Here is a 230,686-nt window from a genome sequence, read left to right on the forward strand (position 1 = left end):
ACGAACGGAATCAGCGCCGTCGCGGGAATCGGCAGCGCCTCGCTGCACCACCAGATGGCGCACAGAGCGGTCGTCGCCGCGACCAGCGACTGCTTCTCGTCCAAGCCGATATTCCGGCACAGCAGCCACGCGACAATCGCCGCGATCGCTCCGCCGAGGGTCGCTATCCAACGCCAGCCGTCGTTCATTCGGGGCAGTATAGTCGCGAGCGGCGCGAGCGAGGCCGGGCGACCGACTAGGCGGCGCGTCGCGACTCGCGGTCAGCCTGCGCTGCGGCGAACTCCGCTTCGCAATCAGGCTGGGGCAACGCTTCGCAGAGCTCCCACAGCCGGGCCTGCTTCAGGAAGGAGTAATACCCCGCGAGCGCGGCGAGCTGCATCCCGACCATGCCGTCCAGAAAGCCGAGCTGAAACACGTAGCACCGTAGCGCCCGGAGCGGTCCGTTCGTGAGCAGCTTCAGCGCGCTGGGTCGCTTCCCCGCGTCGCGCCACTGCTCTGCCTGGATTCGGGCGTAGCGATCGAGCTTCTTCACGTACTGGTCGTAGGACCAGAGCGTGTAGTGCAGCATCTTCTGCTTCAGGCGCCCGACGCGACCCGTAGAGACGACGATCTCGCCATGATCGCTCGGTCCGACGTAGCGTCCCCGATCGCGATGAAACAGCCGGATGCAGGCGTCGTTCCGCCAGCCGGAGAAGCGGACACGGCGGCCCATGAAGTAGTTCTCGCGACCGATCCAGTAACCGTCGGCGTCCGGGCCCTGTGCTTTGATTCGGCGAATCTCCTCGGCCAGCGCGGGCGTCACCCGTTCGTCGGCGTCGAGGAGCAGGACCCACTCGTGCGTCGCCTGCGGGATGGCCCAGTTCTTGAAGTCGCCGGAAAAGACGTACTCCCGCTCCACGACCCGGCAGCCGAGCGATCTGGCGATCTCGATCGTACCGTCGGTCGATCCGGAATCGGCGACCAGCATCTCGTCCGTCAGATCGCGGAAGCTCTCGATGCACGCGCGCAGATTCTTCCGCTCGTTCTTGCAGGGAATCAGGCCGGTGATGCGGATCGCGGACATGGTCGAAAGCCGGTATTGAAGGCGCCGCTCAGGCGACGTGGCGGTCGGCGTCTTCGAGCAGACGCTTCGCCTGCCGAAGAATGCTGGCCGGCGTGAGTTGGACGAGGCAGTCGTGATGCGCGAGGGGGCACCTGGACTTCCAGCAGGGCCGGCAGCCGAGTTCCAGTTCGGCGTACGTTTCCAGGCCGCTGTCGTTGCTGGTCCACGACGGATCGGTCGACCCGAAGATCGAGATCGTCGGCCGGTTCAGCGCGACCGCGACGTGGCGCGGTCCTGAATCGGTACTGATGACCAGATCGGCCCGTGCGATCAGCGCCTTGGTCAGCCCGATCGGAAGGTCCTTCGCGAATCCCATGCTGGCGACGCGGGCGTCGTCGATTCGCTCGACGAGCGCGTTCGTCGCCTCCCGTTCGCCCGGGCCGCAATGAAAGAGGACGCGGCAGTCGTGCTCGCGAACGAGCTTCCGCGCGAGTCTCGCGGCGTGATCTTCGGGCCAGACGCGGCTCGGCGAAGTCGCAGCCGCGTTGTTGATCAGGACCAGCGGATAACGCGAACTGAATCCGACCCGAGAGAGCAGGGCTTCCGGGAGCTCTCGCTCGGCTTCGGTGACCGTGAGCGACATCGAACGATCGTGCGTCTCCGCTCCGAGCGCGCTGGCCAGGCCGAGGTAGTAATCGATCGCCGGGATGGGCAACCATTTTCCCGCGGCACGCGGCGCCGAAAGGCGATCGGTCAACAGCCAGCTTCGGCCATCTCTTGCATAGCCGATTCGCCGCTTCGCGCCGCTGAAGCAGGCCTGCGCCGCGACGGAGAACGAATTCGGAAAGAGAACGGCGACGTCGAGGCGCCGGGCGAGCCGTCGACGCAGCGTCCAGAAGTTCGCAGCGGGATCGTTCGCCTTCGCCCGCTTCTTGAACGGGAGAAACTCGTCGAAGAAGTCGCTGCCTGCGAACAGGTCGGCCAGAACCGGTTTTCCGACCGCGACGATCCGTTCGCCGGCGAAGCGTCGGCGGATCGCGCGCAGAGCCGGCGTCGCCATCACGGCGTCGCCGATCCAGTTCGGCAGAAAGAGCCCGATTTCCATGCGGCCGTTTTAGCCGAACGGCCTCTTTCGCCGGAAGGTCGGTTCCTCTCCGTCTTGGAGGATGGGCGTTCCAGGAGCCTCCTAGTGGCCGCAGGAGGTGCAGCGGGGGGTGTAGGCTCGACCGACGGAGTGGGAATGCGAGCCGTAAGAGACCGGCATGCCGCCGCCGCATCCGCAGCTCCCCGCGGATTCGCCGCAGACGCTGCATCCGCCGTGCTTCATCACGCCGCAGCCGGGACCGCAGTTGTTGTTGCAGCCCCTGGTAGCGCAACTGCCGTTGCGGTAGCCCCACGGAACGAAGCGGCTATACCGCATCCATTCGGGGCAGCATTGCTCGCCGACGTAGTTGCCGCACTGATCGCAGGGGTCGCAGGCGTCAGGCGGATCGCTGATCCATTCGCCCCAGTAGACTTCGCCGCATCCGGCGCCGCAGCCGCCGAACAGGCCGCAAAGATGATCGCCGGGACCGGTCGGAACGCAGTAGGTGCGTTCGAACGGACCTCCCGAGCGGAGCGGTCCGCAAGGACCGGCGGCGCCGCAGGGATCGCACCCGCCGGCGGATCGCCACCCTCCGGGCATAGCGCATTCGCCGCATTGGGACATGGCGCAGCCGCCGCAGTCCGACATGGCGCGATAGCCCGAACACCCCGAGAGGGCGACGGCCACCGCGGTCAGCGCCAGCGCCGATAGCGTCGAACGAAACATGGCGAGGTCCTTCTTGCCGAGTCGTCGATCGCGACTGTCGCAGCGAACAAGCTCCGCGACGTCACGTAACGGAGCCTCCTCTGCCGGTCGCACGCGAGAAGTCTCGCGTACGGTCGGTCCAGAGGGAACGAGCCCCGGTGGGGACTATCGTCCGCCTCCGGCCTTTCCTTCCGAAATTCCGCGCAATCCGATAGAGCTTGCCGAGCCTGCGGCAGTTCCGCCGTCCATCGCTAAGGCGGGTCAGCATTTAGCCCGTGTGGGCCATGGCTGGGTTGCCCAGCCGTGCGACCCTTGTGGGCGAGGCTCCGGTCGCCGAGTCTCGTCATGACGCATGCGCGTTCGAAGCGTCCTGGCATGGACGAGCGTGTCCACGCTTAGGCACGGCTGGACAAGCCAGCGATGGCACACGAACGATATCCACTTCGACGGATGGCGTTGTTTCGGAGGAACCGGGCGCTTACCATCGGGACGCGATCCTGACCGTCAGCTTGGAACTTCCGTCGTATGGCTCCGATTCCTCTCGCGTTTCTGCACCATATCGCGCGGGCGACGGCGGACGTCGAACGGTGTCGCGACTTCTACGTACAGATGCTCGGGTTTCGCGAGTTGCCGCGGCCGCCGTTCTCTTTCCGCGGAGCCTGGCTGTTCGGGTACGGGTTCCAGATTCACGTGATCGAGAATCCGGATCTCGCGCCCGGCGCTTCGGAAGAGATTCATTCCCGGGGCGAACACCTGGCGTTCGCGACGACCGATCCAGCGGCCGTACGCGAGCGACTTCAGGAGGCGGGGGTCCGCTTCCTCGAACGGACGAACGCGGGCGGCGCCCAGCAGATTTTCTTTCAGGATCCGGACGGCTACCACATCGAAGTCGCCGCGTACGGCGACCCCGCGGTCGGCTACGAAGGCCGTCCGATGACTCCGTGACCTGACGCGTTTCCCCGTGACTGCCAGAGAAGGATTTCGGCGATGACGTTTCGTTCGTTCGCTCCGTTGATCGCGACGCTGCTCGTCGCCGCATTCTGCACCGGCTGCGCTCCGTCGGTCGAGTCGCAACTCGTCGGCAAATGGAAGCCGGAAGCGGAGATGCCGATGATGACCGACGTCCAACTGAACATGACGGCCGATCGTCGGTTCGAGGTGACGCTCGCCTCGCTGATCGGCACGAAGAAAATCGTCGGCGACTGGGAGTACCTGCGCCCGGAGGGGGAGGCGCACCTGCTGAGCGTTCGGGTCGACGGCGCCTCGTCGTTCGACGAGCGGACGTTCACCATGCCGACGAGCGATTCGCTCGTCATCAACCTCGATCCGCTGGGCGGAGTGCGGCTTGTAAGGGTCGTCGAGGGTCGCTGACGACCGGTACGACCGGTTCGATCGTCAGAGTCGACGTCGGCGCCGGGCGCGTCCCTTACGACCGTCGGCGACTCCGCCCGTTCACTAGTTCGAAGAGCGGTCGACGGCGGCGCGGCAAGTCCCGGCAAGGTAGAATGCCGAGTCACGATTCGTTCCCGCGGAAGTCTGTCTATGTTCGCCCGCTCGAACCAGCGTCGCTCGTTCCCCGCCCTTTCGCTTGCCCTGGCGGTCGTCGCCGCGGCTCTCGTCATGACAACCGGTTGCTCGCCCTCCACGGACGATCGGCTGGTCGGCACGTGGGTCGGTCAGAACGTCGACCCCCAGACGAACAAGCCCGGCAAGACCACGATCACCTACACCTTCCGCAAGGACGGCAACCTCGACGTGCAGATGTCGGCGGCCGATACGCCGTATCCTTCGCAATGGTCGGTCCTCTCCTGGGAGGGCGACCTGGTCACGATCCAGATGCTGAACTACCAGCAGGAATGGGTCGTGCGCAAGGTGAAGATGAACGGTACGGACGAGTTCGAAATGCGGGACGACGCCGACGAACTGGTCGGCACGTTCAAGCGGAACCCCTGATCGATCGCGTTCCGGTCAGTCTCGCCAATACGGCGGAAGCAGGTCCAGCGGCTCGGCGTGCCAGCGCCGAAGACTGCTGACGAACCGCGACCCGCGGAGAAAGAACCGCAGCGGTCGCTCGCTTGCCCGCGTGATCCCGACGCGGGGAGAGACGGCGATCCGGTTCTCTTCCTGCATCGGTTCGTCCGGCGCAGCGATCCAGAGGGGTCCGCTTTCGTCGAACGGCACGTGGTTAAACGTCCGGTCGACGGCCATCGCCCGACAGAGACGGGCGGGTCCGCGGAGCCAGTCGAACCGCGAAAGGCCCGGCGATCGGGCGGCGAAGAACGCTTCGCCCCGCATTGGTTCGGCAGCCCGGATCAGCACCCCGGTGCCGCTCCCCTCGCGTTCGGTGACCGCGTTCAGGCACCACTTCGCGTGGATCGGATAGACGTATGCGCGGCCAGGCGGACCGAACATGGCCGCGTTCTTGTTATTGGGCCCTCGGTACGCATGGCTGGCAGGGTCTTCGGGGCCGAGATAGGCCTCGGTCTCGACGATCCGGGCGGCCAGCAGTTCTTCCGCGACGCGGCGAAACAGAATCGCGCCGATAAGCTGCGGCGCGACCAGGTCAGGACGACGATCGAAGAACGAAGCCGCCAGCGCTTCTCCCGGGGCAGGGCGCTCTCCGTCGGGCAGACTCGGTCGCTTCGTCGTTTTGGCCATGCTGTACGGGAGCTAAACGAAAAACCCCGACGAGCGACGCTCGCCGGGGTCTTGTTTGGGAAGCAGGCTTCGGATCGCCGCTCGCGTCAGTCGGTGCTCTAGTTGGCGGCGACGAGTTGAGCCGCCTTCTTAGCTTCGATGATGTCCTTCTGGATGTTCGACGGAGTCTTCCCGTAATGGGCGAACTCCATCTCGAACGACCCCTGACCCTGGGTCATGTTGCGGAGCTCTCCCGAGTAGGAGAAGAGTTCCGCCAGGGGCACCTCGAACGTCGCCCGGGCGATGCCGTCCGAACCGGTCTCCGACGAGACGACGAGGCCTCGCTTCGAGATGATGTGGCCGGTGACGGCGCCCTGGAAGTGCTCGGGGCACTCCACGGTCACCTTCATGATCGGCTCCAGGATCGAAGGAGAGGACTGCGGGAAGTACTCCCGGAAGCACTCCTGCGACGTGAGCTGGAACGCCATGTCGGACGAGTCGACGTCGTGATACGAACCGTCTTCGATCACCACGCGAAGCTTGACGACCGGGAATTCCGCGAGGGGTCCCTTGTCGATGATGGCCCGGAAGCCCTTCTCGATCGAGGGGATGTATTCCTTCGGAATGCGTCCCTGAACGACCTTGCTCTCGAAGATGAAGTTTTCCTCGACGCCGTCCTCGATCGGTTCCATATAGCCCTTGATGTGGCCGTACTGACCCGATCCGCCCGTCTGCTTTTTGCGCTTGTGATCGAAGTTGACCCGCTTGGTCGCGCTCTCGCGGTAGCTCACCTTCGGATCGCCGACTTCCAGATCCACCTTGTATTCGCGGCGGATGCGTTCGACGTAGATTTCCAGGTGGAGCTGACCCATGCCCGCGATGATGACCTCGTTCGTTTCCGAGTCGGTGAAGACCTGGAACGTGGGGTCTTCCTTGCGGAAGCGCTGGAGCGCCTTGGCGAGTTTGTCCGCGTTGGCCCGGTCGGCAGGAATGACCGCCTGCTTGATGACCGGGTCGGGCACGAACATGTTCTCCAGCGAGCAGTAATTCTGCTCCGAGGAGAACGTGTCGCCGGAGGCGCAGTCGATGCCCATGACGGCGATGATGTCGCCGGCGTCGGCCGAGTCGATTTCTTCGCGCTTGTCGGAGTGCATCCGGACGAGGCGGCTGAAACGTTCCCGCTTGCCCGTACGCTGGTTGTAGTACAGCTCGCCCTTCTTGATGCGGCCCTGATAGACGCGAGTGTAGGTGAGCTGACCGAACGGATCGTCCATGATCTTGAAGGCCATGCCGACGAACGGCTTGGTCGGATCAGGAACGAGCGGGAACGACTCTTCCGGGTTGTCGAACTTCTTCGCCTTGATCTCGCGATCGAGGGGCGACGGAAGGTAAGCGACGACCGCGTCTAGGAGAAGTTGCACGCCCTTGTTCTTGAACGCGGAGCCCATGAAGACGGGCGTCGCGTTCGATTCGATGCAGGCGCTGCGCGTGACCTTCACGATCAGCTCCTGGCTGATTTCCTCTTCGGCCAGCAGCAGTTCCATCAGCTCGTCGGAGTACATCGCGAGCGCTTCCAGCATTTCCTGGCGCGCGGTCTTGGCGTCGTCGAGCAATTCGGCGGGGACTTCCGCTTCGCGGATTTCATCGCCTTCCTTGCCTTCGAAGTAATACGCCTTCATCTTGACCAGGTCGATGACGCCGACGTGGTTGATCTCCTGGCCGATCGGGATCTGCATCACGACGATGTCGGCCTTGAGCTTCACCTTCAGGTCGTTGCAGACCTTCTTGTAGTTGGCGCCCGTGCGGTCGAGCTTGTTGATGAACGCCAGGCGCGGCACGTGGTAGCGCTTCATCTGACGGTCGACCGTCAGCGACTGCGATTGCACGCCGCCGACGCCGCACAGCACGAGCACGGCGCCGTCGAGCACGCGGAGCGAACGTTCGACTTCGATCGTGAAGTCGACGTGGCCCGGCGTGTCGATCAGATTGATGTGGTGGCCGAGCCACTGCAGGGACGTGGCGGCTGACGCGATCGTGATGCCGCGCTCGCGCTCCAGGTCCATGTTGTCCATGAACGCGCCGTCGCCGTCGCCCTTCACGTCGTTGATTCGGTGAATGCGACCGGCGTAGAAAAGAATCCGCTCGCTCAGGGTCGTCTTACCGGAGTCGATGTGGGCGGAGATGCCGATGTTGCGGACTTGCTCGAGATTCATGCCTGAACACGTACCGTAGCTAGAGAATGAGCGTCTGAACGGAGTCAGTCCGCCCGGACGAACAGGCCCGGCGCGAAGCGTCTCCCCGGACCGTGATCCGGGGCGCAAACTCTGCGCCCGAGCGAACCGCACGCGCGATCCGGTAAATCGACGTCAGCGGAATTCTCCGCATGATAAATTTTTTTCGCAACCGGGAAAGGCCAAATCCTTCCCCCGTCGCAGACACTAAGCTCCGCCGCCTGATGAAGATTCGCCGTAGATGACGCCGCGAAGCGACAGGTCGGCGAGTCGGCGATCGCGAAGCTAGAGGCGCGGAATCCGTCCTTCAGCCGGAAGGACACGACCCGCCGTCGATCGTTCCGAGACGCGTGCAGCGATTTGGATGCGCGGCGGAAGCGACGGGTTCAACTCTTTCCACGCATTCCGCTTAGGTTTTCCCGCGGCGGCGCGACGGCCCTGCGAGGAGCCTATAATCGGGCTTCGCCGGCGAGGGACGCCGGAGCCGCTTCTTATCTGCCCGCCGCCTTTCCTCCGCTTCCGCCCATGTCGACTGCTGCCGACCGTTTCGACACGCTGCGCAACGAACTTGACCGGGCAGGAATCGACGCTCTGCTCGATCGACTGATCGAGGAATTACGCAAGGATCAGGACTTCCCTGCCCTGTACCAGTCGTTGCAGATGCGACTTCGGCGGTCCCTGGGGCTGCCGATGCTCACGCCGACGCCTGCCGACCGACTTGACGAGGAGACGCAGCGGAAGCTGGAACTGGGCCTCGTCGAAGCATGCAAGGAGGTCGGCATCGGCCTCATCCGATCGGGATCGATCCGGGAGGGATTCCTCTATCTTCGCCCGGTCGGCGATCGGTCCCTGGTCCGGGGCGAACTCGACCGGGTGACGCCGGACGACGAGAATTCGGAGGACCTGATCGAGATCCTGTTGGGCGAAGGGATCGACGTCGGACGCGGGATGCGTCTGCTCATCGATCGCATGGGAACCTGCCAGGGGATCACCGCGATGGAGAGCGAACTGGCCCAGCGCAGCCGGGAAGATCAGGCCGCCGCGGCGACGGCGCTGGTGGAGAACCTGCACGCGGAACTGATGGCGACGCTGACGGGGGAAATCGCCGCGAAAGAGGGCGAGCGACCGACCGACAAGTCGCTGCGAGGCCTGGTCGCCGACCGCGAGTGGCTCTTCGACGACAACAACTACCACACGGATACGACCCACCTGTCGGCGGTCGTCCGTTTCGCGCGGGTGGTCAGCGACCGGCAGGTTCTGGCCAAGGCGATCGACCTGACGCATTACGGCGCGGCGCTCGCTCCGATGCTGCAGTACGCGGGCGACGAACCCTTCGCGGACCAGTATCCGTCGCATCGCCTGTTCTTCGAGGCTCTCGTCGGGAAGCGCCAGGACGAGGCGGCGAAGTTCTTCGCCGATAAGGCGGAGGCGCTGCGGGATTCGAACTTCGGAGCCTACGCAGCCGAGACGCTGGTCGATCTGCTCGACCGGATGGATCGGTCGCAAGAGGCGCTCGCCGCCTACGAACGCTTCGTCGATCCGCGACGGCCGTCGCTGGGCATCGCTCCCGATCTAATCGAGCTGTCGCGGAAGGCGAGCAACTTCGACATGGCGCTCGCTCAGGCGACGCAGCGAGGGGGAGCGTTCGAGCTGGCCCGCGTCCTGCTCGCCGCGAAGGGCGAACGCTAGCAGCCCGTCGATCTTCTCGACCGGCTGCTACTTGCGGCAGGGATGCCGCGACGAAAACGCGGTTTTCCTGCGTTTTCGCGAGCCGCGAGGAACGTGTTCTGAGCTTGGCGAGGTCGATGTTCGCCACGAAGGCGAATATCTACTGGCTGCTGAGCGGACGGGTTCGACGCGCGCACGAAAAAAGGGCGACTCGTTTCCGAGCCGCCCTTCTTCTTTATCGATCAGCCGTGAAGTCGTTCGCTAGAAAACTAGCGGGCGATGATCAGGCCGGTCTGAGCGTAGTTGCCGCGACCCGGGACGAAAGCCTGGGGGTCGACGACGGGGGCCGGCGGCATCGGGGGCATATCGCCAGCAGCCGGGGTCGGAGCCTGAGCAGGAGCCGGGGTGACCGGAGCCGCGTAGCCCGTGCCGCAAGCCGGGGTTTCGCAACCGCAGACCGGGGCTTCGCAGCCGCAAGCGGGATCTTCGCAGCCGCAGGTCGGCTCATGGCAGCACGAGACGGGCTCGTGGCAGCACGAGGGTTCTTCGCAGCAGCCCTTGCTTCCGCAACCGTGTCCGCCGAACAGTCCGCCGAGCAGGCCCTTGTGTCCGCAGCCGCAGCAATCGCCAGCCGGGATCAGGTACTTGTGCTTCGGGCAGATCTTGTTGCAGCAGAAGATCCGGCTCAGCAGGCCGCGGTGACCGCAGCTGCTTCCGCAGCCGCAAGCGTTGCCGCAGCTCGGGGCACAGGACGTCGCACAGGAATTCTGGTGGCAGCCATGACCGCGATGGTTATGGAGCAGTCCGCCCAGGACGCTGTGCTTGCCGTGACCGCTGTGGCAAGCTTGTCCGCCGCACGACGTGTCAGCGCCGCAAGCGGGCTCGACGCCGCAGGCCGGTTCGTGGCAGCACGAAACGGGTTCTTCGCAGCACGAGGGAGCTTCGCAGCAGGCCGGAGCCTCGCAGCAGCCGCTCTTCGCATGCACGCCGCAGAGGCGGTCGAGCAGCGAACGACGATGTCCATGTCCGCTATGGCAGGCGTTTCCGCCGCAGGCGACGTCAGCGCCGCACGCGGGTTCGACGCCGCAGGCGGGCTCTTCGCAGCACGAGGGGGCTTCGCAGCAGCTAGCATGGCCGCCGAGCATCCGGTCGAGCAAGTCGCCGCCGAAAGCATTCGCGCCCATGCTGACGCTCATGACGAGCGAAGCGATGGTCAATTGCCACTTCATCGATCCACATCTCCTAAATTTAGGAACTGACGTTCCGCGAGCGTCCTTGCCAGCCGGCATGCGACGGCGATCGTTCGTCCGTTTTTGTCTCTCGTGCATGCCTGACCGAGAGCTGCTCCGATGCCTCGCCTTTCTGGTTCGCAATTCGCTGCCGCGTGGGCAGAGGTCGCGATCGGAAGGGCAGGGCGCCAGGGCGCGGGCGATTTCGCTTCGCGCTGGTGGAGCGTTCGCTTCCCGCAGTTCGAGTGGTGCGTCCTTCGGGCCCGGCGGAGCCATTCCTTGACTCCCTTCGCCGCCCGGGGTCCCGACGACCGATCCGTTCGTGGCCCGAACGTCTCAGTCGCTTGTGACACCCTGAGTATCGGATGGCCGCTTCGCACGCCTTGAGAGGCCTGGACCAGTTTTCTCTAGTCGTTCCAGAGTGACGAATTAGCCGAGTTTGACGGCTGCGTAAGCAGTCCGTTGGCGGCCCCTTCCGCGCTGCCCGCAAGGTCGCCGCAGCTTCCGCCGACGGGTCGTTCGGGAGCTGAACAAGTAGGCCATCCCTCCAACTCGCCGGGCGATGAACCGCCCGAAAGTCGCCATCTTTTTTCTTGCCCGAGCGGCGTTCTCCCCTCCTGAGAGGCTTCGTCATGAACGATTTGGATGCGATCGTCCACCTTCCGGCGGTCGCCGCCGTTCCTTGCCCGTGCGGTTGGGCGAAGCGGGCGTTCGCGGACGCCCCGGACGCTCCGGCGTCGCTCCATCTGACGCGGATCGACGCCGTCGCAGCGCTGCACTACCACCGCGTGCATACGGAGACGTACTACGTCCTCGAATGCGAAGCGGGAGCCGCGATCGAACTCGACGGCGTCGTCCGTCCGGTCCGCGTCGGCGACGCGATCCAGATCCGGCCGGGCGTCCGCCACCGCGCGATCGGGCCGATGACGATCCTCAACTTCGTCGTCCCGGCGTTCGACCCGGAGGACGAAACGATCGTGGACGAATGAGGACGCGACCGACGCTCGTGGCCCGCTCGATTCGGCGATGGAATCTCTTTGAAAACGAGCCTTTCCTGCAGGTAGATTGGCGGCGCTCGCAATCTCTGCGACTTCTCGTCCTGGCTTCTCCTCACTCAGCCGTCTGATGATCACCTCCGCCGACTACTCGGACTGGCTCGACCAGTCGGGCCTCTACCTGGGCAACTACTCGCATGCCGAGCGGTATCAGACGTTCGAGAAGCACGTCTCGCCGGAAGGTCTCAACGTTCGGATCGCGTTCGACTTCCTGCACCAGAACCGCGACGGCGTCGACGTTCAGGCGTGGCGGAACTACCACGTCTACGAGAGCGACGGCGGACTGCGGTACCGCATCGAACGAACGGCCGACGCGTTGGCGGCTATCGGCGCTGCCGGCGCTTCGGAGGCCGTCCGGACGTCGCAGAACAATACGCTGCTGGGGCAAATGACGTCCGGCTTTCTCGCCGGCGGGAATCCCTTCGCGATGCAGGGGAACGTCGATCTCGGCGCCATGATGCAGGAACTTCAGCGTTCGGCCGCCGCGGCGCTGGGAGGGGGCGGCGAGTTCGTCCTGGACGAAGAGACCCAGGAACTCGTTCCGCGTTCGACTCGTCGGCCGCGCGTCGAATCTCGCGACGAAATCGCGGGCCTGCTGCGGACGTACTTGGAGAGTCATGCAGCGACCCTGCAGGCGGACATCGACCGCCACGGCGATGTTCGAAAGGAGCTGGGGTTCGATCCGGCTCGTCGTCAGGCCGAACTGGAGGAGACGCAACGTCGTGAGAGCGACCGCGAAATGCAACGGGATACGGTCGCCAAGATGCGCGCCCAGATGGAGCAGTTTGAGAAGGGACTCGCGAAGCATGGGGAGAACGCGCCTCGCAAGCTTCGTTCGACCCGCAGAAAACTGCTCGAAGGGCGCCGGCAGTTCGTGACCCGACCGCCCGACCAGTTGCTGCCGGAGATGCGGGCCTGGCTGGAAGAGTTCGAGAGCTTCGCCGAACGCTACGCGAGCATCTTCCGACCCGCTCCCGTCGACGATCCGGCCCTGCTCGAACGGCTCGCCTCGCTCGGCGGCTACGAATACGACGTGCAGGAATTCGGCGCCTCGCTTTCCTGGTCGGCGCCGCGAGGATTCGATCTCGATTGGCCTCGCGTCAGTCTGTCGATCCTCTATCCGGAGGCGAACGCGGAGACTCTCGCGGAAACTCTCGACGTGATCGACGAATTGCGTCGGGACTTTCCCTGGGTCGCCGCGAGACTCAGGGCGGAGGTTCTCTCCGGCTTTCGCGATTACGTCCTCTGCATGGGAGGGCTCGAGGGCGTCGCCGCGTGGATCGACGTCGCGCGGGACGAGAACGGCGACGTCCCGGAGGCCGAGATCCTTCGCCTGGCAGGCGAGGCGACGCTGAACGTCGAGTCGCACCGGCAGTACGGCCAGGGCGTCACCGCCATCGCTTGGTTCCCCGCAGAATGGGACGAGGAACACGGTCTGGAGATTCCGCTCGTCGGCGGCGACGGATTCGACGACGAGAACGAGAATGAGTGAACACGCGAGGAAGCGACGCTAGCCGAACGTCGGCTGCATCCTGGCGGACGTTCCCTCGACGTTCGTGAGGCCCCACTGCGCGACGGCAGTCAGAACGGGGCCCAGCGTCTTCCCCTTTTCGGTCAGACGGTAGGCTTCTCGCCCCGGCTGGTCAGGGTCGGCGTACTTCTCGACCAGCCCGTGCCGGACCAGGCGATCCAGGCGATCGGCCAGAATGTTGGTCGCGATCCCCTCGGGCGATTTGTGAAGCTCGTTGAACCGTCGCTTTCCGCAGGCCAGGTCGCGCACGACGAGCAGCGTCCATTTGTCGCCGATCAGATCGAGCGTACACGCGACCGGACAGACGGATCGTTTCTCGGCTTTCATTCGACGTTCTCCCCCTCCCGATCCTCTCGCTTGACTTTAGGAGCGAAGCTTGCAAAATGCAAGTTACCGCTTGCGAAATGCAAGCGATCGTCGCCGGGTCGGAGGTGCGGGATGGCGGGATTGGACGAGCATCCGACCGTTCAGGCGTTTCGATCGCGAGCGCCGGAACCGCCGCCGCAGGAACCCCTCGACGCGGTATGGCTCAGGCAGCTCTGTCTCGACGCCGGGGCCGATGACGTCGGCTTCGTCGAAATCGAGCGGCCGGAGCTGACGGACGAGCGAAAGTACGTCTCGGCGCTCTTTCCCGAGACGCGCACGCTGGTCAGCATCGTCTGCCGGATGAATCGCGAGCCCGTACGAAGGGTGCAGCGGTCGGTCGCCAATGCGGAGTTCCACAACGTCGGCGACGAGGTCAATCAGATCGCGCGGCGGATCGTGACGACGCTGGAGCGTCTCGGCCTGCGTGCCGTCAATCCGCCGATGGCGTTTCCGATGGAGGTCGATCGCTGGCCCGAGCGCACCTGGGTCGTGTCGCACAAGCCGGTCGCCGTCGCCGCTGGCATGGGGATGATGGGCATCCACCGAAACGTCATTCATCCGAAGTTCGGGAACTTCATCCTGCTGGGAACGATCCTGCTCGAGTCCGCGATCACGGAATGCTCTCGTCCGCTCGCGTACAACCCTTGCCTGGGATGCCGACTCTGCGTCGCGGCCTGCCCGGTCGGAGCGATCAAATCGGACGGCGAGTTCGATCTGACGTCGTGCTATACGCACAACTACCGCGAGTTCATGGGCGGGTTCGGCGACTGGGCGGAGCATATCGCCGACGCCCGGGACGGTCACGACCTGCGGAAACGCGTTACGCCTGCCGAGCATGTCTCGATGTGGCAGAGCGTCGCCTTCGGCCCGAACTACAAGTCGGGATACTGCATCGCCGTCTGTCCCGCGGGCGAAGATGTGATCGGCCCCTTCCTCGCCGATCGGGGCGCCTTCGTCCGCGACGTCGTCAAGCCGCTGCAGCGTAACGAGGAGACGGTCTACGTCGTTCCGCGGTCGGATGCCGAGGAATACGCGGCGAAGCGCTTTCCGCATAAGCGCCTCCGCCAGGTCCGCGGGAGCCTGCTGCCTTCAACGATTCCGGCGTTTCTGTTCGGCATCGGGATCACCTTCCAGCGCGAGCAGTCCGCAGGGCTGAACGCGGTCTATCACTTCTCGTTCACCGGATCGGACGAAACGCAGGCGACCGTGACGATTCGCGAAAAGTCGATCGAAGTTCAGCCGGGACTGGTCGGCGAATCGGACTGCGCGGTGACCGCCGACGCGGAAACCTGGCTCGGGTTTCTACGCAAGGAAAAGAGCATCGTGTGGGCTCTTTTGCGGCGAAAGGTGCGGGTCCGCGGGCGCCTGAGCCTGCTTTCGGCATTCGGCCGATGTTTCCCGACGTGACCTCTTCGATCCCTCGAACGACCCGTTACGTAGAAGGGAGTTGACGGAGATGCGCCGCCTCGATTCCAGGCGTCCGCGACAAACTCGGCTTGATTCTTCAGCCTCGATTTAGAGAATCGGAAAAGCCTGAACGGAAGCGAACGAGACGCCTGATCGCAGGAGCGTGACAGCGTTTCGGATTTCGCGCCGATCGGCGACGAACTGCGTGGAGAGGGTCACGGAAGGCCGAACTCCCGCATGCCTTGCGTCTTCGACCGAAGGCTTGGATTCCATGGACGGAATCGTGCCGGGGAATTTCCCCCGCTCTGCGCAGCAGCTCTTTCCGGAAGCCTACGCCGTCTCGGAGACGGATTGCTGGTTCCGGTCGGTCTCGGATCATCCGCTGCGGTGCCAGCCGGGCGATCTCTTCTTCGCCTCGGAGACCCGCAGCCGCGACGGTCACGACTACGTCGACCGGGCGCTGGCACGCGGCGCCTGCGGCGTCATCGCCGAACGTCTCGTTCCTGCCGACGCGCCGGTCTTCATCGTCGAGAACGTTCGCGAAGCCTACGCCATGGCCTGCCAGGAACTGGCCGGGCGACCGGCGCAGCGCCTCGCGACGACGGCGGTGCTCGCTCCGTACGATCCTTCGAGCCTGTTCGACGCCTTTCACGCGACGCATCGCACGTCGGGCCTTCGCAGCGGACTGCTGTCGAAGGACCTCTTCTCCGTGCCCGGCTTCAAGGCCCGCACGGAAGGGAAACCCCTGCGAGCCATTCACTACGCCGATTGCCTCGGTCAGTTTCTGGAAGCGGGCTGCCGGCATGCGTTCGTCGAGACCGGCGCCGCGTCGCTGGCCGAAGGCGAGACGAGCGGCATGGAGTTCGACAGCGCTCTGATCCTGCCCGATCCGCTCGCGGGTCGACGCCCGACGCGACGCTATCGCCGCGCGATCGAGCGTCTGCTGGAACAACTGCGACCCGGGGCGCTGGTCGTCTGCCACGCTCGCGACGCTTACGCGGTCGAGCGGCTGGAACGCTTCGACGGTTCGTATCTCGCCGTCGGCAGCTCCGACGACGACGGTCCGGAAATCTCGCTTCGCTCCGGCGACGACGGCGAGCGATCCGCGACGCTGCGAATCGGCAGGAGCACGGCCATCTTCCGCCCGACCGGCGTTTCCGGCGACGAACTCGACGCGTACCTGTTCGCCGCGACGGCCGGTCATCTGCGCGGCCTTTCGCTGGCGGAGTTGACCCGCGGACTCGAACGCGTGCGACGGGCGCCGGGACGCCTGGAGCTTGTCCAGGCGGGACAGCCGTTCTCCGTCTTCGTCGACGAATCGCAGAGCGGTCGGGCGCTGCAATCGACGCTGCGTCAGCTCCGCTCGCGCACGCGCGGTCGTCTGATCGGCGTCCTGGCCGCCAGCGAAAGCGAACGGTCGGAGAACCGCGCTCTCGCGGGACGCATCCTGGAGCGCTACTGCCATCGGACGATCTTCTCCCGCCGCGGCGACAGCGCCGACCTGTCCCTCGATCCCCTGCACGACTTCCTCGACGGCATGCTGCGGCCCGAGCGGGCGAAGCTGATCCCGCGTCGCGAAGTCGCCCTGGCCCAGGCCTTCGACGAAGCGAAGGCGGGCGACGTGGTCGTGCTCCTCGGCGGCAGCGTCGGCGACGGCGACGTTTCCGAAGAGGTCGAATCGGCGAAGCATCTGCTCGGCGAACTCGACGCCCCCGCGATCCTGCCGTTCCGTCCGCGGTCGATCTATCGTGCCGACCGACTGTTCGACGGCGCGAACTGAGCCGTTGAGCACGTGACGGTGTGCCATGGCTGGCTTGTCCAGCCGTGTCTAGACCGCGTCTCGCGATGCTGTAGCGGCCTGTGCGCCGATTCCGTAACGATTCAGATCGCCGGGAACGCTACATGTGAGCGCGACGCGCACTAGGATAGGCGGTCGATCGCTGTCGACTTGCCTCTCCTGAATCGCTCGCTCCGCCATGTCGCCCCAGCCTTCTGACGCATCCGCGCCTCACGCACCGATGCCCGTCGCGGTCGTGACCGGCGCCTCGCGCGGCATCGGCGCCGCGATCCTGCGGGAACTCGCGGGCGCGGGATACGCCGTCGTTTGCAACTACGCCCGTTCGCGCGAAGCTGCCGACGCGATCGTTACGGAACTGACTGGCCAGGGGCATAGGGCCGTCGCCGTGCAGGGGGACGTGAGTCTCGCCGCGGATCGCGAGCGAATTCTCGATGCGGCGACCGAAACTTTCGGCCGGATCGACGTGCTGGTCAACAACGCCGGCATCACGTCGCCGGGCCGGAAGGATCTGCTGGAAGTGACCGAGGCGGGCTTCGACGAAGTTCTGGGGGTCAACCTCAAGGGGCCCTTCTTCCTGGCACAGTCGGCCGCCCGACGAATGCTGGGGCAGCAGCCTCTGCCCGATCGGCCTGCCGGGACGCTGCTTTTCGTCTCTTCGATTTCGGCCTACGCCGTGTCGACCGACCGGGCGGATTACTGCATCGCCAAGTCGGCGATCGGCATGATGACCCGGCTCTTCGCCTCGCGAATGGCGGACGCGGGCGTCTTCGCGTACGAAATCAGCCCCGGCGTGATCGAAAGCGATATGACGGCGCCGGTGAAGGCGAAGTACGACTCGCTCATCGCCGGCGGACTCACGCCCATCCGGCGCTGGGGCAAGCCGAAGGACGTGGCGAACCTCGTGCGCCTGCTTGCGGCAGGAGAGTTCGCCTTTTCGACCGGCGACTGCTTTCACGTCGACGGCGGCTTCCACGTTCGGCGACTCTAGCGCGTTCGCGGCAGGAAGTCCGTGTAAGGTAGCGGTCGCGCGGACTGTAGCGATTGCGTCAAGTTTCAGGACCGGTCGAGTCGATTACCTGTCTGGGAATCAGCGCGCCCGTCTGCGGAGGAATCGCGGATCGGAAGCGAGCGCTGCATCCCGCAGGAGCTTCGTCTTGTCGGCTCGTTCAGGCATCTGGATGCTAGCGGCGCTGGCGCCTGTCGTCGCGGGTTGCGGCGTGGCGAAGCATCTTCTGCCAGGCGGCACGCGGATCGACGGGGCTTCGCACACGAACAGCGAAAGCTGCCTTCTTCCGCCCGACGCAGAACTCTCCTGCATCGAATTCGTCCACGAAGGATCCGCCGCGTCTCCGCCGATTTTTCCGGACGAGACTTTGGAAGAGCTGCCGGTAGATAGGGCGACGGAGGCCGATCTGCTTCCGCTGACGGCGCCAGGCGAGGAAGGCCCGATCGAGCCGGCCCGGTCCGTTCTGACGTCGTCGCCGACGACGGCATCCGTCGGTTACGACCTGCCGGCGCCGGTGATCGTCGAGACCGAGGAGGAGGCGCGGCAGTCGCTCGCGCTTGAAGCCGCTTCGCTCGCCGTTGCCCCGCGAAGGATTTCCACCGACGTCGCGGTCGGGCCGCTGAAGGATCCGATCGAACGCGACCCCTCTTCGCTTCTGTCCCCGGCGCCCTTACCGCCGCAGCCGCCTGAACTGCCGCTCGTTCCGCCCGCGCCGCGAACGCTGGCGGAGGGGCAACCGGTTCGAGCTGACTACGTCAACGCTCCGCTCGCCAAGGTCGCTCGCCATCTGCACCTGCCGCATCGTCGGCTCGGGGAGGGCGTCATGGCGCGACCCGGTTCGATCGCCGGACTGCATGGTCGGTTCGCCGGTCATCGCGAACCGCCTGAGGCCGTGCCGTTCGTGGTATACGAACGCGTGGCGCCGCGGTTTCTGCCGGTGCCGACGCGTCCCGCGTTCGAATCGGCGACGGCGGTTTACGCTGTCGACTCTTCGCCGCCCGCCGCGCCAGGGATCTCGATCCGGCCGCCGCTTAGCGTGCCCCCTCGGCCCCGCGGCGAACTGCCCGGTCCGATGGTCGAAGACCTTTCGCCGAGGCAGGGTGCGGCAGCGCCGCCGATGCCGGAGGAGACGCTTCCGCGATCGTTACCGTCGATGGAGGCGTTACCCCTTCCGCAGCCGGAAATGATCCTGCCGCCGGCCCCCCGCATTGACGACTTCTGATTCCTCGGGCGACCGTTTTCGCAGATTCCCTTCAAGTCGACCCGCTCGTTCGCGAGCGATTCCTTCGGGCCTGAGAAAGTTTTCCGATTCCTCGACGCAGACCGAACGTTCATGTTCCGGCTGGTCGATCTACGGGAGGATCGACGCCGCGGCGACGAGCGACCCTTCGGTGGATTGCCTCGTCAAAAACTTCGCAGCGTCGAAATTGTTCGAAGCCGACCCGGGCGAGACTGGCCTTCAGAGCGTGACGACGAATCCTCTTCGACCGAGTCGCGAACTGAGCGACTCCTCGACGATCCGAGTCGTCCGGTCGCTTACTCAGCCCCTAACGCCCGCCTACCGACGGAAGCGATGAATCGACTTCGGAAAGCTTCGTCGTTCCTGAAAGCGTCGCTCGCGCTCGGCATCCTGGCCGGCGGCGACCTGCTCGGCGGCGGACTCATTGGCGGCGAACTCTTCTGCGGCGCGGCGACGGCTTCGGAACTCCGTCGCACTGCGATCGTGGACGCGGTCGCGGGCGCTCGCGGCGCCGTGGTCAACATCCACGGTCGCAAAACCGTCCGTGACGAAGGCCCCGAGATCGGCGGCGCCTGGAAGCAGGTCAACGGCATGGGGACGGGCGTCACGCTCGACCCTCGCGGTTACGTCCTGACCAACTTCCACGTCGTCGACGGCGTGAAGACGATCCAGGTCTCCACTTCCGAAGAAAAGTCGTACGTCGCGCGGCTCGTTGCGCATGACGCCGCGACCGACCTCGCGCTCATCAAGATCGATCCCGAGGAAGCGCTGGAGACGATCCGCCTGGGCAGGTCGAGCGACCTGATGCAGGGCGAGCCCGTCATCGCGGTCGGCAACGCCTTCGGATATTCCCACACGGTCAGCATCGGCGTCATCAGCGCCCTGCATCGCACCGTGCCGGTCAACGAGACGCAGCAGTATCGCGATCTGATCCAGACCGACGCCAGCATCAACCCCGGCAACTCCGGCGGGCCGCTGCTCAACATCGACGGCGAAATGATCGGCCTGAACGTCGCCGTTCGCGTCGGCGCCCAGGGTATCGGCTTCGCGATTCCGATCGATCAGGCGCTCGACGTCGCCGGACGACTGATGCAGCAGGCGGGGAGCGAACGCTACCACGGTCTGCAGGTGAAGACGGTCTACAAGGCGGGCAAGCCGGTCTGCGTCATCGACTCGGTCGAGCCGTCCAGTCCTGCCGAAACGGCGGGCTTCATTCCTGGCGACGTACTCGAACAGGCCGGCGACCTGGAACTGTCGCGGGCTCTCGACTGGCAACGCGTGTTCCTGGCGGCGACGCCGCTCGATCAGGTCACCTGCTCGATCAGGCGGGAAGACGAAACCAAGAGTCTGTCGCTGAAGTTCGAGGCGTCGCGTCCCGTGCAGGTCGCCTTCAACGAAGCGTCGCTCGAACAGGCGATCTGGGAGACGCTCGGCCTGAAGTTGCAGCCGCTGGACGGGAACTCGGTTCAGACGTTGAACCAGCGCTTCCGCGGCGGGTTCCAGATCGCCGACGTCCGACCGGGCAGTTCCGCCGCAGGCCAGTACCTGCAGCGGGGCGACGTCCTCGTCGGGATGCACATCTGGGAGACGGCCAACCGGGACAACCTGGCCTTCATCCTGAGCCAGCCCGAGATGCAGTCGGCGGAGACGATCCGCGTGCTGGTCCTCCGCGGCGACAAGACGTATTACGCCTACATTCAGCCGGCCAGCGCCGCCGGCGTCGCCGCCTACCGCGAGCAAAGCAGCCGGCGGTAGTTCTCTCGATCGGAACGCTCTTTCCCTGGTGAGCGGAGGGTGTCAGCCCTCCGTGGGAACGACCTGCGATCCGCGGCCGAACGACACAGAGGGCTCGCGCCGCTCCGCTCGCCTGACGAGCCGGTCGCTTAACGCCAGCGCCTGGCGTACTCGCTCTTCATGAAGGCGAGACCTTCCGACGCGAGCGTCAACTCGTCGGAGTACATCTTGCGCCAGATCTTGGTCGCCGCGGCGATCTCGGGGAGCGCCAGACCGAAGGCCTCGATCATGAGCCAGCCGTCGTAGCCGACCGCCTTCAGCGTGTCGAACGTCTCGGTCCAGTTGACGTGGCCGGTGCCCGGGATGCTCCGATCGTTCTCGGAGATATGGACGTGGCAGAGCATGTCGCCGCAGTCGCGGATGCCCTGGGCGAACGTCTTCTCTTCGATGTTGCAGTGGAAAGTGTCGAACATGCAGCGGCAGTTCTCGCTTCCCACTTCGCGAGCGAAGCGTGCGGCGTCGCGGTGCGTGTTGAGCAGATAACACTCGAACCGGTTCAACGCCTCGACGCCGAGGATCACGCCCGCGGATTCTGCATGGTCGGCGACCTGCCGCATCGAATCGACTCCCCAGTTCCATTCGTCGGTCGTCGGTCCGCTGCCCGAGAAGTGCCCGATCGCCGAATGGTACGGGCCGATCAGGTGCGTCGCGCCGAGCGCGTCGCAGCAGTCGATCGCCTTCTTGTTGAGCGCGACGCCCCGGTCGCGGACGCTCTTCTCAGGCGAGATCGGGTTGTCGTCGAGGTTGCGCACGGTCACCGCGGTCACGCCCATACCCATCGCAGCCAGACGCTCGCCCCAGGGGGCGAAGTCGACGTCGTAGTCGAAGAGCGGCACCTCGACGCCGTCGTAGCCCATCTCCTTGAGCGACTCGATCACGGGAACGAGTTCTTCGTTCAGGCCGCCCGACCAGAGCAGCAGGTTCATGCCGAATCGCATCGCGGAGTCTTTCTGAAGAGGTCGCTTCGGAAGGGAGAGCTGAGCTGACCAGGCGGGTCAGCCTCTAGCCGTCGAGGCCGCAACGTTCGCCGTAGGCTTCGCGGTCGTGAAGATGCACGAGCAGCTCGCCCTGATGCAGGCGAACCTGTTCCCGGGCGAAAGCCAGCGTCGGCAGGGCCTCCTCCGGCAGCGGCGTCGAACGTACCCGCAAAAGTACATGGTTGAGCCGGCGAAACAATCCCGGGTCGTCCAGATAGTCGTACAGAAAACGCTCTTCGAGAAACCGCCCGATCCAGATACCGAGAACCTCGGTCGGCTTCGGCGCCATGCGATTGACGAAGGCCTCGACCTCGCCGGCGTCGATCGCCGCGATCGTTTCGTAATAGCGATCCAGCAGGCCGGGGCTCTGCTCGGCGACGATCGCGTCGAGCAGCATCTCGACCAGCACGTGCACCGCGAACGAGGGCCGGAAGCTGCGATCGTCGGGGAGGACCTGCTTCAGCTCGGCGCCGATGTCGAACTGAATCTGTGCGAACCGGTGCGTCGCGTGGAACCAGTCGTCGTCGTGGTGATGCTGGACGATGCCGCGGGCGAACTGGGCCAGCCGCTCGTCAGGATCCCGCACGAACTCGCACGCCCGACGCGACCTGACGCGGGCCGGACGATCGACCGCGCCGAGCCAGTCCGGCGTCGCGGTTCCTGCCGCGAACCAGGGCCGGTCGAGCCAAAGATGGGCGTGACAGAGATAGTTCAACGTCGCGCCCGCCTGGCCGATCGCCTCTTGTGTGCCATGGCTGGCTTGTCCAGCCGATATTTCGGCCGGAACGTTTCTTCGACGCCGGACGCCGAAGAGGCGTTGAACCCGCGCTCGCAATCGACCCCACCCCGCACGGCTGGACAAGCCAGCCGTGGCACACGGCAACATGCTGAGCGCAGGGTCAGCGCTCGCGCCATCGTGGGCGGCGAACGCCTTCCTTCTCAGTCGGCGACCTTCTCCCACGCGCCGTTCTTGCCGGACTTGAGCACGGCGTCGCAGATCTTCTGCGTCTCGAGGGCCGTGCGGAAGTCGGGATCGCACTTCTCGCCCGTCTCCAGGCTCTTCAGGAAGTCGGCGACCTGGTGGATGAACGTGTGTTCGTACCCGATCTGCAAACCGGGCACCCACCAGTTCTTCATGTAGGGCATGTCGCCGTCGCTGACGTGAACGCTCCGCCAGCCGCGGACGATCGAATCGTCGGAATGGTCGAAGTAGTTCAGCCGATGCAGGTCGTGCAGGTCCCACGAGATCGAAGCGTTCTCGCCGTTGATCTCGAACGTGTAGAGCGCCTTGTGGCCGCGGGCGTAACGCGTCGATTCGAACACGGCGAGCGAGCCGTTGTCGAACCGGGCGAGGAACGCGCAGGCGTCGTCGATGCCGACCTTCTGCATCTTGCCCGTCTCGGCGTGCTTGCGTTCCTTGACGAACGTTTCGGTCATGGCGGAGACCGTATCGACGCCGCCGTTGAGCCAGATGGCCGTGTCGATGCAGTGCGCGAGCAGGTCGCCCGTCACGCCCGAGCCCGCCGCTTCCACGTCGAGGCGCCAGGTCGCGGCGCCTCCCTGCGGAACGTCGGCGTTGATGGTCCAGTCCTGCAGGAAGACCGACCGGTAGTGGAAGATCCGCCCCAGGCGCCCTTCGTCGATGAGCTGCTTGGCCAGCGTCACGGCCGGAGCGCGGCGGTAGTTGTACCAGACGGTATTTTTGACCCCCGCCTTCTCGACGGCCTGGCACATCTTCTCGCCTTCGGCGGCGTCCATCGCGAGCGGCTTCTCGCAGAGGATCATCTTGCCCGCTTCGGCCGCGGCGATGGCGATCTCCGCATGCAGGTTGTTCGGCGTGCAGATGTCGACGGCGTCGATGTCGTCTCGCTTGAGGACCTCCCGCCAGTCGGTTTCGATCGACTGGTAACCCCAGTTGTCGGCGAAGGACTTGGCCTTGTCCTTGTTGCGAGCGCAGAGCGCCTTGAGGACCGGTTCGTACTCCAAGTCGAAGAAATGATTGGCCTGGGCGTAGGCGTTCGAATGGGCCTTGCCCATGAAGCCGTAGCCGATCATCGCCACGTTCAGCGGCTTCTTTTTCATCGCGACGGGGTTCCTGAATCGGAGAGGATTCGCGTTCGTTGTTCGTGTTCTCTGAGCGGGGGACGTGAGTCCCCCGAGGTTTCCGACGCTCGAACCGCTGCGCCTCGGGAGACTCACGTCCCCCGCTCAGACGGGAGCGACAGATCTCAATCCCAGCCGTGCGCGTTCTTCACGGCGACCATCGAGGCGAGGATCTTGTTCCAGGTCTCGGGCTTCTGCATCACGTCGTTGGGGAACATACAGCCGTCCCAGCAGATGTGCTGGAAGCGTCGCGTCGGCTCGCCGGACGGTCCCTTGAGCCAGTAGCCGGCGTCGTGAGCGATGTCGAGCTTCGCCCCCGGAGCGTCGGGCAGGCAGTGGCGACCCGTCTTGTCGTGCGAGCCGGAGCCGAACACCGTGCCGTCGTTCTGGGCGACGTGGAAGTCGATCGTCCAGGGACGCAGTGCGTCGGTCAGCTTCTTGAGCGCCTCGTTCTTCGCGGCCTTGTCCGACCAGTCGAAGTCGGGGGGCAGAATCGCGTCATCGGGCGCGTTGTAGCCCATCAGGTAGAGCAGGGTGTGCGCCATGTCGGCCTGGAAACCGACGACCTCGGGCCGGCCGACCATCTCCAGCAGTTCGACCATCCGCTTCCAGGAGTGCATGCCTCCCCAGCAGATCTCGCCTTCCGCGGCGAGCTTCTCTCCGTCCGCCGCGGCGATGTCGGCTGCGGCGCGGAACGTCTCGGCGATCTTCTTCTGGCTTTCGTGAGGATCAGCGGACCAGTCATGAACGCCCGCAGCGGAGTCGATGCGAACGACGCCGTACGGTCGCACGCCCATCTCGCGGAGCTTGCGTGCGATCGCGCAGCCCTTCCGAACCTGCGTCAGGAAGTTCGCACGCTCTTCCTGCGAGCCCATCGCCGATCCGCCGCCGGTCGGAGGCCAGACGGGCGCCACGACCGAACCGATGACGAGGCCGCGCGAAGTGACCTTGTCGGCCAGCCGCTTCAGATCGTCGTCGGTCGAATCGATGCTGACATGCGGGTCGAACAGGAACAGGTCGACGCCGTCGAACTTCTGCCCGTCCACCTCCGCCGCGGCGGTCAGGTCGAGCATCGTGTCGAGCGCGATGAACGGCTCGCCCCCTTCGCTTCCCTTGCCGACGACGCCCGGCCAGGCAGCGTTGTGAAGCTTCGGGTAAGTATGAGTCGCGGTTGCGGCGCTCATGGCGTTATCCAGCAGGAGAGAGATTCGATGAGTCAGGCGAATCAGCGTCCTCCGTAGGTCAGGCATCGCCTGACGACGGCAGATCGCCGGTCGGGTGGTCCGCTCGCGCGGTCTGCGCGAACGGATAGCTCTTTACGCGGAGGACGCTCGTTCGAAGTAGCCGTCAGGCAATGCCTGACCTAACGGAGCGACGCTCGGCCCTACTTCTTCTTATGATCGCCGACGCTGGGCACCTTGCCGAAGGCGTCCGGGCCGAAGTAACGCAGGCCGACGAGCGGCTCGCTGCCGTCGTTCGTGATCTTCACGCCGCGGGTCGCCGCTTCGTGGCTGATGAAAACCTCGTCCTCGGTCGTCGCGCCGAAGCGGATCATGGCCGGCGTCTGCAGGGGCAGGTTGCCGATGCGACCCTTGCCCTGGACGGTGATCCAGCCCGAGGCGGCAGCGTCCTTGATCGTGCACGAGGCGCCCGGTTCCAGGGTCAGCTCCTTCGCGCTGAAGAGCTGATCGCCGTCGACCTTGCCGTAGACGATCCACTTGTCGACCCAGCCGTCGCCCGAGTCGGCGGCGATCGGTTCGAGATAGTTGTTGTCCATGAAGTTCGGATCGACGTTCTTCTCCCAGTCGAGCTGGCCGATGATGAAGTCGAGATCCTGATGCTTGTCGGCGGGCATGTCCTTGACCAGCAGCGACCAGGGGACGCTGCGGCCTTCGACGAGCGACTGGAACATGCCGAAGACGTCGCTGCCCCACTGCGGTTCGTAGGTGCAGAGCGAACCGGGAGCGTGCAGCACGCCGGGCGGGATGAGCCAGCCCGTGCCGCGCTTCAGGCGATAGGCCTTCGACAGGTAGAGAATGCCGTTGTCGCCCTTGTTCCAGGCTTCCAGGCACTTCTTCAGGTCGTCCTTCGTCGTGCCGGGCTCGAGGCCCATGAACGTGTAGGGGAAGTTGTTGTCGCAGTTGTTGTACTGGGGCGGAAAGTAGTAGCTCTCCGGCTTCCCTTCCTGGCCGACCAGCTTGGCGTCGGCCATCGACTGATGCATGTGATGGGGGATCGGCCCCATGTTGTCGAAGAACTTCGAATAGACCGGCCAGCGGTCGTACTTCGAAAACATCTTATCGCCGATGAGGCGCTTGCCCATCTCGGCGACAGCGTCCTTCAGCAGGAAGGTTTTCCCTTCGTGCAGGCAGAAGCTGAGCCCTTCGTGCCAGACGCGGCCCTCGTTCGCGGCCTCGGTGGTGCTGGCGAACCAGCGTTCGTCGATGCCGCCCCGTTCCTTGCCGTAGGCGTACCAGTCGTCCGGATGGAGCTTGATCCGCTTGCCCGGATGGAGAAAGCTGCGCGGCACCCACGTCGGCGTCAGGCGGAGCAGGCCTTCGCCGGCGTCGAGCGCGCTTTCAAGAATCGGCTGAACGTTGTCTTTGACGATCGTGGCGGTGGACATGGAGAAGTCGGTTAAGCGATCGTGAATGGTCCGGTAACCGGACGCAACAAGGCGTCAGTGGGAAAGAACGCTCCCGCGACGTGCAATGACGCCCCGTTTTAATCCGTGCTCACCGGGCGCACAAGCAAGCACGCGGGAAAGGACTCGACCACTTCCGTTCGACTCGGGCGAATGCCTTCCCGGCGTAGTCGATCGAACCGCACGCCTGATTGGAAACGTCGTCGCGGCGCCGTAAGGTGGCCGGAAATCGCCGCCGCCGGATGCGCCGGTCGCGGCGCTCCTCTCTGCCGGACGACGAAGATGCAGGACCGCTGGACGCTGCTCGACACCGAGAACCGTGTCTATCAGGAAGCCGTGTCGCGTCACGGCGACTCTTTCTCCCCGGCGCTGGCGGGGCGCGAGGGAGCGTCGGAACTCGGCTTTCGCTGGACCCGTCTGGCGGGCGGGCTTTCCGACGGCGTCGATCTGCTGGAAGTCGATAACGGTCCCTGGACCGTTTTCATCCTGCCCACGCGCGGGATGAGCGTCTGGCGGATCGAAGGCGAAATGAGCCTCGGATGGCGCTCGCCCGTTCGCGGACCGGTGAACCCTGCGTTCGTGCCGCTCATGGATCCGGGCGGACTGGGGTGGCTCGAAGGTTTCGACGAGCTCTTCGTCCGTTGCGGACTGGACAGCAACGGTCCGCCGCTGTTCGACGCGCAGGGCCGGCTTTCCGCGCCGCTGCATGGCCGTATCGGCAATCGGCCCGCGCACTTCGTCGGCGTGCGATTTGACGCCGCGACGGACGAAATCGTCATCGACGGACTCGTCAGCGAGACGCGGTGTCTTATCCGCGATCTTGCGCTGCATGTGGAGTATCGGCTGCCGATCGGCGAGCGGACGTTGAGGGTTCGCGACCGCGTCGCCAACCGCTCGGGCAAGCCGGCGGAGATGCAGATGCTTTACCACGTCAACGTCGGCTCGCCGATTCTGGCCGACGGAGCGAGGCTGCACGTTCCGGCCGTCCAGTCGGCGCCGCGGGATTCGCGTGCCGCCGAAGACGCTCGCGGCTGGGCGACTTACGCCGGTCCGGAGCCGGGCTATGCGGAGCAGGTCTATTTCTTCGAACTCGCCTCCGACGCCGAAAGCATGACCGAGGCGCTGCTCGCGTCGCCGGGCGGCGAGCGCGGTTTCGGCCTGGCCTGGAATCGCGAGGAACTTCCCTGCTTCGCCCAGTGGAAGAACACGGCCTCGCTGGACGAGGGCTACGTGACCGGCCTGGAGCCCGGGACGAATTACCCCAATCCGAAGCCGTACGAGCGCGAGCGGGGCAGGGTCCGAACGCTTGCGCCGGGTGAGTCGGTCGCGTTCGAGCTGGAACTGCGGGAGTACGTGAACCGCGAAGAAATCGACGAAGCGGCCGCGCGGATCGTCGACCTGACGCCGGGCGACCCGCTCGTGCATACCGAGCCGCAGCGGGACTGGTCGATCTGATTCGCGGGCCGCGCTCGTTTCCTTGACGGCGGCGCAGGGCGATAATCGTTCCGTCGCTCGCTGGAGCGGCGATTCGATCGAACTGCGACTGGCGAGGCGTCCGTGATCCAGATGACGGAAACGAAACTCTCGGCGGCCGAAGTCGCTTTCCCCCATCTCGACGATGGCCAGCTTGAGTGCGTCGCGGATTTGGCGACGCTGCGTCGCTTCCAGGACGGCGAAGCGCTGTTCGAGACGGGCGACAGGAACTATTCCTTCTTCGTCGTGAAGTCGGGCGAAGTCGCCATCCGCGAATGTTCCTCCGGCGAAGTGCGCGAGGTCGCCACGCATCGCGAGCGGGAGTTCACCGGCGACGTCGATCTGCTCACGGGGCGTCCGGCGATCGTCTCCGCGTTCGCGAAGGGAGAATGCGAGGCGTACGAACTCTCGGCCCGGGCTCTGCGGCGCCTGCTGGGCGAGGCGCCGTCGCTCAGCGACATGCTGCTCGAAGCGTTTCAGAAACGACGCGAGCTGCTGCGGCGTTCAGGCTTCGTCGGCGTGCGGCTGATCGGCGAATCGAACTCTAAGGAAATCGAGGACCTGCGGGAGTTCTTCCGCAAGAACTTCGTGCCGCACACCTTCTACGACGTGGAGGAAGCGGACGGAGAGGAACTGCTGCGATCGCTCGGGCATGAACGGGCCGACGCGCCGGTCATCGCCTGCAACAAGCACATCGTCAGCAAGCCGTCGCTGGGCAAGATCGCCGAATGCCTCGGCATCTCCCGCACGATCCGCAACGAACTCTACGACGTCGCCATCGTCGGCGCGGGTCCGTCCGGACTGGCCGCGGCGGTGTATGCCGGGAGCGAAGGCTTGCGCACCTTGGTTCTCGACCGCGTCGGACCCGGGGGGCAGGCCGGGCAAAGCTCGAAGATCGAGAACTACCTCGGATTTCCCTCGGGTCTGTCCGGCGAAGAACTGGCCAACCGGGGCTATCTTCAGGCGCTGAAGTTCGGGGTGGAGTTCACGTCGCCCGTCGGCGTGCGGTCGATCGATTCTGCGGGCGACGAGCTACGGCTCTCGCTCTGCACGGAAGGAATCGTCCGGGCCAAGTCGGTCATCGTTTCGACGGGCGTGTCGTATCGTCGCCTGCCGATCGAAAACTGCAGCCGGTTCGAAGGGGCCGGGATTCACTATTCCGCCACTTCCGTTCAGGCCCGCGGATGCAGTCGATCGACCGCCATCGTCGTAGGAGGCGGTAACTCCGCAGGTCAGGCGGCGATGTTCCTGTCGGAGTTCGCCGATCGCGTGCTCGTCGTCATTCGGGGAGACGACTTGCGCAAGAGCATGTCGGAATACCTCGCCAAACGGATCGACCTGACGGCCAACGTCGAGGTCCTGTCGCACTGCGAGGTGGAAGGCCTGGAAGGCGATGATCGCCTGCGCGAGACGACGATCCGGAATCGCGAGACCGGCGAAATCCGCCGCGAGGGGTGCGCGTCCGTCTTCGTCTTCATCGGGGCGAAGCCGCACACAGAGTGGCTGCCGCCGACGGTTCTTCGGGACGACCGCGGCTACGTCGTGACCGGCCCTGGCCTGCGTCGGGCGCCGGAGTGGACCCTCGATCGGGATCCGTGCGAACTCGAGACATCGCTGCCCGGCGTGTTCGCGTCAGGCGACTGCCGCTCCGGAACGACGAAGCGCTGCGCCTTCGCGGTGGGCGACGGCGCGCTCGCCGTCACCTGCGTCCACCAGCGTCTCGCGGCGCTCGCCGCAGGCGGCTGAAGCCCGACCGATCAGCGCACCTGTAGCCGCTGCGGCCGGTAGATCCGCAGCGGCGATCGGACGCTCCTCCTGACGGCCGGTCAGTAGAGGTACGCGTAGTAGCTGTACAGGTACGCGTAGTAGTTGTAGTACGACGCGTAGTACGAGTACGTCCCTCCATAGGCGCTGTAGAGCCAGTCGGAGTAGAGATACGCGTAGTAGTGGTACGTCGACGCGTCGTAGAAATAGTAGTCGTCGTAGTTCTGGTACGCGTACGAGGCGTAGACGTTGCCGTAATAACCCCAGTAGTACGACTCGTAATAGTAGTCGTCCGCGTAATAGTACTCGTAGTTGTAGGCGTAGTAGCTGTACAGGTAGCCGTAGTAGGAGTAGAGGTCCGCCTCGTACTCGTAGACGGCCTCTGCACGAGAGGAGAACGAGAAGAGGCTGGCGACCGCGATCGCGGCAGCCAGGAACCCGGAACGACAGAGGGCGCGAGCGGAAGTCATGATCGTCACTCCATTAGAAGCCGCGAGCGAAACCCGTTACCTCGCTGATTAGGCCACCTGAGGGGAGGGGAGTCAACAGTTTTCTTTGATTTTTCATTTTGCGGGTTCGAGGCGGGCTCGCGGACCCGGTTTCCGAACGAAAACGGCGGCTCGCGGAAGAGTTCGCGAGCCGCCGTCGAAGGTCGTTCTGGCCATGGCGCGTCGGTCAGGTCACGAACGCGTAGTAGCTGTAGTAATACGCGTAGTAGTTGTAAAGCAGGGCGTAGTACGTGTACGTTCCGCCGTAGACCGAGTAGAGGTAGTCGAAATAGTAGTACGCGTAGTAGTGGTTGACGTACGCGTCGTAGAAGTAGGTGTCGGCGAAGTTCGAGTAAGCGATCCCGGAGTAGTACTCGCCGTAGTACGCATAGAGAAACCCGTCGTAGTACGTCGAGTAGTCCGGGAAGCCTTCGTACGCGTAAGCGTAATAGGAGTAGTCGTACGCGTAGCTCGAGTAGAGCGCGGCTTCGTACTCGTACGCGGCTTCGGCCTGCGGCGCCGAGGCGAAGAAGGCGGCGGCGGAGAAGAGGGCGAGGGCGATGCCTCCGCGGCGAACCGCGTCGAGAGCTCGCATCATGGCGGGTGACTCCTGGGAAACCGAATCGATTCTGCCGGCGGCACAGCGCCGGCCGCTACGGTTTCTTAGGAGCCTTGAGCGGCGTGACAACCAGCCGCGGGGGCCGTACTTCGGACGGTTGACGTCAGGGCCGGGGGTCGGGGTCGGCGATCCGCCGCAGATACTCCGCCAGGCGGGACTGCACGTCCAGCAGTTCCTGCCACTGACGCGCATCGAGCTGGATCTTTTCCGATCCAGGCAATCCGTTGGCCGATTTCGCCAATCGACGCATGCGAATGTGAAAATACTCAAGCACTTCCGCCACCTGAGCGGACTGGGCCGGCGAAAGCCGCTCCGGGAGGGGCGGCGGATGGAGCGCCTGGAGCGCCGCCTGCACTTCGGCACGAACCGCTGCGGGCGAAGAGTCGCCTCCCTTGGCCGCTTTGAGGTAGGACCCGAGCTGGGACGGAACGTCATCGGGCGAGATCCGCGCCAGCCGTTCCGCGATCTCTTCCCGCGACCCGTACAGCAACGAGGTCTTGCCGATCGAGACGACGTCTCCGAACCGGAGGATGCGGATCTGCGTCTCTTCCCCGTTAACCTTCGTGCCGTTCGTGCTCTCCAGATCGGTCAGGATCAACTTGTCCTGATCGCACTGGATTTTGGCGTGAAAGCGACTGACCCGCTCGTCGTTGAGCTGGATCGTGTTCCCTTCCTCGCGACCGATCGTGATCGGCGTGCGGAGTCCGGCGTGAACCTTGCCGCGATCGGCGCCGTCGAGGACTCGCAACGTGACGCTCGTCATCGAGAGCCGCTCATCGATCATCGGAATCGTGGAGAAGAGGAGGAGCGTGCGACCTGCCGGGATTTTGACTTCCGCCCGGGGTACTACGGTTTCGCGTAGGTTAGGTTCCGCGAAGGCGATCTGCGGTCTCGGCTCTTCCTTGGTTATAGGTCCGAGCTGGGGGCGCTTCAAGAGTTCCGATTCTCTCCCCGACCCCTCTCCCGCAGGAGCGGTCGTCCCAGCGGGCCCGCGACCGACTCCTTTTTCGACCGCCGCGAGATTGACCGCCGGTCTTGCGACGGCGACGCCCTGCCGGAATAATGCCGAGGTGATTGCGGTTCGGCGACCTGTCCAACTGCATCGAGACGCACCCGTAGCTCAATCGGATAGAGCATCGGTCTTCGGAACCGAGGGTTAGAGGTTCGAATCCTCTCGGGTGTACTTCCCTAACTTCGTTCCCAGCAAGCAATTGCCTCGCGAGCCGTACTCGCGAGAACGTTCCGCTTCCCGCAAGTCTGTACTACCAAGTACTACTTTTACGGGCGTGGATCGGTCTCGCGATGTCTCGCCGAACGAAGAAGCCGCCCGGCTATCGTCACTTCAAGTCGTGGAATCACGCGGTTGTCCGCATCGCCGGACGGGAGCTCTACCTTGGCCCGTACGGCTCCGCTGAGAGCCACGCGGCCTATCTCCGCCTGCTCGCGGAACACTCGCTATGCGATCCGACTGCAGTCGCTTCGCGGAAGCCTTCCTTGCAGATCGACTTCAGCGAATCGACCGGACGATCGATCTCTCGTGTTCTCGTAGAGTTCCTCGCGACGGGGCTCGCCCGGCGGATCGCGTTCGGCGACTCGATAGGGCGATACGAGGCCGTCGGCGCCGAGATCTAGGGCCAGGTCGCAGCGCTTCGGCGGTACTTCCTCTGCTCCGACTGCGACACCGCGTTCCGCCTACCCGACGAGGAGGTCGCCGCTGAAGTGCAGACTTCGTTCGGATTCGTCGACGAAGCAGTTTCCAAGGGCCGCTACCGGGACTGCTGCGACGGCTCGAAGATTTGGACGCCGCCGATTCGATCGTCCGGGGAGAGTTCAGCGCCCAGAGCCTGCGAGTCCCGCGAGGGGCTGAGGCGATGGCGTTCGTGGATGAACGCAAGTTCTTCCGCGAACTCGATAAGTTTCGATGAAGTCACGAAACGGCTCTTGAGCGGAAGCGTCCGCCACTTACAATCGACTTGCATAAGGCAAATCGATGTTCTTCCCGGCAGCCATCCGATCGGTCCTCACGCTCGCCGCCCTCGCGGCGATCGGGATCCCGACGTTTCTGCCGGCGCTGCATCTCCTGCCGGGGATGTCCCACGGCGACTGCGGTTGCGGCGGCCATCTCACCGTCGGCGATCCCGTCTACGACCGCGCGTCGTCGATCGCCTCGCAAAGCGACGTGTGCGGCGGCTGCGAACACGGGACCTGCGTCACGTCCGTCGACGAATGCGTCGCGGGACCTGTCGCCCGGGAAGGCCGGTGCGAACTGCGGACGGCCGCCGATTCGGACTGCCTGCTTTGCGCTCTGTTCGCGAGTTTCGTGCTGTCGCAGCCGGAACAGGGCTGCGTTCTCCCGACGATCGACGTCGTCGCCGTGCAGGAACTTCCTGCGTCGGCGCCGGTCGAATTCGCTCTTCGCTCGGCCGCCTGCCGCGGACCGCCCGCCGTCGTCTGATTCCGCTATGCGGATGACGAACTGCGCCGCCTGACCGTCGGATCGCTTCCGAGTCCCGGTCGCTTGCCCCTCGCCCGCGTCTCGACTTCGTTACCTCGACGGCTCTTTTTTGAGCGTCGATGAACGACGAGCGAGCGCCGTGCGATGCCCGCGACGCTGCGTAGTTCGCGTCCGATTCGTCCGGAACTTCGACGATCGACGGGAACGTTCCATGAGCCTGCACTCAATTGCCCGCACGCTGCGCCGGGCGCTCACGGAGGACCATACTCCGTGGGCGAATCGCTACGTCTACTGGATCAAGACGCCGCTCGGCGTGCTGATCCTCGCTACGGTTCTCGCGTGCCTTTGCGGCATCGCGGTAGCTCCGCAAGGCTTCGCGCTGGCGGCGGTGGGCGTCGCGACGATCGCGCTGGGCATCCTGTGGCCCTGGCTGGGGATGCGGGGCATCGACGCGACTCTTCAATTCGGAACGGATCTCGTCCGCGAGGAGGAGCCGGTCGAGGTCCGCTTCGAGATCGTGAACCGCTGGCCCTTTCCCGTGTGGGGGCTGTTCCTCGCGGGCGAGGAACTGAGCGGTCTCTCTTCGGAGCAGGAGGGTCCCACGCTGGCAGTCTCTGCCGTGTCGGGCTGGTCGAAGATGATCGTGAAGACGTCGTGGACGCCGACGGCCCGAGGCGTCTATCCGGCCAAGTCGCTGGCCATTCGCACCGCCTTCCCGTTCGGACTGTGGACCTGCGGCAAGCCGGTGGCGGTCGACGCCCAGCTGCATGTGGCTCCGGCGACGATGACTCTGGCGCCCTGTCCCCTGCCGGGCGGAGCGTCTTGGACGCAAGCCGATCCGAGCTCGTCGAAAGCGGGCGACGAGGGCGAACGGGAATCGGTGCGGCCTTATCGCCGCGGCGACTCGCTCAAGCAGATTCACTGGTCCCTGACGGCCAAGCACGATCGGTTCGTCGTCTGCGAACGGCAGAGCCCCGCGGCTGCACGCGCGACCGTCGCCATCGATCCGCTGGCGCTGAGTTCGGATGGCATCGACCGGGATTCGACTCGCGAATGGAGTCTCCGCATCGCGTGCAGCGCGGCGGAGACGTTGCTCCGACAGAACGCGACGGTCGACTTCCGTCTGGGCGACGAAGCGAGCTTCACCCTACGCCCTGGAAGAAGCTTGACGGGGTTCTACAAGACGCTGGCGGCGTGGAAGCCGTGCTGTCGCGGAAGCCGCGCGGCTTCCGCGAGTTCGCAGCGTTCCCGCGAGGCGACCTCGAAAGATTCGATGTCGCTTCAGATCGGTCTTCGATCGGAAGGGCGGTCGCAAAGTCGCTCGCAGCGAGCGCGGGGATTCGACGTCGTGCTGTCGGAGGACGAGGCGACCGACCTAGATCTGGCGTCGACGGTCGTCGCGGCGCGATGCCTGAGCGTGGTCGGACTCCCGGCGCTTCAGGAACGATTTCCGCAGGCGTGGAGCCGGCTGATGCAGGAGAGCTGGCGTCATGCGTGAAATGAAATCCTCCGTCGACAGCCGCGCGATGATTCTGCTCACTCGCGCGCTCTGCTTCGTCGCGACCGCCGCGATGCTGGTCTCCTTCTGGGACGGACTGGCGATGCCGCGGCTGTACCTCGCGGAGACGCTGATGACAGCGATCATCGCGTGGGGTCTCGGCCGCTACCTGCAGAGAAATGCGGCTCCGCGGCAACTATTCTCCGGAACCGAGACGGCTGCCGTGTTCGCGATGGCCGCGCTGCCGATCGCGGGCGAAGGCATCGCTCGCCTCCTCGGCTGGGGACTTCCGGCGGAAGTCCTGCTCGTCACGGCGCTGCGAAACGCCATGCTGACGCTCGCCTTTCTGCCGCACGTGCGAGTGGCGGCGCCCGCTGCGGCCGTCAGCAGCCTGGCCCTGACCGCGATGGCGTTCCTGGTCCTCTGGAAGTGGCCGGTCGCGATCATCACCGGGGTCTATTGCTTTCTGGGCGTCTGGTGGCTCGTCGCTTACTCCTGGGATCGATTGCAGACCTACCGGGGCGAAGAACAGCCGCTCTCCGTACCGTGGCGAGCGACGTCGATGGCCGTCGCTGTCGTGGCCCTCGTCGCGGTCGGCGGGGCGCTGATCGCGACCCGTTCCAGCGCCGCCGGCACGCTGGGCGAACTCTTCCCCAGCTCGGGAGGAACGACGTGGTCCGACTCGCAGGCGTGGGGCGGCGTGCATGACGGCGACCAGGCCGTCGGCGCGACCGACGAAGCGATGAGCTTCGCCCCGGTCGAGACGGACTTGTTCCTGGAGTCGGAGGAACCGTCGCTCTACGACATGTTCAACGACACCTATCAGGAGCCGGCGAAGAAAAAGAAGGACAAGAAGCAACATCGCGCGATCTCGCTCGGCCCGATGCTGGAAGAGCGGGAGCACGTCCATCGCTCGAAGGCCGAAACGCCTTCCCGCGAGTTCGATTCGATTCGCGAACGGGCGCAGACCCCGAAGACGATCCCGCCCGAGAAGAAGTCGCGGGCCGTGCTGCATTTCGTCGGACGTACGCCGGCTCACCTGCGGTTGGAGTCGTTCAACCATTGGGACGGGCGTTCGCTGACGCATCAGGCGGACGAGAACTCGGAGTCGCATCCGCCCCTGCGACTCGAACAGGTCGGCGGAAAACCCTGGCTCGCGTGGACCCCCGGTTCCGTTCCGGAAACCGAATCGGACTGGAGCGAACGGAGCGGCGTCCGCGTCGTGCGGCTGGCGACGAATCGCGTTCCGACGCCGGAAGGGATCGAGAGCCTGCATCTCAAGCTGCTCGATTCGCCTGACCTGTTCGTCTGGACCGACTGCGGTCAGCTGCGACTGGACCAGAAGGCCGAGGTTCCGCAATTCACCATCTTCGAGTGCGATGCGCGCCTTCGCGACGTCTCGAGATATTCCCGTTCCGGAACGACTCCGCCGCCCGAGCCAGCGCGGCTCGACGATCAGTCGGCGTCTCCGGCGATCGCGGAACAGGCCGCCGCCTGGAGCGATGGCTCCGAACCTGGCTGGGAAGAAGTCGAGCGAATCGTCGACGGAGTGCGAACGACCTGCTCGCACGCGCCGGGCGTCGTCGTGCCGGAACACGCGGAGGATGCGGCCGAACACTTTCTGTTCGCGTCGAAGCAGGGGCCCGACTACCTGTTCGCCATTTCGACGGCGCTGCTGCTGCGGGCGCGCGGGTACGACGTCCGCGTCGCGAGCGGCATGTACGCTCGCCGGGAGAACTACGACCGCGAATCGGAATGCACGCTCGTGCTGCCGGAAGACGTTCACTTCTGGACGGAGATCCGGACAGCGGAGGGCGACTGGGTCGTCCTGGAGCCGACGCCGGGCTACGAACGACTGGCGCCGCCGACGAGCTTCGTCCGCGCCCTGTACGAAGCCGCGCTCGTCGTCTTCGACGTTCTTCGAGCTCGCCCGATCACGGCGCTCGTCGTGCTGATCGGACTTACGCTCGTCTTGATCTTGCGTCGGGAGACGCTGGCGCTCGCCCATTTCGCTTTCTGGCTCGCGAAGAGCTTCGCGGCTCCTCGTAAGCGCCTGATCGCGACGCGGAAACTGCTCGACCGGATCGGTGGGCTATCGGGTTTCCGCCGAGCGCCGTCCGAAACGCTTCGACAGTGGCTCACAGCGCTCTCGCAGGATTGGCCGATCGAGGCGCGCTGGGACGCAGAGGATTGGCTCGCCCTCTATCACGCCGGCGCCTACTCGACGCGTTCGCAGGCTTCGCTGGACCGCGAGACGGTCGAGCGACTGAACCGACGCCTCATCTTCGCTTCGCTCCGTCGGACGGTTCGCGACCGTCGCGACCGCTGGGCTCAGCGGCTGCGCTTCGCTCTCGCCCACATGCCGCGAATTCGACCCGTCGCGGTTCCCCGCGCGGCGAACGGCTGATTCCTTCTATTCAATCGACCTATGACCCTGCTCACGACGTCGGAAACTCACCGAGCGAAGCGTTCCGCGTGCCCGCATCAGTCGACGATCGATGCGATCCGCGAACGCCTGAACCAGACCATTCTGGGAAAGGAGCGGGCGATCGAACTGGCGCTGGCCTGCCTGCTCGCGCGCGGTCACCTGCTGCTGGAGGACATGCCGGGCTTGGGCAAGACGACGCTGGCCAAGGCTCTCGCCGCGGCGGTCGGCGGACGCTTCGCACGCGTGCAGTGCACGCCCGATCTGCTGCCGAGCGACGTCACCGGTTTTCGCATGTTCGACCAGAAGACGCGGGAGTTCGAGTTCGTCGAAGGACCGGTCTTTTGCGACGTGCTGCTGGCGGACGAGATCAACCGCGCGACGCCGCGGAGTCAGAGTTCCCTGTTCGAGGCGATGGCGGAACGTCAGGTCACGATCGATCGCGAATGCCATCGCCTTTCGCCGACCTTCTTCGTCATCGCGACGCAGAACCCGATCGAGAGCTACGGGGCCTATCCGCTTCCCGAGGCGCAGCTCGACCGCTTTGCGATGAAGCTTTCGCTCGGCTACCCCGATCGGGCGACGGAGGTCGACATGCTGGGTGAGGCGATCGGATCGAATCGGGAAGAGCGCGTCTCGCAAACGCCGATCGTCCACCCCGGTCAGCTCCAGGAATTGCAGCGACACGTCGCCTCGGTCGAGTTCCATCCGAAGCTTCGCGAGTACCTGGTCGATCTGGGGGCGGCGACCCGTAAGCATCCGTCGGTCCGGCTGGGGCTCAGCCCCCGCGGACTTCTGACCTGGATGCGGCTTGCCCAGGCGCGAGCCCATCTCTCGGGGCGCGACTTCGTCATCCCCGATGACGTTCTCGACGTCGCCGAGCCGACGCTGGCCGTGCGCCTATCCGGCGAGTTCGACGATCCCGCCGCGACGATCGCGGAGATTCTTTCGCAAGTGAAGGTGCCGACCGATGCTTGACGCCGCCCAACGATCGTTCGACGCCGCGGTCGGAGCTATCTGCATCCTCCTGCTCGCGCTTTCGCTGTTCGCCGGCTGCTCGCCTGACGTCGTAGGCGTCAGCGGCGACGAGCATGACCACGAAGCGGAGCATCACGTACCGCACCACTTCCCGAAAGACGCGGTCGCAGCGATCGCACGTTTGCAAGCTCTCTGCGGTCCGAACGCAACCCACGATCACGGACATGATCATCATCACGACGTGACTCCACGCCAGGAAGTGTACGACCTCGCCCGCTGGCTGCCTGAACTGGCCGCCGAGACCGAACTCGACGAAGCCGCATGGAACCGGGTCCGCGACGCGAGCCGCACGCTGGAGCGAGCTGCCGATTCCGCGTCCGGAGATGCGGCGCCGACCGGAGCCGAGGTCGCGGCAGCCGTGCGGGTACTCGCACGCATGCCGCAGGCGATCCGGGACGCCGACGTCGCGTATCGCCTGAAACGAGGCCTGGATCCTCCTGCGGAACTCGCGAGCGACGAGGCGGCGGGCATGGATCCCTCGACCGAAGGACCCGAGTCATGATCGAGACGATTCTTCTAGGCGGCGCGCTGCGAGTCTTCGAAGCGTTTCTCTCCGCGACGCCGACGCTGTTGTGCGGCTTCCTGACGGTCGCCGTGTTCCGGGTCTTTCTCGGCCCGAAGGGCGTGCAGTCGCTTTACAACGGCTCCAACGGATGGGGGCTGATCAAGTCCTGGGGCATGGGAATGCTGCTCCCCGTCTGCTCGCTCGGGACGCTGCCCATTCTCCGGGAACTTCGCCGAAGCCAGGTGACGACCGGCAGCATTCTCGCGTTCGCGTTGACCGAGCCCCTCTTCAACCCGCTGTCGCTGATCTACGGTCTGACGCTGGCCGAGCCGTGGGCCGTCATCCTCTTCGCCGCCGCGACGTTCGTCGTCGTGACGGTCATCGGCTTCTTCTGGGACTGGGCATTTCCGCTCGTCCCGCAAGAGCTTCCCGACGAGCCGCAACCTCCCGCCGGCGCGAAGCGCCTGACGCTGACGTTGGTGACCGCGCTCGACCAGGCGTGCGACTGGCGGAACTGGATCTGGATCGGGCTCGGGCTTTCCGGCTCGCTCTTCGTCAGTTCGATCTTTCCGCACGGAAGTCTTCAGGGCGAGGCGATGCCCGATAACCCGGTCGCCCCCGCGCGGATGGCGTTCCTGGCGTTCTGGGTCTTCTCGACTCCGCTGGCCGTCATGGGCCAGCTCGCGTCGATGCTGCAGCATGGCAATTCGATCGGCGCCGCGTTCGTTCTGTTCGTCTTCGGTACCGGCATCCAGCCGGGAACGATCGGCTGGCTGATATCGGATATGGGCGTCCGCAAGACGCTCCTCTGGGCGGCGATGTTGATCTCTGTCACGCTCGGACTCGCGTACGCGATCGACAAGCCGCTGACGCCGCGAGACGTCGAGCCTGCGAATCACACCCACGCGTTCGACGGTTACTCGAATCCCTTTTCGTCCGGCGGCTATATGGCCTACGGCGCCTTCGCCGGCAAGCTGCAGGACGCCTGGACGCCTGACGTTCGCGTCTGCTTCTACCTGCTTCTCGCCCTCGTCGCCTCCGGCGCGATCGGGCGCATGACGGGCCTGTCGAATCGCCTGCGGAACTGGGCGCTGACGCCCAACGAGCCTGCCGCTTCGCGTTCGAAGCTCGATGTGTCGCTTCCGAACTGGGCGGTCGGTCTGGCCAGCATCGGCGGCCTCGTCGCATTCAGCGTGGTCGGCTGCTACATCTACTATCCCGACTCGGAAACGATGTTCGCGAACATGGTCAGGACGAAGACCGAGGTCGTCGCGACGGCACGCACCGAGGACTGGGAACTGACCGAGAAGTTCATCCCGATCATGGAGAGCGAAGTGCGCGACCTTCTGATCGGGGTCTACCTTCGCGAGTTCACGCTCAGCGACTACCGCCGCATGAAAGCGAGGGTGTTGCTCCACAAACTCGAACTGCTGGAGCACGCCGTCGAAGACGGACATCGCGACGAGGTCGATGCATACACCCGCGACGTCGAGACCGCCTACCGCCGGCTACGAGACGCGTTTACGGCGCCGACGGATTCGCTCGCTCATCATTCTCGTTAGATGATGAAGGCGGCGCTCATACCCACGAGGGACGGTCGAACTCGCCTTCGGGTGGGGAGCATTGCGCGCCATTGAACCGGACCGCTGCAAGACGGCGATCAGTCGGCCTCGTCCGAATTCGCTTCGGCCCAGGCGCGATATTCGTCGAGCGTGTAGAAGGTCGCGTGGCGGTAGAGTCGCCCGCCCTCTTCGACCAACTCGGACGAGTTGAAGTTCCAGTCGTCGCCGTGACGCTTCATGAGCGTGGTCAACTGCCGGTCGAGTTCTCGCTGGAGGTCCGCGTGCTCGGGATCGGCGACGAGGTTTTGCATCTCTGCGGGATCATGCGTCCGGTCGAACAGCGCCCAGGGTTCGCGCTCGAACCGGGCGTAGGTGTGCCGCGCCGTGACGATGCCGCGCCATGGCTGGGCGACCTGATCCGGGTTGTACGGGACGAAGATCTGCAGCAGGACGGCGTCCGGGCCGTCGGTCGTCTCGCCCAGCGCGACTCGCGAGAGATCGGCGCCTTGCATGTTCTCCGGCACGGGCAAACCGGCCAGCGCGAGGAGCGTCGGCGGCATGTCCACGTGACTGAAGAGCGTCTCGACGACGCGGCCTTTCGGAATGCGAGCCGGCCAGCGGACGATTCCCGGGACGCGGGCGGATTCGTCGTGCGGCTTCCGCTTGCGGCGCATCCCGTGCGATCCGAGCATGTCGCCGTGATCCGAGGTGAACAGCACGATCGTGTTTTCGTCGAGACCCGTTTCGCGAAGCGTCTCCATCAGGCGACCGATCTGGTCGTCGATGGCCGTGATCGCCGCGTAGTAGGCTGCGATCTCTTCCAGCCCGCCGAGCGGCACGAAACGCTCGAACGCTGCGCCCGCTCCTTTCTTGCCTGGCGGCGCGGGTCGCGTTTCGCTTCCCGGACGCCAGTTCTTCGGCGGCGTGATCCGTTCCGGGATGTACTGTCGCAGGTACTCGTCCGGCGCCCCATAGGGATCATGCGGCGGCCCCATCTGCACCGTGAGGAAGAAGGGGCGGTCCTTCGGCTGCGACTCGAGGAACTCGACGGCGAAGTCGCAAGACGCCTCCGGCTCGAACTTTCGAGCGGTGATGATTTCGGGCGTGTCACGAAAGTAGGTCGGCGCGAAATGCTTGTGATGGCATTGATAGGCCGCCCAGAACTCGAATCCCTGCCGCCGCGGCCCGGGCGGCACGAATCCGGGGTCGCGCGGCCCGCCGTCCAGATGCCACTTGCCGATGAAGCCCGTGCGATATCCGGCCTGCGCGAAGATCTCCGCGATCGTCACCTGATCCTCGTGCAGTCGCAGATCGTTGGCGACCATCCCGTTGACGTGCGGGTACGTCCCGGTCATTAAGATCGCCCGCGCCGGACAGCAGACCGGCACGTTGGCGTACGTCCGGTGGAACTGGATGCCCTCGGCGGCCAGACGGTCGATGTTCGGCGTCTTAACCTCGGCGTTCCCGTCGCAACCCATCGCGCTGGCCCGCATCTGGTCGGGCAGGATCAGCAGAACGTTGGGACGCTCCGAAGCCAGCGCCGGGCCGGCGAGCGATTCGAGGCAAGCGATCGAGAGCGCCAGAACGACGACCCATCTCTTCATCGGTTCGCCCTTTCGAGATCTTCCATGGGTCGCTTCACTTCGTGGCGGAAACAGCGGGCGCTTCGTTCAGCCGCGCGAGCAGGTCCGCGACGACTTTCGGATGCGCCGAAGCGTGGTTGCGCGTTTCGTCGGGATCGGTCTCGTAATCGAACAACTCGATCTGCGGCTCTTCCGCGCCCTTCACAGGATGCACGATGAGCCGCCAGCGATCGGTTCGGACTGTCCGCTGGCCGCCGGTCCAGAAGCTGAGCGCTGGCTTGGCGGACGGCGCGTCGGGGTCATTCAATTTGGGACGCAGGCTTTGTCCGTCGAGCGACGCCGGAGCCTGCAGTCCGCACAGATCGGTCAGCGTGGGAAACAGGTCCACCGTCTCGACCGTGGCCTGGCTCACGCGGCCCGGCTGCTGCAGTCCGGGGTAGCGGATCATGAGCGGCGAGCGAACCGCCTGCTCGAAGAGGCAGTGCTTGCCCCAGATGGCGTGCTCGCCGAGCAGGAAACCGTGGTCGCTCCACACGACGACGACGGTGTTGTCTTCGAGGCCGAGTCGGTGCAGTTCCTCCAGCACGCGGCCGACCTGCGCGTCCATATAGCTGACGCTCGCGGCGTAGGCACGACGCATCAGCCTCGCGTAGTCGGCGTCCTCGTTCGGATCGCGTCCGGCGTGACCGTAGTTGCCGCGAAACTCGCCGCTCCCGTGCCAGCCTGAGGGCCACGAGGGTTTCTCCGCCGCCTCCGGTTTCACTTCCGGCACGCCCGCGGCATGCAGATCGTGCCAGCGCTGCGGCGCGGCGAAGGGGAGATGCGGCTTGAAGAAACCGACGCCGAAAAGCCACGGTTCCTTTTGCGCAGCGAGTTCGCCCAGCGTCTTCACAGCGTCTGCCGCGACCCACGCGTCAGGATAAGCCTCGTCCGGGCCGTCGTGCGCCTCCCACGGCGGCGACTTGCCGGGCTGGCGCGCGACGCCGTCGGCATAGCCGTGCATGATCGCCTGCGCGTTCTTCCAAGGCCCGTCCGGGATCCACGCGAGGTCCCACGCGCCGGGCAGTTCCTCCGGCCCCCCGGCCCAGCCCTTGCCGGTGCGCCCGCCGGGATAGTGCGTCATTTTTCCCACCGCCAGCGTGCGATAGCCCGCCGCGCGGAACACCGCCGGCAGACTCTGCTCGCCCCACTCCGCGTGCGTTCGCAGAATGCCGTCGTTTCCCACATGCGCCGGCGTCGTCGGATAGCGCCCGCGCATCAGCGCGCACCGCGACGCCCCGCAGGTCGGCGCCTGCACGTAGTGCTGCGTGAAGACGCGCGCCGACGCCGCGAACGCGTCGAGTTGCGGCGTCTTCGCATGCGAGACGCCGAGGGCTCCGACGTCGCAGCGCAGATCGTCGATGGCGATGAAGAGAACGTTTGGCTTCGCCTGGGCGACAGACTGGCCGCAGGTCAGCGCCAGAAGCCACGCCAGCGTGAGGACAGGCGTCAGCGTGGTTCGCGAGGGAGAAGCCATTTCACGTTTCCCTTTTCGCGCGTGCGTTTCGGTCGAACGCCGCGATCGACCTGCGTCATGACGCAGGGTAAGGCCTCGACTCCAAGAGGATCTCCGCCCGCTCGGTGAGCGGCGTGGCAGCGAGATCGCTGTCCGTAGGTTCGGCGAGACTATCGTAAACCATGCCGTAGGGGGTTTGACGGTCCAGGCTCGTGTCGAGCTCCGTACGCTTGTTCCTGTTTTTGAAGTGCTCTCCGATGATCGCGGCGGTCTGCCCTCCCTCCTGAAGTCGGGCTCGTTACAGGCCTCCTGTGGATTGCGTCCAGCCTCGTTGCGACTCGGCAATCTCGCACAGGGTTCCCTTGCCGGCGCCGGAACCTCCAGTACGAATGAAGGCTCGTGCATGAAAGCTCGCGTTTCGGGAAATCCGGATCCCGAGCAGGATCCCCGTCGAACTCCCCTCGTGCCGATGAGGCTGAACGCCCGAGACACTGGATCGAGTCGCGCGGGCGGCGCCCGGGCGCTATGCTGCGGCTTCGTCTGACGGATTTCTCTCTTCTCCGAAGTCTCTCGTCATGCCGTACATCCTTGCGCTCGACCAGGGAACGACCAGTTCGCGGGCGATTCTGTTCAATCGGGACGGGCGACCGGTCGCGACCGCTCAACGGGAATTCCGGCAGATCTTTCCGCAGCCGGGCTGGGTCGAGCACGATCCGACGGAGATCTGGTCGACGCAGGCAGGCGTCGCCGCGGAGGCGCTCGCCCGGGCGAGCATTCATCCGCGTGACGTCGCCGCGATCGGCATCACCAACCAGCGCGAAACGGTCGTCGTCTGGGATCGGAAGACGGGACAGCCCGTCTGCAACGCGATCGTCTGGCAGGATCGCCGAACCGCGGGCTTCTGCGATCGCCTGCGGAAGGAGGGACTCGCGGAACTGTTCCGTAAAAAGACGGGGCTGGTGCTCGACGCTTATTTCTCCGGGACCAAGGTTCGCTGGATCCTCGACAACGTCGAGGGAGCGAGAGCGCGGGCCGAAGCGGGAGATCTGGCGTTCGGCACCGTCGATTCGTGGCTGGTCTGGAAGATGACCGGCGGTCGCCTGCACCTGACCGACGTCACGAACGCCTCGCGGACGCTGCTGTTCGACATCCACAAGTGCGAGTGGGATGACGAGCTTCTGGCCGCCCTCGACGTGCCGCGGTCGATGCTGCCCGAGGTGCGATCCTCCAGCGAGGTCTACGGCGAGACGTCGTCGGAACTCCTCTCGCATCCTGCCCCCATCGCCGGCATCGCGGGCGACCAGCAGGCGGCGCTCTTCGGTCAGGCCTGCGTCGAAGCCGGGATGGGCAAGAACACCTACGGCACCGGCGCCTTCCTGCTGATGAACACAGGGGAGAAGGCCGTCGCGTCGCAGAACAACCTGGTTTCCACTGTCGCGTGGCGGATCGGAAAGGGACGCCCGTCCTATGCGCTCGAAGGGAGCATCTTCATCGCCGGCGCCGTCGTGCAGTGGCTCCGCGACGGGCTCGGCATCATCCGGACCTCGGCAGAGGTCGAGGGACTGGCCCGGCGGGTGGAAAGCACGGACGGCGTCTACTTCGTGCCGGCGTTCGTCGGCCTGGGGGCGCCTCACTGGGATCCGTACGCCCGGGCGACGATGGTGGGCGCGACGCGCGGCACGACCGGCGCTCATCTCGCCAGGGCGGCGCTCGAAAGCATCGCCTTCCAGACGGTCGACGTCGTGCGGGCTCAGGAAGCGGACGCCGGCATCGCGCTGAAGGAACTTCGCGTCGACGGCGGCGCCGCGGCGAACGATCTGCTGATGCAGATTCAGGCCGACCTGCTCGGCGTGCCGGTCGTCCGTCCGCAGGTGACGGAGACGACGGCGCAGGGCGCCGCTTACCTCGCCGGTCTCGCCGTCGGCTTCTGGAGCGGCCTTGACGAGATCAACGCCCAGTGGGCCGTCGATCGACGGTTCGAGCCGCAGATTCCGCGCGTGGAGGCGGACGAACGCCTGCGGCAGTGGAGACGCGCGGTCGAACGTTCCAGGGGCTGGGTCGAGCCGGAGTCCGTATGAGCGACGCATCGACTTCAGGAAGGGCGCCGTCCATGAATCGCGACGCGATGCTCGCCGCAGCGCGGGCGGGCGGAGATCCGTGGGATCTGGTCATCATCGGCGGAGGGGCGACCGGGCTCGGCAGCGCCGTCGATGCCGCAGCGCGCGGCTATCGCACGCTGCTGCTGGAACGGAGCGACTTCGCGCAGGGGACGTCGTCGCGCAGCACCAAGCTGGTTCACGGCGGCGTGCGCTACCTGAAGCAGGGGAACGTCTCGCTCGTGACGGAGGCCCTGCTAGAGCGAGGCAGGCTGCTCGCGAACGCTCCGCACCTGGTCCACGACACGCCGTTCGTGATCCCGAGCTATCGCTGGACGGACCGGCCCTTCTACGGCATCGGCCTGAAGCTGTACGACCTTCTCGCGGGGCGCTCCGGGTTCGGGCGATCGCGGTTTCTGTCGAAGGAACAGGCGCTGGAACTGGCGCCGACGCTGAACCCGGACGGGCTCAACGGCGGCGTCGTCTATCACGACGGGCAGTTCGACGATACGCGCCTGGCGATCAACCTCGCCCAGACAGCGGCGGAGCGGGGAGCGATCCTGCTCAACTACGCTCGCGTCGTAGGGCTCATCAAGTCGGACGGCAAGGTGTGCGGCGTTCGCGCCGTCGACGAAGAGACGGGCGAAGCCTTCGACGTTCAGGCACGCGCCGTCGTCAACGCGACCGGCGTCTTCACCGACGCCGTGAGGCGCATGGACGAACCTGACGCGCGGGCGATGGTCTCGCCCAGCCAGGGCGTCCATATCGTGCTCGACCGGTCGTTCCTGCCGGGCGACGCGGCGATCATGGTGCCCAAGACCGACGACGGGCGAGTGCTGTTCGCCGTGCCGTGGCATGGCGTCGTGCTCGTCGGGACGACCGACACGCCCGTGCAGGAGATCTCGCCCGAGCCGCGGGCGCTGCAGGAAGAACTTCGCTTCCTGATCGACCACGCCGGCAGGTACCTGTCGAAGCGACCCTTCCCGAAGGACGTGCTCAGCGTCTTCGTCGGGCTTCGTCCGCTCGTGTCGAACGCAGCCGCGAGCGGGAATACCGCGAAGCTGGCTCGCGATCACACGCTGGCGGTGTCCGACGCCGGGCTCGTCACGATCACCGGAGGAAAGTGGACGACCTACCGGCGGATGGCTGAGGATACGGTCAACCGCGCAGCGACCGTCGCGGGTCTGGACGCTCGTCCCTGCGTCACGCAGGACCTGCGGATTCATGGACACGCCGCCGATGCAGCGAAGAAGGGCGATCTATCCGTCTACGGAGCCGACGCGGCAGCGATCGAGGCTCTGATGCGAGAGCGACCCGAGTACGCCGAGCGTCTGCATGAGCGCCTTCCGGTCAGCGTCGCCCAGGTCGTCTGGGCCGTGCGATACGAGTTGGCGCGAACGGTCGAGGACGTTCTGTCGCGGAGAACTCGCTGCCTGATTCTGAACGCCGCCGCCAGCATCGAGGCCGCTCCGCGCGTGGCGGAAATCATGGCCAGCGAACTCCATCGCGACGAGGCTTGGAAGCGTGCGCAGGTCGATGTCTATTCCGCCCTCGCTCGCGGGTATCTGATGCCCTCGCTGGAAGACGCCGGCGCCCGCTTCGGGTAGAAAACCGGCAAGTGAGCTATCGACAGGAGGGCGTAGGTTCCTACCTGCCGACGATTTGGAATCGCCTGCGCGACCGCGTGAGCCACGGCATTCTCGTCAAGCAGTACGGCAACGATCCGAAGGGCGACGGCCCGCGAAGGTACAGCCCGGCGGCGATAATGGCCATCATCAAGAAAGAGGCGTTCGGCAGCCCGGATCAGAAGCGGATCTGCACTTCGCACGTCGAACGTGGCAATCTGAACGTGCGGATGCACTGCCGTCGCATGACGCGGCTCACGAACGCCTTCAGCAAGAAGTTCGAGAACCATTACGCTATGCTCGCGATCTACTTCGCGTGGCACAACTTCGTCCGTCCGCATATGTCGCTAAAGACGACTCCGGCAGTCGCTCACGGCATCGCGACCGAACCGTGGACGATCGAGAAGCTGCTGAACGAAGCGGCAAGTTACGCGAGCGCGGCGTAGAATGCGACTCGCCCGGTCAGGGGGGCGATGGCGGCCCCTTGGCTTGAAATGGCGGCTGCCTTTCACCGACGATAGAGAGGGCCTTCGATGGAAGAAGAGGACGAGCTTAGGCGCACCGCCGAATCATTCATCCGTGACCTTTGCGCCGAAAAAGATGGCTGGGAATATAGCGGAATGGAATCGCTCGTCGAAGATCCTTGGAGGGCGGACTGTTTTTTGATGTTCAATCGGGAGGATTACGTAGTTTGCTACGTCGGTTTCCGCGATGGCCGGCCGCTTTACGTCTTGCAGCGAATTGAATAGCCAGAGTCAGCAACACACTAACCGGACACTACCCGGGGTTTCAGCCTTTGCTGTTCGACCGGCGAGTTGGCTCTCTAATGGCTGTCTTCACGTCCCTGCAACGCACTTCTAAGTTCAGTGAAGAAGCTCCATATTGTCTCAGCATGACTGGAAAGGCGTTGATGGACTGGATGCCGAGCGCCTTCGGATTAGTGGTGAACCCTGGCTTCTCCGTGGGATTCGAGCTTCCTGCGAGCGGCGTGATTGAAATCAGGAGAGACTTTGGAACTCGGCGCTAACTCTTCACGCAGATTTAGACGCTCGGCTTCGTCGTGAATGTCGTACTGAAGAAGTCTGCGCTCGCCCCGGGTCTCCCGGCCCCGCCGCTTCGTATGACCGGAGGTCTCCTGATCTGGTAGTGCCTCTCAGGACGGCCCGTCGAAAGAGTCGCACCGAACGATTAGACAAGTAACCCATTCTCCTCGTACCGCTTCTCAGGATTCCGGCATGTCTCCGTTCGTCGCCGAAATTGTCGGCACCGCGCTGCTGTTGACGCTCGGCGGCGGCGTCGTCGCGAACGTCGTGCTCAAGCAGACGAAGGGCGAGGGCACGGGCCTGATCGTGATCGCCTGGGGCTGGGCGATCGCGGTGTTCGTCGGCGTGTTCGTCACCGCTCGATTCGGTCAGGGGCATCTCAATCCCGCCGTCACCCTCGGTCTGGCGACGGCGGGCAAGTTTCCGTGGGAGCAGGTTCCCGTGTACTTCGCCGCGCAGATGATCGGAGCGATGATCGGCGCGTCGATCATCCGGCTCTTCTATCACTCGCACTTCGCCGTCACGGAAAATCAGGACGCCAAGCTCGCCGTCTTCTGCACGAGCCCAGCGATCAGGAACGTTCCGCTGAATCTGTTTTCCGAAGCCGTCGCGACGTTCGTGCTCGTGTTCGGGGCGCTCTATCTCGCCGCGCCCGACGTGGCAGGATCGAAGGGCGCCGCCGGCGGGCTGGGCGCGATCGACGCGTTCCCCGTCGCGCTGCTGGTGCTGGGCATCGGTCTGTCGCTGGGAGGGACGACCGGCTACGCGATCAACCCCGCTCGCGATCTCGGGCCGCGTCTGATTCATGCGCTGCTGCCCATGCCGGGCGGGAAGCGGGACAGCGACTGGACCTACGCCTGGATCCCCGTGCTCGGCCCGCTGCTGGGCGCCGTCGTCGCGGCAGGCGCTTACCTCGCGCTCGGCGCCGGCGAACTGCCGCTGCCTGCGGTGAAGTAGTCGTCGCATAGCGATCATGCGTGCCGAGCATCTTGGTCGCGCTTGAGGCGCGCCACGTCGCGTTGACGCGAAGCCTCGCTCGGGTAGGATTGAACCTCGGCTTGCCAATCCCTGCGGCTCCCGTCTCGTCGCCGTTCATCTCATCCGACCGACGCATCCTCGCGACTTATGGCTATCGAAGACTTCCTGCGCGAACTCGACGCCCGGCTCGATCCGATCCTCGCAGAGAAGCTTGCCGAGCGAGAGGCCCGCCGTCGCGAAGAGGAAGCGAACGGAGCCGACCGGGCCCGCATCGCCGCGGTCAGCAATTTCGGCAAACAGCGAATCCTGCCGCTGTTCGAGGCCGCTGCGAAGAAGCTGGAGTGGCACGACGCGAAGTCGGAAGAGATCAGCCCCGGCTCGTTCAAGGCTTCGTCGGAAGATCAGAGCGGCACGCTCTCCATCGAGATCGTTCCCCGGCCCGGCGAGTCGGGCTTCGCTGTCAAAGCGATCGCCATGGGGCAGGGCGTCAATCCGTACGATCTGACGAACGAGGTGCTGAACGCGACGACGACCTTCCGCGACGACGAACTCGACACGGAGTCGAACCGTCAGTGGATCGAAGGCGCCGTCCTGAAGATGGCGGAGAACATCGTCCGGGCGCGTAGCTGACGGGCTTCAGGCCACGGGCGCCAATCGCTGGGAATTGTGTGCCATGGCTGGCTTGTCCTGCCGTGCCGAAGCAGGGGCACGTTCGTCCAATATCGGGCGTTATCCTGTGTGCCGAACTCACCAGTCTGAGCGTCAATGCATGGTCGCACGGCTGGACGAGCCAGCCATGGCACACGGGATGATTCGCGCATTCCGGGTGTCTGCTCACCCGCCCCATCCGGGCGAGCGCTACGTCGCCCGTTTGCCCGGCGGGGGCGTGCAAGGCACAATGGCTGCGTCGCGCCGTCGCTCCAGCGTTTCGACGGGCAGGCTCTCCCGGCCCGCTCGACTCGTCTCTTGCCTTCTCTCCCCTCCGCCATGATTCGCTCTTACGCCCGCTTCGCGATGCGCAGCTTCGCGCTCGCGCTTCCGCTCTGTTCGCTCGGCGTTATTTCCGCGTTCGCGGCGGAAAGTGACGAACCGATTCCGCGGGGCCAGTCGGCGCCTCCCGGTCCGGCGCTGACGCCGGAGCAGGCGATCGCGAAGATGACCGTGCCGGAGGGCTTCAGCGTCGAACTGGTCGCCTCCGAGCCGCAGATCATGAACCCCGTCGCGATGGCGTTCGACGCCCGCGGACGGATCTGGGTCACCGAGAGCTTCGAGTACCCGCGCAAGGAAGCCGGCGAGGGCCGCGACCGGATCAAGATCCTGGAAGATACCGACGGCGACGGGCGCGTCGACAGCGTCAAGATCTTCGCGGAAGGCCTCAACATTCCCTCCGGCATCGCGATCGGTTACGGCGGCGTCTGGGTCGCCAACTCGCCCGACATCCTGTTCCTCAGGGATACGAACGGCGACGACGTAGCCGACGAGCGCGAGGTCGTCGTCACCGGGTTCGGACGCGACGATACGCACGAGCTGCCTAATTCGCTCACCTGGGGGCCGGATGGCTATCTGTACGGACTGAACGGCGTCTTCAATGCGTCGCACGTCGAGAGCGACGGCAAGACGTACGACTTCACCTGCGCGCTCTTCCGCATCGATCCCCGCACGCGGAAGTTCGAACTCTTCGCCGAGGGCACCAGCAACCCCTGGGGCGTGGCGTGGGATCATCGCGGCAGCGCTTTTTTGAGCGCGTGCGTGATCGATCACCTCTGGCATCTGACGGAGACGGGCTACTACCATCGCCAGGGCGGACCCTATCCGCCGAACACGTGGAAGATCGAGTCAATCGTCGACTTCAAGCATCAGCAGGCAGCGTATTGCGGGATTCATTACTTCGACAGCGACGCCTATCCAGAAGAGTATCGCGACCGCCTCTACATGGGGAACATCCACGGCGGCTGCATCAACGTCGACACGATCGCGAAGCATGGCTCGACCTATCGTGCCGGCGACGCGCCCGACTTTCTTTCGGCCCATGACGCCTGGTTCATGCCGGTCGTGCAGAAGACGGGTCCCGACGGCTGCCTGTGGGTTCTGGACTGGTACGACCGTTACCACTGCTATCAGGACGCCCAGCGCGACCCGCAGGGGATCGACCGCGGTAACGGGCGCCTCTACCGCGTTCGTTATCGCGACACGCCTCGCACGGCGGCGTTCAATCTGGAAAGCGAATCGGACGACGAACTGATCGCGCGGCTGCAGAGTCCGAACGTCTTCTACCGCGACCTCGCGCAGCGGATCCTCGCCGAGCGGGGAAGCGCGGACCAGAAGATCGGCAACCGCCGGACGGACATGAAGCTGGAGGCGCTGGCGCTCGACGCGTCGCAGCCGCTGAAGTTCCGCATGCACGCGCTCTGGTCCCGGGTTTCGGGCGCCCCGGTCTCGGAGGCGTTCCTGAACTCCCTGCTCGATGACGCCGACGAAACCGTTCGCGCCTGGGGCGTGCGTACCGCCGGCGATCATGCGAGGCGGTACGGCGTCTCGACGCCCGCGCTCGCGAAGCGGGTCGCTGCGGCGGCTACCGACCCGGCAGCGGACGTTCGTCTGCAATCAATCATCGCAGCGCCCAAGATCGACGGCGTCGACCCGGTACAGGTCGCGCTCGCCGCGGCGCAGGCTTCGCCGGATGACGTCCTGATCCCGCACATCGCCTGGAACGCGCTCAAGCCCCGCCTGCAGTCGGATCCTGGTTCGTTCGCAGCCGCTTTCCGAAAGATCGAGCAGCCGACCAAGGCGCTCAACGAAGAACTGCTTCCGCGGGCGATGGAGATCGCCGTGACGTCGGCAGGCGGTTCGGTCCAGGCGCTGGCCGATCTCTTCGCGATCGGGTGGGAGAGCCCTGCCGCGCGACCCGCGGCGGAGCGTTGCCTGTCGCTGATCGCGCAGAAGCTTCAGTCAGGCGAGATTCGCGGCGAGACCGCGAAGCAGGTGCGTGCGGCATTCGAGGAGCCGGTGAAGAAGATTCTGGCGTCGAAGGACGTTTCGGAGAATCTGATCGCGGAAGCGACGCTGCTGGCCGCGACCTGGGGCGATGCGACCGCCGTCGAGCGGACCGTGCAGTGGGCGACCGATGACGCGGCGCCGCGCGATCGGCAGCGTGCGGCGATGTTCGCTCTTTCGACGGTCGACGATGCAGCGCAGACCGAACGTCTGAAGAATTGGGCCATCGATCCGAAGCGTCAGGCATGGTTCCGCCAGGAATCGGCCAACCTGCTGGCCGAACGAGACGATCCCTCGATCGCGGATTTTCTAGTCGAGCATCTTTCGAAACAATCGCCCGAGGTACAGGTTCGCTGGGTCGATCTGTTGACGCGACGTCCCGAATGGATCGCCACGCTGGTCGACGCGATCGAAGCAGAGGAGGCGCCGAAAGAGCTCGTCAGCCAAACGCAGCTCCTGCAGATCCGGGCGATCGCGTCGCCGGAACTGGCGAAGCGGGTCGAGGGGCTCTGGGGCACGATCCGCGACAGTCGCGATCCGGCCCGTGAACTGGTCATTGCGAAGATGCGGCGGGAACTGCGGGCCCAGACGGGCGACCCCCACAAGGGTCAGGCGATCTTCACGAAGGTCTGCGGACAGTGCCATAAGATCCACGGTCAGGGCGAAGAAGTCGGCCCTGACGTCACCCGCAATGGTCGCGCCTCGTTCGACCAGTTGCTCTCCAACGTCTTCGACCCGTCGCTGGTCATCGGCCCCGGGTATCAGTCGGTGACTGTGCTGACCTCCGACGGTCGAGCGCTCACGGGCCTCGTCGTCGAAGAGAGCCCGCAGCGGATCGTCCTCAAGCAGCAGGGGGGCAAGCAGGCGATCATCCCGGCGGAGGATATCGAGACGGTGAAGAAGAGCGAGCTGTCGCTCATGCCGCAGAACCTGGACGAGCAGATTACGCCCGAGGAGATGCAGGATCTGTTCGCGTTCCTATCGCTCGATCGTCCGCCTGGCGATCCGCAGGCGACCTGGATCCCGGACGCGGAGCCGAAGGACCTCGCGAAGCTGCTGCTGCCCGCGCGGGCGACGAACGCGCTCGCGACGGCGAAGCTCGATTCCAACGTCGACGAATTCGGACCGGGCACGCGCGGCAAGGCTCGCGATCTGGTCTATCTCCCCGGCGAAGGCCGTTTCGCCGAGGAATCGCAGTGGCACGAATGGGGAACTCCTTCGCAGAGCGACCTGGGCGTCCGCAGCGATGCCGATCCGATCTATCTGGAGGCGAGCTGGGACCAGCCGGTCGCGATCGACACGATCGTGCTGTCGGGTTGTTATCCCAATCAGCCTCAGCCGAACACAGCCTGGAAGGTCGAGGTTCTGACGGCGGACGGGCCGAAGGTTCTCGACCAGGGGGTCGGCGGCTGGGTCGACTCCGGGCGGTTCCTGTGGGGCGGCCCGACGAACACGCCGATCCAAGTTCGCGGCCTGCGCGTCAGCCTCTTTAGCGGTCCCGACGGCGAACCGGTGAAGAGCCTCCATTTCCGCGGCGATCCGGGCGTTTCCTGGTTCGCGGGCGAGATTCCCGAAACGGAGACGCTCTTTCCCAAGAGCGCTGCGCCGTCCGAGGCGGAGACCTCCGCAGAGAAATAAGGATAAGAAGCAGCGAACCGGAGGATCGCTTGTCCCCTCCCTGTTCGACAGAGGATCGCCCTCTCGTCGGGACGATCCGATCGTGCGACGTACGCGGAAAATGAGGGCCGCAGAGACGGTCAGGCCTGCGCTCCAACCCCGTTGACCGGGCGGGGAACGACGTTACATTTACTACTCCTCACTGCTCATGCGGGCGTGGCGGAATTGGCAGACGCGCATGGTTGAGGGCCATGTGACTTCGGTCGTGGAGGTTCAAATCCTCTCGCCCGCACTGAAACGAAAAACGGCAGGGAAACCTGCCGTTTTTTCGTGCGCTGCAAGGCCAGATGGATCGAGACGGAACGGCTGTCGCCAGTTCGGACCTCGGACGCAGTCGCTCGACCTGCACTCGACGACATTCGCCTGCCCCGCGCTGTCGTCTCTTTCGAGCGGTCGTTCTTTCTCCGCGCATTCGTTGGGGAGTAAGATGGGGACATGATCGCGAAACTGAGTAAGGAAGTGACGGACGCTCTGCACGCCGCCGGCGCCAGCGAACTTAAAGTCGTGGATCCGGAGACGCAGCGAACTTACTTTGTCGTCGACGCCGACACGCATCGACAGGCGATGGAAGCGCTACGTCGGCAGCAAGACCGAGAAGCCATCGCTCAGGGAATTGCAGAAATGGAGGCCGGGCAAGGCAAGCCGCTCGATCAGGCGTTCGCCGAAATGCGAGCGAGACTTGGGTTTCCGCAGGCGAAACGGTGACGTTTCGGGTGATCGTTCTCGGTCAAGCGGAAGCGGACATTGAGGCGAATGCTCGCTGGTGGGCGACGCACTATTCTGTCGAACAGGCAGCAACCTGGTTTGACGCCGTGCACGAGCAATTGAGGTCGCTCGAACGCTTTCCGGAAAGCCACGTCTTGTCGCCAGAGAACGGCGACTTTCCTTACGAGATTCGGGACGCACTTCTCGGACTCGGTTCGCGACGAAGCTATCGCGCCGTCTTCACGATCAGAAACGAAACGGTCTATGTGCTGGCCGTCCGTCGCGGCGCTCAGGATGCATTACAGCCGAGCGACGTCGAGTCGCCGCCATCTGAGTAATCGTTGCGCCCGGCCAGGCCACTTCTCGTTCTCGGTGTACGAATCGTTTTTCTCGTGCGCCGATCGCTGGCCCGAATGAGCTTCGATCAGATCGCCGCCGTCGTCGACGAATGACGGCGGGAGAAGACGAGGTTCTTGTACCGCTCGTACAGACCGCGGGAGATCCAGGCCAGGTAGCAGTTCAGGCCGACCGACAGGAACAGGATGACCGCGGTCAGGAAGAGCGGCCCCCAGGGTCGCCCGTTCTGGTCGAACGATCCGCCCCAGTTCCAGGCGTGCGCCGATCCCGGACCGCCCGCATGCGTCACCTCGAGCGTCGACGGGCCGTCGAGCAGGTCGGACGAGAAGTCGGGCCGAATCGGCACCGCCGCGTAGGGGAGCGTCCGGCGATCCTTGGCGACCTCCGTGCGGGCGACGATCGGCACGCCGAACGGATTGTCGTCGTCCGGACGCGAACCTCCGATCTGCGGCACGCCGAAGGGCTGGTCGCCCGGAAGCGTCGAAGGCCCGCCGAGCGATCCGCCGAGAGAGCCTCCGCCTAGCGAACCGCCGCCGAGAGAACCGTTCCCTCCGAGCGAGCCGCCGCCGCCTGCGAGCGAACCGGGACCGCCGCCCAGTCCGCCTCCGCCGCCGAGCGATCCGCCGAGATCGCTTCCCAGGCCGCCGGATCCGAGACCGCCGGAGGGCGGGCCGCCGAGACTTCCGCCCACGCTGGCTCCCGGGCCGGATCCGAGCGACGATCCGCCGCCGAGCGAACCGCCGTCCAGACTTCCTCCCAGCGGAGGAGCCGATCCGAGCCCCGAGCCCGCGAGCGGCGGCGAATCGAGCGACGAACCGCCGCCCAGTCCGCTGCCGTCGAGCGAGTTTCCGCCAGGAAGGGGACCTCCCGCAAGCGGACTTCCGCCCAGGCCGTTGTTCGGGAACGCTCCGCCGAGGGGAGGCGCTGAAGTGCCGAGCGGGGGAACGTTCGCTGCCGGGGCCGTATTGAAGGCCGGAGCGGAGGCGAAGTCGCGGGGCGCTGCGCCGAAGTCATTCGCATTCGCGGCAGGCGGCGCGAACGAAGGTCCGGCAGGCATGCCCAGTCCGCTCGCTCCTGCGGCGTTTGCCGGAGGTGCGGCCATCGGTTGAGCCGAAGCGGGCGCGCCGGTGAAGGCCCTGCCCGTGCTGCCCACCGGCGAATTCGGCGCCGCCGGATTCTGGGATCGCGTTATCTCGGTTCCGGTCCAGGCGCCGACGGTGCGGTTCGCTTCGTCCGCGAGCCGGTTATTGAACTGGTCGATGGCGGCGCCGACGCTGGAGTTCCATCCCTGCTGGAGACGCTCCTCCGTCTGCGGCACGATCTGCCGAGGATCGACGCCCGTTCGATCGGAGAGCGTCTGCGAAGCCTGATTCCAGGCGTTTTCGAGGGGAGCCGCGAGGTTACCGGGGAGTTCGGCGATCCCCTCCTGAAAGCCCGGAGGGAGCGTCAGCGGCGGGGCGCCGGCGCCCGCTGTTCCCGCCGGCGACGAGGCGCCGGAGAGATAGTCCCGGCCGAGCTGACTCCACGAGTAAAGGCTGTCCTTGGTGACCGCCTGATCGCTCCAGACGGGCGTCTGCAACGCAGGCGGCAGGTAACCGTTGACGACGCCGTACGGGTCGTTGGGCGGGACGGCCTGATTGAGGTACTGCGTCCCCGACGCGCCGGCGGGCTCGACGTACTGGCTCCACTGGGCCTGCACCGCCGCGTGCGGCGATCCGACGCGCGGAACGGGACCCCGTCCGACGTAGATCTTGAACCGACGGACGCCGCGCAGATCGTCGGGAATGACGCTCTCGATGGCGAAGCCGGGCTGGCTCAGTTCGTCGACCAGTTCGGGCTCGACCTGAATCAGGTAGGTCAGCGAACCGTCGGCGGCGGGTTGCCAGCCGTAGTCGACTCCGGTCGCCAGAGACAGGAGCACGCAGAACGCCCCCATCGGGAACTCCTTTTCCTCGCCGGTCGGCGACAACTCGCTTCGTCGCGGCGTCGCCGAAAGGCTCGGCGGTTCGCGGCGAAAGCGTCGGGGTCGGTCGTACGGCCGCGCGATCCTGCGGGCCGTGGGTCAGGTGGACCGCTGGCGATTATAAGACTTGAGGGGTTCTCCAGAGAATCCGAATATTTTCGCCGTTGCGGCGGAGCGAGGAAATTCGCTAGCGACGAGGGTTAGCGGGTGGCGCTGGTTGTCTCAACCAGCGTCCGCGCAGCGGATCGGAGGCCTCAGAAGCCCGTCGGACGCATCGCAGCCGGGTTCCGTCAAAGCGCTCTCTCGAAGCAGATCGGCGATCTTACGCCGGATTCGCTCGGAGTCCTCCGACGGGCTGCGCCCGCGCCGGTTGAATCAACCGGCGCCACCCTGGAAGGGTCGCCGACCGCAAAGTCCACTCCGCAGCGCACCGGCGCGTCGGATCGGGCTCAGGACGCCGAACCGACTCCTCTTGTCGACTTCGTCGACCCCGATAGCAGAGCTATCGGGGCCACCCGGGCCTGCCGCCGAGCGTCGAATCGACGTTCGCGGCCTCGTTGCTTACCGTCCCGAGCGGGGATCGCGGCTGCTGCGATAGGAACCGCCGTAGCCGCTGCGGCCCGAATAGCGCGGGTCGTAGCCGCGCGACGACGTGGGCGCGGGCGGCTGGGGGCTCAGCGGGGTCTCCACGGTCGTGACCGTCACGTTGGGCGAGATCGACTGCAGAACCTGCAGCACGGCCTGCGACTCCGCCGGGAAACTCTGCGGCAGGCGGACGATGTCGACGCTTTCGCGGGTGTCGCGGGCGATCAGATCCCGGCTCTCCACGAAGGCGGAAATCTCGCGGAACAGGGGCTCGTCGCAGGAGACGATCAGCTCGCGGGCGATCGGGTCGACGGCGACCGTGAGCGCCGGGCCCGAGGGCTGCGAACGGGCGCCGCGAGGTTGCGGGCGAGCCTCCTGCTGTCGGCGGCGATCCTCCTCCTCGCGGTTCTGGTTTCCTCCCCGATCGCGGCCGTCGCCGTTCTGCTGTCGTCGGGCTTCTTCTTCGCGCTGGGCCGCGGCCGGATCGGTCATGCGGTCCTTGTACAGGGTCTGCACCAGCACGGCGATCTGATTCACGTCCGCGTACCGCACGGGAATCGATCGGGGCGTGCGAGCGACCAGCGACGGCGGAACGTCGACCGTATCGAGGATTTCCAGAAGCTGCTCGACCCGCTGGATTTGAGCGACCGTGCCGCTGACGAACAGGGCGTTCGTGCGGGGCTCGGCCACGACGTCGAACGACGCCGGCGTCGACCCGGCGGCGGCAGCGTCGTACGGCGAAGGGCCGTAGAGCGAACTGATCAGCGCGTCGGGCATCAGCGAGTACAGGATCGACGCCGTCTGGGAAGCGTCCGCCGCTCGCAGGTAGAAGACCGTCCAGTTCGTGCGCGTCGGCATCGTCCGGGCGAGTTCCCGGACGATCTCCTCGACCTCGTCCAGCGCCCTCAGGTCGGACGAGTAAAGCTGGATCTTGCCGTCGCGCACGACCGCCTGCACGCGCGGCGGGCCGTCGGAACCCGGCTGAGCGGCGTCATCATCGACCGCATCGTCCGTTCGCGGCGCTTCGTCCTCAGGCGCGTCGCCTTCCGAAGGTTCATCCGTTTGAACGTCCTGAGCGGGCTCCTCGACGGACTTCGTCGTCGTCGCTACCGGCGCTTCCATGGCGATCGTGCGAATGTACGGGAAGGAGACGTTTCGATGCACCGCCGACGGGGTCGCGTCCTCCGCGGAGCGTGAGCTGACGTATGCCGCGTCAGGAATCGCCGAGGCGATGACCGGCGCCGCCGCGGGATGGCCCAGATCGATGCGTCGCACGGCGGAGACTTCGTCGTCGTTCGAGGCGTCGTCGTCGTCCCGCGGCAGGCGAACCTTCGGCTCGCCGTCGTTTACGGCGTTCGGTACCACGACGCGCAGACCGGCGTCGCGACCCGGCGTCTCGGCGAGGATCCGTTCCGCCGTACGGACGATGCTCTCCGCGTCGTCGGCATGGACTTCGATCGTGCGGAACCGGGAGCCGATCGGCGCCGAGGCCTGGTCGGTCTGACCTTCGCCGTAGGCTGCGAGAGCGGAACGGACCTGCTCGACTTGCTGCGAGGTCCCGCGAACGACGAGCGTGCGTGATGCCGGTTCCGGCTGAATGATCGGACGTTCGTCGCGGTCCTCGTTGTCGAACATGCCGCCCAGCAGCTCGCTCATCGCGAACGGGTCGTACTTCCTGAGCGGGATGACCGCGACGGTGCGGCCCCCCTGTCCGCCGCCGTCGAGCGTGCGGATCAGTTCGGCGACTTCGAGGTGCTCCTCCGCGGTCGCGAAGATATGGAGCGTATCCTGCCGGCGATCTTCGTTCACGAGCACGCCCGGCATGAGGACGTCGAGGGTCTTCGCCACTTCCTCGACGCTCGCCTCGTCAGTCAGATAGACGCGCAAGAACTTTTCCGTCGCGGCGAGTCCGCCGCCGTCGCCTCGCGGCAGGTCGATCGACGTGATCACGTTCTCGATCAGCGCGAGACCTTCCTCCGTCGACGTGACGAGCAGGTTGTTCGTCGAAGCGAGGGAAGAAATCTGCGTGTTGACCGTCACCTGGGCGAGCAGGCGATCGTTCGAGGGGCGTTGCTCCCGATTTTCGTCGTCGCGGCCGCGACGATCGCCGGAGTAGTTTCGGTAGCGCATTTCGCGCTCCATTTCGGTCCGGGCGCCGCTGACGTTGACCGCGCCGGAGCCGAGGCCGAACAGTTCGCGCACATGCTTCTCCGCATCCGCAGCCGCGATGTGACGCAGCGGGAACGATTTGAATTCGAGCTTGTCCGGCTTCGCGGGCGGAGCGACGCCGTCGATCACGGCGACCGCGTCGCGAAGACTTCGTCCGAAGCCCTGCACGATGACGGCCTGCAGATTGCGGAGCGGCTTCGCCGAACCGTGCTGACCGAGCAGTTGCGCGATCTCCAGGGCTGCCGCTTCGGGTTCAACGCTGGGGGTCCGGACGACGACGCGAACGAGTTCCTGTTCGCCCCGCGTCGCCAGATCGTCGATCGAGACCGTCGGAATCAGGTCGGCGATCTGCGGACTGTCGGTCCGGACGCAGACGAGAAAATTGTGCCGCCGGATCACTACATAGCCCCGGGGCAGCAGGTAACCGTTGAGCACGTCGACCGCTTCCGCCGGCGTGCGCGGCGCGTCGTCGAAGTAAGTGAACGAGCCGGGGGGCGTATCGGACAGATCGAGCGAGAGCTTCTCCCAGCGTGCGAACTGTTCGAGCACGACCGGCCAGGGAGTCTCCTGAAAGCCGAAGCGGACCTTCTCCGGCTGCGCGGCGTCGGTCGGCGCCACGAACTCGAATCCTCCCTCGCCGCCCGCCCAGCGGATGATCTGCGGCGGAGGCTCGACCGGCGGCGTCACGGCCCCGGCTTCAGTGCCCGGAACGAATGCCCCTGGAACGAAGGTCTGAGCGCCGGGATCCGCAGGGATCGACCCATCGGCGGGCGGGGGCGTCGCGGGACTCGGCGTACCGTCAGGCGAAGGGCCTGCGGGCGAAGAACCTTCGGGACTCTGTCCCGGCGTCGCGATGCCGTTCTCGGACGGCGCGTTCGGCTGCGGGATCGACGGCGCCTGTTCGGGAGTTGTGGTAGCCCCTTCCGCCTGCGGCTGCGCCGCATCGGGCAGCGGAGCCTGGATCGGCACGACGATCGGCGCAGGAGCGGCGACTTCGTTCGCCTCCGCCGCGGCGATGACCAGTCGCGGCGCTCCGAATGCCGAGGCGGTCAGCACGAGCGCTGCCGGGGCGAATAAGCAGGCGCTTGCGAGCCGGTTCGAGCGGCGGCGTGATTCATTCATGGCGAACCGGTGGGGCGGGAGGAGGGCCGATCCCGCGAGGTCGCGATTCGGCTCCGGGAAGGAGTCGCGACGGATCGGGATCGAACCTGGTCAGCCGGCGATTCGCCTCGTCGCGATCGTTCCGGCAGCGGTCGGGCAGGCGGCGTAACAGGGAGGAATCATGCCCCGAGGGGCAAGAGGATCCGCAGCGGGCGAGAATTAGGCGGGAACCTGCCGCGGATAACCTTCTTTTTAAACCCGGAAGCCGCCGACGGCAACGAATCTTTTCCCGCGACGGCGGCAGGTTGCGTAACGCCGAAACGAATTACGGCATTTCGCTGCGGAGCGTTGGCTGCTTCGTCAGGCGTCGACGGGGCGGAGGTCCGTACGAGCGGCGGAAGGCGGGGGAGCGTCGTCGTTCCTCCGCGCTCGGACGTCCTCGGTTCGCGGCATCCATCGACGTCAGTTCCCGCTGCAGAATCCGCAACATCGTCGACAGGTAAACGACGACCAGCGGACCGACCAGGATGCCGACGGGCCCCAGCGCCTTCACGCCCCCCAGAATGCTCAGCAGCGCGAGCAGCGGGTTGATGTTCGACTGACCATGCAGAATGAAAGGTTTGATGACGTTATCCACGGTCGACACGATCGTCAGGCCGTACACCGCCAGTAGCGCCGCCGCGATCGGTTCGTTCTCGACGAAGAAGAGATAGGCACAGACCGAGAAGAAGACCGACCCCGCGCCGAAGAAGGGAACCATCGACATCACGAACGTCACGACGGTCAGGATGAAGAGGTTGGGCACTCCCGCGAGCCAGTACCCCAGCGCCGCGGTCGTCGCCTGCGCGGCCGCTGCCAGAATCGTCGCCATGAAGACGGCGCGGCTGACGCGGCTGAACTCTTCGAAAAGTTCCCGGACGTACGACTCGTCCAGCGGAATCAGGCGGATCGCTCCCTGCACCATGTAGGGACCGTCCGCGAAGAAGAAGAACGTCGCGACGATCAGGATCACCAGGCCGACGATGAACTCGATCAGCTTCACGCCGGCCGAGCCGGTGAACGACACGAGCGAGCTTTGGACTTCGGCGAGCGCCCGTTCGAAGAACTCCCGAAGCTGAGCCTCCGACGGGTTCGCCACGGTCTTCAGCAGGGCCATCGTCGATCCGCCGTAGATCGCCGTGCGGAGCTCCCCGAAGCGGTCCGTCGCTGCGGCGACCGTATCGCGGTAGGCCCGCGACCCCGGCTGATCGATCGGAACCTGTTCGAGCGATTCGGCGAACTCGGTCAGGGCGAGTTCCGATTCGGCCAGGGACTCTTCATCGAGCGCAGTTCGCAGCGCTTCGGCGTCTTCGCGCAGATCCTCGATCCGCCGGGCGACGATTTCCGGAGTCGCCGAACCTTCCGTGGAGAGTTCGTCGAGCGACTCCTCCATCGAACGCAGCCGCTCCGCATCGGGGGCCGACAGGCCCAGGCGCTGCCGCAGGTCGATCAGGTTGCGATTGAGCGATTCGGAGTTGACGGTTCGTGCGAAGCGGACCCCCTCGATGCTCGCCATGGTGACGATCACGCCGACCGGCAGCAGCGTCAGAAGCAGCGCCGCCGTGGTCGAAAGGACCGCGGCCAGACGCTGGCGTCCGTTGAATCGCGCGGCGAGCCAGTCCTGCATCGGTCGGAAAATCACCGTGATCACCGCCGCCACGAAGAGCGGGATCAGGAAGCTCGACATGAACCAGTAGAAGAGGATGCCGACGCCTACGATCGAGGCGAGCAGCGCGATCAGCGAAATGATGCGGGCCATGGAACAACGGGCAGAAAGAACGAAGCGAACGTGCTTCGGGCGGCGTCGAAGCGATGCGAGCGGCGAACAGGCGGCGCCGCGGGCCGTCATTCTATCGATAGCGGATGCCGGGTTCGGAAGTCTCCCCCGAATCGGGCGCTGCGGCGGGCATGTTGCGCTTTACAGTCGGCGACGGTTCCTGAGTGGCCTCGGGGGCGCTGCGATTGACGTGCAAGTCGCTCCTGAACTACCGTCCGCGACCCGTGCTCGATCAATTGCATGAAGCGTCGTCTGACTCTCTTCGCGCAGCGCCTGCTCGTCGCGTTCCTTCTCGGGAGCGCCGCGACCGCCAGCGCACAGCAACTGTCGAGCTTTCGATCGCTGAGCGTCCTGTCCGAACCGCAACCGTCGGGCGAATCGGCAGACTCGTCCGACCCGATTCGGCGAAGAGGCTCCGCGGAGGAAACGGACGAGACGGAATCCGACGCAGAGGACGACCCGGCTCTCCCTGCTGTTCGTTCCGCCGCGATCGATCTGGAGACGTCTTCCGCGAATTCAGGCACGACGGCGAAGCGACCGCGCGGTAAAGGAGCGATGCCGGGCGGCGAATCGCCGATGGGAGTTTCCGCATTCTGGAGTCCCGCGCAGAACGTTCGCGGCGGCGGCGACTTCGCCCTGAGCGGTCAGGAGGCGAAGCTCGGCTTTCCGATCTCGATGGTCGAAGGCCACGGCGCCTGGATCGCCATCGCGAACATCACGCGACTGGAGATCTCGACCTCGGAGATTTTGCCGCAATCGGGGCTCGCCGTTCCGAACGAGCTCTGGTCGATTCAGGCCGGGGCGCTGCATGTCCGCGAGTTAGGCGACGGCTGGTCCGTCGGCGGGATGCTGATGGTCGGCTCGGCAAGCGACGCGCCCTTCGAGGACGGACGCGACCTGACGCTGACGGCGGTCGGATTCCTGAACGTGCCCAGCTACGACCAGAACGAATGGCGCTTCAGCATGTTCTATTCGCCGACCAGCCAGTTGCCCTATCCGCTACCGGGCGTGGCCTACGTCTGGCGACCCGATGAGCGCTGGGACGTCTCGATCGGCATGCCGATGTCGGTGACGTATCGCCCGACAGACCGTCTGATCCTGCAGGCGGCGTGGCGACCGCTGACCAATATCGACGCCACAGCGACGCAGGAACTGGGAGACGGCTGGAGGCTTTCGGGCGGGTACCGCACCCACACCGATACGTTTTTCCTCTCGCAGCGCGCGAACGACGACGACCGGCTGTTCCTGTTCGACCAGCGACTCTTCGTCGGCGTCGGTCGGGATCTCTTCCCGGGCGCTCGGCTGGAAGTCTCCGGCGCCTATCTGTTCGACCGCCGATTGTTCCAGGCGGAGGACTTCACCGGCTCGCGAGCCGACGGCTTCGGCATCGAGCCCGGCTTTCTCGGCACGGTGCAGCTCACGTTCGTCCGCTGAACGAGCGCGCAGGCGAAATGGTCGGACGAAGCCGCGTCGCTCTGTCGCCGAGCGCCCTCGCACTCGCAAAAAGTGTTGCGAGGAGCGGGGGGGATCGCCTACGATAACGGTTGCCTGACGCCGTTTCGTCCGGGCCTCCTCCCGCAAGTTTCAGGGTCGCAATTCCCGCGCGATCCGAGACGAGCGACCGTTCGACTCCTTCTCTCCAGGAACGCGCATGCGCGGAAACGTTCTTCGCGTCAGCCTTTCTGTGCTTCTTTCGCTCGCGCTCGGCTGGCACGTCGCGCCGCGAATCTTCGCCGCGGAAGAGGCTCCCGCTGCGGCGGCCAGTCCGTTCGCAGCCGCGGTTGCCGAAGATAAGCCCGCCCTTCATCTCGACTTCGCAGCGCCCGATCGCCTCGGCGCCGTGTTGCCCGAAGGGGTCGCGGTCGTGCCCGGCGCGAAGAAGAACGTCGCCGCGGCGCCAGGTCCGACGGCGCCCCGTTTCCCGCGGATGAGTTCGCAGAACGGAGCGGCGACGTTCGCGGCAGGGAGTTTCCTGAAGCTCGAAAATTCGATCGACCGTCTGCGGATCGGGCAGGGGGGGCAGATCACCATCGAAGCCTGGGTCCGACCGACCCTGCTGGGCGACGACTCGAATCGCTACATCATCGGCAAGGGACGCACCAGCGCCGACGCCTCCGATCAGAACTGGGCCCTCCGCCTGCGAGGGGAAGGGGGTCGCGCGAAGGCGAGCTTCCTGTTCCGTTCCGCCGACGGCGAGACGCCCGGGAACTGGCATCGGTGGACCTCGGATGACGGATTCCCCGTCGACGGTTCCTGGCATCACGTCGCGGTTTCTTACGTCTTCGGTCAGCCTGACAGCGTCCGCGGCTACATCGACGGTCGTCCCCTTCCCGGAACATGGGATATGGGCGGACCGACGACGAATGCGCCGGTCGTCGATGCAGGAGAAATCTGGGTCGGGTCCGCCCTAAGCGGGTCGGCGGGGAACACGTTCGTCGGCGATCTGGACGAAATCGCCGTTTATGAAACCGCGCTCTCCGCCGAGCGGATCGCCTCCCGCTTCGAGGAGGACGTCCCCGATCCCGCCGAGGAACAGCTCGCCCGGATGGCGAGCCTGCAACCGGGCGTCGTTCGGATGGCGATCCTGGAGGCCTATCCTGCCGGCGATCCGTGGTCGGCGAAGGGGAACGCGAACAGCGACATTCTGACGCTCGACCGGCTCTGCATCACGGAAGAACCGCGGAAGTACGGCCCGGAGGGAGCCGTTCTCGCGCGGCCCAATCCGCACGTGGTGCGATTCGCCGTGAAGCGACGCCTGCCGGCGGGCGATTACGAGTTCGTCCTGCGCGCTCGCGGCATGTCGCGGATGATTCTCGACGGCGTCGTCTACGAAGGGACGCCGCCCGTGAAGGGTGGCAACTCCGACGGCTACGACAAGGTTTATCCGCTCAAGGATCCGCTCGTTCCCGGCATGCACCTGCTCCCGTTCGGAACGCAGGAAGCGGTCGTAAAGGCGCGGCTCGAAGAGGGCGAGCATTCGCTCGAATTCGAAACGCTCGTCGGCGGCAAGAGCCAGCGCGTCGAACTCGGCGAAACGCTGATCGCCTACCGCGGCGATGACGGGCCGTATCGCGTGCTGGCTGCCGATCCGGCGGACGACGTCGAGTTGACCGAATCGTGGTGGCTCGCTTCCTCCGGCGAGCGTCACGAGTTGAACAAGCGGCTGAACGCGTCGCTCCGCAGGCAGGTCGCCGCGGGATCCGACTCCTACTGGCGCGACCGGCACGACTGGGCGGCCGGCGTCATCGAAGAGCTTCCTGCGTTCGACGTTCCGGCAGTCGACGGCGTCGCTCACCCGATCGACCGGTTCCTCGCCCAGAAGATGCACGAGCGGGGGCAGGAGCCTGCCGCGATTGCCGACGACGCGGTCTTCGTCCGGCGGGCGACGATCGACGTGCTGGGTCGCAATCCGACTTCTGACGAGATCCGCCGGTTCGAGGCGCTGCCGGCTGACGATCGCCGTCCGCTCTACATCGACGAACTCCTGTCGCACGACGAGTGGGCGGACAACTGGGTCCCTTACTGGCAGGACGTGCTGGCGGAGAACCCGGGCCTGCTCAAGCCCGAACTGAACAACACGGGGCCCTTCCGCTACTGGCTCTACGAAGCGGCGCTCGACAACCTGCCGATGGATCGCTTCGCGACGGAACTGCTCGCCATGCAGGGCGATCGCCTGACCGGCGGACCGGGCGGCTTCGCGATGGCCAGCCAGAACGACATTCCGATGGCGTCGAAGGCCCACATCGCTGCCCAGGCGTTCCTGGCCGTCGACATGCAGTGCGCCCGCTGCCACGACGCGCCGTATCACCCCTGGAAGCAGGAGCAGCTTCTCTCGCTCGCGGCCATGCTGGAACGCAAGCCGATCACTCTCCCCGCGACGAGCACCGTCCCGCCGCTGCCGGGCGGACGCGTTCCCGCGATCGAGATGACGCTCGCTCCGGGCGACAAGGTCGATCCGACGTGGCAGTTCGACGAGATTCCCGTTTCGACGCCGGCTCAGCACGTGCGAAAGAGCGACGATACGCGGGAACTCGCCGCGTTCATCATCACCTCGCCCGAGAACGAACGCTTCGCGCAGACGATCGTCAACCGTGCCTGGAAGCGTCTGATGGGGCAGGGCATCGTCGAACCGGTCGACGACTGGACGCAGGAGGAGCCGTCGCATCCGGAACTGCTCGCCTGGCTCGGTCGCGAATTCGTCCGCGACGGCTACGACCTGAAGGCGCTCTACCGCCGCATCCTGACGTCGGACGCCTACCAGCGCGTCGCGACGACGCCGACGACGTTTCCTGAACCTGCCGAGGAACGCTCCTTCGCCGCCCAGACCCGGCGGCGGCTGAGCGCGGAGAACCTGCTCGACTCGCTCTTCACGATGGCGGGCAAGGAGTTCCACTCCGAGCCGATCACGATGGAGCAGGAGGGGCGCCGCCCGATCGACACGTTCCTCCACTTCGGTCGTCCGCGCAAGGCCTGGGAGTTCGTCAGCCCCTCCGGGGAGCGCGACCGCCCGGCGCTGATCCTTCCCGGCACGCAAACGCTGGTGGACGTCCTCGGCGCCTACGGATGGCGCGATTCGCGTCCGAGTCCGATCTCCGTTCGCGACGAAGAGCCGAATGTGGTGCAGCCCCTCGCGCTCGCCAACGGGCTCGTGCCGCAGCGACTCTTCACCCTGTCGGACGATCATTCCCTGACGGCGATCGCCCTCTCCGACGTCTCGCCCGAAGGTCTGGCCGAAGAGATGGCTCTGCGCGTCTGGGGACGTCATCCCGATGCGATGGAACGCGAGGCCCTGCTCGAAATGGTCAGCCCCGGATTCGAGTCGCGGCGACGACTGGACCAGCCGGTCACCCCCTCGCCGATCGCCTCGCTCAGGTCGCCCGTCTCGTGGTCGAATCATCTCATCCCTGACGCGACGACGACGATGCTCGAGATCGAGAAGGTCGTCATGGCGGGGGATCCGCCGACGAAGCGTCTCGATCCCGAGTGGCGCATGCGGGTCGAGGACCTGCTCTGGGCGATGACGAACTCGCCGGAGTACGTCTTCGTTCCCTGACCGCACGAAGCGCCGCTCGACGAACTGACTCACTTCTCCTGCTGACGGTCCCCCTTCGATGAACGATTTCCCCCTCTTCGGCGGCGACGTCTCCCGGCGTCGATTCCTGCAGGCCTCCACGCTCGCCGGCGCGGGACTGGCCGCCGGATCGCTCGGGCTGGCGCGCGGCGCGCGGGGAGAAGCGTCCGGCGCGAAGCTGGGCCAGGCGGATAGCTGCATCTTCATCTGGCTGGGGGGAGGCCAGTCGCAGATCGATACGTGGGACCCGAAGCGTCTGAGCAAGGGGAAGACCGATCCGGGGTCGTACTATCCCGCGATCGATACCTCCGTCCCCGGCATCCAGGTCTGCGAGCACCTGCCGGGGTGCGCGAAGCGGATGGAGCATTTCACGCTGCTACGCGCCGTGCATCACGAGGTCATCGACGAACATGCCGCGGCGACGCATCGCGTGCATACGGGTCGCCCCACGACGGCGACGACGACCTACCCCTCGATCGGCTCGATCGTCGCCAGTCAGAAGGGCGGACGCGTCGAAGGGGTACCCCCCTACCTGTTGATCGGGTATCCCAGCCCCAGCCGCGGACCGGGATTCCTCGGCGCCAAAAACTCCTACGTCTACCTTGTCGATACCGAGCAGGGGCCCGCCGGGCTGAAGCGCGATCCGGCGGTGAGCGACCTGCGCCAAGCCCGCCGGGAAGAGTTGCTCGCGAGGTTCCGTCAGGACTTCGTCAACGAACATCCCAGCGATCGCCGCATCGCCGAATATGCGGACGCGACCGTCGAAGGGCTGAAGCTCGCGGGGCCGAAGTTTCTGTCGGTCTTCGATCTAGCGTCGGAACCGGCGAGCCTGCGCGAATCGTACGGCGGCGAGTTCGGCCAGCGTTGCCTGCTGGCCCGGCGTCTGACGGAGGAGGGCGCCGCGTTCGTCGAGGTCTCGTTCAATCTCAACTTCATCAACGGAACGGGCTGGGACTCGCACAACAGCGGTCAGGCCAACCTGCACCTACTCATTCAGGATCTCGACAAGGCCCTTTCGGCGCTGATCGACGATCTGAAGAATCGCGATCGCCTCGACAAGACGCTGATCGTGGTGGCGACCGAATTCGGGCGTCCGCCGGAGTTCGACGGCGGCGGCGGTCGCGGTCACCAGGGAAGCGCCTTCTCCATCGTCCTCGCAGGCGGCGGACTCGCTGGCGGCAAGGCGATCGGCGTGACCGACGACCTGAGCAAGAATCCTGTCGACCGCCCGATGTCGGTGCCCGACATGCACGCGACGATCCTCGCAACGCTCGGCATCGACCCGCACCTCGAACTCTACGACGGCGACCGCCCCGTCCCCGTCACCGACTTCGGAACCGCCGCGCCGGAAGCCTTCGCGTAAGGACGTGGATCCGGCCTACGCGCGGGTTCGCTCTTCGCCTCGTCGAACGAACCCTCGTCGAGCGAACCCTCGTCGAGCGAACCCTCGTCGAGCGAACCATCGTCGAACGACCAGTTCGCCCGTGTGCCATGGCTGGCTTGTCCAGCCGTGCTGAGGGCAGCGGAAGCGACGTCGAATTCGTCTGTCTTTCGGATGCGTGCAGTTCTGCTCACCTAGGCGAGCGAAGGCAGGGACACGCTCGGCTGGACAAGCCAGCCATGGCACACCGAGTAGACCGTAGGTCAGGCAGCCCCTCGTCGGGCGGTTGACGACGGGCGAAGCGACGTTTAGCGTTCGACGGTCGCGGCGACGCGACTCCCGATCGATCCGCTTCTCCCCCCTGCGAAGCCTGCCATGAAGTACGCGATCTGCAACGAAACCTTCGGCGACTGGCCGCACGACAAGGCCTTCGCCTACGCTCGCGAAGCGGGCTATGATGGCGTCGAGATCGCTCCCTTCACGCTCGGCGCCGACGCCTGTTCGATCAGCGAACCGACGAAGGCGGAGATCCGCCGGATAGCGGCCGCCGAAGGAGTCGAGGTCATCGGCCTGCACTGGCTGCTCGCCAAGACCGAGGGCTACTACCTGACTTCGCCCGACGAAGCGCTGCAGCGCAAAACGGGCGAGTACCTCGCGGAACTCGCCCGGCTCTGCCGCGAGTTGGGCGGACATCTGATGGTGCTCGGTTCGCCGCAGCAGCGGAACCTGCTTCCCGGCGTCACGCATGCCCAGGCGCTGGAGTACGCCGCGCGGACGATCGGCTACGCCGTGCCGGAGTTCGAACGTTGCGACGTGACGCTCGCCGTCGAGCCGCTCGGTCCCGCGGAGGGAGACTTCCTGCTCACGGCGGATGCAGGCGAGGAGCTGCTGGACCTCATCGGTTCGCCGAGGTGCGGTCTGCATCTCGACGTGAAGGCCATGTCCAGCGAGAGAGAGCCGATCGATAAGGTCATAAGGCGTCACGCCGAACGGCTGGTCCACTTCCACGCCAACGACCCCAATCGTCGGGGACCGGGCATGGGAGAAGTCGACTTCGTGCCGATCTTCGCGGCGCTGCAGGCGATCGGCTACGACGACTGGATCTCGGTCGAGCCTTTCGACTACTCGCCCGGCGTCGACGCGCTCGTCCGCGGCAGCCGCGAGTATCTCGCGAAGTGCGAAGCGGCCGCGCGGGCGCTCTGAACGAGAAAAGGCCGTCGCGGCAGGAGCGACGGCCTTTCGATAGCTTCGCCTTCGTCGCGCGATTCGCGCGACGAGTCGCGGAAGCGCCGCTTATGCCAGTTCCGTGCGAGTCCGCTCGGCGACCGTCTCGGGCGAATCGTCCGTCATCGGATCGAGCGCCGAGAGCAGTTGCTGCGCGTGCTTGAACCGTTCCGGCTGCAGCCGATAGAAGTTGTGCTTCCCGTCGCGACGGGAATCGAGCAGACGGGCCTTACGCATCAGCGCCAAGTGGTGGCTGACCGCGGGCTGCGACTGCTTCAGCGCTTCGCAGAGCGTCCGGACGTTGATCTCTTCCTTCTGAATCAGAAAGTAGAGGATCTTCACCCGCGTCGGATCGGCGAAGAGCTTGAACAGCGACGAAATTTCTCGAGTCGCTTCGGGCGAAAGCGTTTCCAAATTCGCGTCCACAGGGGACCTCGTTTCGGCGACCGCGTGCGACGAAGCGTAATCGCGAGCGTCGGCGCCGTCGTGATGGGGCATCGAATCGATCAACATGGCAAATCGACTTCCATAAAGGGCGGACTGCACGAATCCTCTCCCGAAGGAACAGGCTTCGCGTCGCCGCGCCCGAATCGCTTCGACAGGGAAGCGAGGGCGCCGCGAATATGACCGATCGCTCGTGTGCGATGGAACCGCGAGAGACAACTTCGCCGCAACATCCGATCTGCGGGTTCCGTTGCTTCAGCGGCTAACGTTCGTCACGAAGAACATCGAGCGATCAGCCGAATCGATGGACTATTTTATGCATCGATATCGATCGGGCCAGCCTTCCAGCCCCGTATTCCGGAGACTAAGGCGGTTTTAAACTTCCTTACGTGGGTAAATCCCCTACCAGAGAAACATCCAGACGCTCTGATAAGTGTCGATTTTCGGCGTTTTTCCTTACATTGATACTGCGCTAACAGCCTGAAGGAGTCGAGAAAAATTTACGGAATTCTTGTCCGGTCGGGCTGTCCGCTCGCGTCAGGATGCCTTTTCGTCAGTCGTTGTCCAGCATCCGCCGCTTCCTTACGATTACGCCGGAGCCAGCGCGCGGGCCGCGCACGCTGCCCGTAGTCGACCGGGGACGAGGCACATGATTCTGCTGCGACGAATCTTTCCGTGGCTCGCGCTGAGCCTCGGAGTCTGCGCTGTCGCCTGGGCGTTCGCCTTCGGTTCGATGGAGCCGGCGGACTTCACTTTCAACAACGCGACGGAGATCGAAACCGTCGATCCGCCGAAGGCGACCGGACAGCCCGAAGGTCGCGTCATCGACGCCCTCTTCCAGGGGCTGATGCAGAACCTGCCGATCCCCGGCGCCGTGCCGAACGAGAGCGGCATCACGCCGACGCAGCCTACTCCCGCGGTCGCCGAATCGGTGGAGATCTCCGAAGACGGCAGGACGTATACGTTCAAGATTCGCCCCACGGCGAAGTGGTCCGACGGGCGCCCCCTCAAGAGCGAAGACTTCCGCTGGTCCTGGCAGCGGATGCTGCATCCGGAGACGGCGGCACAGTACGCCATGCAACTCTACTACGCTCGCGGCGGGGAGGCGTACAACTTGCAGATCGTCGCGCCCGGCGATCCCGTCGAAGTGGAGTTCACGGAAGGCCGGGCGCTGGAGGGCCAGAACTTTCCGCGCGGAAAGATCCTGCGCGGAACGCTGAAGGAAGTTCTGGAACCGGCCCTGTCCCAGGCGGCGGAAGAAAAGAACGCCGCCGATCCCGATCATTTCGACGCCACCGACGTGCGGATCTACGTCGTCGAAGCGTTCTCCGAAGAACTAAGCGGCGAGGTCACGACCTTTCCGCCTCGCATCGAGCGTTTCTGTCGCAAGCCGCAACTGCTCGCCGAGCCGCCGACCGATACGCGCCCGATGGCGTACGTGCTGCCCGACTTCGAAAAGACGGTCGGCATTCGAACGCCGGACGATCGAATGCTGGTCGTCGAACTCAACAACAGCACGCCGTTCTTCCTGAGCCTGTGCGCGTTCTACCCGCTCTACCCGACGCAGCGGGAATGCGTGGAGAAGTACGGTTCGCCCGACTGGACGAAGGCGGAGAACCTCGTCTGCAACGGGCCCTTCACGATGGAGTTCCGCGCGATCCGCGATCGCATCCGCCTGCGGAAGAATCCCGAGTTCTGGAACGCCGATCAGGTCTCGCTGGAGACGGTCGACGTCCTGGGCGTGCAGTCGGCGACGACGTCGCTCAATCTGTACGAGACGGGCGAACTCGACTGGAACACGTCCGCCGGCGTGCCGCTGCCGGCGATTCCGATTCTGCAGGGGCGCCCCGATTTTCATGTCGCGCCGCAGCTTTCGGTCTACTTCTATCGCATCAACGTCACGCGCAAACCGTACGACGACGTCCGCGTCCGCCGCGCGCTGAACATGGCGATCGACAAGCAGAACATCTGCGACAACGTCGCCAAGGCGGGGCAGACTCCCGCGACGGGCGTCGTTCCCCCCTCGTTTCCGAATTACCAGTCGCCACCCGGGGATGAATTCAATCCCAAGGAGGCTCGCCGCCTGATCGACGAGGTCCGGGCGGAGTACGCCGCGCGGGGCGAGAAGATGCCGACGCTGGAAATCCTGTACAACTCCAACGACGCGCATCAGGCCATCGCGCAGGTGATCCAGAACGACTGGAAGATCCACCTCGGCCTGTCGACCGAACTGCGCGGGCTGGAATGGGCGTCGTACCTGGCCGAGCAGCGGGCGATGACCTACCAGGTCTCCCGGTCCGGGTGGATCGCCGATTACCCTGATCCGAACACGTTCCTCGACATGTGGCTCACCGGCGGCGGCAACAACATGACCGGCTTCAGCGACAAGCGCTTCGACGAGCTGATCAAGCTTGCGGGCGAAGAACGCGATCCGGCGAAGCGGATGGATCTCTTCAGTCAGGCCGAGGCGATCCTGAACGAGCAGGTGCCGATCATTCCGATTTACTACTACGTCTCGATGAACCAGGTGAAACCCCACGTGAAGGGCTTCTACGGCGACGTCGAAGATCGGCACCCGCTCCACCTGATGAGCGTGGAAGAGTAAGCTTCGTTTTCCCGCAGCGCGCCGGCCCTGCGACGCTGCGAAGTCAGACGGGACGCCTGCCCTACCCGAGCGCGCAGAGAGGATCGCTAGTTGGCCAGTCCGACGGACGTCGAATCGAGCGACCTGACGGCGCCGCCGGATCTGAACGATCCGGCGAAGACAGCCGCGCCGGGCGAGCCTCCCCGCCCCGCGAAGAGCAAACCGCTGACGGCGTTCCTGCTGGCCCTGGGCAAGCGGATGCTTTGGAACGTCTTCGTCCTGTGGGTGATCTTCACGGCGTCGTTCGTGCTCATGCGGGCCATGCCGGGAAGTCCGCTTTCGCGGGAGCGCAGTCTGCACCCCGCGATCGAGCGGGCGATGCAGGCGCGGATCGGCCTCGACCGGCCGATTTACGAGCAGTACTTCTCGACGCTCTTCAGCTACGCCCGGTTCGATTTCCTGCCGAGCATGAAGCTGGTCGATTTTCACGTCAACGAAATCGTCGGAGCCAGCCTGCCCATTTCGATGTCGCTCGGCATCGTCGCGCTCGCGTTCGCGCTCGTTCTTGGGCTGTCCGCGGGCGTCGTCTCCGCGATACGAAGGAAGAGCGTGCTCGACCGCGGATCGATGGCCCTCGCGCTGCTCGGCATTTCGATTCCGAACTTCGTGCTCGCGGCTCTGCTGATCATCGTCTTCTGCTTTTTGATCCCGATCTTCCCGGTCGCGGGCTGGGGAACGCCGATGCAGATGATCCTGCCGGCGCTTTGTCTGGCGGCGCCCTACGCCGGGTACATCGCCCGGCTGACGCGCACCGGACTGATGGAGACGCTGAACCTGGATTACGTCCGTACGGCGAAAGCCAAGGGGCTCCGCGAGCGGACGGTGATCCTGAAGCACGCCATGCGCGGGGCGATCACGCCGGTGGTTTCCTTCCTCGGTCCCGCCACCGCCGGCATCCTGACCGGCAGCGTCGTCGTCGAGAAGATCTTCTACATCCCGGGTCTCGGCAACCACTTCATCGAGGGCGTGATGATGCGCGACTACAACGTCGCCATGGCCTGCGTCATGATTTACGCCGTCGTCCTGCTGGCGGCGAACACGCTGGTCGACCTCGCGTACTCGCTGATCGATCCGCGCGTGAAATTCGAAGGCTGAGTCCGGATCCGCTTCGTTACCTGCTTCCTGTTCACGGGGCCGCATGACGACTGCCGACGAATCGCGATCCTCGCTTCCGCATTCGGCGAACGCCGGACGCGCGGCGAATCCCTCTTCGGGAACGAGCCAGGACGCGAAGCGCGACTACGGCAAGTACGAACGGCTGCTCGACGAGGCGAAGCGTCTGAAGGGGACGTCGCTCTGGCAGGACGCATGGCGTCGGCTGAAGAAGAACCGCGTCGCGATGGCGTCGCTCTGGTTCCTGATCGCGATGTCGGCGCTGACGTTCTTCACGCCCCTGCTGCCGCTGCAGTCGCCGGTTCGGCAGGACGCGCAGAACCGGGCGTACCTTCGCCCTTCGCTGACGACCGCGGGTCTCGGCTGGAGCGAGTTCAAGGCTCGCCGGACCGAGCTGCGCGAGGAACTTTCCTCGGTCGAAGCGTCCGGAGGATCGACCGAGGCGGTCGAACTGGCCGAGCGGAACCTCGCCAACTACGAAGAGCAGGAGCACCCGATCCAGAAGCAGTACCACAAGCCCGGTCTGCTCGCGCAACTGATGATCTCCGCGAGGTTGGCCATCTTCGGCGACTGGTCGATCCCTTCGCTGTTCGGAACGGACAGCCTGGGCCGGGATCTGTTGTCGCGGGTCTTTTGGGGCGCCCGTGTGTCGCTCAGCGTCGGGTACTTCGCCGCGCTCGTGTCGCTCGTGATCGGCGTGACGTACGGCGCCGTGTCAGGCTACTTCGGGCGTTCGATCGACGCCGTGATGATGCGGGTGGTCGACGTGATGTACGCCGTGCCGTTCCTGTTCATCGTGATCTTCGTCGTGATGATCATCTCGGAAGAAACGACGGCGGCCGCGCTGGCGGAGTACGGCATCGACCGGACGGTCGTCTTCTACTTTCTGATCGGCGCCATCTACTGGCTCACGATGGCCCGCGTCGTCCGCGGACAGGTGCTGACGCTGAAGAACGAGCAGTTCGTGCAGGCCGCCAGGTCCATCGGGGCGAGCGACTTCCGCATCATCTTCCAGCACCTGATCCCGAACCTGTTCGGCATCGCGGTCGTGTACCTGACGCTGACGATTCCGTCGGTGATGCTGTTCGAGGCGTTCCTGTCGTTCCTGGGCGTCGGTATCCGTCCGCCCGACGTCTCGTGGGGCCTGCTGATGCAGGACGCCGTAGGCGGCATCACCAAGGTGCAGATCCTATGGTGGCTCGCGCTCTTCCCAGGCCTCGCCATGTCGCTGACGCTCTTCGCGCTCAACTTCCTCGGCGATGGCCTTCGCGACGTGCTCGACCCCCGGCTGAAGAACCGGGAGTAGGGGCTTCATCTCGTTCGCCTGGCTCTCGCTTCTCTGCCAAGAGAGGTTCTTCGGCCGATCCGACTGAGCGTCGCGGGCGCCTGATACAGCCCAACGCGCTCCGTCCTATCAGCAGCGCGAAGATCGCGAGGCTGATCGCGAACGTCACGCGGTACCAGCGCCAGAAAGGCAAGTCGCGTCGAGTTGGGACCGGAGGTTCGAAGTAGTTTTCGAGCGAGAACGTTCCGGGTTCGAACTGGGGTTCGATCGACCAAGCGACGCGGGTCCGGAAATCGCTTGTAACCGCTTCGACGGGCAGGACGTAGCCGCCTACGCGCGCGAAGCGGTACTCGCAAGATACGGGGCGGGAACGATTGATTTCGCGGAGCAAGACGGGCGACCAGTCGAGACCGCCGTCGAGAACGAGCGACTGCTCCTCGACCGGAATCGCTAATCCCGGAAGGTCGGGTAGGCGACGGACGTAAGGCTCGAACAGTAGCCTCACGCGGGCTCCGTCCAATTGCTGCGCCGAGGAGACGTGGTCGAGGTCGCCGGGATTCAGCGAGAACTTCGGTTTGACGTAATCGTCGGGCGACGGCGGTGGATAACGCTTCCAGTCGGGTATTTCCGCTGTCATCCGACTGAGGACCCGCCAGCCGTCTTCGGTCGGCTCGAGGGCGTGCGAGCTTTCGCCGTCGGCGACATGAAGCTGGGGTCGTATGGGGCCTCGCAGATGGGCCGGCTCCAGATCTTCGCAGATGAGAAAGGCCTCGCCGTCGCGGGCGTGAACGATTCGCAAAAGCCCCCAACCGAATTCGTCGTACTCTTCGATCCGGGCGAACCGTTCCGGCGTCTTACGTTCCGACCAGGCCTCCCGAATTTCGGCAATCAGTTCGACAAGCTCCTGATCCGAGAGCTTCGTTCCTTCGGGGTGCGGCTCGTCGGCCGTCGCGGGTTCGAGTTGAGGTCGCTCGAACTGCGGCGTCGCCTCGCCCAGGAGTTTCTCAGGCGGAGGGAGCGGCGGGACGGGCCTCGGCGGTTTTCCCTCGGTCCGTTCGTAGATCTGTAATTGCTCCAGTTGCGGCAACTCGGCGATCCGCCGGCGCAGTTCCGACGCAGGGTCACCGGTGACGGCGAGGACCCGGATCCGAACGAGGTATTCGTGCCAGAAAGCCGGTTCGGACGCCGTGGGCGGCGTCGCGGGAGGCTCCTCCGGCGGGAGCTCGCGTCTCACGTAGACGTCGCAACCTGATTGGGCGAGCGCCGCGAGAACAGCCTGCTCTTCGAGAAAGAGATCCCGGTGAAACTTCCACCACCCCGCGCCGCTGACGACGAGGAGCATGGTCGCGAAGAGCGAAAGCATTCCGAAGCGAGGACGGCGAAACATCGAGGCGCCTTCGGAACTAGACAAGTAACGGGACCAGTCGCGCGCTCAAGAAGCTCTGCGCGACTTCCAGCTTACCGAGGGGGTCGGTACGAAGGGCGACCGTTCGCCGCATGCCGGCGTCTCCTGGATGCTGACGGAACGTCCATAATGCCCAGGGTGGCGAACCGCTCGTTCGCATGCGCTACCTCGGCCAGACAGGGCACGAGCATGGACGTGGAATTCCTCAGCCGGCTGCAGTTCGCCGGCACGATCATGTTCCACTACCTGTTCCCGCCGTTAAGCATCGGGCTGGGATTGCTGCTGGTGCTGATGGAGGGATTCTTCCTCGCCACGCGGAACCCGGTCTGGGAGGCGGCGGCACGCTTCTGGACGAAGATCTTCGCGCTCAACTTCGCCGTGGGCGTGGCGACCGGCATCGTGATGGAGTTCGAGTTCGGCACGAACTGGGCCGCCTACTCGCGGTTCGTCGGCGACGTCTTCGGATCGGCGCTGGCCGCGGAAGGGATCTTCGCCTTCTTCCTGGAGTCGGGCTTCCTGGCGGTGCTCGTCTTCGGCTGGGACCGCGTGGGGCCGAAGACGCACTTCTTCGCCACCTGCATGGTCGCGCTCGGATCGATCTTCAGCGCGGTCTGGATCGTCGTCGCCAACAGCTGGCAGCAGACCCCGGCAGGCTTCAAGATCGTCCAGTACGAACTGATGGGGAAGATGCAGGAGCGGGCGGAGATCACCGACTTCTGGGCGATGGTTTTCAACCCGTCGTCGATGGACCGGCTCTCGCACACGCTGATCGGCTGCTTCGTGCTGGGCGCCTTCTTCGTCATGTCGGTCAGCGCTTACTACCTGCTGAAGGGTCGCCATCTGCAGGTGGCGGGGCGATGCTTCAAGACGGCGCTCGTCGTCGGGACGATCTCGACGCTGCTGGCGGGGGCGACAGGGCATTCCTCGGCGGTCACCGTCGCGAAGATGCAGCCGGCGAAGCTCGCCGCGATGGAGGGGCACTTCGTACAGAACGGGAAGGGAGCCGACCTGCACGTCTTCGGCATTCCCGATCCTGCCAATCAAACGGTTCATCTGCCGATCAAGCTGCCCGGCATGCTGAGCTTCCTGATCTATGGCGACCTTTCGACGCCCGTCACCGCGCTGGAGGAGATCCCGGAGAACGAACGTCCGCCGGTCCATATACCGTTCTTCATGTTTCACCTGATGGTGGGACTCGGGACGCTGATGATCGCGCTCTGCGTCACGGCGGTCGGGTTCTGGATCGCGGGCAGGCTCGAGCAGCAGCGCTGGCTGCTTTGGATCTTCGTCTTCGCGGTCTTCGCGCCGTACGTCGCCAACCAGGCGGGCTGGATCACGGCGGAAGTCGGTCGCCAGCCCTGGATCGTCTATCCGTCGGTGCAGAACGGCGTCGCGATGCGCGGCCTGAAGACCAGCGAGGGGCTCAGCGAATCGGTGAAGGCCGAGCAGGTGCTCAGTTCGATCATCGCGTTCGCGGCCATCTACGCCCTGCTGTTCGGGCTGTGGGTCTTCGTGCTGACCACCAAGATCATGCATGGCCCCGAAGAGCCCGAGCTGGCCGAGCAGCGGATCGCCAGGCAGGGGAGGGGAGGCCTCTTTCGCGTGGCGGGCGACAAGACCGATCCTTCCCGCGGGGCCCTGCTGACCGCGTCGCTCAAGCCGGGCGAGAACGACGCGGAACCGACGGGCAGCGGCGAACGCGATCGATCGAAGCAGGAGGACGCGCGATGACGCAGGAATCGCTCGCGTTTCTGTGGTTCGTTCTGCTAGGCGTGCTGCTGTCGGGCTACGCCGTGCTGGACGGATTCGATCTGGGGGTCGGCATCCTCCATCCGCTCGCGAAGGGCGATCGCGAACGCCGCACGATGCTCAATTCGATCGGCCCGCTGTGGGACGGGAACGAGGTCTGGCTCGTCACGTTCGGCGGAGCCCTGTTCGCGGCGTTCCCGGTCGCGTACGCCACCGTCTTCAGCGCGTTCTACGACGCGTTCATGCTGCTGCTGGTCTGCCTGATCTTTCGCGCGGTCAGCATCGAGTTTCGATCGAAGGTCCATTCGACGCGGTGGCGGGCCGTGTGGGATACGGGCTTCTTCCTGTCGTCGCTGGTCGCGGCGTTCCTGTACGGAGTGGCGGCAGGGAACGTGCTGGCCGGGATGCCGATCGAGGCGACGGCCGAAGGGGCGCCGATCTATACCGGGACGTTCCTCAGTCAGCTGCGTCCCTTCCCGCTGCTCTCGGGCGTGCTGACGGTGACCCTGTTCGCGATGCACGGCGCGATCTACGTCTATCTGAAGACCGAGGACGAACTGCAACGCCGCGCCCGGCGCTGGATGTGGGGAACGTTCTTCGCGTTCCTGGCGGCGTTTCTGATCGTGACGGCCTACGCGGTGATCCTCGTGCCGAAGGCCAGCGACCAGTTGCGGACGCACCCGTGGCTCTGGTTCATTCCGGCGATCAACGCGCTGGCGATCGCGAACATTCCCCGGGTGATCTATCAGGGTCGGCCGGGCGACGCGTTCCTGTCGTCCTGTTTCGCGATCGTCGCGTTCGCGTCGCTCTTCAGCGTGGAGATCTTCCCGTCGCTGATCGAATCGAGCGTCGACCCCGCCTTCGACATCACGATCTACAACGCCAGCTCGTCGGCGTCGACGCTCGCCCTGATGGCGCTGATCGCCCTGATCGGAATGCCGTTCGTCATGTCGTACACGATCACCATCTACTGGCTGTTTCGGGGGAAAGTCCGACTCGACTCGTCCAGTTATTGAGCCGCCGTCGCCGGGGCGCCGTTACGACCCGCGTCGTCGTTTCTCTCGTCCTGATCGCACCTTAAGGAAGGCGAACGCCGGACGGTCCCCCTCCTGGGAGGACGATCCTGCGCTGAACCTGCGAGAGCGATCTGCTATCGTAAGAGGACGCCGCCGCGCTTCGTCTGACCGCTGGCGAGCGCTCCTCGAGTCGGTTCCGAAGGACGTTCGGTGGCTCCCTTCTCCGTCGTCTGCCCCACCTGCGGGGCGAAGCTGGTCGTCACGAGCGCCGAGCGGATCGGCGACGTCGAGCTTTGCCCGTCGTGTCGCAGCATGGTGCTGATCGAGCCGCCGACGGTTCCGGATCCACGCGCCGCTTCGGCGCCGACTCCGCCGCTCGGTCCGAACTTCCTGGGCTCGGACGGCGAAGAGGCGACCGAGACGAATTCGCTGCTATCCAGTTCGCTCGACGACGGCGTGACCGAATCGGTCGACGTCAGTCGGGCGGAAGCGGTCGAGGCCGATCGGTCGCGGGGAAAGCGATCCCGCTTCCTGGTCGATGAGGCCGTTCCGCCGCCAACGTCCGATTCGGGGCGAAACGACGCTCCGCGACATGATTCTCCGCCCGGCGGCATCCCCTTTCCGCCCGCAGTTCCGACCGATCGTTCCGAGCCGCCGCGCAGGCTGCAGCACGCGCTGACGCTCGCGGCGGCGACGGTGACGGGCATCGGCGTCGCGGCGATTCTGTTCGTGATCGTCGTCATCGCGACCCGTTCGCGACCTCAGGAGGTCGCGACGAACCCGTCCGATCCCCCCGTCGCTCCCGCGATCGACGACGTCGGCGACACTCCGGACGTCGAACCCGTTCGGCCGCCGGACGAGGGCGACGTTCCTGTCGATCCCGAGGACGCCTTGGCGGATCCTCCCGCGGCCGGGGAAGTCGATCCCCCGGCGACGGAAGGCGACGACCCAGCGCCCGGGGAGAGCGCGATGGAGGATCCGGCCCCTGACGCTGACGACGCAACGCCGGCTGCCGATCCGGTCGACGAAGGAATGCCGCCGGCAGTCCCTGCTCCCGGGGACGACGCTCCGCCTGCCGCCCCGGGGACGGGCGAGGCGCCGCCGATCTTCGGCGCGGACGACGCGACGGTGCTTCCTCCCGCGCCGGCGGATCGCGAGGCGGCGGAGTTGGCCGAACTGCTCGAGCGGATCGCGCCCGGTTCTTCCCGCGATCCGTTCGGGGCCGAGGATCCAGCCGCCGAGGCGACCGCACGGGAACGGGAGGACGATCTGGCTTCGCTCCGCGCGGTGATGATCGAACTCGTGAACGCAGGCGGAGAAGAGGTCGAACGACCGCCGCTGCGGGCAGTCGACGTCGAAGAGCGGCTGGCCGACCGAATCGTCCGCGTTCGCCTGACCGAGAGTTCGATCGACCTGTTTCTCCATCAGATCACGGCCATCTCCGCCATTCCGCTGCAATGGGATCCTGACGTGCGACGCCTCGCACGCCTGAAGGGCGACGCGCGCATTACCGTTCGCATGGACGAAGCGACGACCGTCGGGGCGCTGCTCGACGCGGGGCTCAGTCCGCTCGGCTTCGGCGCCGTGCCGCGCGAGGGCTACGTCGAGATCCTGAAGGGCGAGAATCCGCTGGAGCTTCGTGAAGTCACGATTCCCTGGGAGGAGGTTCCGATTCCGGCAGCCCTTCGCGAAGAGTTCGTCGCGAAGCTGCGGACATGGATCGACGCGACCGGCTGGAGCGAAGACCCCGCGGGCCGCACCCTCGCCGCGACGGAGAAGGGGATCGCGGTTCGCCAGATCGAGACCGAGTTGTTCAAGATCGATCTGCTGATCGATCGACTGAGGCTGACGATGGGGCTGGAGCCCGCCCGGGGAACGCCGACCGAACTGCTCGACCCGCAGCCGGCTCATCTGCGCGGGACGGCGATTCTGGAACGACCGGCGGAACTGGTCGCGCTGCGGCCCATTCCGCTGGAACAGGCGCTGTTCGACCTGTCGCAGAGTTCGGGGCTCGCGATCGCGGTCGACTGGAACGGGCTGCTCGCGTCGGGCTGGGGTCCGATGTCGGAGACGACGTTCGAGGCGCCGAAGGCGCCCCTGCGCGAGACGCTGGCCGCGTCGCTGCGAAAGCTGGGACTCGGCTACCGCACGGTCGACGAAGCGACGATTCAGATCCTCGGTCCCGAAGCGCTGGCCCTCGGCGCCGAGATCGAGATCTACCGCCTCGACGAATCGCTCGTGGAGGGCGACCCGGCGATGTTCGTGCAGACGCTCGCGTCGGATCTGAACGCCGCGCTCGGCGAGGAGTTCAACGCGGGGCAGGGACTATGGATCTCGCCCGGCGATCGGCTGCTCGTCGCCGCCCTGCCGCGACCCGCCCAGGTCTGGCTGCATCGCCGACTGAATCCCGCGGCGAAGACGGCGTCGCGCTGAACGCGGACTGCGAGTTTCTCTTCGGTAGTAGTCGACCTGGCTTTATTCGTCAGGCGGAGGTTAACCTGATTTCGCGGAGGGAGTCGAGGGATCGTTTTCGATTTTCGCGGAGGCAGGGATGCCGGCAACGAACGAAAAGCTGGAAGTTCGTCTGACGCCTGAGACCCGGGCGGAGCTCGCGGCGTTCGTCCGCAAAGGGGACTCGCCGGCGGCGAAAGTTCGCCGGACGAGGATCCTGCTCCTGTCCGATCGCGAGCACGTCGACGGTCGTCGCACCGACGGCACGATCGCCGAGATCGTGGGGCTCTCCGAGCGGCAGGTCTGCCGGATTCGGCAAGCCTTCGTCCGCGAAGGAAACGTCGCCGCGGCGATCGAACGGAAGGCCCGCTCGGCTCCCGGCGTCCAGCCGATCTTCGACGGTCGCTCCGAAGCGAAGCTCGTTCTGCTGGCCTGCTCGACGCCGCCCGGCGGACGCAAGGCCTGGACGATGCAGCTTCTGGCCGACGAGGCGATGCGGCTGTCGATCGTGACGAAGGTCTCCGAAGAGACGGTTCGCCAGACGCTCAAAAAAACAGGCTGCAGCCCTGGCGGACGCGGCGCTTCTGCATCCCGGAGAAGGATCTCGCCCGCTTCGTCGCCCGCATGGAGAAGCTGCTCGACGTCTACGCCGAATCGTTCGACGACGAGCACGTGCTGATCTGCATGGACGAGGCGGCCAAGCAGATCCTGGCCGACGTCGAGCCGTCGCTGCCGATGACGCCGGGCCAGCCCCGCCGCGAGGACCATCACTACGAGCGCCGCGGCGTGCGGTCGATCTTCTTGTTCTTCGATCCCGTCGGCGGCTGGCGTCGCGTCTCCGGTCGCGACGGTCGAACGCGAGTCGACTGGGCCGAAGAAGTCGCCGAGCTGCTCGAGCGGGACTATCCCCGGGCCGAACTCGTCACGCTGGTCTGCGACAACCTCAACACGCACGACGTCGCGAGCCTGTACCATGCCTTCGACGCCGAGCGGGCGCATCGCCTGGCCCAGCGCCTGCGGATCGTCTACACGCCCAAGAACGGCAGCTGGCTCAACATGGCCGAGTTCGAGCTTTCCGTCCTGACGCGGCAGTGCGTCGGGCGACGCTTCGAAAGCGCGGCCGAGATGGACGAAGCGATGGCCGTCTGGCAGCGCGAACGCAACCGCCTGCGTCAGGCTGCGACCTGGCGCTTCACGACGGACGACGCTCGCGTCAAACTCAAACATCTCTACCCCAACGCCTGACGAATAAGGCTTGGTCGACTAGTAGGTCAGGCCGTGCCTGACGATGCGGAGAAACTGCTCAGCAGGGTGTGTAATCTCTCCGCGGAAAGTCCGTTCGCCCCGACCGGCGACGACAGGTCTCTGCCGTCATGAAGTAGCCGTCAGGCACGGCCTGAGCTGCGAAACTTGAAGGATCTCAAATAGTCACCGTCAACTCGGCGAGAAGGAATTCTGGAACGGCCCTGGGTTCCTATTCAGCACGCAGGAATATCCATGCAGTATGGCCGGGCAGCCGTGCTGGCACATCGATACGGTTGACGATGAACTGGACCGTTTTGATGTCGAGGAAGTCTGTAGCGACCTCGGTCGATGCGACGCTCATGCGTTCCTTGTCATCGTCACCGACTTCGCCATCGAAGTAGCAATACACCCGAATTTCTGACTCATCCCAGTCCGTAGCGACTGCCCGAAGGTTGGGAGTGACGGCTCCCAATAGGGATCGCAGCACGGAGAGGACAATGTTCCATCTCTCTGTGTGATCGATCACAGTACTCGCTTGGATGGCGGGAGCTCGCCAGAGGCCGTTGTCCCTCTGGCGAGTCGAGGAAGGAGCACGAACTAGAACCCATGCCCATGCTGCGGACGTGCCGTGGGTATGGCACACCGACGAGCCCGTGCTTTGGTTTACGCAATGACCGGTTCGGCAGCGCCGAACGTGCGGTCCATCGCTTCGGCCAGACGTCGGCAGCGGACCATCATCGCCTCGAACGTCGGGAAGTCGAGCGACTGGTAGCCGTCCGAGAGCGCCCGTTCCGGATCGGGATGAACCTCCACGATCAGGCCGTCGGCGCCGGCTGCGACGCTCGCCGCCGCGAGGTCGGGCACCATGTAGGCGTGGCCCGTGCCGTGCGACGGGTCGATGATCACCGGCAGATGGGTCTTCTTGTGGAGGAACGGGATCGACGCCAGCGGCAGCGTGAATCGCGTGTGGCTCTCGTAGGTCTTGATGCCCCGTTCGCACAGGATGACGTTCGGGTTGCCCGCGTCCAGGATGTACTCCGCGGCCAGCAGCAACTCGTCCATCGTCGCCGCCGGTCCGCGTTTGAGCAGCACGGCCCGGTGCGTCTTGCCGACCGCTTCCAGCAGGCGGTAGTTCTGCATGTTCCGCGCGCCGATCTGGAGCACGTCGGAGTACTTCGCGACCAGTTCGACGTCCTCGGAAGCGACGACCTCCGTCACGATGGCGAGGCCGGTCTCTTCGCGCGCGGCCGCCAGCAGCTTGAGCCCCTCTTCCTTCAGACCCTGGAAGCTGTAGGGGCTCGTGCGGGGCTTGAACGCGCCGCCGCGGAGAGCGGTCGCGCCGGCCTTCTTCACCGCACGGGCGGAGAGGAGGATCTGTTCCTCGGTCTCGACGGAGCAGGGGCCGGCGATCACGCCGACGACTCCCGCGCCGACGATCAGGCTGCCGGCGCGGATCTGCGTCGGTTCGGGCTTCACCTCGCGGCTGGCTACCTTGTAGGGCGCCAGGATCGGCACGACCTCCGCGACGCCGGGCCCGGATTCGAGCGACTCCTTCGTCTGCGCCCGTTTCTCGCCGATGGCGGCGATGACCGTTCGCTCGGTTCCGACGATCTTGTGAGCCTTCAGGCCGAGCGATTCGACCCGCTCCACCATGTGGGCGATCTGGGCCTGGGACGCGTTCTTCTCCATCACGACGATCATCGAAAACGACTCCCGCGGGGCGGCTAAAGGCAGTTCGGCGACAGACATCGTCAGCTTCTTCTTCGAGAGACGGGCTCCGGAGGTCAGCGACCCGCGGAGAAAGTCGTCATCGGTAGAAGCCGAAACGAAAAAACCCCGAGGGCCTGGTAGAGCCTTCGGGGCGGAGACGTTGTGCGGTTAAGCGACTTGCAGACGTTCCCGGCGCCCCTAGGCGATAGGGGTAAAGTAATAGCGCCAGGTAAAGTAGCTGCGAGTCGTCATAACTCGAATTATCGACCGGCCTCGCGGAGACGCAAGCGACGTTCGCCGAATTTTTTCGATGAATCGCTCGCGCGTAACTCGTTCAGCCCTCGTCGCCCGAGCGCATGACCGGGGTGAGCAGGGTGTCCCAGGGGCAGATCTCGTTCGGCTGGAAGTAGAGATCGATCTCCCGCTTCGCAGCGTCCTCGCCGTCGGATGCGTGGACCAGGTTCATCTGCCGGCTGCTGCTGTAATCGCCGCGGATCGTGCCGGGATTCGCCTTCAGGCCGTTCGTCGCGCCGAGCATGTCGCGGACGACGCGGATCGCCTCCAGCCCCTCGACGACAAGCGCCACGATCGGCGAGCTGACGATGAACTCTTCCAGGCCGGGGTAAAACGGCTTGGAGACGTGCTCGGCGTAATGCTGCTTGGACAGCTCGGGCGTCACGCGGAGCATTTTCATCGCGACGATCTGCAGGCCCTTGGCCTCGAACCGGGCGAGAACCTCGCCGACGAGGCGACGCTGGACGCAATCGGGCTTCAGCAAGACGAGCGTTTTCTGCATCGACGGACTTTCGTGACGGCGGCGGGTAAGGAGCGGGGCTGGGCGCGATACGAAAAAAGAGCGCCTGCACAGGCAGACGCCCCTCATGTATCCGGCGATCGGGAAACGTGCAAGTCCCTGAAGCGTTGGGGGCGAGCTAGTTTCCCCGCCTCGTGAATGGCGCGCCTCGGCTCGAACGAGAATCTGCAACCGACCGAAGGCCCATGATTCGAAGCCGAATCGATGAAAGCGCTTGCCTCGGGTCGGACTATGAGCCGCGAGCGATCAGACGGAGGGCCTCTACTTCTTTACCTTAGAGAGTTTCATCTCCCAGATGGCCGAGTCGCTCGCGGTGAAAGTTCCGGACCATTCGCCGACCTTGTTCATCTTGAGGATCGCTACGCCATCGAGTCGAGTCCCATTTCCTTCTCCGTCGAAGACGCGAAGGTCCTCGAACTCGGTGCGCGTATCGTTCCCGTCCGGTTTGTTGACGCCGACCTTCCGGTCAAATTCGGAATCCTTCGGCTTCGTCTTCTGATAGAGGACGTCTTTGAACATCCGCAGCCGGCCTTGAACCGTCGACGGTTTACGGCCTTTCTTCGTCATGTCGAACTGCCAGATGGCCCCTTCGACGAAGTTGCCGTCTTGAGCATGAATCGGACCTCGGTGAAAGGTCAGCGACGCGACTGCTGCGATGACGCACACAAGCGCCAGCCTTCGACATCCGACAGCACACATGACGAACCTCTCTGAAGTGTCCGAACATCCGACGGTGTATCGGATTGTCCAGCGGGACCGCATGGGACCTGCCGGCGCCGACAAGAGTAACCGTCGCCGCACAAAAACGCAATCAAGCTGACGAATGCGTCGCGAATCTGAACGTTTTCTAAAGATCGGAAACTTCGAGAAGAAGCTGAGCTTAGGCGCTTCGGAAATCGTTACGGTTGGCGGTGCAGGAGGAAACCTACTTCGTCGAGTCAGCCTTCTTCTCGACCTTCTCGCCGCGCAGGGTGACGTCGTCCCAGGCGGTCGTATCGTCGAAGGAACCCAGACCGATCTGCCCCCAGGCGAAGCGGTCGTCCTTGGCCGTCATGGCCGGGTTTTCCATGTCGTCGAAGTAGACGGCGATCTCGCCCGACTTGGCGTCGCGCGTGATCCGGACGTGGTGCCACTCGTCGTTCCAGGGCGTGCCGTCGGTCGTCTTCGTGCTGATCTTGGTCCGGTCGGCGGAGTCGACGACGAAGATCTGATTGGCGTGATCGTCCATCGCCTTGCCGAGATGGACGTAGTAGAACTTCGCCGGCCCCTGCCAGCCGAAGAAGAGGCACGCGTCGCGATGACCGTAGTCGGGATGCGTGCTCTTCACCTTCGCGTCGAACTGGAAGCTGCCGACGACGTGGTCCTGCAGCAGCGAGATGTTGTAGGGGCTGCGGTAGGGCGGGTTATAGTCGCTCTTCTTCGCCGTCTGATGGTAGGCCGCGTCGCCGTCGGTCGTCTCGATCTTCCAGGTCTTGGCGTCGGTCGGCTTCCAGTCGTCGGCGCCCTTTTCGAAGTCGGTCTGGTAGACGACCGGCAGCTCTTCGGCAGCCAGCATCGAGGCGCCGCCGACGGTCGTCAGCGAAAGGCCGGCGGCGACCGCGACCGCTCGAGCGGACAAGGCGAGGTCGAAGCGGAAGGGGCGGAGCATAAGACCGTCCTCTAGGAGCGTTGTGGAGAGACGAGGGGCGGGAGAGAATCGGCCTCTCGCCGCGAGGGGAACGTCATTGTAGTCGAGCCGCATGCACGATTCGGAACGGAAGGAACCAGGCGCGAGCCCATGAGAAGCTGGATCTCGCGAACGTGGTTTCTGGCGCTGCTGCTGGTCGCCCTGATCGTCGGCTCGCTGGCGGGCGAGGAGCTGAGCTTCCTGGGCGAGCATGCCTGGATTCGACGGACGATTCTGTTCTCCGTGCTCTTTCTGATGGCGTTGCCGGTGGAGCCGCGGGCGTTCGGCGCCGTCTGGATCCGCCCCGCTGCGCCGCTGCTCGGTATCGCGGCGAACGTCATGCTGGTGCCCGTGCTGGGGATCGGCGCCGCCTGGGCGCTGTCGACGAGCGGGCTCGACGGCGGCGGACGCTTTCCCGGCGGTCTCCTGATCGCATGCATCATTCCCTGCACCCTCGCCTCGGCCAGCGTCTGGACACGCCGCGCGGGCGGCAATGACCTGATCGCGATGGCGGTGATGCTGGTCACGAACGGGCTCTGCTTCGCGATCATTCCGGCATGGCTGTCGATCCTGCCCCCGTCGCTGCTGAACGGCGGCGGCGTGACGGTCGAGATTCCCATTCTGCAGACGGTCCTGGAACTGATCCTGTTCGTCGTGCTGCCGATGGCGCTCGCGCAGGCGACAAGATTTCTGCCGGGCGTGAAGCCGTTCGTCGCGAGCAAGCGAACCATCCTGAGCGTCGCGACCCAGTGCGGCGTGCTGTCGATGGTTCTGATCGGCATGGTGCAGACGGGCCAGCACGAAGGGAGCCAGTCCGGCTCGGGTCAGATCGTCGCCGAGCGGACGCTGCTCGATCTGCTGGCGATGGGCTTGGCGACGGTGGCCGTTCACGTTTCGGCGCTCGGCGCCGGGTGGTACGGCTCCGGCTCGCTCGGATTTCGGCGGGAGGATCGAATCGCCGTGGCTATCTCCGGCAGCCAGAAGACGCTCATGATCGGCCTCGATCTGGCGGCGACGTTCGGGTTCTCGATCCTGCCGATGATCACCTACCACGCGGGGCAACTGATCCTCGACACGCTGTTCGTCGAACGCCTGGTCGCGACGGCGCCGAGGTCCGCGCATGATCCCGGCAGCGTTTCAGAAGCAGAGAGCGTTCCTGATTCGGCATCGCCCGGGGCCGAAGCACGCTGAGCCGCGTCGGACGGATCGCCGGCGATCGATTCGATTCCTCCGGTCCTGACGTCCGGATTGCCGGAGTTCGCCGTTTGACCCGAGGTCGTTCCTGACCTATCTATTGCGGTCCGTCGATTCCTGCTGCCTCTCGTCTGCGACCTGGCATGGACCGCGCCCGTCGTTCCTCCCTGCGCGAATCTCCCGATCGGACCCCCGGGTTCGAGGGGTGGATCGAGGCGTGCGCGGAGATCGAGGCCGATCTGCCGATCCGCAGCGAAAGCTTCGATCGCCTGCGAAAGACGATCGAATCCGAACTCGACGCGTTGCAATCGGCGCTCGCGGAAGAACGCGAACGGCGCCAGACGCTCGAACAGGAACTGGAAGCCGAGCAGACGCGCCCCCGCGGCGGCGGCGCCGAACTCGAAGCCGAGCGCAAGCGCCTGCGCGACGAACTGGATCGCTCCGACGAGCAACGTCGCCGACTGGCGAAGCGGCTCACCGAATGGCGCAGCCAGATCGGCAAGTCCGTCCACCACGAAGTCGACGGCGCCTTGAAGCGGGCCGAAGCTCGCGAAGCTGCCTGCCGCGAAGAGCTGACGGCGCTTCAGGAAGAGACCGCGCGGACTCGCAAGGAACACGAACGGCACGTCAGGACGTTCGCCCAGCGGATCGCCGAACTCGAATCGTCGCTCGCCGCCGCGGAATCCTCCGCGTCGAAGGGGCGTTTCGACGACGACCTTCTGCTGCGAAGCGAAGCCAGCGAACGTCGCTGCGTCGAACTGGAAGCCGAACTGGTCTCGCTCCGCGCCGCGGCGGCGGCTCGCGAAGGCGATCTGACCCACGACGACGAAGTCCGCGAACTGCGCGTCGAACTGGAACTCTATCGCGAAAGCGAAGCCGCGCTCCGCAAGGAGACGGCGGAGCTGCGCGAGCGTCTGGAACGAACGCAAGCCTCGTCCGAGGATATCGCGGAGAACGAAGAGCGTCTCGCCGCGTTCGCTCTCGCCAGCGCCGATCGGATCGCCGACGACGAACGCCGCGATTCGCAACTCGAAGAGCTTCGCCAGGAACTGGCGGAAGTCGAACGCGAACTTGCCCAGGAACGAGAGATTCGTCTTTCGCTGGAAGAAGAACGCGAAGCCGCGGAAGGAGCTGCGTCCACGGGCGGAAGCGATCTTCAGCGACGTTACGAATTCGCGATGGAGGACGTCCGGTCGCTCAAGCGCCGCGTGCTCGATCTCGAGGACGAAGTTCGTCGCGCGAAGTCGTCGGGCGGCGCGAGCGCCTCCGCGGCCTCGGGCGGCGGGCTCGACTGGGAATCGCAGAAGCGTCGTCTGCTCGAGCAACTCTCCGAGGAATCGGACGACTCGCTCGACGCCGAAGAGCGGACCGCGATCGAGAACGCGATCAAGGTCACCGACGAAGTCATCGCGGAGAAGGAAGCCGAACTGGAAGAGCTGCGGCGCCTGCTCGAGTATCGGGCGTCCATGATTCCTGACGCCGCCGTCGGGGCCGCTGCGCTCGGCGCGATCCTCGACGCCGACGAACTGATCGTCGAGGAACGCGAGCGCCTGAAGCTGCTGCAAACGGAGTGGGAAGAAAAGCTTCGCAGCGCCGAGGTCGATCTGTCGCTCGAACGGGCCCGGCTGTCGCGGGAGCGGCTGGAACTCGACGACGCGCGCCGGGAGATCGACGAGTTCCGCAAGGAATTCGCCGCCGCCAGCAAGCGACCGGGCTCGAAGACCGAGCCGGGCAGCCCGAAGCGCCGCTGGATGTTCCGTCTGGGACTGAGCGACGAAGAATAGTGCGTGTCGCACTCACATGTAGCGTTCCCGGCGATCTGAATCGTCGCGTAACCGGCGCATAGGCCGCTACAGTTTCGCGAGACGCGATCTAGGTCGCCCGCGACGGATCGGAATTCCGGTGGGGAAAGCGCTTCCGGGCGGTTGGATTCATTCTCGCTGCGGACGAGAATATCGCTCGCGGATCGGCGAATGACTGGCGGCGATCGGATCGCCGCGAAGCCTGCCGCCCGTCGCTCCTGCCGAGCCGCTTCCTCCCGGCTGCCGGTTTCGTCTGCCCGTTCCTCGGTCGTCTGCCTGCGAGAACGCTGCGTGATCGAATTTCGATGCAGCAAGTGCGATGGCGTAGTGCGCGCCCCGGAAGCCCATGCGGGCAAGAAGGGGCGTTGTCCCACGTGCCAGGAGGTCGTCCCGATTCCGGAGAAGTCGGAACGACTGGAGCCGGTCGAGTTTCCGTGCGAAAAGTGCGGACACGGAATGAAGGCGCCGGGGAAGTTCGTCGGGCGCCAGGGGAAGTGCGCGAAGTGCGGTCACCTGATGACGATCCCCGCGGAATCCGTTCCGCATGGCGGGCCGCTTCCGGTGGCGAAGCCGGTCGCCAGGGCGCCGAGCGCAGCGCCGACGAATACCGTGCAGGCGAAGCCCGTCCAGGCGACGCCCGTGCAGCCGGCGGTCGCGAAGCCCGCTCAGCCGGCGACTCCGAAGCCTGCTCAGCCGGCAGCAGCTAAACCGTCGCAAGGCGCCGCCGCTCCCAATCCGTTCGCGCAGCCCCAAGCCGCGGCGCCGAATCCCTTCGCCCAACCGCATGCCGCGGCGCCGGGTCCTGCCGCCCGGCCCCTTCCGGTCGCCCAGCCTCAGCCGAACGCGTTCGCGCAGCCGCAGGCCGCGGCGAAACCGCGTCCGGTCGTACCTGCGAGCGATCCGTTCGCGGACCTCGGCAACCTCGGGGCTCCGGCGATGGCGCCGATGCCGATGCCGATGTCGCCGGCGATGCCTGCTCACGGCGCTTATGCGGCGCCCGCGCACTACGGGGTGCCTCGTCCGAGCGGCGGCTCGGCCGACGTGCCGGGCATCATCAGCATGATCCTCGGGATCGTGAGCATTCTGCTGATGATGGGGGGATGCGTTTTGAGCTGCATCCCGATCATCGGCGGCCTGTTCAATCTCCTGGCGTTCCTCACTTCCGCGGGCGGCCTGATCACGGGTTTCTTCGGCAAGTCCGGATTTCGCGTGGCGGGCATCATCATGAACGCGATCGTGCTGTTCCTCCTCGTGATGCTGTTCGTGATCGGCATCATCCTCGTGCTGACCGTCGGGCTCTCGGAACTCGGCAACCAGGGGATGCAGCCCGATCCGTGGGCGGACTCCTACGAGCCGGACTTCGGCAACGACTTCTGAGCGTCATGCTTCGCACGCAGAGGGAGACGAGTCATGTCGGCTCCTGACGACGAGGAAGTCGGCGCTTCGTCGGGCGAACCGACTTCGTCGAGCGGCGACGAGTCGGGGGAGGCAGCCACCGTTCCTGACGCGGCGAGCGCCGGCGAAGCGAGCGTTCCCCAGGAGGTCGCAGCGGCGCCGGAACCGCCCCGACCGTTCGTCGTCCGGTGTGCAGCCTGCGGCGCGGAGACGACGGTCACGACCGATCAGGCGGGAAAGCGCGGACGCTGCGGCGTCTGCGGCGGAACGTTCCTGATCCTGCCGCCGCCCGGGTTCGGTCCGCTGCCTGCGACAGACGCCGAGGCGCCGGAGCTTCCGCCGTTCGACGGCCCGCCCCATCGGGCGCAGAAGGTTCTGGGTTTCGGCTTGGCGGCGATGCTCGCCCTGGCGCTGGCCGTGGTCTTCACCTCCTGCTGTCCCTACGTGCCCGTCGATCTGGTCGGCGTCGGGATCGGGATCGCGGCGTTCGTAATGGGACGCCGCGACCTGAAGGCGATGGATCGCGGCGCGATGGACCCTGCGGGAAGGGAGAAGACCCGCCTCGGCTACGCGCTCGGCATCTGCGCCGCGGCGATGGGCCTGTTCCTTGTCGTGCTGCGGTTCGCGATTTTCGCGATCGTGATCGCCGCGATGCTGACGACCGCGGCGTTCAAGCCCGCTCCTCCGGGAGGCTTCGTTCCGCCTCCGCCGCCGACCACGGTTCCGCAGCCGACGACTTCGAGCGAGGACGCGTCGAAAGAAGACGCGTCGAACGAGCCGGTCGTGCCGCCTGATGTTCAGGGGCTGGACCGCTGACCCGATCGCCACGTCGCATGTCTTCAGGAAGGCGTCGTCAGGAGGGGTAGGGCTTCGACGCGACGACGCCCGCTTCGGGACTGCTGGCCGAGGCGTAGAGACGCTTCGGGATGCGTCCTGCCAGGAAGCTGTCGCGACCGGCCATGGCGGCCAGCCGCATCGCTCTCGCCATGCGCAGCGGATCGCGGGCATGCGCGATCGCCGTATTGAGCAGCACGCCGTCGACGCCCAGTTCCATCGCCGCGGCGACGTCGCTCGCGGCGCCGACGCCGGCGTCGACGATCACGGGATAGTCGGGGTCGTCCGCCTTCAGGTATTCCAGAATGATCCGCAGGTTGTTCGGATTCAGGATGCCCTGGCCCGAGCCGATCGGACTTCCCGCCGGCATCACCGCGGCGACGCCGAGATCCTTGAGGCGCCGGGCGACGACCGGATCGTCGCTGGTGTAGCAAAGCACCTTGAACCCTTCGGCCACGAGTTCCTTCGCCGCGGCGAGCGTCTCGACGGGATCGGGAAGAAGGGTCTTGGCGTCGCCGAGCGCTTCCAGCTTGACCCAGTCCGCGACGGACGGATCGAGTTGCCGCAGGATCTCCCGCCCCATCTTGGCGACGCGCACGACGTCCCGCGCGTTATAGCAGCCCGCCGTGTTCGGCAGCAGCTTGAAGCGTTCCGGGTCGAGGAAGTCGAGGATGTTCCGTCCCTGGCGGTCGTGCTGGCGTTCGCGCCGCACGGCGACCGTGACGCAGTCGGCGCCGGAGAGTTCGATCGCCTTCCGCATCACGTCGAAATCGTCGTAGCGACCGGTGCCGACGATGAGCCGGCTCTGCAGCACGTAGGGGCCGATCCTGAGCGGCACCTCTTCGAGCGCAGGCGCGGCCGTCAGCGACGGAAGATCGGAATCGGCGACGCGAGAATGCATGAGCGACAGCGGCGACGGAATGGCAAGGCGACGGAGGAGCGCGCGGCGGCGAGGTTTCGAAGCCCGAGCGCCGAACGAATCAGCCGCCGCCGACGAAGGTGACGATTTCCACTTCGTCGTTCTCGGAGAGCGGCGTTTCGGCCAGACGTTCGCGGGGCGTGAGCGACGCGTTGAGTTCGACGGCGATCGGACGACCTTCGAGGCCGCGCTCCTGCACCAGCCAAGCGAGCGTGGCGCCAGGCGAGACTTCGACGGTCTCGCCGTTGACGAGGATTTTCATTCCGGGCAGTCGCCTTCCGAATCACCGAACCGACGAGGAACCGCGATTGCGCTTTCGGCTCCGTGCGCGACGTGACCGCTACTTGCGGATCGCCGCCTTGCGTCCCTGGAACATGCCGATGCGCAGGAACGTCGCCTGCTGCGGCGCGCCCTGGGCCGAAAGCGTGCGATCCCAGGGAATGACGTAGGCGGCGACGCGGCCCGTGTTGGAATCCGCGACGTAGACGATGCTGTTAGCGAAGGTCGCCTGACCGCCAGGTCCCCGCATCTCGGCCTGGCCGGTGACCATCGCGTACGACGGGGACTTGCCCGCTTCCGACTGCAGGTCGGCGGCGACGTTGTAGGGGCCGTACTGCGCGCCGAACTGGCCGACGCGGGGATAGTAAACCCAGGCGTACAGGTCGCCGGTCAGGAAGTCGAGGGCGTAGACCGCCTCCGATTCGCCGTCGACGGGACCCGTCGACATGGCGAACGATTCGCCCGAAGAGGAGCCGAGCGCCCTCAGCGGCATGCCCTGAAACATCGGGCCGTCCGACGGGTCGACCGTGCGGTCGCCGCCGGCGGTCAGGCCGATCGCAAGTCCGATCGCAAGCGCGAGACCGGGCACGAAGCCGGTCAGCATCCAGAGCCACGGACGAAGCAAGCGACGTTTCATCTTTGAAACACCTGCCGAGCGAGCGGAAGAGAAGAGGGACGCCAGAATCGACGCCCCGATTCGATTCTAGGGAGCCCGCCCCGCCGTCGCAAGCGCAGGAGGCGTAAGCAGCTCGCGCCGCACGCAACCGGCGAACGTCAGGCTTCGTCGTACGGTTCGCAGTCGGCCTGAAAAACGTATCCGAGCGCTTTCACGATATCGCGGTAAGCGAGATCGTCGAGTTTGGCGACGGGGCCGTCGAGGATCTCCCGGTCGATGAGTTGCACTGCCTCGCACCGGGCGACCGTCGGACGCGTGAAACAGTACTCGCCGGCGGCGAAAGAAACGCAGTTCGGGAACGTCGATCGCTTCTCGATCTGCTGCGAGGTACAGAGGACGGCGACGACGTCCCGCCCTCGGTTGAGTCGCTCGCGCGATACAACGATCGCGAAATGCCTGCCCGCTTCCTCCAGATCGGCGACGTAGATCTCCCCCGGATTCATTCGTCGTCCGGCGCTCCTTCCTCAAGACGCCTGACGATCGCTCGGCGCCCGACTCGCTTCCAGGCCCGGTTGACGATTTCTTCTTCGATCTCGTCGTGGAGCCTATCGCTGGGCGTGCGGTTCTTCAGGTGGTCTTCGACCAGCGTCGCCACCAGCCGTACGAACCGACTTTGCTGCATGAGGACGAGACGATCGTCCGATTCGGGCAGGCGAACCGAAACCGGTTCGCCTTCGTCGACGGCTCGCCTTTGCTCTTTCGTTAGCTCAAGCGACATGGGGTTTCTTAGAAGGGCGTGCCTTCCGTTCCTTAGCCTTCCAGGCCCTTCAGCGGACCCGTGCCGTCGCTGAATTCCGAACCGGCGACGCCCATGCGATTCATCGTCGAGACGTAGAGGTTGCAGAGCGGCGTGTCGCGGTCGTAGACGAGGTGACGGCCCGTCTTGATCGTACCGTTCGCCCCGCCGACCTGCAGGATGGGCAGATCCTCGTGGTTGTGGCGATCGCCGTCGGAGAGGCCCGATCCGTAGACCAGCAGCGAATGATCCAGGAGCGAGCCGTCTCCTTCCCGCGTCTCCTGCAGCTTGCCGATGAAGCGGGCGAAGAGATCGATGTGGAAGCGATTGATCTTGGAGATCTTCGTCTGCTTCTCGTCGCTGCGACCGTGATGGGAAAGGTTGTGGTGGCCGTCGCCGATGTCGAGGTTCTTGTAGCTCCGGTTGCTGCCGGCGTTGGCGTACATGAAGGTGACCACCCGCGTGCTGTCGGTCTTCCAGGCCAGCACGATCAGGTCGAGCAACTGTGCGATATGCTCTTCGTACTCGCGCGGCACGCCCTTGGGCCGGGGATAGTCCGACAGGTCTTCGGCGATGTCGACCAGCTTGTCGGGCGAGGCGATGCGGCGTTCGACGTCGCGCACGGCATAGAGATACTCTTCCAGCTTCTGACGATCCTTCGCGCCGAGATCCTTCTGCAGCGACGCCGCATCTTCGCGGACGAAGTCCAGCACGCTCTTGCGGCGCTCCGTCACGGCTGCGCGGGTCTTGGCGAAGTCCTTCGGATCGCCGGCGCCGAACAGGCGTTCGAAGACGGCGGCGGGATCGTTCTCCTTCGCGACGGGCGAGGTCGGCGTCCGCCATGCCAGGTTCGACACGTAGGCGCAGCTATACCCCGAATCGCAGCGTCCCGCCTGCGAGCTGCCCTCGCTGCCGAGTTCGAGCGAGGGGAGCCGCGTCGCGCTGCCGACCCGTTCGGCGATGACCTGGTCGATCGAGGCGCCGTTGAAGATGTCGGCGCCGTCGGTCTTCTTCGGATGAGCGCCGGTCAGGAACGACGCCGCGGCGCGAGCGTGATCGCCCGGTCCGTCGCCGAGGGCGCGACCGCCGTTCAGCGTCAGCCCGGTCAGGACGTTGACGTGGCTCTTGTACTTTTCCAGCGGCTCGAGAGTCTTCGGCAGCTTCGTCAGCGCCCCTTCGTTCTCGGGCCGCCAGTCCTGCATGTGCATGCCGTTGGGCACGAAGAAGTAACCGACGCGCAGCGGGTGGCGGCTGACCGCCTCGGCCGCGAAGAGCGAGCGCGCTCCGCGGGGAAGCATCGCCTCCAGCAGCGGCAGACCGATCGCGACGCCGGCGGCGCCTCGCAGAACCGTTCGTCGAGAGAGTTGCCGGGGTGATACTCGATTGGCGCTCATGGGGTTCCTTCTCCTCGGCGTTTCTGGAACGGGTCGCTTTTCACGACGCCGAGCACGATCGCTCCGACGCGTGCATCTTCGGCGACAGCCTGACGATAGATCTCGTCGATCGAGCACTGGTCGTAATATTCTACCCCTCTGCCGAGGGAATACGTCAGCATCTTCTCGATCATGCAGCGGAGGAACGCCTCGCGCTGCGACTTGGCGAGGATCTTCTGCAACTCGACGGCGTTCCCGAAGGATTCGCCCGACGGCAATTCCGCCTGGGCGACGATCGTCAGGCCTTCGTCCTCGGTTCTCCAGCGGCCGCTGGCGTCGTAGTTCTCCAGCGCGAAGCCGAGCGGGTCCATCTTTTCGTGGCAGGTCGCGCAGTTCGGATTCGAGCGATGCTGCTCCATCCGTTCCCGCAGCGTTCCCTTGAGTTCCGTCTGGCGTTCCAGCGTCGGAACGTCGGGCGCGGGCGGGGGCGGGGGCGAGTTGAGCAGGTTTTCGAGAATCCACTTGCCGCGCTTCACGGGCGAAGTGCGCGACGGGTTGCTGGTGACGGTCAGCACGCTCGCCTGCGTGAGCAGGCCGCCGCGACCGTACTGGGCGACGTCCATCCGGCGGAATTCGTCCCCCTTCACGTCGGGGATGCCGTAGTGCTCGGCCAGTTCCTCGTTGACGTAGGTGTAGTCCGCGGACAGGAGGTCGGTCGCGGGACGGTCTTCGCGGAAGATCGATTCGACGAACAGACGCGTCTCTTCCTTCATCGACTTCTTCAGCTCTTCGTCAAAGCCGGGGAAAAGGTCGTTGTCCAGGCTCATCTCGTCGAGCGGTCGCAGGTTGAGCCACTGGAACGCGAACTGTTCGACGAGCGCGTCGGCCTTGGGATCGGCCAGCATCCGGCGGACCTGTTTGTCGAGGTTGTCCCCCTTCCGCAGCGTCCCCTGGAACGCGTGGTACAGCAGCTCGTCGTCCGGCATCGAACTCCAGAGGAAGTACGACAGGTTGACCGCCATCTCGTAATCGTTGAGCGTTCGCGTCTCCCCCGGCGCCGCCGGCTGTTCCAGCTTGTACAGGAAGTGGGGGGAGACCAGGATCGCCTGCATGGCCAGACGCACGCCGGCCTCGAACGAACCTTCGCGTTCGGCTTCCGCCAGGCAGAGCTGCGCCAGGCGACGCAGTTCGTTCTCCGCTACGGGACGGCGATAGGCCCGGCTGGCGAGTCGACGCAGTACCTGCGCCGCCGCCTGGACGTCAGTCAGTTCCTTGCCGGGCCGCACGAAGAGGATCTTCGCGTGCGAGTCCGGAAGCTTCGCCGGCATCGCCGGTTCGAGCGTGACGAGTTCGGCGCCCAGCACATGCAGGTTGCGATCGTGCGATTTGCCGTCGGCGCCCTTCTCTTCGTAGAAGTCGTTGGAGAAGCCGATCGTGACGCGGAACTTTCCGGCAGGCGCCGCCCACTGCTTGGAGTAATAGTCCGGCGCGTCTTCCTCCGCCTTCACGGAGAAGTTGGCGAAATCGCGGTCGGCGACCTTCACCTCCAGCTTCGGCGCTTCTTCGCCGGCCTGATCGCCGTAAGCGCGAAAGCGAAGTTCGTACTTCCCCTTCGCGGGAATCTCGAATTCGTAGCTGGCGCTTCCGGAGGAGGCGAAGACGATGCCGCCGTCGTCGCGGCGCGAGCCTCCCTTGCCGCGAAAGTCCTTGCCGGGAACGCGGACGACGGGCGTTCCGGGCGCAAGCGGAACGGCGATCGCCCGTTCGGAGATATCCTGCGCGGCGGAGAGGTACTTCTCGAGCAGCAGCGGCGGCAGCGACAGGACGTCGCCGATGTTGTCGAATCCGTAGCCGACGTCGTCGCCCGGGAAATCGTCGGCAGGCTGATAATCGACGCCGACCAGATCGCGAACGGTGTTCTTGTACTCGGTCCGGTTCAGCCGCCGAATCGTGACCGAGCCCGGATTGGGATCGCCCGAGCAGTCGATCCGCTGGGCCGCTTCGTGCATCAGTTCCATCATCGTCATCCGCTCGTCGGATGACGGTTGCAACCCGTCCTCGGGCGGCATCTCTTCCTTGCGCAGCGCGTCGACGGCGCGCATGAAGAGCTTGCGGTCCTTCAGAATCGATTCGGCGTCGTCGTACTTGGCGAAGTTGACGCCCGCGGTCGATTCGGCCTCCGAGTGGCAGTCGACGCAGTAGGCCTTCACCAGCGGAAAGAGCTTCTCGCTCAGACGCTTCTCGAACGCGGCGTCCGCGTCGGCGGCGAAGGTCGGACCGGCAGCGCAGGCGAAGCCTGCCAGCGCGCAGGCGCCTACGATCAGCGGAAAGTTCGTCGTCCGGACGAGCATGCAGGATTTCGGGCAGGCGGGGGAGATGCGATCGGATCGCGGCGGGACCCACGCAGAGCTACGCTTCAACACCGACCGGGCGGCCGAGTCGCGGAGTAACTCCCCGTGCGGGCCCCTGATTCTAACGTCGGAGGCGGCCCCCGGCAAAGCAGGAATCAGGCGTAGCCGCCGCCCTACTTAGATGATCCGGGCAAGCGGATGCGTTACGGATTCTCTGCCGCGGACCCCGGGAAATCGCGGCAGACGCGGGCGATCGCGTCGTTCAGCCGCATAAAAGTCGTCGCGTCGGCGTCGCGTTCCGCGGAGGCGTGGAACGATTGAGCGTCGATTCCGGCCTCTCGGGCGTAAAGCGCCGCCTGCCAGGCCATTTCGGTCCGATCGATTCCGCGGACGAATTTGGCCTCGGGCGACTCCTGGCGCTCGTACGTTTCCCAGAGATCGAGCCACCGCTGGCCGTTCGGCAGAGATCTGCAGAGGGCGACCATCGCCGACCGTTCGCGCTCGATTTTCTCGGACCGCGGGCAGTCGCTCGGGGTCAGGTCGCCGACGACCGTTTCGGCCAGATCGTGGACGATCGCCATTTCGAGAACCGTCGCCCGATCGAGCGAATCGTCGGCGAGCATCGCCGCGAACAGCACGACGTAGAAGGCGTGGTCGGCGACGCTCTCGCAGTTCTGCGGCTCGACGCCCGCTCGCAACCAACCGGTCCGCTTCGTCGTCTTCAGAGCGAGCAGTTGCTTCAGGCCGGCGAGCCGCTGCGCGTCGAGGTTTCGATAGGGAGCAGGACCGTCGCCCTCGCTCGCTTCGCGTTCCGCGGCGTCGCTCACGAAGCAGGCTTTCGCAGCGACTTCGTCTCGCCCGGTTCGACGGTCAACTTCGTGCCGTCGGAGAAGGTGACCGTGCGGGCAGAGGGAGCCGGATTCGATGCGGCGTAGGTGCGAACGTCGTTCTTGAGGAACACCGCGTGCCAGGGCCAGTCGGCGGTCAGCGAAGCGTCGACGCGGCCCAGATCGGAGAGCGACGCGATCCAGTGAGCCAGGTTCGCCGCGGAGTTCCCTGCCTCGAGCGCGGGAGCAGGACCGGCCGCCTGGTACTGTCCCCGCGCATCGTCGGCGTCAGAGAGCGCGCGGTACATCCAGATGACGTCCTGCCAGGCGCTCCAGTCGGCTCCGCCGTTCTCGGAAAGGAGCGCCTGATAGTTCTTCTCCGCGTAGTCGGGCACGCGACCGAGATAGAGCGATCCCGCATGGACGGGAAGCCAGTTGATGCCGTGGATCATCTCCGGATCGCCGGAGAACCACGTTCCGTTCGCTCCTTTACCGCCCCACACCATGGTGACCACGGAGGGGCGATAAGCGGTCGGATGATTGCGATTGCGGACGTCGAACCAGTACTCCTCGATCGCCGTCGCCTCGGTCGTGAAGAGCCAGGCGCCGAGATCGCGAAGTTCGCGATTTCCTGTCGCTTCGCCCCATAGCATCAGGCCGTACCACGCGTTCATCGCTTCCGACGACGACTCGTTGTTGTTGCCGTCGCCGAACTTGGCGTGTCCCGACGCCCAGGTATGTCCGGCGTAGGGATCGAAGTTTCGCAGGAACGGAAAGAGCGGGTCCTCTCGATCCGTCGAGGCGACGTCGCGAATCAGCAGCTTGACCATGCCGCCCCACGCCGACTCTTCCGCCCAGGCTCGATCATGCCGCGCGACTTCGCCGGCCGCGCGGAGGAAATAACCGTAGTGAAAGTGATGGTCGTTGAGGTCGGCGTCGGAGCCGTAACTGGCCGGGTAGCCGATCAGCGTCCCCCAGCGCTCGTCGTAGCGAAAGAGGGCCTTGTCTTTCTCGCCGGCGGCCAACCACTCTTCCAGTCGACGCTTCAGCCGTGCGACCGCTTCGTCGGCGATCTGCTCTTCGCCGAAGGCCTCCGCGATCGGAACGACGGTCGCCAGCTTGCCGAGGTCCTTGCCCTCCCAGTAAGTATCCTTCGTCGGCGATTCGGGGATCGCCAGTTCCTGCCGCAGCAGCTTCGCCATGCGGAGCGCGTCGGCGCTCTCCGTCCGGGGCAAGGCAAGCAGCGCGCCGGGGAACGCTCGTCGCGTGCGGAAGCCGGTCCCTTCGACCAGCGGCATCGGACCGCGGACGGAGGCGTAAGCCTGACCGGTCAACGCCGCGCGGAGCGACTCGTCGGACGGCGCCTCGTCGAGGTAATGCGCCTGATGCGGATAGATCGCGAAGAGCGTCTTCGCTTCGGAGCCTTCGAGCGATTCGAGGTCGTAGCGGAACTCGGTCGCGACCTCGCCCGTCGCGTCGTCGTACGACCAGGCGACGCGGGTATCCTTCGGTCGGACGTGTGCGTACCGGGCGAAGCGGGCGAGCGTTTCGGGCGCGTCGTCCGGCAGCACGGCGACGGCGAAGTAATCCCTCGGCGAATCGAGCGTCAGCGTCGCGTCATCGGCGCGAGTCCACTTCGATCCGGCCGGACCGAACAGACCGTAATGCCGGCCCGAGATGGTGACGCCCAGAACGGCGGAGTTCTCTGACGACCAGACCTTCGGAGGCGCGGGGAAGCGAATCGTTCCCTGACCGCCGCTGGCGGTCGCATAGACGTAGGGCGAACCATGCCCGTAGAGCACGTCCAGCCGCGCATCGTTCTGCTCGAAGCGGAGCGTCACGAACCAGTCGCTGAAATCCGCGACCTTCGCGGCGGCGAACTTCTCGCAGGCGCTGTGTCCGATGGTCAGATCGTCGGGCCGGTTCGGCTCCATGAAGCCGAAGATGGCGGAGTCGTTCGCGTGGATCGACGGACCCGGGTAATAGATACGGAGTCCGCCGGGCTCGGCCTGCACAGCGAGCGGGTGGGGATACTGCCGCTCGGAGAAGGGCATCCACGCCGCGCTGCTCCACCAGTCGTTCGTCGGCATCGGGCCGGTCAGCGAATCGACGCGGGAGATCTCCGCAGGCGGACGAACCGTTCCAGTCGGAAACGACGAGGCGTACGAGCCGGCGCCGACGGCGACGATCTCGTCCGCCGATACGGTCCCGACGAAGACGAAGGCGGCGGAAGCCAGCGACAGGACGACGCTCGCGCGGAGGCCCAGCGATCGAAGATTCATGCGTAGCCGAAACGAGAAACGTGCGAGAAGCGTCGACGAAGCGACGGGCGGTCGCGAGAGGAGTGGTCACGACCCGGCGCCGGCGTTACCGCGAGCCGGCCGCGACGCCCCGCCAGTTTAGTCAGCCGACCGGCGATCGGCGTCGGAAACCGTCGCCGCGGCCGCTGGCGACGGCGCGCGGAGGGTCATTCCTTTGGCACGTACCGCTGCGCCACGGCGCCCGAGGCGAACTCCCGCCGGCTGACGAGCTTCAGGTCGACGTACTTCGACAGCCCCGCAAACAGCGTCGGCCCATGCCCGGCCAGCCGGGGATGGACGACGAACTCGTATTCGTCGATCAGTCCCAGTTCCGCAAGCGTCAGCGGGAGCGTCACGCCTCCGACGAACAGTCTCTTGCCCGGCTCCCGCTTGAGTCGTTGAACGGCCTCGCCCAGGTCGCCGCGCAGGAGTTCCGCGTTCCAGTCGACCCGGTCGAGGGTATTCGATACGACGTACTTCTTCGCCGCGTCGATCGTCCGGGCGAAGGGAATCATCCAGTCGGCCATCCATTCGGGCATCGCTCCCGTCGCCGACGGGCGCCAGGCCGACTCCATCATCTCGTAGGTGACGCGGCCGAAGAGCAGGGCATCGGCCTCTGCGAGCTGCTCGGCCCAGTAACGATGCAGCTCGTCGTCCGTCGAGCCTGCCCGATGATCGCAGCAGCCGTCCAGCGTGACGTTGATGGAGTATCGAAGGGGTCGCAACGGACGCTCCCGAATCGGGCGAACGATCAATCGGACGCGGAGTCTTCAATCCGACGCATGGCCATCGTCGTCGGAGGACTCCTCCGGGGAATCGTCCGCCGGGCCGACGCTTTCGACCGGCTGTTTCGGCGCGGCCGCCTGATTCAGCGCCGCGACCTCGTCGAGCAGCTCGCCGATCCGCCGGACCGCGGCGACGAGCGAAGTGCGAGACATCTGGAAGCTGGTGTGGCCGGAGATCTCCGGCTGAACCTCTTCCCACAGCTCGGTCGCCTTACGGAGTTTGGCGTACTTCTTCTTCGCGAGCTTGAAGAGCGTCGGCCAGTCGCGGTTCTCCCGCGGAGCGCCGAGCGCGTGCATGTAGTCGTAGAGCGTCCGGTGGACGTCGCACAGATCCTCGTCCTCTTCCGCCTCTTCCGAATGCTTCAGGAACGTGCGCACCATCCAGACGTGTGCGATCTGCTCGTCCAGCGCGAGGGCGATACGTTCCAGCGGATCGGACATGGCGACGCTCTCTTCGGTCCCGGCGTTACCGGGACTCCCCCAGCGCTCGTTCGAACCGCTCGCGGCCCGTCAGCGGCTCGTCGTCCTTGGGCAGGTCACGATCGTCCGAAGGCTTGTCGCCGCCGCCGTGACCATGCGGCTTGCCGGGCCGGGGGGCGAACCAGAGGACGGCCACGGCGCCGATGACGACCAGCGCGAGGCTCGCGAAGAACAGCACGTTCAGGTCGGGCCGGTCGCCGCGCAGGTAAGCGGGTACGAGCGTGGCGAAGGTGTTCACCACGGGCGCCATGCCGAAGATCAGCGGCATCACGAAGATCGGTTTGCCGCCGAACGTGAACGCCAGAATGATGCCGAGCGCTCCGATCGCGCCTGCCGCGCCGGCGCCGAGCGACCAGACCGTTCCTGGGAAGGTCCAGGCGCCCTGTTCGCCGACCGTCTGCAGATACAGAACGGGCGGAACGACCGCGATCGCGAAGTAGGCGAGGCCCACGCACAGCAGCGGACGCAGCCGGCTGCCGGCCATAAAGCTCTGACCCTTATGCAGGACGGGTCCGTACGCCCCCCAGCAGAGTGCGGTCAGTCCGATGGAGAGCAGCACCAGTGCGAACTGGCTCGCGGTCATCTTCGGCTTGGCGTTCTCCTTCGCGATGTAGGCCTGATAAATGGCCCAGTCGTCCTGGTTCTCGCGAAGCCGGTCGAGCGTTTCGTATTTGGTGTCCGTCTCTTCGGATTTGCCGGACGTTTCGACGACTCGACGGATCCGGATCTCGCCGTCGTCGGCGACGGTGACGCGCGGGTCGTGGTTGACCGTCGGTTTGAAGTACATCACCCCCGCGGCGCCGAGAGCGACCAGCAGGATGGCCGCATAGAACATCGGCCCCGACTCGCGAAAGCTTCGCGTGAGGATCGCGTTGACGATGGTGTTGACGACCGGGGCGCCGCCGAAGACCAGCGGCATGACGTAGACCGGACTGCCGCCGAACTTGAACGCCAGAATGATTCCGAGCGCTCCGACGGCGCCTGCGATTCCGGATCCCAGCGACCAGAGGGCGCCCGACATCGTCCAATGCCCCTTCTCCCCCCTCGTGAAGAGGACGGCGAGCGGAGCGATCACGGCGATCACGAAGTAGGCGATGCCGACGCAGACGAACGGTCGAAGACTGCTGTACTGATGATTCGCGTCGACCATGGCGTGCTGGCCCTGATGCAGGACCGGGCCGTACAGCCCCCAGCACAGAAACGTGAGCGCGACGAAGATCAGCGAAAGCGCGAACGATTTCATGGCCGGGCGGGTAGAGGGTCGAAGGCGCGAACGGGAACCGAAATCGGCTCTTGCTCGCTAGTCGCCGGCGAAAGCAGGGCCGCCGGCGACGGACGTACTGTACGGCGGTCGCGACGGCGTCGCAAGTTGCGCTGGTTTCGGGCTTTCGGGCAAAACTTGACGAATGGGTGAGGGCCTCCGACGTCGCCGAATCGGCAGGGTCGGCCTGAATGGACTGATCCGGCTTCGGAAATCGGACGAAAGCTGCCTCGGGACCGAACCTTCGAGCGCCCGATCCGTTCCAAGTACATCGGTAGACGTAACTTTCACGTTTCTCGCGCCGTTCCGGATCCGTTTCTATGCTGCCTGAAGCTGCCTGCCTCTTCGTCGCGGACCGTCGAAACGTGCGGGCGTTCGTCGCCCCGGAATCGGCTTCCTCGATCTTGAGACTGGCTTTCTGGGACTGGCAGGGAACGCTGGACGCGACGAACGGCTTGACGGAGATCGACGCCGACGTCGCGCTCGCCCAGTCGTGGGACGCCGCCGCCGTGATCGAGCCGGCCCGTCAGCGGGCGGGACTCTTCGCGTGGGGAGAGTTCGGCGAAAGTCGCGCGTTGCAGAACGCCTATTGCTCCCTGTTCGACGCCCGGCATCCCGAATGGAACGTGCGATGGCTCGCCCGCGGGATGGAGGACGTCCGCGGATCGCTCGGCGCAACCGAACGCCTGACCGACGAAGTCTGCCTGCTCGAACATCCGTCGTGGAATCTGCTGGCGCCCGACGATGAGGATCCGTACTGGAACGATTGCTGGGTGACGCTTCGCGACGGAGTGGGACAGATCCGGCACCTGACGCTCTCCTCGCTCAACGGCGGCGCGGCCCTTCTCCGCCCGCAGCACCTCCCCCTGATGCGACGTTTCTCCGAGTCGATGCCCCAGGAAGAGGCGATCCGCAGCGGCGCCTGGATCGACCTCACGACGCAGGAGATTCTGTTGTGGGACGTGCAGCCGCAGGGCTATCTGGAAGACCATCTGCGACCCTTCTGGCACGGCTGGCAGGTCGAGCGGCAGATGGACGGCTGGCGCCTGCAGGCGGAACTGGCGGGACAACGCGTTCCGAAGCGACGACTCGAACGGGATGACGTGGAACTCGCGGCGGAATTGCTCGCCGCTCCGGCGCTCGGCGAAGCGACGCCAGCCGCTTTACGAGCCGCAGTCGGCGCCTCGCCGCGAAACTCCGCCGACGTCTCTTCGCGGTGGAACTCCTGGAGCGCTTCAGTCGCTCCCGACCTGAAAGCGCTCCCCTCGGTCGTCTCGACCGCTCTCTCGCGACGCTAACGCCTGTCGCACGCTCCCGCAACGCTGCGGTCGAGCGAGTCTCAACCAAAAACATTCGCCAAGTTCGGCTCTCGTCGGGCGGCGCTGGCTCTGCCAGTGTTTTCCCTTGGAAGAGTCGACCATGATCGGTAGCTAGATCCGGCTTCGACACTGGCAGAGCCAGCGCCACCCGAAGGAGCGGATGTCGTCCCTCCAATAATGAACCATTCAGACGTTCAACTTCCTTAACCGGTCGAACGTCTGCACGATGTCGGCCAGCATGCCGGGCCCGTCGCGAATCACGTCGGAGACGGGCAGATCCAGTTGGTCCGTCACGCGACGCTTCTCCTCTTCCGCTTCATGCTCGGATAGGTAGCGACCGTTCATCGCGACGGCGATCACGGGGCAGGGCTCGAACACGCCGCCCAGCGATTCGTTTAACTCGCGAATCATCGCGAGGGGCGGCATCGGCAGATCGGGGAAGCCGCCGATATGCGATCGGCCCGCCTCGTAGCAGAGGATCAGGCCGTGCGGCGACGATCCATGCAGCAGGCCGAGCGTCACGCCCGAGTACGAGGGATGGACCAGGCTGCCCTGGCCCTCGATCAGCAGGATGCGACGTTCCTGCTTGCGGAGAATGAGTTGTTCGATCGCGCCGGCGATGAAGTCCGCGCCGACCGCGTCGACCGGCACGCCGTCGCCGGCCAGCAGGATGCCGGTCTGCCCGGTCGCGAGGAAGTCGGCCTCCTTCCCCCGGCGGACCAGTTCCTGGGCGACCTCCAGCGCGACGACCATCTTGCCGACGTTGCAGTCGTGGCCGACGGTCAGGATGCGCAGGCCGTCTTCCCGCAGGCCCTGCCGCCGGGCGACGTCGCGGGCGTTCGACTTCCGCAGGTCGGAGATCGTCGCGCCGCTGCTCTTCGCGGCGGCGGAGAACTCAGGATCGTCGCCGAGGAACTCGTGCAGGCCGCTGATGACGTCCAGGCCGCGACGAAGGGCTTCGAGAATCGTCGCTCGCCACGCGGCAGGAACTTTGCCGCCCGGAGGAGCGATCCCGATCAGGAGGCCCGTCGCCTCCTTCGCCTCGGCCAGGGTGGCGACCACGGGAATGCTGCCGCCGATGCCGAACAGATCGTGCGAAGTCTTTCCCGCCTGGGTCGAATCGAGGATGCAGGAAACCTCGTCGGGGCGATAGCGGATCAGGTTATTGGCGGTCTTCGCCCGGCGGGGTTCGGAGAAGCCTTCCGTCAACAGTACGAGCTTGCGAGACATGGGCGGGGTCGAGGGAGCGAACGGCGCTTGCTGCCGACAGTCAGCGACTGACGGGATTCGAACCCGATCAGTTTAAGGTTCTGACGCGATCGGGGGAGCAGCCTCCAGCCCCGACAGATCGACCGACAGCCCGGGCGACGCCAGCGCAGCGGGCGGCAGCGCGGACGCGGCAGGCGGAAGCGACGCGGCGGCGGCTGGAAGCGAGAGCGCCGCCGGGGGAAGCGACATCGCGGGAACGGTCGTCCGGGCGCGAATCTTCTGCGAGAAGTCGGGCGCCTCGCGGTACTGATCGGCGAGGTCGTTGATCCGCGCCCGGCGCTTGGTCTCCACGAACGGGAGCGTCCGATCGATCAGACCCATATCGTAGGCGTACTGATCGGCCAGGCCGGGGAGCATTACCCGCACGTCCGCCGGCGCCCGGCCTGCGGCCAAACGATTGATGTGGTCGACGATGTTCGTGGTGCAGTTGTTCGTGATCGTGTCGTAGAACTCGGGCTGCCGGGCCAGGCCGTTCACGCGGGCCAGCATGTCCTTGAGCATAGCCTGAGACTGCGCAGGCGAAGCGGTCGAACGATAGAGATAGACGTCGACCTTGCGATGGGCCGTCCGCAATAGCACGACGTCGCGCTCGTCCGCCACCACGTAGGTGATCTCGAACTGCCGCATCGCGCCCAGGAGCGGGTCGTACTGCGCTCCTTCCTCCAGGCGGACCTCGACTGAGATGGCGAGGTAGGTGCCGTCCGCGAGGCCGAAGCTGAGCATCGTGTGGGCGAGAATCTCCGCGCCGGTGAAGGGGACGACGAAGAAGTCGACCGTGCGAACGTCGGAAAGACGGAACGTTCGGTCGTAGTGGCGCAGGATGAAGTCTTCGTCCGTCACCCACAGGCAGTTTCGGACGTTCTTGATCTGCACCACGTCGTCGGCGAGCGTCGCCTCGGGCAACGTCGCGAACTCGGCTTTCCAGTTGCGGTAGTTCGACGGCGCGGTCTTCGTCGGAATCGAAGAGCCGTTCATCGCCGCACACCCCGATCCGGCAGTCAGAACGAAGATCCCCGCGCACGCGACGACGACGGCGCGTAAAGCGCCGGTCCGCGTCGATCGGCCTCGCGTCGGATCGTCCATCGTCTCTCGCCGGAGCGCCGGTGCAGGCGCGAAGGTTCCGCGGCGGAATCGATAGCGAAACCAGGCGAAAGGGGCAAGAGCGACCGCCGTTTCCGCGAGGGCCAGCCGTGGCCCGGACTGCCGGGTGGCCGCGATTGCTTCGCAATCGGGGCGGCGTCAGCCGCAAGAGGAATGCGGCCGGACGTCGCTTACGTCACGTTCACTTGATCGTCGGTCGGTTCCTCTTGTCGCCTTCGGCGACCCCGATTGCGAAGCAATCGCGGCCACCCGGAGAAGGCTCGCCCGCCGCAAGGTGCGCTCGCGGACAGGTCGAATGGAAACGCGTCTACTCAAATCAGTTCAGGGTCACGATCTCGCTTGGGTGTACGAAAAAGGCCGACGTCGGCTGGCGGGGGCGCGCGGTCGTCGTGGGCCTGTCACGAGTCGAGGAGCCTAGGATTTCGACTGCGACGCCTGGGCCGGCGCTTATCCCCGCCAGATGAACGATAGGCGCTGTCCACCTGAGAAGGCGACACTTTTCTTTACGCCGCCGATGCGACGTCATCGCCCGCCAGATACTTCAGCTACTGCCGCGAAGCGATCGCTACAGAATCAGGCTCTCCAGCAGCAGACGCATCTTGCGCATCTCGCTGGAGAAGTCGATGTCGGGAAGCTGCTGCATGTGGACGACCAGCGCCCGGTCGTAGTGGACCTTCTCCAGAAGCTGGATGATCCGCCCGAAGTCGGCCTCGCCCTGTCCGACGAGCACCTGCAACTGCGAGGGACTGGTATCCCGCAGGTGGACGGAGTGGACGTACTTCATCAGCTTGTCGTAGTTCCGTCCGGCGAACGGTCCGCAGATGTAATGGCTGGGATCGAGGGTCAGGCCGAGCCCGGGCGCGTTGTCGCAGAGAACGGTCACCGTGTCGGGGTCTTCCGACAGGCAGCCGGCCATCGTCTTGATGGAGACGCGGACGCCTTCGTTCTGGGCGATGCCGACCAGCTTGCGAAGGCGTTCGACCTCCTCATTGAAGGGGGTGCCGCGCTCGGACGATTCGACGATGACGTTGACGACCTTCGTCCCCTTGGCCAGCTTGCAGCAGGCTTCGAAATGGTCGAAGTAGGTCGGGTCGGCGGGGTCGAAGATGATTTCGTACCCGACGACGTCCATCCGCAGCGTCGACTGGCAGATCGCGATCGAGTGGTGAACGTCCGCCAGAACTTCGGAAGGCTTGAGATGGCCTCCCTGCTCGTTGAGCTGGATCTCGACGCGCGAGTATTCCAGGTCGTTGAGCCGCTCCAGGACCTGGTGCAGCGTCAATTCGGGGAAACAGGCTGTCGAAGCGGCGACCAGCACGGGGCAGACTCCTTCGCGATACGTCCCGAATCCGTCGTTCGGCGAAGGTGAATCTTCGTGATTCCCCTCCGACTCGGCAATACCCCGGCGACCCGTACGTTCGACGCCCCGGCGCTCCCCAAAGCCGACGCCCCGGCGACCGGCTGATTCGTACCGTCGCGAGTCGTTGCCGCCGGAGCCCCGCCCCGACAGAATGAGGCGGCGCCTCCTTGCTCGCCGAAGCTCCCCCCTTCCTCCTGTGAACGACGGACCGTCCGATGGCGACCGATAGAACTCCCGCCGTGCCCGAAGCGGCCGAACGTGCCGCCTCGCTTCCGCCGCGGGTCGAGGTGGTGATCCGCCGCTCGCGGTTTTCCCTCTTCGCCGGCTGGACGGGCTGGCTGCTCGCCCTGGGACTGGCGATCGGTCTCTTGTCGCTCTGGACGGCGACGAAGGATTATTTCGACACGACCGAGGGGATCGCGGAGAAGCACTTTTCCGGCGACGAGGACGCGGACGACAAGATCGCCATCATCTCGCTCGACGGCGTCATCATGGGGGGCGACGGTCACGTCAAACGGCAGATCGACCGCGTTCGCGAGGACGAAAACGTCAAGGCGATCGTTCTGCGGATCGACTCGCCCGGCGGCACCGTGACGGGGAGCGATTACCTGTTCCATCACCTCCGGCGGCTGCGCGATGAGCGGAAGCTGCCCGTCGTGGTCAGCATGGGCGGCATGGCGACCAGCGGCGGCTACTACGTCGCGATGGCGGTCGGATCGGTCGAGCGGACGATCTTCGCCGAACCGACCACCACCACGGGCAGCATCGGCGTGATCGTGCCGCATTACGACGTCAGCGGCCTGCTCGCGGAACACAAGATCAAGGACGACTCGGTCGCGACGCACCCGCGAAAGCAGATGCTCAGCATGACGCGGCCCATGAGCGAAGAGGACCGCAAGCTGGTCGAAAGCTACATCGGCGACTCGTTCGATCGCTTCAAGGCGATCGTTCGCGAGGGGCGGCCCGCGTATCAGAAGGATCCGCAGAAGCTCGACGAACTGGCGACCGGCCAGATCTTCACGGCCACACAGGCCAAGGCGAACGGCCTGGTCGACGAAATCGGCTTCGTGGAGGAGGCGATCGAGCGTGCGGCGGAACTCGCGAAGCTGCCGGCGAATCTGGAGGACGTCCGCGTCGTCGAGTACGAGCGTCCCTTCAACCTCGGGAGCGAACTGGGACTGTCGCAGAGCCGCTCCGCCGATCCGCTTTCGGCGATGCTCGACCTCTCGGCGCCCCGGGCGTACTACCTGACGAGCACGCTGCCGCACCTGGCCGCGACGCGAAGGGCGGATTGAAGCAGACTGTCTTCCGACCCAGTTCTATCTCGAGCAAGAGAATCGACGCGTGACCGAATCCTCTCCTGTCGTCTGGCTGATTTCGGACGATCTGTTTTTCCTGCCGACCGTCGAAGGGCACGCGCAGCGAGCGGGCCTGCGGTGCGAACTGGTCTCGCGCCTGGAGGAGAAGGCGTTGCCCGAGAATTTCCGCGGGGCGCTGATCGACCTGCAGTCGCCCGTCGATTGGAAGCCGTTCGTGGCGAAGACCCTTGCCGAGCGGCCGGGCGTCAAGTTCGTCGCCTTCGGTCCGCACGTCGCGGCGCAGCTCCTGCAGGATGCCGCCGCTGCCGGTTGCTCCGCCGTGGTGACGAAGGGCCAGCTTCACCGCGACGGCACGGCGCTGCTGGCGAGCTTCGCCTAGCAAGAGAGATCGCGAAATGACGTTACGCGGGTGGCCCCGATTGCTCGTCAATCGGGGCGGCGCAGCCGCAAGAGGAAGGCGGCCGGCTTCCTGACTAGTGCGCTGCGGTCGGATCTCGCGTCGATTCCTCTCGTCGCCTTCGGCGACCCCGATAGCGGAGCTATCGGGGCCACCGGGGAGTCAGGGTCCGTCGCAAACGAACGCAGGCGACTCGCCTGAGGGGCGCGTCGCCTGAGACGACTTCCTGATCGATCGTGCCGCCGTAGCGGGCAGCCTTCGCTCAGCCGAACCAGCCCTTCTTTTCGAAGGAGGCGAGCGCCTTCGGTTCGTCCTTGTAAAGCTCGAGGGCCTTGTGCAGCCGCATCAGCTTGAAGACCTCCATCACGTTGTCGGAGATCGCGCAGAGCTTGAGCTTGATGTCGTCGCCGCACTTCTTCTTGAGCTGGATGATCTTGCCGATCATCGCCGAAGACATGAAGGAGACGTTCTCGAAGTTCAGGAGCAGCTTGCCGTTGGGCACCACGCCGGCGATTTCGATCAGCTCCTTGCCGATCTGCTGGATCTTGGCTTCGTCCAGGATCTTGTTGTCGGCAAACTTGACGACAAGCACTTCGCCTTTCATTTCGCGGGTGAGGGACGACACGCTACGGCGCTCCTGTCGAAGGCGGGAATCTGAGGTCGGCGCCAGTATAACAGCGGAAACGGGCGAGAATAGAGGCGCAGAACCCGCACAAGCGAATGGACTTCGGCGCAGCGATCGATAGCGTCCGATCGAACCGAAAGCGCCGGATTTAGGGCGGAACGGGGCGCGTCCGCCGCGCGGGGGCGCTGGTTTCCGCGGAGTCCCGTGGATCCAATAGGCCCGCCTCTCCCCCCTCGTTTCACGCTCGTTTCGCCCCCTTTCCGCGAGTCTGCCGCGTGGATTCGTCAGCGTCGCCGAAAGCCGGACTGCCGTGGAAGGGGATCGCGAAGTGGGCTTTTCGGCTGGTCGTGCTGACCGTCGTCGCCCTCTTCGGCTGGCGGGCGTTCGAGAAGGCGCAGTCCGACTTCGCAGCCCAGCAGGCCCAGCTGCAACAGGAGATCGCGAAGCTCGACGCCCAATCGGAGGCGCCCGGGCTCTCGCCGGAACAGCGCCGTTCGTTGGACGCTCAGGTCGCCGCGCTCGAGGCCCAGCGTTTCGGTCTCGACCGCATTAACTACGGCTGGATGTTCGCGTCGGCGGGACTGTTCGTGCTGGGCATGTCGCCCGCGTGGCTCGTCTGGCGGCAGTCGCTGCGCGAGATGGGCGAGCCGGCGCCGATCTATCCGACGCTTCGCGCTTACTACGTCAGCCAGGTCGGGAAGTACGTTCCCGGCAAGGCGCTGGTGGTGGTGCTGCGCGCGGCGCTGATCCGTCCGTTCGGCGTGGGCATCGTTCCGTCGGTGATCGCCAGCTTCGTCGAAACGCTGGGCCTGATGGCGGCGGGCGCCGCTTGGGCGGGGGCGCTGATCCTGCTCATCGCGCCGGGAAACTGGCCGCTCGCGCTCCTCGCGGTCGGGCTGATGCTCGGGACGGGCGTTCCGACGCTCCCCCCCATCTTCCGGCGGATCGTCGGTTTTCTGCTGCGCGCACGACCGGAGGCGGAAACGGCGCCCTATCTCGCGGGGATCGACTACCGCCTGATGGCGACCAGTTGGCTGTCGTTCACGGTGACCTGGTTCGCGCTCGGGGCGAGCATGGGGGCGCTGCTGCTCGCATTTCCTGGTTCGCCTGCGACGCTGGGCGAGGTCGCTCGCCTGATGCCGTTGCTCGTCGCGACGACGGCGCTCGCTCTGGTCGCCGGCTTTCTGTCGCTCCTTCCGGGAGGAGCGCTCGTGCGGGAACTGATCGTGATCGCGCTGCTCGGTTCGGCGATCGGAGAGTTCAAGGCCGTCTGCGTCGCGATCGCCATGCGGATCGTCTGGCTCGCGACGGAGTTTTTCGTCGCAGGCGCGCTCTACGCGATACCTTTGGGAAGACCGGCGCGAGCCGCTGCGACGTCAGAGCTTCCCGATCCGACTCCGTCGTGAGCGACGCCGTTCGATCCAGGCTCCGCTTAAGATAGGGGGGTCGAAGCGCCGACCCGCGCCGTTCGTCCTTCCGTCTTGAAAGTCTGGTCATCGGATGCAGCGTCTGAGCTTCGTCATCCCCTGCTACAACGAGTCCGAGTCGCTGCCGCAGTTGCACGAGGAGTTGCATCGCGTCTGCGCGGCGAACGGCTACGTTGCGCAGATCGTCTTCGTCGACGACGGTTCGACCGACGCCTCGTGGGAGACGATCTGTCGGCTGGCCGAGTCGGATAAGGAGATCGAGGCGATCCGCTTCCGCCGGAATTTCGGCAAGGCGGCGGCGCTTGACGCGGGATTCGCCGCCGCGACGGGCGAGATCGTCTTCACGCTCGACGCCGATCTGCAGGACGATCCGAAGGAGATCCCCCGGTTTCTCGCGAAGCTGGACGAGGGATTCGAGGTCGTCAGCGGCTGGAAGCAGACGCGCCACGATCCTTGGCACAAGGTGATTCCGTCGCGGTTCTTCAACGCGCTCGTCAGCGGCCTGACCGGCGTGACGCTGCACGATCACAACTGCGGCTTCAAGTGCTACCGCCGGGAGATCTTCGACGAGGTGCAGCTTTACGGCGAACTGCATCGCTTCGTACCCGTGCTCGCCGCCGCGCGGGGCTGGAAGGTGAGCGAGATCGTCGTCGAACATCGCGCGCGGCAGTTCGGGCGATCGAAGTACGGCGTCCGTCGTTTCGTGAAGGGCTTTCTGGATCTGCTGACGGTTTACATGCTGACCAGCTTCAATCAGCGACCGCAGCATCTGCTCGGGACGATCGGGCTGATCGCGTTTCTGCTGGGGGGGCTCGCGTCGTTCCTGCTGGCCCTGACCTGGGTCGTGAACACGCTGTTCGATCTGGGGTGGGAACCGCTGCATCAGCGCCCCGCGGTGATCTACTCGATCGGGCTGATGCTGCTGGGGAGCCAGTTCCTGCTGGCCGGGTTTCTTGCCGAATTGATGACGGCGAACTTCCGCCGGGGGACCAGGCCCTACTCTGTGCGGGAACGTCTGGTGCGACCCGCCTCGGCGGTCGCGGCATCGTTGCCCGCCGAGATCCCCGGCGTCGAGTCGGGCGGCTGACGCGGGCCTGACCGTCGCCCTGTTCGCGAGCGGGTCGCGCGCAACAATCTCCTGCCCTCCCTCGGAAGAACCGGCGGTCGTAAAGGCGGCGACTCGCGCGGCCTGCCGCCTTAGATCCGTCGGGCGGCAGGGAGTCCGATATGACTTCGCCCGCCGATGCTGCGCGCGAGGATCTGAGACCGTTTCTGGTCCGAACGGTGATCGTCGTCGGCGTCGTGCTGTCCGCGATCGTTCTGGTCGGCGGTCTGATCCTGCTGGCGGACATCGCGCTTCTTACCTTCGGCGCGATCCTGGTCGCGACGACCCTTCGTCATGGCGGTGCGTGGGTCGCGCGGTGGACGCCGTTGTCGCCGTTCTGGGGCTTCGTCACGCTGACGGCGATGATCCTGCTGGCGGCGATGCTTCTGGGCGTTTTCGCCGGTCCCGCGATCGTCACGCAGGCGCAGGAGTTCGCCCCCGAGTTCATGGAGCAGGTGGGCCATCTCCGCGCGCGCGCGGAGCAGGTGCACTGGGCCCGGCCGATCGCTCAGAAGCTCGCGACCGGCGACATCGAAGCTTCGCGAATCCTCAGCGGCGGATTCGTGTCCAGCGCGATCGGGTCGCTCTTTTCGACCGCGAATGGCATCCTGATCGCGATTCTGGTGGTGTTCGGCGCCGGCGTCTTCATGGGCTTCGATCCGCAGGCCTACCGCGAACCGGTCGTCAGGCTCTTCCCGCCGAACCGCCGCGACCGCATTCGCGAGACGCTCGACGACACGGGGCAGGTCCTGGCCCGGTGGTTCGTGGGGCGACTGATGACGATGATCTTCAACGGCGGCGTTGTGGCGCTCACGCTGTGGTATCTCGGCGTTCCGATGCCCTGGCTGCTGGGACTGATCACCGGCATCTTCACGTTCGTTCCGATGCTCGGGTCCTGGCTGGCGATCGTCCCGGCGGTGATTTTCGCCGCGCCGCAGGGGATCGACGCGATGATCACGATCGTGGTGGCTTACACGATCACCCAGCAGATCGAAAACCTGGTCGTCGAGCCGCTGGTCATGCAGCAGGCGATCAAGATGCCGCCGGCGTACGTGCTGCTCTCGCAACTGGCGTTGGGAGCGCTGACAGGGGCGGCAGGCGTCGCGTTCGCGGTGCCGCTGCTCGCGGCAGTGACGGTGATCGTCCGGCGGCTGTACGTCGAGGACATCCTGGGCGAATCGCGCGCGGACGATGCGGATGAGAGAACGCCGGGCGGCGAACCCCGGCGATGGCACGACGAACGTTCCTCCGAAAGTTCAGCAGCGAAGGAAGCGGACGAAGCATGAAAGGCCCGGATGAATTCGCGTGGTGGCAGAAGCGGACGATGTACGAGGTCTACGTCCCTTCGTTCGCCGATTCGAACGACGACGGTTGGGGCGATCTCGACGGAGTCACGTCGAAGCTCGATTACCTGAAGGATCTGGGCGTCGGAATCCTCTGGCTGACGCCGTTCTTCCGGTCGCCCTTCGTCGACTGCGGCTACGACATTTCGGACTATCGCGACGTCGACCCGAAGTTCGGCACGCTCGCCTCGTTCGATCGTCTGCTGGCGGAGGCCCATCGCCGCGATCTGAAGCTGCTCATCGACCTTGTGCCCAATCACACGTCGGACCGGCACCCCTGGTTCCTGCAGTCACGATCCAGTCGTGACAACCCCTATCGCGACTGGTACTGGTGGCGCGACGCCAGGCCCGATGGCGGGCCGCCGAACAACTGGATCGATCGCTTCGGCGAGAGCGGCTGGACGTGGGACGAGACGACGGAGCAGTACTACCTGCGAAGCTTCACCCCCGAGCAGCCCGACCTGAACTGGCGGAATCCCGAGGTTCGCGAGGCCATGCTCGACAACCTGCGGTTCTGGCTCGACCGCGGAGTGGACGGCGTTCGCATCGACGCCCCGGCGTACATGGGCAAGGATCAGCATCTGCGGGACGATCCGCAGAATCCGAAGTACACGGAGGAGATGGAACCGAACACGAAGCAGACGCCGTACTACTCCCAGGACGGGAACTTCGTCTTCGATGTCCTAAAGGAAATGCGCGCGGTCGTCGACGAGTACGAAGGCGAGCGAATCCTCTATGCCGAGGGCTACGTCGAGGTCCCGCGGATCTACGACTACTGCCAGGCCGGCGTGCACCTGATGCTGAACGCCTTCCTGCAAAGGACGCCCTACGAGGCCGTGCCGCTGCGGCATCACGTCGACGCGATCGAGCGCTTCCTCGGGCTCGCCTGGCCCAACTGGGCGGCAGGAAATCATGACCTCCACCGACTGGCGTCGCGGATCGTCGAACGGGGACTGCGGATCGCCGCGCTGATCCAGATGACGCTGCGCGGCACGCCGACGATCTACTACGGCGACGAGATCGGCATGGAGGACGGCGACGTGCCTCATAAGGCGATGTACGATCCCTCAGGCATCAAGCGCCCTCGCTTCAGCCGGGATAACTACCGCGCTCCCATGCAATGGTCCGGCGAGAAGTACGCTGGCTTCTCGAATGAGAAGCCCTGGCTTCCCGTGGCGAAGAGTTATCGCAAAATCAACGTCGCCGCGCAGCAGAAGGATCCCGATTCGCTCCTCAGTTTTTACAAGCGACTGCTTGCGGTGCGGAATCAGGAGTCGGCGTTGCAGACGAGCCTCTATCGACCGATCGCCGCGCCCGACGATCTGTGGGTGTTTCAGCGGGAGATGGAAGGCGACCGCTTTCTGATCGCCGCGAACTTTCATCCGCGAAAGAAGCAGGCGTTCGACGTATCGAACTTCGTTCCCAACCCCGTCGGCGAGATCGTCCTCTCGACGCTCCGGCGAAACGAGGGCGAGCCGTTCGAGCGAACGCTGAAACTCGATCGCGAAGAGGGACTGCTCATCCGCCTGAAGCCGGCGTAGCGGCGGGCCGCCTGGATCGAGGGCGAAGCGGAATTCGCTTGAAGCGGGGGAGAGGCGGCGTTACCACCAGAGCGTCGCGGGCGAAGGCGCTCGCGATTCCCTCCTCCGCGGTCCTTCTCCATGGCTCGCTTCCGCCTGCATCGCCCGCACGCTCTGCGCATATTCGCCCGTATCTCGATGGCTGTCGCCGTCGGCTGCCTACTCTTCGCTGGCGCAGGGAAGCTGCGGGCGGACGATGCGGAGCTTGCCGCCTTTCGATCGCAGGTTCTCGCGCTGCTGGCAACGTTCGAAACTTCATCCGAATCGGAAGCGGTCGCGAAGGCCGTCGCTTCGGCGACGACGTTTCGCGACGTCGATGCCGCGGCCGCGCCGCTCACGCTGGCGACGATCGGCATCAATCCGGAGGCCCGGGTGAAGATTGCATCGGCCCACGATCGGATCGATCTGGTCGCCGGTCAGCCCCGGCGATTTCTCGTGCGGGTCGAGAACCTTGCCGGCGTCACGGCGCCGCTGCGCCTCCGCGGGCTCGATCTGGCGGCGTCGGACGCTGACGAAGCGACCTGGTGGCGGTTGCGGTTCGTCGATGCGCGATCGAACGCGACCCAGGCTTCGGCGCCGCTGGAAGGGTCGGTGGAAGAATACCTGGCCGTCGAGATCCTGATCGAAGAGTCGGGCGTTCGCGAAGTTCGGCTCGTCGCCGACGCGGGGCAGGGGACGCAGGATCTCGGCTTTCGTGCGACGGCGGACGTACAGGTACGAACCCGTTCCGCCGATCCGACGCCTTGAGGCTCGCACGCTCCGATCTCCTCGCTTTCGACCTTCGCCCTCTTCCCTTCCGCGAAGTTCATCTCATGAACGCTCCTCCGCGCACGATCCGGTCGTTCTCTGTAACGGCGACGCTTCTCGGCACGGTCGCGTCGCTGTTTGCGGCGTCTCCTTCTTCGTTCGGCAATCAGACGGCGCCGCTACCGCAGGCGGAGCAGGTCGATCGACAGCCCCTGCTGGCCCAGGTGCAGCGCGTGGCGGAGACACTCGACCAACTCGGGTCGCCTCTCTCGAACGAAGCGCTGGCGGAACTCGCAGCGATCAAGGAACTGCAGGATGACGCCGAAGCGACGCGACGCGTGCAGGCGCTGCTCGACCCGCTCTGCCTGGCGGCGGTCGAGCTCGCACCCGAAGGCGCTCCCCAGGCGACGCCGGGCCCGGCGGATCGCAGGCTCGGCGACCAGAGCTGGCGGACGTACCTGGTGAAGATCGTGAACGCGGAGGGACTCGACGGACCGCTGGTCGTTTCCAGCCCCAACGCTCAGCCGATTCCCCGTTCGCCGGCCGAGGAAGTCGCGTCGCGATGGATGGACCTGACGCCGGTCGAGAAGCAGCCGATGAAGCGGAACCTGGGCGGCCTGCCGCTCGAATATCGCGTCGTGCAGATCGCCGGCTACTCGGTGGGGAAACGCGTCGGCGAGTTCGTCTTCGTCGCGGGCGAGGGGGAGGCGGCTTCTCCGCCCGGCAAGCTCTCGCTCGATTTCGAGATCGCGCCCGCGGCGGAGGTTCGGTTCCGCGTCAGCGACGAAAAGGGGCAGCCCACGATCGCCTGCTTCGAGATCCGCGACGCCTTAGGCGCCATCTACCCCGCGCAGTCGAAGCGTCTGGCCCCCGACTTCTTCTTTCAGCGGCAGACCTATCGCAAGGACGGCGAGACGCTGGCGCTCCCCGTGGGCAAGTATTCGGTCGTCTGCTCCCGCGGGCCGGAGTCGATCCCGGAGACTCGGGAACTGACCGTGCGCGAGGGGATCAACGAGTTCGCCTACAAGGTCGAGCGGTGGATCGATCCGTCGGTGCGGCATTATTGGTCGGGCGACCATCACATTCACGCCGCCGGCTGCGCGCATTACGAGAACCCGACGCAGGGCGTCCAGCCGGAGGACATGTTCCGGCATATCGTCGGCGAAGACCTGAAGGTCGGCTGCTGTCTGACGTGGGGGCCCTGCTTCGACTTTCAGAAGCGCTTCTTCACCGGCGCCGTCGCGGAGCAGTCGCAGTATCCCTATCTGCTGCGGTACGACGTGGAGGTCTCCGGCTTCGGTTCGCACCAGTCGGGACACCTGAACCTGCTCAAGCTGCAGGAGCAGATCTATCCGGGCGGCGAATCGAAAGATCACTGGCCCACGCTGGGGCTCAATACGCTGCGGTGGGCCAAGCGGCAGGGCGCCGTCTGCGGACCGGCTCACTCGGCGAACGGTCTCACCCGCACCGTCGGCCGCGCGCCGGATACGGAGGGGCTCGACGGCCCGGGAGGATTGCCTTCGTTCGACGTGCCGGCCTACGACGGCATCGGGGCGAACGAGTTCGTCGTCGACGTCACGCATGAGGTGGAAGGGCCCGACGGTTCGCTCGTCCCGGCGGTCGACTTCATCTCCGCGATGGATACCGACCGCAAGGCGGAGTGGAACATGTGGTACCACGTCCTGAACTGCGGCTACCGCGTCGCCGTCAGCGGCGAGACCGACTTTCCCTGCATCTACGGCGAACGCGTCGGCATCGGGCGGGTCTACGCCCGGGTCGACGGAGAGTTGACCTTCGACGCCTGGGTCGACGCTCTCGGTCGGGGGGAAAGCTACGTCAGCGACGGAAGCTGCCACCTGATGGACTTTCAGGTGACGACCGACGCAAACGACAGCGCTTCGACTTCTTCGGGCGGAGAGACCGCGGCGCTGGAGCGAGGCAATGCTTACGTCACGGTCATCGTCGCCGCGCGTCGTGAAGGGGCTCCGGAGCTTCCGGTGGAATTGATCGTCAACGGCTATCCTGTCGCGGAGCAGATGATTCCTGCCGATGGAGAGGAGCGAACGCTGAAGTTCGAAACGAAGCTCGACCGGAGTTCCTGGCTCGCCGTCCGCGTCACGCCTCACGCCCACACGAACCCCGTGTACGTCCTCGTCGACGGCAAGCCGATCCGGGCGAACGCCGCGAGCGCGCGATGGTGCCTGGCCGGCGTCGAACAGTGCTGGCTTACGAAGCAGAAGACTTACGCCGAAGCGGAGCAGGCCGACGCCTCCGCCGCCTACGAGCATGCCCGGCAGGCGTATCGCCGGATCCTGGCGGAGCATGGGGAGGAGTAGCGGAGGGCCTCGGCGCGTGCAATCGGCGGCGACAGTCGTCATGATGGGGAAGCCTGCCTGCGTCTCCCTCCTCTGAAACTCCTCCCGCATGAACCTTCCGCGCCTTGCGCATCGGTCGCACGCCCGGTATGTCGCGGCATGGCTGGGCCTGTCGCTCGGCGCCGCGACTCTCGCGCTGAGCGAAGAACCGCAGGGAGACGTCGCCAGGCGGGAGTTCTTCGAGAACCGTATTCGCCCGGTCCTCGTCGAGTCGTGCTACGAGTGCCACAACAGCGCGACGGCACAGGAAGGGGGCCTCGCCCTCGACCATCGCGCGGCGCTGCTGGCCGGGGGAGATAACGGCGTGGCGGTCGTGCCGGGCAAACCGGATGAGAGTCGCCTGCTGAAGACGCTGCGGCATGAGTTGTCCGGCCTCGAGATGCCGCAGGGAAGCGACAAGCTCGACGCGCAGGCGATCGCCGACTTCGAGAAGTGGATCCGCGACGGCGCGTTCGATCCCCGCGACGAAGCGCCGGCGGAAGAACTGGCCCAGGCGACTTCGTGGGAGAAGGTCTTCGCCAGGCGGAAGGAGAGCTGGCGATTCATGTCGCCGGTCGCATCGCCCGAACCGGCCGTCGCTCGCGCGGACTGGCCGGCAGGATCGATCGACCGGTTCCTGCTGGCGAAGATGGAACAGGCGGGGCTCGAACCGAGCGAGGAGACCGACCGCCGGACGCTGCTTCGCCGGTGGTCGTACGTGTTGACCGGGCTTCCGCCGACGCGGGAAGAGATCGCCGCGTTCCTTGCCGACGAAGCGCCGGACGCCTACGAGCGGCAGGTCGATCGGCTGCTCGATTCGAAGAGCTTCGGCGAGCGCTGGGCACGCCACTGGATGGACTGGCTGCGCTACGCGGAGACGCATGGCAGCGAAGGCGATCCCGCCGTTCCCTTCGCGTGGCGCTTTCGCGACTGGCTGATCCAGTCGCTGAACGACGACGTGCCGGTCGATCGGCTGATCGCGGAGACCGTCGCCGGCGACCTGCTGCCTCATCCGCGGATCGACGAAGCGGCCGGCATCAATCTCTCGGCGATCGGCCCGGCGCAGTTTCGCTTCGTGCAGCACGGCTTCGCTCCGACCGACGCGCTCGACGAGAAGGTGCGGTTCACCGACAACCAGGTCGACGTCGTGACCAAGGCCTACCTGGGCCTGACCGTCGCGTGCGCCCGATGCCACGACCACAAGTTCGACGCCATCTCGCAGGCCGACTATTACGCGCTGTTCGGCATCGCCGCGAATTGCCGACCCGCGACGATCACGATCGATACGCCAGATAAGGGTCGAGCCGTTCGCGAAGAGCTGTCGCAACTCAAGCAGAAAGTCCGCGCCGCGCTGGCGGAGGACTGGCTCGCCGCGGCGGAGGCAGTTCCGGAAGCGTTGCAAAACGCGGCGGAGCGTCCCGCATGGCAGACTTCCATCGAAGCGGCGAAAGCGCCGATCGAACCGCTGCATATCTGGCGAGAGTGCGGACCGCTCGAGGGCGATGCGCTCGCGGCCAGGTGGAAGTCGCTGGCCGAAGGCTTCGCCGCCAGTCGCGAGCGATTAGCGTCTGTCGAAGCGAGCGAGCCGGGAACCGACAACTTCCGCCATTGGTCGCTGGGAAAAGCGAAAGACTTCTCCGCGTGGATCCGCCATGGCACGGGTCTCGCGAACCAGACTCCTGCGCCTGCCGGCGATTTCTTCGTCAGCCCGGACGGCGAGCGTGCAATCGACGGTCCGTATCCTGCCGGGCTCTATTCGCATTCGCTTTCGAGCAAGGAGAGCGGCGTCGCCGGTTCGCCGCGCTTCGAATTCGACCGGCGATGGATCTACCTCAGGACGATCGGCGACGGCGATGCCCGGGCACGCTACGTCGTTCAGAACTATCCGCGGAACGGCACGGTCTATCCGGTCGAATCGCTCAAAGGGGGCGACCTTCGCTGGATCCGCTGGGAGGTCGACTACTGGGCGGGCGACGAAGGTTATCTGGAGGTTTCGACCGCCGCGGATCAGCCGGTCGTCGGCGATCCGAAGCGCGATCGTAGCTGGTTCGGCGTCGTCGAAACCCGCTTCGTCAGCGACGAAGAAATCGCCGCCGGCCAGGAGCCGCGCGACGAGATGGCCGAGTTCGTCGCGCCGTTGTTCGACGACCGCGCCGGGCCGACGGATGCAGCCGAGCTCAGCCGTCGCTACGGCCAAGCGCTGGAAGCCTGCGTCCGGGCGTTCGCCGAAGATCGTATGACCGACGAGCAGGCGCTCTTCCTGCGATCCTTCGTCCGCGCGGGGCTGTTGCCGTCGAAGCCGGAAGAGTTGTCGAAGGCGGGCGAACTGATCGCGCGGTATCGCGAGGTCGAGGCGACGCTGCCCGTGCCGGTAAGGGCGCCCGGCGTGCTGGAAGGGGAGTCGCGCGATCAGCCGCTGCTCGTTCGCGGCGATCATAAGCAGCCGGCGGATCCGGTCGAACGTCGCTTCGTCTCGGCGATCGACGCTTCGCCCTATCAGTCCCCCGGCAGCGGACGCCTGGAACTTGCGCGAAGCCTGATTGACCCCGCCAATCCGCTCACGGCGCGGGTGATGGCGAACCGGGTCTGGCAGCACGTCTTCGGACGGGGCATCGTCGCGACGCCCGATAACTTCGGCGTGCTGGGCGAACAGCCGACGCATCCCGAGCTGCTCGATACGCTGGCCGTGCGCTTCGCTCAGGAGGGCTGGTCGCTGAAGCGGCTCGTGCGGGAGATGGTCCTGTCGCGAGCCTTTCGCCAGAGGAGCGTCGCCTCGGAATCAGCCATACGACTCGATCCGGAGAATCGGCTCCTGTCCCACATGCCCGTGCGCCGGCTGGAAGCGGAAGCGGTTCGCGACGCGCTGCTGGCGACGTCGGGGCGACTCGATGCGACTCCGTTCGGCGAACCGTCGGCAGAAAACTCCGGCAGGCGGAGCGTCTACGTCGATCAGCGTCGGACGGCCATGCCGCCGTTGCTTTCCGCGTTCGACGCCCCGGCGCCTTTCTCGACCGTCGGACGCCGCGACGTCACGAACGTGCCCGCGCAATCGCTGGCGTTGCTGAATGACCCCTACGTGATCGGGCTGGCGACTGCCTTGGCGGAGCGACTGATCCCGGACCCGCCGGCTCTGAACGGCGAATCGCGAGCCGCGGCGATCGACGCCGCGTTCGAAACCGCCTTCGGTCGCCTGCCGCAGCAGGATGAACGGGAGGCGCTGCTCGCTTACGTCGCATCGTGCGAAGCGGCAGCGAAAGAGACGCAGCAGCGAGCGAAGGATCTTCAGGCCGAGCTTGCCCGGCTGCGAAGCGATCGGGAGGCGTTGCTGGCTCCCGCGAGAGCGTCGCTCGCCGGCGCTTCCGCGGAGACGTCGCAACCGGCGGCGTCTTCGCTTCGCCCGATCGGGCTGTGGGAGTTCGACGTCGACGGACGGGATTCGGTAGGCCCGCTGCATGCGAAGCTGCACGGAGCCAAGGTCGTGGAGGGCACTCTGACGCTGGACGGGAACTCGTACGCGAGCGCGGGCCCGCTTCCTGAAACGCTGGGGGCGAAGACGCTCGAAGCGTGGGTGACGCTGGCCGATCTCGATCAGCAGGGCGGGGGCGTACTGTCCGTGCAGACGAAGGGGGGCGAATCGTTCGACGCCATCGTCTTCGGCGAACAGCAGCCGCGGCGATGGCTCGCCGGCAGCGATTTCTTCCGACGCACCAAGTCCTTCGACGGGCCCGACGAAGCGGAGGCGGAAGAACGGCCGGTCCATCTGGCGATCGCTTACTCCGCGGACGGGACGATCGTCGCGTATCGTGACGGGAAGCCTTACGGCAAACCGTACAAGTCCGAGCAACCGCTCCAGTTCGAGGCGAACCAGGCGGAGGTCCTGTTCGGCCTGCGTCATGGCCCGCCCGGCGGCAACCGCATGCTGAAGGGGCGAATCCTTCGCGCCGCGCTGTACGACCGGGCGCTAAGCCTGGAGGAAGTCGCGCTCGCGGCTAAAGCGATGCCCGCGTTCGTTTCCGAGGCGGCAGCGCTCGCGTCGCTCTCCGAAGATCAGCGCCGGCGAATCGCGGATCTCGATCGACGGCTGGCCGAGGCGTCGAAATCGCTGGAGGCGATCCCGCTGCGCGATCGGACGCCCGATCCGCGAAGAGCCTGGGCCGACCTCGCCCTCGCGCTGTTCAACCTCAAGGAGTTCGTCTACCTGCGATGACGCGACCAGAAGCCAGATACGTGACTCGCCGACAGATGCTGGCGCGCGCTTCGACCGGCTTCGGCCTCGCCGCGCTGGCAGGGCTGGTCGGCGCTTCGTCGCGCTCCGCTCTGCATGCCGCCGATCGGGTCGCGAAGGCGAAGCACGTCATCTTCCTGTACATGTCGGGCGGCGTGTCGCATGTCGACTCGTTCGATCCGAAGCCCCGGCTGAACGCCGATCACGGCAAGCCGATGCCGCTGCCGCTGGAGCGGACGCAGTTCGACAACGTCGGCACGATCTTCGGCAGTCCGTTCGAGTTTCGCAGGCACGGCCAGAGCGGCATCGAGATCAGTTCGATGTTTCCGGAGGTCACACGGCATGCCGACGACCTGACCGTGATTCGTTCGATGACCAGTTCGGTCAACGAGCATGCGCAGGGCAACTACTTCTTCCATACCGGCTTTCCGTTTCAGGGGCACCCCAGCGCGGGCGCGTGGATCGGATACGGCTTGGGAACGGAGAACGAGAATCTGCCCGGGTTCGTGGTTCTGCAGAGCGGCGACGCGAGCGTGCCGCACGGCGGCGTGGGTCTCTACAGCAGCGGCTATCTGCCTGCCGAGCGACAGGCGTCGCTACTCAGGATCGACGAAGCGGAGCCGGTGCGGAACATTCGTCCGCGGGAGAGTGACGCGGCGCAGCGCCGGCGGCTCGACCTGATCAACGGCTTCGATCAGGCGTACGCGGAAGAGACCGGCGACGCCCAGGTCGAAGCGGCGATCCGTAACTACGAAACGGCCTATCGCATGCAGACCGCGGCGCCGGAGGTCTGCGACCTGTCAGGCGAGAGCGAAGCGACGGAGCGGGCATACGGTCTCGACTCGTCGGATCCGAAGCAGGCGGCGTACGGTCGGCAGTGCCTGCTCGCGAGGCGACTCGTCGAGCGGGGCGTGCGGTTCGTGGAACTCTCGTGCCTGACGTACGGCATCGGCGCCGGCAACGGACCCAATCCCTGGGACCAGCATGGCTCGCTGAAGGAGGGGCACGCGAAGATGGCGTCGCAGGTCGACCGTCCGATCGCGGCGCTGCTGGCCGACCTGAAGCAGCGAGGGTTGCTGGACGAGACGCTGGTCATCTGGGCCGGCGAGTTCGGTCGAACGCCCTTCTCGCAGGGGAGCGACGGCCGCGACCACAACCCGCAGGGCTTCAGCGTCTGGCTCGCCGGCGGCGGCATGCGAGGCGGCACGGTCCTCGGCGGAACGGACGAGTTCGGCTACCGCGCGATCGAGAACCCCTGCACCGTTTACGACCTGTGGGCGACGGTTCTGCATCAGATGGGCGTCGACCACGAGAAGCTGACCTACCGCTACGGCGGCCGCGACTTTCGCCTGACCGACGTGCATGGCCGCGTGCTGCGCGATGCGATCGCCTGATCGGCGGGCGCGATCGCGTGAACGGCGCGGCGATCCACTGCGCGGCGTGTTCATGCCCGACGAACGATGATTCTCGCCTTGAAACGCAGGAGGAGCGCTCATGCTCATCGCACGACTGATGGAGAGTAGACGGTCTGGCGCAACCTCGAAGACGTCCAGATCGAAGCGGAAGGCGCTTCGAGCGATCCGATGCGTCGCCGCTTCTGCCGCGTTAGCCGCGGGAACCGTCGTGTCCGCTTCCGCCTTCGGGGCCGATCCGGCAGGTCTGCGTGCCGGCGCCGCGGCGGTCGACGTCACGCCGCAGCAGTTCCCGATCAACATGCCGGGCGGGTTCGGCGACAACCCGGCGCAGTCCGCCCACGATCCGCTGCACGCCCGGGCTCTGGTCCTCGCGAGCGGCGAGACGACCGTCGCCATCGTCGTGGTCGACAACCTCGGGCTCGCTCGCGAAACGGTCGAAGAGGCGAAGGCTCTGGCGTCCGAGCGCTGCGGCATCCCGCCCGAGCGCATGCTGATTTCCGCCACGCATACCCATAGCGGTCCCCCCTCGAACGTGAAGGAGGGGCCCGAGCCGGCAGTCGCTTATCGGTCGCGGCTCGTCGACGGCATCGCCGAATCGATCGTCGCAGCGCACGAGAACCTGCGACCCGCCGAGGTGGGCGCGGGGGTCGAACCGCTGGCGGAGGAAGTCTTCAATCGTCGCTGGTTCGTGAAGCCGGGCGAGATGAACCCCAATCCGTTCGGCGGCGTCGACCTCGTGAAGATGAATCCCGGAACGGCTCCGGCAGGGCTCCTCGCGCCTGCCGGTCCGACCGACCCCGACGTGACGGTTCTGGCCGTCGACGACGCCGAGACGCACAAGCCGCTCGCCCTGTACGCGAATTACTCGCTGCATTACGTCGGCGGAACGCCGGCGTCGCAGGTCTCCGCGGACTACTTCGGGGAATTCGCGCGGCTCATGCCGTCGCGGCTGGGAGCGGGCGAAGGATTCGTCGCGATGCTCTCCAACGGAGCCTCAGGCGACATCAACAACATCCCCTTCGGCGTCGGTCGGGCGCCGCGAGAACCGTTCGAGCAGATCCGTCTGGTCGCGATGAAGACCGCCGACGCCGCCTGGAGGGCCGATCGTTCGATCGGACGGCTCGACCCGAACGCGACGATCGACATGATCGAGCGGACGGTCACGCTCAAGACGCGAAAGCCGTCGGCGGAAGAGATCGACCGGGCGAAGCGGATCCTCGCGATCGAAGACGAGGCGGAGAAGGCCGCGCTGCCTCGCCTGGCGGACGTCTATGCTCGCCGCACGCTGGGCATGGCCGAGGGGCCGGAGACCGTCGACGCGAAGGTGCAGGCGATCCGCATCGGCGACGTCGCGGTGTGCGGGCTGCCGTTCGAGACGTTCTGCGAGATCGGCCTGGAAGCGAAACGCCGCAGTCCGTTCCCGACGACGATCGTGGTCGGCATCGCCAACGGCTACGAAGGCTACCTGCCGACGCCCGAGCAGCACCGACTGGGCGGCTACGAGACGTGGCTCGGGACGAATCGCGTGCAGCTCGACGCCTCCGTTCTGCTGACGGAAGCGATAACCGGCATGCTCGACGAACTGGCCGAGCGACAGAAGCAGGCGGCGGCGAAGTAACCGGGGCGCCGGCGATAGAAGGAACGAGAGCCTACGAAAAGAGCCGCGACCGGCGAAGGGTCGCGGCTCTTTTTCTACGCTTCGTCGGCGCTCCGGAAGAAGCGCCTTGAACGGGGTTCCGCGAGCTTACTTCGCGAGTTCGATATCGAGAGTCTGGGAACCGCCCTTGATGTCGATCTCGTTCGTGGAGACCTTCAGTCCTTCCCACTCCGAAGGCGTCGGCAGGTCGCCTGGCTTGGGCTCCATGCCGGCTGGATAGGCGGCGGGCGGCGCCATGTAGGTGACGGAGTTCTTGCCGATGGGCACGCCGTCACCGGAAAGGTCGTAAGTGCCGTCCGACTTGACGGCGGTCATCGCCGGCTTCGATCCGCCGCCGATCGGGGCGAAGCTGAGCGTTCCCGCGGTGACAGGAGCGCCGTTCGCCGTCACCTTGCCGGTGACCGAGGCGCGGTTGGAGTCGCCGCAGCCGAGGACGGCCACCAGCGTTCCTGCCGCGAGCGCTACGGCGCCGAAATTCCAGTTGCCGATCCCTGCATGTCGAGTGTTCATGACGATCCGCGTAAGAGAGGTTGCGAACTCTGTGATTTGAAAGAATCGACGCCGCGTCAGACGCGGCGTCGATACGATTCGCGACGAGCGCGAGAGTCAGGTTATCCGACGGCGTGCGCCGATGCACGAGCTTCCGTCAGCTTACGGGAGCTGCAGCGACTCGCCGCCGCCCCGGGTGCCGGCTGCACGATAGGTGAGGACGTCGACCGTCTCGGCGACGAATCGAACGCTGCCGTCGCCCATCGCGAACTGGCTTCCGCCCGGGTGCTTGCTGCCGAAGCAGGCGTCGGCGGGCAGCGGCTGGTCGCCGGCGCCGGCGGTCGGGTTCGTGATCTGCGAGTTGATCGGATAGAACCGGTCGACGAACCGGAACACGCCGGCGCCGCCGTTCATGCCGCTGCAACCGGCTCCGTTGTTGCCGGACGCCCAGATCGGGAACTGTCCGCTGTTGACCTGATTGGAGCGGTTGACGTTACCGTTCGTGACCTCGCCGAACATGATCGTATTGCTGGTGCCGTCGAACATGTCCGCCAGGCGGGTGGCCCAGTTGGTGTCGTTGTCGTTGGAGTAGGTGAAGGCGCCCTGCTGGGTCGAACCCTTCCACTGAGCGCAGCCGAAGATCGTACCGATCTGCGTGCTGGAGGTCGTCGGCAGGTCGTCCGACGGCCCGATGCTGGCGCAGTAGTTCGACTTGCCGTAACGGTTGTCGTCGAAGCGGGGAAGTCCGTCCGAGGGGCAGATCCACATCGGGATCACCGTCTGAGCGGCGGTCCGGATCGGCCCGGCGGAACCGCCGTTGATGTCGTGGCAGACCGGCGGCGGGCCGGTGGAGTTGTAACCGTCGATGTTGGAGCTGGCGCCGAGCGGCGGCGGAGCGATGTTCGGACCGCTGCCGTTGTTGGCCGGGACGTACATGCCGTTGGCGACGAACAGGTCGTAGGTCGGCCCCTGCTCGACGAACGGCATCATGAACGTACGCCAGCAGAAGTTGGCGCCGTCGTCGTCGTACATGCCCAGCGGCAGGTTCTTGTACGTGTCGTAGTGGTTGTGGGCTCCGATGCCGAGCTGCTTGAGATTGTTCGAGCAGGAGGAACGGTTGGCTGCTTCACGAGCCGCCTGGACGGCGGGCAGCAGCAGCGCGACCAGCACGCCGATGATGGCGATAACCACCAGCAATTCGACGAGCGTGAACGCGGGACGAGGAACGCGATGCACCATACGGGATCTCCTCACAGAAAGGCGTCGCTCGGACCCGGCGGATAGAACGGAATAGAAAAATTCCCTGGGGTTCGCCGAACCCAGCAGCGACAGAGACGAAGACGAGAGCGGAGTCCGAACGAGCCGGAATCCGACTAGTAACATGAGCGAGACAAGCGAACGCGCGTGAGGGCGACTGACGCCCCCGTGTTCCACGGAATTCTTATCGACGTTTCAATATTATGCAAAGGCTGGACGAGTCGAGAATGCGTCGAATTCAGGCGCTGATTGTGAGGTAAGGCCGGATGCCGATCGCTAACGCCATCGAGCCGGCGAATGATGGCGAACTCCCTGCCGTTGTCGCATTTTGGGATCGTCCGCCGAATTTCTTCGGCGTAATCGAATGTGCGCCTCGCAAAGCGTTACCGCGTCTACGGGGCGGAAGAAACTTGCGAAGCGGCGGAGCGGCCCGCTGATAAGTCGGAAAAGTGTGCAAGCTCCGTCCGGCGCTGCATGGTCTGCCGGCGCCGGACGGTCGATGGACGAGGAGCGTGACTACGGCAGTTGCAGCGCTTCGCCGCCGCCACGCGTGCCCGCGGCACGATAGACGAGGACGTCGATCGTCTCGGCGACGAACCGGACGCTGCCGTCGCCCATGACGAACTGGCTTCCGCCGGAGTGCCTGCTGCCGAAGCAGCCGTCGGCGGCCAGCGGGTTATCGTCGATACCCGCGGTCGCATTGGTGATCTGCGAGTTGATCGGATAGAACCGATCGACGAAGCGGAAGACGCTGACCGCCGAACGCATACCGTCGCAGTTCGCGTTGTTGTTGCCCGAGGCCCAGATCGGGAACTGTCGCGAATTGACCTGATTCGGCCGATTGACGTTGCCGTTGGTGACCTCGCCGATCATGAACGTGTTGCTCGTGCCGTCGAACATGTCCGCCAGGCGGGTGGCCCAGTTCGTGTTGTCGTCGCTCGAGTAGGTGAAGGATCCCTGCTGGACCGAGCCCTTCCATCCGCCGCAGCCGAAGAGGTTCGCCACCTGGACGCTCGAAGTCGTCGGCAGATCGTCCGACGGCCCGATGCTGGCGCAGTAGTTCGACTTGCCGTAGCGGTCGTTGTCGAAGCGGGGAAGGCCGTCCGACGGGCAGATCCAGACCGGAACCACGGTCTGAGCCGCAGTGCGAATGGGAGCCGCAGACGTGCCGTTGATGTCGTGGCAGACCGGCGGCGGGCCGGTGACGTTATACGTATCGATGTTCGTGCTGGCCGCGACGGGCGGAGGAGCGACGTTCGGGCCGCTGCCGTTGTTGGCCGGGACGTACATGCCGTTCGTGACGAACAGGTCGTAGGTCGGACCCTGTTCGATGAACGGCATCATGAACGTCCGCCACGTGAAGTTCGTGCCGTCGTTGTCGTACATGCCCAGCGGCAGGTTCTTGTACGTGTCGTAGTGGTTGTGGGAGCCGATGCCGAGCTGCTTCAGATTATTCGAGCAGGAGGAACGGTTGGCCGCTTCACGCGCCGCCTGCACGGCAGGCAGCAGCAGCGCGACGAGCACGCCGATGATCGCAATGACCACCAGAAGTTCGACAAGCGTGAACGCTCGTCGAGGAGAGTAACCGAAACGCATCGAAAACCTCGGGGAAGACACAGGCGGGAAAGGAAGTCGGCATTACTCTAAATGAGCGCCGGATTACCGCAAGAGGAAACTAGGGCTCGTAAGATCCCTTTACGATTTTTCATCAAAGGAAACAGGTGCGTTCGGCTCCGAACGTCCCTGCCCTTCGTCATCGCGTTTGGATAGCTGAAGTCGGAGAGTCTAAGGCTGAATCCCGTCGCTAGACTCTTTCAACCATCTGGATCAGCGAATGGGCTCGCGCAATTTGGAAACTCGCAGGTTTCTTTAGCCTGTTCACGAATCGGAGAGCAGGACGTCGCTTTCTGCCTGCCGCGTCCGAACGATCCGGGCCGCTAGAATGCCCCGCTCAGAGGGAGAATGTCGGCCTCGACGGAGCAGGGCGCTGTGTTTCGCGTAAGAAAAGTCGCTGACGACGTACTTCCCGCCAACAGGTGGGCGATCGAGGAGGTCAAGGCGATTTACCGCCAGCGCTTCGCCGGCGCTCCGACGGAGGACGTCGACAAGCTCGGCGAGCGCTTGCGCGATCCGTTCGATCGCCGCTTCCGCACGAGTCTCTTCGTCGCCGAGAAGGGGCGCAAGCGACTGAGCGGCTTCGCGATCGTGCTCGACGAGCCGACGCTGCGGTTCGCCTATCTCGACTACATCGCGACGGAGAGCGCGACCGTCGGACGGGGCGTCGGGGCCGCGCTGTACGAACATGTCCGCGACGACGCCGTGACGCTCGGCTGCCAGGGACTGTTCCTGGAGTGCCTGCCGGAGGATGCGGGGCAATGCCGCGACGAACTGCTGGCGGAGAACGCGTCCCGACTGCGATTTTACGAACGCTACGGCGCGCGTCCGATCGTCGGTACGGCGTACCGGACCCCGGTTCCGGGGGGAAGTTCCGACTGCCTCCCGTACCTGGTTTTCGACGATCTCGACCGGGGCGAGGGACTTCCTCGTGATTTCGCCCGCGAGGCGGTGCGTGCGATTCTCGAGCGCAAGTACGGCTATCTCTGTCCGCCGGAGTACGTCGAGCGCGTCGTCGAATCGTTCGCCGACGATCCGATCCGGATCCGTCCGCCCCGTTACACGAAGAAGATCCCGGCGCATCCGATGGCGGAGCCGCATACGCCGCCGATCGCGATGACGGTCAACGACCGGCACGACATCCACCACATTCGCGAGCGGGGCTACGTCGAGTCGCCCGTGCGTATTCCGCGGATCGAGAGCGAACTGGCGCGGACGGACATCTTCGAGCGCCTGCCGCCGAAGGAGTATCCGCTCGACCCGATCCTGGCCGTGCATGACCGGGACCTGGTCGACTACCTGCAGCGAGCCTGTGCGGAGACGCCGATGGGGAAGTCGGTCTATCCGTATGTCTTCCCGCTGAGAAACGCCACGAGGAAGCCGGTCGAACTGTCGGTGCTGGCCGGGTACTACTGCATCGACACGTTCACGCCGATTCACCGCAACGCCTTCCTCGCCGCCAAGCGGGCGGTCGACTGCACGCTGACGCTCGCGGACGAGGTCCTGGCAGGGCGGCGCTTCGCCTACTCGCTCGTACGGCCGCCGGGCCATCACGCGGAGAGTCGCGTCTTCGGCGGGTTCTGCTACTTCAACAACGCCGCCGTCGCCGCGCAGCGAATGGTCGCGCACGGCAAGGTCGCGATCCTCGACGTCGACTATCACCACGGCAACGGCCAGCAGGAGATCTTCTACTCCCGGTCGGACGTGCTGACGGTTTCGATCCACGGCGACCCGTCGTTCGCGTATCCCTACTTCACCGGCTTCGCGGACGAACGGGGCGCCGGCGAGGGGGAAGGCTTCAATCTCAACCTGCCGCAACCCGAGACCCTCGACGGGGCAGGTTATCGGAAGGAACTCGCGACGGCTCTCGACGCCGTGCGCGCGTTCGGGCCGAAGTACCTCGTGGTTTCGCTGGGCCTCGATCCGGCGCAGGGCGATCCGACAGGAACGTGGTCGCTCCGCGGATCGGACTTCGAAGCCAACGGACGGATGATCGCCTCGCTCGGACTGCCGACGCTGGTCGTCCAGGAGGGAGGCTATCGCACGCGAACGCTGGGCGCCAACGCCCGACGCTTCTTCGAGGGCCTCTACTACGCCCCGCGCGGGAAGGCCGTGCCCGCCCGCGAGGCGGCACGCGTGCCTGGCGACGAGTCGCTAAAATCGTGAGTTGGTTGGTATACCTGACTCGACGGAGCTGCGGACCACATGCTGACGACCCTGTTCCTCTGCGCGGCTCTTGCCGCTGATCCATCTGCCGCGACCAGCGACGCCGCAGCGTCGGTTCCGCAGTGGCCCGCCTTCCTGGGCGTCGGCGCGAGCGAGTTCGATCCGGAATCGCTTCCCGTCGAGTGGTCGCCGGAAAAGAACGTCGCCTGGCAGGCGGAAATCCCCGGACATGGCCAGTCAAGCCCCGTCATCCGGGGCGACCGGGTCTTCGTCACGTCGGTCGAGGGGCCGAACAAGGAGACGCTGCACGTCGTCTGCTACTCGCTGGCGGACGGCAAGCTGCTCTGGGACGCGAAGCATGACTCGACCGCGCCGCAGAAGAACAGCCTCTACATCAGCCGTGCGGCGCCGACGCCGGTGATCGGCGAGGATCGCATTTACGCCTACTTCGAAAGCGGCGACGTGATCGCGCTCGACTTCGAAGGCAAAGAGATCTGGTCGAAGTCGCTCTCCAAGGAATACGGCGAGCCGAAAAACGAGTTCGGCCTGGCGGCGTCGCCCCTGCTGACGGACGACGCGGTCGTGATCCTCGTTGACGACCTTGGCCCCAGCTATCTGGTTGCGCTCGATCTCGCGACGGGCGAACCGAAGTGGCGGACCGAGCGAACCAGCCGATCGAGCTGGAGTTCGCCGATGCTGGTCCCGATCGCGGGCGAAACGCATCTCGTCGTCAGCTCCGCCGGCAGCGTCGACGGCTACGATCCGAAGACAGGCGAACTGCTCTGGTCGGTCGCGGGAACGATCGGCGGCAACACCTCCTCTTCGCCGAAACCGATCGGGCAGGGCCAGTTCCTGGTCGGCGCCTCGGTCGGTCGCGAAGCGGAGAACGCCGAAGGCGCGCGGCAGTCGAACGGCGTCGTGCAGATCGCCAAGGGGAACGACGGCTGGACCGCGAACTTCCTCTGGCGGACCGCCGACGCTCAGCCGACGTTCGCTTCGCCGATGGTCTACAACGGCTACGCCTACTGGATTAACCGCGTCGGCGCCGTCTATTGCTATGACGTCGCGAACGGCAAGGAGCAGTACGTCGAACGGTTGGGCGAATCGAGCTGGGCGACGCCGCTGGGCGTGGGCGATCGCGTCTACTTCTTCGGCAAGAACGGGGTGACGACCGTCATCAAGGCGGGACCCGAGTTCGAGAAGCTGGCCGAGAATCGCCTCTGGCCGACGGACGCTCCGCCGAAGGACGACAGCCTGGCCGAGGTCGAAGAAACCGATCCGCAGCGCCAGGCAGGCGCCGCGACGTTCTCCGGCACGACGCAGTACGGCATCGCCGCCGTCGACGGCAGTTTGCTCGTCCGCACGGGAACGATGCTGTATTGCGTGCGGAAGGAATAAGCTCTTCTTGTAGGGCAGGCGCCCCGCCTGCCTCTGCGACGGAAGGCGGTATAGGGCGATGTTCTGGCCCTTCCTTCTAGCCCTTCGGCTGGAGCGCCAGCATCGCCAAGCAGCCCGTCGTCAATCGACGGGCTGCTGACCTAGCGAGCAGTAATTCTCCAGGCGCCTACGCCTTGCTCCCGAAGGCCATCTGGCCGACGTGCTTCCCTTCGGCGAACTCTTCGACCGCCTTCGCGCAGAAGGCGTCGAGGTCGTCAGGCTTGCGACTGGTGACCAGGCCGTTGTCGACGTGGCACTCCTCGTCGACCCAATTACCCTTCGCGTTGATCACGTCGGTCCTCAGGCTGGGCCACGAGGTGACCGTGCGATGCTTCACGACGTCGGCCTCGACCAGCAGCCAGATGGCGTGGCAGATCGCGGCGACCGGCTTGTGCTCCTCGAAGAACGCCCGAATGAACTGCACGGCGTCATCGTTCATTCGTAGCGTGTCGGGATTCGCCAGACCGCCCGGCAGGCAGAGCCCGTCGAAATCCTCGGGCCTGGCCGAGCCGATGACCTGGTCCACGTCGAACTGGTCCCCCTTCTCGAAGTGATGCATCCCCAGAATCTTGCCTGGCTTCAGCGAGACCAGGACGGGCGTTCCGCCGGCAGCTTTGACCGCGTCCCAGGGCCGCGTCAGTTCCACCTGTTCGAATCCGTCCGTCGCCAGAAACGCGATTCGTTTGTTGTTCAGTTCGCGAGACATCGCAGCTTTCCTCCGTTCAAGAGTTCGAATGCGAACGTTTACGGCGGAGGAAATGCCGCAATCGGCGCGCCCGACGAGATCTACCTCGCCAGCTCAGGCGTCTTGAACGGAAAGACGGTCTTCCAGTTCTCCTTCATGCCGACGACGATCCAGCCGCGGTCGTGGGCCGCGTCGAGGGCGCGGGCGAGCTTGCCGATCTTCGATTCGCGATCGTAGGCGAATTCGCGCGCAGCGTCGTCGTGGTGGACGATCAGGCCCAGCCGCAGGCCCTCGCTGGACGTGACGTATTCCAGCATCTCGAAGTCGCCGTCCGAGTTGCCGAACGCGAGAAGGGGCCGGCGACCGATCGACCTGGCGATGCCGACCGGTTTGCCCGGGCCGTCGTCCATCAGATCGAGCGCGGGCTCGACGACGATCGACGACTTTCCGGCCTGATAGGCGTACTTCGCCTTGAAGGTCGTACCGACGACCTGCTCGGGCGGAATGCCGTAGACCGTTTCCGCGAAAGGGCGCATGAAGTTCGAGGTTCCGCCGGACACGATGAACGTCTTGAACCCGTTCGCCCGCAGGTACGCGAGCAGTTCGAGCATCGGCACGTAGACGCACTCGGTGTAGGGCTTGCCGAACTTCGGATGCTTCGCCGTGGCGAGCCACTCTTTGGCGGTCGCCTCGAACTGTTCGATCGTCAGTCCCGCGTGCGTCGCGGCGATGATCTCCGAAAGCCCCTTCTTTCCCGACGCCGCGAGCGCGGCGCGATCGCCATCGAGGACCGCCTGAAAGGGCTGCGTCGTTTTCCACTCGGGATGCTCGGGCGCGAGCGCCTTGACGCGATCGAACGCGAAGGCGAACTCGACGTAGATCGGCTGCTCGCACCAGAGCGTGCCGTCGTTATCGAAGACCGCGATTCGCTGCTCGACCGGAACGAAGTCCGGGCTCCCCTCCGTCGTCGTTTTCGCGACGAATCCCGTGATCGCCGCCTTGGCCGGACCCTCGTTCCACGAAGGCAACGCGTCGTCGGCGAATGCGCCGCGCGCGACGAGCGCCATGAGGAGGATCGCGAACGCTTTGAAGTGCAGAGACATCGTTTCGCCTTGGAGCGATAAGAAGAGACGCGAGCGAGCGGTCGGCAGAACGTCCGGGCTACGACTGAGCGAACGTCAATCGCCGGAAGATGCCGTCGGAAATGGCCAGGCGTGAAACTTCCTTCACGCGTTCCGCTCCATGCTAGCTAATGGTTTCCCTTCAGGGGTAGACTCTCGTTGCGGTCAGGGACCGACCGCTCTTTTCAAATCGCGAAGTTGGAATCGCGTTTCATTCTCTTTGCCCCGTCGACTGTTCGCGTTCCGCAGGCGTTCCCTCAGGCGCCTGTCACGGTAGACCGCAGCGCCTGAGTCCGACGCTGCGCACTTTTGCAGGAGACCGCTCCCATGATCGTCCGCTGGTATCGATTGTCTCTGGCCGCCGTTGCGTGCAGCCTGCTCATGATGGCCGCGCCGGCCGTCGCTCAACAGGCGAACGGCAAGAAGCCGAACATCCTGTTCATCGTCTCGGACGACACGGGTTACGGCGATCTCGGTCCGTACGGCGGAGGCGAAGGGCGCGGCATGCCGACGCCCAACATCGATCGCCTGGCGCGTGAGGGGATGACGTTCTTCTCGTTCTACGCCCAGCCGAGCTGCACGCCGGGTCGCGCCGCGATGCAGACGGGTCGCATCCCGAATCGCAGCGGCATGACGACCGTCGCGTTTCAGGGCGAGGGGGGCGGTCTGCCCGCCGCGGAATGGACGCTCGCCTCGGTTCTGAAGACGGGCGGCTACAAGACCTACTTCACCGGCAAGTGGCATCTGGGCGAAGCCGATTACGCGCTGCCGATCGCCCAGGGCTATGACGTGATGAAGTACTGCGGCCTGTACCACCTCAACGCGTATACCTACGCCGACCCGACGTGGTTCCCGGACATGGATCCGGAGCTGCGCGAGATGTTCGAGCGGGTCACCAAAGGATCGCTCTCCGGCAAGGCTGGCGAGAAGGCGACCGAGGACTTCAAGATCAACGGCCAGTACGTCGACACGCCGGACAAGGGCGTCGTCGGTATTCCTTACTTCGACGGCTACGTGGAAAAGGCGGCGCTGGAGTTCCTCGACGACGCGGCGAAGTCGGACGATCCGTTCTTCATCAACGTCAACTTCATGAAGGTCCATCAGCCGAACATGCCGCACCCCGACTTCGAGCATAAGTCGATGTCGAAGTCGAAGTACGCGGATTCGGTCGTCGAACTCGACGCTCGGATCGGAGCCATCCTTGACAAGCTCCGCGAGCTGAAGCTCGACCAGAACACGCTCGTCTTCTACACGACCGACAACGGCGCCTGGCAGGACGTCTATCCCGACGCCGGATACACGCCGTTCCGGGGCACCAAGGGCACCGTCCGCGAAGGTGGCAACCGCGTTCCCGCCATCGCCTCGTTCCCCGGCAAGATCCCGGCAGCGTCGAAGAATCACGAAATCGTCGGCGGGCTCGATCTGATGGCGACGTTCGCCGCCGTCGCGGGCGTGGAACTGCCCAAGGTCGATCGCGAAGGAGAGCCGATCATCTTCGACAGCTACGACTTGACGCCCGTTCTGCTGGGCGAAGGAAAGTCGCCGCGAAAGGAGTGGTTCTACTTCACCGAGAACGAACTCTCTCCCGGCGCCGCACGCGTCGGCAACTACAAGGCCGTCTTCAACATCCGCGGCGATAACGGCCAGGCGACGGGCGGTCTGGCCGTCGATTCGAACCTCGGCTGGAAGGGGCCGGAGAAGTACGTGGCGACCGTGCCGCAGGTCTTCGATCTCTGGCAGGATCCGCAGGAACGGTACGACATCTTCATGAACAACTACACCGAGCGGACCTGGACGATGGTCACCATCAGCGCCTCGATCGAGAAGCTGATGAAGACCTACATCGCGCACCCGCCCAGGAAGTTGCAAAGCGGAGTCTATACCGGCCCCATCACGATCACGCAGTTCCAACGACTGCAGTACGTTCGGGAGGCGCTGCAGAAGGAAGGGCTCAACATCCCGCTGCCGACGGGGAACTGAGCGAACCTTTCGACTGGCGATTCCTAAGTCGCGCGCGGCGCCTGGTCCTCGCGCGCGACTTATCGCCCACTCGTCCCGCCCGAAGCGACGCTCGCCGGGCGGGGAGGCGACCGGCAGGTCGCACGAGCCTTCCCATCGCTCCAGCCTGCCTGAATCCGATATTCGGCTGATCGAACGGGCGCCGCCGAGGAAGCGACTCAGATACCGCCGTTTTCGCGGCGGCGCTGATCGAAGCCGGTCAAGCTTTCCTGATCGATACGTAGGTCGCCGCAACTCGCGAATCGACGCCCAACACGGGGGGTTTGCTGGGACGAACACAGGATAGCGTCCGATGAGTGCAGGCAGCGACTTCCATGGAGGGAACGCCCATGTCGATGCACAAACGCGGATTGCATGCGCTGGCCTGGCTGTCATGTGCGACAGTCACCGTGGCGAGCGAGCCTCTCGATTACTTCGGTCCGTCGAAGTGGAACGCGGATGCCGTCGCGTTCGCGGACGACGGCGTCGTTTCGCCGTCGGACAGGCCCGCGCCCGCTTACGAGCCGGGACAGGTTCCGACGCCGGCTCCGATGCCCGCTCCCGCGCCGGTTCCGACGCCGGCGCCCGCCGCGCTTCCCGCGTTCGATTACGTCGCGCCAACGTACGCCTGTCCTCCGGTGACGCACGACTCGCTGTGCGAACGTGCGACGCTGCTCGGCGACTGGTGCGGCACGCGTCCGGCCATGGCGGAGAGCGGCATCGTCTTTCAGGCCGACGTCACGCAGTTCTATTACGGCGTCGCGTCGGGCGGACTCGATCGCGAGTTTCGCTACGGCGGGCACGGCGACTACGTCGCGAACATCGACGGCGGGAAACTGATCGGCGCCGAGGGATTGTTCGTCAAGATTCGGGCGGAGCACCGCTACGGCGAATCGCTCGCCGGCGCGACGGGCGCGCTGCTTCCTTCGAACGTGCTGGCCGATCTGCCCTCGCCCGCTAGCGAGAATCTCTACCTCACCGATTTCCTGTTCACGCAGGCGCTGTCGGAGAACTTCGCCCTGTATGCGGGCAAGCTTGACACGTTCGACGGCGATCAGAACGCCTTCGCCAGCGGTCGCGGCAAGACGCAGTTTTCCAACGTCGGCTTCGTCGTCAATCCGGCGCTCTTCAGAACCGTTCCCTACTCGACGCTCGGCGCCGGTTTCGTCATCCTCGACGAAGGGGCGCCGGTCTTCAACTTCGGCGTCCTGAGTCCGACGGAGGCGACCAAGGGATCGGGCTTCGACTCCCTCTACGAAGAGGGCGTCTTGCTGACCGCCGAACTGCGCCGGTCGTCGAACCTGCTCGGCTTCGCGGGCCATCAACTGATCGGGGGAACCTGGAGCAATCGGGACTTCGTCTCGCTGAATCAGGATCCGCGCATCGTGCTGCCGAACGTGCCGGTCGCTCGGCAGTCAGGATCCTGGGCGCTCTATTCGAACTTCGATCAGTACCTGGTTCATTACGACGACGAGGGTAAGACCGGGTGGGGCGTCTTCGGCAGGGCCGCGATCGCCGATGAGCAGACGAACCCGATCGGCTACTTTCTGAGCGCGGGCATCGGCGGCAACAGTCCCATCTGCGGGCGGCAGGCCGATACGTTCGGCGCCGGGTATTACTATTCCGGGACCAGTTCCGACGTGGGACCGATTCTGGAAGCGGGTCTCGGCCCGATCGGCGACGGACAGGCGGTCGAGATTTTCTACAACGCTCAGGTCACTCCCTGGCTGCACGTGACGCCTGACTTTCAGGTCGTCATGCCCGCTCGCGAAAGCGTCGACACCGCGCTGGTCGCGGGCATTCGGGCGAACGTGGCGTTCTAACGAATGCGAGCGCTTATCGCCGCATCACGAAGCGGAGCAGCACGACGCCGATGGCGCCGAGCGCCAGGTTCGCCGCCCAGATGGCGATCGGCGGCATGTCGCCTGACTTCGCCAGATTCAGCCCGAACATGAAGAACGGGTAATAGATCAGCAGGATCGGCAGAAAGCAGATGAAGAAGCTCGAAACGAAGTCGCCGTTTCGAAGCCAGAGCGCGAGCGGGGCGCCCATCATCGCGAAGAACAGGCAGCCGAAGCCGGTCGCGGTCCGTCGCTGCGGTTCCAGTCGCAGTCGGGCGAGGCGGTTCTCCATGTTGTCGACGGTGGCTTGAATCGCGGCGCCGTCTTCTTCGACCAGCGCTCCGAAGTTGCCCGTCAGCGTTTCGAACGCGATCTCGGCGGCGACGACGGCTTCGAGCTGGGTGATCGCGACCTTCTGATCGACGATATCCTGCGGGATCGACGCCAGCGGTCGATGGGCCGGGTTGTCGGAGATGTAGGCGCCGTCCTCGAACGACGCGCCCAGCGAGATCGGCTGGCTGATCTTGTCGAAGATCAGCGAGTCGCCCTTCGACGTGGTCATCTCGCCGTTGACGCAGTCGACGATCAGGGCGTTGCTCTCCTTATCGAGCGTCAGTTCCGCCGATTCCGCGACGATGCTGATCGTCGGGGCGTCGCCGCTGCCGAAGATCGTGAAGACGGGGTCGATCATCTTGCGACCCTCGACCTCGAGCACGGCGACGGAGAAGCGGTCGAGCGTGACCGAGCGGTTCTTCCTGAGGGCTCCGTAGGCGATCTCGTCGACGGCGTGCAGGATGATCTGCTGCGTTCCGTTGTAGCCCCAGGTGGCGCCCAGTTCGTAAATCCCGACGTTCACGAACGACAGGATCAGGCCCAGCACGTACACCGGCAGCAGGCACTTCCAGGGACTGATCCCGGCGGCCTTCATCCGGAGCGCTTCGTTGTCCGCCGAAAGGCGCCCGTACACGGCGCTGACCGCCCAGAGCCAGGTGGCAGGAATCGCGTAAACCAGAGCGTTCGGCAGCACGTAGGGAATGAGCTGCAGCACGTGCCCCGGCCCGAGTCCCTCCTGAATCGCTTCCTGCGCAAGTCCGACCAGCAGGAAGATGCCCGACAGTACGAACAGCACCACGAGGAAGCTGCGGAGCAGTTCCCAGAGGAGATACCTGGTGATGATGCCGGGAATCATGGCCGGTCGCGTCGCGGAAGGTCGTTCGGTTTCGCTCTTTACGCATTTCCCCGTTCCGCTGTAAATACCGCTTCGCGACGAAGGACTGTCGTGGGCTGAGGAAATGCCAGGAGGGCGAGGCGGCATGGCGACCGGGGATCGGGGGAAGCGTCGTCCAGCGACGCAAAAGGGCCAGCTCACGCTCGTGCTCGAGGAGACGCGGCCGCTCGCTGACGAGGAACGCGACAAGATCGAGAAGGCCGTCCGGAACAAGCGGAAAGACGTCGCGATCTCCGCCGTCTACTTCGTCTGCGAGCGCGTTCCGAAAAAGAAAAAGGACGAGGAGGGCGCCGAAGCCGCGCCGGAAACTCCCGTCACCAAGGGCGGGGCCAAGATCCTCTACGGCTCGCTCGGCGAATCGCTCAATCGCATCGTGGAAGAAGCGCCCGGCGAACGGGTCTTCTGGGCTCCCGCGTCGACCTCGGAAGAAGCCATCGCGCAGTACGACCGTCTGCTGGCGATGTCCGCCGCGGACGTTTTCGTCGCCGGCACGCAGCGTCGCTGGGAACTCTCCGGCTTCGAGCGTGCGAAGCGCGGCGTCGCCAACGGTCTCTATCGCATTTTCTGGGGCGTCCCGCACCGGGATCCTTCGGCCAGGATCGCGCTGTTCGACCGCGACTCGGCGATCGAATGGGGACCGCGGCTCGACTCGGCTCTGCCGCTCGCACAGCTTTCGGCGAACCTGGAAACCGCCGATCAGCCGGTCAGCGAAGTCGAACTGTCGCTGACGAAATCGGCGGCCAGGCGTCGCGGAGGCATCCTCCGTTCCTACCGTCGCTTCGCCGAGTTCTGCCGGACCTTCTGGTCGGAACGCCGGTTCCCGGGCGGCGAACAGCGCGATCACGAAGAACCGACGACCGCGAAGGCGACGGCCATTCATCTGGTCGTGCTCACGCTGGTCGCCGCGGCGCTCTTCTTCACGAACCTCTCGCACGCGCTGGTCGAACCCGACGAGACGCGGTACGCGCAGGTTCCGTACGAAATGGTTCAGACGGGCGACTGGCTCGTCCCGAAGCGTCAGGGCCAGCCGTTCCTCGATAAGCCGCCGCTCGTCTACTGGATGACCGCGGCCTGCTACGCCGTGCTGGGAACGCATGAGTTGTCGGCCCGGCTGCCGATCGCGATCAGCGCTCTGGCCTGCGTGCTCGCCTGTTACGGCTTCGGTCGATCGCTGGTCGGATCGCGTGCGGCGTTCATCGGGGCGCTGGCTCTCTGCCTGTGCGGCGGATTCGTCATCGCGGGGCGCTACGTGTTGACCGACATGACGCTGACGGCGTGTGCGTCGATCGCGTTCTGGAGCCTGATCGTCGCCTGCCGGCGCGAGAAGTTCTCCTGGGCCCTGTTCGCCGTCTGCATCGTCGCGGCCGCGCTGGCCGTCCTGACGAAGGGACCGATCGGGCTGGTGCTGACGCTGCCGCCCGCGTTTCTGCACTTCTGGCTGACCCCGACGCCGAATCGTCTGCGGTTCTTCGGCTGGTCGATTCTGCTCGTCGGCGTGGCCGCGATCGCGGCGCCCTGGTTCGTCCTTTCCACGATGAACCTGGAGGGCTTCGGCGTCTATTTCTGGTGGAAGCAGCACTTCGTTCGCTATACGAACGCCTTCGATCATCAGGAACCGTGGTGGTACTACGGCCCTGCGCTGCTCGTGGGCACGTTCCCCGCGAGCCTGCTGCTGCCCGGGACGCTCTACTGGCTGCTTACGCAGCGGAGCGCCTATCGCTGGTCGCGCACGTGGGAGATGGGGGCGCTCGCCCTGTATGCGGGGTGGGTCTTCCTGTTCTTCTCCGCGTCGAGTTGCAAGCTGCCGACCTACCTGCTGCCGGCGGTGCCGTCGCTCGCGCTCCTGATCGGATCGTTCGTCGATCGGGCCATTCTGCCGAAGGAAGGCTTCCAGATTGAAGGATCGCACTGGTACCTGCGGCACGTCCTGCGCGACGTCCCCTGGATCGCTGCCCTCGTGGCGCTCTCCGCCGGCGGCGCGATGGCCTACGCCCTGTACGTGATGGAGCCCGAGAATCGGACGTCGCTGATCGCGGTCGCGTCGGGCATCGGGGGCGCCGTGGTCGTCTCGCTGATCGTTTCGTTCGCGTTCAAGGCGAAGACCGTCAAGTGGAGCAGCGCCTTCGCGGTCGCCGCCGCCGTGTCGATCGTCGCCTTCGGTTACGTCTATCCGAAGGGCGCTGAGTATCGCAGCTACGTCCGGTTCGCTCACGCGGAACGCGAGGCGCTGGAGCTGAAGCTCGGCACGGAGGGCATCCCGGTCGTCTTCGTCGGGACGCAGCTCGACGGCGCCGGATTCACGCTGCCCGAAGGAACTTACGGCGCCGTACCTCCGACCGACCCGGCGTTCCTGATCGAACTGCTTCAGCACTGGGGCGAAGTCGTAATGGTCGCCCCGCCGGCCCGACTGGAAGAGTTGCAGGCCCACGCGCCTGCCATGCTCGCCATCGAAAGCCTGGGCGAGCGGAAGTTCGTCCACCGCGTGCGCCTGGGCGGAGCCGTCTCGAACGTCGCCGCGAACTGGCAGGGAGCGTCGCCCGGCTACGCGACGCCCGCGGGATACGCCGCTCCTCCTGCGCCATACGGGCAACCCGGCGTGCCGACGTACTACGGCCAGTCCCAGGCTCTTCCGCCCGGAATGCCGGCGACGCAAGGCTATCCGACGTACCAGGGCCAGCCGCAGAACGTCGGTCCCGCGACCGTGCCGTGGCAGGCAGCCGGACCCGGCGGATCGTTCCCACGGTAGAGGGTCAGCCCTTCAACCAGTCGATCACGATCGTGACCGGAAGCGCGACCAGGACGACAGCCGCCAGTATCACGTATCCCAGCAGGAGCAAGAATACCGTCCACAAGCCCGTCTCGTACCAGGCGTCGCGTGCGCGATCGGCGCCTCCGAACGGTCGCACCATGGCATACGCGAGCGAGGCGGTCGCATACGGAGTCGCGAACCACAGAAGTCCGGCGGTCAGGCCGGCAAGCGGGGCGACGGCAACGCCGGCGAGCCAATTCCATTCAGCGGAGGCGACGATGCCGCCGCTGATAGCGGCTGCGAGAATCGTCCCAGCGCTGAAGACGAGGAAGATGCCTCCCGCCAAGCTGAATCCCCCGCGGCGAGACGAAGGAGCGGCGCCCCCTAGTCGCTTCATGGCTTTCGCACCTCCGCTTCGCTCGCCTCCACCGACTGGCGGTGAGCGACGAACAGCGAGACGGCGAGCGCGTGACTGAGTCCGCCTGCCATGGCGCCGAGAAAGCCGAAGGCGGCGAGACCGATCGCCGGAACGAACAGGCTCGACGAGCTTGCATCAGGCATTCGGGTGTCGGCCACGAACGACCAGCCGCAGGCGACGCCGATGCAGGCGCCCAAGGCCAGGACGGCCATCCACGAAGCGAGCGAGGCGATCGACCGTCGCTCGCGAAGTTCGCCTCGGTCGGATTCGACCGGCGGCGACGCTCCCGCTCGGAACGATAGCGACGGCGAAGGTTCGGCCCGAGCGTTGGCGGCCCGCTGACGCTTCGCGCGTTCGTCCGGTCGCGACGCACGCAGCCTGCTCCCCAGCGTCGTGCTGAAGAGATGCAGGGCGACGAGCCCGCCGGAGAAGACGATCGACAGCACGATCGCGACCGGCAGCCAGCGGGAGAGAGCGAACGTCAGCGAGACGGCGACCAGCGAAAGCCCGAGCGCCCTGAGCCCGAACTGCGGTCGCAATGCAGGCGCGAGCGGTTCCGGTTCGTCGCGGTTCGGTTCGCTCACGACGTCGCTCCGATCGCTTATTTCTTCGGCTTGGGGACACGCGCGGCGCCCCCCTTGGGAATGCCGCGGCGGCGACCCTTTCCGTCGGAGCGATCCTGCTTCATGTTGCGCTCGACGGAGGACTTCTTCTGGCCGACGGCGTCCTGGTACTTCACGATCCGGTCGCGAATCTGGGCCGCCCGTTCAAACTCCAGATTCTTCGCGGCTTCGAGCATCTCGGCTTCGAGTTCCTGCACGTACTCCAGCGTAATGATTTCCGCGTCGTCGGTGCGACCGACCGCTTCGTTGGCCGCCTTGTGGGCGTCCGCCGCGGCGACGATGCCCGCGTGCACGCTTCGCTTGACCGACTCGGGCGTGATGCCGTGCTCTTCGTTGTAGCGCTGCTGGATCTCGCGACGACGACGGGTTTCGTCGATCGCCTTCTGCATCGAATCGGTGATCCTGTCGGCGTACAGAATCACCCGCGCGTTGACGTTACGGGCGGAGCGTCCGATCGTCTGGATCAGCGACGTTTCGTTCCGCAGAAAGCCTTCCTTGTCGGCGTCCAGAATCGCGACCAGCGAAACCTCCGGCAAGTCCAGCCCTTCGCGCAGCAAGTTGACGCCGATCAGCGCGTCGAACTTGCCCGCCCGGAGATCCTGCAGCGTTTCCACGCGTTCGAACGCGTCGAGTTCGCTGTGCAGCCACTTGCACGCGATCCCCTGTTCGCCGAGATACCGCGCCAGGTCCTCGGAAAACTTCTTCGTGAGCGTCGTCACCAGGACGCGCTCGCCGGCCGCAGCCCGTTCGTTGATCTTGCCGACGAGATCCGTCACCTGCGTCGATGCCGGCAGCAGGTCGATCACGGGATCCAATAGGCCGGTGGGACGAATGATCTGTTCGACGACTTCGCCTTCGGACCGCTCGAGTTCGTAATCGTTCGGCGTCGCCGAAACGTAGACGACCTCGTTCACTCGCTTTTCCCACTCCTCGAACTTCATCGGGCGATTGTCGAGCGCGCTGGGAAGCCGGAAGCCGTGATCGACCAGCGTCGTCTTGCGACTCCGGTCGCCCGCGTACATCGCGCGGATCTGCGGGATCGTGACGTGCGACTCGTCGATGAAGAGGAGGAAGTCCTTCGGGAAATAGTCGTACAGCGTCTCGGGCGGATCGCCCGGGTTGCGGCCTGCGAGCAGCCGGCTGTAGTTTTCGATACCGGGGCAGGTGCCGATTTCCTGCATCATCTCGATATCGAAGCGGGTCCGCGCGTTGAGGCGCTGCGCTTCGAGCAGCTTGCCTTCCCGTTCGAACTTCGCGAGTTGCTCGGCCAGTTCCCCGCGCATCGCGTCGACCGCCCGCGCGATGCGGTCCTCCGGCATGACGAAGTGCTTGGCCGGATAGATGAAGATCTGCTCCTCGGTCGAAATGACCTCGCCGCTGGTGGGATCGATGATCGAGCAGTTGTCGATCTCGTCCCCCCAGAACTCGATGCGGTAGGCGTACTCTTCGTAGGCGGGCCAGACTTCGACGCAGTCGCCGCGAACGCGGAACTTCGCCCGTTCGAAGGCGACGTCGTTGCGACCGTAGAGGATGTTGACCAGCTTCATCAGCATCTCGTCCCGATCGACGGACTCGCCCTTGCGGACGGAGACCATCATCGCCTGGTAATCCTTCGGCGATCCGAGGCCGTAGATGCTGGAGACGCTGGCGACGATGATCACGTCCTTGCGACTGACCAGCGAGCTGGTACTGGCGAGGCGCAGGCGGTCGATCTCGTCGTTGATCGAGGCGTCCTTCTCGATGTAGATGTCCCGCTGCGGGATGTAGGCTTCCGGCTGGTAATAGTCGTAGTAGCTGACGAAGTAGTGGACCGCGTTCCGCGGAAAGAAGGCCTTGAACTCCGCGTAGAGCTGCGCCGCGAGCGTCTTGTTGTGGGAGATGACCAGCGTCGGCTTCTGGATGTGCTGGATGACGTTCGCCATGGTGAACGTCTTGCCCGAGCCGGTGACGCCGAGCAGCGTTTGCTTCGCGTGTCCGGCGCGCAATCCGGCGACGAGTTGTTCGATCGCCTTGGGCTGGTCGCCGGCAGGAGCGTAGGGCGCTTTCAGATCGAATTGCACGCGCGACTTTCAGCGGTCTTGGGACGGGACAGAGAGCTGGCCGAGGGGCGACCTTCGCGGACGGATCCGCTCGGCATTCCGATCGAGGCGCGTCACCGCACGCCCGAACCGCCTGTCCGCGAAATCTCCGCATTATAGGGAGGCGGGAAAGGGTTCGTCGCGTCGATTCAGATCATCCGTCGCCGACGTTTGCTCGAGATTTATTACGGTGTCTAAAGGAGGACCTGCCAAGGGTGGCGCTGGTTGTCCCAACCAGCGCGGGCGCAGCCCGTCGGAGGCCTTCGAACGCGTTCGGCGAAAGTTGGCCAGCTTCGATCAGGAAAAACGCACAGGATCGTCCGGCATCGTCGGTCCGGCCGGCCCCGAAGGCCTCCGATCCGCTTCGCGGACGCTGGTTGAGGCAACCAGCGCCACCCCGCGCGTCTTATCGCTCCGGAAACTGGAGAAACGGCTCGATCCGCTGCCAGGTCTTCGGACCGACGCCGCGGACGGCCTCGAACGTCTCGGGGCTGAGATCGTTTCCGGCGGCATCGCGGGCGACGACCATCCGCTGGGCGAGCGTGCGACCCACGCCGGGCAGCATGGCGAAGTCGGTCCACGCGGCGGAGCGGACGTCGACCACCAGGCGGGGCGTCCCCCTCGATTCGACGGCGACCGATCCGTAGCCTTCGACGTGACGGGAACTGATCGTGGCGACGAACGCGATGAACGAGAGAAGTCCGACGATCCAGGTCAGCGCCGTGCCCTGTCCGGCGTCGAGAGCGAACGGGCTCCCGCGACGACGGACATAGGCGGCAACCCCTTCCAGCGACGAAGGTGCGTCGGCGACGGCGGGGAGGTTTTCGGAGCGCTGACCGTCGGACGAACCCGTTACGCCGACGACCGCTCGTGCATCGATAGTCTCCGCCCGAACCGTCTGCGGACGGTCGACGTTAGAATTCGCGTTCGCTTCCGATTCCTGCATCGTCTGATCGCGAACTTTCGGTCGGGTCGTCGCCTCTCTTCGCTAGAGCCGTGAAACGAGATTACCTTCAGATCGAATGGGATGAAAGCGTCGCCGAGGCGGCGCGCAAGCTGATTCGTCTCGCTTTGGAGGAGGATCTGGGCGAGCGGGGCGACGTCACGGCGCAGGCGACCATTCCGCCCGGTTCGCACGGAACGGTTCGCTTCGTCGCACGAACTTCGGGCGTCCTGGCCGGTCTGCCGGTCGCGCGGCTGGTTCTGGAAGCGATGGGCGTCGGCTTTGAATGGAAGTCGCATCTCGAGGACGGTTCGCCGATCGAACGGGGCACGATCCTCGCGACTGTGAGCGGCGAAGTGCGGGATCTGCTGGCTGCCGAGCGGACGATGCTGAACCTGCTCTCGCGTCTCTGCGGCGTGGCGACGCTGACGCGGCGCTACGTCGAAGCCGCCGCGGGAGGGAAGGCCCGCATCTACGACACGCGAAAGACGACGCCCGGCTGGCGACTGCTGGAGAAGTACGCGGTTCACTGCGGCGGCGGGCGGAATCATCGCCTAGCGCTCTTCGATTCGATCCTGATCAAGGACAACCACCTCGCGGCGATCGGCGGCGACGATCCGGCGACCGCCGTCAGCAAAGCGCTGCGTGCGGCGAACGAGTCGCTCGACTCGTTCGGAGAGGATCGTCGGAAGCACGCCCTCGTCGAGATCGAGGTCGACACGTTCGAGCAGCTTCAGGCCGCGCTGGAAGCGGGCGGCGTCGACGTCATCCTGCTCGACAACATGGACGACGATCAGCTTCGCCTCGCCTCGGAACTGCGTGATCGCGTCGCACCGGACGTGGAGTTGGAAGCCTCGGGCGGCATGACGCTCGATCGGATACCCTCTGCCGCGCGTACCGGCGTCGATCGCATCAGCGTCGGAGCCCTGACGCATCAGGCCCAGTCGCTCGACATCGGGCTGGACTGGGTCGCGTAAGCGTTCGGGCGTCGCGGCGGCTCGTGTGCCATGGCCGAATCGTCCAGCGTCGACGCTGACCGATACGAAGAATGCACTGAGATGTGTGCCGCTTCTGGCTTGTCCAGCAGTGCGGCGGGCGGCGGTTCGTTCGCCAATTTCAAACGACGTTTCCCGAAGGAAATCGTCGAGATTCGAGCGGCGATTTCGTGAGGGATCGACTCGCGAGGTCGAAGTACCTTCCAGCGCCCCTCACGGCTGGACAAGCCAGCCGTGGCACACGCGGCATCCGGGAGGCGCCGTTCAGCCCTTGTCGAACGCGGCGTCGAAGGCCCGTCCGCTGGGGGTGAAGTCCATGCTCTTGACGAACTGGGCCGCGTCGCGGGCGCCGTACTCGCGGTCCATGCCGCTGTCTTCCCATTCCACCGACAGGGGTCCCTGATACCCGATCTCGTTCAACGCCCGGATGATCTCTTCGAAGTCGACGGCGCCATGTCCGGGCGAGCGGAAGTCCCAGCCGCGGCGGGAATCGCCGAAGTTCAGGTGCGACGCCAGAATGCCGGACCGTCCGTTCAGCGTCGTGATCGCGTCCTTGATGTGGACGTGATAGATCCGATCCGGGAACGCGCGGATGAACTCGACCGGGTCGACCCCCTGCCAGATCAGATGGCTCGGATCGAAGTTGAAGCCGAACTCCTCGCGATGATCGAGCGCTTCGAGCGCCCGCTGCGCCGTGTAGAGGTCGAACGCGATTTCGGTCGGGTGGACTTCCAGGGCGAACTTCACCCCGCACTCGCCGAAGACGTCGAGAATCGGGTTGAAGCGTTCGGCCAGCAGATCGAAGCCCGCGTCGATCATCTTCGGCGGAACCGGCGGGAACGAGTAGAGCAGCGGCCAGATGCTCGATCCGGTGAAGCCGTTGACGACCTCGACGCCGAATTTCTGCGCCGCCCGGGCGGTGTTCTTCAGTTCTTCGATCGCCCTTTCGTTGACGCCGGCAGGATCGCCGTCGCCCCAGACGTACGGCGGCAGAATCGACTTATGCCGCTCGTCGATCGTGTCGAGAACGGCCTGACCGACCAGATGGGCGCTGATCGCGCGGCATTCCAGGCCGATCTTTTCCAGGGCCTCCCGCTTCTTCGCGCAGTACCCGTCGTCGGAGAGCGCCTTGTCGACCTCGAAGTGGTCGCCCCAGCAGGCGAGTTCGATTCCGTCGTAGCCGAACTCCTTGGTCATCCGGGCCATGTCGGCGAACGGCAGATCGGCCCATTGCCCGGTGAACAGCGTGACCAGACGGCTCATGAAGCAGGCTCCGAGGAGAGGAGTCGACGAATCGGAAGGGGGCATTCTGACGCTCGCTCACGCCCTTTTCAACCGGCGGGGGCAGGCTGAGGACGCCCTTCTCGACCGGCCGCCGCGCGAGTGATACCGATCGTTCCGGAACGCCCTATAATTTCCTGCTGTCCTGCCCGTGCGGCGGCGCCCTACGTGGCGACGCTTCTTCACCCGTCGATCTGCCGAACCGTCGATGAAGCATGCGTTGACGATTCCGGTCCTCGTCGGGCTGGCCAAGTTCTTCAGCGGCGCGACCGTCCGCTGGGTCGATTGCCAGCCGGAGCCGTGTCAGCGCATCTACTTCGCCAACCACACCAGCCATCTCGATCCGCTGGTGATCTGGGCGTCGCTGCCGTGGGATCTCCGGGCCCTGACCCGCCCCGCCGCGGCGCGGGATTACTGGGAAAAGGGTTGGCTCCGCCAGCACATCGCGGGCGCCTTCAACGCGATCCTGATCGACCGTCAGGAGATTAAGGTTCACGCCAGTCCGATCACCCAGATCCTCAACGAGATCGGGGATAAGTACTCGCTGATCATCTTTCCCGAAGGGGGACGCAGCCCCGACGGCGAGATGCACGAATTCAAGAGCGGACTGTTTCACCTGGCCAGGAAGCGTCCCGACGTGGAACTGATGCCGGTCTATCTAGAGAACATGAACCGGGTGCTGCCTCGCGGCGAGGTCTTCCCGGTCCCCCTGCTGACGAGCATCACGATCGGTCCCCCCATCTGGCTCGAACGGGGCGAGACGAAGGTCGATTTTCTCGTCCGTGCTCGAAGCTCGATCGTCCGCCTGCGCGATCGGTCGTAGAACGCGAAACGCCGCCCCCGCACTCCTGACAGGAGCCGCCCGGTATCGAGCTTTCGGCGCGATCTGTTACGATCAGCGCCGCAGAAAGACGAGACTCTCCGGTCAGCGCCGGTCGCCGTTTCTGCGCCTTCGACGGGTCGTTCGCTCGTGGATTTCTTCGCGATGCCGGCAGTCACGGACGTCTACGACCGTGTCCGCCTCTTCGACGATCGCTACACGCTCGCGCTGCTGGCCGGCGTCTTCACGCTGCTCGCGGTCGGCGGGTTCGTCGGCTGGCTGCTGCGTCGCCAGCCCGACACCTCGATCAACCCCGCGCTGATCAAGCTGTTCAATCAGCGGATCGTCGCCTGGTGGGCCATGTTCGCGACGCTGATCTTCAGCGTCGTGGTCGGGCGCCCCATGATCGTGATCCTGTTCTTTCTGGTCTCGTTCTGGGCGCTGCGCGAATTCATCACGATGACGCCGACGCGGCTGGCGGATCATCGGACGCTCTTCTGGACCTTCTTCGTCATCACGCCGCTGCAGTACTTCTTCGTCTTCGTCGGCAACACGTACGCGTGGTGGTTCGACCTCGGACCGGGCGGCGATCTGTACGGCCTCTACAGCATCTTCATCCCGGTTTACTGTTCGCTGCTGATCCCGGCGCGGATGGCTCTGGCCGGAGATCCGAAACGGTTCCTCGAACGCTTCGCCAAAGTGCAGTCGGGCCTGATGATCTGCGTCTATGCGCTGTCGCACGCGCCGGCGCTGCTGGACCTGCACCTAGTGACGTGGAACTCCGAATCGGGCGCTTACGTGAAGTACGAGGGAAGCCCGTCCGGCTTGCTCTTCTACTTCATCATCCTGGTGCAGGTCTCGGACGTCTGCCATTACCTCGCCAACAAGATCTTCACGCGACACGTCATCGCCCCCGCCATCAACGGGAGCCGCACGTGGGAAGGCCTGCTCGTGGGGACGCTGGCGACGGCGCTGGCCGGACTTTCGCTCTGGTGGGTCACGCCCTTCACGCTGGCGGGCAGCGCCTGCATGGCGCTGATCATCTCGCTGATGGGCTTCTGCGGCACGATGGTGATGTCCGCCGTGAAACGGGATCGCGGCGTGCGCGATTACGGCACGCTGGTGCGGGGACACGTCGGGATTCTCGACCGGATCGATTCGCTCTGCTTCGCGGCGCCAGTCTTCTATCACCTGACGCGATTTTTCCTGAGCCCCTCCGCCGGGATGCTGCAGCGGTCGGCGCCCCCTGTCGTTCCGCCCCTTCCGCCTGCCGCGGAAGAATCGGCGATCAGCTCGCTCACGTTGCTGATGCAGACGCTCTGCTGATGGACCGCCTATGCGGCCGGTCGCGAACGCATGCTTTCGGCCGGCGTCGTGTGCCGGCGCTGGCTCGTCCCGATACCGTCCGGGAAGAAGTTTGCACGGTCCGTGTGCCACTGCTGGCTTGCCCAGCAGTGCAGTGAGCGGCGATTCGTTCGTCCATTCGGGTCGTCGTTTCCCGAACGAACGCCAGCGATTTCCGATCGGCGACGTCGTGATGAATCCTCTCGCGAAGTCCAACTCGGTTCGAGGGGCGCTGCACTGCTGGGCAAGCCAGCCGTGGCACGATCCGGCAGCATTCGCAGGGACCTACGAAAAAAGCCGCGTCGTGATTCGACGCGGCTTTTTCGATCGGTCGCTTACGCGAAGGACAGCCTGTCTCGATTAGCGAAGGACGCTGCCGTTCGAGCCGCCGGCGTACGGATAGGTCGGCGGGGAATCGATCGGAACGAGGCCGGGCTGCGGAGCCGTTACGGTTCCCGGAACGGGACGGGCGTCAGCTGACAGCGTGCGGGGTCCGTTCGCAGCGATGCCAGCGGCGGGACCGGCGTCGTTCGGGCCGACCCAGACGTCCGGGTTAACGACCTGGACCTGACCCTGCGTCGGCGGCAGGTTCGGCGGAAGTGCGTTGCCGGCGTTGCCCGTCATCGCGTTGCCTGCCATCGCATTCGGAGCGGCAGCCAGGGGCTGCTGCGGACGGCGGTTGTCCGGAATCGGATCGGCGCCCAGGCGGCTGCGTTCTTGCCGCTTCGACTCGTACCAGTTCAGCGTCGATCCGTTCTGGCCGCGAGTGATCGTGCCGCCGTCGTCGCTAACCACATCGAGGTGGGACGGGCGGGCGAAGGTCGAGGGGCCGGTCGGATCGGCCGGAGCCGGCTGGGAGACGGGCGGCGGAAAGGACTCGGTTCGGGGAGCGCCGTTATCGGCGAGCGCGATCGCGGCTCGCGGCTGCATTTCCTGCGGGCTGCCGACGCGAACCCATTCGAGCCAGGTCACCTGGAGATCCGACAGATCGGAGTAGCCGTAGTGCTTGTCGATCGCGGCGTTCCAGTTGTTCCAGGCCATGCCGTCTTCGAGGAACTTGACGTACTTCTGGCGACCGCCCTGGAGGATCAGGTACCGGGCGAGCGAGTAACCCTGGGCGTACAGCGGCAGGATGTCGGAGGGGTACTGCTTCATCACGAACATCTTGTTGAACGCGATGCCGCGATCGGACTTCAGGTAGCGGACGAGGTTGTGCTCGTGCTTGATCCGCTCGCTGGCGTGTTCGACCGTCGTGCAGGCGCCCTCGTCAGCCCAGCGGGGAAGCGGACGACCGAAGTGCGTCGCGAAGATCGTATGCGTGATCTCATGGGGCAGAACGGCGTCGAGCACGCGTTCCTGCGAGCCGATGACCGTCATCGACCAGCGACCCGGCATGCCGCGTCCGTCGAAGACGAAGCTCGTCTCGCCCTGGGCCGCCTTGCTGGGGCCCGCATCGACGCGGATGGGGCAGGGATCGCGCCAGGGAGGCAGTTCCGCGCCGAGCCATTCCAGGGCCAGTTCCCGGCGGTACTTTTCCGCCCACTGGGCGGTCAACTCGGCGAACTGCTGCGTGTCCGCCTCGATGATGAAATTCTGGGTGCGAACGCTCGCGGCGAACGCTTCCGCGCAGAATCCCGACGCCACGATCGCGACCACGGTCGCGATTCGGTACAGACGTGCCTCCATGCCTCGATCCGCTCCTTCCTGGGGCGTGCGTCGCCGTCATTCCATGACGGCGTCATCGAGCGAGATCCGCACAGGAGCCGCGTCTGCCGGCCGGCAGGCGCAACTTCCCCTACGGGTGTATCGACCGGCGTAGTGATCAGAACCAGTCGGCGCGATCTTGCGCCGAAAGTTTCGCTGCTTCGCCGATCCGCGCCGCCTGCCGGGAGACTCCGTTTCCCGCAGTCGGAGGGCGTCAAAACCGCGGCAAAAGCCGCATACTGCGGCAACCGCGTCTCCTTCGCCCCATCGCGTCGCTCAAGGATAGACACAGCCTACGAATCGCGCGAAAGCGAGGCCATATCAGTCCGGCTCTGGTACGTCGCGATTCCGAGGAAAGTTCTAAAAAACTTCGCCTCCGACCCCCAAAAGGAGCAGGAGCCTTTCCCGGGATTCATGCATTCCGCAGGAAAGGCTCAAGTTCTTACGCGAAGTGGCCGGGCTCACGCCTTGGACTTCTTCACCGCGTCGGCCGCGACGGCTTCCATCAGGGTCTTGGTGGGAGCGCCCATGATGTTGTAGCCGGCGTCGACGTGCAGAATCTCGCCGGTGATCGCCTGCGAAAGATCCGACAGCAGGAAGAGCGCCGCCTTGCCGACCTCCTGGTGCTCGATGTTGCGTCCCAGGGGAGCCATGAGCGCGTTCATCGGCATCATTTCCTTGGCGCCGACTGCCGAGCTGGCGAGCGTCTTGAGCGGCCCGGCGCTGATCGCGTTGACGCGGATCGACTTGGGGCCCAAGTCGAAGGCCGCGTACTTCACGCACGAATCGAGCGCCGCCTTGCAGACGCCCATCACGTTGTAGCCCGGCACGCACTTCTCGCCGCCGTAGTAGGTCATGGCGAGAATCGAACCGTTCGGATTCATCAGCGGCGCGAACGCGTGCGACAGCGCGAGCAGCGAGTAGGCGCTGATCTCCATCGCCATCGCGAAGCCTTCGCGGCTCGTGGCGACGGTGTCCTTCTTCAGATCGTCGAGGCTCGCGAAGGCCATCGAATGGACAAGGAAGTCGATCGTGCCGAATTCCTGCTTCGTCGTTTCGACCAGTTTCGCGATGTCCGCATCGCTGCGAACGTCGAGCGGCACGAGGAACTTGGCCGTCTCCGGATACTCGCTCGTCAGCTTCTGAACGCGGTTCCAGCTTTTGCGGCGATCGTCTTCCGGCGGGTCCGGCAGATGCGTGAATCCGCAGAGAGCGCCCTCCTTCATCACCTCTTCGGCGATCGCCCAGGCGATCGAGAAATTGTTGGCGACCCCGAGGATCAGACCCTTCTTGCCGTCCATCAAGCCCATGACGGTAGTCCTTCAGAATGCGAAGCCGGGGCGGAATTCCCGCGAATGGCCGGCGGCGCGATGCCGATCGAAAGCGGACGTTCGACCTCGGGAGCGGAAGGGCTCCCTCGGTCCCTGTCGCGACACGCCACGTTGTAGCGCCCGTTCGGAACGCCGAAAACGGGGCCGGTCTACGAAAGGAGCCCGGAACGCTCCGGGCTCTGCGCCTCGTCGACGGATCGCGCTCACGCTCCGGCGAGCGGCGCCTTCTTCTCGAGAATCGGCGGGCTGACCGCGGACATCGTCGCGTTCAGTTCCTTGTACGCGGCCCATTCCTCGGGCAGATCCTCTTCGTAGAAGATCGCTTCGACCGGGCACTCGGGAACGCAGGCTTCGCAGTCGATGCATTCCTCCGGATCGATGTAAAGCATCTGCTCGCCCTCGTGGAAGCAGTCGCACGGACAGACCACCACGCAGTCGGTGTACTTGCACCCGGAGCAGGGCTGCGCGACGACGAACGGCATGGTCGTATCCTTTCAGGAGGGAATCGGAGCGGAAGGATCCTTCTTCGCGGAGAGCCCGGCGCCGCGAGAAGTTCGCCCCTGCCCAGCCATCGGGATACGAAAAAACCCGGCTGGGTCAGCCGGGTTCGTCCGTACGTTCGATCCGTCTTGCGACGGTCGCGCGCTGGCTCAGCTATCAGCCAGCGGTTCTTTCTTTTCGGTGATGACCGGCGTCTGCGTCGCCATTTCGGCGTTCAATTCCTTGAAGGAAGCCCATTCCTCGGGCAGGTTGTCTTCATGGAAGATCGCTTCGACGGGGCATTCCGGCACGCACGCCTCGCAGTCGATGCACTCATCCGGATGGATGTAGAGCATCTGCTCGCCCTCGTAGAAGCACTCGACGGGGCAGACGACGACGCAGTCGGTGTATTTGCACCCGAAGCAGGGCTGGGCGACGATGTGGGTCATGAATGGGGCCTCTTTCCGGTCGAGGAATCGATTCCTGTTCGAGGGGGCGAAATCGACGCGAGGCAGCTCGCATCGACGGGGGCCAGCTCGCGCCGGCGCCGCTTCCAGTATCTTTCGCGCCTCGAACTCCGACAGGAGCTTCCATCGTGCCGAGGCGGCGGAAATTTCACGAATTTCGGGATTCTAGCGGATAGAGAAACTCCTCGTCATGGGGAGGCAGCCCGCCTTCGCTGTCAAAGCAGTCGAAAGCATGAACGGAGAGGAGGTTCGGGCGTCGCCGCGGGGCTCTACGATCGGTTCGACGCCGAACGCTCTGCGGAGAGTTTATCAGGCTGCTGCAAAAGGCAGCGAGCCTGCTATTCGTCGCAGGAAGCGACGACGAAAGGGGAGTTCACGACCCCTTTCGCGAGCCGTGAGGAACTTGTTCCGAACCGGGCGAGGCTGCGAAACGCCACGAAGGCCTTTCGCAGCAGCCTGCTAGAATCTCGACCTGACGCCCTGCTGTTTCGCGGCGCCTCCTTCTCCCTCTCGGAATCGCGAATCCATGAAACGGATCTCGTTCCTGCCTGCGGCGTTCGCCGCTGCGGCGATCGGCTTTTCGACCGGTTGCGAACCGGCCAAAGTCACCATGCCCTCCCAGACGACGACGGTCGCATCGACCGACGAAGAACCCTCTCCGTCGGAACCGGCGCCCAGCGAAGTTCCTCCTGCCGAGCCCCCCTCCGCCGAGCCCGTGGGCGAAACCGACGCATCCGAAACTTCCGCCATGAAACTGACCGAAGAGAATTTCGGCACGGCGCCCGCCGGCGAAGTCACGAAATACACCATCGAGAACTCGCACGGTCTGTCGATCGGACTGATCGATTACGGCGCCACGCTGATCTCGGTGAAGACGCCGGACAATACCGGCAAGATCGCGGAGATCACGCAGGGCTTCCCCACGCTGGAAGGCTATCTGCAGCGGCACCCCTACTTCGGATCGACCGTCGGACGATTCTGCAACCGGATCGCCCAGGGCAAGTTCACGATCGACGGCGAGGAATACACGCTCGCGACCAACAACGCGCCGAACCATCTGCATGGCGGCGAGAAGGGCTTCGACCAGAAGCTCTGGAAGGCCGAGACGTTCAAGAAGTCGGACGAGGCGGGCGTGAAGTTCACCTACGTCAGCCCGGACGGCGAAGAAGGCTATCCCGGCGAGGTCACGGCGACCGCGACCTACTCCCTGAACGAGCAGAACGAACTGGCGTTCACCTTCGAGGCGACGTCCGACGCCGCGACGCACGTCAACCTGACCAATCACGCCTACTGGAATCTCGCCGGCGCCGGCAGCGGCACCGTTCTGGATCACGAAGTCACCATCGCCGCGGAGCAGTACCTGCCGGTCGACGAGACGGCGATCCCGACCGGCGAACTGGCGGGCGTCAGCGGAACCCCTTTCGACTTCACGAGCCCGAAGAAAATCGGCGCCCAGTGGGACGAACTCTCGGGCGAGCCGAAGGGGTACGACCACTGCTTCGTGCTGGAAGACTCGGCAGAGCTTCACCCTGCCGCAATCGTCGTCGAGCCGACGTCAGGCCGCGTGATGGAAATCCAGACGACGCAGCCCGGCGTGCAGTTCTACACCGGCAACTTCCTGGACGGATCGGAAGGGAACGGCGGCTTCGAGAAGAACCAGGCGTTCTGCCTGGAGACGCAGCATTTCCCCGACGCGCCGAATCAGCCGAAGTTCGCTTCGACGCTGCTCAAGCCGGGCGACACGTTCCGTCAGACGACGGTCCACCGCTTCCGCGTCGAGAAGTAAGCGCAAGCGTCTGAACGCTTCAATGCCTTAGGCGAGCGGGGGGTGTGAACCCCCCGAGGCCGGTTCGCGATCTTCGGTCGCGAACGCGGCACGCGCCGAGGGACGAACTTCGCATCTTCGACGGTCGATGTTCGCTGCGCTTCAGCGACGAACTCGGGGGATTCACATCCCCCGCTCGCCTGCCGAACGATGAATAGTGGTCGTCGTCGATAAGTGTCGCTTGAGTTCGAAGACGGTTGGTTACGCAGCCATCTGCGTATCCGCCGCGACCGGTCGTTTCGCCGAGGCTCGCGGCGCGCGGATGACGGACAGGGCGATCCGGTCTTCCAGGTTAGGACGGAAGAAAGTCAGGATCAGCAGCGGCAGGTACCACGCGATGTAGGTGCCGCCGCCGAAGCCATGCCAGAACTGCACGGCGGTCATCACCAGCGCCGAGCAGGAGATCAGCGTCCCGAGGTTCTTCTGCGTCGGCCAGAGCGCGAGGCCCCCGCTAATCGCCACGAACGCCGTCAGCGCCGAAACGCGATAGGCGGGCGCGAGGACCAGATCCCAGAAGCCTTCGAGCCCCTCGAGCTGCGGCGCCCAGAGCCCGAACATGCGCCGCAGTTGCCAGACGAAGTCGTCGAAGTCGGCAGACGTGAAGATCAGCGAAAAGACGATCGTTCCCAGCGAAATTCCGACGCCGATCGCGAACTTCGCCCAGCCGCGCTGCCGGTAGAAGCTGATCCAGAGCGGCAACAGGAACAGCGGATAATAAACCGTTCCGATCGCGGCGCCGAGGAACACTCCGGCCAGCATCGGGCGCCGGTAGAACACGAACGCCCAGACGAGCATCGCCGCGGGCAGGAAGTGAATGACCCTCCCCGTCATGATCGCCGTGTACGGGAGCATCAGATAGAGCGCCGCCATCCCCACGCTGGTCGTGGGATTGTTGAAGTGGCGCCACCCGATCACGACCAGCCCCGCCACGATCGCCAGATGGGCCAGAATGGCCATGATCCGGGAGGCGATCGCGTGAGCCTGGTAGCTTTGCGTCGGCGAATTCGGATCGTTCTCAGACTCGGTCGGGTACGTCGGAAGCGTCGGCAGCAGGTAAACGACCGCGAGCCCCGGGCCGAACTTCAGCGGCTCCTCCTGCTTTTCGGTCGCTTCGCGCTGGAACAGTTTCGACGCGAGCTTCGGTCCCTGCAGATCGTCTTCGCTGGGCGGACTGGTCACCACGTTCGCCATCAGGAAGACGAACAGCGAACAGCCCAGGAAGATCAGTCCGCCGGGCGACAGGTTCGGCTCCAGCAACGGCCGGCGAACCATCAGCGGATCGATGATCAGGCGGATGAAGTAGAGCGCCGTCGCCGCGAAGAGCCAGACGTAGGCGATCGTGAGCAGCGTCCGACTGCGGCCGAGCATCCGCCGGCTTTCTTCCTCGGGCCCGGCGACGGCGGCTTCGTAACCGTCGTCGTCGACTGAAATCTCCAGCGTCGCGCCGTCTGCCGCGATCGGCCCTGGCTCGTCCGTCCCGTCCGTCGTCGGAGAGGTCGCGATCGGCGAGGGGGCGACCGGTCGGGCGCGATCAGGGCGCGATCCGGAGAGCCCTGCCCGATCGTCGGACGCGGCGGCCGGCGTCGAGGGAGAAGCCGCTTCGTCCGCGTCCTCTTCCGTTCCGTCCCGCAGCGATTCCCGATCGGTCGAAGTCGATCCTTCGACTGGCTCGGCGGGCGCCGCTGCCTGCGGATCGCCGCTCATCGCCACCTGGCGGAGCGCGTCGATCTGGAGCTGCGAACCCCAGTGGTAGAACAGCAGTCCAGGCGCGACGGCGATCAACAGGATCAGATCGAGATTCCGCAAGCTCCAATACCGGCTGAACTTGAAGTACAGCGCAAGCATCAGCAGCGACGACAGGTAAACCCAGGTCGCCGGCGCGATTTTCTCGTAACCGATGAAGAATTCGCTCATGCGGCGCGGGCGCGTCTTAGTGGGCGGCTGCACAAGGCAGCCAGCCCGCGTTCGCCGCATGGATGCGGCGACGAATGGGGAGTTCACGACCCTTTCGCGAGCCGTGAGGAACTTGTTCCGAACCTGGCGAGGCTGCGAAACGCCACGATGGCGTTTTGCAGCAACCTGTTAGTGGGCGGCGGGCCGTCGGCGATCCGGCAAGTCGGCGCCGTCGCTCTTCGAAAACTCGTGCGAACGTGTCGGCGGGCTAGTCCGCCGCTCCGTTGCGGGTAGCGAAGGGCGGGTGCGAGGCAATTCGTCCTTATAAACCACGCTGAGGGCGACGAACAGTCTCAGCCGGCGGACAGCGCAAGTCGGGCTCGGCGCCGAACGCATTCGTCTTCTGATCGGCGCCGCGGCGTCGCTTCGACAGTTCTTTAGTCGAAAATGGTGCCGAGGCCGCAAAAGGTTACACGGGCGTGCGGCTTGTAGGGCCTGCCCGGCGTCCGGCTGCGGGGCGAGCTTAACCCGTCTCGCCCGCTCGTGCCGGCGTGCGCGGCGCTAACCGGTCGGCGACCTCATCCGCCCAGGGGCTTTCCGGGGCGAGGCTCAGGAACGATTCGAGGTGAGCGCGACCCTGTTCGACCTGGCCCTGATCGAGCAGAAGCTGCCCCAGGTGGTAGTGGACGTCGGCGTACTCCGGATAGAGCGCCAGCGCTCCCTCGAACGCTGCGATGGCGTGCTCATGGTCCGAAAGTTCCGCCAGCAGGCAGCCGAGGTTCGCCCGCGCTTCGACGAAGTCTTCGTCGAGTTCGATCGCGACGTAATAGCGCTCACGCGCTGCGGCATAGTCGCCAGCCCGGTAGAGCGCGTCGGCCAGCCGAAAATTGACGGCGGGACTCGGCCCTTCGACGGCGAGCAGCGCGCGGTAAGCCTCGACCGCCCGCTGGTAGTCCCCGTCGTCTTCGGCCTCCTGCGCTTCGGTTTCGAGCGCCGCAGCCGTCGGCGCCGAAGATCCGCCGCGATCCGGCAGGAGCAGCGTCGCTTCCGTTTCCTCGTCGGCGGCCTCGTCGTGAGTCGTCCGTTCGAAGTCGATCCGAAGCTGGCCGTTCGCCTCGAAGACGGCGTCGCCGCGACGCAGCAGCAGGCGCTTCCCTTCCAGCAGCACGTGCAACTGATTCAGCGAACGATCGGCGTCCGGCACAAACCGCGACCACTCGGAGAGCGACTTCCTGAGCTTGTCGGCGGAGACGCCTGATTCGAGCAGTTGATGAATCCGCCGGGCGGACGCCGCTTCGGCGTAGGCGAAGTAAGGCAGCCGGTGGATAACCCGTTCCGGGCGAATCAGGCCCATGCGGTGCCACTGTCGAATCTTCGCGACGTCGACCTCCAGCAGGTCGGCGAGCATCGCCGGCGTGTAGAGCGACCGGACGAGGTGATCTTCGTCCGCCAGGCCGAGGCGTTCCCAGAACGACGTCTCGCCCAGCAGTTCGACGTCGCCCGCTTTCGCCGCTTCGCGGAGCGCTTTCGGAACGGTCTCGTCGGCGTCGTCCAGCGGAAACTCGTCGGCGCCCAGAATCACCAGGTCGACGTCAGGCGGATCGGCCTCCAGATCGACCGACTTCACCGGATGCGCGCCGAGTCGAATGACCAGTTGCCGCGCCTCCTTCTTCGTGACGCCCCCCGCCTTGCCGAGGAAAAAGACTCGTTTCCCGACGAGCCAGTCGAGCGATCCGTCGGAGCCGTTCATAGTTCCAGGCGCGCATGCGATTCGGGCGGGTAGCGGCGCGGCGTCCGAGCCGTCGCGAGGCGTTCATTGGAACGAGCGCGACGCCGACCGAAAAGGGGCGTCGCGGGCCCCATCATGCAAAGAGCCGCCCGACGAAACGAAGGGCGGCTCTGCGATGATTTCGAGGCTAACGACTTCGAACTCTAGAGTTCGATAATCTCGCGAGGAGCGCCGCGGGCGTTGCGGGGAGATCCCAGTTCGAGAATCGACCGGTCCTGCACGTCATCCTGCGTCGGTTCGACTTCCACTTCGACGCCCGGCTCGACTTCGATCTTCACGTCCGGCTCGTCGTCGAGCGGACGGAGTCGCGATTCGACCTCGTCCAGGCTGTTGTCTAGTTCGCGAAGCTCCGGCAGCGAGGGCTTCTGGAACGAATTCGTTCCGCCTTGCAGCGAGGGCCGTTCGTCCGCGGGCTCGGCAGCCGGAGTCGGCTCGGCGACGATATCCGATTCGGACGAAGCCGCCTCTTCGACGACTTCGACGTCCGCGGCACAGTAATCGTCTGCTTCGATCGTCTCGACCCGGGTCGGGGCGCGGAAGCTGACCGACTCGCAGCACTCGTCGATCGGCGCCCGCATCATGAAGGTGCGCGTGACCGGTCGCTGAACGGTGTAGGGAACGAGCTTCCGCACGGTTCGCTGAACTTCGACCGTCTTCGTTTCGGGGACCGTCTTGCAGACCGAGACCGGAACGCGGCGGACGCGTTCTTCGTACTCGTACCGGACGCTCTCGACCGGCACGCGACGGACCATTTCCTGTTCCTCAAAGCGGGTCACCTGGATCGGCACGCGGAACGTCTGACGCTCGACGCGGGGCTTCTGCACCGTGACGGGCACCTGGCGGACCTGGATCTCTTCCTCAACGCGGCAGACTTCGACCGGCACGCGGCGGGTCATCATCTGATTTTCCATCCGCGTCACCTGAACGGGACGTTCGCCGGTGTTGACCCGGGCGACCATCGTCGTTTCGGGACGCTGCACGGTGACCGGGTTCGGCACCCAGACGCGCTGCGTGGTGACCTGCGGCGTGTTGACCCAGTACAGACCGGGTCGCTGGGCGTAGGTCTGACCGTTGACCGGGTTCACGAAGTTCGTCTGCGGAAGCATCGTGACGTTCGGGAAGGCCGGCTGCTGAACGACCTGCTGTTCCTGGAAGCAACCCTGATCGACGACCTCCGCCCGCATGGTCGTAACCGGTTCCATGGTCGTGAACTGGAACTGCTGCATCTGCGTCTCGGTGACCGGACGCTGCACGCAGAACTGCTCTTCGCGGAACTGCGTCTCCGTCACGGGACGCTGCACGCGGATGCGTTCTTCGCGCATCTGCGTCTCGGTCTCGAACACGACCTTGTCGACGCAGCGCTCTTCGTACTTCGTCTCCTGAACGGGACGACGCACGGTGTAGCGCTCTTCGCGAAAGCTGGTTTCGCGAACGGGCTTGGCCACGCGGTAGCGCTCTTCGCGAAAGCTGGTCTCCACCACCTGGCGGTAGCTGGTGACCTCGCGGGGCTCGCATACCGTCTCGTATTCGACGCGGAAGCGAGTTTCCGGAACGGTCTCGCAGACCGTGACCGGCTGCAGACGGCTTTCGCCGCAACAGGCCTGGCCATAGACGGTCGACAGTCCTGAGCCATTCGGCGCCAGGATACCGCCGACGGCCGTCGTCGCCAGGGCGAACATGATACGGGTCAGGTTCATCGTACCGATTCCATTCGCGGCCGGATCGGCCGCACCTCGAAGGAGCGTCCCAACGTGAAACGTCCCGCGGCCTCCATGCGCCGGGGAGCGGGAAACGGCGTCGCGCTCGACGCTCGTCACCGCAAAGGTAGTTTGTCGATTGAGTACAGGTCGTTCAAACGGAATTCGAACTTCTTCTCTCAAGTACAGAATGCAAGACGAGCAGGAAAGAACAGTTACCTTTCGCCAGATTTTTTCTAAAGGTTTTCAGGCCCTCCGACCGAAGAGAGCGCTCTCGGTACGTCCTACGCAACCGCTTGATATTTCGTTCGTTACGCTGACGGAATATTCGCGCCTCAGGGCTTTCGCAGACGCTAGAGTCGCGGCAGGCTATGACGATCCGGCAAGCGATTCGCTTGTCTTGCAAGACCTGGAAAAAAGGTCGAAGCGGATGCCCCTATAAACCTGCCCTTCAGCATAATCCGACGTTTTCAGAAAGCCTGACTTGCTTCGCGTCGACGTCCAAGGGCTTTCTCCCGTCGAGGAACTGGCCTGCGAAGAGGCCCTCCTGCTGGCGCTCGACGCCGGCCATCGAGACGAGTTTCTGAGAATCTGGGAATTCGAAGCGCCGGTGGTCGTGCTGGGTCGGGCTAGCCGACGGGAGGGGGAGGCGAACGTCCCCCAATGCTTAGCTCAGGGCGTCCCGATTCTCAGGCGCTGCAGCGGCGGAACGGCCATCCTGGGCGGCCCCGGATGCCTGATGTACACGGTCGGCTTCTCGCTGCGCGACCGGCCTTCGTTGCGATCCGTCGAAGAAGCCCATCGCTTCGTGCTGGATCCGCTCGCGGCGGCGCTCGCCCGGCGACTGGACGGAGTCACGCGGCAAGGCATCTGCGATGTCGCCTGGAACGACCGCAAGATCTCGGGCAACTGCCTGCGGATGCTGAAAGAGGCGGTCCTCTACCACGGGACGCTGCTCTACGATCTGTCGCCCGAGCGGATCGAAGCGTTTCTCAACCCCGATCCGCCCCGTCAGCCGGAATACCGCCGCGGGCGTCGTCACGAAGAGTTCGTCGCGACGCTCCCCCTCTCGCGCGAACCGCTCATCGCCGCGATCGAGGAGGCCTTCCCGACGCAGGGCGAATACGGTCCCCTGCCTCGCGACTGGTTCGAGAAGGCGATGACCGAACGTTACTCGCGTCCCGAGTGGCACGAGCGGATCTGAGGCTTACCGCCTGCGTCGGCGTACGAAAAAGGGACGCGTCGAATGACGCGTCCCTCTTGTGTTTCCGGACTCGGGCGATCGCTTACTTATCCGCGAGCAGCCGGCCCGCGATGAGTTCCAAGAACTCTTTGTTCGTCTTCCGCTTGCCGAGTTGCTTGGTGAGCTCCTCCATCGCTTCGATGGGGTTCATCGTGGCGAGCGTTCGTCGCAACGCGGTGACCGAGTGGAGCGTGTCGGGATCGAGCAGCAGCTCCTCGCGACGCGTGCCCGACTGGGCGATGTCGAGCGCGGGATAGATGCGGCGATCGGAGAGACGCCGATCGAGCACCATTTCCATGTTGCCCGTCCCTTTGAACTCCTGAAAGATCAGCTCGTCCATGCGGCTGCCCGTGTCGACGAGCGCGGTGCCGACGACGGTGAGCGAGCCCCCCTCTTCGAACGCACGCGCGGTCGCGAAGAGCTTCTTGGGGATGTCCATCGCCTTGATGTCGATGCCGCCCGTCATGGTCCGACCCGAGTCGCCGACCCACTTGTTGAACGCGCGGGCGAGACGGGTAATCGAGTCGAGCAGCACGAAGACGTCCTGGCCCATCTCGGCAAGGCGCTTGGCACGCTCGATGACGATCTGAGCCAGGCGGACGTGATTCTCGACGTCTTCGTCGAGGCTGCTGGCGACGACTTCGCCGCTGACGTTCCGCTTCATGTCCGTGACTTCTTCCGGACGTTCGTCGATCAGCAGGACGAAGATCTTGACGTCGGGGAAGTTCGCGGCGACGCCCTGAGCGATGTGCTGCATCAGGATCGTCTTGCCGGAGCGCGGCGGAGCGACGATCAGCGCCCGTTGGCCTTTTCCGAGCGGGCAGAGCAGATCGACGACTCGCGTCGACAGGGGCGTCGGGCCCGTTTCGAGCTGAAGCCACTGATTGGGGTTGATCGGCGTGAGCTGGTCGAACGCCTTAACCTTCGAGTAGTCCTCCGGGTTCATTCCGTCGACGTCGACGATCTCCTTCACCCGGGGGCCCTGCTGACGCCGCCCGCTATGCACCATGGCGCGGATCATCACGCCAGGTCGCAGCGAATAACGCTCGACCATCGTCCCGGGAACGAATGGATCGTCCTTTTCGCGGGAGTAGGTCGTCGTGGGGCTTCGCAGGAAGCCGTACCCGTTGGGGTGCAGTTCCAGCATGCCGAGGAATTCTTCGACCGTATCGTCCGGCGATTCGGGACCCCCTTCGCCTTCGGGTCGCGGACCGGAAGGTCGTCGCGGCTGAAAGCCTTCGCCCGGTCCGCCCGGTCCGCCCTGTCCCGGAGGACGACGTCGTCGGCGACGTCCGCCCTGTCCGCCCTGACCGCCGCCCGGAGGACCGCCGTAGCCTCCTCCGCCACCGCCGCCGTCGGGACGTCCGCCTCGGGGTTGACTGGGGCCGCCCGAGCGGGGACGAAACTTCTTCTTAGCCATTGCGAATCCTGAGCGCGCGTGAAGTCGTAGCGGACTTCCGGAGAGTGGTTGGTGGAAAGCGGAGTCGATGGGCGATCCGGCGAACCGTCCGGGCAGAAAGGCCGAGAACCGTTCGGTACGAACCGCGTGTCGACAGAGGTTCGAAGATTCCTGAATAAGCCGCGGAGAACGCGACGAGAGCCAGGATGGCATCCGGCTCGAACGTCGCGACCGTATCCGCGGGCGCTGCGAGAACCAGGCGATCCGTCGCCCTGCAGGCGCTCTTCGCAGGACGGACATGCCGCCGGCGCGAAGAACCCCTCTCGAAAATGGAGCGCGACGCCCGGACCTGAAAGTCCGCGGAGTCACGCGTGACGTGCATGATCGCCGGACGCCCCGAAAACTTCGGAAGCGCACGCGGCGCCCGGCAAGAGCCGGCGAAGACCGTTCGCCGATCCGTTCCGTGCGATCGCACTAAGCGAGCCGAACGTGACGGCGACCCGCGCGACTGACGCCCCTGTTTTCCTGGCAGGAGTTCGATCGCGAAAGGACGGTCCGAGAGATGGCGTCGACACCGCGAGCGTCAGCGCCCGCAAGGTTTCGCTCGTTAATTCGATTCTGACCGAACTGGAAATGACAGACCGACAGGCGGCCCGGCACGAACGACCCCATACCGCGCATCCAGCACGGCGACGAGTCTGCCGAACCACCCGGAGGAAGACATGGACCGACGGGGCGATTGCCAGCATCAGGCGATCCGAAGAACGCGAGCCGGACAAGCATCGCCGCAGGCGGACGCCGATTACCGCTGGCAGATGCCGGTGTCGCTCGGCGGATGCCAGCGCCACATGGCGGATGCCAATGTCGCAGACAGAGGTCCGTGTTACAGAAATCCTGTCACAGGAGACCACTGCCGCAGGCGGAAGTCCCACACTTACCAGTAGGCCGCGCGGGGTCGCGAAAACATTCGCGACGAGCGACCGGGGCGTCCCGACCGACATCGCCGACGGCGGCGGTATAGCCGAAGGCTACACAGCACGTCGAAGCCGAGCGGCACAGCGAAGGCTGATGAACAGCCGCGAGCCGCCTGGTTGCCGAACGCCGTCATCAAAAGAAACGACGGCTTGTCGAGAACTCCCTCAAGCTGATGGGAGTATTACCCTTCGCAAAAAGCCTGTCAAGATCCTATCGGACCCCGTCACCGCAAAATCCGGTGCAGGCCCTCCCCCTTCTCCGTCCCCCGCCGTCGACAGCGGGTCGCCGATTGGCGTCCGTCGGATCGAAGTCGGCGACCGGCTTCGACGCACGTTCCGCAGCCGGGGCCAATGCGTCAGCGCCGGCGAAAGACGAAGCCTCGCTCCAGTTTGCCGATACTCGTTCCTTCGGGCGTTCGCGTCGAAAACGTTCGAGAATCTCTTCGCCCCGGCAGAGTTTTTGTATTCCGAAGCGACTCCGGAATCGATATTCCCGGAAGCCGCCGTCGGCAGCCGATGCGCCCGCTCTCCTTTTCAGGCTGAGCGTCGGGCGCCTCGCACGACGTGCGATCGGTCCACGTCACGGAAGACGAACGATGAACCGCTTTCATGCCAAGCTGGCGATCGTCAGCCTCTCCCTTCTGACCCTCGTCGCCGGACGGACCGCGTTCGCCGCAGAGATCCGCTGGGCCACCGACCTGGGCGCGGCCCAGCGTCAGGCGACGCAGGAGGGGAAGCTGCTGCTGCTCCATTTCCAGTCGAGGAATTGTCCCCCCTGCCAGAATCTCGAATCGACCGTCTACGTCGACGAAAAGGTCGTCGCCGCCGTCCACGACATGTACGTTCCCGTGCGGGTCGACGTGGACGAGTTGCCGGAACTCGCCGCTCAGTTCCAGGTGAAAAGCTGGCCGACCGACGTGATCGTCACCGCCGAAGGCCAGCAACTCTATCGCGGGCAATGTCCTGCGAATCCGAACGTCTATCGCACGCAGATCGAGACGATCGCGCAGCTCAGCGAGCCGACGGAAGGCTCCGCTGACGATGCCTACGCCAGCTACGATCGCTCGACCTCCCAGCCCAGCCAGAGCGCCAGCTTCGCGACAGCCGGCTCCGCGAACGATCCCTACACGCAGCCGTCGACCTACGCCGCCCCGGAGTACCGACAGCCCGGCTACGGCACGCCTTCCTTCGAACCGGACGCCGCCGAATACGCTTCTTCCCCGGAAATGGCCGCGTACGCGCCTCCGAAGGAAGAAGTCTGGGCGCCGTCGAACAGTGCGCCGGGGAACGACCCGTACGGCGCTACGCCGCCGGAAGTCTCGCTAGCTACTTCGCCGCGGGATCCGACGTCCTACGGCAGGCCCGACGGCGCGCTGGGTGCGACGCCGCAATTCGACGCGCCCACGCCCTCCGCCGCGACGTACCCCTCGGCCAGCTACGATCCGGCTGCGAGCGTCCCCTCCGCGAATCCTTACCAGCAGGTCGCCTACGGCGGCGCCGACGCTGCGTCGACGCCCTCCGCCGGCATTCCGGCTACGCCCGCCAGCTTCGCCCGTCCGAGTTCGGCCGCGCCGTCGACCGGTCTGAAGCTGGGTCTGGACGGCAACTGCCCCGTGACGCTGATCGTTCGGCAGGCCTGGGCCCAGGGCGATCCGCAAATCGGCGCCCGGCATCGCGGCGTCGTCTATCTCTTCGCGGACGCGGCCTCCCGCGACATGTTCTTGAGCGATCCCGACTCGTTCGCCCTTGAATGGCAGGGACTCGACGCCGTGGAACTGGTCGACCACGGTCGAATGGTCTTCGGGCAAGGCGAGCTCGGCTGCCTCCCCGACAGCGGCAAGTCGCTGTTCCACGGAATCGCCCACTTCCACAGCCAAGAGAATCTGAACAAGTTCGGCGCCGACAAAGCTTCGGAAGATTACTACGTCCAGAAGATGGAAGAACTTCTGCGACAACGGGCGAACGTCGCGGCAGGCGCCGCCGCCCCGCAGCGCTGAGCGTTCGCGAAACGCGTCGGACCACGAGCAGTCGATCGAGTCTGATTCGGCTGGTTCGATGGTTCGCTGTGCCATGCCCACCTCTCCGAAGGAAGGGTGGGCATGCTACAGGGCCGGCCGAACCTTGCATGCCCACCCTGCTGGCGCGATGTGGGCATGGCACACATGCCTTTTCGGCATCTCCGACAGACCCGCCGCGGAACGCCCGCGGCAGATCCCAGGCGGATCGGGCCCAGCTACTTACGCTCGCGAAGGGAGTTTCTAGAATGGGCGGCTTGCCCGTTCCCCCTCTCGCGACGCCCGTAGCTCCGCCATGGCCGACGAACTCGTTACCTTCGGACCGTTGCAGTGCCGCCTGGCGAACCATCGCACGGCCGCGTCCTCGCCCCGCCGGATGGCCGTTCTGAGCCACGGATTCGGGGCGCCGGGCAACGATCTGTACCCGCTCGCCGTGCAGATGACGGACGCGTATCCCGACCTGTCGGATACGGTCTTCGTCTTCCCGGAAGGGCCGCTGGCCCTCGATCAGTACGGCATCCCGGGCGGTCGCGCCTGGTGGATGATCGACCGTCGCTTCTTTCAGCAGCTCGACGATTTCGGGCAGGTCCGCGACGACAGCCTGCTCTATCCGCCCGAGCTGGTTACGGTTCGCGACCAGTATCTGGAATGCGTGAACGCGGCGCTGGAGCATTTCCAGCTCGACATGGAACGCTGCGTTCTGGGCGGGTTCTCGCAGGGCGCAATGGTCGCCACCGACGCGGCCCTGCGCGGACCGATTGCCCCCGCGGGACTCTGCATCTGGTCGTCGACCTTCCTCTATCCGAAGGAATGGACGGCCGCGATCGCGGAGCGGAAGTACGTCTCGATCTTCCAGAGCCACGGCTACCACGATCCGCTGCTCCCCTTCGCGATCGCCCGCAAGATGCACGAGACGTTCGTGTCGAAGGGCGCCGACGCCGAGTTCGTCGAATTCGTCGGCGAGCACTCGATCCCTGCCGATGCGACGCAGGGACTGGCAGCGCTGTTGCGGCGGATTTAGCGATCCTGCCGCGGCATCGTTCGCTGTAGGGCTCGCGCCCTCGCCTGTCAGAACGCAGGTACCCGCTCCGATGGCAGGCGAGGGCGCCGGCCCTACGAAAGCAATGGCGTTTTCCCGAGGATCACGGAGGGCTGACACCCTCCGCTCGCCGGGAGAATGCTACTCGCCTACCGACTCAAATAGCTGCTGGCGAGGGAGCGCTTGGGGACTTCCATCGGCCAGGGCTGAATGTCGAAGGCGATGCCCTTCATCTGCTTGGGCATCATGGCGCCCGCGACGCCCGACGAAGCCGGCTTGAAGACCTCGATGACGCGATAGATGTCGTCGTTCATCTCGGTCTGCTGTCCGCCCGGCAGGGGCTTGCCGACTTCCTGGTAGGCGCCGACGGTCACGATGCTCTTGGTTTCATCGTGGAATTCGTACGCTTCGACACCCTGGCGGCGAAGTTCCGTGGTCAGTTCGTGGGCCTTCATCGCCGCTTCGTGCAGCGAGTCGCTCACGTCCTGCTTCATCAGCTTTTCGTAGTCCTTCTCCAGGCTGACGGCCCGCTTCCCCTGGAAGGTGGCGACGCGAACGGTCCAGAGCCCGGGATTGTCGAGCAGGCTGTACTCCACGTCCGCGTTCATCTTCTCGACGAGGGAGGAGACGCCCTTGGTGGCGAAGTACGACTCGGGCAGCAGCGGGTTACGCGTCTTGAACGCGGCACGCAGCGGCCCCTTCACTTCGGCGGAGAGGTTCAGCTTGTCCCGAATCGCCCGCAGATCGAAGTAAGTCTTCGTCGTCGTTTCGCCTTCCTTCAGCTTCAGGCATTCGGGGTGAAGGTGCTTGATCTTCGTCAGCGTGGCTTCGATGCGCGGATCTTCCAGCGACGCGAAGCCGCCGATCATGACGGCGTATTCCTCGATTTTTTCGTCGTTCAGATGTCGCATCCGCCGGGGCCTGGGCGTTCCGTCGGAATTGAATTCGTCGTTGAACCCGAGGCCTTCCTGCGTCCCGCCGTAATCGAACTCGACCTTGTAGAGATACGATTCGAGCGCGTGCTTGGAGCGGAACTCGTGGAGCAGTTCCAGCGCGTCCTCGCGCGACCCTTCGCCTGCGAACGAGCCGGCGAAGATCAGCCAGTCGCCGCTGCGATCGGTCAGTTCGTACGCCTTGTCGGGGTTCGCCTCGACCTTTTGACCTCCGGTCAGCCCGAAGATGTCCCACGGCGCTCCGGCGTAAACGGCGATGGGAGCCGTTCCCAGAGAGAGCGCGACGGCGACGGATGAAGTCGCGACCAGCGAGCCGCGAAGGCGACGAATCTGCATGACGGTCTCCTGCCCCGAAACGTGCGGGCGATTCGTTCCTGAAACGGACGGTACCCGGCAGCCTGAATAATCGACCGCAAGAACGACCGACAAGAGCGATTCGTCGCCTCGCGAACGCCGGAATCCCCTTCCGCACGCGTCGTTCGTCTTGACGCGCGGGCTGCGGATCGCCTATTCCCCCACCGCAACCCGTTCAGGGACCTGCGCCCGCCGCGCGTCCTTTCCGCCTATCAGCGCCCCGATGTCCCGCGCGTCCTCATCCCGAGCGACGATCGCGAACGCCGCCCCCCCGGGCGACGCGACGGCGGAAGCGCGCGCTCCGGAACGCGTCTTCGCTCAGAGACGAAGTCGCCGGCGCTTCCTGGCAGGCGGACTGGCGTTGCTCTCCCTGCTCCCCGGCACGTCGGCCTGCACGCTGTTCCGCGATCAGACGGGTTCGGACAAGAAGAAGGAGCTGCCGCCCGCTCCGGTCTCTCCCGATTCGGCGACCCTGGAAATCGCGTTCGTGCGGATCCGGCCCGAGGAAGAAGCGAACTGGAACGCCCAGTGGCGGGCCATGGACGAGCAGATCGTCGATTACGACACGCGTGCCGCGCTCCAGGCGAACGGCTTCCGCGTCGGCCTCGTCGGTCAGCAGCTGCCCCCCTTCCTGCGAACGCTGCTCGAACGTCAGAAAGAGGACGTCGCCGAACAACTCCAGGGCGACGCTGCCGAGCAGTCCGGCGTCCGACTGAACCAGGCGGGCGAGGGGCGCCGGCGAGAGATCGTCACCACGCCTGTCCGCGACGAGATCGTCGTGCTGACCCACGAAAGCGGTTCGCTGAAGGGCGACTCCTACCTGACAGCCCAGTGCGTCTTCGAGGCGAAGACCTACGTCGAGCCGGACGGACGGACGCGGCTGGAACTGGTTCCCGAAGTCCATTACGGGGAACTGCGAACCCAGTATGTGGGCCATAACGGCTCCTATGTCATGGAACCGCGGCGCGAGCGCCTTCCCTTCCGGCTGCTGCGAACGGAGGTGATCCTCAGCCCGGGCCAGACGCTGGTCGTTTCGGCGACGCCCGAGCCGATCGGCCTGGGGAAAAACTTCTTCGTACAGCCTCCGCAGGAAGGCGACACGAGGAAGATCCTGCTGATCCGCCTGGCCGTGTCGCCCGAAGACCCGCTCTTCCAGGAATCGTCCAAGGGCGAGCCGGTCGAGACGCCGTCGAAGAAGTGACCGCCGCCGCGGCGCCGAACGTCCCGCCGTCACGGGGACGGTTCAGGCGTCGCCGATGCCTGCGACGCCCTTGCGCGGGCCGATCGCCCCGGGTATCATTCTGCGTAACGAACGCATTTTTCCCTTCGCACGAGGCTTTCGCGATGGCGCTTGTCAACCTCCGCACGCTCCTGGATCACGCCGCCGAGAACAGCTACGGCGTGGCGGCGTTCAACGTGAACAACATGGAGCAGATCCAGTCGATCATGGAGGCTGCCCAGGAGACCGATTCTCCGGTCATCATCCAGGCCTCCCGCGGCGCCCGGAAGTATTCGCAGGACGCCTACCTGCGGCACCTGATGCTGGCCGCGGTCGAGCTCTATCCGCACATCCCGGTCTGCATGCACCAGGATCACGGCAACTCGGTCGAGACCTGCCTGTCCGCGATCGAGAACAACTTCACCAGCGTCATGATGGACGGCTCGCTGAAGGAAGACGGCAAGACCCCCGCGGACTTCGATTACAACGTCCGCGTCACCCGCGAAGTGGTGAATCTCGCTCACGCGAAGAACGTCTCGGTCGAGGGCGAACTCGGCTGCCTGGGCTCGCTCGAGTCGGGCCACGGCGAACAGGAAGACGGCCACGGCGCCGAGGGCGAACTGTCGCATGACCAGCTTCTGACCGACCCGGAAGAGGCCGAACGTTTCGTCGCCGAGACGGGCGTCGACGCTCTCGCGGTCGCCATCGGCACCAGCCACGGCGCCTACAAGTTCACGAAGAAGCCGACCGGCGAAACGCTGGCCATGAGCCGCATCGAAGAGATCCACCGCCGCCTGCCGAACACGCATCTGGTCATGCACGGCAGCTCCTCGGTTCCCCAGGAACTGCAGGACGTCATCAACAAGTACGGCGGCAAGATCACGCAGACCTGGGGCGTGCCCGTCGAAGAGATCCAGCGCGGCATCAAGCACGGCGTCCGGAAGATCAACGTCGACACCGACAACCGCCTCGCCATCACGGGCGCCATTCGCAAGGTGCTCTGGTCGTCGCCGGAGAAGTTCGACCCCCGCGACTACCTCAAGCCGGCCCGCGACGCGATGAAGGAAGTCTGCGTCGCTCGCATGACCCAGTTCGGTCAGGCCGGCCAGGCGTCGAAGATGCGCGAACTGGTCGCGTGACGACGGCGGGCGGGTGATTCTCCTCGGCGCCGCTCGGTTTGACCGGGGCGCCAGCGGGTGTTACAACGTCGACCGTCGCATCGAAGATCGCCAGCGCTAACCGAGGAGTCGCCGTCGTGCCGCAGGGAAAAGAAGTCTTCGCCGGTCTGAATCAAAACGGCGTGATCCTGTTCGTCGTGCTGCTGCTGATCACGGGCCCATGCCTCTGCTGGCTGCCGTGGGTCCTCGACGGAATGAAGGCGGACAAGTCGCTGTAAGACTTTCGACTTCTGAACAGACGCGATCGCAAGCGACGGGAGAAATCTCGTCGCTTTTTTCGTGCGCGACCCGCGTTCACCACGACTCGCCATGATCGGGCAGCGACGAGACGTCGGCGTCGAAGAAGTAGGCCTCGACCCTGAGATCGTCATGCGGCGGAGCCATCTCGATCGAGCCGCGACGATAGTACGCGTCGGCGACCGATTCGATCTCGTCGAGCAGCGCCAGGCAGGCCGCGTCGACTTCCCATAGTTCGCCTGCGATCGCTGATGCTCCCCCTTCGATCAGCGCCGGGTAGCTCCCCAGGTTGACCATGCGATAACGCGGTCGCGTCCTCGCGTCGCCGACGAGGCGCTGCCCTTTCAGAGCGAAGTGCCGAACCTGCCCGCGCTTCAGCGTTCCGTACACGAAGACCAGCGTGCGAGTCGGCAACCGGGAGCCGGGGGGATCGTCTGCGGGTTCCATGCAATCTCTGGTTAGTACCTGGCGTCGCTTGTGTGCCATGGCTGGCTTGCCCAGCCGTGCGGAAGGCGGCGGTTGCTCATCCATTCAGATTGCGCTTCGCGAAGAGTTCGAGCGACCTACGTAAATCGTCGCGTTGCGAGCTCCAGGTCGAACGCTCTTGCGATATCGAGGTCGGTTCTCGCTGCACGGCACGGCTGGACAAGCCAGCCATGGCACACAGGTCGTTCGTTTCCAGACGACCATGCCACGAGCCGTCGTTACGAGACGGTTACGGCAGTCGTCAGGCGACGTTCGGTATCCTAGCGGATGTATCGCCGCGGCGTCCGTCCGGATGCGGGCCGCGACGCGGCGAACGTCTTCTCCCTGCACGCTCTGTCGACGGAGTCGCTCCATGCGCCGTATAGCGTCTTGCCTCGCGTTCCCGTTCGCCTTCATGGCGGCCCTCGCTATCGCTCAGGAACCGGCGCCCGATCCTTCGTCGTCGCCCGCCGAGCCGCCCGCCGCGACGGCGTCGGCAGACGCTCCTCCTGCTGGCGAAGCTGCAGCCGAGGCGAATCCCGTTCCGCAGCTTGCGGGCAAGGTCACCAGCGTCACGCTCTACCGCGGGCAGGCGATGGTGACGCGAACGATTCCGATCGATCTCGCCGCCGGCGCGCATGAGATCGTCGTGCCGAATCTTCCGCCGCAGGTGCAGCCCGATTCGCTCTTCGCCGAAGGGACCGACGCCATCGAAGTCCGCGCAGTCCGCTATCGCGAGCGGGCGGCGATGGACTCGACCGACGCGAAGGTCAAAGCCCTTCAGGCGGAGATCGAGGATCTGAACCGAACCCGCCGGGAGTGCGAGATGCAGGTCCAGATCGCGCAGCGCAAGCTCGCTTATCTCGATTCGATGTCGACCTTCGCGACGCAGAAGGCCAACGAGAACCTGGAAGCGGGCAAGCTGGACGTGCAGGCGCTGACCCAGCTTTCGACGTTCGCCTTCGAGCAGCGCGACCAGGCGATGGCGAAGGAACTGGAGCTGCAGTTCCAGATCGAGGAGACGCAAAAGCAGATCGAGCTGGCTTCGCGAAAGCTGGGCGAAGTCGCCTCCGCCGGGACGAACTCCGTCCGCGAGGCCGTGCTGTTCGTGCAGAAGGCGAACGAAGCCGAGGGCGAACTTCGCTTGAGTTATCTCGTGTCGGCCTGCGGCTGGTCGCCTTCGTACGTGGTCCGAAGCGCGGATGCTGCGGCTGAAAACGCCGCTGAGAACGACGCCGACGCGGCTGAGGACCCCGCGCCGAAAGGCTCCGTCGAACTGGAATACAGCGCCCTCATTCATCAAACGACGGGCGAGGACTGGAACGACGTCGATCTGACGCTTTCGACCGCGACGCCCGCGCTCAGCAGCGCCTCGCCCGGTCTGGCGCCGTTCCGCGTGACGCTGGTTTCCCGCGGCGCTCCCAATGCAGAGGCCCAGGCCGCCGAGAAGCCGATGGGCAAGGCGATCGCGCAGCAGTTCCGCGACCTGAACATTCAGCAGCAGGTGCAGGTCGACGCCTACGCGAACTCGGTGACGCTCGGCACGAACATCGACGCCAACTGGCGGGTGAACGATCTTGCGAACAGCGTCCAGTGCCTGGAACTGACCGCCGACCAGAAGTCGCTGGCCCTGCTCCGCCAGGCATCGGATGAAACGGCGGACGGACCGAGCTTGAGCTATACGCTCGCGACGCCGGTCAGCCTCGCCAGCCGCAGCGATCAGCAGATGGTCCGCATCCAGGAGGCCGAACTCGAAGCGACGCTCTACTACGTCGCCAACCCGGTGCTGTCGAATTATGTCTATCGCGAGGCCGACGTGCTGAACACCAGCGCCGTCGACCTCCTGAGCGGCCCGGTCAGCGTCTACCTGGGCGGGAAGTTCGTCGGCAAGACGGAACTCCCGACCGTCGCCCGGGGCCAGGCCTTCGTCGTCGGCTTCGGCATCGATCCGCAACTGCGAACGAAGCGCGAACTCGTCGAAAAGACTGAATCGGTCCAGGGGGGCAACGAAGAGCAGGAGTTGAATTACCGCATCACGCTGGAAAACTTCAAAGGCGCCGGCGCCACGGTTCGGGTCTACGACCGGATCCCGACCAGCGACGACACGATGGAGCTGCGCGTCACGCTCGGGGAGGTCTCGCAGCCGATCAGCGCCGCGCCGCTCTACGTTCGCGAAGAACGTCCTCGCGGCATCCTGCGATGGGACATCGACGTACCCGCCCGCCAGTTCGGCGAGAACGCGACGACGATCGAGTACAGCTATCGCCTGGAGTTCGACCGGAGCCTGATGATCAGCGCTGAGATCGAAGCCGAGCGTCAGCGCCAGGAGTTCGAGGAACTCCAGCGCGGCCGGCTGCGGCGATAGTCGCGCGATCGCGAAGCTCGTTCGCAAATGCGAGAGAAGCCCGCACTGCGATGGCAGCGCGGGCTTCGTTGATTTCGCTGGTCCTGGCGAGCGGAGGGTGTCAGCCCTCCGTGCAACGCTTAGCAGCCCGTTGATTTTCGCCCTGCCTGCGCTATCCTCGCGTGATCTCGACGCGGGGAGAAATCGCGATGGGCCTGGGTAAACGCAAGCGTGAGACGCAGGGGACGTTCTGGGTTGCGACGGACAAGCTGGGGAGCGGTCCGCGAAACGTCTTCTACGATCGGCTGAACGGGCTGCTGGCCGAGATCGACTTCGACGGGCGGCTGGAAGCGGCCGCGGCGCCCTACTACGAGACGACCGGACGAAAGGGTCTCGCGCCGGGCGTCTACTTCCGGATGCTGTTCATCGGCTACTTCGAGGGGATCGACAGCCAGCGCGGCATCGCCTGGCGCTGCGACGACAGTCGCTCGCTGGCCCGCTTCCTGGGCTACGGCCCTGGCGAAGAGACGCCGGACCATTCGACGCTCACGCTGACGCGGAACCGTCTGCCGCTGGATATCCACCAGCTCGCGTTCGAACTGGTCCTCGCCCTTTGTCACGAGAAGGGACTGCTGAAGGGCAAGACGCTCGGCGTCGACGCCAGCGATCTCGAAGCGAACGCTGCGATGAAGTCGATCGTCCGGCGCGACTCCGGCGACGACTGGCGGGAGTACGTTCGCAAGCTGTACGAAGCCCAGACGGGCGTGAGCGACCCGGACGACGAGGAGCTTCGTCGCTTCGACAAGAAGCGGACGGACAAGAAGGTCTCCAACGACGACTGGGTCAACCCGCACGATCCCGACGCCCGCATCGGGAAGATGAAGGACGGGCGGACGCATCTGAAGTACAAGGTCGAGCACGCCGTCGATCTGGAGACCGACGTGATCGTCGCGGCGGAGGTCTACGAAGGGACCGCGGGCGACTGCCAGACCATCGAGGACACCGTGAACGCGGCGCGGACGAACCTGCGCGAAGCGGGCACGGGCTGCGACGTGGAAGAGGTGGCGGCGGACAAGGGCTATCACAGCGAAGAGTCGCTCGACCGGCTGCAGCACGAGACGCACGTGCGGACGTATATTCCGCAGCCGAAGCGAGCGAAGTCTCGGAAGCGAAAACGCAAGCCGCCTCGTCGTCAGGCGGCCTATCGTCGCAATCGCCGGAACGCGCGCGGGCGCCGCGGTCGCAGGCTGCAGCGTCTACGAAGCGAGAAGGTCGAGCGGACGTTCGCGCACGTGCTCGAGACCGGCGGATCGCGTCGGACCTGGCTTCGCGGGCTCGCGAAGATCCGCAAGCGCTATCTCGTCGCCGCCGTCGCCTACAACCTCGGACGGATCCTGCGGCGACTGCTCGGAGCGGGCAAGCCGAAACAGTTCGGAGACCTGTGCGAGGCGCTTTCTGCCACTTTTCGACTCTCCAGCTTCGCCCATTTCGCCGCCAGATCGCATCGAGCGATCCTCAGCATCTCGATCGCCGTCCGGCTCCCGCTCCTGATGCCTCGACGCTCAGCGACCTTTTGAACGCTCAAGCTCTCGCGACCAGGGAAATCAACGGACTGTTAGGTCGATGCCGAACGCTCTAGAACCGCATGTTGAAGTTCGACGGAGCTTCGTTGTACTGCGGACCCGCCGGTTTCGACGTCGCAGGGGGCGAGGTCGTCGCGGGGACGAAGCTGGACGAAGACCCGGCGCCGCCGGCAGGAGCGAAGTCGCCGCCGTGAGCCGGCTGGAAATCGTTCGAGCCGCTGAACGACTGCGAAGCCGGCGGAGCCGCCGCGGTGTAAGCCGTCGGTCCGCCAGCGGGAACGAACTCCGCCGAGGCCGGCGCCTTGGCCGCGCTGGTCGTCGGGGTCGAAGTCGGGTAGGACGTCTGATAGCCGTAGGAAGACGAGTTCGCTGCCGCGCCGGTCGTGCTCGGCTTGCCCGCTTCCAGACGATCGAGCGACAGGCCGGTGCGACCGGTGCTGCCCGGCGTCCAAGGACCGCTCGGCGTTGCAGGCGCCGTCGAACTGGTCGTCGTCGAACCGACGCCTCCCGTCGCATAGGGAGCGGCCCCGGTCGGGTAGCTCGTCGCGTTCGTCGAGGTCTGATACGTGGCGCCGCTGTCAGGCGTGTACGACGAACTGGGGTAGCTCGAAGGATACTGCGAGGTCGGTGCGGGCGATCCGGTCGAAGCGGGGTAGCCGCCCGTGGCGCCGGACGGATAGCCGGACGCGGGGGCATAACCGCCCGACGTCGGAGCGTAGCCGCCGGTCGGATAGTTCGACGTCGGCGGAGTCGTTCCGTACGGATTGCTGGTCGCGGGATAGCCCGCCGCACCGGTCGAGGTCGGATAAGCCGAGCCGCCGTAGCCGCCGCCCGCGGGAGCGCCTGTAGCCTGATAACCGGCCGCCGGATAACCCGAGCCCTGATATCCCGAAGCTGGGTAGCCGGAAGCGGGATAGCCCTGATTCGGATATGCGGCGTTGGCAGCGGGGTAGCCGCCCGTGCGGCTGGGGGGAGCGACGTCCATCACCGGCGCCGGCTGCTGTCCGTATCCGCTCGCTGCGCCGGGGTAGGCGGAGCCTGCGTAAGGGTTCGATTGCGGCGGGGCGGTCCCGCCCGCGGAGGTGCGTGCCGCGGCTCCCGGGTAATCCTGAGCGTAGAAGCCGTTCTGGGCTCCCCCGCCCGCGGCGCCGATCGATCCTTCCGACGTGTAACCGACCGGCTGAGCCCCGTACGAGGCGCTCGGAACGTTGGCGCCGGACGCGCTCGGCGACTTGGCTCCCGATGCGTCGGCGACTTCGGAGGAAGGCCCCGTTTCGCCCATCGAGATGGTGGGGCTGGTCGTCTTGCCCTGGGCGACCGCCGGCGTGGTGACCGCTTTCGGCGTCGCCGCGATCGAGGGCGGATCGGGATAGTTTCCGCTCTTCTGCGCGAGGCTCGAAGAGCTGGAGTTCCACGCGAGCGGGTTCCAGCCCGACTTCGACGAGAAGCAACCCGTCGACGTGACGAGCACGCAGCCGCCGCCGCAGGAAAGAAGCACGATCTGCCGGAGGGCCGACTTCATCGGATGAATCCCTTCAACTGGAGCGGAGACTCATTCTCCGCGTACGCGGCGTCGCTACCTCGACGATCGCGTCGAGGTACAAGCCCGTTGGCGTCTCGAACGCTACGCGCATCCTGCCCCCGCTATCGATCGCATCGTCCGCGAACGCAGGCGAATCGAGCCGATCCGTCAGGAAACAGGGAAAGATTTTCGGGTCGTGCCGACGCGAAGACCCTCGGTCGGCGGCGGATAGTAGGAGCCGCTCGATCCGAACGTCAAGAGAGACTTCGCGACGGGAACGACCCGAAAGACGCTACGCGGCGAGATGCCCGTCGGTTCGCCGCAAAGGCTCATCCATGTGCCATGGCTGGCTTGTCCAGCCGTGCAGGGCGCTGGCGACAGTCGATCGATTCAGGCAGTCGCTCTAGGCAAAAGCCGCCGGGTTTCCAGACGCAAAGTCGTGTCGAGCGCTTTCCGGGAGGCGAAGTCGGCGCTCGCTGTCAGGCTTGGCTGGACAAGCCAGCCGTGGCACACAAGCTCGACGAAGTGCAGGGCGGAATCCGATGGTCGTGCGAAGCGTCGGTGAACGCGAACCGGCCAGCAGTGCCGCAAAGAACGCAGGCGAGCGAAACAAATCGCTTGCCTCGACGCGCTGTCCGGTGGATATGATGTATCCGGTGACAGGGGCGTCACGCCGGCGGCCGCAGAGCGCGCCGGACCTATTCAATCGATGCGACCCGCGCGATCCGTCGCCTCCGCCCCTGCATGCCTTGCGGCGGCGACTCTATTCTTTCACGTTCGCTTCCGTCGCCGGTCGATCCTGCGATTAGCCGATCCTGCGCGATCGGATGTCGGACGGACGACTCGCGAAGCGACCAGGTCCCGCGTTCCTCTCGGAAGGGACGTCCGTCGCATAGAATCTACTTTGGCCGTCCATCGAGACGCCTCGCTCCGGCGCCGACTCCCGCAAGACTCGATTCACGGACGGATGAGCAGCGTTTCCCGCATTTCAACGAACGCCCATCGGCCCGGCTGCGTCCGTCGTTTTCGGCTGTCGCGGCGCGGGCTGCGGCTCGTCGTCGCTCTGGCGCTGCTGGGCTTCGCCGCTCCGGCGTTCGCCGATCGGATCATCCTGCGCAATTTGACCGTCCTGAACGACGTGACGGTCGAGAGCTTCGATCTCGACGGCGTGCGGCTCGGGGACGGTCGCACTTTCGGCTGGGATGAAATCGAACGCGGACAGATCGCCGCCGATCGCCAGGCCGAATTCAATCAGGCGCTGGGCGAACTCGGCATTCCGCTGCTCCGCATTCGTCAGAACCTGGAAAGCGGGGCGGACGGTCGACTGGCCGAAGTCGCGGAACCCGTTCTGGAGAAGTATCGCGACCGACGCGGACCGACCGCGTTCCTCGTGAACCAGGCCGCCATGTGGGGGCGGCTCAAGCAGGGGCGTCGCGAAGAGGCGATCGTCTCGTATCTGCGGTGTCTGGCGCTGTTGAGCGAAGACCCGACGGTGGCCGATCGCCTGCCTGGGAAGCGCCGGATGGAGATCGATCTTGCGACGGGCCTCGTCCGCGAGATTTCGCCCATCTTCTTCGACGCGATCGCCGCGCGTCAGGCCTACGCCGACGTCGTGGCGACGATCCGCGAGCGGCAACTCAGGCAGCCCGGTCTGTACGCGTACGCCGCGGCGCTCGCGATCGCTTCCGGCGATCTGGACGTCGCGCAGAACATTCAGGCTTCGCTTCAGGGCGAGGCGAAGGCGATCGTCGCGCTTCGCGATCTGATCGGCATGCAACTGGCGCTGGCGAAGCGGAGCCCGGACGTTCCCGCGGCGCAGAAGAACTTCCCGCGGTGGACGGAATTGACGCCCTCGCTTCAGCCGGCGTGGATCTACGCCAGCGGAGCGGCCATCGCTTCGTCCGACGACGCGGCGATTCGCGACGAAGGCATTGCGGCGATGCTGCACGTTCCCGTGCTGTTCAGCGCGTCGGAACCTGTCGTCGCCGCGGCCTCGCTGTCCGAAGCGGCGAACGCTCTCGAACGCGCGGGCGACACGAGGGGAGCGGCTCGCCTGCGGGCGGAACTCTCCGCCCGATTCCCGGAGACCTCCTTCGCACGCGGCGGGGCAGGGCCTCCGCCGGCAAGCTGATCCGATCGGTTCGTCGCCCTCACGTCAGCCATCCCTGAAATCACGAGTCTTCGCCCTGAGCGACAGAAAGCAGGACATGCCCTTCACCTCCTCCAACTCCGGCACGCGAGCTTCGGCCGGTCTGGCCTCTTCAGGTCTGTCCTCGCTGGCGACCCGTGCGCGGGCGTTCCGTTGGATCGCGACGGGCGTGCTCCTGCTGACGCTCGGATTCTTCGCTCCGACGAACTGGCCTACCGCGTTCGCGCAGGAAGAGGCCGATCCGGCCGCATTCGACGCCGAATCGGCTGCTCCGCCGGCGGGAAGGGCTTCCGATAGCGACGGAGGCGATGAGCAGCCGAACCTCCTGGTGAAGAACCTCTACGCTGCGGGGTGGATCGGAGCGCTGATCGGCGTGGCGTCGCTGGTCGCGGTCGGGTTCATCATCGAGCACTTCGTCACGATCCGTCGCGCTCGGCTGATGCCCGAGGACGTTCTGATCGATCTGGAGCAGATGATTCAGGAAGGTCGCCTGGACGACGCGATCGCCTACTGCGAACAGCCGCAAGCCGATTCGCTGGCGGCGCATGTCGTTCAGGCCGGCCTGGAACGCTTCCGCAGCAGCGAGTTCGGCTTCGCCGACTACAAATACGCCGTCGAGGAAGCGGGCGAGGACGAAACGGCGCGGCTCTATCGAAAGACCGAAGTGCTCGGCGTCATCGGCGCGATCGCTCCGATGCTGGGGCTGCTCGGAACGGTCGCCGGTATGATCTCCGCGTTCAACGTCATCGCGGAAAAGGAAGGCGCCGCGCGGCCCGACGAACTGGCCGGCTCGATCGGTCAGGCGCTCGTCACGACGTTCCTCGGACTCATCGTCGCGATTCCCTGCACGATCTTCTTCAGCTACTTCCGGAATCGCATCGACTCGATCGTCGCGGAAGCGGGAAAGCGCGTCGAGCGCGTCCTCTCGCCGCTCGGACGTCAGCGGTAGGGTCTGCGGCCTCGACGGAATCGAATCGATACGGCATCACATTATCGACACGTCGATTTTCGCCTTCGTGGCGAAAATCACGCTCGGCAAGTTCGAAACAAGTTTCTCACGCCTCGCGAAACAACGGAACTTCCGCTGTTTCGACGCCGCATCCGTGCGGCGAACGCAGGTCGTTGAGAAGATCAACGGCCTGCTATGCGACTGACCAAACACAAGCGTTCGACGATGACGTCGATGGACATGACGCCGATGATCGACGTCGTGTTCCTGCTGTTGATCTTTTTCATGACGGTCTCGCAGGTCTCGAACGTCAATCGCGAACAGCTCGAACTTCCCAAGCTCGAAGGAACGAAGGACCAGCAGGAGGGACCGCTGGTCGTCAACGTCGACGCCGCCGGTCAGATCATCGTCCAGGGACAGGCGGTCACATCGCCGCAACTCGCGGTCTGGATGGACCGGGAGATCGCCCGGCGGGGTCAGGATCCTTCGTCGATGAAGGTGACCGTGCGAGGCGACGCCGCCGGCGACGCCCGGGCGGTGAACGAGGTGGTCCGGACGCTCAATCGGCTGGGCGTCTTGCAGATCCGCATGGCCGTTCAGAAGCCGCAGTAATGATCCTCCAGTTGCGTAAAGTCATCTTCTCCTCCGGGTGCCACTGGCTTCGCCAGCGCTTTCCCGGAGGCAGGGCCAACTCTGTTTGACGATCCTTCGAGCTTCGGCACTGGCGGAGCCAGTGGCACCCGAACCACTTCGATCAAGCTAACGGATAACGATAGACGAGTCGGTAGCAGTCACACGACGTCGTACGCTCGCGAAGCGATCATGAAGCTCAGTTCCCGGAAAATCTCGCGCAGACGCATGATCGCGCTCGACATGACGCCGATGATCGACGTCGTGTTTCTGCTGCTGATTTTCTTCCTGATCACGACGAGCTTCGTGCAGACCGAGCGTGAACTCGATCCGGCCACACGCGTCGAAGAAGCGAGCGCCACGGCGAGCGCCGCCGACTTCGAACCCGCGATCGTGGAGGTCACCTCCGGCGCGGGCGGCTTCGTCTATCGACTGGGCGGTCGGGACTTCGTCGACCCCCGGGAACTCACGGTCACCCTGAGCCAGTTCCCGGACAAGTCGACCGGAGCCTTCGTTCGCGTCAGCGACTCGGCTCCGTTCGGGATGGGGGCGACCGCCGTCCAGGCGGCGCGCGACGCGGGCTTCGCCGTCGTTTCCTACATTCCGACGGGAGGCGCGCCGTGATCGGACGACGCTTCCTCCCGACGGTTCTCTCCATCATGCTGCTGGCCGCGATCTCTTCGGCGACAGCAGCGCGTCTCGCGGCCCAGGCGCCGGCGGGGAACGATCCCGGTACGCAGGTCCTCCAGTATCTGAAGGGCCTGGGACTCGATCGGGTCGCGGCCGTTCATCTGGAAAACGAACTCCGACGCACGAAAGACGACGCGCGCGGCAAGCGGCTCGCGCGGGAGCTGGCCGACCTGTACGCGGCGCTTCTGACGGAGCCGGGGATCGACGAGCAGGAATTCGCGCGGCGGTCGGAGACGCTCGACCGGCTGGTGAAGGAGTTCCCAGCCGTCGATTCGCCGTCGCTCGCGATCATTCGTTTGCAGGGGGAATTCCTCCGCGGCGAAGCGGTGCTGAACCTGTGGCTAGCCGACGCGAACGACCAGAAGTCGTACGACCTGGCGAAGGCGACTTTCCCCCGCATCGGGCCGACGCTGGTCGAAGCCTCGCTGCGACTCGACGAAGAGCGGAAAGCGGTTCAGACGCAGGTCGACGACGCCGATACCGCTTCGCCCGAACTCGATCGGCGACTGGCGAGCGTCATCGAGGCGTGGAACCGGGCGCACTTCTTCGCGGGCTGGGCCGAGTACTACCGCTGGCTGGTGACCGAGCGGGCCGACCGTCCGGCGCTGGAGGCTTCGATCGGCGCGTTCGAACGATACCTCGGCGTCGCAGGCGAAAGCTACCCCGACGTCCGGCCCGACTGGCTTGCGCTGGAGGTCAGATATCGATCGCTGGCGGCGATCGGCCTGGAACTTTCGCTGCTCGCGCTCGGCGACACGACGCGCGCCGACATGGTGCATCAGTGGCTGCAGCACTTCTCCGTGCCGGCTAGCGTGCGGGACGAACTGCCCAACTGGCGCCTGTCGGGCCTCCTGAACGCCCACCTCTGGAAGGAAGCGATCGCCTTCGCCCGGACGACGATCGCCGCCTTCACGCCCGAACCGACGCAGGGGAAGGTGAACTTCTGCGTCACGCTCGTTCGCCGCGCGTTCGCTTCGCCGGACGTTCCTCCCGCGGAGAAAGCCCAGCTTGCCGAACTCGGCGTCGGGCGGCTCGTGCGGATGCGGGTGTTCAACGTGCTCGACGAACTGGTCGAGCGCTACGAAATCGGCGACGAAGCGCTCGGCGACGGGTTCTACGTCCAGTACCTCGCCGCGGAACGTGCTTTCGCCGCGGCGGAGAAGTCGAAGGATCCGGCTGACTTCGATCGTGCCATCGCGGGATACGAAGCGGCGCTCGCGCGACCCGAGGCGAACGAGGACCCGGGACTCCGCGGGGAAGCGCTCTATCGGCTGGGGCATGCGCTCTACGGCAGAGAGCGCTTGAAGGATGCCGCGGAGCGATTCGAGGCGGCGTGGAAGGCCTTGAAGGACGCCGGTCGCGCTTCTGCTGGCGAAGCGGCCTGGATGGCGTTCGTCGCCTACTACAAGCTGGGCGAGACCGAGAAGTCTTACTACGATGCCGCCCTCTCGGCGCTCGAGCGAATCGTCGCCGAGATGCCCGATACGGAGATCGGAAAGCGGGCCCGCGACGCGCTGCCGCGACTGCGCTCGAAGGCCAGCCCGCCCCAGGACGCGCTCGCCGTCTGGCAGCGAGTTCCGGTCGGCGATCCCAAGTTCGACGAAGCCCAGCGCGAGATCGCCAGGCTGTACGGCCGGATGTCGGACGAAGCTCGGGACGCTGCCGCGCGCGGACGGATCTTCGGCGACGCGAGCGCCTTCGTCTCCGCGACGCTCGACTCGAAAGCGTCGCCCGAGACGAAGCTCGAGGTCGCCTTGCTCGGCGCGCGCCTTTCCGCGAGGACGTCGAAGCCCGACTGGAGCGCGGTCGGAGCGCTGCTCGATCGAACGGCGGGGACTTTGGCGGCGGCGCCTGCCGATTCGCCGAACGTGCGGGAGTGGCATTCCCTGCGGATGCATGCCGCGGCGAACGGCGACGACCTCGAACGTGCTCGCGAGGAGGCGGAATGGCTTTCGCAGAATGCAGCCGGGACGCCGCAGGAGCGGGACGCGCTGACGCTTCAGGCGATCAATGCCGCGAAGTGGAACGTCTCTCCCGAGCGGCTGGAAGAGATCTACGCGCGAATCGCCGACAGCGCGACGCCCGAGTCGCTGGCGAGCGACAAGAATGCGCGGGCCGCGCACTATCGTCTCGCCGTAAAGGCTCGCGAGTCGGGCGATCTGGAGGATGCCGAGCGGCGGCTGGCGCTCCTCCTGAGAGCGCAGCCGAACGAGCTGAACTACCTGCTGCTGCAGGCCCAGGTGCTGTTCGCGCGGCAGAAGTACGTCAACGCGCGGGACCTGGCCTTGAAGGTTCTGCGGGGGCTGAGCGCCGAGGACAAGCGCTGGTGGGAGGCGAAGTACCTGCAGATCGCCTCGCTAGCCCAGACCGACCCGCCCGGGGCCGAGAAGGTCTACCGTCAGTTTCGCCTGCTTTATCCGGAAATCGACGATCCGGCGACGCGAGAGCGTTTCGAATCGCTCGCCGCGAATTGGAAGTCGCCGTAACCCCGATTGACCGAACTCTATAATGAACGCGATGTCGGGAACGGAGTCGGGGAGTTCGCGGGGCTTCGATCGGACGGAAACGGTCGGCTGAACAGGCGGAAGGCGGGAGGACGTTCGACTATGGCCGACCGAATGTCGCCCCCGATGCCGCCGCAGTTTCAGTTCCCGGCCGCGGATAGCGCGGTCGCGCCGACGGACGAAGAAGCCGCCTTCGCGCGGTTCCTCCAGGAAGCGCCGCTGATCCTCGCACGCGAGCGGGGCCTGAATGCGCGGAGCCTGGCGCTTCTCGACGCGCACGCCCGGCGGATGGGCCTCTCCGCGGAAGACGCTGCCGCCGCGGTTCGACTGCTCCGCTCCGATTCCGACGGCGCGCCTCCGCCCGCGCCGGCAGTCGGCGGCGGTTCGTCGTCGCCTCCCGCGATCCGGGGAGGAAAGCCGGGGCTGCCCCCGACCCCTCCGCCTCCGCCCCCCGGGCAATCGGCGCCCAGGCAACCGGAGTTGGTGCAACCGGCGGAAGAGCGGGCGTTCGAGGCGTGGCTGGTCTGCAACGCGAAACGCATCCCGGACGGTATCTTTCGCCCCTACCTGGAACGCCGCGCCCGATCGATCGCGGTCGAGCGCTTCGGCGTCGAACCGACGCGGCTGGACGACGTGCTCGATCGCACGCTCGCCGCCGTCGGGATGAAACGATTTACGGCGGAGGAATCGCGTCGTCACTTTCGAGCGTATCTGGCCCAGCGCCTCTCGCAGAGCGATCGCATCGGCAGGTCCGATCTCGAAGAGTTCTATCGCCACGGGGAATCGTGGGGGTATTCGAATTCGGAGACGGACGACGAGCTCTTCAGCGTCCGCAGAACGCTCGCCCACGCCGACGAGCGGGATCGCTCGATGGGCGCCCGGTACGCCGCGCTGGCGATCGGCGCGGTCCTGATGACGGGCGGATTTCTCGCGGCCCTCTTTCTCTTTCCCGACTACCTCGACTTCGGTCCCCGTTCTGCCGTCAAGGATCCGTCGACCACGAACGGCGACGAAGCCGTCGCGTCGGGGGGCTCCCGGGTCGCCGTTCCGCCTGTCGATGCGCTTCCGGACTGGTGGAACTCCGAGGCGGCTCTGGCACACTCGCAACTGGCGCGCGAGCGGTCCGGCGCGCCGTGGGTCGACGCCGTCCGCTCGTCAGATCCCGTGCAGCGTTCCCGCGCCTACGACGGAATGGCGAGCGAGCTGAAGGCCGGCGCCACCTCGCCGGTCGTGCGGCAGGCGCTGGAACGGCTCTGGCAGGAACTGGTCCTGATCGAACCCGACGCGAAAGCGTCGGAAACGTTGAGGCGGGAAACCTTCGCGCTCATCATGCCGGAGGCGAACTCGCCGGGTTCGTCGCAGGAGTACACGATCTCGTTCGCGACGCTGCAGGCGATCGGCAGGGCGCTCAGTCGATTCGACGCTCCGCCCGAGCGGGTCGAAGACTGGAAGCGTGCGCTCGCGGCGGAACTGAAGCTTTCGCCCGGTCGACTGGAAGAAGAGGACTGGCTCTCTGCCTGCTTCGCCGCGACCGGGGCCCTCTGGCTGGATCGACTCGCCGCGTCGGACCTGACCCTCGCCGACGTGACGGAGCGCCGCAATGTTCTGCAGCGAATGCTGGAACGTTTCGTCCCCGCGCGGAAGGAGACCGATCGAGTCGAAGCGCAGTTCGTGCGGGACTATCTGCTGAAGCATCCGGGCGACTGGGCCACGTTCCAGACGTCGCTCAACCTGCTGTCGATGTCGACGTCGACCCAGGCGGTCGCCGCGCTGATCGACCTGATGGAGGAGACGACCGACGCCGAATTGCAGGAAGCTCTGGCGTCGTCCCTGCGCCTGCGCTACGACCGACCGTCGAGCGAGCCGCCGGACGAACTGGCTGCCAACCTCCGCGGGGCGCTCGGCATCGCGGTGGACAGCGACTTCGAACGACGTCGTCGTCTGAACGCGTTTCGACTCAAGGCCGAGCCCTGGGTCGCGACGGATCGCTTCGTGATCAGCACGCCGAAGAATGCGCTGCTCGATCTGGAGCAGTTGTCGCGGCTGACGACGCAGGCCTGGGCTCTCGAAAGCGAAGGCCGCCATGCGATCTTCGATGAGTTGGCTGAAGCGCCCGCGGTTGAAGAAGCGATCGATGAAGCGGAAGCGCCTGCCTTCGCAGGCGGGAGCAGCTTCGTCGAGATCGCGCCCGAGAAGCTGACGGACATGCGCGCCGACGCCGCGAAGCTGGAGAACGCGAAGGCGACGCCGGCCCGAGTTCGAATCGACACGCTCAGGCGGATCACTCGCTTCTTCGCAGAGGGTTCCGACGTTCCGTACGACGTCGCCGACGGCATCCTCGACTACGCCGCCGGCGAATTCGTCACCCTGCAGGAGGCCGGCATCGTCGCGACGGAGATGGCGAAGATCTCGGAGTGGCCGACCGTGACGCTGGCGCTGGTCGACGCGATCGGCGTCTGGCCCGAAGCAGCTCCCAGCGAACCGCGGCGCCAGTTGATTCGCGCCTTCCTCGGCCCCGGCTGGACGCCCGCGGATAAGGACTGGAAGATCGCTGCGACCGACGCCTTGCTGGAGAAGGCCTCCCGACGGTTGAGCGAAATCGGCAGCGGCAGCGGCGGCGCCTCGCCCGAGCTGCTGGACGTCGCCGGTCGCATCGCGGAGCTGATCGACTATCGACGAGCGATGCTCGCGCCGGGAAACGCTTCGCCGTCAGGGTCGATCGGACAGGCTTATCAGTCGCTCGCGCAGGTCGCGATGGCGTCGGTCGAAACGGCGCAGCCCGATTCCAGGGCGCTCGCGGACGCGCGGCCCCTCTTCCCGGCGGTCGAGCGACTGGCGTCCGGCGATCTGCAGCGCGCGGCGCTCTATCAGCGACTGGTCGTCCGACTCGAGGCGGAACGAGCTGCACGCGAGACGCCCGCGTTCGCCGATCAGTCGCGGCGGCTCGTCGAAACGCTCGCGACGAACGACGCCGAGTGTGAGGACGTCCTGCAGCAGTTGCTTTTCGGCGAGCGGACGCTGTTCCTGCTGGCCATGCGCGGCGAGGAGACGAAGAAGTGAGCGCCCGCTCCCGCAGCCGATTCGAACGCATGCGAACGACCGCGACGCTCTGCTGCTGCGTCCTGGCGTTGAGCCTCGCGGCGACTTCGTTCGTCCGCGCCGCGGCGGTCTTCCTGGTCGGCGAGGACGAGCCGGTCTACGGCTATCTCATCTCCGCCGACGCGTCGACGGTAGTGCTCGACGTGCCGCAGGCGAACGGCACGGTGAAGCGGACGACGTTCCTGCGCGACCGGATCGAGGACCTGGTCGTCACGGTCGATCCCGAACGTCTGGCCGGACTTTCGCCCGACGATCCGCTGGGCTACCTGCAATACGCCGAAGAACTCTCGATCAAGAAGCAGGATCCCGAGGCCCGCGACGCCGCCCGGCGGATGTTCCTGATCGCGGGAAGTCTGGCGCCGCAGGTACACGGCCGGCAGGCTGCGCTGGGACTCGCGAACGTCGCAGCGACCTCCGACGAAGCGCGAAAGGCACGGACCATGGCGTCGCTGGTCGATCCTTCCGGACCCGCAGCGGAAGGGGTCGTCGCGAAGCCGACCGCTCCGAAGATCGACGCCGGACGCGCGCGCATACTGACGGCCGGGATCCAGGCTTACCGCCGCGGAGAGGTCGCGACCGCGCGTCGCGCCTTCGAGGATCGCGACATCGCGACGCTGCTCGCTTCGCTCGATCCTCCCGTTCCGATGGAAGCGCTCAAGGCGAGTCTCGCGGAGCGGATCTTCCGCCCCGATTACGATGTTCTCGCGGTTCTCGTGCCGCTCGAGCGGTCGCTGCGGGCCGAAGGCACCCTCGCCGGTTCCGCGAAGTCGGCGGACGACGATCCGTTCTCGGCGGAAAACCGTGCTCCTGTCGCCTGGCCGACGTGGAGCAACGTCACTCCCTTCGATCCTGCCGAGACGGTCTTCCGCGACGGCAAGTGGCAGCGACCTTAGCCCGCTCCGCTACGCAGCCGGATCAGAGGCCGCCGGATCGGGGCTCGTCCGTGCGAGCGGCTTTCGCCCGTAACGCAGTTCGTCGCGAAGGTAGAGCGCTCCGAAGATCGCGATCAGCGCGGGGCAGGCGAGCTGGTACGCCGTGAAGCCGAGAAAGACTTCAGGCTCGGGGCGGAGCCACTCGGTGACGAAGCGATAGGCGAGGTAGGCGATCAGATAAAGCTTGATCCGCTGACCCGTGAACCAGTCGCGTCGCTCGCAGACGAGGAAGAAGCCTGCCGCCGCGGCGTGGAACAGAGCCTCGTAGAGCTGCGTCGGATGCCGCAGCAGCGTTCCTCCGTCGGAGGCGAGCGGAAACTGCATCCCCCACGGCGCCTCGGTCGGAACGCCGAAGCAGCAGCCCCCGACGAAACACGCCAGGCGTCCGACGGCGACGGCGACGGCGACCGGGACGACGTAGGTATCGCCCGTTCGGACGCGGACGTCGAGCGCGAACTTCATCAGCTCGATGCCGAGGTAGCCGCCGACGATGCCCCCCAGGATGGTCTTGCCGCTGGCGAGCCAGACCCAGCTCGAAACGCCCTCGGTCGACGCCGCCTCCCCGATTACGGCGTTCCAGATCCAGAACGGAAGCTTCGCTCCCAGTGCGGCGCCGACCAGACCCCCCAGCGCCAGGCCCAGTTTCTCGAACGGACTGATCGCGAGCTTCGTCTGCCGGCGGCGAAGCAGGGCGGTCAGCAGGAGCAGGCTCGCCCCCATCAGCACGGGATAGGCCCACGGTACGGCAGATCCGAACAAACGTGCGCTCCGCTCGGCTGTCGCAGGCAATCTTCGATGGGGCTTCGCCGCGCTGGCCCCCCCGGAAGGTATCTTACCGGGAACGGGACTTGGCGCGACGCGTCGCAGGGAGGCGGTCTCCTCCGCCGCGACGCGTCCGGGCAAGATCGGGTCCCGGAGAGCGAATAGCTCCTCGATTCTGTCTCGCCCCTGATCGTCGCACCTGTCGCTTTCCGGAGTCTCGCTGCATGGTCGAACTGCTGCTCGGATTGGGATGCCTCGCCGCTCTGGTCGTGGTTCCGCTGCTGTTCGTGGCGTTCGCCTACAACACGCTCGTCGGCAAGCGGAACCAGGTCGACAACGCCTTCGCGTCGATGGACGTGCAACTCAAGAAGCGGTACGACCTGATTCCGAACCTCGTCGCGACGGTGCAGCAGTACACCAAGCACGAAAGCGAGACGCTGACGAAGATCACCGAGCTTCGCGCCCGGGCGACCTCTCCGGCGACCTCTCCCGAGGAGGCGGTTCACCTCAACAACGAACTGAACCGTGCGATGGGGCGCCTGATGGTGCAGGTCGAGGCGTATCCCGACTTGAAGGCGAGCGAGAACTTCAACCAACTTCAGCGATCGCTCAACGAGGTCGAGGAGCAGCTCTCCGCCAGTCGCCGCGCGTTCAACGCCTCGGTCACCGACTACAACGACTCGGTGCAGATGGTGCCCACGAACATGGTCGCCGGCATGTTCGGCTTCCGTCCGCGGGAGGTCTTCGAGATCGCGGAGAAGGAACGCCAGAACGTCGACGTGAAGCAGCTCTTCAACAATTGATCGTTTCGGCGATCGAGTTCCCGCTGTGTGCCATGCCCACGTCGCGAAGCAGCGTGGGCATGTTCGGTTCGGCCGAGCGTTTACATGCCCGCCCTTCCTTCGAAGAGGCAGGCATGGCGCCCAGGACGGTGGCCGATCGACAGATCGCTTCGCCGTTCGAATGAGCGGATTTCCCGCCTCCACGTCCCGCCTGACTTCGAAGCCCGGCCCCCATGCGCACTCCTGACGAAGTTCGTGCGTTCTTCCAGTCGGACCTCCGTCCCGAACTGGAAATCCTGGACGCCGAACGTAAGAAAATCCTGTTCCGCTTGATGCTCGCGGGCGGAATTCTCGCGCTGATCGTGATCGCGATCACGATCTACTTCATGCACTTCGTCGCTCTGATCGTAGGAGGCATCGTCGGCGCCCTCCTTTGGGTCCTGCTCGGCGTCTGGTTTCAGGGCGACTACCCGCTTCGGTTCAAGCGAACGGTGGTCGACCGGCTGGTGAAGTTTCTCGATCCGACGCTGCACTACTCGCCGACCGACTGTATCGGTCAGCATGAGTTCCAGGCGAGCCAACTCTTCCTGAGGGGGATCGATCGTTACAAGGGCGAGGACTGCGTCACCGGCACGCTCGACAAGACGGCGATCCGCTTCTCGGAGGTTCACGCCGAATACAAGACGACGTCGACCGACAGCAAGGGCCGCCGCAAGACGACCTGGCATACGATCTTCAAGGGCCTCTTCTTCGTCGCCGACTTCAACAAGGACTTCCGCGGCGTCACCGTGGTGCTGCCCGACACGGCGGAGAAGGTGTTCGGCAAGTGGTTCGGGCAAGCGCTTCAGGGGATGAACATGGTTCGCCCCGGACTGGTGAAGCTGGAAGACCCCGATTTCGAGACGCATTTCGCCGTGCATGCCGACGACCAGGTCGAGGCGCGATACATCCTTTCGCCCGCGCTGATGCGGCGGTTGCTCGACTTCCGCGCGAAGACGGGCTCGGACGTCTACGTTTCGTTCGCCGATTCGCGGGTCTACGTCGCGCTGCCGCTGACGAAGAACCTGTTCGAGCCGCGGCTCGTCAAGAGCCTGGTCGACGTGAAGATGATCGAGGAGTTCTTCGCCGACCTCGTTCTCGCCACGGGGATCGTCGAGGATCTGAACCTCAATACGCGGATCTGGACCAAGGAGTGAGCGAGGCAGGGCGCCGGTAGGGACCGAAACTGTGGAACCGCGCCGTCGCAGAGGATAGGCTAACCTCCGCCCGCCGACGGGTCCCGCCTTCGACATCTCGCTACGTGCCGCTCATGATCAAGCTTCGCGCGCTCGCTGAACTCGGTCCGGCGATCGTCGTCGCGGCGGTCGTGCTCGGCCCGGGCAGCATCCTGACCAGTTCCAAGGTCGGCGCCTCGTTCGGGCCGCTGGGCGCGCTCGTCGTGCTGGGCGCCGCGGGCCTGATGATCGGATCGGTCGCGCTCGCCGCGCGGATCGGCGTCCTGTTTCCGAACAGTCCCTGCCAGGAGATCCGCGCCCGGCTCGGCGCGCCGGTCGCGATCGCCGTCGGCCTGATCCTGTTCGGGCTGGTCGCGATCTTTCAGTGGAGCAATAACGTCGCCGTCATCGCCGGCGTCGAGTCGATCGTCGGATCGTCCGAAACGTCGCCGGGAACGAAGTGGGTCGCGCCGACGCTGCTCGTCGCGCTGAATATCGCCGTGATCGTCTGCCTCTTCGTCTCGCGAGGGCTGTACGGACACGTCGAGCGACTGATGAAGTGGCTCGTGCTGCTGATGATCCTGGCCTTCGTCACCAACTTCGTCGTCGCTCTCGTCGTCGCCCCCCGAGTCGCGGACGAAACGATCGGCTCCGGAGCGGCCCCGAAGCTCGACTGGTTCGCGTTCCTCGGCATGGTCGGAACGACGTTCTCGATCGGCGGCGCCTTCTATCAGGCTTACCTGGTGAAGGAGCGGGGGTGGGGGCCGAAGGATCTGAAGCGGGGGCTCGTCGATTCGATCGTCGGTATCTCCACCCTGGGCGGAATCACGGCGATCGTTCTGCTGACCGCGTCGCTCGTCTTTTACGGACGGCTTTCGCCGGAGACGATCAAGGAGATGCAGGTCGCCGACGTCGCGCGGGCGCTGGAACCTCTTTTCGGCGACGGCGCCCGGATCGTCTTCGGCGTCGGGCTGCTCGCGGGCGCTTTCAGTTCGTTCCTGGTCAACGCGATGGTCGGCGGAACGATTCTCTCCGACAGCCTCGGCTGGGGGAGCCGCATCTCCGAACGGGGTCCGAAGATCCTGACGACCGCGGCGCTGCTGGTCGGCATGAGCGTCGCCGTGATCGCGCTCGTCGACCCGACCGGCGACAAGCAGGGCACCGCGAACCTGATCACGTTCGCCCAGTCGCTGACCGTCGTCGGACTTCCCGCGCTGGCGCTCGCCTTGCTCTATCTCGGTTCTCTGCATCGTGCCGACGGCGAGGGTCGCGTGGCGACGCTGTGGCTGATGGTTATGGCCGTTCTGGGACTGATCGTCTCGTGCGCCCTCGCGGGAAAGCTGGCCTACGACGTGATCGGAAAGCTCCTCGCGGCATCGTGAACCCTGCGACGATCGTAACGAAGCGATGAACGAATCGTCCGACGCCATCGACCCTTCCCGCTGCGCCCTGTGCCAGCGCGTCGTGCCGGTCAGCGCCCATCATCTGATCCCGCGGGCGATGCATGGCAAGAAGCGATTTCGCGAGCGCTTCGGCATCGACGAAATGCGCTCGCGCAAGATCCCGCTCTGCCGGCATTGCCACCGCGCGGTCCACGAACTGATCCCGCAGGAGCGCGACCTGGCCGAGTCGTATAATACGCTCGCCTCGCTCCGCGCTCATCCCGGAATCGCGCGGCACGTCGAGTGGGCGAAGAAGCAGAAACGTTGAGTTCCATGTCCGATAACGTTCGCGTCAGCAAGTACCTGAGCTACGTCCTTCGTCATCGCCCCGACGCGATCGGTCTGGCGCTCGATGAGCAGGGTTGGGCGAACGTGGAGGATCTGCTCGCCCGGTCCGCCGAGCAGGGCGAAGCGCTCGATCGGGCGACGCTGGAAGAGATCGTGCGGACTTGCCCCAAGCGTCGCTACGCCTTCAGCGAGGACGGCGGTCGTATTCGTGCGAACCAGGGTCATTCGCTGAAGGTCGATCTGGCTCTGGCATCGCAGTCGCCGCCCGAGACGCTGTACCACGGCACCGCGACGCGCTTCCTCGAAGGCATCCTGCGGGACGGCCTGCGAGCGATGAATCGGACGCACGTGCATCTCTCCGCCGACGTCGAAACGGCGATCACGGTCGGCAAGCGGCACGGCAAGCCGATCGTCCTCGAGGTCGCCGCGACGCGAATGGCGAACGAAGGGCATCTCTTTTACCTGTCGGAGAATTCGGTCTGGCTCGCGGAAAGCGTGCCGCCGCGCTACCTGAGGCAGGTCGATGGCTGAGTAGCGGACGGCTGGACAAGCTGGGGCGCGTCTCGATACGATTCCTCGCCGATCGAATCGATCGCTCACGTCCCGTCACGAAAGAACGAGAGATGGAAGCGTTGCCGCCGCAGGATCAGATGAACCGGATGCTGACCGGGTACTGGATCAGCCAGACGCTTTATGTCGTCGCGAAGCTGGGCATCGCCGATCTGCTGGTCGACGTCCCCCGTTCGGCGGACGATCTCGCGGCGGTCACGAAGACGCACGCTCCTTCGCTTTACCGACTGTTGCGGGCCGCGGCCAGCGTGGGCGTGTTCGCAGAGGACGGGGAGCGGCGATTCTCGCTGACTCCGCTGGCCGAATGCCTCCGCAGCGACGTGCCCCAGTCGCAGCGCGGGCTCGCGATCATGAACGGCGAGGAGCATTACCGTGCGTGGGGCGAACTCCTCTACAGTGTGCAGACCGGAAAGCCTTCGTTCGATCATCTCTACGGCATGCCGTGCTTCGACTATCTCTCGGAGAACCCGGAGCCTGCTGCGGTCTTCGACGAAGCGATGGTCGGCGTCCACGGGCGCGAGACTGCCGCGATGCTCGAAGCGTACGACTTCAGCGGCATCGGCAAGCTGGCCGACATCGGCGGCGGCAACGGCAGCCTGCTGACCTCCGTGCTGCGGAAGTACCCTTCGATGCGGGGGCTGCTGTTCGACCTGGAAGGGGTCACGGGCCGCGCGAAAGAGCGCGTCCGCGCTGCCGGCCTCGCCGATCGCTGCGACATCGCGTCCGGCAGCTTCTTCGAGTCGATTCCAAGCGGCGCTGACGCCTACCTGATGCGGCACATCATCCACGACTGGGACGACGAGCGGGCTGCGACGATCCTGAAGAACGTCCACCGGGCGATGGAACCCGACAGCCGGCTGCTGCTCGTGGAGATGATCATTCCGCCCGGCAACGAGCCCTCGTTCGGCAAGCTGCTCGACCTGACGATGCTCGTCCTTCCCGGGGGCAAGGAGCGGACGGAGGAAGAGTATCGCCGCCTCTTCGCCGACTGCGGCTTCGAACTGGCACGCGTCGTCCCGACCGACTCCGAGATCAGCGTGATCGAAGGCAGGAAGGTTTAGCGTCCTTCGCGATCCTGCGAACGCAACCCGTTAAACGTTGGTCGGTACGGCGGACCTCTGCAGCGAACGTTCCCGTTCGACTTTCGGAGACGGAGAGTCGAGGGCCAGGACGTTGCGCTCGATCGTCGCGCTGATGTCGTCCAGCGGCAGATGGCTCAGGCGAGACTTCGAGAACGGGTTCTCGAGCTCGATGCCGATCTGATCCAGCGACAATAGCGGGTAAGCGACGAGGATCGTCAGAATGGGCGTGAGGTAACCGGAGCGATCGACGACCGCCAGCGGAATGAGGAGCAGGTACAGGAATAGAAAGCGCCGGATCTTGATCGACACGACCTTCGCGAGCGGCGTCTTAAGGATTCGCTCGCAGGCGCCGATGTGATCGATCAGTTGCGAACGCTGGTCGTCTCCGCGCAAAAATTCGAACCCGTCGAGTTCGCCCCGTTCCTTGGCCCGCCGCAAAAGCTTCGCGATCTGCTGCGACGCATGCATCGGCATGTGATCGCAGCGTCGCAGTTCGCGAACTTCGTCGGCGCGGAGGAGTCCGTCGAGCGCTTCGATGTCGCGTTCGCCGCGGAGGTTGTGTCGCGCCAGATGAGGGAACGCTGCGGTCCAGCGCAGAAAGGCGCTTCGCCACTCGTCGTCGGCAGGACCGTAGGTCGCTCCGATCAGTCCGAGATTCCGCGACTGGTTGACGATGCCGCCCCACAGCTTTCGCCCTTCGTACCACCGGTCGTACCCGGAGTTGGTCCGAAGGACGAGCAGCAGCGCGAGCACGACGCCGATGATCTCGTACGGCGCGACGCCGAACCCGGTCCGGAAGTGGAAGAAGGTCGCCGACAGCCAGACGGCCGTCCCCCATAGGCCGAAGAACAAAACTCTGCGCTGGACGAACGGGGAGACGGAGCCGTTGACGGTGAGGACCTCTTTCCAGAAGTCTCGGCGTTCGATGTTCATGACGGACGAACCCTTAAGGTCCGATCCGTTCGCGCTCGGAGAGCCGAAGTTCATTCAGGACCACGCGTAGATCGAACAGTTCGTGCGTCGCAGGATTTCGCGCACGGTCTCTCCGAAAAAGTACCTGACCACCGGCGGGGAGCGACGCGCCCCGATCACGACGAGATCCGCCTGCCAGCGTTCGGCATACTGCGCCGCCAGGCGCTTCGAAGACCCGGCGATGTATCCCCATTCGCAGTCCGGGTATTTGCCTCGCAAGACGTCCGACTGTTCGCGCAGGATCGACTGGGCCTCTCCCGCGTCGCGAGCGATCGCGAGGAAGCGGATCGCAGACAACTCGAACAGGTTCTGATCGAGAAAGGCACGCACCGTTCGAGTGCTGGCGGGCGAGCCGTCGAGAACGACCAGCGCCCGCGTCGGCGTTCCGGCGCCTTCGCGCAGCGCCAGGGTCGGCGTCGTCCCCTCGATCAGCAGTTGTACCGCGTCCGATACGCAGAATTCGCCGACCGACCGCTTTCGCCCTGCGGCGAAAGAAAAGGCGAACAGATCATGGAAGCGGGATTCGACCGGCATGAGGTCCATTACGTCGCCCGAGATTCGCCGCATGTCGAAGTCGAGTCCGGCAGCAAGGCACGCCTGAGAGAAGTAGGACCGGACTTCGTCGCGTCGCGCCTCCTGATCATCGAGACGATTGGTCGCGTAAATGAGATGGGCCGCCGAAGGGCACTCGATTGCGAGGCGTTGCAGTTCGGACGTGTCGACCGCGGTGATCCCGCGCAGCCGGGCTCCGCAGCGCCTGGCGATCGCGACCAGCGTCTTCACCGCGCGTTCGGCGCCGGGCGACTCAGGAAGTCGGAGAACGGCACGGGACAGCGTCGAACGAGGACGGTCGCGAGGCGCGAATCGAAAGGCGGTCGAGTTCATCGGGCGGGCTTCATGCTCCTGAGCGTCGGAATCGACGCACGCCGTAGCGACGGTGTGTCGATCCCATGCCTTCGCAACCGCTATGCCGAACGGTGCCCGTTTCGCCTGCCGCTGCGGCGCATCGTCGCCGAATAGGCGGAGAATTATTCGGACAAGGCTTCACATCGAAGAAGGCGGACCTCTTCGAGCGAGTCGCCTGTCGGAATTCGAGACAGGCTGTCTGAAACTCGCCGACGGAACTCGACCAGCGCAGGCAGGTTCGCCCGTGACTTCAGGAGACGGCAGCCGCGTCGTCCTTCAGATCGCCTTCCATCTCCAGTTCGCTCAGTCGATTCCGCAGCGTGGAGCGAGCGATGCCCAAAGCCTGGGCGGCGCGGACCTGGCTCGAATCGGCGTACTCCAGAGCCTTCTTGAGCAGCACTCGATCGACCGTCGAATGGACGTTGCGATACGTCTTCCCGTCGCCGTGAGCGAGCTGCGTTTCGATCCACCTCGCCAGAACGCCTTCGACGTCGTCTGACGACTCGATCGACGCCGTCGACGCGGTCGGTCGCGTGACGGAAGAGGGTAGCGAACCGGACGTTATCGTGTCGCCGACGGCGTGGAGGATCGCATAGCGGACGGTAATCTGAAGCTCCCGCACGTTCCCTGGCCAGCGATGCATCTCAAGCAGGCGCAGCGCCTCCGGAGTGACGACGCGAACGTGTCGCCCAAGATCGTCGTTGAAGCGACGCAGAAAACTGGACATCAGCAATTCGAGATCGCCGGGCCGTTCACGCAGCGGCGGGACATGAATCACGAATCCGCGGAGCCGATAGAACAGGTCTTCGCGAAACGTTCCCTCGGCCACCATCTCTTCCAGATCGCGATTCGTCGCCGCCAGAATCCGGACGTTGCAGCGCTGCGTCTCGTTTCCGCCGACGCGCTGGAACGTGCCGTCCTGAAGCAGACGAAGAACTTTCGCCTGCGTCGCGGGAGACATATCGCCGACTTCGTCCAGAAAGAGCGTCCCGCCGTCGACCTGCTCGAACTTGCCGATGCGGAGTTTCTCGGCGCCGGTGAACGCCCCGCGCTCGTGCCCGAACAGCTCGCTCTCCAGGATCGTTTCCTGAAGCGCCGCACAATTCACCGCCAGAAAGGGCGCCGACGATCGCGTGCTGTGGCGATAGATCGCGTCGGCGATCAGTTCCTTCCCGCTGCCGCTCTCGCCCTGGATCAGGACGGTGATGTCCTGGCGGGCGATGCGGCCTATGGACTTGAACACCTCCTGCATCGCCGGACAGCGACCGACGATCTGCTGTTCGTGGCCATGCTCTCGCGTTTCGGCCACGAGCGCCGTCGACGAATCGACGGTCGCGATTTCCAGCGCCCGATCGACCTTCTCCCGCAGTTCGTCCAGTTCGATCGGCTTGAGAAGGTACTCGTACGCGCCCCGCTTCATCGCTTCGACCGCCGTTTCCATGCTGGAAAACGCGGTGACCACGATCACCGGAAGTCGCGGGTCGATCGCGAAAATCTGGTCGAGGAAGTCGAGCCCGTGACCGTCCGGCAGACGAACGTCCAGGATCACGGCGTCCGGCCGGTTCGTACGGATCGCTGCGATCCCTTGAGCCCCGGTCTCGACTGTTTCGACCTCGAGCCCCTCCCGGCGCAAGGCCTTGCGCATGGAGTAGAGCACGTTCGGTTCGTCATCGATGATCAGCAACTTCCGCATGCGTGCTCCGTGCATAGGCGAAGCGTCCGTCTGCAAGTATCGTTCCATAAATCAGACGTCCGAGGTCGGAAGCGTCACCAGGAACTGCGACCCGCCGTGGGAGGAAGTCGCCGTCAGCGTGCCGCCGTGCGACTCGACGATCCGACGGCTCATGGGGAGCCCCAGTCCCAGGCCCGTCTCCTTGGTGCTGAAGAAGGGTTCGAACAGCCGGGGCTCGGCGATCTCGTCGATGCCCGGCCCTTCGTCCTCGATCAGGATCTGCATCGACGCTCCCGACGCGTCGGCAAGAACAGCCACCTTCACGGTCTTGCCGTGCGGCGTCTCCTCGATGCCGTTCATCAGCAGGTTCAGCAGCACTTGCCGCATCCGGGCCGAGTCGAGCGGAACGAGCGCCGGTTCCGTCGGCAGTCGGCATTCGATCTGAACGTTCCGCGCGTCCGCCAGACGCTGCACCGCCGCGACGGCGCCTTCGACGGCGACCCGCACGTCGATGACGGTCTTCGTGAGCGGTCGGGGGCGGGCGAAGTCGAGGAACTCTTCCATCAGCGCCTCCAGGCGGCGAATCTCTTCGTCGAGAATCGCCAGGTCCTGCGGCTCGAGCGTGGCGTCCCCGTGACGCGTCGCCTGAATGAGCATCTTCATGGCGGTCAGCGGATTGCGTATTTCGTGAGCAAGGCCTGCCGCAAGTTGCCCCATCGCGGCCAGTCGCTCGGCCCGTCGAATCTCCTCGTGCCGTCGCTGAAGCTCTTCCACGACCGCCGACACTTCGGAGGAGACGCGCGCGAAGGCGGGTCCCAGGTCGTCGAGGTCGAGTTTCGTCGATACGACCACGTCGCCGGCGACTTCGCTCAGCTTGCCCGCGACCGACTGCATCGGGATTCGCAATTCGAGCAGCGAATGACTGATCGACCTTGCCAGGCTGTACCCCGCGATCGACGCGGCGACCGCGCCGACGACGCCGAGCGAAAGCAGGGCGAACGCCGACCGATCGGCTTGCGTCGCGGCGTTTTGTCGGCTCGCTTCGAGCAGCGTCTCGTCCAGCAGCAGGTACGCGCGCGCCGGAGCGATGACCTCTTCCTCCAGCCGACCTCCGCGGCCCGGGCCAGTTCCCCCTTCGCTTCCGCCGGCATGCTCGGGGAAAGGCGCGCCACGCGATCGAAGAAGTCGTTCAGGCCCGCCCGGATTCGGTCGACGTACCGCAGCTCCGTATCGGTATGAGCGGTCGCGCGCGTCCGGTCGAGCCAATGCTCGATTTGCTCGCGACTGACCTTCATGGACTCGACGTCGGACGGGCCGGGCGGCGGCGCTTCGTCGTCGAGCCGCGCGTAGCGTTCGATCTGACGTCGCAATTCCTGGCTGTGCAGTTCGAGCTCGACCGCCGCGCGAACGCTTTGGACGTTCGTCGAAAGGGCCGCTTCCGAGAGCGACTGCGATCGCCGGACGACCCAGGCCGCCAGTCCCGCGACGATCACCAGCAGCAGGCTAGTCGAGAGCATCAGCGCGGTCAGGCGATCGGCGGTGCGCAGCCGCTTCCCGAAAGTCTTGAGAGCATGCCTCATCGGGACAGGTCGGGCGAACGAGGGGGCAGGATGAAACCGCCCCGTCAACCATACCGCCGCGGCGAGCTTCCGTTAACCCGCCGCCGCGTCAGCTTGCGGCCCGCTGTCCATCTGCTCACAATAACGCGGCTTTCGCCGGGCGATTCCGCCCGATTCCGTCGTTCGACCGGTCGCATATCTGCGTTGCGGATCTGCGAGGCCACATCGCGCATCCGCTTCGTATGCTCGCCAAGCTCAAGACGTTCTCCCTCTTCGGCATCGACGCGCTCGACGTCGAAGTTGAGGTCGACGTCTCGACCGGCGCGCTGCCCAAGACCGTCGTCGTCGGCCTGCCCGAAGGGGCCGTGAAGGAGTCGATCCATCGCGTCGAACGGGCGATCGTCAACTCCGGCTTCGAGCGACCGCACCACCGGATCGTGATCAACCTGGCGCCGGCCAGATTCCTTCTGGATACATGCGGAACGATTCGCCGCCGACGGGGAACACTTCGACCGCCGCAACTTCGACCTTCTTTCCCGTTGTGTCGTAGCTGCACACGATGCGATCGATAACTTGGCTGGCGAGTTGGGCCTTCCGGCGGTAGGCGGATTCGCTTCGCCCCGTTTGGGTCGCCTCTTGAATCGCCGCTTTCCTCGCCTCCAAGTCGCCAAGCAGCGCCGCTTCTCGCCCTTCAAGGTCTTCTAGTTCACGGCGAGCGTCGGCCATCTTCTGTTCGCAGGCGACAAGGCGAGCGTTCGTCTTAGCGATGGCTTCCGTCGCCTTCTTGTCGATCGTTAGCACACGTTCAAGCAGTTCGTTGTGCTCCCGATCGAGTTCGGCGAGCATTGCCGTTACCTGCTCCCGTCGCTCCTGAGCGTACGTGCGAATCTTCGTTGTCCGATCCTTTGACGCTTTCAGGTAGCGTACGGTCCGTTCGTCTAGCGGTTCGTCGCCGAACCGACTGGCCAAGAGCACGGCGTGTGCGTCGGCGACGTTCATTCCATAGACGGCCGTTTCGTAGGTCAGTTCCCTTTGCCTTCGCCGGAACGAAAGGTTGAACAGATCGCTCCGCAGCGCCTTCGTTTCCCTTTCCATCGAAGCGAGCAGGGTCGGCATCGTGTCGTCGGAATCGAGCATGACGAGAAGTTGCCGGTGCGATTCGGCAAGGTAGCGGTCAATGACGCCTTCCAACGTTTCCGCTTTGATCCGGTGGGCACCGCAGCCGGTCGGGTTCTTCGGTCCGAACGTGCCGTACGTCGAACAGAAGTAGCTTCGGTAGTTCGCCTCGCCGTTCTTCGTCGGTCGGCGATTGTTGCCGACCCGCAAAGGCTTTCCGCACTTGTGACAGACCACCAAGTTCCGAAGCCAGAAGTCGGCGACTTGCGGCGCCTTCCGACCCGGCTTCGTGTGAAGATCGCTGCTCGCCTTTAGCTTTGCCTGCACACGGTCGAAGCGATCCGGAGGCACAATCGGGTCGAACACCGGGGCGGAAGGCATGAACCAATCCGACTTGTCCCGAATGCGACCCGCCTTCGTCGTGCCTTCAAACTGAGGAACTTCCCGTTCTACCCCGCCGACGAATTCCTTGAGCCGTCCGCTGCCTCGCTTGTTCACGGCAGGCAAGCCGACGTAAGCAGGGTTCTGTAAGATCGCCTTTACCCGCTGCTTTTCCCAAGCTTCACAGTAGACCGGATCGACGTTTGCTTCCGTCAATCGAGTTGCGATACGGGCGGGGCTGATCTTTTCCAGATCGTACCAAGCGAACATCTGCTGAGCCGCTTCGACACGCTCCAGCCGGATGCTTGGAGCGAGCACAAGTCGGTCGTTCGGGTCGTGTGCCGGAACGTTGCTTTTGCCGTCGTAGGCCGTTTCCGTGCCGTCGAGTTCAATTTTGAGTCTGGCGTATCGACCGACCCACACCAATCGCCACTTTTCTTGATTCGTCGGGTCGAGACAACGAACGTCGCATCCGAAGGGTGGATAGCCCCCGCCGTACTCGCCCCGATAGGCCAGCTTCTGGCGTCCCTTCACGCCCCGATGACCCTTCGCTAGCTGCTCTTCTCGGCTTGCCGCTGCTGCGACGGTCGCTTGAATGATCTTGCCGGTATCGTTACTTGAGATGTGCCCCTGAATGACCGACCACAAGTGACACCCTCGCTCAAGAAGGTAAGTCACCATGCTTCCAAGCTGCCAAGGACCGCTTGTCCCGAAGCGGTCTTGAGTATCGACGACGACGATATTGAACTGGCGCCGGTCGATCGCTTTCAGCATCGCTTGGAACTGCACTCGCTTGTGCGGCTGATCCCTTGGATTCCTGCCTTGGTCGTCGATGAACCATTGGGCGATCGTCAGCCCTTGCAACTTCGCCCAAGCTTCGATCACGACTCGCTGACCGGATGCGTCTTGCTCGCCTTTGCTTACCCTCAAGTAAGCGGCGATGGTCTTCCCCTGTAGTTCGTGCGTCATGTGTTCAAGCGTCCGTTCTCTGTAAGACCCGCAGCACTTGCGAGGCGTTCCAAGCTTTGCCCCGGCGGGTCGTGTGCCCCTGAATGTTCAGTTCGGCGGCGATGGTCCTAAGACTCGCCCCCTGCTCCCTTCGCTCCCGAATGAGCGGCAAGAGATCGACGTAGGCTTCGTTTGCGGCGAGGCGATGGGCGAGGGCGGCGATGGCTGCCCCTGCCGTCGCTCCGCGACGGCGAGCCGCTTCGTTGCCGGTCCAATGCCCAGGTCGGGCCGATCCAAGAAGCGTCCCCCTCGCCTTTGCCGCTTGAAGGGCCGCCTTGGTCCGTTCGGAAATCTGCCGGGCTTCGTGTTCGGCGACGGCGGCGAGGATGTGTATCGTGAATCGGTTCGCATGGGGGTTATCGCAAGCGACAAAGTCAGCCCCGCTTTCGAGCAGCGCCGACAGGAAGGCGACGTTACGGGAAAGCCGGTCAAGCTTGGCGACCACAAGGGTCGCCTTGCTCCGCTTCGCATGGGCGAGGGCCTTCCTCAGTTCCGGACGATCCTTCCTCTTGCCGCTTTCGACTTCCTTGTATTCGGCGAGGCACTTCGCTCCGACGATGCGAGCGTAGTCGGCGACCGCCGATCGCTGCCCCTCCAAGCCAAGACCCGATCGCCCCTGCTTCCTTGTGGAAACCCTGAGATAGGCGACAAGCCGGGCCGTCATAGGGTCGCTCCAAGCCGGGAACAGAAGGCGATTGCCGCCGACTTCCCGAGTGTAGCAATACCCTTGTCGGACGTCAAAGATTTTGCGACGGAAACCGCCGCCCTGTTTTTGAGTCTCGCTTGCTCCGGAAAAGGACGGGGATAAAGTAGTGGCTTCGCACGGGCGCCCTAACTTAGAAGGAACACCGATGTGGTTTACAGTGTGGGTCTCTGACCCGGTCACGCTGGGCGTCATAGCGTTCGGAGTCGCCGTAGTATCGCTGCCTTTCCTGCTCTTGATCGTCCTAGCCAATCGAGCATCCACCGGTAAGAAGCGACGCAAGGTCGGCTTGATCGAGTGTAAACGCTGCGGGTACGTGGGGCGGCCAAAGCAGTCGTCTGGCGTGTTTAGCGGAAAGCTCATTTGCCCGAACTGTTCCGGAGAGGACTGGGTAGCTTCTCGCAAGCAGATCCAAGCACCGGCAATCGGCACTCCCGCAGGCGCCGATTGGGATTGAAAGGGTCGAAGATCGGCTTAGAGGCGATGCGACGGCCCGCTAGCGCGGGCGTCGCGAAGCGCCGACCGCCGGGCCGAATGACGCTTGGAGCGAGAAGCAGGGGCTGCCGTCGTGTGCTGAGCGAGGCACGGCGACGGCGACAGGCGGCGAGTCGTTCCCGATTCGCAGAGACTACCCCGAGAATTTCAGCGCTTGTCCCGACACGGCTGAGAAGGCGAACGGCTGCTCAAAACTTCGGCCTTCGTGCTGCCGTCGAATAACCCGGTTATTGGATAAGAAAACAGGGTCGATTTTGCCTTGAAAAAGTCGGTATCTCTGCTCAGGGGGGTTGGCGTCGAACCAGACTTAGAAAAACGGAGGGGCTGCCGGGGCGTTCTTTCTTTCCTCGCAAGCCAGCGGGCGTCCTGCTCGCTCAGGCGAGGCGTTACGTCGGCGGTGGCATCCTCAGAATCGCCCGAAAGAAGTGCGTCCGGGAACGGAACGGGCGCCCCTTGGTAGGAAGCGAGGCAGACCCTCAGAATTCCGACCCGCTATCGCCTCGCCGGGAACGCTGAGCAGCGACCGCAAGACGACAGGGCGTCCGGGTCGATCCGATTCGACTCCCCCGTTCGATTCGTAGCGCCGAAGAAAACTGCCCACTAGCACACGATCGACAGCCTTCCGAAGGAAAGTGGCTTGCCGGATAGGGGTGCGACTCTGACTCTTACCCCCTCTGCCGGGAACGAGGCGAGACGCTTTCGGAACGTCCGGGACAGGTAAGACAGGTATTTTCTATCCTTATCTCTACTCTCTTTAAGCGTAAGGAAAACAATAGGAAATACCTGTCTTACCTGTCCCGGCTGCCTGTTTCGCCGACGCATCGCCCCCGTTCCCGGCTTAGGACGAAGGGGCGAACACGAAGAAAGCCGGAAGGGTTAGCTTCCGGCTTCGTGAAGTCGCTTTCAGAGACTGCCCCTCTGACGCTTCGCGTCAGAGGGCTGCCTTTCAGTCGCCTTAGAGCGACAGGCCGATGCCCCGGTAGACTCGCTCGCCGTCCGCCTTGCCCTCGCCCAAGCCGGGAACAAGCGTCCTAAGATCACGGGCAAACCATACCGGGTTAGCTTCTCTCCCCTGTTCGGTACACCAAGCGTCGTAGGCATGGGCGAGATGCTTCCGGGTGACGGTCTGAGGATCGTCTGACAGGCGAACGTCGGGCAAGTTGCCGGGCGACAGGCGACGCTCCAAGACGACCTTGTCTTGCAAGAAAGCGAACGTCGGCGAGTTCTCCCGGCGAAACTGAACGGTAAGGGTTTCGCTGGCCTTGGGCCTAGTGAACTTGCCGTTCTTCCGAAGCCGCTCCAGTCCCCCCAGCGCCCAATTGCAGATCCCCGAGAGTTCGCCACCAAGGCGGTCGCCAAGACTTCTGTCTTCACGTTCGACGAAGGACTTGTCGAAGGGGAGAATCAACATTCTCGCCGACAAGGCGCCCGACGGATCGACGAAGGTCGGGAGTTCGTTGCAAGAGATGTTGAACCTTGTCGGCAAGACGACGGAATGCGAAACGGGCGAATACTTCGTTTCGATACATTGGGCGTCGCCGCCGACGATGCTGTTCAGCTTCTCCAAGATCAAGTGCTTGTCCCGAGACGATGCAAGGTTTGCCTCGCCGATGAAAGCGGCGTACTTGCCGACAAGCGTCGATGTGCCGAACCTTTCGGCGAGGGAGTGAAGGGAAAAGCCGGTGGTGTTTTCCTTCCCCAGGAGCGCCGTCAAAACATTGTCGATCGTTCCCTTGCCCGCTCTTGGCGGACCGTGCTTGACCAAGAACTTGTGATGCGACGTGTTCGGGAGAAGGCAGTATCCGAACCATTCTTGAAGAAGGTCCGTTCGATCGTCGCCGAAGATCGAAGCCAAGAAAGCTTCCCATTCGGGACAAGTCGCCGATTGATCGAAGTCGTAGGGAAGACAGACCGTGCTCACCCAAGAGGGCGTGTGCTGAACGATCACGGAATCGCCGCCTTCGACGAACGTCCGAGCGTCAAGCAGACCATTCTTGAAGGCGATGATGTTCTCCGGCTTCGGGAAACGTTCGTTCTTCCCGCAGTAGAAAGGCATCTGAGGATAGGACTGGAGAGCCTTCGACGTCAGCGCCTCAATGTCTTTCATCACGTTGCCGCAAAACGAGTTGTCGTGCTTGATCGAGTGCTGAATGAGCCATCGCCGCACTTGGGGCGGAAAATCGAATGTTTCGACGTAGCGTCGCCCGTCGTGGGTGAAGGTTTTTCCGGCCCAAGTCACGACGGTAGCGTTGTCGCTCAGGTAAGCGATTGTCGCCTTGTACGACTCGCTACGATTGGTTTGCGTTTCCGGTGCGAAAGCCTCTTCAGTTGAGACCATAGAAATTCTCCTGCTCAGGGGAGAGAGTAAAGCGGGCCATGATCCCGGCGCCGTAACCGTCGCTCACGAGAGCGGCAGCGGCTTTCGAGAAGTTCCCGCCGTGTTCGATGTGGGCATACGCTCCAAACTTGGAAAAGCCCGTTCCGGCGTCGAAGCCGGGAATGTTTGTGCTGAAGATGAACAAGCGATCGTCGCCGCCGTGGTTCGTCGTCGCATGATGTTCGTCGCCGTCGCTGCCGGGCTTTCGCCAATAGCCGACCCCGGCACGTTGCCGAAGCAGCGTCCAGCCATGCGGTTCTAAGACTTCGCTCCAAGTCGCCCGCTGGTTGAAATCGTCGCCGGGGCGGTCTGTTCTCGGCTCGCCTGCTTCCCGTCGGCAAGTCGGCGCTTTCGGGGCCTTCTCAGTCGCTGCTCGCGGCGTAGCCGCGACAAACGACGTCGTGTGCCTGTTCAGCGCCCTCGCCGCCGCAATCAGCTTCTCCCGATCTTCCGGGGCGATCGTCGGCACGCTGCACAAGTCGCCTTGGAGTAGCGAATAGGGGGCGTTCTTAGGGTGTGCCCAAGGCGGCGTGCCGGGAGCGAGCACGTAGCCGCCTTGCCCCCGAGTCTCGATAAGCGTCTTCTCGCCGCCTTCGTCCATGGCCAACTTCACGTTGCCTTGAAACACGGTGGAGCGAAGGTAGACGTGCCGGCCGCCGCCTCTTGGAGTTGCGACGATTGGAAGCGAGGCGAGCAGATCGGCGGGAACCGTCGGCGACCACAAGTCGAACATCGACGGGTCGTCGAAGTCGATCACTTCTAAGCCGCCGCTTGTTTGTCCGCAGACAATGGCGATGCCGTTCGGTCTGCCGAGACTAGACCAGTAGTGCCCGGCGATGTACCAAGGGAAACGCTGTTCTATGTACCGGGACCAAGCGATAGCCGGACGCTTCGACCCGTCGCACAGAACGGGAATGACGTTCAATCCGCCGTCGAAATACCGCTTGGCGGTCAAGAGATTACCGGTCCACTCCGAATACATACTTTGGGCCTTCTTGCTCAGGGGGCTTGCTCAATCGGTCTTAAGGGCGGTCGGCGTTTACTTCGCCGGTCGCCCTTTTTCTTGCCGTTCTACGACGCTCGCCCGGTCGCAACAGCCGAACTAGAATCGGCGGCGTCCCGTTCGGCGAACAGTGTTCGCAGGGTCGCTAGGTCGGCCTCGCTCAGGATGCGAGAGCGGCCTGCCTTCAGCGGGCTGACTCGCCCGGTGACGACGGCATAGTGAACCCTTCCGTAGGGAATGCCGAGCACGTCGGCGGCTTCCGGAAGCGAATAGGTCTTGGTCATAGGACGCTTTCTCCAAGGGCTGCGACTTGCTGCCCCGGAAGTAGATAAGCGCCGGGCTTTCCGTTCTGAGAGACTTTCTGAAAGCTTTTTCGAGATGGCCGAATCGCTGACCCCGCTGCTAGACAGGTTTGTTTCCAAGAAGCGGCGTCCTAGTGTGCTGTTTCACTACTGCTCAGTCGCTGGCTTCAAGTCGATTATGGAGACCCGAACGATTCGGTTTGGACTTCTTACGTCGATGAACGACTCGCAAGAATTTCAGTGGCTAGAGAATCTGGTCTTTAGAGCGATAGAGAACAGGGTTGAGGAAATCGAAGGCACTACGGCGGCGGCTTTCACAATTGCCCGCCATCAAACAGATAGCCGACTGTTGCTGTTCTTTCGACACTTGGAACAGCAATGGGAAAAAATGAAGGCCCAGCGAGACACGTTCTGTGCTTGCTTTTCCCAAGAGGATGACTCCCTAAGTCAGTGGCGGGCGTATGCCGACGATGGAGCAGGCTACGCAATAGGCTTCGACCGAAAATGGCTTGAGTCGATCGAAGGGCTTCGGCTAAGCCAAGTCTGTTACGACGTGCGAGTGCATGCCGAAGTTGTCGCCCGTTCTCTGGCAGCGGCAGAATCGCAGGTCGAGCAAGGAAACCAATCGCTTGAAGAAATCGCCTCTCAGATGATCCGGTCCTTGGCTCCGTATTCGGTCTACTGCAAGAACCCTAGGTTCAGCGTAGAGAAAGAATGGCGGCTCTACAGCCTCGAAGACATTGAAGGAAAAGGCGAGTTCACGCCCAATCCCCTGACGAACGGCTTCCGACTTCGGGGGACTGACTTGCTTCATTTTCAGGCGCTCGACTTCAAGAACCGTCCAGACGTCGTGAAGGTTATTTCGCTAGGACCGAAGAACACGGCAATGGTGCATGCGGCCTCCTTTCTGGCCTTTCTTACGATTCACAAGTACGACGACGTTCTGATCCGGAATTCGACGGCGACCTACCGCTAACTCGCCGCCTTCTCGCCGTCGCTCTTTCTCTGGCGACGTTCGGCGGCGCTCCGCTTCCGTGCTTCGACGGCTTTGGCGATACTTTCCGTCCATGGTCGCCCCCGCATCGCCTCTATTTCCGCAGCGTCGTAGCGTCGCCCGAACAGGCGTATCCAGACGGGATCTGGCCCCGGCGGACCTGCCGAAGCAGGCAGCGTCTTTCGACCTGCCGATCACGCTGGGGATTCTCGCCGGCAGCGGGCAGTTCACGAGCGAGCGGTTCGACTCCTACGCCGTCGTCGGCGAACTGGCGCTCGAGGGGGCGACGCGTCCGATCAAGGGCGCTCTCTCCATGGCGATGGCGGCCGCCAAGGCGGGCGTGCGGGGGATCCTGGTTCCTGCCGCGAATGCTGCCGAGGCCGCGGTCGTCGAGAACCTGGAGGTGATCCCCGTCGCCAGCCTCGCGCAGGCCGTCGGCTTCATGGCGGGCGAACTCGATATCGAGCCGCAGCCATCGCGCGTGGACGAGATCTTCGACGTCCACTCCGCCTACGACGAGGACTACGCCGACGTCCGCGGTCAGGAGATGGCCAAGCGTGCGATGACCATCGCCGCGGCGGGCGCTCATAATCTTTTGATGCTCGGCCCGCCTGGTTCCGGCAAGACGATGCTGGCGAAGCGGATGCCGACGATCCTGCCGCCGCTGACGCCGTCGGAATCGCTGGAGACGTCGCGAATCTACAGCGCGCTCGGTCGCCTGCCCGACAATACGCCGCTGCTGGCGAAGCGTCCGTTTCGCTCGCCCCATCACACGATCAGCGACGCGGGCCTCGTCGGCGGGGGAAGCATTCCGACGCCGGGCGAGATCTCGCTCGCCCATCATGGCTGCCTATTCCTCGACGAACTGCCGGAGTTCAACCGCCGCACGCTGGAGGTCCTGCGTCAGCCGCTGGAAGATCGCTGGGTCACCATCGCCCGCGCGGTCAGCAGCACGACGTTCCCCGCGGACTTCATGCTGGTCGCGGCCTTGAATCCCTGTCCGTGCGGCTATCGCAACGATCCCCGTCGGCAGTGCCACTGCTCCGTGCCGCAGATCGAGCGGTATATGGGAAAGATCTCGGCACCGCTGCTCGACCGGATCGACATCCATATCGAAGTCCCCGGCGTCGCCTACAAGGAACTGGCCGACCGCCAGCCGGGGACGTCGAGCGCCGAACTGCGCGAGCAGGTGATCCGCGCCCGGGACATTCAGGCGCAGCGGCTGGCCGGGACGGGCAAGCGGTGCAACGCGCAGATGTCGTCGCGGGCGCTGCGGCAGTTCTGCAAGGTGGACGACGCGGCCCAGCAGATCCTCAAGCTGAGTATGCAGGAGCTCGGCCTTTCCGCCCGGGCGCACGACAAGATCCTCCGCGTCGCCCGGACCATCGCCGACCTCGAGAACGAACCCTCCATCCGCGCCCACCACGTCAGCGAAGCGGTGAATTACCGGTTGCTGGATCGGAAGCTGTGGACGTGAGGCGTGCGACAGATGGGCAATTGTTCGTAAGTCCGTCGCATATGCTCGGCGGTTACATTTGAGGACTACGCATGAGTAAGCATGGAATCTGGATGGTTCGTAGCGGACGAGATGCTGCTTTTGCGTCGGACTTTCTCGAAGGCAACTTCGTAGGAATCGGCTTTCCGGAGGCCGGCGTCGTTTCGCCTCCGGTCGACAAGTCAGCGCTCAGGCAGAAGATCAAGAACTCCAATCCAAGCTTGTCGGCTGGAAAAGTTGATAATGTCGCATCGCAGATCAAGCGCTTCTTAGATGACGTAGCGATCGGCGACAACGTAATGACGTATGATGCTTCCCGCAGGCTTTATTACTTTGGTTCTATCCAAAGCGGCGTTAAGCATCGCGAGCATCATTTGCGTCGAACGCGTGATGTTAAGTGGACGCGACAGGTCGCGCGCGATGCTTTGTCGCAATCAACGCGTAACGTACTAGGAGCGGTCCTATCGCTCTTTCTCGTGCAGGAGGACGCAGCTGCGGAGGTGACAACGAAGTTGGCGGCACTCGGCAGCGACGTCACCGCCGTAGTTGGGGAGCCGTCTGTCGAGATTAGCGAGGAACTCCACGACACGATCGAGGACCGCGAGGAAGAAGCAGACGAACTTCTTGATGACAAGATCGCTAGCCTCTCGTGGGAAGAGATGCAGGAGCTTGTTGCGGAGCTTCTGCGTTCAATGGGATTCCGGGCCGAAGTCTCGCCGAAGGGAGGCGATCAGGGGGTAGACATTTTTGCGTCGCCGGACGGACTTGGATTGCATGAACCTCGAATCTTCGTAGAGGTCAAGCACCGCACCGGAACAAAGATCGGCGCCGAGCAGATCCGTTCGTTTCTAGGCGGACGTCACGCCGGGGATCGTTGCCTCTATGTGAGTACCGGTGGCTTCAGCAAGGAGGCCGCGTACGAGGCGGCCCGCTCTGCGAGGCCTTGCACGCTGATTGACCTTCCTAAGCTGAGGAACCTTATTAAGGAGAACTACACGCGATTCACGCCCGAGGGGCTCGCGCTATTGCCGCTCCGAAGAATCTATCTTCCGGCCAATTGAACAAGAGGCCACTCGCTCAGCATCGTTCGCAACGAATTTGAATACGCATCCCGCACGCTCTGACATGGACGTCGTCGAACTTTTCGCGGGCATCGGAGGTTTTCGCATCGCGGCGGATGGGCTGGGGATGCGGACGGTGTGGGCGAACGAGATTGCAAGTAAGCCGTGTAAGGTTTACCGGGATCGGTTCGGGGCAGGGGAACTGGTCGAGGGGGATCTGAGGGAATTGGCGGGGCAGGTTCCGCCGCATGAGGTTCTGACGGCGGGGTTTCCCTGTCAGCCCTTTTCGAGCGCGGGGAAGAAGCGGGGGGTGAAGGATCCGCGGGGAACGCTGTTCCAGTCGATCGTGGAGATCGTCGACGGCCGCCGGCCTCGCGTCTTCGTGCTGGAGAACGTCAAGCGGCTGCTCTCCATGGAAGGGGGATCGCACTTCGCGACGATCCTCGCGGCCTTGGGCCATCTCGACTATGCCATCGAGTGGCGACTGCTCAACGCCTGCCGCTTCGGCCTGCCGCAGAACCGCCAGCGAGTCCTCATCGTCGGGCGACGGATCGAGAAGAACGGTCGGAAGAAGCAGGAGGCAACGGGTGCGGTCCATGGCGCCATCAAGGGCGTGGCGCTCGCTTCGGCGGAGGATCTGCAGGCGAGTAAGGCCTTCGCGGATCGCGAGCGGCTGCTCGATCCGTCGCGGTGGACGCCGATCGAGGAGCATGGCATCCGCTTTCCGACATGGGGCCTCGTGCGGCAGGGCCGCTTCTTCGGCGCCGACCTGACCAGCTTCAGCGAGGCTCGGCCGCCCGCGCTGCTGAAGTCGGTCCTGCAGCGAAAGGTCGCCGACGGGTTCGACTTCACCGAATCGACGAGGACCCGGATCGCGTCGAGCGAGGCGGTGGGTCGTTATGTCGAGGGGGTCGAGATCCTGTCCAATCAGGCGGGCGGCGCCAGAATGGGCTATACCGTCTTCGGCACGGGCGGCCTGGCCCCGACGCTGACCTCGACGGCGAGTCGGCATTACGAACGCTATCGCGTGGGCGATCGCTACCGGCGGCTGACGAACGTGGAGTACGCACGCATCCAGGGCTTCCCCGACGAACATTGCCGGGCGGTCAGCGTCTATGCCCAGTACGCCCTGTTCGGCGCCGCCGTCCCGCCGTCGATGGCCGAGTGGGCGCTGCGGCGGGCGACGGGGGAGTGGCCGGCGATCGTCGTGCCGGAGGTTGAGAAGAAGCCGCAGCGTCGCGTTCGGGCGTAGGATGGGATTCGTTGCCCCGGGTGACCCCGATTGCGAGCAATCGGGGCCACCCAAAACGACTGCCCCGTCCGGACATTTCTTTCTGACGAAGACTGAGCGCCCAGGCATGACGATCGCGGATAAGGCCAAGGTGGCGGAGGCGCTGACGCATCTGAAGAAGCGGGATCCGATCCTGCGGAAGACGATCCAGTCGGCGGGGGACTTTACGCTCAAGCCCGATCGCGACCGGTTCGGCATGCTGGTCAGGTCGATCCTGGGGCAGCAGATCTCCGTCGCGGCGGCCCGCTCCATTCGCCTGAAGCTGGAAACGCTGGCCGGGCCTGCGGGTCTGACGCCGGCGCGGCTGGCGGAGCTTTCGCATGAAGAGCTGCGCGGCGCGGGGCTTTCGACGGCGAAGGCGAACTACGTCCATGACCTGGCCGAGAAGGCGACCGACGGGACGATCCGCTTCGACCGCATCGCGAGGCGATCGGACGAGGAGGTGATCGCCGAGCTGGTTCAGGTGAAGGGGGTCGGCGTCTGGACGGCGCAGATGTTTCTGATCTTCTCGCTGGGTCGCATGGACGTGCTTCCGCACGACGATCTGGGCGTCCGCATGGCGATCCGCGATCTGTACGGGCTCGACGAGCTGCCGACGAAAGCGAAGTCGCACGAGATCGCCGCGCCCTGGCGACCCTACGCGACGATCGCGAGTTGGTACTGCTGGCGAAGTTTGGAAGTCGCCAAGGCGGCGAAAGCGGGGAAGGTTCCGAACGCGTAGCGGATCGGACAACGCAATCTTGTAGGGCAGGCGCCCCGCCTGCCGCGAACCGGGTACACGCTCCAAGTGGCAGGCGGGGCGCCTGCCCTACGGGAAGAGACGAACGATGACGATGGCGTGGGTTTATCTGATCCTGGCGGGGCTGCTGGAGATCGGCTGGGCGATCGGAATGAAGTACTCGCATGGCTTTACGAAGCCGCTGCCGACGCTGATCACGATCGCGACGATGATCGTCAGTTTCGCCCTGCTGGCGCTGGCGCTGAGGACGATCCCCGTCGGCACGGGCTACGCCGTCTGGACCGGCATCGGCGCCGTCGGCACGGCGATCCTGGGGATGGCGCTGTTCCATGAGTCCACCAATCCGGCGAGGCTCTTCTTTCTGGCCCTGATTCTGGTGGGGATCATCGGGCTGAAGTTCTTCGCCGGGTCGCATGCGGAACCGACGGCGGAGAATTCGAAGGCGGGAGCGTTGCAGGAGCTCGACGCGGAGCAGGCGGCGTAGAGCCAGCGCTGAGGTCGAACTGCCGTGAGCGTGCTTGCAAAAGGCGCCGGCGCTTGAGCGACTCGTGCGCGAAGCGGTCGCCGAATCAGCTGTCGGTGCGCGAGGACACGGAGGGCTGACACCCTCCGCTCGCCGAAATGAGCAGTGCCAGCGCTGCTAGCGTGGCCCGCGTCCCTGCGGGGACGCCGTTTCGGTCGGATGCGGACGGCGGTTGAGCCGCGGTTCGGAGAATCCTGAACTTTTTCAGCGCTTCTGGAAGAGTCTGCCGGTTGGGCGGCCGATAGCGTGTTTCGACCGAGGCGCTCGGGCCATCTTCGGACGGTCCGGGGGCTTCGGTAGGGGGGCCGATACAACGATTTCTCGGACGTCGGGTCGCGCCGATGTCCGCGTTCCGTTCAACCTGCCGGCGGCGCTGTCGCGCTAGCCGGCCTCCTTGGAACGGTGGGTCGATGACTCGGCTGAATCACGGAATTTCCTGGTCGCTCTCCCTCCTGGCGGGCGCCGCGCTGATGACGGGATGTCATCCGACGCAACCGTTCTATCTCGGCGAAGACGGCGACCTCTCGCATTACCTCGAGACCGCCACGGAGCTGGAGCATCCGGACGTGGCGATCGCGGCTGCGACCGAGGCGACGCAGGCGACTTCGCCGCTGCTCGTCGACGATCCCGATACCGCCGAGCGGTGGGAACTGTCGCTCGAGGACGTCGTGCAGATCTCTCTGCAGAACACCTCGGTCATTCGCGGCGGTTCGACCCCTCCGACGCTGGTCGGCAGCCGGGTGATCTCGCCGGCGAACGATTCGCTGACGATCGCGGTGCTGCCCGGTTCGGGCGTCTCCTTCCGCACGGTCTACGGGCCGGCGATTCAGGAGTCGTCCCCCGGCGTCGCCAACGACGGTCGCCGGATCGAGGAGCCGCAAGGCGTGGAGGCCGCGCTCTCCGCGTTCGACGCGCAGTTCTCTTCGAGCCTGTTCTACAGCAACAACGACCGTCCGCTGAACGTGGCGGGGGGAGCTGGGGACTTTCCGCAGATCCTGACGCAGAACCTGGCCAATTTCGAGGCCGAGATCCGCAAGAAGTCCGCGGAAGGGACGGAGCTCTTCTTCCGCAACGTGACGGGGTACGACCGGGGTAACGGTCAGGGCGCCAACACGGCTCTCGACAGCTTTTATACGACCGCCTTCGAGATGGGCGGACGTCAGCCCCTGCTCCGCGGAGCGGGCGCCCAGGTCAATCGCATGCCGGTGATCCTGGCCCGCATCGAGACGGACAAGGAACTGGCCACGCTGGAAGGTCACCTGAACAACATGCTGGCGAACGTCGAAGTTCGCTACTGGGATCTCTACAACGCCTATCGGACGTTCGAAGAGACGAAGGTCGCCTACCAGCAGTCGCTGGCCATCTGGAACGAGATCAAGACGCTCGACCCGGCCAGCTCGGAAGAAGCCCAGGCCCGCGAATCGGTGTTCGCCCTGCAGACCGAACTGAAGGCCGCCAAGCACGATCTGTACGTGCAGGAGACCAACCTTCGCTGGCTGATGGGCATCGCCCCGACGGACTGCCGGCTGATCCTGCCGACCGACATGCCGACGACCGCGGAGCTGACCTACGACTGGTGCTCGCTGCAATGCGAGACGCTGGTTCGCCGTCCTGAAATCCGCATCGAACAGTGGGAGATCAAGCGTCGGGAGATGGACCTGATCCTCGCCCGGAACCAGCTCCTCCCGCAGCTCGACGCGGTCGCCCTGTATCGCTGGCTCGGTCGCGGAGAAAACCTGTTCGGCGAGAGCGACGCGAACTTCGTCGCTCCCGGCTCGACTGCCTTCGACTCTCTGACCGGCGGAGACTTCCAGGAGTTCAACGTCGGACTGGAGATGGACTTCGCGATCGGCTTCCGCCGGGAACTGGCCGGGGTGCGGTTCGCGCAGCTCAGCCTGTCCCGCGAGAAGAAGGTGCTGGAAGACCTGGAACTGGACGTAATTCGCGAACTGACCCAGATGGTCCGCTCGATCGAAGACTTCCGGACCCAGATCCAGACGCAGCACAACCGACGGATCGCGGCCCAGGAAGACGTCGAGCGGACGCTCGAACTGGTCGAAGCGGAACGGGGCGGCCAGACGGGCGTCCTGCTGCGACTGCTGCAAGCTTACCAGCGCCACTTCCGGGCGGCGGTCGCGATGCAGTCGACGGTCACCGAATACAACAAGGCCCTGTGCGTCCTGCACAACCGCAAGGGAACGAGCCTGGCCTACAACGGCGTGCTGATGGGCGAAGGTCCCTGGCCCGAGAAGGCTTACTTCGACGCCCTGGGCCAGGCCCGGAAGCGTGACGCGGGTCTCTTCATCGACTACGGGTGGACTCGCCCGAAGGTGATCAGCCAGGGCTCGGTCGACCAGATGACCGGAGTAGACGGAGGATTCCTCAAAGACGGAGCGGTCAGCGAGACGATGATCGAAGGTGAGTACCCGCAGGACGGCATGATCTACGAGGGGGGACCGGCGTACGGCGAACCGACGCCCGCCCCGCTTCCCGGATCGTCGCCGACTCCGGCCAGCCCCTTCCGTCGGGAGGAGACGCTGCCGGGCGGAGACCGAACCACGATGCAATGGGGCGGGGGACGGACCAGGACGGTCGCTTCTTCCCCGGTCGGATACGGCGTCGCACCGGCGTCCCACATCCGACGATAGACCTGACGCCGCAGTGACATCGCTCGGCTTCAGGCAGAGACTCCGGAAGCTGTGCATCCCTCGTCGCGAAAGCGGCAGAGGGATGTGCTCCGTTTCGGAACCGACGACCGTGCGGAGCGCCGAACCGGCAGCGCTCCGGGAACCGCGTCAGGGAAGACGACGGATGAACGACATCGCGAAGAACGCCTCGAACCGATCCAGCTCACTCGTTAGCGGGCTCATGATCAGGGGTCGAGCGAGGCGAGGCCTTCGGCGCGCCGCCGGATTCGTCTGGCGTTGCCTGCCAGGCGCAGCGCTCGCACAGATCGGCGCAGCGGCGCTCCTGGCCGCGCTCGGCTGCCGGCCGACGCAGCCGATGTACCTGGGCCACACCGACGACGCGCTGGCCCACTACGTCGATACGGCGACCGCTATCGAGTACCCGGATCATCAGGAGCCGGCGTCGTCGGAGGCGCTCCACGCGACGCCCCCGATCACGATGAGCGATCCGAGCGTCATGCAGTACTGGGAGTTGTCGCTGGAAGACTGCGTCAACATCTCGCTGCAGAATTCCAAGATCCTGACGACGCTGTCGGGCGTCAGCGCCTCGGGGCAGGGGCCGATCAACGCCGTGATGCGCACGCCGGAAGGGTTTTCCAGCGTCTACGATCCGGCGGTTCTGGAGTCCGATCCCGACTTCGGCGTCGAGGCGGCGCTCTCGGCGTTCGATGCGCAGTTCAATTCGACGTTCAACTACGGCACGACCGACCGGCCGCAGAACTTCGGCTTTTTCCAGCCGTTCGTGGTGCAACGCCAGGCGAACTTCGTGGCCGAGCTCAGCAAGCGCTCGGCGACCGGCACGCAAACGTATTTGCGAACGACCACCGACTACCTGTGGGCCAATAATCCCGCTCAGTCGGTTCCGTCGGCCTACACGACCACGCTCGAGATGGGCGTGCGGCAACCCTTGCTGCGCGGCGCCGGGACGCAGATCAATCGCGCGCCGGTGATCATCGCCCGTCTGCAGTACGACCAGACGCTGGCCGACTTCGAAAACGCGGTCCGCGATCACGTCTACTCCGTCGAGACGACTTACTGGAACCTCTATCAGACGTATCGCATCTTCGAAACCGCGAAGACGGCCAGCGAGAGCGTGCTCGCGTCATGGCAGGTGGTCAATGCAAGGTACCGGGCGGAACTCGAACCCGATCGGACCGAGGCCCAGGCCCAGAGCCAGTACTTCAACTTCCGCGCTCAACTCGAGAACGCTCACCGCGAGCTCCTCAACGAGGAATCGCGACTGCGGCTGTTGATGGGCATCGCCCCCAATGACGGTCGCGTGATCCGACCTGTCGACGTGCCGCCGCAGGTGTACGTCTCGTTCGACTGGGATACGTCGCGCAGCGAAGCTCTCGTCCGTCTCGCCGAACTTCGCCGAACCAAGTGGGCGATCCAGCAGCGGGAACTGGAACTGGTCGTCGCTCGGAACCAGCTTCTGCCGAACCTGGACGCGACCGCGCTCTACCGCTGGGTCGGCGTCGGCGACGAGTTGATCCGGTCCAACTCTTCAGGCGTCCGGTTCCCTGCTGCGGGCTCGAACGCGGTGGAAGAGTTGCTGATCGGCGACTTCCAGGAATTCGGCGTCGGAGCGGAATTCAACTTCGCCGTCGGGTTCCGTCGCGAACTCGCCGGCGTGCGGAACGCGCAGCTCGAACTGGCCCGCGCGAAGGCACGACTGGAAGTGCAGGAGCTGGCCGCGGTCCAGTCGCTGTCGCTCTCGATCCGGAACCTGGATACGCAGTATCAGATGATGCAGACCCTGTACAACCAGGTGATCGCCGCCGACCGCGAACTCGAATCGGCCAAGCGTTACTTCGCGGCGGAACTTCCGCCCGACCAGTTGGGCGTGCGGACGACGATCGACCTGGTGCTCGACGCGGAGCGTCGTCGTGCGGAGGCGCTGCGTGCCTTCTATCAGACGCAGGCGGAGTATGCCCGTGCGATCGCGGGCGTTCATTACGCGAAGGGATCGCTGCTCGAGTACGACAACATCGCGCTGTCGGAAGGGCCCTGGCCCCGCAAGGCTTATTGGGACGCCTGGGGACAGGCTCGCAAGCGTGCCGCCGCGCATTACATCGACTACGGATGGACGCGCCCCGGCGTCGTGAGCGAAGGCGAGATGCCGCAGAAGCTCGGCACGACCGCGGCGATTCCTGATCCGGGCCAGCAGCGCCCCGCGAGCGCGACGCCTGCGAACGGTTCGCCGACCGATGCGACGCCGCCCGGCGTAGAAGCCGCGCCCGGCAGCGGACCCGCTCCGTCGAACGGCGGCAGCGTTCTCGATCGCGGCGTTCCTCCGGTGAGGGAGTTCGACCCGATGACCAACCATCGCCTGCGTCGTCTGCCGTCGACGCAGGGCCCGGGCCAGCCTCAGGCTCAGCTCGCCGGCGTTCCGTTCCTGCCGTCGCGGTTCGCGCCGCCGCAGCAGGCGCCCGCCCAGACGCCTTCTCCCTTCGCAGCGTCTTCGGGCGCAGGAGCGTCGTCGGGCTATCCGGTGCAGCCGGTGGGCTACTCGGCGCAGCCGGTCGGGTGGGAGCAGAAGTCCGAACCGTCTCGCGGACCGTCGTACGGTGGACCGGCGTTCGGCGCCTCAGCCCCGGGCATCACGCCGTCCGTTAATCCGTCGATCACTCCGTCGCCGGCCGTGAATCCGTCGGCAGTCGCGGCTCCGCCCGCGGAGCGTCGCCGGGACACCGTCGGCCCCTCGTCGAACAGCCGCTGGTCGCGTTACCTGAACGACGAGCCGCTCCCGCTGCGGAACGGCGGTCTGATGCTGGACTGATCGACGAACGCGACGAACGCCCGATCCGGCGAGGCTCTCTGATCGCCGGATCGGATAGATTGGACGGACTTTCGAACCGTCGGTCGTGGAGCGAGGAGCACGCTGCTTCCTCGTTCGCGGTTCAAGTCTTGGATTAAGCCGTAGAGATTCGCTTTGAACGACGTAGACGATGCGGCGCGCGCAGGAAAGCGCATGCCGCGCGCGGAACGCCTGCTGCATATCCTGCTCACCCTGCAGTCGACGGAGCCTCACGACGTCGAAAAGCTGGCCAGGGCCTGCGGCGTCTCCGGGCGGGGCATCCTGCGCGACATTCGCTCGCTCCGGGCCCGCGGTTTCTCGATCGCCTACGATCGGCAGTCGCGGCAGTACGTTCTGACCGACGCCTCGCTGCCGGTCGCGAAGGATCTCGAATTCGAGGAGGCCACGGCGATCGCCGTCCTCTGCCGAGAGATCGGTCGCCGATGCCAGCTCCCGTTTTACGAGATGGCGTATCGAGGCGCCGAGAAGATCGTCGCCAGCCTCGAACCCGACGCGCGGCGGCGGCTGCAGGAAATCGCCTCGATCGTGCGAATCGATCTGGAGGCGGTCAACCCGCTCGCCCATCGCAAGGCGATCTACGACCGACTGATGCAGGCGATCCTCGATCGCAAGCAGGTTCGCCTGCACTACCAGAGTTTCACCGAAGAACGCGCCATCGACACGCGGCTTTCGCCGTACCGTCTGCTGTTTCAGCGACGAAGCTGGTACGTCGTCGGCAAATCGAGCCTCCACAAAGAGGTTCGGACGTTCAACGTCGGGCGAATCCTGAAGCTCAAGGAACTCGACCGCCCGGCGAAGATCCCGAAGTCGTTTCGCCTGTCGGAGCACCTGCGAAACGCCTGGCGGATTCTGCCGGAGCAGGGCGACGACTCCACGGTGATCCTGAAGTTCCGTAAGATGGTGGCCGGAAACGTCGAGGAGGTCCGCTGGCATCCGACGCAGGAAGTGCGGCGCCTCGCCGACGGCGGAGCGCTCTTCAAGGTCCGCGTCTCGGGCCTGGAAGAGATCTCGTGGTGGATTCTCGGCTACGGTCCCGAGGTCGAAGCGATTGAACCGCCCGAGCTTCGACAGCGAATCGCCGATCGTATCGAAGCGATGCGTGCGATCTACGCGAAGCAGCCGTCGCGCGAAGCGCTGACCTACGGATCGACCGAACGCGACTCCCTGGACGACCCGCCCGCCTGAGCGTCTGAAATGTTCATCTGCTTCGATGGAATCGACGGCTCGGGCAAGACGACGCAGGTCCGCCTGTTCTGCGAGTGGCTGGCGTCGCTGCGGTTCGCGTTCCAACTGGTCCGCGACCCGGGGACCACGCCGCTGGGCGAACGCCTGCGAGCGATTCTGCTCCAGTCGAAGAAAACGGACGACCCGGTCGAGACCGCGGAGATCGCCATCGGCGCCCGAGCCGAGACGCTGCTCTATATGGCCGCCCGCGCGCAGCTCGTCGAGGAAGCCGTGCTGCCTGCGAAGGCGCGCCGCGAGATCGTCGTCGCCGATCGGTTTCTCCTCGCGAACCTTGCCTACCAGGGGCATGGGCGCGGCGCCGATCTCGATACGATGCGTCAAGTCGGCGCCTGGGTCGTCGGCGACGGCTGGCCCGACGTGACGTTCCTGCTCGATATGCCCGCCGACCGTGCGCTCGCGCGGATCGAACGAAAGCACGATCGAATCGAATCGGAAGGCCCGGAGTTTCTGGAACGGGTGCGACAGGGGTTTCTCGAAGAGTCCCGTCGCTATCCGGGCCGGGTAGAGATCATTGACGCCGACGACTCGCCGGACGAGATGCAGACCCGTATCCGCACGATCGCCAAAGAACTTCTGGGCGTTTAGCGCCGATCGAACGAACGCATGAGCTGGCTCGGCATCCGCGGACAGGACGAAGTCGTAGATCGCTTCCGCACGAGCCTGCGCCGCGGACGCCTCGGCCAGGCCTATCTCTTCGTCGGCCCCGAAGGATCGGGCAAACTCGCCTTCGCCAGGGCGCTCGCCATGACGCTCTTCTGCCCCCGGTCGAAGCCCGAGGCGATGCAGCCCTGCGGCGAGTGTCCCTCGTGCCAGCAGGTCAAAGCGGAAACGCATCCGGACCTGGTCGTCGTGCGGAAGCCGAAGGATAAGAACATCCTTCCGCTCGAACTGCTGATCGGCCCTGACGAGAATCGCATGCGAGAAGGGTTCTGCTACGACCTGTCGTTCCGACCGGTCGTCGCTTCACGGCGCGTCGGAGTCGTCGAAGACGCCGATTCGCTCAACGACATCGGTGCGAACTCGCTGCTGAAGACGCTGGAAGAACCTCCTCGTCACGCCACGATCATCCTGCTGGCCGAGAACGAGCAGCGTCAGCTTCCCACGATCCGCTCGCGGTGCCAGATCGTCCGCTTCCGCGAACTGACGGCTGCCGAGAAAGTCGCAGCGCTCGTCGATCAGGGCGTCGCTCCGACGGAGCAGGAGGCCCTGCGAATGGTCCGCGCTACGGAGATCTTCGGCAGCGCCGACGCCGCGGAAGACGAACGCTGGAAGGAGTTCCGCGAGGAGTACCTGGGCCTGCTGGCCGATCTTCGCGACTGGCGCACGCTCGGGGAATCGGTCCGACGCTTCACCGACGGCATCAGCAAAGAAGCTTCCGATCGACGCGAAGCCCTCCGTCGGATCGGCGACTGGACCGTCGCGTTCTTTCGCGGACGATTGCGTCAGCGGATCGGCGGCGCCTTCGAGCCGGCTGACGAGGCGCTCCAGGCGACGATCGAGCGCTCGATGCAGCAGCGCCCGCTGGACGAGGAGTTCGACTCCGCGATTCTGGTGTCGACCCTGCGACTGCTCCAGGACGTCGATCGGAACGCGAATCTGGGGACGCTGATCGACGCGTGGGTCGACGAAATCCGCGAATGCGACCTCGGCGCGGCACGCTAAATCGTTCCGCTTCCTGAGCGGGGGGTGTTAACCCCCCGAGTGAACAGCCCGGTGAGTCGCCAATTCTCCCGCCATCCGAGCGCCGTCCCTCGATCGAACGCAAGCGCTGCTTGCTGTCAGGCGGCGATCGTGATAAACCGTCCCCTCCGGCCGTTCGTGCGCCCCGGTCCGTCGTCGTTTCGCCAGTTTCCGCCTGAACTTTCCTGAGAACCCGCATGCTCGAACTGCACGATCAGATTCAGGCTTCGGTCGCCGCGATCCGCACGCGCTGGAGCCGCGCTCCGCACGCCGGGATCATCCTCGGGACCGGACTGGGCAGTCTGACGCAGAAGATGAATATCGAGGTGGAAATCCCTTACGAGGAGATTCCGCACTTCGTGAAGTCGACGGTCGTCAGCCACGCGGGCAAGCTCGTCTGCGGCGAGTTGAAAGGCGTCCCCGTCGTCGCCATGCAGGGCCGCTTTCATATGTACGAGGGTTATCCCCTTCAGCAGATCACCTTCCCCGTGCGGGTGATGAAGGCGCTCGGGGCGGGCCTGCTCGTCGTGTCGAACGCCAGCGGCGGCATGAACCCGTACTACCGCTCGGGCGACCTGGTGGTCATCGAAGATCATATCAACCTGCTCGGCGACAACCCGCTGATCGGGGTGAACGACGATCGCCTGGGGCCGCGCTTCCCCGACATGAGTCAGCCGTACACGTTCGATCTGGTCGATCGGGCGCTCGCCGTGGCGCGTCGCAACGACATCGTCGCGCACAAGGGCGTCTTCGTCGCGGTCGCGGGGCCGAACCTGGAGACCCGGGCGGAATATCGCTTCCTCCGCGGCATCGGCGCGGATATCGTCGGCATGTCGACCGTGCCGGAAGTGATCGTCGCCGTCCATGCGGGAATGCGGGTGCTCGGTCTGTCGATCGTGACCGATATGTGCCTGCCCGACGCGCTCGAACCGGCGAACGTCGAGAAGATCATCGCCTGCGCCGCGGACGCCGAACCCCGCCTGACGAAGGTCCTCCTCGGCGTGCTGAAGGAAGAACAGGTCGCTGCGTGATCGTCTCGTCGTAGGGTGGGTCATCGGCCCGCCTGCGTAGGCAAGACGAGTGGAACAGGTGGGTCGATGGCCCACCCAACCGGTCTGCCTATCGTTGGATGTCAGGCCGATCGAAGAGTTTCGGGTGCCACTGGCTCCGCCAGTGCTGAAGCTTGAAAGGTTCGTCGAACACGAGCGATCCGGCCTCCGGGTGCCACTGGCGGAGGCAGTGGCACCCGGAGGAAAATCTGATATTGAACGATTGTCGGACCACCACCCGAAGAGCCTTCGATAGTCTCGCCACGCCTTCGAGCCCGGAATGTTTCGTTCGCCTTCCGCGGCTTTCGTGCCTGATCCCTGCCGGGTCCGCGCGCTTCGGGATTTCCTGCGGCGGGAGGACGTGCCGGCGGCGCAGGTCGCCGTGACGCTCGGCACCGGCATGCAGGACCTCGCCGCGACGTTGCGGGTCGAGCGGGAGCTTCCGTTCGCGTCGCTCCCCGGCTTTCCGCAGGCGACGGCGCCGTCGCATCGCGGCGTCGTGCAGTGGGGAACCTGGCACGGCGTGCCGACCGTCGTGTTCGTCGGTCGCCTGCATCTCTACGAAGGCTGCGCCCCCTCCGCCGTGACGCTCTGCTGTTCGGTCGCCGAGTCGATCGGGGCGAAGGCGCTGATCCTGACCAACGCGGCGGGCGGCCTGCGGTCCGACATGCAGGTGGGCGACCTGATGGCGCTCGACGATCATTTGAACGGCCAGGGGCTGTTCTGCTGCCGTCCCCAGGCCGAGCCGGACACGAAGTCCTGCGAAGAATTGCCTGGCGCAGCGAACGCTTCGCCTCTGCCTCGCTGCGGCTACGCGGCGGTTTACTCGCGCCTGCTCGTCGAACGGACGCTGAAGACGGCCGACCGCGTCGGCGTCGGGCTCCATCGGGGCGTCTATCTCGGCGTGCCGGGGCCGACCTACGAAACGCGTGCGGAGTATCGCGCCTTTCGACGCATCGGCGCCGACGCCGTCGGCATGTCGACGACGCTGGAAGCCTCGGCCGCCCGGTCGTGCGGCATGCACGTGCTCGGCTTCTCGATGATCACCAACGTCGCGCGTCCTGACGTCGTGCAGAAGGTCGCCGGCGAGGACGTCGTCGCCGCGGCGCAGGCCAGCGTGCCGCGCCTCCGCGCGATCCTGGACGAGCTCTTCCGTGAGCGGGCGTTCGACGACCTCGGCGAGCTGCCGGCGCTGTCGAAGTCATGCTGAACGATGCGTTCGCGTCGTAGCGGCGCTGAAGAAACGCTGGCGCCGGCCACGCATCGTTGCCTCTCGATCGGCCCGCCTTCGCTATTTTTTCGCCAGACCGTTCCTTCGGTTCGACGCGGGCGAAACTTCACCTCTTCTGAGGCCATCTTCGCGAATCGCTGCCAACTTTTCCGCGTCCGGTGCGTATAGAGAGATGCGTGCCTGCATTTCCGGGAAAGGAAAAGCCATGAGGGTCTTGGGAGCGTTCGTGATCACGGGTCTGCTGTTCGTCACGTCGCTGCACGGCCAGACGGTCCGCAGCCACTCGAGCTTGCGGATTCCGACGCCTGCCATCGACGACTCGGAAGCCCTGTCGCCCCCGGGCCGCGCTTCGGCAGCGAGTCGATCGGGCGCAGTCCCCGCCCGCGAAGCGTCGCATCAGCGCGACGTCGAGAGCGGCTCGCGCGTTCCGGTCGAAGATTCGCGCCCCAGGCTCGTGCCGCTGGACGATTCCGCGCTCGTGAACACGCAGGACGGGTCCGTCTCGGCCCGGAACGTTTCGGCGACGACCGCGCTGATGCCGATCTCGTCGGCGCCCGTCGGCACGGGAGTGCAGTACTACGGCCCGTCGGCGGGTTCTGCGCCAGTGATGCGCCCGGCGGTCTCGCCCACGGGCTACGCGACGCAGGCGAACTACGGCGCCGCGGCTTCGCCGACGGTGACCTACTCGCAGCCGACCGTCGTGCCGTCGAGCTATCCGCCCGCGTCCGGCGCGACGACCTCCTACAGCGTGCCGGCCTCCGGCGTATCTCAAACCAGTTTCAGTCAGCCCAGCTTCGCGACGCCGACGAGCTTCGCCGCCCCGACGACCGGCGCCTGCTGCGGCGGCGCGGGAACCGGCACAGTCGTGACCGGTATGCAGCCGACGTTTCCAACCGCGAGTATTCCCGCGACGAGCTTTCCCGTGACGAACGCTCCGGCAATGTCGTATCCCGGCGCGGCTTACCCGACGGGTTCCTATCCGACGACGACGGTGTTCTCGCCGTCGGTCTCGGACGCGGCCTCGTTCGCACCGACGTTGAATGGCAGCACGATTCCCGGAGCCGGCTTTCCGGGAGCCGGCGGGCCGTCGGGCACGGCAGTACCGTTTCTGATCAATCCCGTCGCGGTGAACGTTCCCGCCGTGCCGGTCGACGAAAGTCGCCTGCAGCCGATCCTCGCTCTGCGTCCGACGGTCCCCGAGGAGAGCTACGCCGGACGCGGCATCCTGGGGCAGCCCGAACTCTACGTCCGGGGCCAGCACGTTCGCAACGTCTTGCGATACATCACGCTCTGGTAGTCGAGCCGTCGCTCCGGTCGATCGCCTCAGTCGCCGTTCGACCGAAGTGATTCGCCCCCCCAGCCCAGCGAACCCATTCGCCCTCGCTGTCGTCCATTCGGTCGGCGGCGCGGCTTGCGGTTCTTGCGACTCCGCGGCCCGTTCGCTACAAAGCTACCGCATGCCAGAGTGGCGGAATCGGCAGACGCGCTGGACTCAAAATCCAGTTCCCGCAAGGGAGTGAGGGTTCGACCCCCTCCTCTGGTACTCTCAGTTCTGGCGTCAATCGATGCCAACCGACGTCTAGGCAGCGACTTACGGTCGCTGCCTTTTTTCGTGGTCGCATCGGCGATTGTGTCATCCGATGCCTCGTTTTGCCCCTCCGGGACCGGCCCGTCTGTACAAGTTTCTGTACATCGATCGGGTAGCTTCGGGACGGCCGGTAGCCTCGTCAAAGCGTCGCTTACGTCGCCGGGACGGAGCTTGCTGTAGACGTCGCCGGTCAGCGTGATCGTCGAATGCCTCGCGAGCGTCTGGACCGTCTTCATCGGGACGCCGGCCTGCGCCAGAGACGAGATATAGGTAACTCTGAGGCCGTGAAAATCGCAGACGGCGCCCGATGCGTCCGCGACAAGAATGCCCGCTCGCTCCAGGTCGCCGCGCAGCATTTCGGCGGCTCGTCTATACCACGTTCCCGGCCATAGCTGACCAGTTCGACCGGGAAGCCAGCCGCGCAGAAACGCGACCAGATCGCCGGGAAGCGGCACGCGATCCTTCCGGCGACGTTTGGAGTACGCCGCCGCGACCGTGACCGCCGTGCCGTCCAGGTCAAACGATTCCGGCGTCAGAGAGAAAAGTTCCGACGCTCGCAATCCGCTGAATGCGGCAACGAGATAAATCGCGACGCGATCGGGACCGCTGATATTGCGGAACGCGGGCGCCTCTTGCGTCGCCTGAATGAGCTTGTCGAACTCGCCTGACGAGAGCGCGCGGCGACCGGGGCCGTCGTCGGTGACGCTCAGATTCTCGAATCGGTCCAGCGGGTTCTTCTCCGCTCGCCCCTCTTGCACGCAAAACGTCAGGAACGACTTGAACTCGCGAGCGTAATAGTTGCTCGTCCTCAAACCGAACGCCCCGGCCTTGCGCTGACTCGCGAGCCATCTTTCGAGCGTCGGCAAGTTCACGTCGCGAAGGTAGACGAACTCGCACCCGTTCAGAATCGCCGTGACGCGACTTTGAACGACGTTGACGTGAAGTTCAGTTCGTTCTTTCGATCGAAGGTTCTCCAGGTAGACGTCCAGGCTTTCCGAGAGGGGCGTTTTCGCGTGGAGAAGATGCGAAGCGGCGGCGGCATCCGTTTCGAGCTTCACGCCTAACTGAAACGAGCGGCTTTTGTCCGTGAAGGCCGTGACTCGCTTCCGCTCGCCCGATCCAGTCCGATACTCGACGGTCCATTTACGGGCCGGCTTTCCGTTGACCTTGCGTTTGAACAGACTCGGCATCGTTCCTAGCTCCCGTTGCTCGTCAGAGTCGCCAGCATGGTTTCCAGGTCCGACCGTTTCCAGCGGGTCGAGCCTAGAACCTTGACGGGCGCCGGAATCTCGCCAGCCGAAACGCCCCGCCATACCGTCCGCACGGACAGCCCCAAGAGGCGACCGACTTCAGAAACGGTCAGTAGCTCTGACCGATCGCGTCGTTCAGTCCAGGCCAGCAAGCCTCCAAGCGTCGCCAGAGCCTCGCGGGGCGTCGCCGATGGCTTCTCCGGTTCAACCGGCGCCCCGAAGCGTGCAGCGAAGCGGTTTGCTTGTTCGACCGTCTCCGCAATAGCGACTTGATCGAAGAAATCCGGCTCGCCAAGTTCGGCGATGGCGTCCATTTCGGAGAATCGAGCCTTTAGCCAGCGGGCGAAGGCGGGAGCGGTTTGCGGCATCTTCATGCGTTTCCTCACGTCAGGGGGTGACAGCGAGGTTACGCCGAAAAGCCGGCGGCGGTTTTGCTCCAAGCG

At 65.2% G+C, this 230,686-nt stretch carries 181 protein-coding genes, 3 tRNA genes and 2 pseudogenes (2 of these 186 cut by a window edge); 106 read left to right on the top strand and 80 right to left on the bottom strand.

Annotated elements, in window-relative coordinates:
- The 4 genes from SH602x_RS13455 to SH602x_RS13470 all read right to left on the bottom strand — a co-directional run.
- On the bottom strand, positions 1 to 188 hold the beginning of the coding sequence (locus SH602x_RS13455) for an SLC13 family permease (RefSeq protein WP_479472799.1). Its footprint begins 1,324 nt before the window's first position; 188 of the gene's 1,512 nt are visible here — the first part of the coding sequence; the start codon lies at positions 186 to 188; its stop codon lies off the left edge, out of view.
- 47 nt (positions 189 to 235) lie between these two features.
- Positions 236 to 1,063 (bottom strand): glycosyltransferase family 2 protein, encoded by an 828-nt coding sequence (locus tag SH602x_RS13460; RefSeq protein ID WP_479472800.1) that lies wholly within the window; start codon positions 1,061 to 1,063, stop codon positions 236 to 238.
- A 28-nt stretch (positions 1,064 to 1,091) separates the two neighbouring features.
- Positions 1,092 to 2,147 (bottom strand): lipopolysaccharide heptosyltransferase II, encoded by a 1,056-nt coding sequence (gene waaF, locus SH602x_RS13465; RefSeq protein WP_479472801.1) that lies wholly within the window; start codon positions 2,145 to 2,147, stop codon positions 1,092 to 1,094.
- An 81-nt stretch (positions 2,148 to 2,228) separates the two neighbouring features.
- The gene (locus SH602x_RS13470) at positions 2,229 to 2,852 is read right to left on the bottom strand and encodes a hypothetical protein (protein ID WP_479472802.1); all 624 of its coding nucleotides are present in this window, start codon (positions 2,850 to 2,852) and stop codon (positions 2,229 to 2,231) included.
- A gap of 504 nt (positions 2,853 to 3,356) precedes the next feature.
- On the opposite strand from SH602x_RS13470, the gene SH602x_RS13475 reads away from it, so the two are divergent.
- The 3 genes from SH602x_RS13475 (at position 3,357) to SH602x_RS13485 (ending at position 4,784) form a co-directional block, all read left to right on the top strand.
- Positions 3,357 to 3,776: a VOC family protein gene (locus SH602x_RS13475; RefSeq protein ID WP_479472803.1), complete on the top strand. Its 420-nt coding sequence runs from the start codon at positions 3,357 to 3,359 to the stop codon at positions 3,774 to 3,776.
- A gap of 42 nt (positions 3,777 to 3,818) precedes the next feature.
- On the top strand, positions 3,819 to 4,202 hold the full coding sequence (locus tag SH602x_RS13480) for a hypothetical protein (RefSeq protein ID WP_479472804.1): 384 nt from the start codon (positions 3,819 to 3,821) through the stop codon (positions 4,200 to 4,202).
- Positions 4,203 to 4,373: 171 nt separating this feature from the next.
- Positions 4,374 to 4,784, top strand: coding sequence for a hypothetical protein (locus SH602x_RS13485; protein ID WP_479472805.1), 411 nt, complete (start codon positions 4,374 to 4,376; stop codon positions 4,782 to 4,784).
- Positions 4,785 to 4,799: 15 nt separating this feature from the next.
- On the opposite strand, the gene SH602x_RS13490 is transcribed toward SH602x_RS13485, so the two are convergent.
- Positions 4,800 to 5,489, bottom strand: coding sequence for a DNA-3-methyladenine glycosylase (locus SH602x_RS13490; protein WP_479472806.1), 690 nt, complete (start codon positions 5,487 to 5,489; stop codon positions 4,800 to 4,802).
- 98 nt (positions 5,490 to 5,587) lie between these two features.
- Positions 5,588 to 7,681, bottom strand: coding sequence for an elongation factor G (gene fusA / locus SH602x_RS13495; protein ID WP_479467949.1), 2,094 nt, complete (start codon positions 7,679 to 7,681; stop codon positions 5,588 to 5,590).
- Between the two features lie 543 nt (positions 7,682 to 8,224).
- Between fusA and SH602x_RS13500 the strand changes: the two genes are divergently transcribed.
- Positions 8,225 to 9,388 (top strand): hypothetical protein, encoded by a 1,164-nt coding sequence (locus SH602x_RS13500; protein ID WP_479472807.1) that lies wholly within the window; start codon positions 8,225 to 8,227, stop codon positions 9,386 to 9,388.
- A gap of 248 nt (positions 9,389 to 9,636) precedes the next feature.
- Here the strand turns inward: SH602x_RS13500 and SH602x_RS13505 are convergent, their stop codons facing one another.
- Positions 9,637 to 10,596 carry a hypothetical protein gene (locus SH602x_RS13505; protein ID WP_479472808.1) on the bottom strand — a complete coding sequence of 320 codons (960 nt, stop codon included), beginning with the start codon at positions 10,594 to 10,596 and terminating at the stop codon, positions 9,637 to 9,639.
- 632 nt (positions 10,597 to 11,228) lie between these two features.
- On the opposite strand from SH602x_RS13505, the gene SH602x_RS13510 reads away from it, so the two are divergent.
- Positions 11,229 to 11,585: a cupin domain-containing protein gene (locus SH602x_RS13510; protein ID WP_479472809.1), complete on the top strand. Its 357-nt coding sequence runs from the start codon at positions 11,229 to 11,231 to the stop codon at positions 11,583 to 11,585.
- Positions 11,586 to 11,721: 136 nt separating this feature from the next.
- Positions 11,722 to 13,143: a hypothetical protein gene (locus tag SH602x_RS13515; RefSeq protein ID WP_479472810.1), complete on the top strand. Its 1,422-nt coding sequence runs from the start codon at positions 11,722 to 11,724 to the stop codon at positions 13,141 to 13,143.
- A gap of 18 nt (positions 13,144 to 13,161) precedes the next feature.
- Here SH602x_RS13515 and SH602x_RS13520 read toward each other — a convergent pair whose 3' ends face one another.
- Positions 13,162 to 13,509: a winged helix-turn-helix transcriptional regulator gene (locus SH602x_RS13520; RefSeq protein ID WP_479472811.1), complete on the bottom strand. Its 348-nt coding sequence runs from the start codon at positions 13,507 to 13,509 to the stop codon at positions 13,162 to 13,164.
- A 111-nt stretch (positions 13,510 to 13,620) separates the two neighbouring features.
- Here SH602x_RS13520 and SH602x_RS13525 point away from each other — a divergent pair, with 111 nt between their 5' ends.
- The 5 genes from SH602x_RS13525 to SH602x_RS13545 all read left to right on the top strand — a co-directional run bounded on the left by SH602x_RS13525 (position 13,621) and on the right by SH602x_RS13545 (position 20,754).
- Entirely contained in the window at positions 13,621 to 14,955 is a 1,335-nt protein-coding gene (locus SH602x_RS13525; protein WP_479472812.1) for an SCP2 sterol-binding domain-containing protein, read from the top strand.
- A 271-nt stretch (positions 14,956 to 15,226) separates the two neighbouring features.
- Positions 15,227 to 16,735: a glutamate ligase domain-containing protein gene (locus SH602x_RS13530; RefSeq protein WP_479472813.1), complete on the top strand. Its 1,509-nt coding sequence runs from the start codon at positions 15,227 to 15,229 to the stop codon at positions 16,733 to 16,735.
- A 238-nt stretch (positions 16,736 to 16,973) separates the two neighbouring features.
- Positions 16,974 to 17,741 (top strand): 3-ketoacyl-ACP reductase, encoded by a 768-nt coding sequence (locus SH602x_RS13535; RefSeq protein ID WP_479472814.1) that lies wholly within the window; start codon positions 16,974 to 16,976, stop codon positions 17,739 to 17,741.
- Positions 17,742 to 17,907: 166 nt separating this feature from the next.
- Positions 17,908 to 18,981, top strand: a complete 1,074-nt coding sequence (locus tag SH602x_RS13540; RefSeq protein WP_479472815.1) for a hypothetical protein — start codon at positions 17,908 to 17,910, stop codon at positions 18,979 to 18,981.
- 351 nt (positions 18,982 to 19,332) lie between these two features.
- On the top strand, positions 19,333 to 20,754 hold the full coding sequence (locus SH602x_RS13545; RefSeq protein ID WP_479467942.1) for a trypsin-like peptidase domain-containing protein: 1,422 nt from the start codon (positions 19,333 to 19,335) through the stop codon (positions 20,752 to 20,754).
- Between the two features lie 128 nt (positions 20,755 to 20,882).
- Here SH602x_RS13545 and SH602x_RS13550 read toward each other — a convergent pair whose 3' ends face one another.
- From SH602x_RS13550 to SH602x_RS13570, 5 genes are all read right to left on the bottom strand, one after another.
- Complete coding sequence (locus tag SH602x_RS13550; protein ID WP_479472816.1) at positions 20,883 to 21,731, bottom strand: sugar phosphate isomerase/epimerase family protein; 849 nt, start codon at positions 21,729 to 21,731, stop codon at positions 20,883 to 20,885.
- A 64-nt stretch (positions 21,732 to 21,795) separates the two neighbouring features.
- Positions 21,796 to 22,485, bottom strand: a complete 690-nt coding sequence (locus SH602x_RS13555; protein WP_479472817.1) for a hypothetical protein — start codon at positions 22,483 to 22,485, stop codon at positions 21,796 to 21,798.
- 224 nt (positions 22,486 to 22,709) lie between these two features.
- Positions 22,710 to 23,852 carry a Gfo/Idh/MocA family protein gene (locus SH602x_RS13560; protein WP_479467939.1) on the bottom strand — a complete coding sequence of 381 codons (1,143 nt, stop codon included), beginning with the start codon at positions 23,850 to 23,852 and terminating at the stop codon, positions 22,710 to 22,712.
- Positions 23,853 to 23,998: 146 nt separating this feature from the next.
- Positions 23,999 to 25,057 (bottom strand): TIM barrel protein, encoded by a 1,059-nt coding sequence (locus SH602x_RS13565; protein WP_479472818.1) that lies wholly within the window; start codon positions 25,055 to 25,057, stop codon positions 23,999 to 24,001.
- A 200-nt stretch (positions 25,058 to 25,257) separates the two neighbouring features.
- Positions 25,258 to 26,499 (bottom strand): hypothetical protein, encoded by a 1,242-nt coding sequence (locus SH602x_RS13570; RefSeq protein WP_479472819.1) that lies wholly within the window; start codon positions 26,497 to 26,499, stop codon positions 25,258 to 25,260.
- Positions 26,500 to 26,799: 300 nt separating this feature from the next.
- On the opposite strand from SH602x_RS13570, the gene SH602x_RS13575 reads away from it, so the two are divergent.
- Together SH602x_RS13575 and SH602x_RS13580 are read left to right on the top strand one after the other, a co-directional pair.
- On the top strand, positions 26,800 to 27,972 hold the full coding sequence (locus tag SH602x_RS13575) for an aldose 1-epimerase family protein (protein ID WP_479472820.1): 1,173 nt from the start codon (positions 26,800 to 26,802) through the stop codon (positions 27,970 to 27,972).
- A gap of 111 nt (positions 27,973 to 28,083) precedes the next feature.
- Complete coding sequence (locus tag SH602x_RS13580; RefSeq protein WP_479472821.1) at positions 28,084 to 29,736, top strand: FAD-dependent oxidoreductase; 1,653 nt, start codon at positions 28,084 to 28,086, stop codon at positions 29,734 to 29,736.
- Positions 29,737 to 29,816: 80 nt separating this feature from the next.
- On the opposite strand, the gene SH602x_RS13585 is transcribed toward SH602x_RS13580, so the two are convergent.
- From SH602x_RS13585 to SH602x_RS13595, 3 genes are all read right to left on the bottom strand, one after another.
- Positions 29,817 to 30,224, bottom strand: a complete 408-nt coding sequence (locus SH602x_RS13585; RefSeq protein WP_479472822.1) for a hypothetical protein — start codon at positions 30,222 to 30,224, stop codon at positions 29,817 to 29,819.
- A 205-nt stretch (positions 30,225 to 30,429) separates the two neighbouring features.
- Positions 30,430 to 30,840 (bottom strand): hypothetical protein, encoded by a 411-nt coding sequence (locus SH602x_RS13590; protein ID WP_479472823.1) that lies wholly within the window; start codon positions 30,838 to 30,840, stop codon positions 30,430 to 30,432.
- A gap of 124 nt (positions 30,841 to 30,964) precedes the next feature.
- The gene (locus SH602x_RS13595) at positions 30,965 to 31,645 is read right to left on the bottom strand and encodes an FHA domain-containing protein (protein WP_479472824.1); all 681 of its coding nucleotides are present in this window, start codon (positions 31,643 to 31,645) and stop codon (positions 30,965 to 30,967) included.
- 325 nt (positions 31,646 to 31,970) lie between these two features.
- Here SH602x_RS13595 and SH602x_RS13600 point away from each other — a divergent pair.
- The 8 genes from SH602x_RS13600 (at position 31,971) to SH602x_RS13635 (ending at position 40,344) form a co-directional block, all read left to right on the top strand.
- Positions 31,971 to 32,044 (top strand) — tRNA-Arg (locus SH602x_RS13600).
- Positions 32,045 to 32,163: 119 nt separating this feature from the next.
- Positions 32,164 to 32,493, top strand: coding sequence for a hypothetical protein (locus SH602x_RS13605; RefSeq protein ID WP_479472825.1), 330 nt, complete (start codon positions 32,164 to 32,166; stop codon positions 32,491 to 32,493).
- A 358-nt stretch (positions 32,494 to 32,851) separates the two neighbouring features.
- Complete coding sequence (locus tag SH602x_RS13610) at positions 32,852 to 33,316, top strand: hypothetical protein (RefSeq protein WP_479472826.1); 465 nt, start codon at positions 32,852 to 32,854, stop codon at positions 33,314 to 33,316.
- Between the two features lie 211 nt (positions 33,317 to 33,527).
- Positions 33,528 to 34,814 carry a DUF58 domain-containing protein gene (locus SH602x_RS13615; protein ID WP_479472827.1) on the top strand — a complete coding sequence of 429 codons (1,287 nt, stop codon included), beginning with the start codon at positions 33,528 to 33,530 and terminating at the stop codon, positions 34,812 to 34,814.
- Entirely contained in the window at positions 34,807 to 37,221 is a 2,415-nt protein-coding gene (locus tag SH602x_RS13620; protein ID WP_479472828.1) for a transglutaminase-like domain-containing protein, read from the top strand. The genes SH602x_RS13615 and SH602x_RS13620 overlap by 8 nt, the downstream gene beginning before the upstream one ends.
- 21 nt (positions 37,222 to 37,242) lie before the next feature.
- A complete protein-coding gene (locus tag SH602x_RS13625; RefSeq protein ID WP_479472829.1) occupies positions 37,243 to 38,217 on the top strand; it encodes an AAA family ATPase in 975 nt (324 codons plus the stop codon).
- Positions 38,210 to 38,779, top strand: coding sequence for a hypothetical protein (locus SH602x_RS13630; protein ID WP_479472830.1), 570 nt, complete (start codon positions 38,210 to 38,212; stop codon positions 38,777 to 38,779). The genes SH602x_RS13625 and SH602x_RS13630 overlap by 8 nt, the downstream gene beginning before the upstream one ends.
- Positions 38,776 to 40,344, top strand: a complete 1,569-nt coding sequence (locus SH602x_RS13635; protein WP_479472831.1) for a permease — start codon at positions 38,776 to 38,778, stop codon at positions 40,342 to 40,344. Before SH602x_RS13630 ends, SH602x_RS13635 begins: the two co-directional genes overlap by 4 nt.
- Positions 40,345 to 40,442: 98 nt before the next feature.
- Here the strand turns inward: SH602x_RS13635 and SH602x_RS13640 are convergent, their stop codons facing one another.
- Positions 40,443 to 41,948 (bottom strand): sulfatase family protein, encoded by a 1,506-nt coding sequence (locus tag SH602x_RS13640; RefSeq protein ID WP_479472832.1) that lies wholly within the window; start codon positions 41,946 to 41,948, stop codon positions 40,443 to 40,445.
- Positions 41,949 to 41,982: 34 nt separating this feature from the next.
- Entirely contained in the window at positions 41,983 to 43,443 is a 1,461-nt protein-coding gene (locus tag SH602x_RS13645; protein WP_479472833.1) for a sulfatase, read from the bottom strand.
- 554 nt (positions 43,444 to 43,997) lie between these two features.
- On the opposite strand from SH602x_RS13645, the gene glpK reads away from it, so the two are divergent.
- The 11 genes from glpK to SH602x_RS13700 all read left to right on the top strand — a co-directional run bounded on the left by glpK (position 43,998) and on the right by SH602x_RS13700 (position 54,878).
- Positions 43,998 to 45,500: a glycerol kinase GlpK gene (glpK, locus tag SH602x_RS13650; protein WP_479472834.1), complete on the top strand. Its 1,503-nt coding sequence runs from the start codon at positions 43,998 to 44,000 to the stop codon at positions 45,498 to 45,500.
- 32 nt (positions 45,501 to 45,532) lie between these two features.
- The gene (locus SH602x_RS13655; protein ID WP_479472835.1) at positions 45,533 to 47,125 is read left to right on the top strand and encodes a glycerol-3-phosphate dehydrogenase/oxidase; all 1,593 of its coding nucleotides are present in this window, start codon (positions 45,533 to 45,535) and stop codon (positions 47,123 to 47,125) included.
- A gap of 11 nt (positions 47,126 to 47,136) precedes the next feature.
- Complete coding sequence (locus SH602x_RS13660) at positions 47,137 to 47,589, top strand: hypothetical protein (protein WP_479472836.1); 453 nt, start codon at positions 47,137 to 47,139, stop codon at positions 47,587 to 47,589.
- 87 nt (positions 47,590 to 47,676) lie between these two features.
- On the top strand, positions 47,677 to 47,892 hold the full coding sequence (locus tag SH602x_RS13665; protein WP_479472837.1) for a hypothetical protein: 216 nt from the start codon (positions 47,677 to 47,679) through the stop codon (positions 47,890 to 47,892).
- Positions 47,893 to 47,969: 77 nt separating this feature from the next.
- Positions 47,970 to 48,170, top strand: a complete 201-nt coding sequence (locus SH602x_RS13670) for an SseB family protein (RefSeq protein ID WP_479472838.1) — start codon at positions 47,970 to 47,972, stop codon at positions 48,168 to 48,170.
- 208 nt (positions 48,171 to 48,378) lie between these two features.
- On the top strand, positions 48,379 to 49,143 hold the full coding sequence (locus tag SH602x_RS13675; RefSeq protein ID WP_479472839.1) for an MIP/aquaporin family protein: 765 nt from the start codon (positions 48,379 to 48,381) through the stop codon (positions 49,141 to 49,143).
- Positions 49,144 to 49,311: 168 nt separating this feature from the next.
- Entirely contained in the window at positions 49,312 to 49,794 is a 483-nt protein-coding gene (locus SH602x_RS13680; RefSeq protein ID WP_479472840.1) for a hypothetical protein, read from the top strand.
- A gap of 357 nt (positions 49,795 to 50,151) precedes the next feature.
- Positions 50,152 to 53,796: a PVC-type heme-binding CxxCH protein gene (locus SH602x_RS13685; protein ID WP_479472841.1), complete on the top strand. Its 3,645-nt coding sequence runs from the start codon at positions 50,152 to 50,154 to the stop codon at positions 53,794 to 53,796.
- A gap of 189 nt (positions 53,797 to 53,985) precedes the next feature.
- Positions 53,986 to 54,067 (top strand) — tRNA-Leu (locus SH602x_RS13690).
- Between the two features lie 203 nt (positions 54,068 to 54,270).
- The gene (locus tag SH602x_RS13695) at positions 54,271 to 54,540 is read left to right on the top strand and encodes a hypothetical protein (RefSeq protein WP_479472842.1); all 270 of its coding nucleotides are present in this window, start codon (positions 54,271 to 54,273) and stop codon (positions 54,538 to 54,540) included.
- On the top strand, positions 54,537 to 54,878 hold the full coding sequence (locus SH602x_RS13700; RefSeq protein ID WP_479472843.1) for a type II toxin-antitoxin system RelE/ParE family toxin: 342 nt from the start codon (positions 54,537 to 54,539) through the stop codon (positions 54,876 to 54,878). Before SH602x_RS13695 ends, SH602x_RS13700 begins: the two co-directional genes overlap by 4 nt.
- 86 nt (positions 54,879 to 54,964) lie before the next feature.
- Here the strand turns inward: SH602x_RS13700 and SH602x_RS13705 are convergent, their stop codons facing one another.
- From SH602x_RS13705 to SH602x_RS13715, 3 genes are all read right to left on the bottom strand, one after another.
- Positions 54,965 to 56,866: a hypothetical protein gene (locus tag SH602x_RS13705; protein ID WP_479472844.1), complete on the bottom strand. Its 1,902-nt coding sequence runs from the start codon at positions 56,864 to 56,866 to the stop codon at positions 54,965 to 54,967.
- A 555-nt stretch (positions 56,867 to 57,421) separates the two neighbouring features.
- The gene (locus SH602x_RS13710; protein WP_479472845.1) at positions 57,422 to 60,736 is read right to left on the bottom strand and encodes a secretin N-terminal domain-containing protein; all 3,315 of its coding nucleotides are present in this window, start codon (positions 60,734 to 60,736) and stop codon (positions 57,422 to 57,424) included.
- Between the two features lie 304 nt (positions 60,737 to 61,040).
- A complete protein-coding gene (locus tag SH602x_RS13715; RefSeq protein ID WP_479472846.1) occupies positions 61,041 to 62,513 on the bottom strand; it encodes an AI-2E family transporter in 1,473 nt (490 codons plus the stop codon).
- Positions 62,514 to 62,771: 258 nt separating this feature from the next.
- On the opposite strand from SH602x_RS13715, the gene SH602x_RS13720 reads away from it, so the two are divergent.
- The 4 genes from SH602x_RS13720 to SH602x_RS13735 all read left to right on the top strand — a co-directional run bounded on the left by SH602x_RS13720 (position 62,772) and on the right by SH602x_RS13735 (position 70,186).
- On the top strand, positions 62,772 to 63,965 hold the full coding sequence (locus SH602x_RS13720; RefSeq protein ID WP_479472847.1) for a DUF6268 family outer membrane beta-barrel protein: 1,194 nt from the start codon (positions 62,772 to 62,774) through the stop codon (positions 63,963 to 63,965).
- A gap of 217 nt (positions 63,966 to 64,182) precedes the next feature.
- Entirely contained in the window at positions 64,183 to 67,584 is a 3,402-nt protein-coding gene (locus SH602x_RS13725; protein ID WP_479472848.1) for a DUF1553 domain-containing protein, read from the top strand.
- A 58-nt stretch (positions 67,585 to 67,642) separates the two neighbouring features.
- Entirely contained in the window at positions 67,643 to 68,965 is a 1,323-nt protein-coding gene (locus SH602x_RS13730) for a DUF1501 domain-containing protein (RefSeq protein WP_479472849.1), read from the top strand.
- Positions 68,966 to 69,358: 393 nt separating this feature from the next.
- Positions 69,359 to 70,186 carry a sugar phosphate isomerase/epimerase family protein gene (locus tag SH602x_RS13735; RefSeq protein ID WP_479472850.1) on the top strand — a complete coding sequence of 276 codons (828 nt, stop codon included), beginning with the start codon at positions 69,359 to 69,361 and terminating at the stop codon, positions 70,184 to 70,186.
- A 90-nt stretch (positions 70,187 to 70,276) separates the two neighbouring features.
- On the opposite strand, the gene SH602x_RS13740 is transcribed toward SH602x_RS13735, so the two are convergent.
- A complete protein-coding gene (locus SH602x_RS13740; RefSeq protein ID WP_479467843.1) occupies positions 70,277 to 70,720 on the bottom strand; it encodes an ArsR/SmtB family transcription factor in 444 nt (147 codons plus the stop codon).
- A 580-nt stretch (positions 70,721 to 71,300) separates the two neighbouring features.
- On the opposite strand from SH602x_RS13740, the gene SH602x_RS13745 reads away from it, so the two are divergent.
- The 3 genes from SH602x_RS13745 to SH602x_RS13755 all read left to right on the top strand — a co-directional run bounded on the left by SH602x_RS13745 (position 71,301) and on the right by SH602x_RS13755 (position 75,714).
- Entirely contained in the window at positions 71,301 to 73,256 is a 1,956-nt protein-coding gene (locus SH602x_RS13745) for a peptide ABC transporter substrate-binding protein (RefSeq protein ID WP_479472851.1), read from the top strand.
- A 90-nt stretch (positions 73,257 to 73,346) separates the two neighbouring features.
- Positions 73,347 to 74,390, top strand: a complete 1,044-nt coding sequence (locus tag SH602x_RS13750; protein ID WP_479467841.1) for an ABC transporter permease — start codon at positions 73,347 to 73,349, stop codon at positions 74,388 to 74,390.
- Positions 74,391 to 74,433: 43 nt separating this feature from the next.
- On the top strand, positions 74,434 to 75,714 hold the full coding sequence (locus SH602x_RS13755; protein WP_479472852.1) for an ABC transporter permease: 1,281 nt from the start codon (positions 74,434 to 74,436) through the stop codon (positions 75,712 to 75,714).
- Here the strand turns inward: SH602x_RS13755 and SH602x_RS13760 are convergent.
- Positions 75,653 to 77,080 carry a hypothetical protein gene (locus tag SH602x_RS13760; RefSeq protein ID WP_479472853.1) on the bottom strand — a complete coding sequence of 476 codons (1,428 nt, stop codon included), beginning with the start codon at positions 77,078 to 77,080 and terminating at the stop codon, positions 75,653 to 75,655. The genes SH602x_RS13755 and SH602x_RS13760 overlap by 62 nt on opposite strands.
- Before the next feature lie 207 nt (positions 77,081 to 77,287).
- On the opposite strand from SH602x_RS13760, the gene SH602x_RS13765 reads away from it, so the two are divergent.
- From SH602x_RS13765 to SH602x_RS13780, 4 genes are all read left to right on the top strand, one after another.
- Positions 77,288 to 78,829, top strand: a complete 1,542-nt coding sequence (locus tag SH602x_RS13765) for a cytochrome ubiquinol oxidase subunit I (protein ID WP_479472854.1) — start codon at positions 77,288 to 77,290, stop codon at positions 78,827 to 78,829.
- Positions 78,826 to 79,863 (top strand): cytochrome d ubiquinol oxidase subunit II, encoded by a 1,038-nt coding sequence (gene cydB / locus SH602x_RS13770; RefSeq protein ID WP_479472855.1) that lies wholly within the window; start codon positions 78,826 to 78,828, stop codon positions 79,861 to 79,863. Before SH602x_RS13765 ends, cydB begins: the two co-directional genes overlap by 4 nt.
- Positions 79,864 to 80,073: 210 nt before the next feature.
- Positions 80,074 to 82,296: a hypothetical protein gene (locus SH602x_RS13775; protein WP_479472856.1), complete on the top strand. Its 2,223-nt coding sequence runs from the start codon at positions 80,074 to 80,076 to the stop codon at positions 82,294 to 82,296.
- Between the two features lie 118 nt (positions 82,297 to 82,414).
- Positions 82,415 to 83,559, top strand: a protein-coding gene (locus SH602x_RS13780) for an IS630 family transposase (RefSeq protein ID WP_479472857.1) whose coding sequence is annotated in 2 segments (ribosomal slippage) — positions 82,415 to 82,862 and positions 82,862 to 83,559 — 1,146 coding nt in all. Because the reading frame shifts where the segments join, the coding sequence is not laid out codon by codon here.
- Positions 83,560 to 83,788: 229 nt separating this feature from the next.
- Here SH602x_RS13780 and SH602x_RS13785 read toward each other — a convergent pair.
- The 5 genes from SH602x_RS13785 to SH602x_RS13805 form a co-directional block, all read right to left on the bottom strand.
- Positions 83,789 to 84,202, bottom strand: coding sequence for a MafI2 family immunity protein (locus tag SH602x_RS13785; RefSeq protein WP_479472858.1), 414 nt, complete (start codon positions 84,200 to 84,202; stop codon positions 83,789 to 83,791).
- A 20-nt stretch (positions 84,203 to 84,222) separates the two neighbouring features.
- Positions 84,223 to 85,308 (bottom strand): 3-deoxy-7-phosphoheptulonate synthase, encoded by a 1,086-nt coding sequence (aroF, locus tag SH602x_RS13790; RefSeq protein ID WP_479472859.1) that lies wholly within the window; start codon positions 85,306 to 85,308, stop codon positions 84,223 to 84,225.
- A 295-nt stretch (positions 85,309 to 85,603) separates the two neighbouring features.
- A complete protein-coding gene (ndk, locus tag SH602x_RS13795; RefSeq protein ID WP_479472860.1) occupies positions 85,604 to 86,065 on the bottom strand; it encodes a nucleoside-diphosphate kinase in 462 nt (153 codons plus the stop codon).
- Between the two features lie 279 nt (positions 86,066 to 86,344).
- Positions 86,345 to 86,845 carry a hypothetical protein gene (locus SH602x_RS13800; protein ID WP_479472861.1) on the bottom strand — a complete coding sequence of 167 codons (501 nt, stop codon included), beginning with the start codon at positions 86,843 to 86,845 and terminating at the stop codon, positions 86,345 to 86,347.
- A 163-nt stretch (positions 86,846 to 87,008) separates the two neighbouring features.
- A complete protein-coding gene (locus SH602x_RS13805) occupies positions 87,009 to 87,731 on the bottom strand; it encodes a hypothetical protein (protein ID WP_479472862.1) in 723 nt (240 codons plus the stop codon).
- Between the two features lie 129 nt (positions 87,732 to 87,860).
- On the opposite strand from SH602x_RS13805, the gene SH602x_RS13810 reads away from it, so the two are divergent.
- From SH602x_RS13810 to SH602x_RS13825, 4 genes are all read left to right on the top strand, one after another.
- On the top strand, positions 87,861 to 88,940 hold the full coding sequence (locus tag SH602x_RS13810) for a bile acid:sodium symporter family protein (RefSeq protein WP_479472863.1): 1,080 nt from the start codon (positions 87,861 to 87,863) through the stop codon (positions 88,938 to 88,940).
- Positions 88,941 to 89,086: 146 nt separating this feature from the next.
- Positions 89,087 to 90,727 carry a coiled-coil domain-containing protein gene (locus SH602x_RS13815; protein WP_479472864.1) on the top strand — a complete coding sequence of 547 codons (1,641 nt, stop codon included), beginning with the start codon at positions 89,087 to 89,089 and terminating at the stop codon, positions 90,725 to 90,727.
- 309 nt (positions 90,728 to 91,036) lie between these two features.
- Entirely contained in the window at positions 91,037 to 92,122 is a 1,086-nt protein-coding gene (locus SH602x_RS13820; RefSeq protein WP_479472865.1) for an energy-coupling factor transporter transmembrane component T family protein, read from the top strand.
- A gap of 33 nt (positions 92,123 to 92,155) precedes the next feature.
- Positions 92,156 to 92,956 (top strand): hypothetical protein, encoded by an 801-nt coding sequence (locus tag SH602x_RS13825; protein WP_479472866.1) that lies wholly within the window; start codon positions 92,156 to 92,158, stop codon positions 92,954 to 92,956.
- A gap of 37 nt (positions 92,957 to 92,993) precedes the next feature.
- Here the strand turns inward: SH602x_RS13825 and SH602x_RS13830 are convergent, their stop codons facing one another.
- From SH602x_RS13830 to SH602x_RS13885, 12 genes are all read right to left on the bottom strand, one after another.
- Positions 92,994 to 93,875: a thiazole synthase gene (locus tag SH602x_RS13830; RefSeq protein ID WP_479472867.1), complete on the bottom strand. Its 882-nt coding sequence runs from the start codon at positions 93,873 to 93,875 to the stop codon at positions 92,994 to 92,996.
- A gap of 79 nt (positions 93,876 to 93,954) precedes the next feature.
- The gene (gene thiS / locus SH602x_RS13835) at positions 93,955 to 94,155 is read right to left on the bottom strand and encodes a sulfur carrier protein ThiS (protein WP_479472868.1); all 201 of its coding nucleotides are present in this window, start codon (positions 94,153 to 94,155) and stop codon (positions 93,955 to 93,957) included.
- Between the two features lie 78 nt (positions 94,156 to 94,233).
- Entirely contained in the window at positions 94,234 to 94,809 is a 576-nt protein-coding gene (locus SH602x_RS13840; protein WP_479472869.1) for a hypothetical protein, read from the bottom strand.
- 137 nt (positions 94,810 to 94,946) lie between these two features.
- Positions 94,947 to 95,291, bottom strand: a complete 345-nt coding sequence (locus SH602x_RS13845) for a type II toxin-antitoxin system PemK/MazF family toxin (protein ID WP_479472870.1) — start codon at positions 95,289 to 95,291, stop codon at positions 94,947 to 94,949.
- Positions 95,288 to 95,566 carry a hypothetical protein gene (locus tag SH602x_RS13850; protein ID WP_479472871.1) on the bottom strand — a complete coding sequence of 93 codons (279 nt, stop codon included), beginning with the start codon at positions 95,564 to 95,566 and terminating at the stop codon, positions 95,288 to 95,290. Before SH602x_RS13850 ends, SH602x_RS13845 begins: the two co-directional genes overlap by 4 nt.
- Before the next feature lie 32 nt (positions 95,567 to 95,598).
- The gene (locus SH602x_RS13855; protein ID WP_479472872.1) at positions 95,599 to 96,978 is read right to left on the bottom strand and encodes a DUF1552 domain-containing protein; all 1,380 of its coding nucleotides are present in this window, start codon (positions 96,976 to 96,978) and stop codon (positions 95,599 to 95,601) included.
- Positions 96,975 to 99,308, bottom strand: a complete 2,334-nt coding sequence (locus tag SH602x_RS13860; RefSeq protein ID WP_479472873.1) for a DUF1592 domain-containing protein — start codon at positions 99,306 to 99,308, stop codon at positions 96,975 to 96,977. The genes SH602x_RS13855 and SH602x_RS13860 overlap by 4 nt, the downstream gene beginning before the upstream one ends.
- Positions 99,309 to 99,511: 203 nt before the next feature.
- Positions 99,512 to 100,135 carry an HD domain-containing protein gene (locus SH602x_RS13865; protein ID WP_479472874.1) on the bottom strand — a complete coding sequence of 208 codons (624 nt, stop codon included), beginning with the start codon at positions 100,133 to 100,135 and terminating at the stop codon, positions 99,512 to 99,514.
- The gene (locus tag SH602x_RS13870) at positions 100,132 to 102,417 is read right to left on the bottom strand and encodes a glycosyl hydrolase (RefSeq protein ID WP_479472875.1); all 2,286 of its coding nucleotides are present in this window, start codon (positions 102,415 to 102,417) and stop codon (positions 100,132 to 100,134) included. The genes SH602x_RS13865 and SH602x_RS13870 overlap by 4 nt, the downstream gene beginning before the upstream one ends.
- A gap of 185 nt (positions 102,418 to 102,602) precedes the next feature.
- Positions 102,603 to 103,160, bottom strand: coding sequence for a dihydrofolate reductase family protein (locus SH602x_RS13875; RefSeq protein WP_479472876.1), 558 nt, complete (start codon positions 103,158 to 103,160; stop codon positions 102,603 to 102,605).
- A gap of 45 nt (positions 103,161 to 103,205) precedes the next feature.
- Positions 103,206 to 103,661, bottom strand: a complete 456-nt coding sequence (locus SH602x_RS13880; protein ID WP_479472877.1) for an amidohydrolase — start codon at positions 103,659 to 103,661, stop codon at positions 103,206 to 103,208.
- Between the two features lie 25 nt (positions 103,662 to 103,686).
- On the bottom strand, positions 103,687 to 104,943 hold the full coding sequence (locus tag SH602x_RS13885; protein WP_479472878.1) for a hypothetical protein: 1,257 nt from the start codon (positions 104,941 to 104,943) through the stop codon (positions 103,687 to 103,689).
- A gap of 338 nt (positions 104,944 to 105,281) precedes the next feature.
- Between SH602x_RS13885 and SH602x_RS13890 the strand changes: the two genes are divergently transcribed.
- Complete coding sequence (locus tag SH602x_RS13890; protein ID WP_479472879.1) at positions 105,282 to 106,259, top strand: hypothetical protein; 978 nt, start codon at positions 105,282 to 105,284, stop codon at positions 106,257 to 106,259.
- Between the two features lie 207 nt (positions 106,260 to 106,466).
- On the opposite strand, the gene SH602x_RS13895 is transcribed toward SH602x_RS13890, so the two are convergent.
- The 3 genes from SH602x_RS13895 to SH602x_RS13905 all read right to left on the bottom strand — a co-directional run bounded on the left by SH602x_RS13895 (position 106,467) and on the right by SH602x_RS13905 (position 109,968).
- Positions 106,467 to 107,510, bottom strand: coding sequence for an N-acetyltransferase DgcN family protein (locus SH602x_RS13895; protein ID WP_479472880.1), 1,044 nt, complete (start codon positions 107,508 to 107,510; stop codon positions 106,467 to 106,469).
- 72 nt (positions 107,511 to 107,582) lie between these two features.
- On the bottom strand, positions 107,583 to 108,524 hold the full coding sequence (locus SH602x_RS13900) for an Lnb N-terminal periplasmic domain-containing protein (protein ID WP_479472881.1): 942 nt from the start codon (positions 108,522 to 108,524) through the stop codon (positions 107,583 to 107,585).
- Between the two features lie 691 nt (positions 108,525 to 109,215).
- Positions 109,216 to 109,968: a sugar phosphate isomerase/epimerase family protein gene (locus SH602x_RS13905; RefSeq protein ID WP_479467813.1), complete on the bottom strand. Its 753-nt coding sequence runs from the start codon at positions 109,966 to 109,968 to the stop codon at positions 109,216 to 109,218.
- A 257-nt stretch (positions 109,969 to 110,225) separates the two neighbouring features.
- Here SH602x_RS13905 and sppA point away from each other — a divergent pair, with 257 nt between their 5' ends.
- Positions 110,226 to 111,305 (top strand): signal peptide peptidase SppA, encoded by a 1,080-nt coding sequence (sppA, locus tag SH602x_RS13910; RefSeq protein WP_479472882.1) that lies wholly within the window; start codon positions 110,226 to 110,228, stop codon positions 111,303 to 111,305.
- A gap of 49 nt (positions 111,306 to 111,354) precedes the next feature.
- Positions 111,355 to 111,708, top strand: coding sequence for a hypothetical protein (locus tag SH602x_RS13915; protein WP_479472883.1), 354 nt, complete (start codon positions 111,355 to 111,357; stop codon positions 111,706 to 111,708).
- A gap of 280 nt (positions 111,709 to 111,988) precedes the next feature.
- On the opposite strand, the gene SH602x_RS13920 is transcribed toward SH602x_RS13915, so the two are convergent.
- The gene (locus tag SH602x_RS13920; RefSeq protein WP_479467810.1) at positions 111,989 to 112,351 is read right to left on the bottom strand and encodes an STAS domain-containing protein; all 363 of its coding nucleotides are present in this window, start codon (positions 112,349 to 112,351) and stop codon (positions 111,989 to 111,991) included.
- A gap of 275 nt (positions 112,352 to 112,626) precedes the next feature.
- Here SH602x_RS13920 and SH602x_RS13925 point away from each other — a divergent pair, with 275 nt between their 5' ends.
- The 9 genes from SH602x_RS13925 to SH602x_RS13965 all read left to right on the top strand — a co-directional run bounded on the left by SH602x_RS13925 (position 112,627) and on the right by SH602x_RS13965 (position 128,165).
- A complete protein-coding gene (locus SH602x_RS13925) occupies positions 112,627 to 113,757 on the top strand; it encodes a hypothetical protein (protein WP_479472884.1) in 1,131 nt (376 codons plus the stop codon).
- Positions 113,758 to 113,851: 94 nt separating this feature from the next.
- A complete protein-coding gene (locus SH602x_RS13930) occupies positions 113,852 to 114,865 on the top strand; it encodes a glycosyltransferase family 2 protein (RefSeq protein WP_479472885.1) in 1,014 nt (337 codons plus the stop codon).
- 140 nt (positions 114,866 to 115,005) lie between these two features.
- Positions 115,006 to 116,169, top strand: coding sequence for an AI-2E family transporter (locus tag SH602x_RS13935; protein WP_479472886.1), 1,164 nt, complete (start codon positions 115,006 to 115,008; stop codon positions 116,167 to 116,169).
- The gene (locus SH602x_RS13940) at positions 116,166 to 117,767 is read left to right on the top strand and encodes an alpha-amylase family glycosyl hydrolase (RefSeq protein WP_479472887.1); all 1,602 of its coding nucleotides are present in this window, start codon (positions 116,166 to 116,168) and stop codon (positions 117,765 to 117,767) included. Before SH602x_RS13935 ends, SH602x_RS13940 begins: the two co-directional genes overlap by 4 nt.
- A gap of 120 nt (positions 117,768 to 117,887) precedes the next feature.
- On the top strand, positions 117,888 to 118,553 hold the full coding sequence (locus SH602x_RS13945; RefSeq protein ID WP_479472888.1) for a hypothetical protein: 666 nt from the start codon (positions 117,888 to 117,890) through the stop codon (positions 118,551 to 118,553).
- A gap of 65 nt (positions 118,554 to 118,618) precedes the next feature.
- Positions 118,619 to 120,889 (top strand): CehA/McbA family metallohydrolase, encoded by a 2,271-nt coding sequence (locus SH602x_RS13950; RefSeq protein WP_479472889.1) that lies wholly within the window; start codon positions 118,619 to 118,621, stop codon positions 120,887 to 120,889.
- Between the two features lie 88 nt (positions 120,890 to 120,977).
- Positions 120,978 to 125,114, top strand: coding sequence for a DUF1553 domain-containing protein (locus SH602x_RS13955; RefSeq protein ID WP_479472890.1), 4,137 nt, complete (start codon positions 120,978 to 120,980; stop codon positions 125,112 to 125,114).
- A 20-nt stretch (positions 125,115 to 125,134) separates the two neighbouring features.
- Positions 125,135 to 126,526, top strand: coding sequence for a DUF1501 domain-containing protein (locus SH602x_RS13960; RefSeq protein ID WP_479472891.1), 1,392 nt, complete (start codon positions 125,135 to 125,137; stop codon positions 126,524 to 126,526).
- Between the two features lie 229 nt (positions 126,527 to 126,755).
- Complete coding sequence (locus SH602x_RS13965; protein WP_479472892.1) at positions 126,756 to 128,165, top strand: neutral/alkaline non-lysosomal ceramidase N-terminal domain-containing protein; 1,410 nt, start codon at positions 126,756 to 126,758, stop codon at positions 128,163 to 128,165.
- A 126-nt stretch (positions 128,166 to 128,291) separates the two neighbouring features.
- Here the strand turns inward: SH602x_RS13965 and SH602x_RS13970 are convergent, their stop codons facing one another.
- The 3 genes from SH602x_RS13970 to SH602x_RS13980 all read right to left on the bottom strand — a co-directional run bounded on the left by SH602x_RS13970 (position 128,292) and on the right by SH602x_RS13980 (position 131,546).
- The gene (locus SH602x_RS13970; protein ID WP_479472893.1) at positions 128,292 to 128,714 is read right to left on the bottom strand and encodes a hypothetical protein; all 423 of its coding nucleotides are present in this window, start codon (positions 128,712 to 128,714) and stop codon (positions 128,292 to 128,294) included.
- Positions 128,715 to 128,855: 141 nt separating this feature from the next.
- The gene (locus SH602x_RS13975) at positions 128,856 to 129,932 is read right to left on the bottom strand and encodes a DUF1559 family PulG-like putative transporter (protein WP_479472894.1); all 1,077 of its coding nucleotides are present in this window, start codon (positions 129,930 to 129,932) and stop codon (positions 128,856 to 128,858) included.
- Positions 129,933 to 130,466: 534 nt separating this feature from the next.
- Positions 130,467 to 131,546, bottom strand: a complete 1,080-nt coding sequence (locus tag SH602x_RS13980; RefSeq protein ID WP_479472895.1) for a DUF1559 family PulG-like putative transporter — start codon at positions 131,544 to 131,546, stop codon at positions 130,467 to 130,469.
- 366 nt (positions 131,547 to 131,912) lie between these two features.
- On the opposite strand from SH602x_RS13980, the gene SH602x_RS13985 reads away from it, so the two are divergent.
- Complete coding sequence (locus SH602x_RS13985) at positions 131,913 to 133,730, top strand: GNAT family N-acetyltransferase (RefSeq protein ID WP_479472896.1); 1,818 nt, start codon at positions 131,913 to 131,915, stop codon at positions 133,728 to 133,730.
- Between the two features lie 39 nt (positions 133,731 to 133,769).
- Positions 133,770 to 135,128 (top strand): PQQ-binding-like beta-propeller repeat protein, encoded by a 1,359-nt coding sequence (locus SH602x_RS13990; protein ID WP_479472897.1) that lies wholly within the window; start codon positions 133,770 to 133,772, stop codon positions 135,126 to 135,128.
- Positions 135,129 to 135,294: 166 nt separating this feature from the next.
- Here the strand turns inward: SH602x_RS13990 and SH602x_RS13995 are convergent, their stop codons facing one another.
- Both SH602x_RS13995 and SH602x_RS14000 read right to left on the bottom strand, forming a co-directional pair.
- A complete protein-coding gene (locus SH602x_RS13995) occupies positions 135,295 to 135,873 on the bottom strand; it encodes a type 1 glutamine amidotransferase domain-containing protein (RefSeq protein WP_479472898.1) in 579 nt (192 codons plus the stop codon).
- An 80-nt stretch (positions 135,874 to 135,953) separates the two neighbouring features.
- Positions 135,954 to 136,955 carry an HAD family hydrolase gene (locus SH602x_RS14000; protein ID WP_479472899.1) on the bottom strand — a complete coding sequence of 334 codons (1,002 nt, stop codon included), beginning with the start codon at positions 136,953 to 136,955 and terminating at the stop codon, positions 135,954 to 135,956.
- A 345-nt stretch (positions 136,956 to 137,300) separates the two neighbouring features.
- On the opposite strand from SH602x_RS14000, the gene SH602x_RS14005 reads away from it, so the two are divergent.
- Both SH602x_RS14005 and SH602x_RS14010 read left to right on the top strand, forming a co-directional pair.
- On the top strand, positions 137,301 to 138,953 hold the full coding sequence (locus SH602x_RS14005; RefSeq protein ID WP_479472900.1) for an arylsulfatase: 1,653 nt from the start codon (positions 137,301 to 137,303) through the stop codon (positions 138,951 to 138,953).
- A gap of 368 nt (positions 138,954 to 139,321) precedes the next feature.
- Complete coding sequence (locus SH602x_RS14010; RefSeq protein WP_479472901.1) at positions 139,322 to 140,794, top strand: carbohydrate porin; 1,473 nt, start codon at positions 139,322 to 139,324, stop codon at positions 140,792 to 140,794.
- A 13-nt stretch (positions 140,795 to 140,807) separates the two neighbouring features.
- Here the strand turns inward: SH602x_RS14010 and SH602x_RS14015 are convergent, their stop codons facing one another.
- A complete protein-coding gene (locus tag SH602x_RS14015; protein ID WP_479472902.1) occupies positions 140,808 to 142,001 on the bottom strand; it encodes an LptF/LptG family permease in 1,194 nt (397 codons plus the stop codon).
- Between the two features lie 124 nt (positions 142,002 to 142,125).
- On the opposite strand from SH602x_RS14015, the gene SH602x_RS14020 reads away from it, so the two are divergent.
- Entirely contained in the window at positions 142,126 to 144,786 is a 2,661-nt protein-coding gene (locus tag SH602x_RS14020) for an ArnT family glycosyltransferase (RefSeq protein ID WP_479472903.1), read from the top strand.
- A 4-nt stretch (positions 144,787 to 144,790) separates the two neighbouring features.
- On the opposite strand, the gene SH602x_RS14025 is transcribed toward SH602x_RS14020, so the two are convergent.
- The 4 genes from SH602x_RS14025 to SH602x_RS14040 form a co-directional block, all read right to left on the bottom strand.
- A complete protein-coding gene (locus SH602x_RS14025) occupies positions 144,791 to 145,135 on the bottom strand; it encodes a hypothetical protein (RefSeq protein WP_479472904.1) in 345 nt (114 codons plus the stop codon).
- A gap of 47 nt (positions 145,136 to 145,182) precedes the next feature.
- Positions 145,183 to 145,791 carry a hypothetical protein gene (locus tag SH602x_RS14030; RefSeq protein ID WP_479472905.1) on the bottom strand — a complete coding sequence of 203 codons (609 nt, stop codon included), beginning with the start codon at positions 145,789 to 145,791 and terminating at the stop codon, positions 145,183 to 145,185.
- A 17-nt stretch (positions 145,792 to 145,808) separates the two neighbouring features.
- Positions 145,809 to 147,890: an excinuclease ABC subunit UvrB gene (uvrB, locus tag SH602x_RS14035; protein WP_479472906.1), complete on the bottom strand. Its 2,082-nt coding sequence runs from the start codon at positions 147,888 to 147,890 to the stop codon at positions 145,809 to 145,811.
- Positions 147,891 to 148,314: 424 nt separating this feature from the next.
- A complete protein-coding gene (locus tag SH602x_RS14040) occupies positions 148,315 to 148,854 on the bottom strand; it encodes a helix-hairpin-helix domain-containing protein (RefSeq protein WP_479472907.1) in 540 nt (179 codons plus the stop codon).
- Positions 148,855 to 148,904: 50 nt separating this feature from the next.
- Here SH602x_RS14040 and nadC point away from each other — a divergent pair, with 50 nt between their 5' ends.
- Positions 148,905 to 149,828, top strand: a complete 924-nt coding sequence (gene nadC / locus SH602x_RS14045) for a carboxylating nicotinate-nucleotide diphosphorylase (protein WP_479472908.1) — start codon at positions 148,905 to 148,907, stop codon at positions 149,826 to 149,828.
- 282 nt (positions 149,829 to 150,110) lie between these two features.
- On the opposite strand, the gene SH602x_RS14050 is transcribed toward nadC, so the two are convergent.
- Positions 150,111 to 151,109 carry a sugar phosphate isomerase/epimerase family protein gene (locus tag SH602x_RS14050; RefSeq protein ID WP_479472909.1) on the bottom strand — a complete coding sequence of 333 codons (999 nt, stop codon included), beginning with the start codon at positions 151,107 to 151,109 and terminating at the stop codon, positions 150,111 to 150,113.
- Positions 151,110 to 151,335: 226 nt separating this feature from the next.
- On the opposite strand from SH602x_RS14050, the gene SH602x_RS14055 reads away from it, so the two are divergent.
- Both SH602x_RS14055 and SH602x_RS14060 read left to right on the top strand, forming a co-directional pair.
- The gene (locus SH602x_RS14055; protein ID WP_479472910.1) at positions 151,336 to 151,950 is read left to right on the top strand and encodes a lysophospholipid acyltransferase family protein; all 615 of its coding nucleotides are present in this window, start codon (positions 151,336 to 151,338) and stop codon (positions 151,948 to 151,950) included.
- Between the two features lie 162 nt (positions 151,951 to 152,112).
- On the top strand, positions 152,113 to 153,273 hold the full coding sequence (locus tag SH602x_RS14060; protein ID WP_479472911.1) for a phosphatidate cytidylyltransferase: 1,161 nt from the start codon (positions 152,113 to 152,115) through the stop codon (positions 153,271 to 153,273).
- Between the two features lie 378 nt (positions 153,274 to 153,651).
- Here SH602x_RS14060 and SH602x_RS14065 read toward each other — a convergent pair whose 3' ends face one another.
- The 4 genes from SH602x_RS14065 to SH602x_RS14080 all read right to left on the bottom strand — a co-directional run bounded on the left by SH602x_RS14065 (position 153,652) and on the right by SH602x_RS14080 (position 157,255).
- Complete coding sequence (locus SH602x_RS14065; protein WP_479472912.1) at positions 153,652 to 154,977, bottom strand: gluzincin family metallopeptidase; 1,326 nt, start codon at positions 154,975 to 154,977, stop codon at positions 153,652 to 153,654.
- A 479-nt stretch (positions 154,978 to 155,456) separates the two neighbouring features.
- Positions 155,457 to 156,305 carry an enoyl-ACP reductase FabI gene (locus SH602x_RS14070; protein WP_479472913.1) on the bottom strand — a complete coding sequence of 283 codons (849 nt, stop codon included), beginning with the start codon at positions 156,303 to 156,305 and terminating at the stop codon, positions 155,457 to 155,459.
- A gap of 224 nt (positions 156,306 to 156,529) precedes the next feature.
- On the bottom strand, positions 156,530 to 156,808 hold the full coding sequence (locus tag SH602x_RS14075; protein WP_479472914.1) for a ferredoxin family protein: 279 nt from the start codon (positions 156,806 to 156,808) through the stop codon (positions 156,530 to 156,532).
- Positions 156,809 to 156,976: 168 nt separating this feature from the next.
- Entirely contained in the window at positions 156,977 to 157,255 is a 279-nt protein-coding gene (locus tag SH602x_RS14080; protein ID WP_479467769.1) for a ferredoxin family protein, read from the bottom strand.
- Positions 157,256 to 157,799: 544 nt separating this feature from the next.
- On the opposite strand from SH602x_RS14080, the gene SH602x_RS14085 reads away from it, so the two are divergent.
- Positions 157,800 to 159,059, top strand: a complete 1,260-nt coding sequence (locus tag SH602x_RS14085; RefSeq protein ID WP_479472915.1) for an aldose epimerase family protein — start codon at positions 157,800 to 157,802, stop codon at positions 159,057 to 159,059.
- Between the two features lie 240 nt (positions 159,060 to 159,299).
- Here the strand turns inward: SH602x_RS14085 and SH602x_RS14090 are convergent, their stop codons facing one another.
- The 3 genes from SH602x_RS14090 to SH602x_RS14100 all read right to left on the bottom strand — a co-directional run bounded on the left by SH602x_RS14090 (position 159,300) and on the right by SH602x_RS14100 (position 164,477).
- Entirely contained in the window at positions 159,300 to 161,012 is a 1,713-nt protein-coding gene (locus SH602x_RS14090; protein WP_479472916.1) for a hypothetical protein, read from the bottom strand.
- Between the two features lie 502 nt (positions 161,013 to 161,514).
- Positions 161,515 to 162,741, bottom strand: coding sequence for a tetratricopeptide repeat protein (locus SH602x_RS14095; protein ID WP_479472917.1), 1,227 nt, complete (start codon positions 162,739 to 162,741; stop codon positions 161,515 to 161,517).
- 182 nt (positions 162,742 to 162,923) lie between these two features.
- Entirely contained in the window at positions 162,924 to 164,477 is a 1,554-nt protein-coding gene (locus SH602x_RS14100) for a hypothetical protein (RefSeq protein ID WP_479472918.1), read from the bottom strand.
- Between the two features lie 484 nt (positions 164,478 to 164,961).
- On the opposite strand from SH602x_RS14100, the gene SH602x_RS14105 reads away from it, so the two are divergent.
- The gene (locus tag SH602x_RS14105; protein WP_479472919.1) at positions 164,962 to 165,681 is read left to right on the top strand and encodes a lipoate--protein ligase family protein; all 720 of its coding nucleotides are present in this window, start codon (positions 164,962 to 164,964) and stop codon (positions 165,679 to 165,681) included.
- 82 nt (positions 165,682 to 165,763) lie between these two features.
- Here SH602x_RS14105 and rho read toward each other — a convergent pair whose 3' ends face one another.
- Entirely contained in the window at positions 165,764 to 167,140 is a 1,377-nt protein-coding gene (gene rho, locus SH602x_RS14110) for a transcription termination factor Rho (protein ID WP_479467775.1), read from the bottom strand.
- 1,549 nt (positions 167,141 to 168,689) lie between these two features.
- Here rho and SH602x_RS14115 point away from each other — a divergent pair.
- Together SH602x_RS14115 and SH602x_RS14120 are read left to right on the top strand one after the other, a co-directional pair.
- The gene (locus SH602x_RS14115) at positions 168,690 to 170,090 is read left to right on the top strand and encodes a thioredoxin family protein (protein WP_479472920.1); all 1,401 of its coding nucleotides are present in this window, start codon (positions 168,690 to 168,692) and stop codon (positions 170,088 to 170,090) included.
- A 313-nt stretch (positions 170,091 to 170,403) separates the two neighbouring features.
- A complete protein-coding gene (locus SH602x_RS14120; RefSeq protein ID WP_479467777.1) occupies positions 170,404 to 171,129 on the top strand; it encodes an alpha/beta hydrolase in 726 nt (241 codons plus the stop codon).
- Between the two features lie 167 nt (positions 171,130 to 171,296).
- On the opposite strand, the gene SH602x_RS14125 is transcribed toward SH602x_RS14120, so the two are convergent.
- On the bottom strand, positions 171,297 to 172,436 hold the full coding sequence (locus SH602x_RS14125; RefSeq protein ID WP_479472921.1) for a hypothetical protein: 1,140 nt from the start codon (positions 172,434 to 172,436) through the stop codon (positions 171,297 to 171,299).
- 241 nt (positions 172,437 to 172,677) lie between these two features.
- Between SH602x_RS14125 and SH602x_RS14130 the strand changes: the two genes are divergently transcribed.
- From SH602x_RS14130 to SH602x_RS14140, 3 genes are all read left to right on the top strand, one after another.
- Positions 172,678 to 173,655 carry a hypothetical protein gene (locus tag SH602x_RS14130; protein WP_479472922.1) on the top strand — a complete coding sequence of 326 codons (978 nt, stop codon included), beginning with the start codon at positions 172,678 to 172,680 and terminating at the stop codon, positions 173,653 to 173,655.
- A 143-nt stretch (positions 173,656 to 173,798) separates the two neighbouring features.
- The gene (fba, locus tag SH602x_RS14135; protein WP_479472923.1) at positions 173,799 to 174,812 is read left to right on the top strand and encodes a class II fructose-bisphosphate aldolase; all 1,014 of its coding nucleotides are present in this window, start codon (positions 173,799 to 173,801) and stop codon (positions 174,810 to 174,812) included.
- 116 nt (positions 174,813 to 174,928) lie between these two features.
- Positions 174,929 to 175,069: a hypothetical protein gene (locus tag SH602x_RS14140; RefSeq protein ID WP_479472924.1), complete on the top strand. Its 141-nt coding sequence runs from the start codon at positions 174,929 to 174,931 to the stop codon at positions 175,067 to 175,069.
- Between the two features lie 76 nt (positions 175,070 to 175,145).
- On the opposite strand, the gene SH602x_RS14145 is transcribed toward SH602x_RS14140, so the two are convergent.
- Positions 175,146 to 175,535 (bottom strand): gamma-glutamylcyclotransferase family protein, encoded by a 390-nt coding sequence (locus SH602x_RS14145; protein ID WP_479472925.1) that lies wholly within the window; start codon positions 175,533 to 175,535, stop codon positions 175,146 to 175,148.
- A gap of 433 nt (positions 175,536 to 175,968) precedes the next feature.
- On the opposite strand from SH602x_RS14145, the gene SH602x_RS14150 reads away from it, so the two are divergent.
- Entirely contained in the window at positions 175,969 to 177,918 is a 1,950-nt protein-coding gene (locus SH602x_RS14150; protein ID WP_479472926.1) for a mucoidy inhibitor MuiA family protein, read from the top strand.
- Positions 177,919 to 178,106: 188 nt separating this feature from the next.
- Positions 178,107 to 179,474: a transposase gene (locus tag SH602x_RS14155; protein ID WP_479472927.1), complete on the top strand. Its 1,368-nt coding sequence runs from the start codon at positions 178,107 to 178,109 to the stop codon at positions 179,472 to 179,474.
- Positions 179,475 to 179,532: 58 nt separating this feature from the next.
- Here SH602x_RS14155 and SH602x_RS14160 read toward each other — a convergent pair whose 3' ends face one another.
- Complete coding sequence (locus tag SH602x_RS14160) at positions 179,533 to 181,002, bottom strand: hypothetical protein (RefSeq protein ID WP_479472928.1); 1,470 nt, start codon at positions 181,000 to 181,002, stop codon at positions 179,533 to 179,535.
- Between the two features lie 967 nt (positions 181,003 to 181,969).
- Here SH602x_RS14160 and SH602x_RS14165 point away from each other — a divergent pair.
- The 7 genes from SH602x_RS14165 (at position 181,970) to SH602x_RS14195 (ending at position 191,916) form a co-directional block, all read left to right on the top strand.
- A complete protein-coding gene (locus SH602x_RS14165; RefSeq protein ID WP_479472929.1) occupies positions 181,970 to 183,133 on the top strand; it encodes a hypothetical protein in 1,164 nt (387 codons plus the stop codon).
- A gap of 76 nt (positions 183,134 to 183,209) precedes the next feature.
- A complete protein-coding gene (locus SH602x_RS14170) occupies positions 183,210 to 184,100 on the top strand; it encodes a MotA/TolQ/ExbB proton channel family protein (RefSeq protein ID WP_479472930.1) in 891 nt (296 codons plus the stop codon).
- Between the two features lie 195 nt (positions 184,101 to 184,295).
- A complete protein-coding gene (locus tag SH602x_RS14175; protein WP_479472931.1) occupies positions 184,296 to 184,712 on the top strand; it encodes an ExbD/TolR family protein in 417 nt (138 codons plus the stop codon).
- A 210-nt stretch (positions 184,713 to 184,922) separates the two neighbouring features.
- A complete protein-coding gene (locus SH602x_RS14180; RefSeq protein ID WP_479472932.1) occupies positions 184,923 to 185,354 on the top strand; it encodes an ExbD/TolR family protein in 432 nt (143 codons plus the stop codon).
- Positions 185,351 to 187,906, top strand: a complete 2,556-nt coding sequence (locus SH602x_RS14185; protein ID WP_479472933.1) for a hypothetical protein — start codon at positions 185,351 to 185,353, stop codon at positions 187,904 to 187,906. Before SH602x_RS14180 ends, SH602x_RS14185 begins: the two co-directional genes overlap by 4 nt.
- Positions 187,907 to 188,026: 120 nt before the next feature.
- Positions 188,027 to 190,984 (top strand): hypothetical protein, encoded by a 2,958-nt coding sequence (locus SH602x_RS14190; protein WP_479472934.1) that lies wholly within the window; start codon positions 188,027 to 188,029, stop codon positions 190,982 to 190,984.
- A 29-nt stretch (positions 190,985 to 191,013) separates the two neighbouring features.
- Positions 191,014 to 191,916, top strand: coding sequence for a hypothetical protein (locus tag SH602x_RS14195; RefSeq protein ID WP_479472935.1), 903 nt, complete (start codon positions 191,014 to 191,016; stop codon positions 191,914 to 191,916).
- Between the two features lie 9 nt (positions 191,917 to 191,925).
- On the opposite strand, the gene SH602x_RS14200 is transcribed toward SH602x_RS14195, so the two are convergent.
- Positions 191,926 to 192,714, bottom strand: a complete 789-nt coding sequence (locus SH602x_RS14200) for a prolipoprotein diacylglyceryl transferase (protein ID WP_479472936.1) — start codon at positions 192,712 to 192,714, stop codon at positions 191,926 to 191,928.
- Positions 192,715 to 192,941: 227 nt separating this feature from the next.
- Here SH602x_RS14200 and SH602x_RS14205 point away from each other — a divergent pair, with 227 nt between their 5' ends.
- The 6 genes from SH602x_RS14205 (at position 192,942) to SH602x_RS14230 (ending at position 198,074) form a co-directional block, all read left to right on the top strand.
- Positions 192,942 to 193,520 carry a LemA family protein gene (locus SH602x_RS14205; protein WP_479472937.1) on the top strand — a complete coding sequence of 193 codons (579 nt, stop codon included), beginning with the start codon at positions 192,942 to 192,944 and terminating at the stop codon, positions 193,518 to 193,520.
- 212 nt (positions 193,521 to 193,732) lie between these two features.
- A complete protein-coding gene (locus SH602x_RS14210; protein ID WP_479472938.1) occupies positions 193,733 to 194,695 on the top strand; it encodes a DUF3137 domain-containing protein in 963 nt (320 codons plus the stop codon).
- Between the two features lie 113 nt (positions 194,696 to 194,808).
- Positions 194,809 to 196,095, top strand: a complete 1,287-nt coding sequence (locus SH602x_RS14215) for an NRAMP family divalent metal transporter (RefSeq protein ID WP_479472939.1) — start codon at positions 194,809 to 194,811, stop codon at positions 196,093 to 196,095.
- A gap of 25 nt (positions 196,096 to 196,120) precedes the next feature.
- Complete coding sequence (locus SH602x_RS14220) at positions 196,121 to 196,423, top strand: hypothetical protein (protein ID WP_479472940.1); 303 nt, start codon at positions 196,121 to 196,123, stop codon at positions 196,421 to 196,423.
- Between the two features lie 5 nt (positions 196,424 to 196,428).
- A complete protein-coding gene (locus tag SH602x_RS14225) occupies positions 196,429 to 196,974 on the top strand; it encodes an RNA 2'-phosphotransferase (protein WP_479472941.1) in 546 nt (181 codons plus the stop codon).
- Between the two features lie 92 nt (positions 196,975 to 197,066).
- Complete coding sequence (locus tag SH602x_RS14230) at positions 197,067 to 198,074, top strand: methyltransferase (RefSeq protein WP_479472942.1); 1,008 nt, start codon at positions 197,067 to 197,069, stop codon at positions 198,072 to 198,074.
- 30 nt (positions 198,075 to 198,104) lie between these two features.
- Here SH602x_RS14230 and SH602x_RS14235 read toward each other — a convergent pair whose 3' ends face one another.
- From SH602x_RS14235 to SH602x_RS14260, 6 genes are all read right to left on the bottom strand, one after another.
- Positions 198,105 to 199,028, bottom strand: a complete 924-nt coding sequence (locus SH602x_RS14235) for a bestrophin family protein (protein ID WP_479472943.1) — start codon at positions 199,026 to 199,028, stop codon at positions 198,105 to 198,107.
- A gap of 54 nt (positions 199,029 to 199,082) precedes the next feature.
- Positions 199,083 to 199,952, bottom strand: a complete 870-nt coding sequence (locus tag SH602x_RS14240; RefSeq protein ID WP_479472944.1) for a universal stress protein — start codon at positions 199,950 to 199,952, stop codon at positions 199,083 to 199,085.
- A gap of 271 nt (positions 199,953 to 200,223) precedes the next feature.
- Positions 200,224 to 201,666, bottom strand: a complete 1,443-nt coding sequence (locus SH602x_RS14245; RefSeq protein ID WP_479472945.1) for a sigma-54-dependent transcriptional regulator — start codon at positions 201,664 to 201,666, stop codon at positions 200,224 to 200,226.
- A gap of 51 nt (positions 201,667 to 201,717) precedes the next feature.
- Positions 201,718 to 202,539, bottom strand: coding sequence for a sensor histidine kinase (locus tag SH602x_RS14250; RefSeq protein WP_479472946.1), 822 nt, complete (start codon positions 202,537 to 202,539; stop codon positions 201,718 to 201,720).
- A complete protein-coding gene (locus SH602x_RS14255; protein ID WP_479472947.1) occupies positions 202,515 to 203,225 on the bottom strand; it encodes a Tar ligand binding domain-containing protein in 711 nt (236 codons plus the stop codon). Before SH602x_RS14255 ends, SH602x_RS14250 begins: the two co-directional genes overlap by 25 nt.
- Positions 203,226 to 203,269: 44 nt before the next feature.
- Positions 203,270 to 203,632, bottom strand: a complete 363-nt coding sequence (locus SH602x_RS14260) for a hypothetical protein (protein ID WP_479477142.1) — start codon at positions 203,630 to 203,632, stop codon at positions 203,270 to 203,272.
- Between SH602x_RS14260 and SH602x_RS14265 the strand changes: the two genes are divergently transcribed.
- A complete protein-coding gene (locus SH602x_RS14265; protein ID WP_479477107.1) occupies positions 203,555 to 203,776 on the top strand; it encodes a magnesium chelatase domain-containing protein in 222 nt (73 codons plus the stop codon). The two genes, SH602x_RS14260 and SH602x_RS14265, sit on opposite strands and share 78 nt — an antisense overlap.
- Positions 203,777 to 204,389: 613 nt before the next feature.
- Here SH602x_RS14265 and SH602x_RS14270 read toward each other — a convergent pair.
- The 5 genes and pseudogenes from SH602x_RS14270 to SH602x_RS14290 all read right to left on the bottom strand — a co-directional run.
- Positions 204,390 to 205,670: pseudogene (locus SH602x_RS14270) on the bottom strand (recombinase family protein); the annotation flags it as partial.
- 4 nt (positions 205,671 to 205,674) lie between these two features.
- On the bottom strand, positions 205,675 to 206,607 hold the full coding sequence (locus tag SH602x_RS14275) for a recombinase family protein (RefSeq protein ID WP_479472948.1): 933 nt from the start codon (positions 206,605 to 206,607) through the stop codon (positions 205,675 to 205,677).
- A 1,255-nt stretch (positions 206,608 to 207,862) separates the two neighbouring features.
- On the bottom strand, positions 207,863 to 209,176 hold the full coding sequence (locus tag SH602x_RS14280; protein ID WP_479477108.1) for a DNA primase family protein: 1,314 nt from the start codon (positions 209,174 to 209,176) through the stop codon (positions 207,863 to 207,865).
- Between the two features lie 55 nt (positions 209,177 to 209,231).
- The gene (locus tag SH602x_RS14285; protein ID WP_479472949.1) at positions 209,232 to 210,266 is read right to left on the bottom strand and encodes a bifunctional DNA primase/polymerase; all 1,035 of its coding nucleotides are present in this window, start codon (positions 210,264 to 210,266) and stop codon (positions 209,232 to 209,234) included.
- 89 nt (positions 210,267 to 210,355) lie between these two features.
- Positions 210,356 to 210,571 (bottom strand): hypothetical protein, encoded by a 216-nt coding sequence (locus tag SH602x_RS14290; RefSeq protein ID WP_479472950.1) that lies wholly within the window; start codon positions 210,569 to 210,571, stop codon positions 210,356 to 210,358.
- Positions 210,572 to 210,665: 94 nt separating this feature from the next.
- Here SH602x_RS14290 and SH602x_RS14295 point away from each other — a divergent pair, with 94 nt between their 5' ends.
- The 15 genes from SH602x_RS14295 (at position 210,666) to SH602x_RS14365 (ending at position 228,948) form a co-directional block, all read left to right on the top strand.
- Positions 210,666 to 211,565 carry a DUF2971 domain-containing protein gene (locus SH602x_RS14295; RefSeq protein ID WP_479472951.1) on the top strand — a complete coding sequence of 300 codons (900 nt, stop codon included), beginning with the start codon at positions 210,666 to 210,668 and terminating at the stop codon, positions 211,563 to 211,565.
- Positions 211,566 to 211,656: 91 nt separating this feature from the next.
- Complete coding sequence (locus SH602x_RS14300) at positions 211,657 to 213,060, top strand: YifB family Mg chelatase-like AAA ATPase (RefSeq protein ID WP_479472952.1); 1,404 nt, start codon at positions 211,657 to 211,659, stop codon at positions 213,058 to 213,060.
- Positions 213,061 to 213,131: 71 nt separating this feature from the next.
- Positions 213,132 to 214,139, top strand: a complete 1,008-nt coding sequence (locus SH602x_RS14305; protein ID WP_479472953.1) for a restriction endonuclease — start codon at positions 213,132 to 213,134, stop codon at positions 214,137 to 214,139.
- Between the two features lie 64 nt (positions 214,140 to 214,203).
- Positions 214,204 to 215,391, top strand: coding sequence for a DNA cytosine methyltransferase (locus SH602x_RS14310; RefSeq protein WP_479472954.1), 1,188 nt, complete (start codon positions 214,204 to 214,206; stop codon positions 215,389 to 215,391).
- Between the two features lie 106 nt (positions 215,392 to 215,497).
- The gene (locus SH602x_RS14315; protein ID WP_479472955.1) at positions 215,498 to 216,151 is read left to right on the top strand and encodes a DNA-3-methyladenine glycosylase family protein; all 654 of its coding nucleotides are present in this window, start codon (positions 215,498 to 215,500) and stop codon (positions 216,149 to 216,151) included.
- Positions 216,152 to 216,257: 106 nt separating this feature from the next.
- Positions 216,258 to 216,653, top strand: coding sequence for a quaternary ammonium compound efflux SMR transporter SugE (gene sugE / locus SH602x_RS14320; RefSeq protein ID WP_479472956.1), 396 nt, complete (start codon positions 216,258 to 216,260; stop codon positions 216,651 to 216,653).
- A gap of 449 nt (positions 216,654 to 217,102) precedes the next feature.
- Positions 217,103 to 219,340 (top strand): TolC family protein, encoded by a 2,238-nt coding sequence (locus SH602x_RS14325; protein WP_479472957.1) that lies wholly within the window; start codon positions 217,103 to 217,105, stop codon positions 219,338 to 219,340.
- A 355-nt stretch (positions 219,341 to 219,695) separates the two neighbouring features.
- Positions 219,696 to 222,161, top strand: a complete 2,466-nt coding sequence (locus tag SH602x_RS14330) for a TolC family protein (protein ID WP_479472958.1) — start codon at positions 219,696 to 219,698, stop codon at positions 222,159 to 222,161.
- Between the two features lie 192 nt (positions 222,162 to 222,353).
- Positions 222,354 to 223,385, top strand: coding sequence for a helix-turn-helix transcriptional regulator (locus SH602x_RS14335; protein WP_479472959.1), 1,032 nt, complete (start codon positions 222,354 to 222,356; stop codon positions 223,383 to 223,385).
- Between the two features lie 9 nt (positions 223,386 to 223,394).
- On the top strand, positions 223,395 to 224,030 hold the full coding sequence (gene tmk, locus SH602x_RS14340; RefSeq protein WP_479472960.1) for a dTMP kinase: 636 nt from the start codon (positions 223,395 to 223,397) through the stop codon (positions 224,028 to 224,030).
- A gap of 18 nt (positions 224,031 to 224,048) precedes the next feature.
- Entirely contained in the window at positions 224,049 to 225,107 is a 1,059-nt protein-coding gene (locus SH602x_RS14345; RefSeq protein WP_479472961.1) for a DNA polymerase III subunit, read from the top strand.
- Between the two features lie 215 nt (positions 225,108 to 225,322).
- Positions 225,323 to 226,156, top strand: a complete 834-nt coding sequence (locus tag SH602x_RS14350) for a purine-nucleoside phosphorylase (protein WP_479472962.1) — start codon at positions 225,323 to 225,325, stop codon at positions 226,154 to 226,156.
- Positions 226,157 to 226,454: 298 nt separating this feature from the next.
- Entirely contained in the window at positions 226,455 to 227,384 is a 930-nt protein-coding gene (locus SH602x_RS14355; RefSeq protein WP_479472963.1) for a purine-nucleoside phosphorylase, read from the top strand.
- Positions 227,385 to 227,610: 226 nt separating this feature from the next.
- A complete protein-coding gene (locus SH602x_RS14360) occupies positions 227,611 to 228,702 on the top strand; it encodes a hypothetical protein (RefSeq protein ID WP_479472964.1) in 1,092 nt (363 codons plus the stop codon).
- A gap of 162 nt (positions 228,703 to 228,864) precedes the next feature.
- Positions 228,865 to 228,948, top strand: a tRNA-Leu gene (locus SH602x_RS14365).
- A gap of 224 nt (positions 228,949 to 229,172) precedes the next feature.
- Here the strand turns inward: SH602x_RS14365 and SH602x_RS14370 are convergent.
- Both SH602x_RS14370 and SH602x_RS14375 read right to left on the bottom strand, forming a co-directional pair.
- Positions 229,173 to 230,306 (bottom strand): annotated as a pseudogene (locus SH602x_RS14370) (site-specific integrase); the annotation flags it as partial.
- A complete protein-coding gene (locus SH602x_RS14375) occupies positions 230,189 to 230,617 on the bottom strand; it encodes a helix-turn-helix transcriptional regulator (protein WP_479472965.1) in 429 nt (142 codons plus the stop codon). The gene SH602x_RS14375 and the pseudogene SH602x_RS14370, both read right to left, overlap by 118 nt.
- On the opposite strand from SH602x_RS14375, the gene SH602x_RS14380 reads away from it, so the two are divergent.
- A protein-coding gene (locus SH602x_RS14380; protein ID WP_479472966.1) for a protein kinase domain-containing protein crosses the window boundary here: on the top strand, positions 230,616 to 230,686 show its 5' portion. 1,531 nt of this gene lie beyond the right edge of the window; the window shows 71 of its 1,602 coding nt (coding positions 1-71); the start codon lies at positions 230,616 to 230,618; its stop codon lies beyond the right edge, outside the window. The two genes, SH602x_RS14375 and SH602x_RS14380, sit on opposite strands and share 2 nt — an antisense overlap.

This window comes from Lignipirellula cremea (assembly GCF_056501455.1).

What these genes read in the sequence shown, in the direction of transcription:
- SH602x_RS13460 (WP_479472800.1), bottom strand. Translation starts at nt 1,063, where the DNA reads ATGTCCGCGATCCGCATCACCGGCCTGATTCCCTGCAAGAACGAGCGG.
- waaF (WP_479472801.1), bottom strand. Translation starts at nt 2,147, where the DNA reads ATGGAAATCGGGCTCTTTCTGCCGAACTGGATCGGCGACGCCGTGATG.
- SH602x_RS13470 (WP_479472802.1), bottom strand. Translation starts at nt 2,852, where the DNA reads ATGTTTCGTTCGACGCTATCGGCGCTGGCGCTGACCGCGGTGGCCGTC.
- SH602x_RS13475 (WP_479472803.1), top strand. Translation starts at nt 3,357, where the DNA reads ATGGCTCCGATTCCTCTCGCGTTTCTGCACCATATCGCGCGGGCGACG.
- SH602x_RS13480 (WP_479472804.1), top strand. Translation starts at nt 3,819, where the DNA reads ATGACGTTTCGTTCGTTCGCTCCGTTGATCGCGACGCTGCTCGTCGCC.
- SH602x_RS13485 (WP_479472805.1), top strand. Translation starts at nt 4,374, where the DNA reads ATGTTCGCCCGCTCGAACCAGCGTCGCTCGTTCCCCGCCCTTTCGCTT.
- SH602x_RS13490 (WP_479472806.1), bottom strand. Translation starts at nt 5,489, where the DNA reads ATGGCCAAAACGACGAAGCGACCGAGTCTGCCCGACGGAGAGCGCCCT.
- fusA (WP_479467949.1), bottom strand. Translation starts at nt 7,681, where the DNA reads ATGAATCTCGAGCAAGTCCGCAACATCGGCATCTCCGCCCACATCGAC.
- SH602x_RS13500 (WP_479472807.1), top strand. Translation starts at nt 8,225, where the DNA reads ATGTCGACTGCTGCCGACCGTTTCGACACGCTGCGCAACGAACTTGAC.
- SH602x_RS13505 (WP_479472808.1), bottom strand. Translation starts at nt 10,596, where the DNA reads ATGAAGTGGCAATTGACCATCGCTTCGCTCGTCATGAGCGTCAGCATG.
- SH602x_RS13510 (WP_479472809.1), top strand. Translation starts at nt 11,229, where the DNA reads ATGAACGATTTGGATGCGATCGTCCACCTTCCGGCGGTCGCCGCCGTT.
- SH602x_RS13515 (WP_479472810.1), top strand. Translation starts at nt 11,722, where the DNA reads ATGATCACCTCCGCCGACTACTCGGACTGGCTCGACCAGTCGGGCCTC.
- SH602x_RS13520 (WP_479472811.1), bottom strand. Translation starts at nt 13,509, where the DNA reads ATGAAAGCCGAGAAACGATCCGTCTGTCCGGTCGCGTGTACGCTCGAT.
- SH602x_RS13525 (WP_479472812.1), top strand. Translation starts at nt 13,621, where the DNA reads ATGGCGGGATTGGACGAGCATCCGACCGTTCAGGCGTTTCGATCGCGA.
- SH602x_RS13530 (WP_479472813.1), top strand. Translation starts at nt 15,227, where the DNA reads ATGGACGGAATCGTGCCGGGGAATTTCCCCCGCTCTGCGCAGCAGCTC.
- SH602x_RS13535 (WP_479472814.1), top strand. Translation starts at nt 16,974, where the DNA reads ATGCCCGTCGCGGTCGTGACCGGCGCCTCGCGCGGCATCGGCGCCGCG.
- SH602x_RS13545 (WP_479467942.1), top strand. Translation starts at nt 19,333, where the DNA reads ATGAATCGACTTCGGAAAGCTTCGTCGTTCCTGAAAGCGTCGCTCGCG.
- SH602x_RS13550 (WP_479472816.1), bottom strand. Translation starts at nt 21,731, where the DNA reads ATGCGATTCGGCATGAACCTGCTGCTCTGGTCGGGCGGCCTGAACGAA.
- SH602x_RS13560 (WP_479467939.1), bottom strand. Translation starts at nt 23,852, where the DNA reads ATGAAAAAGAAGCCGCTGAACGTGGCGATGATCGGCTACGGCTTCATG.
- SH602x_RS13565 (WP_479472818.1), bottom strand. Translation starts at nt 25,057, where the DNA reads ATGAGCGCCGCAACCGCGACTCATACTTACCCGAAGCTTCACAACGCT.
- SH602x_RS13570 (WP_479472819.1), bottom strand. Translation starts at nt 26,499, where the DNA reads ATGTCCACCGCCACGATCGTCAAAGACAACGTTCAGCCGATTCTTGAA.
- SH602x_RS13575 (WP_479472820.1), top strand. Translation starts at nt 26,800, where the DNA reads ATGCAGGACCGCTGGACGCTGCTCGACACCGAGAACCGTGTCTATCAG.
- SH602x_RS13580 (WP_479472821.1), top strand. Translation starts at nt 28,084, where the DNA reads ATGACGGAAACGAAACTCTCGGCGGCCGAAGTCGCTTTCCCCCATCTC.
- SH602x_RS13585 (WP_479472822.1), bottom strand. Translation starts at nt 30,224, where the DNA reads ATGACTTCCGCTCGCGCCCTCTGTCGTTCCGGGTTCCTGGCTGCCGCG.
- SH602x_RS13590 (WP_479472823.1), bottom strand. Translation starts at nt 30,840, where the DNA reads ATGATGCGAGCTCTCGACGCGGTTCGCCGCGGAGGCATCGCCCTCGCC.
- SH602x_RS13595 (WP_479472824.1), bottom strand. Translation starts at nt 31,645, where the DNA reads ATGATCGATGAGCGGCTCTCGATGACGAGCGTCACGTTGCGAGTCCTC.
- SH602x_RS13605 (WP_479472825.1), top strand. Translation starts at nt 32,164, where the DNA reads ATGTCTCGCCGAACGAAGAAGCCGCCCGGCTATCGTCACTTCAAGTCG.
- SH602x_RS13610 (WP_479472826.1), top strand. Translation starts at nt 32,852, where the DNA reads ATGTTCTTCCCGGCAGCCATCCGATCGGTCCTCACGCTCGCCGCCCTC.
- SH602x_RS13615 (WP_479472827.1), top strand. Translation starts at nt 33,528, where the DNA reads ATGAGCCTGCACTCAATTGCCCGCACGCTGCGCCGGGCGCTCACGGAG.
- SH602x_RS13620 (WP_479472828.1), top strand. Translation starts at nt 34,807, where the DNA reads ATGCGTGAAATGAAATCCTCCGTCGACAGCCGCGCGATGATTCTGCTC.
- SH602x_RS13625 (WP_479472829.1), top strand. Translation starts at nt 37,243, where the DNA reads ATGACCCTGCTCACGACGTCGGAAACTCACCGAGCGAAGCGTTCCGCG.
- SH602x_RS13630 (WP_479472830.1), top strand. Translation starts at nt 38,210, where the DNA reads ATGCTTGACGCCGCCCAACGATCGTTCGACGCCGCGGTCGGAGCTATC.
- SH602x_RS13635 (WP_479472831.1), top strand. Translation starts at nt 38,776, where the DNA reads ATGATCGAGACGATTCTTCTAGGCGGCGCGCTGCGAGTCTTCGAAGCG.
- SH602x_RS13640 (WP_479472832.1), bottom strand. Translation starts at nt 41,948, where the DNA reads ATGAAGAGATGGGTCGTCGTTCTGGCGCTCTCGATCGCTTGCCTCGAA.
- SH602x_RS13645 (WP_479472833.1), bottom strand. Translation starts at nt 43,443, where the DNA reads ATGGCTTCTCCCTCGCGAACCACGCTGACGCCTGTCCTCACGCTGGCG.
- glpK (WP_479472834.1), top strand. Translation starts at nt 43,998, where the DNA reads ATGCCGTACATCCTTGCGCTCGACCAGGGAACGACCAGTTCGCGGGCG.
- SH602x_RS13655 (WP_479472835.1), top strand. Translation starts at nt 45,533, where the DNA reads ATGAATCGCGACGCGATGCTCGCCGCAGCGCGGGCGGGCGGAGATCCG.
- SH602x_RS13665 (WP_479472837.1), top strand. Translation starts at nt 47,677, where the DNA reads ATGGAAGAAGAGGACGAGCTTAGGCGCACCGCCGAATCATTCATCCGT.
- SH602x_RS13670 (WP_479472838.1), top strand. Translation starts at nt 47,970, where the DNA reads ATGGCTGTCTTCACGTCCCTGCAACGCACTTCTAAGTTCAGTGAAGAA.
- SH602x_RS13675 (WP_479472839.1), top strand. Translation starts at nt 48,379, where the DNA reads ATGTCTCCGTTCGTCGCCGAAATTGTCGGCACCGCGCTGCTGTTGACG.
- SH602x_RS13680 (WP_479472840.1), top strand. Translation starts at nt 49,312, where the DNA reads ATGGCTATCGAAGACTTCCTGCGCGAACTCGACGCCCGGCTCGATCCG.
- SH602x_RS13685 (WP_479472841.1), top strand. Translation starts at nt 50,152, where the DNA reads ATGATTCGCTCTTACGCCCGCTTCGCGATGCGCAGCTTCGCGCTCGCG.
- SH602x_RS13695 (WP_479472842.1), top strand. Translation starts at nt 54,271, where the DNA reads ATGATCGCGAAACTGAGTAAGGAAGTGACGGACGCTCTGCACGCCGCC.
- SH602x_RS13710 (WP_479472845.1), bottom strand. Translation starts at nt 60,736, where the DNA reads ATGAATGAATCACGCCGCCGCTCGAACCGGCTCGCAAGCGCCTGCTTA.
- SH602x_RS13715 (WP_479472846.1), bottom strand. Translation starts at nt 62,513, where the DNA reads ATGGCCCGCATCATTTCGCTGATCGCGCTGCTCGCCTCGATCGTAGGC.
- SH602x_RS13720 (WP_479472847.1), top strand. Translation starts at nt 62,772, where the DNA reads ATGAAGCGTCGTCTGACTCTCTTCGCGCAGCGCCTGCTCGTCGCGTTC.
- SH602x_RS13725 (WP_479472848.1), top strand. Translation starts at nt 64,183, where the DNA reads ATGCGCGGAAACGTTCTTCGCGTCAGCCTTTCTGTGCTTCTTTCGCTC.
- SH602x_RS13730 (WP_479472849.1), top strand. Translation starts at nt 67,643, where the DNA reads ATGAACGATTTCCCCCTCTTCGGCGGCGACGTCTCCCGGCGTCGATTC.
- SH602x_RS13735 (WP_479472850.1), top strand. Translation starts at nt 69,359, where the DNA reads ATGAAGTACGCGATCTGCAACGAAACCTTCGGCGACTGGCCGCACGAC.
- SH602x_RS13740 (WP_479467843.1), bottom strand. Translation starts at nt 70,720, where the DNA reads ATGTTGATCGATTCGATGCCCCATCACGACGGCGCCGACGCTCGCGAT.
- SH602x_RS13745 (WP_479472851.1), top strand. Translation starts at nt 71,301, where the DNA reads ATGATTCTGCTGCGACGAATCTTTCCGTGGCTCGCGCTGAGCCTCGGA.
- SH602x_RS13755 (WP_479472852.1), top strand. Translation starts at nt 74,434, where the DNA reads ATGACGACTGCCGACGAATCGCGATCCTCGCTTCCGCATTCGGCGAAC.
- SH602x_RS13760 (WP_479472853.1), bottom strand. Translation starts at nt 77,080, where the DNA reads ATGTTTCGCCGTCCTCGCTTCGGAATGCTTTCGCTCTTCGCGACCATG.
- SH602x_RS13765 (WP_479472854.1), top strand. Translation starts at nt 77,288, where the DNA reads ATGGACGTGGAATTCCTCAGCCGGCTGCAGTTCGCCGGCACGATCATG.
- cydB (WP_479472855.1), top strand. Translation starts at nt 78,826, where the DNA reads ATGACGCAGGAATCGCTCGCGTTTCTGTGGTTCGTTCTGCTAGGCGTG.
- aroF (WP_479472859.1), bottom strand. Translation starts at nt 85,308, where the DNA reads ATGTCTGTCGCCGAACTGCCTTTAGCCGCCCCGCGGGAGTCGTTTTCG.
- ndk (WP_479472860.1), bottom strand. Translation starts at nt 86,065, where the DNA reads ATGCAGAAAACGCTCGTCTTGCTGAAGCCCGATTGCGTCCAGCGTCGC.
- SH602x_RS13800 (WP_479472861.1), bottom strand. Translation starts at nt 86,845, where the DNA reads ATGCGGTCCCGCTGGACAATCCGATACACCGTCGGATGTTCGGACACT.
- SH602x_RS13805 (WP_479472862.1), bottom strand. Translation starts at nt 87,731, where the DNA reads ATGCTCCGCCCCTTCCGCTTCGACCTCGCCTTGTCCGCTCGAGCGGTC.
- SH602x_RS13810 (WP_479472863.1), top strand. Translation starts at nt 87,861, where the DNA reads ATGAGAAGCTGGATCTCGCGAACGTGGTTTCTGGCGCTGCTGCTGGTC.
- SH602x_RS13815 (WP_479472864.1), top strand. Translation starts at nt 89,087, where the DNA reads ATGGACCGCGCCCGTCGTTCCTCCCTGCGCGAATCTCCCGATCGGACC.
- SH602x_RS13825 (WP_479472866.1), top strand. Translation starts at nt 92,156, where the DNA reads ATGTCGGCTCCTGACGACGAGGAAGTCGGCGCTTCGTCGGGCGAACCG.
- SH602x_RS13830 (WP_479472867.1), bottom strand. Translation starts at nt 93,875, where the DNA reads ATGCATTCTCGCGTCGCCGATTCCGATCTTCCGTCGCTGACGGCCGCG.
- thiS (WP_479472868.1), bottom strand. Translation starts at nt 94,155, where the DNA reads ATGAAAATCCTCGTCAACGGCGAGACCGTCGAAGTCTCGCCTGGCGCC.
- SH602x_RS13840 (WP_479472869.1), bottom strand. Translation starts at nt 94,809, where the DNA reads ATGAAACGTCGCTTGCTTCGTCCGTGGCTCTGGATGCTGACCGGCTTC.
- SH602x_RS13845 (WP_479472870.1), bottom strand. Translation starts at nt 95,291, where the DNA reads ATGAATCCGGGGGAGATCTACGTCGCCGATCTGGAGGAAGCGGGCAGG.
- SH602x_RS13850 (WP_479472871.1), bottom strand. Translation starts at nt 95,566, where the DNA reads ATGTCGCTTGAGCTAACGAAAGAGCAAAGGCGAGCCGTCGACGAAGGC.
- SH602x_RS13855 (WP_479472872.1), bottom strand. Translation starts at nt 96,978, where the DNA reads ATGAGCGCCAATCGAGTATCACCCCGGCAACTCTCTCGACGAACGGTT.
- SH602x_RS13860 (WP_479472873.1), bottom strand. Translation starts at nt 99,308, where the DNA reads ATGCTCGTCCGGACGACGAACTTTCCGCTGATCGTAGGCGCCTGCGCG.
- SH602x_RS13870 (WP_479472875.1), bottom strand. Translation starts at nt 102,417, where the DNA reads ATGAATCTTCGATCGCTGGGCCTCCGCGCGAGCGTCGTCCTGTCGCTG.
- SH602x_RS13880 (WP_479472877.1), bottom strand. Translation starts at nt 103,661, where the DNA reads ATGTCCGATCCGCTGGAACGTATCGCCCTCGCGCTGGACGAGCAGATC.
- SH602x_RS13885 (WP_479472878.1), bottom strand. Translation starts at nt 104,943, where the DNA reads ATGAAATCGTTCGCGCTTTCGCTGATCTTCGTCGCGCTCACGTTTCTG.
- SH602x_RS13890 (WP_479472879.1), top strand. Translation starts at nt 105,282, where the DNA reads ATGCTGCCTGAAGCTGCCTGCCTCTTCGTCGCGGACCGTCGAAACGTG.
- SH602x_RS13895 (WP_479472880.1), bottom strand. Translation starts at nt 107,510, where the DNA reads ATGTCTCGCAAGCTCGTACTGTTGACGGAAGGCTTCTCCGAACCCCGC.
- SH602x_RS13900 (WP_479472881.1), bottom strand. Translation starts at nt 108,524, where the DNA reads ATGAACGGCTCTTCGATTCCGACGAAGACCGCGCCGTCGAACTACCGC.
- sppA (WP_479472882.1), top strand. Translation starts at nt 110,226, where the DNA reads ATGGCGACCGATAGAACTCCCGCCGTGCCCGAAGCGGCCGAACGTGCC.
- SH602x_RS13930 (WP_479472885.1), top strand. Translation starts at nt 113,852, where the DNA reads ATGCAGCGTCTGAGCTTCGTCATCCCCTGCTACAACGAGTCCGAGTCG.
- SH602x_RS13935 (WP_479472886.1), top strand. Translation starts at nt 115,006, where the DNA reads ATGACTTCGCCCGCCGATGCTGCGCGCGAGGATCTGAGACCGTTTCTG.
- SH602x_RS13940 (WP_479472887.1), top strand. Translation starts at nt 116,166, where the DNA reads ATGAAAGGCCCGGATGAATTCGCGTGGTGGCAGAAGCGGACGATGTAC.
- SH602x_RS13945 (WP_479472888.1), top strand. Translation starts at nt 117,888, where the DNA reads ATGGCTCGCTTCCGCCTGCATCGCCCGCACGCTCTGCGCATATTCGCC.
- SH602x_RS13950 (WP_479472889.1), top strand. Translation starts at nt 118,619, where the DNA reads ATGAACGCTCCTCCGCGCACGATCCGGTCGTTCTCTGTAACGGCGACG.
- SH602x_RS13955 (WP_479472890.1), top strand. Translation starts at nt 120,978, where the DNA reads ATGAACCTTCCGCGCCTTGCGCATCGGTCGCACGCCCGGTATGTCGCG.
- SH602x_RS13970 (WP_479472893.1), bottom strand. Translation starts at nt 128,714, where the DNA reads ATGAACACTCGACATGCAGGGATCGGCAACTGGAATTTCGGCGCCGTA.
- SH602x_RS13975 (WP_479472894.1), bottom strand. Translation starts at nt 129,932, where the DNA reads ATGGTGCATCGCGTTCCTCGTCCCGCGTTCACGCTCGTCGAATTGCTG.
- SH602x_RS13980 (WP_479472895.1), bottom strand. Translation starts at nt 131,546, where the DNA reads ATGCGTTTCGGTTACTCTCCTCGACGAGCGTTCACGCTTGTCGAACTT.
- SH602x_RS13985 (WP_479472896.1), top strand. Translation starts at nt 131,913, where the DNA reads ATGTCGGCCTCGACGGAGCAGGGCGCTGTGTTTCGCGTAAGAAAAGTC.
- SH602x_RS13990 (WP_479472897.1), top strand. Translation starts at nt 133,770, where the DNA reads ATGCTGACGACCCTGTTCCTCTGCGCGGCTCTTGCCGCTGATCCATCT.
- SH602x_RS13995 (WP_479472898.1), bottom strand. Translation starts at nt 135,873, where the DNA reads ATGTCTCGCGAACTGAACAACAAACGAATCGCGTTTCTGGCGACGGAC.
- SH602x_RS14000 (WP_479472899.1), bottom strand. Translation starts at nt 136,955, where the DNA reads ATGTCTCTGCACTTCAAAGCGTTCGCGATCCTCCTCATGGCGCTCGTC.
- SH602x_RS14005 (WP_479472900.1), top strand. Translation starts at nt 137,301, where the DNA reads ATGATCGTCCGCTGGTATCGATTGTCTCTGGCCGCCGTTGCGTGCAGC.
- SH602x_RS14010 (WP_479472901.1), top strand. Translation starts at nt 139,322, where the DNA reads ATGTCGATGCACAAACGCGGATTGCATGCGCTGGCCTGGCTGTCATGT.
- SH602x_RS14015 (WP_479472902.1), bottom strand. Translation starts at nt 142,001, where the DNA reads ATGATTCCCGGCATCATCACCAGGTATCTCCTCTGGGAACTGCTCCGC.
- SH602x_RS14020 (WP_479472903.1), top strand. Translation starts at nt 142,126, where the DNA reads ATGGCGACCGGGGATCGGGGGAAGCGTCGTCCAGCGACGCAAAAGGGC.
- SH602x_RS14040 (WP_479472907.1), bottom strand. Translation starts at nt 148,854, where the DNA reads ATGCAGGAATCGGAAGCGAACGCGAATTCTAACGTCGACCGTCCGCAG.
- SH602x_RS14050 (WP_479472909.1), bottom strand. Translation starts at nt 151,109, where the DNA reads ATGAGCCGTCTGGTCACGCTGTTCACCGGGCAATGGGCCGATCTGCCG.
- SH602x_RS14055 (WP_479472910.1), top strand. Translation starts at nt 151,336, where the DNA reads ATGAAGCATGCGTTGACGATTCCGGTCCTCGTCGGGCTGGCCAAGTTC.
- SH602x_RS14060 (WP_479472911.1), top strand. Translation starts at nt 152,113, where the DNA reads ATGCCGGCAGTCACGGACGTCTACGACCGTGTCCGCCTCTTCGACGAT.
- SH602x_RS14065 (WP_479472912.1), bottom strand. Translation starts at nt 154,977, where the DNA reads ATGGAGGCACGTCTGTACCGAATCGCGACCGTGGTCGCGATCGTGGCG.
- SH602x_RS14070 (WP_479472913.1), bottom strand. Translation starts at nt 156,305, where the DNA reads ATGGGCTTGATGGACGGCAAGAAGGGTCTGATCCTCGGGGTCGCCAAC.
- SH602x_RS14075 (WP_479472914.1), bottom strand. Translation starts at nt 156,808, where the DNA reads ATGCCGTTCGTCGTCGCGCAGCCCTGCTCCGGGTGCAAGTACACCGAC.
- SH602x_RS14080 (WP_479467769.1), bottom strand. Translation starts at nt 157,255, where the DNA reads ATGACCCACATCGTCGCCCAGCCCTGCTTCGGGTGCAAATACACCGAC.
- SH602x_RS14085 (WP_479472915.1), top strand. Translation starts at nt 157,800, where the DNA reads ATGAAACGGATCTCGTTCCTGCCTGCGGCGTTCGCCGCTGCGGCGATC.
- SH602x_RS14090 (WP_479472916.1), bottom strand. Translation starts at nt 161,012, where the DNA reads ATGAGCGAATTCTTCATCGGTTACGAGAAAATCGCGCCGGCGACCTGG.
- SH602x_RS14095 (WP_479472917.1), bottom strand. Translation starts at nt 162,741, where the DNA reads ATGAACGGCTCCGACGGATCGCTCGACTGGCTCGTCGGGAAACGAGTC.
- SH602x_RS14100 (WP_479472918.1), bottom strand. Translation starts at nt 164,477, where the DNA reads ATGAACCTGACCCGTATCATGTTCGCCCTGGCGACGACGGCCGTCGGC.
- rho (WP_479467775.1), bottom strand. Translation starts at nt 167,140, where the DNA reads ATGGCTAAGAAGAAGTTTCGTCCCCGCTCGGGCGGCCCCAGTCAACCC.
- SH602x_RS14115 (WP_479472920.1), top strand. Translation starts at nt 168,690, where the DNA reads ATGAACCGCTTTCATGCCAAGCTGGCGATCGTCAGCCTCTCCCTTCTG.
- SH602x_RS14120 (WP_479467777.1), top strand. Translation starts at nt 170,404, where the DNA reads ATGGCCGACGAACTCGTTACCTTCGGACCGTTGCAGTGCCGCCTGGCG.
- SH602x_RS14125 (WP_479472921.1), bottom strand. Translation starts at nt 172,436, where the DNA reads ATGCAGATTCGTCGCCTTCGCGGCTCGCTGGTCGCGACTTCATCCGTC.
- SH602x_RS14130 (WP_479472922.1), top strand. Translation starts at nt 172,678, where the DNA reads ATGTCCCGCGCGTCCTCATCCCGAGCGACGATCGCGAACGCCGCCCCC.
- fba (WP_479472923.1), top strand. Translation starts at nt 173,799, where the DNA reads ATGGCGCTTGTCAACCTCCGCACGCTCCTGGATCACGCCGCCGAGAAC.
- SH602x_RS14145 (WP_479472925.1), bottom strand. Translation starts at nt 175,535, where the DNA reads ATGGAACCCGCAGACGATCCCCCCGGCTCCCGGTTGCCGACTCGCACG.
- SH602x_RS14150 (WP_479472926.1), top strand. Translation starts at nt 175,969, where the DNA reads ATGGCGGCCCTCGCTATCGCTCAGGAACCGGCGCCCGATCCTTCGTCG.
- SH602x_RS14155 (WP_479472927.1), top strand. Translation starts at nt 178,107, where the DNA reads ATGGGCCTGGGTAAACGCAAGCGTGAGACGCAGGGGACGTTCTGGGTT.
- SH602x_RS14160 (WP_479472928.1), bottom strand. Translation starts at nt 181,002, where the DNA reads ATGAAGTCGGCCCTCCGGCAGATCGTGCTTCTTTCCTGCGGCGGCGGC.
- SH602x_RS14165 (WP_479472929.1), top strand. Translation starts at nt 181,970, where the DNA reads ATGAGCAGCGTTTCCCGCATTTCAACGAACGCCCATCGGCCCGGCTGC.
- SH602x_RS14170 (WP_479472930.1), top strand. Translation starts at nt 183,210, where the DNA reads ATGCCCTTCACCTCCTCCAACTCCGGCACGCGAGCTTCGGCCGGTCTG.
- SH602x_RS14175 (WP_479472931.1), top strand. Translation starts at nt 184,296, where the DNA reads ATGCGACTGACCAAACACAAGCGTTCGACGATGACGTCGATGGACATG.
- SH602x_RS14180 (WP_479472932.1), top strand. Translation starts at nt 184,923, where the DNA reads ATGAAGCTCAGTTCCCGGAAAATCTCGCGCAGACGCATGATCGCGCTC.
- SH602x_RS14190 (WP_479472934.1), top strand. Translation starts at nt 188,027, where the DNA reads ATGGCCGACCGAATGTCGCCCCCGATGCCGCCGCAGTTTCAGTTCCCG.
- SH602x_RS14195 (WP_479472935.1), top strand. Translation starts at nt 191,014, where the DNA reads ATGCGAACGACCGCGACGCTCTGCTGCTGCGTCCTGGCGTTGAGCCTC.
- SH602x_RS14205 (WP_479472937.1), top strand. Translation starts at nt 192,942, where the DNA reads ATGGTCGAACTGCTGCTCGGATTGGGATGCCTCGCCGCTCTGGTCGTG.
- SH602x_RS14210 (WP_479472938.1), top strand. Translation starts at nt 193,733, where the DNA reads ATGCGCACTCCTGACGAAGTTCGTGCGTTCTTCCAGTCGGACCTCCGT.
- SH602x_RS14215 (WP_479472939.1), top strand. Translation starts at nt 194,809, where the DNA reads ATGATCAAGCTTCGCGCGCTCGCTGAACTCGGTCCGGCGATCGTCGTC.
- SH602x_RS14220 (WP_479472940.1), top strand. Translation starts at nt 196,121, where the DNA reads ATGAACGAATCGTCCGACGCCATCGACCCTTCCCGCTGCGCCCTGTGC.
- SH602x_RS14225 (WP_479472941.1), top strand. Translation starts at nt 196,429, where the DNA reads ATGTCCGATAACGTTCGCGTCAGCAAGTACCTGAGCTACGTCCTTCGT.
- SH602x_RS14230 (WP_479472942.1), top strand. Translation starts at nt 197,067, where the DNA reads ATGGAAGCGTTGCCGCCGCAGGATCAGATGAACCGGATGCTGACCGGG.
- SH602x_RS14235 (WP_479472943.1), bottom strand. Translation starts at nt 199,028, where the DNA reads ATGAACATCGAACGCCGAGACTTCTGGAAAGAGGTCCTCACCGTCAAC.
- SH602x_RS14240 (WP_479472944.1), bottom strand. Translation starts at nt 199,952, where the DNA reads ATGAACTCGACCGCCTTTCGATTCGCGCCTCGCGACCGTCCTCGTTCG.
- SH602x_RS14245 (WP_479472945.1), bottom strand. Translation starts at nt 201,666, where the DNA reads ATGCGGAAGTTGCTGATCATCGATGACGAACCGAACGTGCTCTACTCC.
- SH602x_RS14250 (WP_479472946.1), bottom strand. Translation starts at nt 202,539, where the DNA reads ATGCAGTCGGTCGCGGGCAAGCTGAGCGAAGTCGCCGGCGACGTGGTC.
- SH602x_RS14255 (WP_479472947.1), bottom strand. Translation starts at nt 203,225, where the DNA reads ATGAGGCATGCTCTCAAGACTTTCGGGAAGCGGCTGCGCACCGCCGAT.
- SH602x_RS14275 (WP_479472948.1), bottom strand. Translation starts at nt 206,607, where the DNA reads ATGACGCCCAGCGTGACCGGGTCAGAGACCCACACTGTAAACCACATC.
- SH602x_RS14285 (WP_479472949.1), bottom strand. Translation starts at nt 210,266, where the DNA reads ATGTATTCGGAGTGGACCGGTAATCTCTTGACCGCCAAGCGGTATTTC.
- SH602x_RS14290 (WP_479472950.1), bottom strand. Translation starts at nt 210,571, where the DNA reads ATGACCAAGACCTATTCGCTTCCGGAAGCCGCCGACGTGCTCGGCATT.
- SH602x_RS14295 (WP_479472951.1), top strand. Translation starts at nt 210,666, where the DNA reads ATGGCCGAATCGCTGACCCCGCTGCTAGACAGGTTTGTTTCCAAGAAG.
- SH602x_RS14300 (WP_479472952.1), top strand. Translation starts at nt 211,657, where the DNA reads ATGGTCGCCCCCGCATCGCCTCTATTTCCGCAGCGTCGTAGCGTCGCC.
- SH602x_RS14305 (WP_479472953.1), top strand. Translation starts at nt 213,132, where the DNA reads ATGAGTAAGCATGGAATCTGGATGGTTCGTAGCGGACGAGATGCTGCT.
- SH602x_RS14310 (WP_479472954.1), top strand. Translation starts at nt 214,204, where the DNA reads ATGGACGTCGTCGAACTTTTCGCGGGCATCGGAGGTTTTCGCATCGCG.
- SH602x_RS14315 (WP_479472955.1), top strand. Translation starts at nt 215,498, where the DNA reads ATGACGATCGCGGATAAGGCCAAGGTGGCGGAGGCGCTGACGCATCTG.
- sugE (WP_479472956.1), top strand. Translation starts at nt 216,258, where the DNA reads ATGACGATGGCGTGGGTTTATCTGATCCTGGCGGGGCTGCTGGAGATC.
- SH602x_RS14325 (WP_479472957.1), top strand. Translation starts at nt 217,103, where the DNA reads ATGACTCGGCTGAATCACGGAATTTCCTGGTCGCTCTCCCTCCTGGCG.
- SH602x_RS14330 (WP_479472958.1), top strand. Translation starts at nt 219,696, where the DNA reads ATGTACCTGGGCCACACCGACGACGCGCTGGCCCACTACGTCGATACG.
- SH602x_RS14335 (WP_479472959.1), top strand. Translation starts at nt 222,354, where the DNA reads ATGCCGCGCGCGGAACGCCTGCTGCATATCCTGCTCACCCTGCAGTCG.
- tmk (WP_479472960.1), top strand. Translation starts at nt 223,395, where the DNA reads ATGTTCATCTGCTTCGATGGAATCGACGGCTCGGGCAAGACGACGCAG.
- SH602x_RS14345 (WP_479472961.1), top strand. Translation starts at nt 224,049, where the DNA reads ATGAGCTGGCTCGGCATCCGCGGACAGGACGAAGTCGTAGATCGCTTC.
- SH602x_RS14350 (WP_479472962.1), top strand. Translation starts at nt 225,323, where the DNA reads ATGCTCGAACTGCACGATCAGATTCAGGCTTCGGTCGCCGCGATCCGC.
- SH602x_RS14355 (WP_479472963.1), top strand. Translation starts at nt 226,455, where the DNA reads ATGTTTCGTTCGCCTTCCGCGGCTTTCGTGCCTGATCCCTGCCGGGTC.
- SH602x_RS14360 (WP_479472964.1), top strand. Translation starts at nt 227,611, where the DNA reads ATGAGGGTCTTGGGAGCGTTCGTGATCACGGGTCTGCTGTTCGTCACG.
- SH602x_RS14375 (WP_479472965.1), bottom strand. Translation starts at nt 230,617, where the DNA reads ATGAAGATGCCGCAAACCGCTCCCGCCTTCGCCCGCTGGCTAAAGGCT.